General features: G+C 58.9%; 187 protein-coding genes, 1 tRNA gene, 1 other RNA gene and 1 riboswitch (2 of these 190 only partly in view). Of the genes, 109 read left to right on the top strand and 80 right to left on the bottom strand.

What is annotated here, in order from left to right; all coding sequences use genetic code 11:
• The 6 genes from GO988_RS03620 to rsmA form a co-directional block, all read right to left on the bottom strand.
• A protein-coding gene (locus GO988_RS03620) for a M28 family peptidase (protein ID WP_157562145.1) crosses the window boundary here: on the bottom strand, positions 1 to 610 show its 5' portion. The gene continues 1,040 nt to the left of window position 1, outside the view; the window shows 610 of its 1,650 coding nt (coding positions 1-610); its start codon is at positions 608 to 610; its stop codon lies off the left edge, out of view.
• A gap of 128 nt (positions 611 to 738) precedes the next feature.
• Positions 739 to 1,596, bottom strand: coding sequence for a nuclease A inhibitor family protein (locus tag GO988_RS24540; RefSeq protein ID WP_198172492.1), 858 nt, complete (start codon positions 1,594 to 1,596; stop codon positions 739 to 741).
• A gap of 131 nt (positions 1,597 to 1,727) precedes the next feature.
• Positions 1,728 to 2,201: a transcription elongation factor GreA gene (greA, locus tag GO988_RS03610; RefSeq protein WP_157562144.1), complete on the bottom strand. Its 474-nt coding sequence runs from the start codon at positions 2,199 to 2,201 to the stop codon at positions 1,728 to 1,730.
• Between the two features lie 169 nt (positions 2,202 to 2,370).
• Positions 2,371 to 3,321, bottom strand: a complete 951-nt coding sequence (locus GO988_RS03605) for an NAD(P)-dependent oxidoreductase (RefSeq protein ID WP_157562143.1) — start codon at positions 3,319 to 3,321, stop codon at positions 2,371 to 2,373.
• A gap of 4 nt (positions 3,322 to 3,325) precedes the next feature.
• Entirely contained in the window at positions 3,326 to 3,718 is a 393-nt protein-coding gene (locus GO988_RS03600) for a hypothetical protein (RefSeq protein WP_157562142.1), read from the bottom strand.
• Complete coding sequence (rsmA, locus tag GO988_RS03595; protein ID WP_317164777.1) at positions 3,715 to 4,500, bottom strand: 16S rRNA (adenine(1518)-N(6)/adenine(1519)-N(6))-dimethyltransferase RsmA; 786 nt, start codon at positions 4,498 to 4,500, stop codon at positions 3,715 to 3,717. The genes GO988_RS03600 and rsmA overlap by 4 nt, the downstream gene beginning before the upstream one ends.
• A gap of 246 nt (positions 4,501 to 4,746) precedes the next feature.
• Here rsmA and GO988_RS03590 point away from each other — a divergent pair, with 246 nt between their 5' ends.
• Entirely contained in the window at positions 4,747 to 5,469 is a 723-nt protein-coding gene (locus GO988_RS03590; protein ID WP_157562141.1) for a hypothetical protein, read from the top strand.
• Positions 5,470 to 5,503: 34 nt separating this feature from the next.
• Here GO988_RS03590 and GO988_RS03585 read toward each other — a convergent pair whose 3' ends face one another.
• Positions 5,504 to 7,165 (bottom strand): M1 family metallopeptidase, encoded by a 1,662-nt coding sequence (locus tag GO988_RS03585; protein ID WP_157562140.1) that lies wholly within the window; start codon positions 7,163 to 7,165, stop codon positions 5,504 to 5,506.
• Positions 7,166 to 7,320: 155 nt separating this feature from the next.
• Here GO988_RS03585 and GO988_RS03580 point away from each other — a divergent pair, with 155 nt between their 5' ends.
• From GO988_RS03580 to GO988_RS03535, 10 genes are all read left to right on the top strand, one after another.
• The gene (locus GO988_RS03580; RefSeq protein WP_157562139.1) at positions 7,321 to 8,778 is read left to right on the top strand and encodes a leucyl aminopeptidase family protein; all 1,458 of its coding nucleotides are present in this window, start codon (positions 7,321 to 7,323) and stop codon (positions 8,776 to 8,778) included.
• Positions 8,779 to 8,893: 115 nt separating this feature from the next.
• A complete protein-coding gene (gene pdxA / locus GO988_RS03575; RefSeq protein WP_157562138.1) occupies positions 8,894 to 9,922 on the top strand; it encodes a 4-hydroxythreonine-4-phosphate dehydrogenase PdxA in 1,029 nt (342 codons plus the stop codon).
• Positions 9,923 to 10,040: 118 nt separating this feature from the next.
• On the top strand, positions 10,041 to 10,580 hold the full coding sequence (locus GO988_RS03570; protein ID WP_317164776.1) for a YceD family protein: 540 nt from the start codon (positions 10,041 to 10,043) through the stop codon (positions 10,578 to 10,580).
• A gap of 55 nt (positions 10,581 to 10,635) precedes the next feature.
• Positions 10,636 to 10,869, top strand: a complete 234-nt coding sequence (rpmF, locus tag GO988_RS03565) for a 50S ribosomal protein L32 (protein ID WP_157562136.1) — start codon at positions 10,636 to 10,638, stop codon at positions 10,867 to 10,869.
• Positions 10,870 to 10,991: 122 nt separating this feature from the next.
• Positions 10,992 to 11,933 (top strand): phosphate acyltransferase PlsX, encoded by a 942-nt coding sequence (gene plsX, locus GO988_RS03560; protein WP_157562135.1) that lies wholly within the window; start codon positions 10,992 to 10,994, stop codon positions 11,931 to 11,933.
• Positions 11,934 to 11,989: 56 nt separating this feature from the next.
• The gene (locus GO988_RS03555) at positions 11,990 to 12,982 is read left to right on the top strand and encodes a beta-ketoacyl-ACP synthase III (protein WP_157562134.1); all 993 of its coding nucleotides are present in this window, start codon (positions 11,990 to 11,992) and stop codon (positions 12,980 to 12,982) included.
• A 100-nt stretch (positions 12,983 to 13,082) separates the two neighbouring features.
• Positions 13,083 to 13,646: an elongation factor P gene (efp, locus tag GO988_RS03550; protein WP_157562133.1), complete on the top strand. Its 564-nt coding sequence runs from the start codon at positions 13,083 to 13,085 to the stop codon at positions 13,644 to 13,646.
• Between the two features lie 128 nt (positions 13,647 to 13,774).
• Positions 13,775 to 14,260 (top strand): acetyl-CoA carboxylase biotin carboxyl carrier protein, encoded by a 486-nt coding sequence (gene accB, locus GO988_RS03545; RefSeq protein WP_157562801.1) that lies wholly within the window; start codon positions 13,775 to 13,777, stop codon positions 14,258 to 14,260.
• Between the two features lie 108 nt (positions 14,261 to 14,368).
• On the top strand, positions 14,369 to 15,712 hold the full coding sequence (gene accC, locus GO988_RS03540; RefSeq protein WP_317164775.1) for an acetyl-CoA carboxylase biotin carboxylase subunit: 1,344 nt from the start codon (positions 14,369 to 14,371) through the stop codon (positions 15,710 to 15,712).
• A gap of 29 nt (positions 15,713 to 15,741) precedes the next feature.
• Positions 15,742 to 16,092, top strand: coding sequence for a hypothetical protein (locus GO988_RS03535; protein WP_157562132.1), 351 nt, complete (start codon positions 15,742 to 15,744; stop codon positions 16,090 to 16,092).
• Between the two features lie 55 nt (positions 16,093 to 16,147).
• On the opposite strand, the gene ffh is transcribed toward GO988_RS03535, so the two are convergent.
• Positions 16,148 to 17,515 carry a signal recognition particle protein gene (gene ffh, locus GO988_RS03530; RefSeq protein ID WP_157562131.1) on the bottom strand — a complete coding sequence of 456 codons (1,368 nt, stop codon included), beginning with the start codon at positions 17,513 to 17,515 and terminating at the stop codon, positions 16,148 to 16,150.
• A 156-nt stretch (positions 17,516 to 17,671) separates the two neighbouring features.
• Between ffh and GO988_RS03525 the strand changes: the two genes are divergently transcribed.
• The 6 genes from GO988_RS03525 to GO988_RS03500 all read left to right on the top strand — a co-directional run bounded on the left by GO988_RS03525 (position 17,672) and on the right by GO988_RS03500 (position 23,794).
• Positions 17,672 to 19,006 carry a glycosyltransferase family 4 protein gene (locus GO988_RS03525; RefSeq protein WP_317164774.1) on the top strand — a complete coding sequence of 445 codons (1,335 nt, stop codon included), beginning with the start codon at positions 17,672 to 17,674 and terminating at the stop codon, positions 19,004 to 19,006.
• Positions 19,007 to 19,073: 67 nt separating this feature from the next.
• Positions 19,074 to 20,096: a UDP-N-acetylglucosamine 4,6-dehydratase (inverting) gene (pseB, locus tag GO988_RS03520; protein ID WP_157562130.1), complete on the top strand. Its 1,023-nt coding sequence runs from the start codon at positions 19,074 to 19,076 to the stop codon at positions 20,094 to 20,096.
• Between the two features lie 40 nt (positions 20,097 to 20,136).
• Complete coding sequence (gene pseC, locus GO988_RS03515) at positions 20,137 to 21,318, top strand: UDP-4-amino-4,6-dideoxy-N-acetyl-beta-L-altrosamine transaminase (protein WP_157562129.1); 1,182 nt, start codon at positions 20,137 to 20,139, stop codon at positions 21,316 to 21,318.
• Complete coding sequence (locus tag GO988_RS03510; RefSeq protein ID WP_198172491.1) at positions 21,315 to 22,223, top strand: aldo/keto reductase; 909 nt, start codon at positions 21,315 to 21,317, stop codon at positions 22,221 to 22,223. Before pseC ends, GO988_RS03510 begins: the two co-directional genes overlap by 4 nt.
• Positions 22,205 to 23,026 carry an SDR family oxidoreductase gene (locus GO988_RS03505; RefSeq protein WP_232341352.1) on the top strand — a complete coding sequence of 274 codons (822 nt, stop codon included), beginning with the start codon at positions 22,205 to 22,207 and terminating at the stop codon, positions 23,024 to 23,026. The genes GO988_RS03510 and GO988_RS03505 overlap by 19 nt, the downstream gene beginning before the upstream one ends.
• 12 nt (positions 23,027 to 23,038) lie before the next feature.
• Positions 23,039 to 23,794, top strand: coding sequence for a cytidylyltransferase domain-containing protein (locus GO988_RS03500; protein ID WP_157562127.1), 756 nt, complete (start codon positions 23,039 to 23,041; stop codon positions 23,792 to 23,794).
• Here GO988_RS03500 and GO988_RS03495 read toward each other — a convergent pair.
• Positions 23,791 to 25,677, bottom strand: coding sequence for a T9SS type B sorting domain-containing protein (locus GO988_RS03495; protein ID WP_157562126.1), 1,887 nt, complete (start codon positions 25,675 to 25,677; stop codon positions 23,791 to 23,793). The genes GO988_RS03500 and GO988_RS03495 overlap by 4 nt on opposite strands.
• A gap of 158 nt (positions 25,678 to 25,835) precedes the next feature.
• On the opposite strand from GO988_RS03495, the gene GO988_RS03490 reads away from it, so the two are divergent.
• The 7 genes from GO988_RS03490 (at position 25,836) to GO988_RS03460 (ending at position 34,475) form a co-directional block, all read left to right on the top strand.
• The gene (locus GO988_RS03490; protein WP_157562125.1) at positions 25,836 to 27,347 is read left to right on the top strand and encodes a bifunctional UDP-2,4-diacetamido-2,4,6-trideoxy-beta-L-altropyranose hydrolase/GNAT family N-acetyltransferase; all 1,512 of its coding nucleotides are present in this window, start codon (positions 25,836 to 25,838) and stop codon (positions 27,345 to 27,347) included.
• 9 nt (positions 27,348 to 27,356) lie between these two features.
• On the top strand, positions 27,357 to 28,406 hold the full coding sequence (gene pseI, locus GO988_RS03485; protein ID WP_157562124.1) for a pseudaminic acid synthase: 1,050 nt from the start codon (positions 27,357 to 27,359) through the stop codon (positions 28,404 to 28,406).
• Between the two features lie 63 nt (positions 28,407 to 28,469).
• Positions 28,470 to 29,405, top strand: coding sequence for an acyltransferase (locus GO988_RS03480; protein WP_157562123.1), 936 nt, complete (start codon positions 28,470 to 28,472; stop codon positions 29,403 to 29,405).
• A complete protein-coding gene (locus GO988_RS03475; protein WP_157562122.1) occupies positions 29,395 to 30,105 on the top strand; it encodes a PIG-L deacetylase family protein in 711 nt (236 codons plus the stop codon). Before GO988_RS03480 ends, GO988_RS03475 begins: the two co-directional genes overlap by 11 nt.
• Before the next feature lie 161 nt (positions 30,106 to 30,266).
• Positions 30,267 to 31,574 carry a glycosyltransferase family protein gene (locus GO988_RS03470; RefSeq protein WP_157562121.1) on the top strand — a complete coding sequence of 436 codons (1,308 nt, stop codon included), beginning with the start codon at positions 30,267 to 30,269 and terminating at the stop codon, positions 31,572 to 31,574.
• A gap of 126 nt (positions 31,575 to 31,700) precedes the next feature.
• Positions 31,701 to 32,975 (top strand): DUF7033 domain-containing protein, encoded by a 1,275-nt coding sequence (locus tag GO988_RS03465; RefSeq protein WP_198172490.1) that lies wholly within the window; start codon positions 31,701 to 31,703, stop codon positions 32,973 to 32,975.
• A 24-nt stretch (positions 32,976 to 32,999) separates the two neighbouring features.
• Positions 33,000 to 34,475: a lipopolysaccharide biosynthesis protein gene (locus tag GO988_RS03460; protein WP_157562119.1), complete on the top strand. Its 1,476-nt coding sequence runs from the start codon at positions 33,000 to 33,002 to the stop codon at positions 34,473 to 34,475.
• 167 nt (positions 34,476 to 34,642) lie between these two features.
• Here the strand turns inward: GO988_RS03460 and GO988_RS03455 are convergent, their stop codons facing one another.
• The 4 genes from GO988_RS03455 to GO988_RS03440 form a co-directional block, all read right to left on the bottom strand.
• On the bottom strand, positions 34,643 to 35,734 hold the full coding sequence (locus GO988_RS03455; RefSeq protein ID WP_157562118.1) for a family 10 glycosylhydrolase: 1,092 nt from the start codon (positions 35,732 to 35,734) through the stop codon (positions 34,643 to 34,645).
• Complete coding sequence (locus GO988_RS03450; protein ID WP_157562117.1) at positions 35,731 to 36,873, bottom strand: carbohydrate-binding family 9-like protein; 1,143 nt, start codon at positions 36,871 to 36,873, stop codon at positions 35,731 to 35,733. Before GO988_RS03450 ends, GO988_RS03455 begins: the two co-directional genes overlap by 4 nt.
• 229 nt (positions 36,874 to 37,102) lie before the next feature.
• Positions 37,103 to 39,373, bottom strand: coding sequence for a GH92 family glycosyl hydrolase (locus GO988_RS03445; protein WP_157562116.1), 2,271 nt, complete (start codon positions 39,371 to 39,373; stop codon positions 37,103 to 37,105).
• 184 nt (positions 39,374 to 39,557) lie between these two features.
• A complete protein-coding gene (locus GO988_RS03440) occupies positions 39,558 to 40,658 on the bottom strand; it encodes a LacI family DNA-binding transcriptional regulator (RefSeq protein WP_157562115.1) in 1,101 nt (366 codons plus the stop codon).
• A gap of 563 nt (positions 40,659 to 41,221) precedes the next feature.
• Between GO988_RS03440 and nagB the strand changes: the two genes are divergently transcribed.
• From nagB to GO988_RS03410, 6 genes are all read left to right on the top strand, one after another.
• Complete coding sequence (nagB, locus tag GO988_RS03435) at positions 41,222 to 43,138, top strand: glucosamine-6-phosphate deaminase (protein WP_157562114.1); 1,917 nt, start codon at positions 41,222 to 41,224, stop codon at positions 43,136 to 43,138.
• A gap of 21 nt (positions 43,139 to 43,159) precedes the next feature.
• Complete coding sequence (locus GO988_RS03430; protein WP_157562113.1) at positions 43,160 to 44,446, top strand: sugar MFS transporter; 1,287 nt, start codon at positions 43,160 to 43,162, stop codon at positions 44,444 to 44,446.
• Positions 44,447 to 44,561: 115 nt separating this feature from the next.
• Positions 44,562 to 45,491 (top strand): glycosyl hydrolase family 18 protein, encoded by a 930-nt coding sequence (locus tag GO988_RS03425; RefSeq protein ID WP_157562112.1) that lies wholly within the window; start codon positions 44,562 to 44,564, stop codon positions 45,489 to 45,491.
• 536 nt (positions 45,492 to 46,027) lie between these two features.
• Complete coding sequence (locus GO988_RS03420; RefSeq protein WP_198172489.1) at positions 46,028 to 49,093, top strand: SusC/RagA family TonB-linked outer membrane protein; 3,066 nt, start codon at positions 46,028 to 46,030, stop codon at positions 49,091 to 49,093.
• A 36-nt stretch (positions 49,094 to 49,129) separates the two neighbouring features.
• Positions 49,130 to 50,707, top strand: coding sequence for a SusD/RagB family nutrient-binding outer membrane lipoprotein (locus GO988_RS03415; RefSeq protein ID WP_157562110.1), 1,578 nt, complete (start codon positions 49,130 to 49,132; stop codon positions 50,705 to 50,707).
• A gap of 146 nt (positions 50,708 to 50,853) precedes the next feature.
• Entirely contained in the window at positions 50,854 to 52,722 is a 1,869-nt protein-coding gene (locus GO988_RS03410; RefSeq protein ID WP_157562109.1) for a beta-N-acetylhexosaminidase, read from the top strand.
• 152 nt (positions 52,723 to 52,874) lie between these two features.
• On the opposite strand, the gene GO988_RS03405 is transcribed toward GO988_RS03410, so the two are convergent.
• From GO988_RS03405 to ffs, 11 genes are all read right to left on the bottom strand, one after another.
• Complete coding sequence (locus tag GO988_RS03405; RefSeq protein ID WP_157562108.1) at positions 52,875 to 53,156, bottom strand: TIGR03643 family protein; 282 nt, start codon at positions 53,154 to 53,156, stop codon at positions 52,875 to 52,877.
• 99 nt (positions 53,157 to 53,255) lie between these two features.
• A complete protein-coding gene (locus tag GO988_RS03400; protein ID WP_157562107.1) occupies positions 53,256 to 54,713 on the bottom strand; it encodes an amino acid permease in 1,458 nt (485 codons plus the stop codon).
• Positions 54,714 to 54,942: 229 nt separating this feature from the next.
• Positions 54,943 to 55,052: riboswitch (SAM riboswitch) on the bottom strand.
• A 72-nt stretch (positions 55,053 to 55,124) separates the two neighbouring features.
• The gene (locus GO988_RS03395; RefSeq protein WP_157562106.1) at positions 55,125 to 55,775 is read right to left on the bottom strand and encodes an HD domain-containing protein; all 651 of its coding nucleotides are present in this window, start codon (positions 55,773 to 55,775) and stop codon (positions 55,125 to 55,127) included.
• A 50-nt stretch (positions 55,776 to 55,825) separates the two neighbouring features.
• Entirely contained in the window at positions 55,826 to 57,232 is a 1,407-nt protein-coding gene (locus GO988_RS03390) for a hypothetical protein (protein WP_157562105.1), read from the bottom strand.
• Between the two features lie 79 nt (positions 57,233 to 57,311).
• Positions 57,312 to 58,328, bottom strand: a complete 1,017-nt coding sequence (locus tag GO988_RS03385) for a Gfo/Idh/MocA family protein (RefSeq protein ID WP_317164773.1) — start codon at positions 58,326 to 58,328, stop codon at positions 57,312 to 57,314.
• 15 nt (positions 58,329 to 58,343) lie between these two features.
• Positions 58,344 to 59,486 carry a DegT/DnrJ/EryC1/StrS family aminotransferase gene (locus GO988_RS03380; RefSeq protein WP_317164772.1) on the bottom strand — a complete coding sequence of 381 codons (1,143 nt, stop codon included), beginning with the start codon at positions 59,484 to 59,486 and terminating at the stop codon, positions 58,344 to 58,346.
• 44 nt (positions 59,487 to 59,530) lie between these two features.
• Positions 59,531 to 60,430 (bottom strand): glycosyltransferase, encoded by a 900-nt coding sequence (locus tag GO988_RS03375; protein WP_157562104.1) that lies wholly within the window; start codon positions 60,428 to 60,430, stop codon positions 59,531 to 59,533.
• Between the two features lie 15 nt (positions 60,431 to 60,445).
• Entirely contained in the window at positions 60,446 to 61,123 is a 678-nt protein-coding gene (locus GO988_RS03370) for a cell division ATP-binding protein FtsE (protein WP_157562103.1), read from the bottom strand.
• Positions 61,124 to 61,132: 9 nt separating this feature from the next.
• A complete protein-coding gene (locus GO988_RS03365; RefSeq protein ID WP_317164771.1) occupies positions 61,133 to 61,336 on the bottom strand; it encodes a fructose-6-phosphate aldolase in 204 nt (67 codons plus the stop codon).
• Between the two features lie 140 nt (positions 61,337 to 61,476).
• Positions 61,477 to 62,133, bottom strand: coding sequence for a fructose-6-phosphate aldolase (gene fsa, locus GO988_RS03360; RefSeq protein WP_157562102.1), 657 nt, complete (start codon positions 62,131 to 62,133; stop codon positions 61,477 to 61,479).
• Positions 62,134 to 62,223: 90 nt separating this feature from the next.
• Positions 62,224 to 62,320, bottom strand: an RNA gene (gene ffs, locus GO988_RS03355) — signal recognition particle sRNA small type.
• A gap of 262 nt (positions 62,321 to 62,582) precedes the next feature.
• On the opposite strand from ffs, the gene guaA reads away from it, so the two are divergent.
• Both guaA and GO988_RS03345 read left to right on the top strand, forming a co-directional pair.
• Positions 62,583 to 64,130, top strand: coding sequence for a glutamine-hydrolyzing GMP synthase (guaA, locus tag GO988_RS03350; RefSeq protein ID WP_157562101.1), 1,548 nt, complete (start codon positions 62,583 to 62,585; stop codon positions 64,128 to 64,130).
• A 152-nt stretch (positions 64,131 to 64,282) separates the two neighbouring features.
• Positions 64,283 to 65,011 (top strand): type 1 glutamine amidotransferase, encoded by a 729-nt coding sequence (locus GO988_RS03345; protein WP_157562100.1) that lies wholly within the window; start codon positions 64,283 to 64,285, stop codon positions 65,009 to 65,011.
• A 75-nt stretch (positions 65,012 to 65,086) separates the two neighbouring features.
• Here GO988_RS03345 and dgt read toward each other — a convergent pair whose 3' ends face one another.
• Positions 65,087 to 66,463: a dGTP triphosphohydrolase gene (dgt, locus tag GO988_RS03340; protein WP_157562099.1), complete on the bottom strand. Its 1,377-nt coding sequence runs from the start codon at positions 66,461 to 66,463 to the stop codon at positions 65,087 to 65,089.
• 184 nt (positions 66,464 to 66,647) lie between these two features.
• Here dgt and GO988_RS03335 point away from each other — a divergent pair, with 184 nt between their 5' ends.
• Positions 66,648 to 68,186, top strand: coding sequence for a glycosyltransferase family 39 protein (locus GO988_RS03335; RefSeq protein ID WP_157562098.1), 1,539 nt, complete (start codon positions 66,648 to 66,650; stop codon positions 68,184 to 68,186).
• A gap of 72 nt (positions 68,187 to 68,258) precedes the next feature.
• On the opposite strand, the gene GO988_RS03330 is transcribed toward GO988_RS03335, so the two are convergent.
• On the bottom strand, positions 68,259 to 68,954 hold the full coding sequence (locus GO988_RS03330; RefSeq protein WP_198172488.1) for a DUF1361 domain-containing protein: 696 nt from the start codon (positions 68,952 to 68,954) through the stop codon (positions 68,259 to 68,261).
• A gap of 130 nt (positions 68,955 to 69,084) precedes the next feature.
• On the opposite strand from GO988_RS03330, the gene GO988_RS03325 reads away from it, so the two are divergent.
• From GO988_RS03325 to GO988_RS03305, 5 genes are all read left to right on the top strand, one after another.
• Positions 69,085 to 70,803 carry an ABC transporter substrate-binding protein gene (locus GO988_RS03325; protein ID WP_157562096.1) on the top strand — a complete coding sequence of 573 codons (1,719 nt, stop codon included), beginning with the start codon at positions 69,085 to 69,087 and terminating at the stop codon, positions 70,801 to 70,803.
• A gap of 100 nt (positions 70,804 to 70,903) precedes the next feature.
• Positions 70,904 to 72,199, top strand: coding sequence for a glutamate-1-semialdehyde 2,1-aminomutase (gene hemL, locus GO988_RS03320; protein ID WP_157562095.1), 1,296 nt, complete (start codon positions 70,904 to 70,906; stop codon positions 72,197 to 72,199).
• A 27-nt stretch (positions 72,200 to 72,226) separates the two neighbouring features.
• Positions 72,227 to 73,174, top strand: coding sequence for a hypothetical protein (locus GO988_RS03315; protein WP_157562094.1), 948 nt, complete (start codon positions 72,227 to 72,229; stop codon positions 73,172 to 73,174).
• Positions 73,175 to 73,247: 73 nt separating this feature from the next.
• The gene (gene dcd / locus GO988_RS03310; protein ID WP_317164770.1) at positions 73,248 to 73,787 is read left to right on the top strand and encodes a dCTP deaminase; all 540 of its coding nucleotides are present in this window, start codon (positions 73,248 to 73,250) and stop codon (positions 73,785 to 73,787) included.
• Between the two features lie 117 nt (positions 73,788 to 73,904).
• A complete protein-coding gene (locus GO988_RS03305) occupies positions 73,905 to 74,468 on the top strand; it encodes a hypothetical protein (protein ID WP_157562093.1) in 564 nt (187 codons plus the stop codon).
• 81 nt (positions 74,469 to 74,549) lie between these two features.
• On the opposite strand, the gene gldC is transcribed toward GO988_RS03305, so the two are convergent.
• The 7 genes from gldC to GO988_RS03270 form a co-directional block, all read right to left on the bottom strand.
• Positions 74,550 to 74,888 (bottom strand): gliding motility protein GldC, encoded by a 339-nt coding sequence (gldC, locus tag GO988_RS03300; RefSeq protein WP_157562092.1) that lies wholly within the window; start codon positions 74,886 to 74,888, stop codon positions 74,550 to 74,552.
• 150 nt (positions 74,889 to 75,038) lie between these two features.
• On the bottom strand, positions 75,039 to 76,163 hold the full coding sequence (gene dnaN, locus GO988_RS03295; protein ID WP_157562091.1) for a DNA polymerase III subunit beta: 1,125 nt from the start codon (positions 76,161 to 76,163) through the stop codon (positions 75,039 to 75,041).
• Positions 76,164 to 76,280: 117 nt separating this feature from the next.
• Positions 76,281 to 78,002, bottom strand: a complete 1,722-nt coding sequence (gene gldG, locus GO988_RS03290) for a gliding motility-associated ABC transporter substrate-binding protein GldG (RefSeq protein ID WP_157562090.1) — start codon at positions 78,000 to 78,002, stop codon at positions 76,281 to 76,283.
• Between the two features lie 2 nt (positions 78,003 to 78,004).
• Positions 78,005 to 78,730, bottom strand: a complete 726-nt coding sequence (gldF, locus tag GO988_RS03285) for a gliding motility-associated ABC transporter permease subunit GldF (RefSeq protein WP_157562089.1) — start codon at positions 78,728 to 78,730, stop codon at positions 78,005 to 78,007.
• A 140-nt stretch (positions 78,731 to 78,870) separates the two neighbouring features.
• Positions 78,871 to 79,779, bottom strand: a complete 909-nt coding sequence (gene gldA, locus GO988_RS03280) for a gliding motility-associated ABC transporter ATP-binding subunit GldA (RefSeq protein ID WP_157562088.1) — start codon at positions 79,777 to 79,779, stop codon at positions 78,871 to 78,873.
• Between the two features lie 55 nt (positions 79,780 to 79,834).
• A complete protein-coding gene (locus GO988_RS03275) occupies positions 79,835 to 80,389 on the bottom strand; it encodes a GNAT family N-acetyltransferase (RefSeq protein ID WP_157562087.1) in 555 nt (184 codons plus the stop codon).
• Positions 80,390 to 80,424: 35 nt separating this feature from the next.
• Positions 80,425 to 81,117, bottom strand: coding sequence for an SDR family oxidoreductase (locus GO988_RS03270; RefSeq protein WP_157562086.1), 693 nt, complete (start codon positions 81,115 to 81,117; stop codon positions 80,425 to 80,427).
• 23 nt (positions 81,118 to 81,140) lie between these two features.
• On the opposite strand from GO988_RS03270, the gene GO988_RS03265 reads away from it, so the two are divergent.
• Positions 81,141 to 81,914, top strand: coding sequence for a GIN domain-containing protein (locus GO988_RS03265; RefSeq protein ID WP_157562085.1), 774 nt, complete (start codon positions 81,141 to 81,143; stop codon positions 81,912 to 81,914).
• A 95-nt stretch (positions 81,915 to 82,009) separates the two neighbouring features.
• Here GO988_RS03265 and GO988_RS03260 read toward each other — a convergent pair whose 3' ends face one another.
• A complete protein-coding gene (locus GO988_RS03260; protein WP_317164798.1) occupies positions 82,010 to 82,735 on the bottom strand; it encodes an SDR family oxidoreductase in 726 nt (241 codons plus the stop codon).
• A 97-nt stretch (positions 82,736 to 82,832) separates the two neighbouring features.
• Here GO988_RS03260 and GO988_RS03255 point away from each other — a divergent pair, with 97 nt between their 5' ends.
• Positions 82,833 to 83,564: an MlaE family ABC transporter permease gene (locus tag GO988_RS03255; RefSeq protein WP_157562083.1), complete on the top strand. Its 732-nt coding sequence runs from the start codon at positions 82,833 to 82,835 to the stop codon at positions 83,562 to 83,564.
• 92 nt (positions 83,565 to 83,656) lie between these two features.
• Positions 83,657 to 84,469 (top strand): ABC transporter ATP-binding protein, encoded by an 813-nt coding sequence (locus GO988_RS03250; RefSeq protein WP_157562082.1) that lies wholly within the window; start codon positions 83,657 to 83,659, stop codon positions 84,467 to 84,469.
• 9 nt (positions 84,470 to 84,478) lie between these two features.
• Here the strand turns inward: GO988_RS03250 and GO988_RS03245 are convergent, their stop codons facing one another.
• Positions 84,479 to 85,771, bottom strand: a complete 1,293-nt coding sequence (locus GO988_RS03245) for a geranylgeranyl reductase family protein (RefSeq protein ID WP_157562081.1) — start codon at positions 85,769 to 85,771, stop codon at positions 84,479 to 84,481.
• 89 nt (positions 85,772 to 85,860) lie between these two features.
• On the opposite strand from GO988_RS03245, the gene fabG reads away from it, so the two are divergent.
• The 8 genes from fabG to GO988_RS03205 all read left to right on the top strand — a co-directional run bounded on the left by fabG (position 85,861) and on the right by GO988_RS03205 (position 93,303).
• Entirely contained in the window at positions 85,861 to 86,610 is a 750-nt protein-coding gene (fabG, locus tag GO988_RS03240; protein WP_157562080.1) for a 3-oxoacyl-[acyl-carrier-protein] reductase, read from the top strand.
• A 35-nt stretch (positions 86,611 to 86,645) separates the two neighbouring features.
• Positions 86,646 to 87,335, top strand: a complete 690-nt coding sequence (locus tag GO988_RS03235) for a YiiX family permuted papain-like enzyme (RefSeq protein ID WP_157562079.1) — start codon at positions 86,646 to 86,648, stop codon at positions 87,333 to 87,335.
• Positions 87,336 to 87,391: 56 nt separating this feature from the next.
• Positions 87,392 to 89,470 carry a VWA domain-containing protein gene (locus GO988_RS03230; RefSeq protein WP_232341351.1) on the top strand — a complete coding sequence of 693 codons (2,079 nt, stop codon included), beginning with the start codon at positions 87,392 to 87,394 and terminating at the stop codon, positions 89,468 to 89,470.
• 71 nt (positions 89,471 to 89,541) lie between these two features.
• The gene (locus tag GO988_RS03225) at positions 89,542 to 90,210 is read left to right on the top strand and encodes a pseudouridine synthase (RefSeq protein ID WP_157562078.1); all 669 of its coding nucleotides are present in this window, start codon (positions 89,542 to 89,544) and stop codon (positions 90,208 to 90,210) included.
• The gene (locus GO988_RS03220; RefSeq protein ID WP_157562077.1) at positions 90,210 to 91,151 is read left to right on the top strand and encodes an alpha/beta hydrolase; all 942 of its coding nucleotides are present in this window, start codon (positions 90,210 to 90,212) and stop codon (positions 91,149 to 91,151) included. Before GO988_RS03225 ends, GO988_RS03220 begins: the two co-directional genes overlap by 1 nt.
• A gap of 135 nt (positions 91,152 to 91,286) precedes the next feature.
• Positions 91,287 to 92,021, top strand: a complete 735-nt coding sequence (locus GO988_RS03215) for a dioxygenase family protein (protein ID WP_157562076.1) — start codon at positions 91,287 to 91,289, stop codon at positions 92,019 to 92,021.
• An 80-nt stretch (positions 92,022 to 92,101) separates the two neighbouring features.
• Positions 92,102 to 92,599 carry a hypothetical protein gene (locus GO988_RS03210; protein WP_157562075.1) on the top strand — a complete coding sequence of 166 codons (498 nt, stop codon included), beginning with the start codon at positions 92,102 to 92,104 and terminating at the stop codon, positions 92,597 to 92,599.
• Between the two features lie 2 nt (positions 92,600 to 92,601).
• Complete coding sequence (locus tag GO988_RS03205; RefSeq protein WP_157562074.1) at positions 92,602 to 93,303, top strand: pirin family protein; 702 nt, start codon at positions 92,602 to 92,604, stop codon at positions 93,301 to 93,303.
• Positions 93,304 to 93,446: 143 nt separating this feature from the next.
• Here GO988_RS03205 and GO988_RS03200 read toward each other — a convergent pair whose 3' ends face one another.
• The 4 genes from GO988_RS03200 to GO988_RS03185 all read right to left on the bottom strand — a co-directional run bounded on the left by GO988_RS03200 (position 93,447) and on the right by GO988_RS03185 (position 100,985).
• Positions 93,447 to 96,596 carry an efflux RND transporter permease subunit gene (locus GO988_RS03200; RefSeq protein WP_157562073.1) on the bottom strand — a complete coding sequence of 1,050 codons (3,150 nt, stop codon included), beginning with the start codon at positions 96,594 to 96,596 and terminating at the stop codon, positions 93,447 to 93,449.
• A 21-nt stretch (positions 96,597 to 96,617) separates the two neighbouring features.
• Positions 96,618 to 97,712 carry an efflux RND transporter periplasmic adaptor subunit gene (locus GO988_RS03195; protein ID WP_157562072.1) on the bottom strand — a complete coding sequence of 365 codons (1,095 nt, stop codon included), beginning with the start codon at positions 97,710 to 97,712 and terminating at the stop codon, positions 96,618 to 96,620.
• Positions 97,713 to 97,794: 82 nt separating this feature from the next.
• Positions 97,795 to 99,081, bottom strand: a complete 1,287-nt coding sequence (locus GO988_RS03190; RefSeq protein WP_157562071.1) for a TolC family protein — start codon at positions 99,079 to 99,081, stop codon at positions 97,795 to 97,797.
• A gap of 518 nt (positions 99,082 to 99,599) precedes the next feature.
• Positions 99,600 to 100,985, bottom strand: coding sequence for a sensor histidine kinase (locus tag GO988_RS03185; protein WP_157562070.1), 1,386 nt, complete (start codon positions 100,983 to 100,985; stop codon positions 99,600 to 99,602).
• 294 nt (positions 100,986 to 101,279) lie between these two features.
• Between GO988_RS03185 and GO988_RS03180 the strand changes: the two genes are divergently transcribed.
• Together GO988_RS03180 and GO988_RS03175 are read left to right on the top strand one after the other, a co-directional pair.
• The gene (locus tag GO988_RS03180; RefSeq protein ID WP_157562069.1) at positions 101,280 to 104,495 is read left to right on the top strand and encodes a SusC/RagA family TonB-linked outer membrane protein; all 3,216 of its coding nucleotides are present in this window, start codon (positions 101,280 to 101,282) and stop codon (positions 104,493 to 104,495) included.
• 15 nt (positions 104,496 to 104,510) lie between these two features.
• Positions 104,511 to 106,052 (top strand): RagB/SusD family nutrient uptake outer membrane protein, encoded by a 1,542-nt coding sequence (locus GO988_RS03175; protein WP_157562068.1) that lies wholly within the window; start codon positions 104,511 to 104,513, stop codon positions 106,050 to 106,052.
• Between the two features lie 70 nt (positions 106,053 to 106,122).
• Here the strand turns inward: GO988_RS03175 and GO988_RS03170 are convergent, their stop codons facing one another.
• Positions 106,123 to 106,806 (bottom strand): response regulator, encoded by a 684-nt coding sequence (locus GO988_RS03170; RefSeq protein ID WP_157562067.1) that lies wholly within the window; start codon positions 106,804 to 106,806, stop codon positions 106,123 to 106,125.
• 82 nt (positions 106,807 to 106,888) lie between these two features.
• Entirely contained in the window at positions 106,889 to 107,224 is a 336-nt protein-coding gene (locus GO988_RS03165) for a tetratricopeptide repeat protein (RefSeq protein WP_157562066.1), read from the bottom strand.
• 148 nt (positions 107,225 to 107,372) lie between these two features.
• Between GO988_RS03165 and GO988_RS03160 the strand changes: the two genes are divergently transcribed.
• From GO988_RS03160 to GO988_RS03140, 5 genes are all read left to right on the top strand, one after another.
• Positions 107,373 to 108,113 (top strand): electron transfer flavoprotein subunit beta/FixA family protein, encoded by a 741-nt coding sequence (locus GO988_RS03160; RefSeq protein WP_157562065.1) that lies wholly within the window; start codon positions 107,373 to 107,375, stop codon positions 108,111 to 108,113.
• A gap of 108 nt (positions 108,114 to 108,221) precedes the next feature.
• Positions 108,222 to 109,199 carry an electron transfer flavoprotein subunit alpha/FixB family protein gene (locus GO988_RS03155; RefSeq protein ID WP_157562064.1) on the top strand — a complete coding sequence of 326 codons (978 nt, stop codon included), beginning with the start codon at positions 108,222 to 108,224 and terminating at the stop codon, positions 109,197 to 109,199.
• A 243-nt stretch (positions 109,200 to 109,442) separates the two neighbouring features.
• On the top strand, positions 109,443 to 110,075 hold the full coding sequence (locus tag GO988_RS03150) for a bifunctional nuclease family protein (RefSeq protein WP_157562063.1): 633 nt from the start codon (positions 109,443 to 109,445) through the stop codon (positions 110,073 to 110,075).
• Between the two features lie 217 nt (positions 110,076 to 110,292).
• Positions 110,293 to 111,531, top strand: a complete 1,239-nt coding sequence (locus tag GO988_RS03145) for a pyridoxal phosphate-dependent aminotransferase (protein WP_157562062.1) — start codon at positions 110,293 to 110,295, stop codon at positions 111,529 to 111,531.
• A 170-nt stretch (positions 111,532 to 111,701) separates the two neighbouring features.
• Positions 111,702 to 112,286 carry a TetR/AcrR family transcriptional regulator gene (locus GO988_RS03140; protein WP_157562061.1) on the top strand — a complete coding sequence of 195 codons (585 nt, stop codon included), beginning with the start codon at positions 111,702 to 111,704 and terminating at the stop codon, positions 112,284 to 112,286.
• Between the two features lie 98 nt (positions 112,287 to 112,384).
• Here GO988_RS03140 and GO988_RS03135 read toward each other — a convergent pair whose 3' ends face one another.
• Positions 112,385 to 113,464, bottom strand: coding sequence for a lipase family protein (locus GO988_RS03135; RefSeq protein ID WP_232341350.1), 1,080 nt, complete (start codon positions 113,462 to 113,464; stop codon positions 112,385 to 112,387).
• Between the two features lie 201 nt (positions 113,465 to 113,665).
• Entirely contained in the window at positions 113,666 to 114,061 is a 396-nt protein-coding gene (locus GO988_RS03130; protein ID WP_157562059.1) for a response regulator, read from the bottom strand.
• A gap of 620 nt (positions 114,062 to 114,681) precedes the next feature.
• Between GO988_RS03130 and GO988_RS03125 the strand changes: the two genes are divergently transcribed.
• From GO988_RS03125 to GO988_RS03090, 8 genes are all read left to right on the top strand, one after another.
• On the top strand, positions 114,682 to 116,850 hold the full coding sequence (locus GO988_RS03125; protein ID WP_198172487.1) for a PAS domain-containing protein: 2,169 nt from the start codon (positions 114,682 to 114,684) through the stop codon (positions 116,848 to 116,850).
• Positions 116,851 to 117,339: 489 nt separating this feature from the next.
• The gene (locus GO988_RS03120) at positions 117,340 to 118,674 is read left to right on the top strand and encodes an inositol-3-phosphate synthase (protein ID WP_157562057.1); all 1,335 of its coding nucleotides are present in this window, start codon (positions 117,340 to 117,342) and stop codon (positions 118,672 to 118,674) included.
• Positions 118,675 to 118,694: 20 nt separating this feature from the next.
• A complete protein-coding gene (locus tag GO988_RS03115; protein WP_317164769.1) occupies positions 118,695 to 119,144 on the top strand; it encodes a phosphatidylglycerophosphatase A family protein in 450 nt (149 codons plus the stop codon).
• Position 119,145: 1 nt separating this feature from the next.
• Positions 119,146 to 119,529, top strand: coding sequence for a GtrA family protein (locus tag GO988_RS03110; RefSeq protein ID WP_198172486.1), 384 nt, complete (start codon positions 119,146 to 119,148; stop codon positions 119,527 to 119,529).
• Positions 119,526 to 122,096: a DUF5686 and carboxypeptidase-like regulatory domain-containing protein gene (locus tag GO988_RS03105; RefSeq protein ID WP_157562055.1), complete on the top strand. Its 2,571-nt coding sequence runs from the start codon at positions 119,526 to 119,528 to the stop codon at positions 122,094 to 122,096. The genes GO988_RS03110 and GO988_RS03105 overlap by 4 nt, the downstream gene beginning before the upstream one ends.
• Before the next feature lie 11 nt (positions 122,097 to 122,107).
• Positions 122,108 to 123,397: a DUF4833 domain-containing protein gene (locus GO988_RS03100; protein ID WP_157562054.1), complete on the top strand. Its 1,290-nt coding sequence runs from the start codon at positions 122,108 to 122,110 to the stop codon at positions 123,395 to 123,397.
• Positions 123,398 to 123,432: 35 nt separating this feature from the next.
• Complete coding sequence (locus tag GO988_RS03095) at positions 123,433 to 124,383, top strand: phosphatase PAP2 family protein (protein WP_157562053.1); 951 nt, start codon at positions 123,433 to 123,435, stop codon at positions 124,381 to 124,383.
• Positions 124,384 to 125,321: 938 nt separating this feature from the next.
• Positions 125,322 to 131,771: a DUF4082 domain-containing protein gene (locus GO988_RS03090; RefSeq protein ID WP_317164797.1), complete on the top strand. Its 6,450-nt coding sequence runs from the start codon at positions 125,322 to 125,324 to the stop codon at positions 131,769 to 131,771.
• Positions 131,772 to 131,873: 102 nt separating this feature from the next.
• On the opposite strand, the gene GO988_RS03085 is transcribed toward GO988_RS03090, so the two are convergent.
• From GO988_RS03085 to GO988_RS03060, 6 genes are all read right to left on the bottom strand, one after another.
• Positions 131,874 to 131,961, bottom strand: a tRNA-Ser gene (locus GO988_RS03085).
• A gap of 74 nt (positions 131,962 to 132,035) precedes the next feature.
• The gene (locus GO988_RS03080) at positions 132,036 to 133,124 is read right to left on the bottom strand and encodes an asparaginase (RefSeq protein WP_157562051.1); all 1,089 of its coding nucleotides are present in this window, start codon (positions 133,122 to 133,124) and stop codon (positions 132,036 to 132,038) included.
• A gap of 38 nt (positions 133,125 to 133,162) precedes the next feature.
• Positions 133,163 to 133,933 (bottom strand): TatD family hydrolase, encoded by a 771-nt coding sequence (locus tag GO988_RS03075; protein ID WP_157562050.1) that lies wholly within the window; start codon positions 133,931 to 133,933, stop codon positions 133,163 to 133,165.
• A 74-nt stretch (positions 133,934 to 134,007) separates the two neighbouring features.
• Entirely contained in the window at positions 134,008 to 134,433 is a 426-nt protein-coding gene (locus GO988_RS03070; protein ID WP_157562049.1) for a GNAT family N-acetyltransferase, read from the bottom strand.
• Positions 134,434 to 134,442: 9 nt separating this feature from the next.
• Positions 134,443 to 135,567, bottom strand: a complete 1,125-nt coding sequence (locus GO988_RS03065) for a glycosyltransferase (protein ID WP_157562048.1) — start codon at positions 135,565 to 135,567, stop codon at positions 134,443 to 134,445.
• A gap of 48 nt (positions 135,568 to 135,615) precedes the next feature.
• On the bottom strand, positions 135,616 to 136,290 hold the full coding sequence (locus tag GO988_RS03060) for a polysaccharide deacetylase family protein (protein ID WP_232341347.1): 675 nt from the start codon (positions 136,288 to 136,290) through the stop codon (positions 135,616 to 135,618).
• 338 nt (positions 136,291 to 136,628) lie between these two features.
• Here GO988_RS03060 and trxA point away from each other — a divergent pair, with 338 nt between their 5' ends.
• The 3 genes from trxA (at position 136,629) to GO988_RS03045 (ending at position 140,371) form a co-directional block, all read left to right on the top strand.
• Entirely contained in the window at positions 136,629 to 136,934 is a 306-nt protein-coding gene (gene trxA, locus GO988_RS03055; RefSeq protein ID WP_157562047.1) for a thioredoxin, read from the top strand.
• 80 nt (positions 136,935 to 137,014) lie between these two features.
• The gene (locus tag GO988_RS03050; RefSeq protein WP_157562046.1) at positions 137,015 to 139,363 is read left to right on the top strand and encodes a TonB-dependent receptor; all 2,349 of its coding nucleotides are present in this window, start codon (positions 137,015 to 137,017) and stop codon (positions 139,361 to 139,363) included.
• A gap of 120 nt (positions 139,364 to 139,483) precedes the next feature.
• On the top strand, positions 139,484 to 140,371 hold the full coding sequence (locus GO988_RS03045; RefSeq protein ID WP_157562045.1) for a DUF4249 domain-containing protein: 888 nt from the start codon (positions 139,484 to 139,486) through the stop codon (positions 140,369 to 140,371).
• A gap of 8 nt (positions 140,372 to 140,379) precedes the next feature.
• On the opposite strand, the gene GO988_RS03040 is transcribed toward GO988_RS03045, so the two are convergent.
• The 4 genes from GO988_RS03040 to GO988_RS03025 all read right to left on the bottom strand — a co-directional run bounded on the left by GO988_RS03040 (position 140,380) and on the right by GO988_RS03025 (position 146,636).
• Positions 140,380 to 141,204 (bottom strand): purine-nucleoside phosphorylase, encoded by an 825-nt coding sequence (locus GO988_RS03040; protein WP_157562044.1) that lies wholly within the window; start codon positions 141,202 to 141,204, stop codon positions 140,380 to 140,382.
• An 86-nt stretch (positions 141,205 to 141,290) separates the two neighbouring features.
• Entirely contained in the window at positions 141,291 to 143,126 is a 1,836-nt protein-coding gene (locus GO988_RS03035; RefSeq protein WP_157562772.1) for a M1 family metallopeptidase, read from the bottom strand.
• Between the two features lie 161 nt (positions 143,127 to 143,287).
• Positions 143,288 to 145,063 carry a signal peptide peptidase SppA gene (gene sppA, locus GO988_RS03030; RefSeq protein ID WP_157562043.1) on the bottom strand — a complete coding sequence of 592 codons (1,776 nt, stop codon included), beginning with the start codon at positions 145,061 to 145,063 and terminating at the stop codon, positions 143,288 to 143,290.
• Positions 145,064 to 145,343: 280 nt separating this feature from the next.
• Complete coding sequence (locus tag GO988_RS03025) at positions 145,344 to 146,636, bottom strand: replication-associated recombination protein A (protein WP_157562042.1); 1,293 nt, start codon at positions 146,634 to 146,636, stop codon at positions 145,344 to 145,346.
• Positions 146,637 to 146,803: 167 nt separating this feature from the next.
• On the opposite strand from GO988_RS03025, the gene GO988_RS03020 reads away from it, so the two are divergent.
• The 7 genes from GO988_RS03020 (at position 146,804) to GO988_RS02990 (ending at position 153,608) form a co-directional block, all read left to right on the top strand.
• Entirely contained in the window at positions 146,804 to 147,733 is a 930-nt protein-coding gene (locus tag GO988_RS03020) for a DMT family transporter (protein ID WP_157562041.1), read from the top strand.
• A gap of 52 nt (positions 147,734 to 147,785) precedes the next feature.
• Positions 147,786 to 148,502, top strand: a complete 717-nt coding sequence (locus GO988_RS03015; protein WP_157562040.1) for an SDR family NAD(P)-dependent oxidoreductase — start codon at positions 147,786 to 147,788, stop codon at positions 148,500 to 148,502.
• 2 nt (positions 148,503 to 148,504) lie between these two features.
• Positions 148,505 to 149,818 carry a cryptochrome/photolyase family protein gene (locus GO988_RS03010; RefSeq protein ID WP_157562039.1) on the top strand — a complete coding sequence of 438 codons (1,314 nt, stop codon included), beginning with the start codon at positions 148,505 to 148,507 and terminating at the stop codon, positions 149,816 to 149,818.
• 110 nt (positions 149,819 to 149,928) lie between these two features.
• Complete coding sequence (locus tag GO988_RS03005) at positions 149,929 to 150,564, top strand: TetR family transcriptional regulator C-terminal domain-containing protein (protein ID WP_157562038.1); 636 nt, start codon at positions 149,929 to 149,931, stop codon at positions 150,562 to 150,564.
• Positions 150,565 to 150,700: 136 nt separating this feature from the next.
• Positions 150,701 to 152,011 (top strand): ABC1 kinase family protein, encoded by a 1,311-nt coding sequence (locus GO988_RS03000; protein ID WP_157562037.1) that lies wholly within the window; start codon positions 150,701 to 150,703, stop codon positions 152,009 to 152,011.
• Between the two features lie 101 nt (positions 152,012 to 152,112).
• Entirely contained in the window at positions 152,113 to 152,979 is an 867-nt protein-coding gene (locus GO988_RS02995; protein ID WP_157562036.1) for a dienelactone hydrolase family protein, read from the top strand.
• Positions 152,980 to 153,134: 155 nt separating this feature from the next.
• Positions 153,135 to 153,608: an Mpo1 family 2-hydroxy fatty acid dioxygenase gene (locus GO988_RS02990; protein WP_157562035.1), complete on the top strand. Its 474-nt coding sequence runs from the start codon at positions 153,135 to 153,137 to the stop codon at positions 153,606 to 153,608.
• A 48-nt stretch (positions 153,609 to 153,656) separates the two neighbouring features.
• Here GO988_RS02990 and GO988_RS02985 read toward each other — a convergent pair whose 3' ends face one another.
• The 4 genes from GO988_RS02985 to GO988_RS02970 form a co-directional block, all read right to left on the bottom strand.
• A complete protein-coding gene (locus GO988_RS02985; protein WP_157562034.1) occupies positions 153,657 to 154,502 on the bottom strand; it encodes a hypothetical protein in 846 nt (281 codons plus the stop codon).
• A gap of 290 nt (positions 154,503 to 154,792) precedes the next feature.
• Positions 154,793 to 155,977 (bottom strand): alpha/beta hydrolase, encoded by a 1,185-nt coding sequence (locus GO988_RS02980; protein WP_157562033.1) that lies wholly within the window; start codon positions 155,975 to 155,977, stop codon positions 154,793 to 154,795.
• Complete coding sequence (locus GO988_RS02975; protein ID WP_157562032.1) at positions 155,974 to 156,450, bottom strand: DinB family protein; 477 nt, start codon at positions 156,448 to 156,450, stop codon at positions 155,974 to 155,976. The genes GO988_RS02980 and GO988_RS02975 overlap by 4 nt, the downstream gene beginning before the upstream one ends.
• A 12-nt stretch (positions 156,451 to 156,462) precedes the next feature.
• The gene (locus tag GO988_RS02970) at positions 156,463 to 157,143 is read right to left on the bottom strand and encodes a hypothetical protein (RefSeq protein ID WP_157562031.1); all 681 of its coding nucleotides are present in this window, start codon (positions 157,141 to 157,143) and stop codon (positions 156,463 to 156,465) included.
• Positions 157,144 to 157,925: 782 nt separating this feature from the next.
• Here GO988_RS02970 and GO988_RS02965 point away from each other — a divergent pair.
• From GO988_RS02965 to GO988_RS02950, 4 genes are all read left to right on the top strand, one after another.
• Positions 157,926 to 160,982, top strand: a complete 3,057-nt coding sequence (locus tag GO988_RS02965; RefSeq protein WP_157562030.1) for a SusC/RagA family TonB-linked outer membrane protein — start codon at positions 157,926 to 157,928, stop codon at positions 160,980 to 160,982.
• 15 nt (positions 160,983 to 160,997) lie between these two features.
• Positions 160,998 to 162,626 carry a RagB/SusD family nutrient uptake outer membrane protein gene (locus GO988_RS02960; RefSeq protein WP_157562029.1) on the top strand — a complete coding sequence of 543 codons (1,629 nt, stop codon included), beginning with the start codon at positions 160,998 to 161,000 and terminating at the stop codon, positions 162,624 to 162,626.
• A gap of 114 nt (positions 162,627 to 162,740) precedes the next feature.
• The gene (locus GO988_RS02955; protein ID WP_157562028.1) at positions 162,741 to 163,511 is read left to right on the top strand and encodes a SusE domain-containing protein; all 771 of its coding nucleotides are present in this window, start codon (positions 162,741 to 162,743) and stop codon (positions 163,509 to 163,511) included.
• A gap of 187 nt (positions 163,512 to 163,698) precedes the next feature.
• Entirely contained in the window at positions 163,699 to 164,172 is a 474-nt protein-coding gene (locus GO988_RS02950; RefSeq protein WP_157562027.1) for a hypothetical protein, read from the top strand.
• A gap of 5 nt (positions 164,173 to 164,177) precedes the next feature.
• Here the strand turns inward: GO988_RS02950 and GO988_RS02945 are convergent, their stop codons facing one another.
• The 3 genes from GO988_RS02945 to GO988_RS02935 form a co-directional block, all read right to left on the bottom strand.
• Complete coding sequence (locus GO988_RS02945; protein ID WP_198172485.1) at positions 164,178 to 165,410, bottom strand: zinc dependent phospholipase C family protein; 1,233 nt, start codon at positions 165,408 to 165,410, stop codon at positions 164,178 to 164,180.
• A gap of 154 nt (positions 165,411 to 165,564) precedes the next feature.
• Positions 165,565 to 166,686, bottom strand: a complete 1,122-nt coding sequence (locus tag GO988_RS02940) for a CaiB/BaiF CoA transferase family protein (RefSeq protein ID WP_232341346.1) — start codon at positions 166,684 to 166,686, stop codon at positions 165,565 to 165,567.
• A 4-nt stretch (positions 166,687 to 166,690) separates the two neighbouring features.
• The gene (locus tag GO988_RS02935; RefSeq protein ID WP_157562025.1) at positions 166,691 to 167,434 is read right to left on the bottom strand and encodes a class I SAM-dependent methyltransferase; all 744 of its coding nucleotides are present in this window, start codon (positions 167,432 to 167,434) and stop codon (positions 166,691 to 166,693) included.
• A gap of 174 nt (positions 167,435 to 167,608) precedes the next feature.
• Between GO988_RS02935 and GO988_RS02930 the strand changes: the two genes are divergently transcribed.
• The 10 genes from GO988_RS02930 (at position 167,609) to GO988_RS02885 (ending at position 179,935) form a co-directional block, all read left to right on the top strand.
• On the top strand, positions 167,609 to 169,210 hold the full coding sequence (locus GO988_RS02930; protein ID WP_157562765.1) for a DEAD/DEAH box helicase: 1,602 nt from the start codon (positions 167,609 to 167,611) through the stop codon (positions 169,208 to 169,210).
• Positions 169,211 to 169,874: 664 nt separating this feature from the next.
• Positions 169,875 to 172,841: a M16 family metallopeptidase gene (locus tag GO988_RS02925; protein ID WP_317164768.1), complete on the top strand. Its 2,967-nt coding sequence runs from the start codon at positions 169,875 to 169,877 to the stop codon at positions 172,839 to 172,841.
• A gap of 121 nt (positions 172,842 to 172,962) precedes the next feature.
• Positions 172,963 to 174,228, top strand: a complete 1,266-nt coding sequence (gene icd, locus GO988_RS02920) for an NADP-dependent isocitrate dehydrogenase (RefSeq protein ID WP_157562024.1) — start codon at positions 172,963 to 172,965, stop codon at positions 174,226 to 174,228.
• A gap of 303 nt (positions 174,229 to 174,531) precedes the next feature.
• The gene (locus GO988_RS02915; RefSeq protein ID WP_157562023.1) at positions 174,532 to 175,065 is read left to right on the top strand and encodes a YfiT family bacillithiol transferase; all 534 of its coding nucleotides are present in this window, start codon (positions 174,532 to 174,534) and stop codon (positions 175,063 to 175,065) included.
• A gap of 120 nt (positions 175,066 to 175,185) precedes the next feature.
• Positions 175,186 to 175,587 carry a hypothetical protein gene (locus GO988_RS02910; RefSeq protein WP_157562022.1) on the top strand — a complete coding sequence of 134 codons (402 nt, stop codon included), beginning with the start codon at positions 175,186 to 175,188 and terminating at the stop codon, positions 175,585 to 175,587.
• A gap of 113 nt (positions 175,588 to 175,700) precedes the next feature.
• The gene (locus tag GO988_RS02905) at positions 175,701 to 177,065 is read left to right on the top strand and encodes a vWA domain-containing protein (RefSeq protein WP_232341345.1); all 1,365 of its coding nucleotides are present in this window, start codon (positions 175,701 to 175,703) and stop codon (positions 177,063 to 177,065) included.
• Between the two features lie 77 nt (positions 177,066 to 177,142).
• On the top strand, positions 177,143 to 177,715 hold the full coding sequence (locus GO988_RS02900; RefSeq protein WP_157562020.1) for an RNA polymerase sigma factor: 573 nt from the start codon (positions 177,143 to 177,145) through the stop codon (positions 177,713 to 177,715).
• A gap of 30 nt (positions 177,716 to 177,745) precedes the next feature.
• Positions 177,746 to 178,204 (top strand): hypothetical protein, encoded by a 459-nt coding sequence (locus tag GO988_RS02895; RefSeq protein WP_157562019.1) that lies wholly within the window; start codon positions 177,746 to 177,748, stop codon positions 178,202 to 178,204.
• A gap of 21 nt (positions 178,205 to 178,225) precedes the next feature.
• Positions 178,226 to 178,699: a hypothetical protein gene (locus tag GO988_RS02890; protein WP_157562018.1), complete on the top strand. Its 474-nt coding sequence runs from the start codon at positions 178,226 to 178,228 to the stop codon at positions 178,697 to 178,699.
• Between the two features lie 42 nt (positions 178,700 to 178,741).
• Positions 178,742 to 179,935 carry an aspartate aminotransferase family protein gene (locus GO988_RS02885; protein WP_157562017.1) on the top strand — a complete coding sequence of 398 codons (1,194 nt, stop codon included), beginning with the start codon at positions 178,742 to 178,744 and terminating at the stop codon, positions 179,933 to 179,935.
• Positions 179,936 to 179,985: 50 nt separating this feature from the next.
• On the opposite strand, the gene GO988_RS02880 is transcribed toward GO988_RS02885, so the two are convergent.
• The gene (locus tag GO988_RS02880; RefSeq protein ID WP_157562016.1) at positions 179,986 to 180,432 is read right to left on the bottom strand and encodes a tellurite resistance TerB family protein; all 447 of its coding nucleotides are present in this window, start codon (positions 180,430 to 180,432) and stop codon (positions 179,986 to 179,988) included.
• Between the two features lie 225 nt (positions 180,433 to 180,657).
• Here GO988_RS02880 and pfkA point away from each other — a divergent pair, with 225 nt between their 5' ends.
• A complete protein-coding gene (gene pfkA, locus GO988_RS02875; protein WP_157562015.1) occupies positions 180,658 to 181,629 on the top strand; it encodes a 6-phosphofructokinase in 972 nt (323 codons plus the stop codon).
• 127 nt (positions 181,630 to 181,756) lie between these two features.
• Here pfkA and miaA read toward each other — a convergent pair whose 3' ends face one another.
• Together miaA and GO988_RS02865 are read right to left on the bottom strand one after the other, a co-directional pair.
• Positions 181,757 to 182,683, bottom strand: a complete 927-nt coding sequence (miaA, locus tag GO988_RS02870; RefSeq protein WP_157562014.1) for a tRNA (adenosine(37)-N6)-dimethylallyltransferase MiaA — start codon at positions 182,681 to 182,683, stop codon at positions 181,757 to 181,759.
• Between the two features lie 19 nt (positions 182,684 to 182,702).
• Positions 182,703 to 183,899, bottom strand: a complete 1,197-nt coding sequence (locus GO988_RS02865) for a glycosyltransferase (protein WP_157562013.1) — start codon at positions 183,897 to 183,899, stop codon at positions 182,703 to 182,705.
• Between the two features lie 97 nt (positions 183,900 to 183,996).
• On the opposite strand from GO988_RS02865, the gene GO988_RS02860 reads away from it, so the two are divergent.
• The 3 genes from GO988_RS02860 (at position 183,997) to GO988_RS02850 (ending at position 188,895) form a co-directional block, all read left to right on the top strand.
• Positions 183,997 to 187,590: a PAS domain S-box protein gene (locus GO988_RS02860; protein ID WP_198172484.1), complete on the top strand. Its 3,594-nt coding sequence runs from the start codon at positions 183,997 to 183,999 to the stop codon at positions 187,588 to 187,590.
• Positions 187,591 to 187,656: 66 nt separating this feature from the next.
• On the top strand, positions 187,657 to 188,043 hold the full coding sequence (locus GO988_RS02855; RefSeq protein ID WP_157562012.1) for a response regulator: 387 nt from the start codon (positions 187,657 to 187,659) through the stop codon (positions 188,041 to 188,043).
• A gap of 84 nt (positions 188,044 to 188,127) precedes the next feature.
• On the top strand, positions 188,128 to 188,895 hold the full coding sequence (locus GO988_RS02850; protein ID WP_157562011.1) for an MBL fold metallo-hydrolase: 768 nt from the start codon (positions 188,128 to 188,130) through the stop codon (positions 188,893 to 188,895).
• Between the two features lie 98 nt (positions 188,896 to 188,993).
• On the opposite strand, the gene GO988_RS02845 is transcribed toward GO988_RS02850, so the two are convergent.
• The 3 genes from GO988_RS02845 to aroB all read right to left on the bottom strand — a co-directional run bounded on the left by GO988_RS02845 (position 188,994) and on the right by aroB (position 194,164).
• On the bottom strand, positions 188,994 to 191,711 hold the full coding sequence (locus tag GO988_RS02845) for an alpha-L-rhamnosidase-related protein (protein ID WP_157562010.1): 2,718 nt from the start codon (positions 191,709 to 191,711) through the stop codon (positions 188,994 to 188,996).
• A gap of 37 nt (positions 191,712 to 191,748) precedes the next feature.
• Positions 191,749 to 193,002: a 3-phosphoshikimate 1-carboxyvinyltransferase gene (locus GO988_RS02840; protein ID WP_198172483.1), complete on the bottom strand. Its 1,254-nt coding sequence runs from the start codon at positions 193,000 to 193,002 to the stop codon at positions 191,749 to 191,751.
• Positions 193,003 to 193,117: 115 nt separating this feature from the next.
• Positions 193,118 to 194,164, bottom strand: coding sequence for a 3-dehydroquinate synthase (gene aroB, locus GO988_RS02835; RefSeq protein ID WP_317164767.1), 1,047 nt, complete (start codon positions 194,162 to 194,164; stop codon positions 193,118 to 193,120).
• Positions 194,165 to 194,320: 156 nt separating this feature from the next.
• On the opposite strand from aroB, the gene GO988_RS02830 reads away from it, so the two are divergent.
• Positions 194,321 to 194,788: a hypothetical protein gene (locus GO988_RS02830; RefSeq protein ID WP_157562008.1), complete on the top strand. Its 468-nt coding sequence runs from the start codon at positions 194,321 to 194,323 to the stop codon at positions 194,786 to 194,788.
• Between the two features lie 95 nt (positions 194,789 to 194,883).
• On the opposite strand, the gene GO988_RS02825 is transcribed toward GO988_RS02830, so the two are convergent.
• On the bottom strand, positions 194,884 to 196,014 hold the full coding sequence (locus tag GO988_RS02825) for a chorismate mutase (protein ID WP_157562007.1): 1,131 nt from the start codon (positions 196,012 to 196,014) through the stop codon (positions 194,884 to 194,886).
• A gap of 214 nt (positions 196,015 to 196,228) precedes the next feature.
• On the opposite strand from GO988_RS02825, the gene GO988_RS02820 reads away from it, so the two are divergent.
• The 13 genes from GO988_RS02820 (at position 196,229) to GO988_RS02760 (ending at position 215,682) form a co-directional block, all read left to right on the top strand.
• A complete protein-coding gene (locus GO988_RS02820; protein ID WP_157562006.1) occupies positions 196,229 to 197,440 on the top strand; it encodes a proline dehydrogenase family protein in 1,212 nt (403 codons plus the stop codon).
• 203 nt (positions 197,441 to 197,643) lie between these two features.
• Entirely contained in the window at positions 197,644 to 198,024 is a 381-nt protein-coding gene (locus GO988_RS02815) for a hypothetical protein (protein WP_157562005.1), read from the top strand.
• Between the two features lie 198 nt (positions 198,025 to 198,222).
• Entirely contained in the window at positions 198,223 to 199,158 is a 936-nt protein-coding gene (locus GO988_RS24535) for a hypothetical protein (protein WP_317164766.1), read from the top strand.
• A 366-nt stretch (positions 199,159 to 199,524) separates the two neighbouring features.
• Positions 199,525 to 202,884: an efflux RND transporter permease subunit gene (locus tag GO988_RS02805; protein WP_157562004.1), complete on the top strand. Its 3,360-nt coding sequence runs from the start codon at positions 199,525 to 199,527 to the stop codon at positions 202,882 to 202,884.
• Between the two features lie 158 nt (positions 202,885 to 203,042).
• The gene (locus tag GO988_RS02800; protein WP_157562003.1) at positions 203,043 to 204,239 is read left to right on the top strand and encodes an efflux RND transporter periplasmic adaptor subunit; all 1,197 of its coding nucleotides are present in this window, start codon (positions 203,043 to 203,045) and stop codon (positions 204,237 to 204,239) included.
• Positions 204,240 to 204,355: 116 nt separating this feature from the next.
• Positions 204,356 to 205,903 carry an efflux transporter outer membrane subunit gene (locus GO988_RS02795; RefSeq protein WP_157562002.1) on the top strand — a complete coding sequence of 516 codons (1,548 nt, stop codon included), beginning with the start codon at positions 204,356 to 204,358 and terminating at the stop codon, positions 205,901 to 205,903.
• A gap of 81 nt (positions 205,904 to 205,984) precedes the next feature.
• On the top strand, positions 205,985 to 206,353 hold the full coding sequence (locus GO988_RS02790) for a DoxX family protein (protein WP_157562001.1): 369 nt from the start codon (positions 205,985 to 205,987) through the stop codon (positions 206,351 to 206,353).
• Between the two features lie 120 nt (positions 206,354 to 206,473).
• Positions 206,474 to 208,249: an ABC transporter ATP-binding protein gene (locus tag GO988_RS02785; protein ID WP_157562000.1), complete on the top strand. Its 1,776-nt coding sequence runs from the start codon at positions 206,474 to 206,476 to the stop codon at positions 208,247 to 208,249.
• 100 nt (positions 208,250 to 208,349) lie between these two features.
• The gene (locus tag GO988_RS02780; protein ID WP_157561999.1) at positions 208,350 to 209,207 is read left to right on the top strand and encodes a glycosyltransferase family 2 protein; all 858 of its coding nucleotides are present in this window, start codon (positions 208,350 to 208,352) and stop codon (positions 209,205 to 209,207) included.
• Positions 209,208 to 209,311: 104 nt separating this feature from the next.
• Positions 209,312 to 213,040 (top strand): BamA/TamA family outer membrane protein, encoded by a 3,729-nt coding sequence (locus tag GO988_RS02775; protein WP_157561998.1) that lies wholly within the window; start codon positions 209,312 to 209,314, stop codon positions 213,038 to 213,040.
• A 209-nt stretch (positions 213,041 to 213,249) separates the two neighbouring features.
• A complete protein-coding gene (locus tag GO988_RS02770) occupies positions 213,250 to 214,479 on the top strand; it encodes a BamA/TamA family outer membrane protein (protein WP_232341343.1) in 1,230 nt (409 codons plus the stop codon).
• A 9-nt stretch (positions 214,480 to 214,488) separates the two neighbouring features.
• On the top strand, positions 214,489 to 214,668 hold the full coding sequence (locus tag GO988_RS02765; protein WP_157561996.1) for a hypothetical protein: 180 nt from the start codon (positions 214,489 to 214,491) through the stop codon (positions 214,666 to 214,668).
• Positions 214,669 to 214,704: 36 nt separating this feature from the next.
• The gene (locus GO988_RS02760) at positions 214,705 to 215,682 is read left to right on the top strand and encodes a Ppx/GppA phosphatase family protein (RefSeq protein ID WP_157561995.1); all 978 of its coding nucleotides are present in this window, start codon (positions 214,705 to 214,707) and stop codon (positions 215,680 to 215,682) included.
• A 137-nt stretch (positions 215,683 to 215,819) separates the two neighbouring features.
• Here GO988_RS02760 and ppk1 read toward each other — a convergent pair whose 3' ends face one another.
• The 8 genes from ppk1 to GO988_RS02720 form a co-directional block, all read right to left on the bottom strand.
• Positions 215,820 to 218,183 (bottom strand): polyphosphate kinase 1, encoded by a 2,364-nt coding sequence (gene ppk1 / locus GO988_RS02755; protein ID WP_232341399.1) that lies wholly within the window; start codon positions 218,181 to 218,183, stop codon positions 215,820 to 215,822.
• A 279-nt stretch (positions 218,184 to 218,462) separates the two neighbouring features.
• Entirely contained in the window at positions 218,463 to 218,900 is a 438-nt protein-coding gene (locus GO988_RS02750; RefSeq protein WP_157561994.1) for a carboxymuconolactone decarboxylase family protein, read from the bottom strand.
• Positions 218,901 to 219,002: 102 nt separating this feature from the next.
• On the bottom strand, positions 219,003 to 219,569 hold the full coding sequence (locus GO988_RS02745) for a Crp/Fnr family transcriptional regulator (RefSeq protein WP_157561993.1): 567 nt from the start codon (positions 219,567 to 219,569) through the stop codon (positions 219,003 to 219,005).
• Between the two features lie 90 nt (positions 219,570 to 219,659).
• Positions 219,660 to 220,445 carry an SDR family oxidoreductase gene (locus GO988_RS02740; RefSeq protein WP_449405073.1) on the bottom strand — a complete coding sequence of 262 codons (786 nt, stop codon included), beginning with the start codon at positions 220,443 to 220,445 and terminating at the stop codon, positions 219,660 to 219,662.
• A gap of 31 nt (positions 220,446 to 220,476) precedes the next feature.
• On the bottom strand, positions 220,477 to 221,379 hold the full coding sequence (locus GO988_RS02735; RefSeq protein WP_157561992.1) for a helix-turn-helix domain-containing protein: 903 nt from the start codon (positions 221,377 to 221,379) through the stop codon (positions 220,477 to 220,479).
• Positions 221,380 to 221,450: 71 nt separating this feature from the next.
• Positions 221,451 to 222,212 (bottom strand): HAD family hydrolase, encoded by a 762-nt coding sequence (locus GO988_RS02730; RefSeq protein ID WP_157561991.1) that lies wholly within the window; start codon positions 222,210 to 222,212, stop codon positions 221,451 to 221,453.
• Positions 222,209 to 222,793 (bottom strand): DUF4269 domain-containing protein, encoded by a 585-nt coding sequence (locus GO988_RS02725; protein ID WP_157561990.1) that lies wholly within the window; start codon positions 222,791 to 222,793, stop codon positions 222,209 to 222,211. Before GO988_RS02725 ends, GO988_RS02730 begins: the two co-directional genes overlap by 4 nt.
• Before the next feature lie 49 nt (positions 222,794 to 222,842).
• Complete coding sequence (locus tag GO988_RS02720) at positions 222,843 to 224,528, bottom strand: ABC1 kinase family protein (RefSeq protein WP_317164765.1); 1,686 nt, start codon at positions 224,526 to 224,528, stop codon at positions 222,843 to 222,845.
• Between the two features lie 156 nt (positions 224,529 to 224,684).
• Between GO988_RS02720 and GO988_RS02715 the strand changes: the two genes are divergently transcribed.
• Entirely contained in the window at positions 224,685 to 225,227 is a 543-nt protein-coding gene (locus tag GO988_RS02715; protein ID WP_157561989.1) for a DinB family protein, read from the top strand.
• A gap of 145 nt (positions 225,228 to 225,372) precedes the next feature.
• On the opposite strand, the gene GO988_RS02710 is transcribed toward GO988_RS02715, so the two are convergent.
• Together GO988_RS02710 and GO988_RS02705 are read right to left on the bottom strand one after the other, a co-directional pair.
• Positions 225,373 to 225,780: an acyl-CoA thioesterase gene (locus GO988_RS02710; protein WP_157561988.1), complete on the bottom strand. Its 408-nt coding sequence runs from the start codon at positions 225,778 to 225,780 to the stop codon at positions 225,373 to 225,375.
• 21 nt (positions 225,781 to 225,801) lie between these two features.
• Positions 225,802 to 226,551 carry a class I SAM-dependent methyltransferase gene (locus GO988_RS02705; protein ID WP_157561987.1) on the bottom strand — a complete coding sequence of 250 codons (750 nt, stop codon included), beginning with the start codon at positions 226,549 to 226,551 and terminating at the stop codon, positions 225,802 to 225,804.
• A 117-nt stretch (positions 226,552 to 226,668) separates the two neighbouring features.
• On the opposite strand from GO988_RS02705, the gene GO988_RS02700 reads away from it, so the two are divergent.
• Positions 226,669 to 226,830, top strand: a complete 162-nt coding sequence (locus GO988_RS02700) for a DUF2256 domain-containing protein (protein WP_157561986.1) — start codon at positions 226,669 to 226,671, stop codon at positions 226,828 to 226,830.
• Between the two features lie 25 nt (positions 226,831 to 226,855).
• Complete coding sequence (locus tag GO988_RS02695; RefSeq protein ID WP_157561985.1) at positions 226,856 to 227,251, top strand: hypothetical protein; 396 nt, start codon at positions 226,856 to 226,858, stop codon at positions 227,249 to 227,251.
• A gap of 71 nt (positions 227,252 to 227,322) precedes the next feature.
• Here the strand turns inward: GO988_RS02695 and GO988_RS02690 are convergent, their stop codons facing one another.
• The 3 genes in view from GO988_RS02690 to GO988_RS02680 are tightly spaced (at most 60 nt apart) and all read right to left on the bottom strand, a layout consistent with a single transcriptional unit that may run on beyond the window.
• Positions 227,323 to 228,183, bottom strand: a complete 861-nt coding sequence (locus tag GO988_RS02690; RefSeq protein WP_157561984.1) for a molybdopterin-dependent oxidoreductase — start codon at positions 228,181 to 228,183, stop codon at positions 227,323 to 227,325.
• Positions 228,184 to 228,210: 27 nt separating this feature from the next.
• The gene (locus GO988_RS02685; protein WP_157561983.1) at positions 228,211 to 228,921 is read right to left on the bottom strand and encodes a cytochrome b/b6 domain-containing protein; all 711 of its coding nucleotides are present in this window, start codon (positions 228,919 to 228,921) and stop codon (positions 228,211 to 228,213) included.
• A 60-nt stretch (positions 228,922 to 228,981) separates the two neighbouring features.
• Positions 228,982 to 230,686, bottom strand: partial view of a GH92 family glycosyl hydrolase gene (locus GO988_RS02680; protein WP_157561982.1) — the 3' portion only. 584 nt of this gene lie beyond the right edge of the window; the window shows 1,705 of its 2,289 coding nt (coding positions 585-2,289); its start codon lies off the right edge, out of view — the gene reads right to left on this strand; the stop codon is at positions 228,982 to 228,984.

Here is a 230,686-nt window from a genome sequence, read left to right as displayed (position 1 = left end):
CTACCGCACCGTGGCGTGCAGCGGTTTCGAGCACCGTGCGCAGGTCGGTAAAGTACTGCCGCTCGTTATCCGCAAACTGGCGCGGTACTTGGCGGGTTATTACCACCACTTTGCCCCGCGCATCGAGCCCGGCGTAGTCGTCGTACTTGAGTTCGGGGGCCGAAATGCCGTAGCCGGCAAATACCAGCGAGGCATTGGCTACGGCTACTTCCGCCTGGCCAGGGTTGGGGTACACCGTGATGGCCGAGCCATAAGCCAGCGGCTGGGCTGGTCCCGTGGCCGGCTGGTAGCTGGCCACGGGGCCCGGCTCTACGAAGGCGCGGCGCAGCCGCACTTTTTGGGTATAAGTGCCCTGGTCCCCGGCCGGGGCCACCCCATTCTTTTTGAATTGGCTCGTCACATAGTCAACCGCTAGCTGGTAGCCGGGCGTGCCGGGCAGGCGACCCCGCAGGCGGTCGTCGGCCAGGTAGCGCACGTGGGCTTCGAGGTCGGCGGGACGCACGGTGGCTAGCGCCGCGGCCACGGGCGGGGGTAGGGCCAGGGTTTGGGCAGTGGCCGCGTGGGTAGCCAACAGGCTGGTGGCCACCACTAGTCTAGTTAACAATTTCATCTTTCGTAGTTTACTCCTGTTTATAAGGGGGGGGCAGGACACACAACTCACTCTCGCCCGTCGCTGAACAAGTGCTAATAACCTTGTTCAACGACGGACGGGGGCAAGCCCCGCGCCTTACTTCGTTATTAGGTTTCGCTCAGCACTGCTTTGAAGCCGGCCAGTTTGCCGGCCGCATCGCGGCCCAGCGCATAGACGTGCACCTGCGGCGCGCTACCGATACGGTACACCTGGGCGCCATCCAGCTCCTGCTTCATGTAGAGTTGCAAAGCCTTGTAGCGGTTAGCCAGTTTCGGGTCGCCGAGCACCCCATTATCGGCGGTATAGTCGCGCAAGAAAAGCGTTAGCTCCACTTTTTCTACTTTGGCTTGGGCTGGCTCGCCAAGTAGTTGCAGCAGGGCAGCATCGGGGAGGTCGCCGACCGGCGCGGCATAGCTCACGGCTTCCAGCGGCTCCTCCGCATCGCTCACCAAATTCAGGCCCTGCGTTAGCTTTTGCAGTTGGGCCAGGGTAGCATCGGCGACCGCGGGCGCGGCGGCCGCTACCATCTTGGCCGCTGGGGCAGCCGGGGCGGCGGGCAGGCCGCTACCTCCCGGCACCTGGGCGGCAATGGCCGTGGCTAGCTCCTGCATGCGTTCGGCGGGCACGGTAATTTTGGGGTTAGCAAAATTCATATCCGCCACCTTATTCATCGGGATGAGGTGGATGTGCGCGTGCGGCACTTCCAGCCCAATCACGGCTACGCCAATGCGGCGGCACGGCACCACGGCCTGCACGGCCTTGGCCACGCGCTGCGCAAACACGTGCAGCGCGGCCAGGGCTTGCGGCGTTAGGTCGAATATGTAGTCAATTTCCTTTTTCGGAATCACCAAGGCGTGGCCTTCCACTAGCGGCGTGATGTCGAGAAAGGCCAGGTGGTCAGCATCTTCGGCCACCTTATAGGCGGGCAGCTCGCCCGAAACGATGCGGGAAAATATAGAAGGCATTGGGGTAGCTATTAGCGGGTGGCTGCTAACGGGTAGCTTCGAGCCAGTGAATGATGCTGCGAATAACGACAAAAGGCCACTGACTTTCGCCAGTGGCCTTTTCCTTCAAGAAAGCTAGTAGCGAAGAAAAGCTACCGGCTGATTTCCAGAATCTCGAATTGGAGCTTGCCCGCGGGCACAATGATTTCGGCGGTGTCGCCGGCCGACTTGCCCAGCAAGCCTTTGCCAATGGGCGACTTTACCGAGATTTTGCCGGCGGCCAGGTTGGCTTCTTCTTCGGCCACCAGCAGGTAGTCGAGCACCATATTGTTTTTCAAGTTTTTCAGCTTCACCTTGCTCATAATGAGCACTTTGGTGAAGTCCATATTCGTTTCGTCGATGAGGCGGGCGTTGCCCAGTACTTCCTCGAGTTTCGCTATTTTGAGTTCGAGCAGGCCTTGGGCATCCTTGGCGGCATCGTACTCGGCGTTTTCGCTCAGGTCGCCTTTGTCGCGGGCCTCGCGCAGGTCTTCGGCCGCCTTCGCCCGACCCCGGACTTTGAGTTCCTGGAGTTCGTCTTTCAGCTTTTGCAGGCCCTCGGCGGTGTAATAATTGATGGTAGCCATAAAGTTCAGGACTGAGTTTTCGCGTAGCAGGTGGGTCAGGTAAAAAATAAAGAGAACGGCTGGCACACTGGCCAGCCGTTCTCCCCATTGGTTTAGCAAAGATACGCTAAATAATGCTGAATGATAAATAGTCCAGCATTAATGGCGGCCAGCAGAAGCCTGCTGACCGTTACGCACTGACTAGTAATCCCAAGGCTGCAATCTTAGCTACGAGCACCTCGTTGATGCGCTGGTAGCTCTGGTGCGTCCAGCCGCCGATGTGGGGCGAGAGCAGCACGTGAGGCGCCGTGCGCAGGTAGTTGTAGCTGGCCTGCTGGGCGGGGGTAAGGGTGGCGAGTTTTTCGTTTTCGAGTACATCGAGCGCTGCGCCGCGCACCTGCCCGCTTTGCAGCCGCGCCACCAGCGCCGCCTGTTCCACCACTTCACCGCGGGCCGTATTCACCAGCCAAATACGGTGCGCAAATGCCGCCAGAAACTCCTCGTTCACAAACTGGTGGTTGCTGGCCGAGTACGGAATGTGAAGGCTCAGCACCTCGGCGCGGGCTTGCAGCTCGGCCAGCGGCACCAGCTCGGCATTGCCGTCGGTGGCCACGGCCGGGTCGTGGTCGTGGGCCAGCACCATGCAGCCAAAGCCGCGCAGGCGCTGGGCAAATGCCCTACCCATGTGCCCGTAGCCGAGCAGGCCCACGGTTTTGGTGCCCAGTTCCTCGCCGCGGTTAGCTTCGCGGTGCCACTCGCCGCGGCGCACTTCTGCATCGGCCCGCACGGTGTGGCGCAGCAAGGCCAGCAGCTGGCCAGTGGCAAACTCGCCCACCGCGTCGCGGTTGCCTTCGGGCGCATTCACCAGCACTACGCCGGCCGCAGCCAGCGCTTCTTCGTCAATGTTATCGACGCCGGCACCGGCCCGGGCTACGTAGCGCAGCTGTGGGCCGTGGGCCAGCAGCGCGGCCGTGATGCGCATTTTGCTACGCACCATCAGGCCTATGTAGGGGCGGGCAGCGAGCGCAGCCGGCACATCGGCGGCCAGTAGCTTGGGCTGGTAGTCGCCCTCGACACCAATGCTGCGCAGCATCGGCAAGAGCGAGGGGTGCATATCGTCAATTATCAGGCAGAGGGACATGAAGTTACAGAACAGGCATAAGCTGAAGCGCAGAATCGCCAGTTACTTGGTAGAGTTGCAGCCGGAAGGCTTTTTCAGCTAAAGGACCAATACGGGTCTTGCGGGCTGCCTCGTCGGTAGTTGAGGCTAATGAAAACAAATAATAATGTGGATAATGGCAAACAGCTAAGTACTTGCCAACGGTGCCAATCGAACTAACCTCACCTAGCAATGGCTCCGTCACAACTGCTTGCGAATCAGAAAAGTAGAGAGAAGCATCGCCTTCGGTTGTGGTTAGTATATAGTAGTTATCACCTAAACGAATAGTGCTATCTTCATCACCCCAAAAGCAACTACTTAAACTGCCCATTAGGCCTACAGTCAGCAACACACGGCAGCCTGCCTTACGTTTGCTCATGCCTGGGCTACCAGGTTGGTTAGCAGCACAAAATCTGCTACCCCCAGCTGCTCAGCACGCTTGTCGAAAATGTCGGCGGCCATCGTTTCCGTAGACATGCCGAGCGGCTTCAAGGCGTTGCGCAGCGTTTTGCGGCGCGTCGAAAACGCCTGCTTCACCACGCGGAAAAACAGCTTCTCGTCGCAGTCTAGCTTTTCGACTTTGTTGCGCGTAAGCCGCACCACGGCCGACTCTACTTTGGGCGGCGGCACAAACACGTGCGGCGGCACCGTAAACAGGTATTCGATGTCGTAGTAGGCTTGCAAAAGCACGCTCAGAATACCGTAGGTTTTCGAGCCAGGCGGCTCGGCCAGGCGCTCGGCCACTTCTTTTTGCAACATCCCTACCACCTCGCGCACCTGCTGGCGGCTGGCCAGCACCTGAAAGAATATCTGGGTGCTGATGTTGTAGGGGAAGTTGCCGATAATGGCCAGCGGCGCGCCCGGAAACATCGTTTCCAGGTCTTGGCGCAGGAAATCGGTGGCGTAGATGCGCGGCGCCAGCGCCGGATAGTGCGCAGTGAGGTAAGCTACCGACTCGGTATCAATCTCGACGACGCTGGTTTGATAAGCCGGGTTTTCGAGCAAATACTGCGTGAGCACGCCCATGCCAGGGCCAATTTCGAGCACTTCCCCTACCCCCTCGGGCAGGCGCAAGCTCTCCACAATGCGGCGGGCAATATTGGGGTCGGCCAGGAAATGTTGGCCAAGGTGTTTTTTGGGGCGAACGGTGTATTGGGCCACGGAGACAGGGGGCTGCGGCGGCGGGCGCGGTGGCCAAGGGTCCGGCCCCTACCCCTGCTCCGGCCAACCGCCAAGTTGGCTACCTCCGGCCAAATGGCGGAAGGCAGCCCAAATATCGGCACTCCGGCGGTATTGAGGCGCTATCAGCCTGCCGGGCAGCTTCAGCGACTTGCAAAATCGGCCTTATACTCAGTAGCTTGCAGCGCTACGAGAGGCAGTTGCCCCTTGCTTTCTTACCCCTGCGCCATGCCCGAAGCTTCGCCAAATCTGCCCGAGTTGGTAGCCGCCGCCCAGCCGCCGGTTGGTGCGGCTCCCGAGGCGCTCATCAGGCTTTACCCCCGCCGCTACGCCCAGCAGCAACGAGCAAAAGCGCTGAGCCACTTGGTGCCGGCGCTAGTGCTCCTGACGGGGGGCATGGCCGTACTGGGGGGTAGGGAGCCGTTGACCCCCCTGCTGGGCCTGGAGTTTGGGGTGGGCGCCAGCTACTTGCTGCTGATGGCCCGCGAGCTGCGCCACCTGCGCCATGCCCACCCACACCACGAGCAGGTAGCGTGGCTAGAGCTGGCCGCGGCCGGTATTCTGGGCCTGGAGGGCTACCACATCTGGCATCGCCACCACGCAGCCGAACTGGCGGGAGCGGCGCACCGGCTGCATGTGCTGCCGTGGCTATATGCTGGGCTAGCAGTGGTTTATGTGAGCCTGGCCTTTGGGCTGGCGCGCTTAGGTGCGCGGCGCTACCTGCACCTGCACCCCGGCGGCTTCGGGATGCGTACCCGCCTGCTGGGGCCGGCGCAGGCCGTGCAGTGGCCCGACCTGGCCAGCGTGGAGGCTACCAGCCCCACTGCGGTGCAGCTACACTTTGCCAACGGTCGGCAGCAGGCCCTTGCCTTTGGCCACCTCCACGATGGAGCGAGCCATTGTGCTCAGTTATTGGCCCATACCCAGCAGCATCTTCCGCCGCCGGCTTAAGTTTTAGGACCGGCATACCGGCCCTAAAACTGCCCTAGTCCATCAATACGCCTATGTAATAGTTGAAAGTATCGACTTCCACATTGTCTTTGGTGGCGCCGGGCAGGTCGAGCGGTTGCCACTTGGTGCTGGGCGTCAGCAGCTTATAGTCGCCACCCTTCAGGCGTAGGCGCACGGGCAGGTCGAAGCCCGCTACGTCGGCCACCCAGCGGCCCAGCAGCTGGCCGTTTTCGACCCGCATTTCGAGGGTGGGTAGGGCGGCGTGCTGTTGGTACTGGGCAAATACGCGGGTGAAATCGTGGCCGGCCTCGCGGTTGATGTACTCGATAACTTGCTGGCCCGTGACAGTTTGGTGATAAAAAGTGCGCGAGAGGCCCCGCAAAATTTGCCGCCACTTGGCATCGTCGTTGAGGGCGGTGCGCACCATGTTGAGCAGGTTGCTGCCCTTGTCATACATGTCGCCCGAGCCCTCTTTATTCACGCCGTAGGGCCCAATAATGGGGGCGTCGTTCGAGATGTTGCGGCGCTGGCCGTGCAGGTACTCTTGCCCCGCCTGCTTGCCAAACTGCGTTTCGATAAACAGCGCCTCCGAGTACGTAGTAAAACTTTCGTGCACCCACATATCAGCAATGTCTTTGCTGGTGATGTTGTTGCCAAACCACTCGTGGCCACTCTCGTGGATGATGATAAAGTCGAACTTATCGCCCCAGCCAGTGGCCGAGCGGTCGCGGCCCGAGTAGCCATTCAAGTATTTGTTGCCATAGGCTACGGCGCTCTGGTGCTCCATGCCCAGGTGGGGCGCCTCAATCAGTTTGTAGCCATCCTTATAAAAAGGATACGGCCCAAACCACGCTTCCATGCTCTTGAGCATGGGCTTTACGTTGGCGCCAAACTGCTTTTTGGCCTTGTCCAGGTTTTCGGGCAGCACCCAATAGTCGAGGGTCAGTGGGCCCGCCTCGCCTTGGTACACATCGCTGAAGTGCGTGAAATTGCCCACGTTCAGGGCCACGTCGTAGTTGTTGATGGGGTTGGCCACGGCCCAGTCGTAGCGGGTGTAGCCACCGGGTAGCTTCGCCGTGCCGCGCAGGCGGCCGTTCGACACATCCTGCAAGCCCTTGGGCACGGCAATACTGATGAGCATGCTGTCTACCTCGTCGGCCTGCTGGTCTTTGGTGGGCCACCAAATGCTGGCCCCTACCCCCTGGCAGGCAGTAGCCACCCAAGGCTGGCCCTTGGCATCTTGCGCGAAAACGAAGCCACCGTCCCAGGGCGCCTTTTTGGCGATGGTCGGCTGGCCCGAATACTCCACCGTAAACTCGTCCTGGCTGCCTTGTTTGAGAGGGGTAGGAAAGGTCATAAATACCGCGTTGGCCTCGCGGGTGAAGGGCACGGGCCGGCCGTGGTAGAGCACCTTGCCCACCTCCAGGTTGGCAAACAGGTCAAATTGCAGCCGCGTAAAATCGCGGGTGGCCACAAAGCGAAACAAATTGGAACCGCTGATAAACTTGCGCGCCGGGTCAAGCTTCACGTCGAGGTGATAATACTTGATGTCGTAGCAGGTGCGGGCAGGCGGCTGCCCACCGCGCAGTGAGTCGGCACGGGTGAAGGCAGTTTTGGGCTGTAATAGCTGCGCCGAAGCCAGCAGCGACGAACACAGCAGGGGCAGCACGAGCTGCAGCGATTTTCGAACAAGCATAAAATACGAGTAAAACGAAACCGGAGGTCGGCGCAGCCAGTGGCACTCCGTTTCTGGTAGCTAGCGTTAGCTCCCGGGCGGGAACGGAGTGCCACTCCGTTCTACAACCTGCGCTGCTACCTTCACGCCAAAGTTACGCTTCTATACCCTGCCTTATGTCGCTCACGCTCGCCCACGCCGCCACCGCGCCGGCCCACACTACCCAGGTATTTCTGCTGCCCCTCGGCACTACCGCCCTACCCCCCTCCGCCGCCGGCGACCTCCCCACCGAAGCCCGTGGCTACGTCGAAAGTGCCCTGGCCGACGAACAGAAATTCGTCACCCTCAACCACTTTTCGCACCAGCACTATTTTGTGGTGCTCGAAAAAAAGCCTACCCCCGCCCTACAGCTCGAGGCCCTGCGCAAAGCTGGCCACCAACTGCAAGGCTTGCTGAAAAAAGAAAAAACCGCCGAGGTTTTTATTCAAAATCTTAGCGAAAACACCGACGCCGCGCTCGCATTGGCCGAGGGCTTGTTCCTCTCAGCCTACGAGTTTGCCGGCTATAAGACGGATGAGAAGTCGCGCCAAGGAGCCCCGCTTACCCGCATCACGCTGGTTGGCGCTGCCGCCACCGAAGTCCAGGTTACCGAGCTGCAACACCTGCTCGAAGGCGTACTTTTCGCCCGCGACCTCGTCAATGCGCCCCTCAATAAGCTTAATGCTCAGCAGTTTGCTGACCGCCTGGCCGAAGCCGGTGATGCCGCCGGCTACACCACCGATATTCTCGACATGGCCAAAATCGAGAGCCTGCGCATGGGCGGCCTGCTTGCCGTGAACCTTGGCTCGCCCGAGCCGCCTACCTTCAGCATTTTGGAGTGGAAGCCCGCGGGCGCCCAAAATGAGAAACCCTACGTGCTGGTGGGCAAGGGCGTGGTGTACGACACGGGCGGCCTCAGCCTTAAGCCCACGCCCGGCAGCATGGACATGATGAAGTGCGACATGGCCGGCGGGGCCGCCGTGGGTGGCGTGCTCTACGCGCTGGCCAAGAACAACGTGCCACTGCACGTCATCGGCCTGGTGCCCGCCACCGACAACCGGCCCGGCGGCCTGGCTTACGTGCCCGGCGACGTGCTCACGATGCACTCGGGCCTCACGGTCGAAGTTAAAAACACCGACGCCGAAGGCCGCCTGCTGCTCGCCGATGCGCTCAGTTTTGCCAGAAAATACCACCCCGAGCTGGTTATTGACTTGGCTACCCTCACTGGGGCCGCCGTGCGCGCCGTAGGCACCGAAGCTGCCGCCGTGATGGGCACCGCCGATGCCGATGCCACGGCGCAGCTGCTCGCCGCCGCCCACCGTGTGCACGAGCGCTTAGTCGAGTTTCCGCTCTGGGACGACTACGCCGACCATATGAAGTCTGATATTGCGGACCTCTCTAACCTGGGCAAGGCCGAAGCCGGTCACATTTCGGCGGCTAAGTTTTTGGAGCGTTTTATTGAGGGCACGCCTTGGTTTCACCTCGACATTGCCGGCCCTGCCTACCTCACGGCGCCCGATTCGTACCGCGGCAAGGGCGGCACGGGCACCGGCGTGCGCTTGTTGTACGAGTTCTTAACTAAGCAGTTGGCTTAAATTCCCACTACGTCTGTCCTGCTGAGCTTGCCGAAACCTCGCTACCACTTCTTTCAACGAGGCGACAGCGAGGCCTCGGCAAGCTCCACAGGCTAGTTCTGCCACAGCCTACTTTATGTCCAAGACCCTTCCCCGCCTCGGTTTTTCCGTGGGCGACCTCGCCGGCATCGGCCCCGAAGTTATTTATAAAACGCTGCGCGACGAGCGCCTACTTCAGCAGTGCACGCCGGTGGTGTACGGCACGGCCACGTCGCTTTTCGACGATTTCCCAGTCGAGCCACATACCGAACCGCTCACTTTCCGCCAGCTGCGCGACGCAGCCGACATTGCGCCCGGCCGCCTCAACGCCGTCACGTGCTGGGACGATGATTTTGTGCTCACCCCCGGTCAGCCCTCGCCGGCCAGTGGCCAGGCCGCCCGCGAAAGCCTGCTTGCCGCCAGCCGCGACCTCAAAGCGGGCTTGCTCGATGCCATCGTTACGGCGCCCATCAGCAAGGAAAACACGCAAGCTGACGACTTTCGCTACCCCGGCCACACCGAATTCCTGACCAGCTATTTCGGCGCCGGCGACAGCCTCATGTTTTTGGTAGATGAGAGCCAAAGCTTGCGCGTGGCTACTGCCACTGGCCACATCGCCCTTAAAGATGTCTCGACTCGCCTCAACGCTGACTTGCTACGCACCAAAATTCGCCTGCTGCTCAAGTCACTGCAACATGACTTTGGCATTCTCAAGCCCAAAGTAGCCGTGCTCGGCCTCAACCCCCACGCCGGCGAAAACGGCCTCATTGGCCGCGAAGAAGCCGATGTCATCGCGCCGGTTATCCGGCAGTTTGAGCACGATGGCCACCTCGTATTTGGCCCCTACCCCGCCGATGGCTACTTCGGCACTGGGCAGTTTCGGCAGTTCGACGCTACCCTCTCCATTTACCACGACCAAGGCCTGATTCCGTTCAAGCTGATGGCATTTGAGCAGGGAGTCAATTTCACGGCGGGCCTGCCGGTAGTCCGTACCTCTCCCGACCACGGCACAGCCTACGGCTTGGCTGGCAAGTTTGCTGCCGATGCTTCCTCGTTTCGGTCGGCCGTGTACCTAGCTTGCGATGTGGTACGCGCCCGGCAGGCTGCCGCCATCGTGCGAGTGTAGGGGGGTAGGCGCCGCCGGCCCGCTTCCAAAAAGGACTTGCTGCTGGCCCACTAGCTTCTGGCAGGCTTGATAAAGCCAATTAAAACTCTTACCTTTGCACCCCGTTATTCGGCTTACTGTGAAAAAGGACTCGCAATTTGATTTGCCTATCGCCAGGCTTTCGCTTAAGACGCACCAGTTTGCGTTTGAGCTCGGCCGTGCTTTTTTCGAGGAGTTCGACCCTAAAGGGGAGTTCATCGCCGATGGCAACCTGCACGCCGACGTGACGCTCACCAAAACGGAGCGCGTTATCACCATCGACTCGCACATCACGGGCACCGTACGCCTCACCTGCGACCGGAGCCTCGATGAATTTGACCACCCGGTTGACGTTGACAACCAGCTACTTGTGCGCTACGGCGACGAGCCCAAGGAGCTCGACGACGACGTGCTGCAAGTAACGCCCGACACGCTGGCGCTTAACATTGCCCAGCACCTGTACGATTATATTGGCTTGGCTTTGCCCATGAAAAAGCTGCATCCACGCTTCCAAAACGAAGCCGATGACGACCCCGATGCCGAAACCAAACTCATCTTCTCAACCCGCCCTAAAAGCGACAATCCAGATGATGACGAGCCAGCCGACCCGCGTTGGGCGGCCCTCAAAAACCTGAATTAGGACCCTGGCTCTAATTCAACATTCCTAATTCAACACCCAATTTTCTTTTAAGAACATGGCCCATCCTAAGCGCCGGACCTCCTCCGCCACCCGCGACAAACGCCGTAGCCACCACAAACTTACCCCTAAGGCGGTGACTATCTGCCCGAACACGGGTGAATTGCACCTGCGCCACAAAGCCTACGTGGTAGACGGTGACCTGTACCACAATGGCCAGCTGGCTATCAAAAATTACACCTCGGTAGCTGCTCCCGCCGCCGCTGGCGACACGGGCTCGGACGAAGAATAGCCGAAAGCGTTGTTATTTCGCGGTACCATCGGGCCGGACTGCTCTTTTGAGATTGGCAGTTCGGCCCGGTTTGGTTTCGCGCCTTTGCGCTCTATGGCTGACCTTCTACTATTCCCGCGTTCATGAAAATTGCCCTCGACGCTATGGGTGGCGACTTCGCCCCCCAAGCTGCCGTGGCCGGTGCCGTGCTGGCTGCCCAGCGCCTAGCCGGCAAAGCCCAGGTGGTACTTATTGGCTCCGAAGCCGAAGTGCGGCCCCTTTTACAACAACACGGCCCCAGCGCGGCAGCACTGGAGGTGGTGCACGCCTCCCAGGTTATCGACATGGGCGAGCACCCTACCAAAGCGTTTCAGCAAAAGCAAGACAGCAGCATTGCCGTGGGCTACCGCTTGCTGCACAGCGGCGAGGTCGATGCGTTTTGCTCGGCGGGCAACACGGGGGCGATGCTCGTGGGCGCCATGTTTACGGTGAAAGCGGTGCCGGGCGTATTGCGCCCGGCCATCGCCAACTTTGTGCCTAAGCTGGCCGGTGGCTACGGCATTCTGGTAGATGTGGGCGCCAATGCCGACTGCAAGCCCGAAATGCTGGAGCAATTTGGCGAGCTCGGCTCGCTCTACGCGCAGTATGTGCTGGGTATTGCCCACCCCAAAGTGGGGCTCATGAGCTTAGGTGAGGAAGAAGGCAAAGGCACGGTTATCACGCAGGCCGCGCACCAGCTATTTAAGGTAAACCCGCACGTGCATTTTATTGGTAATATTGAGGGGCGCGATTTGTTTAACGACAAGGCCGACGTTATCGTGTGCGACGGTTACGTGGGCAACGTGATGCTCAAAATGGCTGAGTCGATGTACGATATCATGGTAACGCGCAACCTTAACGACGATTTTTTTGAGAAAGTAAACTACCAAACCATTGGCGGTTCGCCCATTTTGGGTATCAACGACAATGCCATTATCGGCCACGGCGTTAGCACGCCGCTGGCTATCTGTAATATGCTGATGCAAGGCTACCAAATGGCGCAGTCGGGCATCGTAGACCACATCAAAGACTCTTTCAAATCCTAGCTCTCAGAGTCTGGCCGGTGGCCAGACTCTTTGCGTTCGGGCCGCCCATTGCGCTCATGAAGATTACCGCCGCCATCACCGGAGTCGGAGGCTACGTGCCCGACTACGTGCTCACTAACCAGGAGCTGGAGCAACTGGTCGATACTACCGACGAATGGATTACCTCGCGCACCGGCATTAAGGAGCGCCGTATTCTGAAGGGCAAAGACCAGGGTAGTTCCGTGATGGGCATCAAGGCGGTGCAGCAGTTGCTGGAAAAAACCAACACCCGGCCCGAGGAGGTAGACTTGCTTATTTGCGCCACCGTGACGCCCGATATGCTGTTTCCGGCCACAGCCAACATCATTTCTAACGGTGTAGGCATCAAAAATGCGTTCAGCTACGACATGAACGCCGCGTGTTCGGGCTTTTTGTATGCCTTAATCACGGGGGCTCAGTTTATTCAAAGCGGAACCTATAAGAAAGTAGTAGTAGTCGGGGCCGATAAAATGTCGGCTATCGTTGATTATTCTGACCGCGCCAACTGCATCCTGTTTGGCGACGGCTCGGGGGCCGTGATGCTGGAACCCAGCACCGAAGGCTACGGCATTCTCGACCAAGTGCTGTGCACCGATGGCAGCGGCGAGCAGTACCTCAACCAAAAAGCGGGGGGTAGCCGACGCCCGCCTACGGCCGAGACCGTGGCCAACAAAGAGCACTACATTTACCAGGAGGGCGCCACGGTATTTAAGTTTGCCGTGAAGAGCATGGCTGACGTAGCCGCCCAGGTAATGGCCCGCCAAGGGCTTGCCCACGACGACATTGCCTGGCTGGTACCTCACCAAGCCAACAAGCGCATCATCGACGCGACGGCCCACCGCATGGGGGTAGGGCCCGAAAAAGTGATGCTCAACATCCAGCGCTACGGCAACACCACCAACGGCACCATTCCGCTCTGCCTCTGGGACTACGAAAAGCAGCTGCACAAAGGCGACAACCTGATATTCGCGGCTTTCGGCGGCGGCTTCACTTGGGGCGCCATCCACGTAAAATGGGCGTACAACGCTTAGGGTAAGTATGAACGGAACTGCATGAATCGCCACGCTGGCAACTCCCCGTGCAGCCACTCCATTCATAATTCCTCACTCATAATTCCTAATTAAAAAAGAAATGGCAACCACCGCCGACTTCCGCAACGGTCTTGTGCTGATGTACAACAACGACCTGCACGTTATCACCGAATTTCAGCACGTAAAGCCCGGTAAGGGCCCCGCTTTTGTGCGCACCAAGATGCGTAATATCAAGACGGGCAAGGTGTTGGACAACACCTTTAATGCTGGGGTAAAAATTGAAACGGCCCGCGTAGAGCAGCGCCCGCACCAGTACCTGTTCAAAGACGACTACGGCTACACGTTCATGGATAATGACACCTTCGAGCAGATTGTCCTGCCCGAAGCAATGGTGCCCTTCGCCGACCTCATGAAGGAAGGCCAGCAGGTAACCATCCTTATGCACGCCGAAACCGAGCAGCCCCTCACCGCCGAACTACCCACCACCGTCGACCTCGTGGTGACCTATACCGAGCCCGGCCTGCGCGGCGACACCGCTACCAACACCCTGAAGCCTGCGACCGTCGAAACCGGAGCCCGCATTCAGGTGCCGTTGTTTATTGATACAGACACCAAAATTCGCATCAAAACTAGCGACTACTCCTACGTAGAGCGCGTTAAGTAAGTAGTATCGTGGGCTTTGCGAGTCCGCGCGTTGCCCGGTTTACCTACCCCCGGACTCGCCGAGTCCCTACTACTATTTCTCCGATGTCGAAAGAATCCCCTAAAAATCCGCCTAAAAAAGACGCTGCCATGAAAGCCAAAGAACTCCAGGAGCTGCTCGACTTCATCGCCAAGTCGGGACTCAACAAAGTCAATATCGAAACCGAGGAGTTCAAAATCTCGGTGCAGCGCGAGCCCAACACCAAGCAAATTGTGAGCATGGGGGCGGCCCCGGCCGCGGCAGCGCCCCAGCCAGTTGCGGCCGCCGCACCCGCTACACCAGCCCTACCCCCCATTGCGCCCCTGGCCCCGGCGGGCGAAGCTGCCGCCGCCAGTGCCAACTACACCCCCCTCAAGTCGCCGATGATTGGCACGTTCTACCGCAGCAGCGGCCCCGACGCGCCCGTGTTTGTGCAAGTCGGCGACACGGTGGAAAAAGGCCAGGTTATCTGTATCATCGAGGCCATGAAGCTCTTCAACGAGATTGAAGCTGAGCAGAGCGGGCGCATTGTGAAAGTGCTGGTAGAAAACGCTACTCCCGTCGAGTACGACCAGCCGTTATTTCTGATTGAGTAGTCTCTTTGGCATTATGGATTATGAGTTATGAAATATGAGTTGACCACGTGACAATTCATGCTTCATAACTCATAATTTTTAACTCATACCTCATAATTCCGAGAACCTGTGTTCAATAAAATTCTGATTGCCAACCGGGGCGAAATTGCCCTGCGCGTTATTCGTACTTGCCGCGAAATGGGCATCAAAACGGTAGCCGTATACTCGACCGCCGACAAGGAAAGCCTGCACGTGCGTTTCGCCGACGAAGCCGTGTGCATCGGGCCTCCCGCCAGCAGCCAGAGCTACCTCAATATCCCTACCCTCATTGCGGCGGCCGAGATTACCAATGCCGATGCTATTCATCCCGGCTACGGTTTTTTGAGCGAAAACGCGGAGTTCTCGCGTATTTGCCAGGAAAACGGCATCAAGTTTATCGGCGCCACGCCCGAGATGATAAACCAGATGGGCGACAAGGCGACTGCCAAAGCAACCATGATTAAGGCCGGTGTGCCGGTGGTGCCGGGTTCGGTAGGCTTGCTAGAGTCGGTGGAGCAGGGCAAGAAAATTGCCAACGAAATCAAATACCCCGTCATCCTCAAGGCCACGGCGGGCGGCGGCGGGCGCGGCATGCGCATCATCAACAACGACGATGATTTCCAGAAGGCCTGGGACGATGCACGCACAGAGTCTAAGGCGGCTTTCGGCAACGACGGCATGTACCTGGAAAAGTTTGTGGTCGAGCCGCGCCACATCGAGGTGCAGATTGTGGGCGACCAGTTTGGCCACGTGTGCCACCTCTCGGAGCGCGACTGCTCCATCCAGCGCCGCCACCAAAAGCTGGTGGAAGAAGCGCCCTCGCCGTTTATGACCGACGACTTGCGCGAGCGCATGGGCGCTGCCGCCATCGCCGGCGCGTCGGCTATCGGCTACGAGGGGGTAGGAACTATCGAGTTTCTGGTGGATGCCAACCGCGATTTCTATTTCATGGAAATGAATACCCGCATCCAGGTGGAGCACCCGGTAACCGAGGAAATCATTAACTATGACCTCATTAAGGAGCAAATTAAGGTAGCGGCGGGCATCCCGATTTCGGGTAAAAACTACTTCCCTAAGATGCACGCCATGGAGTGCCGCATCAATGCGGAAGACCCGCGCAACGGCTTCCGGCCCGCGCCGGGCCGCATTACCACGTTGCACATTCCGGGCGGCCACGGCGTGCGCGTGGATACCCACGTATATGCTGGCTACCAGATTCCGCCCAACTACGACTCGATGATTGCCAAACTCATCACCGTGGCCCAAACCCGCGAGGAGTGCATCGTGAAAATGAAACGCGCACTTAGCGAATTTGTGGTAGAGGGCGTGAAAACGACTATTCCCTTCCACTTGGCGCTCATGGACAGCGAGGATTTTCAGGCTGGCAATTTCACGACTAAATTCCTGGAGTCGTTCGACTTTTCGGCCGTGTAAGCTGCGGCAACCACCCTTTTTTGGTGCGTATGAAATATATTTTGGTAGTGCTAGCTGGCGTAAGCCTCGGGTTGCTCGGCAGCTGCTCGGCGCCTTGTAATGGGCACATTGAGAGCAAAGTGCTTTATTTCAAACAAGCGCCCCAAGGCCAATTGGTGTACGCCAACGTAGTGAATGATCCCAGCCTCGGCAGCCAGCAAACCCTAATGCGGGATGATAAGGAGTACGGTACGTTTCCGCACGTCATCATTATCAATGACCCGCAAATGAAGTTCAAAGGCCAGCGCACGGTTTGCTTTGATGAATTCACAAAGCAGCCCCTACCAGTGGATATTGATTTGCGCGAAAAAGACATTCCCCGAATCGCCATTACTAAGTAACAAAAAAGCCCAGCTGATACAGCCGGGCTTTTTTGTTATTAGGGGGGTAGGGCGGCTAGCGGCGGCCCATGCCGGGCATACCGCCTTTCATGCCGCCCATCATTTTGGCCATTTGGGCCATGCCGCCTTTGGTCTGGCTCATCTTGTTCATGGTGCGCATCATTTTGCGCATGTCCTCAAACTGCTTCATGAGGGCATTTACCTGCTGAATGTCGGTGCCCGACCCAGCCGCGAGGCGGCGGCGGCGCGAGCCGTTGATGAGGTCGGGCTGGGCGCGCTCCTGCTTGGTCATGCTTTTGATAATGCTTTCCACGGGCTTGAAGGCGTCGTCGTCGATTTCGACGTCCTTCATCATCTTCGACGCGCCCGGAATCATGCCCACCAAGTCCTTCAGGTTGCCCATCTTCTTGATTTGCTCGAGCTGGCCGAGGAAGTCGTTGAAGTCAAACTGGTTTTTGCGAATCTTGGCGTTGATGCGCTTGGCTTCATCCTCGTCGAACTGCTGCTGAGCACGCTCTACCAGCGAAATCACGTCGCCCATGCCCAAAATGCGCTGGGCCATGCGGTCGGGATAGAAGAGGTCAAGCGCCTCCATTTTCTCGCCCGTCGAGATGAACTTGATGGGCTTTTCGACCACCGCCCGAATTGAGAGCGCCGCGCCGCCGCGGCTGTCGCCGTCAAGTTTGGTGAGGACTACTCCATCAAAATTGAGGCGGTCGTTGAAGGTTTTGGCCGTATTTACGGCGTCCTGGCCGGTCATCGAGTCCACCACAAACAGCGTTTCGCTGGGGTTGATGGCGCGCTTCACCGCTTCGATTTCGCGCATCATTTGCTCATCCACGGCTAGGCGGCCGGCGGTGTCGATGATGACTACTTTCTTGTTGTTTTTCTTGGCGTAGGCAATGGCGTTTTGTGAAATCTCGACCGGATTTTTATTCTCCAGCTCCGAGTACACTTCTACGCCAATTTGCTCGCCGAGCACCTTAAGTTGCTCGATAGCGGCCGGGCGGTACACGTCGCAAGCCACCAGCAACACATTGCGGTTCTGCTTCTTGATAAAGCTGGCGAGCTTGCCGGCGAAGGTCGTTTTGCCCGAGCCTTGCAGGCCCGAGAGCAGCACCACAGCCGGGTCGCCTTTGATGACGATGTCCTGCTTTTCGCCGCCCATGAGCAGGGTGAGCTCATCGTAGACGATTTTGACCATGAGCTGGCCCGGCGACACGGCCGTGAGCACGTCGCGGCCCATGGCCTCGTCCTTAATCTTATCGGTTACTTCTTTGGCAACCTTATAGTTAACGTCGGCATCGACCAGCGCCCGGCGGATTTCCTTGATGGTAGCCGCGACGTTGATTTCGGAGATGCTGCCCTGGCCCTTGAGGGTCTTGATGGCCCGGTCGAGCTTAGTGGAGAGGTTATCAAACATAAAATCGCAGATGTTGCAGATTGGGTGGCGGCCGCGAATGCCGGCGGCCAGGGGGTTTCTTGGTAAACACCAACCGCCCCCTTTGAATTTCCCAAAGTTACAACCGGGGCGGTTGTGCCGTACCCGTAGCTTTGCTGGCGCAATTCTTTTTTCGTCGTGCCCCGTCCTACCCCCCTTCGCCTGCTCGTCATCACCTACTATTGGCCGCCTTCGGGTGGGGCTGGCGTGCAGCGCTGCCTGAAATGGGTAAAGTATTTGCCGGGCTTGGGTGTGGAAACAACCGTTCTCACTGTTGACCCCGACCAGGCGACCTACCCCGTGCGCGACGAAAGCCTGCTGCGCGAAGTGCCGGCCGAGGTGCGCGTTATCCGCACAGCCACGCTGGAGCCGTTTGGCTCGTACCAAAAACTGACGGGTAGGGCCGTGCCGCACGGCGGCTTTGCTAACGAGGGCAAGCCGGGTTTTACGCAGCAGGTCATGCGCTTTGTACGGGGCAACCTGTTTATCCCAGACCCACGCCGGGGCTGGAATGCCTACGCCCTGGCGGCGGTAGAAAAGCTGCTGGCGCAGGGCGAAAAATTTGACGCGGTGCTTACCTCCTCGCCCCCGCACTCCACCCAACTTATTGGCTTAGCGCTCAAGAAGAAACACGGCCTGGTTTGGCTGGCCGACTTGCGCGACCCTTGGACGGATATTTACTATACCAAGGACCTGCACCGCACGGCGGCCGCGGCCTGGCTCGATGCGCACTACGAGCAGCAGGTATTGCGCGCCGCCGATGCCGTACTCGTGACTTCGCCCGAAACGGAGCGCCTGTTTCGGCGCAAGCTGCCGGACTTAGCCAAGGGTAAAATCGTGGTGCTGCCTAATGGCTACGATGAGGCTGATTTCCAGGGACAATCGGCGCCGCCGGCCGACTGCCTGCGCATCACGCACACGGGTACCATCACGGCGCGCTACCGCATCGAGAACTTACTGCGGGCGGTGGCCGACTGCGCCGCCGCCTACCCCACTGTGCCGCTGCGGCTGCGCTTTGTGGGGCAGGTCGATGCGGGCATTCGCGAGCAGGTGGCAGCGGCCAGATTAGCTGAAGCTACCGAGTTTCTGCCCTTCGTGCCGCATGACGAATCAGTAGCTTATCTCTTGAAAAGTAGTGCATTGCTTATGGCGATTCCTGATGTGGCTTTGAACAAGGGGATTTTGCCGGGGAAGATTTTCGAGTACTTAGCTACCCGCAAGCCCGTGCTGTGCGTAGGCCCGGCCGACTCGGATGCCGACCATATTTTACGCGCTACCCACACGGGCCAGGCCCTACCCTACGATGACTATCCATTGATGCGCAGCACCTTAGAAAAACTAGTGCAGCAATGGCAGCAGCAGCCCAGCCTCGACCTGCCGGCCAACCCGGCGGTGGCGCGCTACTCGCGGCAGGCCCAGGCGGCGCGCCTAGCCGAATTGGTACGGGCCAGCCGCGCCCAGCCGGCCGGCTAAGCCGGCGGCCCTACTCCTCGCCAACGCGGCGGGGCGTATTTTTGTGGTTCTCAATTCAAGTAGTTTCATGGCTCTCGACCTCAACGGCAAGTCTTTGCTCATTACCGGCGGCACCGGCTCGTTTGGCAAACAGTTTGTGCGCACCATTTTTAAGCTGTACCCCGAGGTGCGGCGGCTGATTGTGTTTTCGCGCGACGAGCTGAAGCAGTACGAGATGAGCCAGGAATTTCCGCACAGCCAGTACCCGGCCATTCGGTTTTTCATCGGCGATGTGCGCGACGCCGAGCGCCTGCACCGCGCCTGCGAGGGCGTGGATATTATTGTGCACGCCGCGGCCCTCAAGCAAGTGCCCGCTGCCGAGTACAACCCGATGGAGTGCATCAAAACCAACATCTTCGGAGCCGAAAACGTGGTGAACGCCGCCCTCGACTGCGGCGTGAAGGATGTAGTGGCGCTGAGCACTGACAAGGCGGCCGCGCCTATCAACCTCTACGGGGCCACCAAGCTGTGCTCAGACAAGCTTTTTGTGGCCGCTAATAACATGAAGGGTAGCAGAGACTTGCGCCTCTCGGTAGTACGCTACGGCAACGTAATCGGCTCGCGCGGCTCGGTAGTGCCGTTCTTCATGCAGCAGCGGCACACGGGCGTGCTGCCCATCACGCACCCCGATATGACGCGCTTCAACATCTCGCTCGAAGAGGGGGTAGACTTGGTGCTCTACGCACTAGAACACTCGTGGGGCGGCGAGATTTTCGTGCCCAAAATCCCGTCTTACAAAATTACGGAAGTAGCCCGCGCCATTGGGCCCAATTGCGAGCAGCACATCGTGGGCATCCGGCCGGGCGAGAAGCTGCACGAGGAAATGATAACCCAAACCGACGCGCTGAGCACCGTGGAGCTCGACCGTTACTACGTCATCTTGCCCACCACTTCGCCGGGCTGGCGCGAGGAGGATTTTATTCGGCACTTTAAGGGGCGGCGCGTAGCCACCGATTTCCACTACGACTCGGCTAATAACGACCAGTGGCTGTCGGCTGAGCAGATTCGGGAGGAAATCCGGCTGCACGTCGATGCCTCCTTTGAGGTGTAAGTTTTCGGGTATCATTTGCCGTTTTTAATTTTTTGCCAGCTTGAAAACCCCGCCCCCCTACCCCCTGCCCTACGGCCGACAGCATATTACCGATGCCGACGTGGCCGCAGTGGTCGAAACGCTCCGCTCCGATTTTCTTACCCAGGGCCCGCGCGTTACGGAGTTTGAGGAGAAATTTGCCGCCTACGTGGGCGCTCGCCACGCCGTGGCCGTCAGCAACGGTACGGCCGCGCTGCACCTGTGCGCGCTGGCGCTGGGCGTGCAGCCGGGGCAGCGCGTTATTACGACGCCCATTACGTTTGCGGCCTCAGCCAACTGCGTGCGCTATTGCGGCGGCGAGGTGCACTTCGCCGACATCGACCCGGCTACGGGCTTGCTTGATTTGCAGCAGGTTAGAAAGCTGCTCGAAGCGCATCCCAAAGGCTATTTCACGGGGCTGATTCCCGTTGATTTTGCTGGCTTGGCGGTGGATATGGAAGCCGCGCGGGCCCTAGCCGACGAGTTTGGCCTCTGGATAATCGAGGATGCCTGCCACGCGCCGGGCGGCTTTTTTGTGGATAGCCAGGGCCAGCAGCGCTACTGCGGCAGCGGCCAGTTGGCCGAGCTAGCCATCTTCAGCTTCCACCCCGTCAAGCACATCGCCACCGGCGAGGGCGGCATGATAACCACCAACGACGCGCAACTGGCCCGCCACTTGCGCCGCCTGCGTACCCACGGCATCGAGCGCGATGCCACCGGCCTGCTGCGCCAGGATGAAGGCGGCTGGTACATGGAAATGCAGGAACTGGGCTATAATTACCGCATCTCCGACATTCTCTGTGCCTTAGGCAGCAGCCAGCTGGCCCGCGCCGACGAAGGCCTGGCCCGCCGCCGGGCCCTGGCCGCCGCCTACGATGCGGCCTTTGCCTCCCTGCCGGGGGTAGGGATTTTGGCGCCGGGCCAGCCGGGCCACGCCTACCATTTGTACGTGGTGCTGGTGGAAAACCGGCGGGAGTTGTATGAGTTTTTGCGCACTAAAAACATTCTAGCTCAGGTACATTACGTGCCCGTGCACCGCATGCCATACTACGAAAAGCTGGGCTGGCGGGCCGGCGATTTTCCGCACGCCGAAGCCTACTACGCGCGCTGCCTCAGCCTACCCCTCTACCCTACCCTCACCGACGAAGAGCAGGCCTACGTTATTGACTGCGTGCGGGAGTTTTTAGCGCCAGACGCCGCGTGAGCCCTACCCCCGCCACTGCCGCCGAAGTCCGCGCGCTCACCCAGCGGCTAGCCTTGGGCACCGCGCAGTTTGGCTTGGCTTATGGCCTGAATAACCACGCCGGACAGCCTACCCCCGCCGCCGTGGCCGAGGTGCTGGCCGCGGCCCAAGCTGCCGGCCTGACGCTACTCGATACGGCCGCCGCTTACGGCGACAGCGAGACGCGGCTCGGCGAACTAGCAGGTAAAAACTCAGCTTTCGACCTCATTACTAAAGTGGCAGCCGGGCCACCGGCGCAGGTAACGCAGCACTTGGCCGAGTCGCTGGCGCGGCTGCGGCGGCCGCGGGTATATGGGGTACTCTTTCACGCATTTGGGCCGTTGCAAGCCGCGCCTGCTGCCTGGCAGGCCCTGCAAGCCGCCCGGGCGAGCGGGCAAGTGCAGCGCATTGGCGTGTCGCTCTACCATCCGCACGAGGCCGAGTGGCTGCTGGCCCAGAACTGGGATATTGACTTGGTACAGGTGCCGTATAGTGTACTCGACCAGCGCTTTGCGGCCGTGCTACCCCGGCTGGCAGCGCGCGGCGTAGAGGTGCACGTGCGGTCGGCTTTTTTGCAAGGGTTGCTACTGCGCGAGCCCGCTACACTGCCTGAGTTTTTCCTACCCCTCGCCCCGAAGCTGACGCAGTTGCGCGCCTTAGCTGCGGCGGCCAATATCCCGTTGCCGGCCGCGCTGCTGCTATTTGCAGCCGGCGCGCCGGGTGTAGCGCGCGCAGTTATTGGCGTCGATTCGGTGGCTAATTTGCACGAAAACCTGGCGGCGGCGGCTTACGCAGCGGCCGCCGAGACGCTGCGTCCCACCCTCACGGCGCTGGCCGAAACTACCGATACCTTCATCCTTCCCTACGCATGGCCGCCGCGCCCCTAACCGACGATTTTTACCGCACTATGTTCGACCTGCGCGGGCAGATAGTGTTGCTCACGGGCGGCTATGGGCACCTCGGGCGGGCCATTGCGGCGGGCTTAGTAGCCCACGGGGCCCAAGTGGTCGTGCTGGGCCGCAGCGAAGCCGCCTTTGCAGCGGCTTTCGCTGAAACGGGGCCGCTGCCAATGGGGGCAGCCCTGCATTTTCTGGCGTGCGATGTGGCCGACACAGCGGCCGTGCAGGCAGCATTTCGACGCAGCCGCGAATTATATGGTTTGCCTAGCGTGCTCATTAATAATGCGTTCTATAGCCGCGGCCAGCAACCTGATGCCCTGCCCGACGCCGATTTCGCGCTAGGCCTCGATGGCTCGGTCGGTACTGCCTACCGCTGCCTGCGCGAAGTGCTGCCCTACCTACGCGAGCGCGGCGCCGGCAAAATCATCAACGTGGCTTCCATGTACGGCGTGGTAGCGCCCGATTTTGCCGCCTACGATGCGCACCCGCAGTTTCTGAATCCGCCGCACTACGGCGCTGGCAAGGCAGCCATGATTCAGCTAACCAAGTACTTCGCTTCGTACCTGGGGCCGGAGAATATTCAAGTTAACTGCGTGTCGCCGGGCGCATTTCCCTCCGATAAAGTGCGCGAAGACACGGCTTTCGAAGGCGAGCTGCGGCAGCGTATTCCACTCGAGCGGGTGGGCGAACCGCAGGACCTAGCCGGGGCGTTTGTGTTTCTGAGTTCGGCCGCGGCCAATTTCGTCACGGGCCACAATCTGGTGGTGGATGGCGGCTGGACTATTCGGTAATTATTTCCACTTATGCCTACTTCCCCCCCCCGCGTAGTAGCCCTCATCCAGGCCCGGCTGGGGTCGTCGCGGTTACCGGGCAAGTCGCAGCTGCCCCTACCCCTCTCCGCAGCAGGCGACGAGCAAACTATTCTGGGCCACGTGGTTAACCGTGCCCGCCGGGCGACTTCGGTAAACGAGATTGTGGTGGCTACTACCACGCAGCCGCTCGACGACCCGCTGGCCGCCCTGGCCGCCCGGCTGGGGGTAGGCGTGTTCCGGGGCGATGAGCAGGACGTGCTGGGCCGCTTCGCGGGTGCACTCACCCAGGCCACTGGCCCAGCCGATACGGTAGTGCGCCTCACGGCAGATAACCCGGCCATCGACCCCGATTTTATCGACGCTGCCGTGGCCCAGCACCACGCTACCGGGGCCGACTACACCTACACCAGCGGCTTGCCCTTAGGCACTAATATCGAAGTAATTAGCGCCCAGGCGCTAAGCCAGGCGCACCGCGAGGCCCGGCAGCCCGACGAGCGCGAGCACGTGACGCCCTACCTGCGCCGCCACCCCGAGCGGTTTCGACTCGAAACGCTGCCTCTGGTGGTGCCGCCGGCCGTGGCGGGCCTGCGCCTCACCCTCGACTACCCCAGCGATTATGCACTGCTGAGCCTGCTTTTTTCGGAATTGGGACCCGATTTTTCCCTCACCGACCCCGCCGGCCTGCCCGCGCTGCTGGCCTGCTACCCCTGGCTAGCGGCCATCAACGCGGCCAACGTGCAGCGCTAGCTGCCGCGCTGCACCTCCACCCAGCCCCGGTAGCGCTCGCCGGTAGCCGCGTTGCTGAGCATGTAGTAATACATGCCGCTCGCCTGGCCCGTGGCGTTCCACTGGTTGTCGTAGCGCGCCTGGTCATATACTTGCCGGCCCCAACGGTCGAAAATACTCAGGTGCCACTCGCTGGCGGTTAGTCCTTTAAGCTTGAAAAATTCGTTTTCCAGGTCCCCATTAGGCGTAATGATATTGGGGATAAAGACGGGGCAGCTAGCCGCCGTGGCCAGACGGGTAGCCGTGGCCGGGCAGCCGGTGGCCGTGGCCCGCACCTCCACCGAGTACTGGCCGGGGCCGTGGGCCAGGTAAGTAGGCGCGGTAGAGCCATCCTGCCACCGGTAAAGCGAGCCGGCCGGCTGCGTACTAACGCGCAGCGTCCACACGGCATTGGGGCACACGAGGGTATCAGTGCCCAGGCTCACGCGCGGAACCGGGGCCACTATCACCGCCTGCGTAGTAGTAAGGGGCGTCGTCAGACTCGGAATAGCTACCGTCAGCGTCACCTGGTAGGTGCCGGCAGTGGCATAGGTATGCGTGGGCGCCAAGCCAGTCGCCACGTTGGCGCTGCCGCTGGCCGGGTCGCCAAAGTTCCAGGTGGCTACCGCGCTGCTCGCAGCCGGTTGCACGGCGCCGGCAAATGCGATGGCGGTGCCAGCACAGCCCGTGCCACCGGTGAAAGCGGCTGTGTATACCGGGGCGTAACTATTCGCAAAATTTGGCAGGCCATTCAGCCCTAGCTTGCCGGCCAAGGATACCGCTTGTCGTTTGTAGTCGCAGGCAGCGCCCGCGGCATTCGGATTCTGAATCACGTTTAGGAAGGAGTTGCCGTAAGACACGACATAAATTTTATTGTCCGGCCCTAAAACCAGATTGCCCAAGCGCTCAGCGCTGATAATGCGCGTGGCAGAGTTCACAATCGCCGCTGGCGACCCGGCCAGCAGGTTGTACTGCGTAATCTCGCCAGCCAGCGAGTAGGTGGTGTACAGCTTACTATTATCTGGTGAGAACTCTACGCCGTAGGTATAATCATGCGAAGCCAGCAGCAAATAATTTGAAACGCCGCCCGTAGCATTATTAAAATCGTACAGCTCGCACTGCAAATCGCGCTGAGCCAGTGCCAGATGCCGGCCATCGGGTGAGGCCCGCATACAGCCCACCGCGTTAGCTGCGCCAAAAAAACTGCCGCCTCCCTGGTGAATAACCCCTACATTACTCACCACGGGCACCGTACTGATTCCGGCGGGTGAAAGTAGAAAGCTGTAGAAGGCATTAGACTGCCAACCATGCACCACAATCCAGTAGTCGCGGCCGTTGGCGTGGCGCACGGCCGTCAGCTTTTCCGTTACCTTGCCGCCGACTATGGGCGTCGGCAGCACGACCCCTTTGGTAGCCGTAACGTCGCCCAGCCCCCCGCGCAAGTCGAAATCCAGGATGGAGTAGCGCAGGCCACCTACTAAATTATTTTCAATGGCATCGAGGCAAAAGAGGTATACTTTAGTATTGGCAGTGCCTGGCAGAGGCAGGAACAAAGCTCCTTGGGAAGTAGAATTATCTCCGCCTAAGCCCGCGCGACCATTTGGCATTGGCTGGTGCTGGCTATCCCACACAACTTCGCCATTACTATAGGCCAATAATTGGCCGTTGGCATCTGATAACGCGGAGCAGCCTTCATAGGTCAGCATGGCGCTGTTGGTAGCCGCCATGGGGCCGCTGCCGGTGAACGTAAGGCCCGCGTGGTCGCCAAAGTACCAGTTCTGGTTCTGTGCCCGCAGGTTAGGCAGGTTAAATCCGCTAAGCAAGTAGAGCAGTAGCGCCAGCGTAAAAAAGTACTTGTTCTTCATCTATTGCCTTTAATCGGGAGGATAATTAGGTCAGCAAAAATAGCTGAGCTTTCTTACTAGATAGCTATCAGGCGCAGTAGAGGTAATGCTTTTGCTAAATAGTACTATTCTTATGAATACTGCGCGGGTTTTAATTGGAGGTCCTACTTTTGCTGCTTATGCTCGCTGCGTTTCTTTCTTCTTGCCGCCTTTTTTTCAGGGCAGATGGCTCCACTACTACTGGCCTGGGGCATCTCATCCGGTGCCAGGCGCTGGCCCAAGCACTGCAGCCGGCTTTTAAAGCCACTTTTATGCTGCGTGAAGTAGCTCCGCCAATTGCACAGCAGCTGGCCGCTGCCACTCTCACGGTGCAAGCGATACCCACCGAAGTGCCCGCGGGCCTGCCGGAAGCCGGGTGGCTGGCCAGCCAGCTGGCAGCCACCGATATTCTAATCCTGGACGGCTACCAGTTTGGGCCGGCTTACCAACGACTGCTGGCGGCAACTGGCGCCGCGTTAGTCTGCCTCGATGACCTTATTACGCCTCCCTTTTGGGCCGAGGTGGTGCTAAACCAGGCGGGGGGGGTAGGGCCGGCGGCGTATGCGCAGGTGCCGCTGGCGCGCCTGTACCTGGGGCCGGCTTTTGCGCTATTGCGCCCCCCGTTTTGGCAAAATTCAGTTGAAAAACAACTAGTTACGACGCCGCTCCGCCTGTTTCTCAACATGGGCGGGGCCGACCCTGGCAACCAAACGGCGGCGCTGCTGCCGCAACTGCGGCGGCAGTTTCCGAGCTACGAACTAGCGGTGGTAACGGGCGCAGCTTATCCGCATCAAGCAGCTTTGCAGGCAGTTGCTGAGCAACTGGGCCCGCCCATAGTGCTGCACCACGACCTCACGGCCACCGCGCTGGCTGCGTTGCTGCGCACTTGCCAGGTATTTGTGTGCCCGCCTAGCGGCGTGGCCTACGAGTGCTGCGCGGCCGGCGGCGCTGTGTTGCTGCACCAAACAGCTGATAATCAGCAGGCCATGTTTACCTTCTTAATAGGAGAAGGCTTGGCCCTACCCCTCGCTGAAGGCCTTACCTGGGCCGAAAGCGACTTGCCCGCACTGGCCGCCCGGCAGCAGCCGCGCCAGCAGGCGCTGTTCGATGGACTGGCGGGCCAGCGGCTGCAAGCCGTTTTTGCAGAGCTGGCTACCGCCCATCGCTACCAGCTGCGTCGCGCTACGGCCGCCGATGCCGCGCTGTACTTTGCCTGGGCCAACGACCCCGCCGTGCGTCAAAACGCGATTTACGCGGCGCCCATCACCTGGGAAACGCACGTGGCCTGGTTTGCGCGGCGCTTGCAGGACGCGGATTCTTACCTGTATCTGCTGAGTAGCGCAGGTGGCGAACCCATTGGCCAAGTGCGCGTTGAGTTCGATGAGCCGGGCCAACCGGGCCTTATCGACTACTCGGTGGCGCCCTCGCACCGGGGGCAGGGGGTAGGGACGCTGCTGCTGCGGCGCGCCTTGCAGCGGCTGCGCCATGACCGGCCTGAACTGGCGGGCGGGGCCGTGCTGGGCCAGGTGAAAGCTGGCAACGTGGCCTCGGCGCGGGTATTCGAGCGGCTGCGGTTTATGCGGCAGGCGGCCGTTACTTTGCACGGCGAAGCGTACGAGGTTTTTCGCCTCCACTTTCCGCTTGATTCTTAACTTATTGCTATGCAAGACATTCTGTTGGGAGGCCACCGCATCGGGGCCAGCCAGCCGCCGTTTATCATCGCCGAAATGTCGGGCAACCACGGCCAGTCGCTGGAGCGCGCCTTAGCCATCGTCGATGCCGCAGCCGACGCGGGCTGTCAAGGCCTGAAGATTCAAACCAGCACCCCCGACATGCTCACCCTCGACAGCCGCGAGCCCGATTTTGTGGTGCGCGGGGCTAACCAAGACTGGGAGGGCCAATCGCTGTACGAGCTGTATACCACCAACTTTACGCCCTTTGAGTGGCACGCCGCCATTTTTGAGCGGGCCCGCGAGCGCGGCATGGTGGGCTTTAGTTCGCCGTTTGGCATCGAAGCCATCGAGTTTTTGGAAAGCGTGGGCTGCCCGGCCTATAAAATTGCGTCGTTTGAGAATAACTGGCCGGATTTGATTCGGCGCGCCGCCCAAACGGGCAAGCCCGTCATCATCTCGACTGGCATGGCCGATTTGGCCGATTTGGAGCGCATGGTCAACATTGTGCGCGGCGAGGGCAATGAGCAGCTGGTACTGCTCAAATGCACCAGCACCTACCCCGCCGAGCCGCATAACACCAATCTGCGCACGATTCCGCACCTCCGCGAACTCTTTGATTGCCAAGTCGGTCTGTCGGACCACACCATGGGTACTGGCGTTAGCGTGGCTGCTACCGTGCTCGGGGCCAGCGTTATCGAGAAACACCTCACCCTCAGCCGCGCCGATGGCGGCCCCGATGGCTCGTTCTCGATGGAGCCGGCCGAGATGGCCCACCTCGTGCACGAATGCCGGCAAGCGCAGCAAGCGCTGGGCGCCGTGTACTACGGGCCCACGGCCGCCGAGCGCAAGTCGCTGGCCTTCCGGCGCTCAATTTATGTGGTGCAAGATGTGGCGATAGGAGAAGTATTAACACTTGAAAACGTGCGGGTTATCCGACCAGGTTATGGCCTACCCCCCCACCTGCTGCCGCAGGTACTGGGCCGCCCGGCCCGCCGCGCGCTGCGGCGCGGCATGGCCCTAACCTGGGAAATGCTGTAGGCGGTTGGCCGCCCTTCCTGCCGCTTTTTACGTATCCTATTGGCTAAACTTCTCACCTAAAAAATGCAGATTCACCGCTTTGAAAACGGCAGCTATATCATTGCCGAAACACTCAAGCTAGGTCATAACGTGCACGTTGGACCCCACACGACTATTCGGGCTACCGAGTGCGTTATCGGCGATGATGTGACCATTGGCGCGCACAATACCTTTTTGGTGGGGCAGCGCCTCGAAATTGGGGCGCTTACCTCTATCGGCAACCACAACACCCTGACGGCCCGCACGATAAAGCTGGGCGAGTACGTGTTCTGGGATTCGCATGTGACGGTGGGCCACGGCGGCAAGTTTAGCCCCGGCGCGCACCTCACAGTGGGCTCCTACTCGATGATTTGCGCCCGTATTACGCTGAATACCAACCACCGCATCGACATCGGCGAGTACGTGGGTATCGGCGAAGATGTGGCCATCTGGACGCACGGCTCGTTTTTGCCCATCCTGGAAGGCTTCCCAGCCGATTTTGGGCCCGTTAGCATCGGCCACCACGTGTGGCTGCCGGCGCGCACCACTATCTTACCCAATCGACGCATTGGCAACAACGTTGTTGTGGGCACTAATTCGCTCATCAACAAAGACTTGCCAGATGGGTGCCTGGCGGGCGGTGTGCCCGTAAAAGTACTGCGCGAAAACGTGTATCCGCAGGCCAACCCCGCCCGCAACTCGCAGCTGGTGCAGCAGGTGCTGGCCGAATACACCGAAATGGCGGTTTACAAAGATTTGCACGCTGAATTGAGCTACAACGAAACCCGGCACACCATCACCTGCAATGCGGTGGTATTCGACTTAAATACGATGAAGACCCAGGGTACCTTCACGCGCACTGAGGAAGACTTCCGCGACTACATGCGCCGCCGGGGCATCAAGTTCTACACCGGCAAGCCTTTTGCGTCGGTGCTGCCGCAGGAATACACTCACCTGCTGTACACGCCTGATGACTTTTAGCCTGGAAAACCAGCGTATTCTGGTCGTGGTGGCGCACCCCGACGATGAGTTGCTGGGCCTCGGCGCCAGCATCCACCGGCTGGTGCAGCGGCACGGCTGCGAGGCGCGAGCCGTCATTCTGGGTGAAGGGCTGACCTCGCGCTCGGCTACCCGTGATGCCGCGCGGTGGGCCACCGACCTGGCCACCCACCGCGCCAACATCGGGCGGGCGGCGGCGGCCATCGGCTACGCCTCGACGGGCATCTACGACTTTGCCGACAATCGCTTCGATTCGGTTGACTTGCTGGATATTATCAAAGTTGTGGAGCAGGAAAAAGAGTCGTTTCAGCCCAACCTCATTTTTACGCACCACGGTGGCGACACCAACATCGACCACCGTCGCACCTTCGAGGCGGTAGTCACGGCCTGCCGCCCGTTGCCCGGCGAGCCCATGCGCACCATTTTGGCCTGCGAAACGCCCTCGTCTACCGAGTGGCAGGCGGCTAGCTACCCGCAGCCGTTTCTGCCCAATTTTTTTCTCGCGGTGAATGAAGAAGATGTGGCCGCCAAAATTGCGGGCATGGAAGCCTACGAGTTTGAGAAACGCGCCTACCCCCACCCCCGCTCGCCCGAGGCCCTGCGCCTGCTGGCCCAGCGTTGGGGCGTGGTAACGGGCCAGCTGCTGGCCGAGGCTTTTATGCTGGTGCGGCACATCGGGTAAGGATTGTTCATCAGCAGATTACTTCAGAAAACGTCTTGCTGAGCTGGTCGAAGCATCTCGCTCGCGCGGTTGGGGATAGAAATCCAACGAGGCGAGCGAGATGCTTCGACCAGCTCAGCAAGACGTTCTTTTTAATTTTTAATAACGATAAAAACGCCTTAATGCCCCGCCCTACCCCCCCGCTCGTGGCCCGGCTGCGGGATATTCTGTACGTGCGCCTCAGCGACCACTTCGCCAATTTTCCGGCGGCGGTGCTGGCTGGTATTTCGCCCGCCAACCCGCTGCGGCGGCTGGCGCGGGTGGCGGGCTACGCGGTGCTGCGGCTGGGGGGGCACGTGTTTCAACCCATTCGCAACCCCGAGCAGCTGCGCGGTGCGGTATGGCTTTATGTGGTGAGCGCCAACAATTACGAGGCGTTAAAATTCGTCAAAGATGCCCGGCCCGATGCGGTGCTGCTGGCCGGCCAAGGCAAGCAGATTGGGCGCTACGGGGGGGTAGTAAACCGGCTGTCATTGCGCCGCAAAATCCTGTATTACTGGCAATATCCAGCGGCTTTAGTGGGTTTGTATCGCCAGGTGGGGGGTAGGGCCCTGCGGTTTTTTGACCTGGTTTTTTACGCCATTGGATACTACGAAGTGTACCGGCGGGCGCTGCGCCACTACCGGCCGCAAGCCGTTATTTTCGCCAACGACCACAACGACGACGCCCGCGCCCTGCTGCTAGCTTGCCGCGCCGAGGGCGTGCCTACTGCCTACGTGCAGCACGCCAGTGTAAGCACTAATTTTCCGCCCCTGGGCTTTGACTTAAGTCTGCTTGAAGGCCAGGACGCGCTGGATAAATACCGCCTTTGTGGCCCCGTGCGTGGGCGCGTCGAGTTGGTGGGCATGCCCAAAGCCGACGCCTTTCTGAGCCAGCGCAATACGGCGCCGCGGGTGCGCCGCGTGGCCGTGGCCTGCAACCTGCTCGACGAACTACCCGCGCTGGCCGATACCCTTGCTTACCTGCTGCGCGAGCTGCCCGATTTGGTTTTTACGTTGCGCCCGCACCCCGGCGACCGGCGCGATTTCACGGCGCTGCGCCAGGCCCTACCCCCCCTGCACTGGTCGGACCCGCAGCAGGAAAACGTGTTTGAGTTTTTGCAGCAGCACGATGCGCTGGTGGCCGCCGATACCAGTACTCACCTCGAAGCCACGCTGCTCAACGTGGCTAGCGTGTACTACCGCTTTTCGCCCACGCCCACCCTGGCCGACTACTACGGCTACGCCGCCCATGGCCTCAGCGAGTGGGCGCCCGCGCTGCCCGAATTGGCGGCCGCCTTGGCTCGCCTGGCTCAGCACAAGCCGCTCGACCTGTACCGCCGCGCCGCCTACTACAATGCTACCCTCGGCACCCCCAACGAAGGCCACAGCCGCGCGCTGGCCCTGCGCCGCTTGGGTGAGTGGCTGGCGGCCACCGCTCCGGCGGCGTAATTTCGCCGGTATATGCTGCCACCTACTTTGTCATCGCTCGCGCCCGCGTCCATTTCGGCTGAGGTGCGCCTAACGTATGTGCTGCGCCATTTTAAGCTGGCCTACCCCGGTGCGCCGGCCGTGGCGGTGGATTATGCCGGCTACCAGGCGCAAGTAGAAATTGCCGATTGCAGCGATACTTTTTTCACAGAAATTACTCCTTATCCCCCGGCACCGAACTGGCGCGATTGGCAAGGCCAGCGCGTGCCATTTTTCTTTGATAATTCACCCGAGAAACCGCTGCTGATTTTACAGGAAAACAGGGTATTTATTTCGGCTGATATTATTTCGGCCGCGTTTTATTTATTAAGCGGCTGGCAGGAATATTTCGCCGGCGAGCGCGACCAGCACGGCCGTTTTCCCTACGCCGCCAGCGTGCAAAAGCGTTATAATTTTGTGACGCTGCCAGCAGTTAATTATTATTTCGATGTGCTGAAAACAGCCGTCGAGCACGTGAGCGGCCAAACATTATTACCGCGCCGCTGGGGTAGGCAAGTCGCCGGATTTGCAGCCTTTATTTCGCACGATATTGACAATTTGCGTAGCGCTTGGAAAGCGCCTACTAAGGCCGCATTGCGCCAACACAACTACGGCGAATTTGGCAAATTATTGTGGCAGCACTTTACGCAGCCTGACGCCTGGGACAACCTAGAAGAAGTAGCCGCGGCTATGACGCGCTACGGCGCGAAGTCCACATTTTTCCTCCTGCCCAACAATGCCAAAGCTGCTAATGGCACGCCAAACGCAGATTATCGGCTAAACCATCGCCTCTGGCAGCGCCTTCGCCAGCTTGATGAGCAAGGCTATGAACTGGGTTTGCACGGCAGTATTGGCACTGCGCTCAGTTCTAGCCAATTAGAACACGAGCTTGACGACATTCCATACGAAGGCTCCGGCATCCGCTTTCACTACTTAAGTTGGGACCCTACTCAAACACCCGCCTTGCTTGATGCTGTAGGTCTTGACTACGATTCCACGCTTGGTTTTGCCGAGCATTTTGGCTTTCGCCATTCGTATTGCCAGCCCTTTTACCTTTTCGATTTTGCGACGGGTAAGGAAGCAGGTTTTTTAGAAATACCACTCGCAATTATGGATGCTACGCTGCACCACCCGCAGTATTTGCAATTAAAATCTAACGAAATACTACCCGCGCTTCAACCCGTTTTTGCCGAGATAAAAAAGTTTGGTGGCGTGGCTTCCGTATTGTGGCACAATGAGAATTTTGACCCGGCTAATACCCAAAATGGCCCGCAGCAATTTCATGAAATAATGACGCACCTTCAGCAGCAAGGCGCGGCTTTTTGTACCGGTCGAAAAATTTGGCAAGAGTTCACGAGCGAAGAGACAATCGCTAATTCCTAATTCACAAATTTTATAGTTAAAGAATTGGGTATCGTTCGGCGGCAGGGGCTGCGCAACACATTTATTTCGTACGTCGGGTTAGGTATTGGCTTCGTGAATACGACGCTGGTGCTGCCGCGGCTGCTGGTGCCGGCGCAACTCGGGCTGATATCGGTGCTGGTGTCGCTGGCTACGATGGGCGCGCTAGTGTCGGCGCTGGGCTTTACGAACACGACGCTGCGGTATTTTCCGTATTTCCGCAACCGCGAGGCGGGGCATTCGGGGTATTTGCCGCTGCTGCTGGGGCTGCCGCTGGCGCTGTTTGGCGTGGTAGCGGGCGTGCTGTGGCTGGGCCGGCCGCTGGCGCTGCGCTGGTACGCCCACGACGCCGCGCTGCTGGGGCCGCACTACGGCGCCATGCTGGGGCTAGCGCTGTGCATCTTGCTATATAACCTACTAGAGGCGTATACCAAGTCGCTGTTTCACACGTCGTTCTCGTCGTTTCTGACCGATATTTTGCAGCGGCTGCTGATTGTGGGCTCGGCGCTGTTGTATGGCACGGGCTACCTATCGTTTGACGGGTTTGTGCTGGCTTACTTGGGGAGCTACGCGGCCATTGCGGCGCTGCTGCTGGGCTACCTGGCCAGCATTGGTGAGTTGCATTTGCGGCCCACGCGGGCCGTGCTAAGGGTGCGGCCGATGGGTGAATTGGTACGTTTCGGCGGCTTTGCGCTGCTGGGCAATATTTCGGGCACGCTGCTGGTCACCATCGACTCGCTGATGCTGGGCTCGCACAGCTTTGCCGATGCCGGCATTTATGGTATTGCGCTCAATATCAGCACGGCGCTGGCGGTGCCTTTTCGGGCCTTGTACAAAACGGCGCACCCGCTTATTGCCGAATACTGGAAGGAAGGCGCGACCGATAAGATGCTCGATTTTTACCGCCGCACCACGCGCCTCAATACGGCGCTGGGCAGCTACTTGGCGCTGGGTATTGGGCTGAATTTGCCGTTTATCTACGCCCTCATTCACCGGCCGGCCTACGCGGCAGGCACCGTGGCGGTGCTGCTACTGCTGGCCGGGCGCCTCACCGACGGCATCTCGGGCGTGAACGGCCTCATCGTGGTCACGTCGCCGCGCTACCGCTACGATTTGCTCTTTAATGCGGGCCTGGCCAGCCTTATTATCGGGCTCAATTACTTGCTTATCCCGCGCTTAGGCCTCACCGGGGCGGCGCTTTCCAATGCGCTGGCGCTGGCCAGCATCAACCTAGCGCGCACGTGGTTTGTGTGGCACAGCTACGGCTGGCAGCCGTTTGACAGGCGCATTGCCTACATACTGCTGCTGGCCGGCGGGGCGGCGGCCGTGGCGTGGGCCCTACCCCCCTTCGCCAGCATCTGGCTGACGCTGCTGCTACGCGGTGGCGTGCTCACGCTGCTGTACGGGGTTGGGCTGCTAGCCACGGGGCTAGTGCCGGAGGTGTCGCAGCTGGCGCGCAAGCTGGGGGTAGGGAAGCCGTAATTTTGGGTGCTACTAAGGGCTGCGCGTGTGTTTGAATTCTAGTAAAAGCTTAAAAAGAACATCCGGCTGAGCTGCTTCGGCAAGCTCAGCCGGATGTTCTTTTAGACTCCAAATGAGGGGCCTGCAATAAGTTTACGGTTAAGGTGCGCCTACCCCCCAAATTACCCTCAACCGGTGCGCTGCACGTTGGCAGTGGCGCGTTGCAGAGCTTGGAGCGTACTATCGGTGACTTGGCCGAACAGCGACACGCCCGCCGCTCCGTGCCGCAGCGCCTGCTCAATACCCTGCTGCACTTCGGCTTCATCTTTAAAATCAGGCAAATACAAGCCGGCGTACAGGGGAAATTTGCCGTGCAGGGCTTGCACACCCTCGGCCACGGCTTGGCCAATCCAGGCAATGTTTTCGCGGTAGAAGCCGTGGTAAATCATGGGGCACACGCCGCTGATGGACCAGTTTACCCAGTCTTGCCGCACGTTGCGGCGGGCCATATCGGGGGTAGGAAACACGGCGGCAGTCAGGGGTTTGCGGTGGGCCTGGGCCACTTTCATCAGGCGCTCCACCACTTGGTTGACGCGCTGGTAGCGAAATAGCCGCCACGAAGGACTAGCCTCCGGAAACTGCACGGTGTCGATGTCTACCCCGTGCTCAGCGCGGTAGGCGGCCTTGCACACCGCGCAGTAGCAAAAGTCATACTCGGGTAGTTCGCTGGTTTGCACCAGGTGGTATTTATCCCAGAGGTTGACGGGCAGCATCACGTCGCAAAACCGCACGTAGTCTAGATGAGCACCATCGACGTAGTCCTTTTGCAGGGCCGCCGCGTAGTCCTGCTCTAGGTACTGCCGCACTTCTTCGCGCGAAGGGCACAGCCAGCGGTAGTAGTCCACGTAGGGCGGGTGGGTAGCGCACGACTCGCCTTTGCGGCTCACGGCGTACCACTCGGGGTGGGCGGCCAGCAGGGCTTTCTCGCCGCGGTTCATGGTCCAAATCCAGCGGTGGGCTTCCAGCTTTTGGGCTTTGGCCGCGCGGCAGTGGCGCTCGCTGTCACGCTCAAAAAACACCCCCCGGATGCCCGCCGCGTAGTACTGGCGGTAGCGTTCGGCCAGCTGCTGGTCGGTGTCCTGGGGGTCGGGGTTGGTCCACACCCAATGCTTCCACTGGGCAGGGCGGGCGGGGGCCGGCGCTGCCGCCCCCAGGGGCAGCACGGCGGCAGATAAGCCCGCCACGGCGCTGTTTTTTACGAATTGTCGGCGACTAGTCATGGCTGGGGATAGTCGAGTAATCCTTCGTGGTTGAGGCGGATGACGGGACCGCCCGCCGCGGCAATAGTAGCGCTAAACTGGCTGGGCGTGGCCTCCAGAAGCAGTTGGTTGGGGCAGTTTTCGATGGGCACCTGCGCCGGCAGGCCCAGCTCGGCCAGCGTGGCGGCGTAGTGGCCAGCCCGGGCGCGGTGCTGCTGCTGGCGGTAGTACACCAGCCACAAATAGCGCTTCTGCGCCTCGGCATACGGCAGCCGAAAGGGGGTGCCCGCCTGGCGGGCAAACTGCAAGTAGCCCCAGCGCTCGGGGTAGTGCATGTCGATAACGCCCTGCGGCGACCATACCCAATTATGCTCGGGTAAGTCCTTGCCAGCAGCATCTTTTCGCTTGCTAATCTGGCCATTAACAACGTCCGTATCCCACTCTACCCGCGAAAAGTTGAGGCGCCACAACGTGCCCTCGGTGGGCGCCCGAAACGGGTAGCCGATGCGCAGCGATTTCAGCGGAATGGCCATTTCCAAGGTCCAGCCCTGGTCGGTGTCCTGCGGGTGGTTGAGGGTGCCTTCCAGCTTAATACCCGCGCGCAGGCCCGCCGCGTCCCAACTCACCAGCGCGTCGCCGCCGTTGCGGTAGGGCTTGGGCAAAAACAACTCAAACGTCTGGTTCAGCTGGTTAAACTCGATTTCGAAGTACTGGTGCGTATTGTTATCGGGGTCAATAAATACCTCAAAATCATTGTCTTTGAAGATAATAGCGTCGTGGTGCGTTTGGGTGGCCCAGAGCTGCGGCTCCTGCAAGGTGGCGGCAATGAACAGGGTAGAGTCATTCCACAGCAGCTTGGCGCGCGTGCGCAGGGTAGGGAGCGGTTTGCCAGCGCCCTCAATATCAACGAAGTCGGTGGTCCAGGCGGCTTGCTGCCAATCGCGTTCCTGGAGGTTGCCGTCTAGGGTTAGGGCCTGGGTAGTATGCGGCACCACGTAGCCCTTGGGTGGCGTGAACAGCGTTTCCAACCCCCGAAACAGGCCTTGCGCGTGCACCGGAGCCGCTAGTAACAGACACCCCGCGCCCACACCGCTTTTAGCGACGCCCACCCACGAAAAGCTCGCCTGGAATAGTTGCCAAAAGCCGACTGAGTTTCTCATAAACAGTGTAGAGAAATTTTATCAAAACTCATTAGAACGTCCTGCTTATCTGGTGTTCGCTTGTCGAAGCAACTCGCTCGCCTCGTTGGACTACTACTCTTCTGATGCGAACGAGCTGCTTCGACAAGCGGACGCCAGATGAGCAGGACGTTTGAAAGGCTTTAAGGCCCCCTTATATAATGGCAGTTGCAAGCGGGGCCGCCATGCAGTAGTTTTCCCTACCCCCCTGCTAAGGGTAGACCTCGCGCGGCCGGTTGGCTGGCGCCGCGCCGAAGGCCCGGTTGGGCTGCGGGCCCATCGTGAGTTGCAGCGTGCCGCCGGCCACGATGTCGCGGTGCAACAGGTAGCTATTGGGGTAGGGCTGGCCGTTGAGGGTGACCGACTGAATATACAGGTTTTGCGGGCTATTGTGCTGCACATCAATCACAAACGACTTGCCCTGCGGCAGCCGAATAGTAGCCTTGTCTACCAGCGGGCTGCCCAGCACGTAGGCGCCGCTGCTGGGGCTAACCGGATAAAAACCCAGCGCCGAGAGGATGTACCAGGCCGACATCTGCCCGCAATCCTCGTTGCCGCTGATGCCGTCGGGCTGGTCGCGGTACATCTCGCGCAGTACTTGGCGCACCTTTTCGGCGGTTTTCCACTGCTGGCCGGCGTAGGCGTAGAGGTAGGTAGTGGCGTGGCTGGGCTCGTTGCCGTGGGCGTACATGCCGATGAGGCCCGAAATGTCGGGCGAGGCGCTTTCGCCCAGGCTGCCCTGCACAATAAACAAGCTATCCAGCTTTTGAACGAAAGCCGCGTCGCTGCCAAACAATTTTATCAGCCCCGGCACGTCGTGCGGCACCAGCCAAGTGTACTGCCAGGCGTTGCCCTCGGTGTAATTATTCTGGCGGTGAATGGATTGGATGGGGTCGAAGGGCAGCTGAAACTTGCCGTCTGAGGTGAGGCCGCGCATAAAGCGCGTGTGCGGGTCGAAGTATTTCTGATAATACCGGGCCCGCTCGCTATACATTTTATAATCGGCCTGCTCGCCCAACTTCTTAGCTACCTGCGCAATGCTCCAGTCGTCGATGGCGTATTCCATGGCCTTGGCCACTGATTCGCCCTCCTTATCGGCTGGAATGAACCCCAGGGTTTTGAGGTACCCTACCCCCTGGTCGTCGCGGGTGCTGGCGGCTTTCATGGCGGCCAGCACCTGGCGGCCATCGAGGCCGGGCGTGCCTTTGAGGTAGGCTTCGGCCAGGGCCGGCACGGCGCTGTAGCCCACCATGGTGTTGGTTTCGTTGCCCATCAGGTGCCAGATGGGCAGCTTGCCCTGCTGCCGGCCAATGGCCAGCATCGACTGCATCATGTCGCCCACCCGCTCGGGCTGGGCCAGGGTAAAGAGCGAATGTTCGGTGCGATAGGTGTCCCAGAGCGAGAAGGTGGTGTAGTTGGCGAAGGGCGCCTTAGGGTACACTTGCCCATCGGTGCCGCGGTAGTCGCGGTTGGCGTCGTTGAATAAGGCCGGGGCAAACCACGCGTGGTAGAGCGCCGTGTAGAAGGTGCGCCGCACCGCCGGGTCGGGCGTTTCGATGGTGACCTTGCCCAGCTCCTGGTTCCACTTTTGCGTGGCGGCTTGCTGCACTTGCGCAAAGTCCCAGCCCGGAATTTCGGCCCGAATGTTCGCCAGCGCATTCTGCGCGCTAACCGGCGAAATGCCGACTTTCAGCTGCAGCGTGCCCGGCGACTTGGCAAACGTGAACACGCCCTTGATGGCCACGCCCTTGCCCGACTTGCCGGGTAGCACCTGCGCCTCGTTGTAGAGAGCGAAAGCCGGCACCGGTGCCGAAGTCTTGATGGCGAAGTACAGCCGCTGGTGGTCGGCCCAGCCGTGCGAGAAACGGTAGCCGATAAACGTCTGGGCATCAACCTGCTCTAGGTACGTATCGGTAGCCTTGTCGTCGATGCCTTCCTTGAGGTCGATGATGACGTGCGCGGGCTTGCCCTCTTTAGGAAAGGTATAGCGGTGCATGCCCACGCGCTCGGTACTGGTGAGCTCGGCCCGAATGCCGTAGTCGTCAAGCGTCACGGCGTAGTAGCCGGGCTGGGCTGTTTCGCGCTGGTGCGAGTAGCGCGAGAGGTAGCCCTGGTGGGGCGCTTTTTGCTGGCCCTTATCGGTTTTGAGGGGGCCGGTATAGGGCATAATTAGCACATCGCCCAGGTCGGAGGCGCCGGTGCCACTCAGGTGGGTGTGCGAAAAACCCGTCAGCAGGCTATCGGAATAGTGGTAGCCCGAGCACCAGTCCCAGCCCTTAAAAATATTCTGCGGCCCCAACTGCACCGCGCCAAAGGGCACATTGGCCCCCACAAATACGTGCCCGTGCCCGCCGGTACCAATCAGCGGGTCGACGTAGGAAGTAAGCTCTTGAGCGGCGGCGGCGTGCACCAGCAGTAGGCCAGCGGCCAGACCTAGCAGCAGGTTGCCCCGGCGCAGCACGGGCGGAAGTTGTGTAACCATAGCGAGCAAGCAAGGGTGGGGTAGGAAGATTGCAAAGCGTATCAGCCATTCATAGGCAGCCAAATTTGCTACCCCTACCCCCTCTCCCATTCGGAGGGGGGTAGGCATAAGGTGCTCGCCAGAACGGGTGCGAGCGTCGCAAGCAGCAAGCGGTCAAGTAGGCGGCGGCCATAACAGCTACCCCCTACTTGGCGATGTAGTACTGTAGATTTTCCTTGGTGATGATATCGAGCGGCAGATACTTTACCAGCGCCACTTCCTTCTTAAAAACCAGCAGGTCGGCCAGGGCATAGAGCCCGCGGTAGCCCTGCTTCTTAGGGTTTTGGTTGATTAAAAAATCAATGATGCCCTCGTTGAGGAAGTGCAGGTTTTTTTCTAGTAAGTCGTAGCCTACCAAGCGGATATCTTCCCGGCGATAGGCCTGTAGATAGGGCGCGATTTCAAACGCCTTGGAAGTGCTCACGAAGATGCCTTTCAGCTCGGTCGCCTCCTCATCGAGCAGCCGGCTCAGCTGCCGGGCAAATAAAGGGTCGGCGGGCTGCGGCAAATCAACGCTCAGGATGGTGTACTGGCTTTGGTGCGGGGCTGCCTCGAGCCCAAGGCTTTCTGGCGCGGTGGCCAGCTGCGCGAAGTAGTCGCGGAAGCCTCGCTCTTTTTGGGTGATGTGCACCGAGTTGGCAATGTCTTCGGCCACGTGCGCGATAACGAAGGTACCCGGCCCCGCCTGCCCCACCTGCACTAGCTTACCCGCCAAAAAGCCGCTCTGGTACGAGTCCTGCCCCACGTAGCTGAGCGCCGGCACCTCCGCGATGTAGGTATTGAACAGCACGTAAGGAATGTCTAGCTGCTGCCACCGCTCAAAAAACTCCAGCGACTCGCGGTAAAATAGCGGTGCAATCAGGATGCCATCGGGCTGCGACTGGGTAGCGGCCTCGGCCTGCGCCCGAAAAGAGCCGACCTGCGTGAGCTCGTAGGAATAAACGGTGAGCGTGATGCCGTACTGCTTTAGCTCGCGGGCGGCCTTCTCGATGCCCTCCCAGGGGGCGTGCCAGTAGGGGTCGAGGGTGTGGTCGGGCTGGATGGCCGCCAGGTGGTAGGTGCGGTTCGAGCCCAGGGTACGGGCTATCATATTAGGCTCGTAATCAAGCTCTTTCATCATGAGCAGCACCTTCTGCCGCACCTCCTCCGACACCCGCCCCCGGTTGTGCAGCACCCGGTCGACGGTGCCGACCGACACGTTGGCCTTGGCCGCTATATCCTTGATGCGCACCGCAATTTTTCCCATGAGTGTCGTCCGTGCTCGTTGCCGTGAAAGTTTGCCAAATGTATTACGGAAAGAAGCCGGGATAAACCAGCCCCCCCAGTGCAGCGAGTGTTGGGACCGCCTACCCCGGCCTACTACCTACAGGTAGCTGCCCTACGCCCGGAGCAACCAGCTAGCAGCAGCCGGCCTCGGAAACGATTGGGCTGCGTGCGTCTTCCCTGAGTGCTACCTATGGGCCAAAGATAGGAATAGAAGAATTAGCAGAAAAAATTTATTGCGTGCGCGCACACTCTAAGCGAATATTTTGCGTGTGCGCACACATTTTTTTATTAAGGCCCTTGACTTACCTCAGTTAGTTGCTTATGTTTGAGGCAGTACAAGCGCAATTTATAAGAAAAATACTATTGCACCACCAGCCCCAAGCGGGCTACCGGCCCGCTTGGGGCTGGTCGAATACGACGGGCCGGCATCTGCCGCAGGCTACTAGCTGCGTGCGATGCCCAGGCAAGAAAGCAGAAGATTTACACCCGGTTTTTACAACCTGATTTTTAATCTTTTACCACCTTTCACGCTACACGCCAGCTATGGAAGTACTGCATTACCCTGAAACTGCCTTCGAAAAGCTGCCGGTCACGATTGTGGCAGAGGCGCGGGAGGGGGCTATTGGCATCGCCCACGAAATTGCCGAGTTGATTCGCAGCAAGCAGCGCAAGGGCAAGCTGGCCGTGCTGGGCCTGGCCACCGGCTCGTCGCCTATCGGCGTGTACCAAGAGCTGATTCGCCTGCACCGCGAGGAAGGCTTGAGCTTTCAGAACGTGGTGACGTTCAACCTCGATGAGTACTACCCTATGCAGCCCGACGAGCTCCAGAGCTACGTCTACTTCATGCACGAGCAGCTGTTCGACCACGTCGATATTCGGCCGGAAAACGTGCATATCCCGGACGGTACGCTGCCCATTGAGCAGATAAAGGAGTACTGCCGCAACTACGAAAAGCAAATTGACGAATGTGGCGGGCTCGATTTGCAGCTGCTGGGCATTGGCCGCACGGGGCACATTGGCTTCAACGAGCCCGGCTCGTCGAGCAGTTCACCTACCCGCCTCGTCAAGCTTGACCCTTTGACGATTACGGACGCGGCCAAGGACTTTATCAAGGAAGAATACGTGCCGCTGCGGGCCCTAACCATGGGCGTGGGCACCATTCTTAAGGCGCGGCGCATCATCCTGATGGCCTGGGGCGAGGGCAAGGCCAAAATCTTGCGCGAGACCGTGGAGGGCCGGGTGTCGGACGAGGTGCCAGCCACGTTTTTGCAGCTGCACCCCCGGGTGCAGGTGGTGGTAGACCAGTGGGCGGCCCTGGAGCTGACGCGCATCAAAACGCCCTGGCTGGTGGGCATGTGTACCTGGGACGACAGCCTGATTCGGCGGGCGGTGCTCTGGCTGAGTTTGAAGACGCAAAAGCCCATTCTCAAACTCACCGACGAAGACTACAAGGATGGCGGCCTGAGCGACTTGCTGGTGCAGGCTGGCAATGCCTACAACCTTAACCTGCGGATATTCAACCTCATCCAGCGCACCATTACGGGCTGGCCGGGCGGCAAGCCCAACTCGAACGACACGCAGCGGCCCGAGCGGGCGCTGCCGGCCCACAAGCGGGTGCTCATTTTCTCGCCGCACCCCGACGACGACGTGATTTCGATGGGCGGCACACTGCTGCGCCTCGTAGACCAGGGCCACGACGTGCACGTGGCCTACCAGACCTCGGGCAACATTGCCGTGTTTGACGACGACGCGCGGCGCTTCGCGGACTTCGCCCTGGGCTTTGCCGAAAAGTCGGGGGTAGGCGTGGCCGACATGCGCCGCGAGCACGCCGAGGTGGTGGAGTTTTTACACCACAAAAAGCTGGGCGAAGAAGACAGCGCGCTGGTGCAAAACATCAAGACGCTTATTCGCCGGGGCGAGGCGGCGGCGGCCTGCCGCTACTGCGGCGTGCAGGAAGCCAACGTGCATTTTATGAACATGCCGTTTTACGAAACCGGGCAGGTGAAAAAGAAGCCGCTGGGCGAGGCCGACATTGAGGAAACGATAGCTATTCTACAGGAAATCAAGCCGCACCAGATTTTTGCGGCCGGCGACCTGCGCGACCCCCACGGCACGCACCGCGTGTGCCTGGACGCCATTTTTGCGGCCCTGGCCCGCCTCAAGGGCCGCGAAGAATGGGTAGACGACTGCTACATGTGGCTGTACCGCGGGGCCTGGCAGGAGTGGGATGTGGAGGATATCGAGATGGCCGTGCCCATCAGCCCCGAGGAACTGATGCGCAAGCGCAAGGCCATTTTTAAGCACCAAAGCCAGAAGGATAGCGCCGTGTTTCCGGGCAACGACAAACGCGAATTCTGGCAGCGCTCGGAAGACCGCAACCACGCCACGGCCAAGCTCTACGACCGGCTGGGCCTGGTGGAATACGAGGCGATTGAGGCGTTTGTGCGCTACCGGTTTTAACCCTACCCCCTGCGCACGACCATGACCCAACCCAGACCCACCCCCATCCCACCCCTGGTCATTATTGGGGCGCTGTTCTTCATCTTTGGGTTCATTACTTGGCTCAACGGCACGCTGATTCCCTTCCTGAAGCTGGCCTGCGAGCTGCGCTACTCGCAGGCGCTGCTGGTGACGTTTGCCTTCTACATTGCCTACGTGGTGCTGGCCCTGCCTTCGTCGCTGATTTTGCAAAAAACGGGCTTCAAAAACGGCATGGCGCTCGGGCTGGTGGTGATGGCCGTGGGGGCCCTGGTGTTTGTGCCAGCGGCGCAGGCGCGCTCGTTTGGGCTGTTTCTGGCGGGGCTATTTGTGCAGGGCGCGGGGCTGGCGCTGCTGCAAACGGCCTCTAACCCCTACGCCAGCATCTTGGGGCCGCTGGAGAGTGCGGCCCGACGCATCTGCCTCATGGGCATCTGCAACAAGGTGGCCGGCGCCCTGAGCCCACTCATTATCGGGGCCATTGTGCTGCGGGGCGCCAGCGCGCTCGAAAGCCAGCTGGCCAGCCCCCTACCCCCCGCCCAGCGCGAGGCGCTGCTTCAGCAACTGGCTGGCCGGGTAGTGGTGCCGTACCTGGCCATGGCGGGCGCACTGGTGCTGCTGGCAGTGCTGGTGCGGCGGTCGAGTTTGCCCGAAATCGAGCTGCATAGCCCCGCCAGCCAGCTCGCGGCCGACGAGCCAGCCCCGAGCATTTGGCAGTTTCCGCATTTGTGGTTGGGGGTGCTGGCTATTTTCTGCTGCGTGGGGGTAGAGGTGATTGCCGGCGATACCATTATTCAGTACGGCCGGGCGCAGGGCATCAGCCTGGACGTAGCCAAAAACCTTACTTCGGCCACGCTCGTGGCCATGCTGGTGGGCTATTTGGTGGGGCTGCTGGCCATCCCTAAGTACCTGAGCCAGGCGGCCGCTTTGCGCTTGTGCGCCCTGGTGGGGGTAGGGCTTACCCTGGGCATTTTGTTTACGCACGGCTACCCCTCGGTGCTGCTGGTGGCGCTGCTGGGGCTGGCCAACTCACTGCTGTGGCCGGCCATTTTTCCACTGAGCATCCGGGGGCTGGGCGGGCTCACGGAACAAGGCTCGGCCCTGCTGATAATGGGCATCGGGGGCGGGGCCGTGCTGCCCTACCTCTACGGCCGGCTGGGCGAGTGGCTGGGTCTTCAACAAGCCTACTTGCTGCTGATTCCGTGCTACTTATACATCCTCTTTTTTGCCCTGAAAGGCCACGCCTACCAGGCTAACAGACGGGTGAGCTACGCCGTGCCCGTTTCCTGAGTGGCCGTTTTTGGCTACTCTAGGTGGGGCCCTACCCCCTCGCTTTTGGCAAAGGGGAGCCAGCCGACTGGTAATACCCTCGCAGCTTTAGGTACCTCTCTTCCTACCCCCACCTATGAACGCAACCTGTTTTCTGCTGGCCTGGCTGGCGTTTGTGGTACCCGGGGTGGCGCGGGCCCAATTTCGGGTGGTGGGCTACGTGCCCTCTTGGCGCGGCGACGTCGATAGCACCCAGTTTGCCCAGCTCACCCACGTCAACTACGCCTTTGTGCAGCCCACGGCCACCGGCGGCCTCGAACCCCTCGAAAACCCCGCCAAGCTGCGCCGCCTGGTGGCGGCGGCCCACGCCGCCCGGGTGCAGGTGCTGGTGTCGATAGGCGGCTGGCACGACGGCGACCACAGCGCCTTCGACGCCATTGGGGCCGATGCGGGCCGCTCGCGGGCGCTGGTGCGCCACCTGCTGCGGCTGGTACGGCAGTACCACCTCGACGGCCTGGACATGGATTGGGAGCACCCCGACGCCCGCACGGCGGCCGGCTACGCCGCCCTGATGCAGCGGCTGGCTACCCGGCTGCACCGCCGCGGGCACCTGCTTACAGCGGCGGTGGCCGGGGGCACCTGGGCGGGGCCGGGCATTTTGCCCAGCGTCTTCGAGAGCGTTGATTTCCTGAATATTATGGCCTACGATGCACCGCCGCCCGCCCACTCCACCTACGCCGATGCGGCCCAAACCCTGGCTTATTGGCAAGGCCGCGGCTTACCGGCCAGCAAGACGGTGCTGGGCGTGCCCTTCTACGGCCGGCCCAGCCAGGAGTCATTTGCCGCGCTACTGGCGCGGGGCGCCGACCCGCAAGCCGACTTCTTCGACGGTGTAGGCTACAACGGCTTGGCCACCATAGCCAGCAAAACCCAGCTGGCACTCGACCAAGCCAGTGGCATTATGATATGGGAACTAACGCAGGATGCTGCCGGCGCCAACTCGCTGCTCGCCGCCATTGGCCGGGTGCTAGCGCAGCACGGCCGCGCCGGGCAGCCGGTGCGCTAGCCTCGATAAGCAGGGCCGTAGTGGGCAACTAGTATTTTTTTGCGTGTGCGCACACATTTTTATTTCATCAACTTGTTTTACACCAGTTAAACCAGTATGTTTGAGCCCAGTAGCGTGGCGAACGAGCACCAGTTATTGCCAAAACACCCCTCCTGCCCTACCCGGTGCAGCCGGCCCTTTTCGACTGCCTGCCTAGCGAATGCCGCCGGCTAGTACCCGGCCTACCAACCAGCGCGTCCCCAACGGGGCGCGTGGCCCTTCAGTAGCCAAGGCGTTGAAGCAACTGCTCCGCCCTGACTGATTCCGTCCTCCTTGCCAAGTACCCGCCGCAGCCCCTGGCCAGCCCAGGCGCTACCAGTTTGCCAAGCATTAAAGCCGGCTACCCCCTCTTGCTAGGCCGGGCTTTGTCTGAATAGCTTTTATTTCTCGATTGCTTACTTACCCGCCTAGCAACCAGCACCCCCGCGGCGATGCGGGGGCTGGCCTGGCGGTTGGTGTTGTCTGGTTTCTTTTCACGCTCAATCCCTTGCAAGCTTATGGAAAAATCTACTTGGCTTTTGCTACCCCTGCTCTGCCTGCCCGGCTTGGTGGTGGCCCAAACCCACACCGTAACCGGTAGGGTAACCGATGAGAGGGGCAGCGGCCTGCCGGGCACTACGGTGGTGGTGCGGGGCACTACGCTGGGCGTCAGCACCACAGCGGAGGGAACGTACTCGGTGGCGGTGGGCGACACGGCCACGCTGGTATTCTCGTCGATTGGCTACAATGCACAAAGGGTACGGGTAGGCGGCCGGTCGGTGGTGAACGTAACCTTGAGCGAGAGCAACCAGGCGCTAGACGAAGTAGTAGTCACGGCCCTGAACATCTCGCGCGAGCGCAAAACCCTCGGCTACTCCGTGACGGAGATAGCGGGGCCCAGCCTCACGGTGGCCCGCGAAACCAACATCGCCAACTCCTTGGTGGGCAAGGTGGCCGGCCTGAACGTGAACTCCACGGCCGGCGGGCCGGGCTCGTCGAGCAACGTCATTATTCGGGGGGTGTCGAGCATCAACCAAACCAACCAGCCGCTCTACGTCATCAACGGGGTGCCGGTAGAAAGCCAGCCCAGCGGCGGCGCCGGGGCCACCATTGGCAACAGCGGCGGGCAGTACGACAACGCGCCCGACTTCGGCGACCCCATTTCCAACCTCAACCCCGACGACATTGAGTCGATTTCGGTGCTGAAGGGTGCGGCCGCCTCGGCCCTGTACGGCTACCGGGCCAAGGCCGGCGTTATCTTGATAACGACCAAGAGCGCCAAGGGCAACGACGGCATCGAATTCAACAGCAACTACGTGGTGCAGCGGGTATTTACCCTCACCGATTGGCAGTACGACTACGGCCAGGGCGCCAACAACACGAAGCCGACCACGGCGGCGGCCGCGGCCCAATCGGGCAACTCTAGTTGGGGCGGGCGGCTCGATGGCTCGCAAGTGGTGCAGTTCGACGGGACCCTGCGGCCCTACTCGGCGCAGCGCGACAACGTGCGCAACTTTTACCAAACGGGCGGGGCGCTCACCAATACTATTGCGTTCAACAAGAGCTTTACGGGGGGCACGGTACGCTTGTCGGCCAGCGACTTGGCCAATAAGGCCGTGATACCCAACTCGCGCCTCGACCGCCAGACGTTTAACGTGGTGGGCACTTTTGACCCGTTTAAGCACCTGACCATCGACGTGCGGGCCAACTACATTCTGGAGCAGGCCCGGAACCGGCCCATCCTGTCGGACGGTGCGGGCAATGCCAACTTCAACGTGGCCTTTTTGCCTACCAGCCTCGATGTGCGCGACCTGCGCGGCCCCAACGGCAATGGTACCCTGGCCAACGGCAACGAGTTCACCTTCAACTCGGGCAACCTCTACAATACCAATCCCTATTTTGCAGCCTATCAGTTTGTAAGCAACACCAAGCGCGAGCGCTTGCTCTCCAACATCACGGCTCGCTACACCCTCGACAACGGCTTGTTCTTTCAGGGGCGGGTAGGGCGCGATGGCTACAACGACCGCCTCACCACCGTGACGCCCTCGGGCACGGCCTACCGCCCGCTGGGCAGCATTACGGAAATCACTTCGCAGTTTACGGACCTCAACGTCGATGGGCTGGTGGGCAAGGCGTTCCACGTGGGCGAGGCGTTTACCTTCACGCCCAACGTGGGGGCTAGCTACCGCCGCACCAAGCAGGACGGTTTTTCTAACTCGGGCAGCGACTTTGCCGTGGCCGGCATCAACACGCTCGGCAACACCAAAACGCGGACCGTGACGCCCATTTTCACCGACCTCGAAGTGCAGTCGGTGTACGGCTCGCTGGATTTATCCTACAAGGAATTTCTGTATTTGACGGGTACCGTGCGGCGCGACTGGTTTTCGTCGCTGGCCACGCCAGGCGTCAGCAATGACCTGGGCAGCACCTACCCCGGCGTGAGCGGCTCGTTCGTATTCTCGGAGCTGTGGAAGCCGGAAATCCTGTCGTTTGGTAAAATCCGGGCGGGCTACTCGCAAGTGGGCCAGGCTACCGGGCCTTTCCAGACCCAGCTCAACTACTCGCTGTCGGCCACTACCCTCAACGGCGTACCCTACGGCGGGCCTTCTGATGCCAACATTCCGAACCGCAACCTGCGCGCCTCTAGGGCCAGCGAAGTGGAAGTGGGCACCGAGCTGGCCTTCCTCCAAAACCGCTTGCGGCTGGATTTGACGTTCTACAAAAAGAAATCGACCGGTGAAATCGTGAACACCCCAGCCTCGGGCACCTCCGGCTACTCGGGCGCGGTGCTGAACGCCGGCGAGATGGAAAATAAGGGGGTAGAGATGCTGCTGACCATCTTACCCGTGAAAACCAGCACCTTCACTTGGACGTCTTCCTTCAACGCGGCCTACAACAAGAACACGGTGCTGTCCTTGGCCGCCGACCAGCAGCAGTCGGTGTACGCCACCTCCCGCTCGGGGGTAGGCTTTTTGGGGCAGCAAGTGGGCAAGCCGTTTGGCCAGGTGCTGGCCTACGACTACAGCCGCAACGCCGACGGCTCGATTGCCCTAACGACCAACGGCGTGCCGCTGCGCGGTAACTTAACTTCCTTCGGCACCGCCTTCCACCCCTGGACGATGGGCTGGAGCAACGACTTTACCCTGGGCCGCTTCAACATGGGCGTGCTGATTGACGGTAAGTTTGGAGGCAAAATCTTCTCGGCCACCGACTACTACGCCACCATTTTTGGCTTGCGCAAGGAAACACTGGTCAACCGCGAGGGTACTTTCGGCCCCGATAAGCTCGATGCCGCCACCTACTACGGCACGCTGGCCAACAACGTGAGCAGCCAGTTTGTGCAGGATGCCAGCTTTATCAAGCTGCGGCAAATCACCCTGGGCTACTCGTTTCCGAGCGCGCTGTTTGGCAACAAAATTCAGCGGCTGACGCTGAGCCTGGTGGCCCGCAACCTGTTTTTCTTCCGGCGCCTCACCGACAACATCGACCCCGAGGGCAGCTACAATGCCTTTACGCAGGGCCTGGAACTGGGCGGCGTGCCGCCGTCGCGCACGTTCGGCCTCAACCTGAACGCCAAATTCTAGCGCCTGCCACTCCGTTCATTTTCAATGCCTTGCTATATGAAAAGCCTGTTCACTAAGACCACTGTGCTCGCCAGCGCGGCCCTGCTGCTGGCCAGCAGCTGTACCGATAGATTTAAGGAAATCAACACCAACCCGACGACCTACAGCCAGGCCTCGTTCGATGCCAACTACCTGCTCACGCAGTCGCAGCTCACCTACACCGGCAGCACCGACTTTGCCTACGAAACCTGGCGCGGCAACCTCATTTACTGCGCCACCTTCATGCAGGGCATGTCGTCGGTTATCAGCTACTGGGCCGGCGATAAGTACCTGCTCAACGAAGGCTACACCGCCGCCTACTGGGAACGGGCGTACTCGGAGCAGGTGAAATCGGTGACGGACCTCGTGGCTTCCACCGACGGCAAGCCGCAGTACAAAAACCTGCACCAGATAGCTCGCATCATGCGCGCACTTATTATGGAGCGCATCACGGACCTGTACGGCGACGCGCCGTACTCGCAGGCCGGCCAGGGCTACTACCAGGGCATTATTACCCCCGTTTACGACAAGCAGCAGGACATCTACAACGACCTGATTAAGGAAGTGACCGAGGCCTCGGCTGCCCTCGACCCAGGCGCCGACATTGCCTCGGGCGACGTTTTTTACAAGGGCAACATCGCGCAGTGGCAGCGCTTCAGCAACACCCTGCTGCTGCGCCTGGGCATGCGCCTGCTGAAGGTAGACCCCGCTAAGGCGCAGGCCATTGCTACCCAAGTGCAGGGCAAAACCATGACTAGCGACGCCGACAATGCCTACGTTCTTTTCGACGTGGCCGGCGGCCGCGCCACCCAAAACCGCAACAGCCAGGTGCTGCTCGGCGATGGCGGCCAGGAGCACTACTACGTGAAGTGGTCGCAGACTTTCATTAACTACTTGAAAACCAACAACGACCCGCGCCTTTCTAAAATCGCGGTGACGCAGCTTTACCTCTCGGACGGTTCTAAAACGCAGAACGCCAACTTCGTCACGACTGCGGCCGCGCAAAAGGGCATGCCCAACGGCCGCGACCTGAGCGGCCGGGCCGCCTACGACATCTCGACGGCGCCGGGCTATACCACCTTCCCCGACTACTCCTCGCCCAACCCCGGCATGATTAAGCGGACTGGCCCCGCGTTCATTCTCACCTATGCCGAGTCGGAGCTGCTGCTGGCCGATGCTGCCCAGCGCTTCAACCTGGGCAGCGCCGCCCAGCACTACACGGCCGGCGTCACGTCGGCCATGAGCTACCTCAGCCAGTATGACGCCACGATGACCGTGGCCCCAGCCGACATTACCGCCTACCTGGCGGCTCACCCCTATACGGCGGCCCAAGGCTTGGAGCAGATTAATACGCAGTACTGGGCCCTCACCTGCTCGATGCTTGATTTTTACGAAGCGTGGAGCAACTGGCGGCGCACCGGCTACCCCACCCTCACGCCGGTAGTGTACCCCAACAACGCCACCAACGGCCAGATTCCGCGCCGCTTCCCCTACCCCACCGGCGAAATCACGAGCAACCCCACTAATTACAAAGCTGCCAGCACTGCCGTTACGGGCGGCGACAACTTGCTGGGCCGCGTGTACTGGGATAAGTAAGGCGCTTGCTTAGTATTGACTAGTTTCAACTAGCTAACTACCAAGGACGTCATGCTGCGGCAAGCGCAGCATGACGTCCTTGTTTTTAAAATTGCCATTTCTTCGCTGCGGTTCATTTAACCGCGCTTTTTTCCAGCGCCCACCTCATGCCCCCCAAATTTCCTTTGCTTGGTAAGTACCTCGTCCTTTTTGCTGCCAGCCTAGCTACCTACTCGGCACTAGCTCAGGCGCCCCCTACCCCCTCCTTGGGCCTGGTGCCCCTGCCGCGCAGCGTGCAGACCTCGGCAGGCACGTACGCACTGCCCGCCACCTTACGCATCTATGCCCAAAGCCCGGACGAGCTGAACGTGGCCGGCCTGCTGCGCGAGCAACTGGCGCTGCTGGGCAAAACGGCCACCCTCACTACCAGCGCCGCCACGGCGCAAATTCGGCTAGTGAGCACGCCCGCCGGGGCTAACTCCGAAGCCTACCAGCTAACGGTGGACAAGAGCGGTGCGCGCATTGCGGCGGCGGGCGGTGCGGGCTTGTTCTACGGCGCCCAAACGCTATTGCAGCTGCTGCCGGCGCGGCCCGCGGCCGGCGCCGCGCGCGTGCCATTTGTGCGCATCCAGGACCAGCCAGCCTTTGGCTGGCGCGGGGGGCACCTCGACGTGAGCCGGCACTTCTTCCCGGTGTCATTCGTCAAGAAATACATTGATTTTATAGCCGCTTATAAACTCAATACCTTCCACTGGCACCTGACCGACGACCAGGGCTGGCGCATCGAGATTAAGAAATACCCCAAGCTGACGCAGGTGAGCGCCTTCCGCCAGGAAACCCTCATCGGCTCGCAGCCACTGCTCAAAACGCCCGCCGATTTTAAGTACGACGGCACGCCCTACGGCGGGTTCTACACCCAAGCCCAAATTAAGGAGGTGGTGGCGTATGCCCAGCGGCGCTACGTCACCATTGTGCCCGAAATTGAGATGCCGGGCCACTCGGTGGCCATCTTGGCCGCCTACCCCGAGCTGGCGTGCCGGCCCGGCCCCTACACGCCCTGGCCGATGTGGGGCGTGAACGAGGACATCGTGTGCCCGAGCGAGGCCACCATTCAGTTTTTCGAGAACGTGCTGGCTGAAGTGAGCCAGCTTTTTCCGGGTCGCTACGTGCACATTGGCGGCGACGAGGCCCCCAAAACGCGCTGGAAGGAAAGCGCGCTGGTGCAGGATATTATGAAGAAGGAAGGCTACACCAACGTGGAGCAGGTGCAGGGTTGGTTCAACCGCCGCATCGAGCAGTTTTTGACGAGCAAGGGCAAGAAGCTCATCGGCTGGGATGAAATTTTGGAGGGCGGCATTTCGCCCCGCGCCACCGTCATGAGTTGGCGCGGCGAAAAAGGCGGCATCGAAGCCGCTAAACTCGACCACGACGTGGTGATGACGCCCACCACCCACGTGTACCTCGACTACGGCCAGAACCCCCACCCTTTCAGCCCCTACGAGCCCCAAATGATAGGCGGCTTCCTACCCCTCGAAAAAGTGTACAGCTACAACCCGCTGCCCGCCGAGCTGACGCCGGCCCAGCAGCGGCACATTTTGGGGGTGCAGGCCAACCTCTGGACCGAGTACATCACGACCCCCGCCAAGGCCGAGTACATGCTGTTTCCGCGCCTGCTGGCCGTGGCCGAAGTGGCCTGGACGCCCGCCGCCCAGAAGAGTTACGCCGCTTTCCTGCCGCGCCTGGGCCAGCAATACGCCCACCTCGACCTCCACAAAATCAACTACCGCGTGCCCGAGCCCTTGGGCCTCGACAGCGCCAGCCAGGTAGTGCAGGGCGGCAAGGCTGTGTTCACGCTGCGCTCGCTGGTGCCGGGCGCTCAAATTCACTACACCCTGGATGGCAAGCTGCCCGACGAAACCACCGACCTCTACACCCAGCCGGTAGCTGTGCCGCTGGGCCGCCGCCTCACCGTGCGGGCCGTGGCCATCGCCCCCAACGGCCGCCACAGCCCCCCCGCCGAGCTAGTGGTCAAGTAAAAAGCAGGGGGTGGGATGCGGCGGGGTCTCACCTAGAAGCACGTAGAGAAAACTTAATAAAACGCAAAAAAGAACGTCATGCTTCGACAAGCTCAGCATGACGTTCTTTTTGGTTTTTTGCTAAACCCCAAACAGGCTTATAGCTACCGCTCCTACCCCCTTTTAGAAATCTTATTGTGCGTAATGCTGCGCTGCAAATTTGACTTAAACCGCGCGTCGTCAACGGCGCTTTTTACTTGATGCTTGGTGGCGCGGCCTTGCACGCGAGCGCGCCACATGCGCCAGGAGGAAGGCTTCATTTCGCGGCGCATCAGCCGGATTACGTCGTTTTCCTTTAGCCCAAACTGAGCAAATATGGCCTCGAAGGGCGTGCGGTCTTCCCAGGCCATTTCGATGATGCGGTCGGTTTGCTGGTCGGTGAGGGGCTCGGTCATGCTTGCACAAAAAAGCCGCCCTGGCAAACTACCGAGGCGGCTTTTATACAAGGTAATCCAGCGCGTAAGTGTTCGCCGAAAGGCGAATAACCGGCTATTTTATTCCACTAATTTTCCTTTGGCGGCTTGGCGCAGCTTGCTGTGTTTTTTACCGTAGCCGTAGTAAATAGCCAGGCCGATGGCCAGCCACACGGCCAGCCGCAGCCAGGTTTCCCAGGGTAAACTCAGCATCATTACCAGGCAGGTGAGAATGCCCAGGATGGGCACCAGCGGCACCCACGGCGTGCGGAAGCTGCGCGGCGCGTCGGGGTCGGTTTTGCGCAGGATGAGGATACCCAGGCACACCATCACGAAGGCCAGTAGCGTGCCGATGCTCACCATTTCGCCCACTACGTTGATGGGCACGAAGCCCGCAAACAGGCTGATGAACGCGCCCAGCAGCAAGTTGGACTGCACCGGCGTGCGAAACTTGGGGTGGATGCGGGAGAAAGCGGGGGGTAGGAGGCCGTCTTTCGACATCGAGAAAAATACCCGCGACTGCCCTAGCAAATCGACCAGAATCACGGACGTGTAGCCCACCATAATTGCCAGGATAATGGCGCCGCTGAGCCAGGCGTAGGGCGTTTTTTCGATGGCAATGGCCACCGGCGCGGCGCTGTTTTTAAACTCGGTATAGTTGGCCAGGCCCGTGAGCACGTAGCCGAACAGCACGAACAGAATGGTGCAGACGATGAGCGAGCCCAGAATGCCGATGGGCATGTTGCGCTGCGGGTTTTTGGTTTCTTGGGCCATGGTGGCCACGATGTCGAAGCCAATAAAGACGAAGAAAATAACGCCCGCACCGCGCAAAATGCCGCTCCAGCCAAACTCGCCAAACTTGCCGGTGTTCGCCGGAATGAAGGGGTGGTAGTTGGCCGGGTCGATGTATTTCCAACCCAACGCAATGAATACCAGCACCACGGCCACCTTCAGGGCCACCACCAGCGCATTAAACCACGCCGAGCCCGACGTGCCCCGAATGATGATGGCCGTGATGGCGAGCACCACCAGCATAGCCGGCAGGTTGAGGTAGCCGTGCACCACCGAGCCATCGTGCAGGGTGGCGGTTTCGAAGGGCGAGAGCACGAGCCGGGCGGGCAGGTGCAGGCCGTACTTCTCCAAAAACTTCAGCAGGTACTGCGACCAGCTGATGGCCACCGTGGCGGCGCCCACCGAGTATTCGAGCACGAGGTCCCAGCCGATAATCCAGGCGAATAATTCGCCCATGGTAGCGTAGGAGTAGGTATAGGCCGAGCCCGCCACCGGCACCAGCGCCGCAAACTCGGCGTAGCACAGCGCCGAAAAGGCACAGCCCACCGCCGCCACCACAAACGAGAGCGTGACGGCCGGCCCCGCGTGGTTGGCGGCCGCCAGGCCGGTGAGCGAAAACAAGCCCGCTCCGATAATGACGCCAATACCCAGCGCAATGAGGCTCACGCCGTTGAGCGTGCGCTTGAGCGTGCCGGTGCCCGATTCGGCGGCTTCCTGCCGCAGGAGTTCCAATGATTTTTTTAGCATACTGTAGCTGTGGCACGGCTGCTGCCAGCCGCGCCTAAACGACCCGCCAGTTGGTGCGCATGCGCGCCCAACCATCCGCAGTCAACCCTCAAAAATTGAAAAAAGCAACGCCCCGTACCCTACTCCACGCTCAACAACAACAGCGCCCTACCCCTGCTAAACCGGCGCACCGCACCGCGCTGCTAGTTGGAAGGCAAACACTGGGTAGAAACGTAGAAAAGGCCACGGGCTTTTATAGGAGCGACCATGGTTTGGCCGCCGTTCGGTTGGCACCGTTCCGCAGAAGCGGAGGTTGCCGGCGCGTCGCAGAGCCTATCTCTCAGCGCCTCGGTATAAAAACAAGCTAGCCAGAAAGCCGGACTTGACGAGGCAAAGGTAGGGCCAAATGAAGCTTTTGTGATGGCTTAGGGGCTAGGCGGGGGGTAGGCCGCCCTGCTCCCAGGCGGCCAACTCGGCTTGCAGGTTGCGGCGGGCGGGCGCATCAAGCGCGGCGTGCAAAGCAGGCGTGTGAAATAAGACGGGCGCGGCCAGCATTTTGGCCAGCACCTTGCGGCGGCCAGGGCGGTACAGCAAATCGGGCACTAGGCGATACTCGCGGCGCACCTGGTGGGCATAGGCCCAATACGCCGCCTCCGGCGCCCCCAAAATGCTGAGGTCCGCGTCTAGAAACAGCAGCAAGTCGGCATCGCCGGGCGGTTGGGGCTGGGTATGGTCGGCGGTGCGGCGAATGAGGTCGGCTACGCGCTCGCGGCGGGCAGGCTCCAGGTTGGTTTCTTGCAAAAAAGCCAGGGCCCACTCGGCACTTTTAGCCTCATTGTCTGCGCTTAGGGCCTGGTACACTGCATCGTGAAACCAGATGGCCAGTTCCACTACCACGGCATCCTGCATCGGAAAACCGGCCACTTTATGCAGCAGGTTCTCAAGGTGCTGCAAGTTGTGGTAGTGCCGGCTAGGCGCCTCGTAAGCCGTGGCCAGCCTGGTTAGCTCGGCCTCGCGGCGGCTATAATCGGGCAGCAGCGGGGCCACAAGTTGGTGCCAGCGAGAACGTAGGGCAGGAGTCATGGGAGCGAGCGAGTTATTATTTTGGCAACGCAATGCTACACCTCTCGGGGCTAATGCACCCGCACATCGGCGGGCTCAAGGCCGGGCCGGCTGAGGCGCAACGAGTCGAGGCCATACCAGCGGGCGGCATCCTGGTTGTAGCTGGCACTGGCGCGGGCGCTTAGCGTTTCGCCTAAAATGAGCACGTACTGCGGATGAATACCTTGCAGCGGCTCGACCGCCACTTCGTGGGCGCCTGCTTGCCGGGCCCGCCGGATGGCTGCGTCGCGTGCTGCCAGCTGGCGCCGGTAAGCGGGGGCGTTTTCGAACCATTCGCGCCAAGCGGCGCGCTCGGGGCCCCCGCCCACCAGCACCAGCACGTAGAGCAGCGCCGGCAGCCGCAGCCGTAGCAGGAGCTGGCAAGTTGAGCTAGGGCCAGCGGGCAGGGCCGCCCACAGCACCACCAACCAACTGGTAAACAACCCAAACCACATAAAATTGAGCGCCCGCACCGCCGGATAGCCCCAGGCAGTGAAACTCAGAAATAGCATTTGCAGCCCTACCCCTCCTAGCACGAAGCAGAGGCCCCAGCGTAGGGGCAGGCGCAGGCCCGTCGGGCGTAGGTGGCGCAGCCGATAGCCCAGCCGCGCCAGTAGCAGGGGCGCCACTACCAGGGCCGTTACCTGCCGGGGCTCGGTCAAAAACATATAGGTTTGCACCACAGCCCGGCCCAGCACTTTCCACAGCGGAATGGCGGGCCCCAGGTGCTCCTCGTGCATTCGCACCAGGTTGCCGGGCGCAGCGGCTACTACCACGCCGGCCACCAAAGCAAAGCCCGCTAGCCCCAGCCAACGGTGCAGGGCCGGGCGGTCGGCCCGGCGGTAAGCCAGGTAGCAAAGCCAGGCGAGCGCCCAACCCAGCAGCAGCAGCGACAATTCGAGCGCGCCCGCCACGCCCAGCATCGCCCCTACGGCCAGCGTGTACCAGGCAATGCGCCCCCAGCGGCTGCCGGCGCGCAGCGACTGCAGCACCGCCACCGGAAAAACCAGGCTCAGTATAGCAGGCACCTGGTATACGACGGCGCTCGAAAACCAATAGAAAGCTGCGTACGGGCTCGGCATCACGTAAAGATGCCCCAGCAGCAGCGCTACTGACCAAGCCCCGGCCGCGCCCCAGCCCAGGCGCTGGCGCGCCAGCACCCGCAACGCCAGCGCCTGGGCTAGGCCCGTAGCCCCCAACCAGCCTAACGACAACAGTTGCACTCCCTGCGGCCAGCCGTAGGCCACGGGGTTGAGGCGGGTCAAAAGAATGGTAAAAAAGCGCCCCGTGTGGGTTGTATAAATATATTTTTCGGCGCCCCACTGGCCCAGTCGGCCCACCAACGCAGCAAAGTCGTAATCATCCCAGTAGGGCTGGTTGTAGAAAGCCAGGGCCAGGTAGGGCAGCAGCAACAGCGCCAGCCCGCCCCCCACAAGCACACGGTGCCAAGCGCGCAGCCGCCACGCTAGGCGCCATTGCCGGGAAGCCGCCCTGCGGGACGCAACAGGCCCGGGCGGCTTAGCGGAGGGCATAAATTCTCTCAATTATTTCCACCACCTTCAGGCTTTCCAGCGCATTGGTAGTGGCAAATTCGCGGCGCTGCACCGTAGCTACTACGTTGTCAATCACCTGCACATGGTTAGCGGCCGAGCCCTGGTAGGGGCCGTAGTCGTTGGCGGGGTTGGTGGGGGGTAGGGCGGGCAGCGCATAGTCCTGCAAGTGGCAATATTCCACTTTATCCAGGTATTGGCCGCCAATTTTGAGCGAGCCGCGCTCAGCCACTACCAGCAGCGAGCTTTCGAGGTTGCGGTCCCACACGGCGGTGCTGTAGCTGAGCGTGCCGCTACCCCCCCGCACGAGGTCGAAGGTGACGAGGCCACTGTCTTCAAACTCGGTGATACCTGCATGGGTAAAGTCTTGAAAACGAGCCGATATATTAGTAATATCACCAAACACCCAGTACAATAAATCTACAAAGTGGCTGAACTGCGTGAAGAGCGTGCCGCCATCGAGCGCCTGCGTGCCCTTCCAGCCGCCGGGGCGGTAGTAGCGCGCATCGCGGTTCCAAAAGCAGTTGAACTGCACCAGAAATACCTGCCCCAGCCGGCCTTCCTCAACTACCTGCTTGAGCCAGGCAGCGGGCGGCGAATAGCGGTTTTGCATCACCCCAAACACCAGCTGGCCCGTTTGCAACGCCGTGTGCACAATGAGCTCGGCGTCAATTTTGCGCAGGGCAATGGGCTTTTCGACCACCACGTGCAGGCCGTGGCGCAGGCCCGCTACGGCCTGCGGAGCGTGCAAGCCATTGGGCGTGGCCACGGTGAGCACGTCGGCGGCTGGGCCCGCAGCTAGGTATTCTTCCAACGAAAGAAAGAATGGCACACCAGGAAATTCGGCTGCTAAATCCGCCCGCAATTCCTCGCGCACATCAACCAACGCCACTAAGTGGGCGCCGGCGCCCCGCGCCACTAATGCCGCGTGGCGCCGGCCAATGTGGCCAATTCCGCAGATGACGAAGCGAACAATCAAAGGCACTTCACTAGTATTAAGTTAAGCCGGGAAGAACGCCCGCACGCAGGCACTGGTGTATTCTTGCTGCGCCAACGTCAGCGCGGGCTGCACTGGCAGCGCCAATACCTGCTGGCACAACTGCTCAGCAATTGGAAATTGCCCCAGCTTATAGTTTAAAAAGGTATAAGCTTCTTGTTGATGCACGGCCAAGGGGTAATAAATCGCACTAGATACACCATGTTGACTAAGATGCAGTTGCAGGGCATCGCGGCGGCCGGCCTCTGGTATTTTGATAGTATACTGATGGAAAACGTGGCTACTGCGCGGGTCGCGAGCCGGAATCTGCAGCCCGCCGATGGTAGCAAAAACCGCATCGTAGCGAGCAGCTACCGCTTGGCGAGCGGCTTGGGCCGCCGGCAAATGGCGCAGCTTTACGCGCAGCAGGGCGGCTTGCAGCGTATCGAGGCGCGAGTTGAGACCGATGCGCTGGTGGTGGTATTTCTGGCTTTGGCCGTGGTTGGCGAGCTGGCGCAGCAGTGCCGCGCGCGGCGCAGCGCGGGTGAGGAGGGCGCCGCCATCGCCGAGGCAACCCAGGTTTTTACTCGGAAAAAAGGAGGTGGTCCCTACCTCCCCTACGGTTCCAGCATGGGCTATTTCGCCGCTGGCAAAGGTGAATGTAGCGCCCAGCGCCTGGGCATTGTCTTCAATAAGGGCTACGGCAGCGGCAGCACATAGCGCGCGTAGCGCCTCCAAATCAGCACATTGCCCAAATAGATGTACCGCTATTACGGCGCCAGTACGCGGGCTGAGTGCCGCCCGCACGGCGGCTGGGTCTATGTTAAAGGTGTCGGGCAGCACATCGACCAGCACCGGCCGCAAGCCCAGCACCGCCGCCGCCTCCAGCGTAGCCACGTAGGTGAAAGCTGGTACGATAACCTCGGTACCGGGGGGTAGGGCCAGGCTCAGCAGGGCCAGCGTGAGCGCGTCGGTGCCATTGGCGCAGGGCACCACGTGCGCCCCCCCCAGGTACGCGCCCAGTTCGGCGGCAAACTGCCCCACGGCCGGCCCCTGAATAAAGGCGGCTTCCTGCACTGTGGCGTGCCAAGCGGCATCTAGCTCGGCCTGGTAGGCAGCATGCTCGGCCACGAGGTCGAGCAGGAGAATGGGGGTAGGACCGGACACAAAAAAGGCGAAAAGCCAAAGATACCCGCCGGGTTTGGGCCAGCCTAGAGTTCTTGCAGCAGCCACAGCAGCTTTAGCGCATCGAGCGCGCGCAGGCTGGGCCGGGCTGCCAGCAAGTGGCGACGCAGTAGGGGCGCTAAAGCTGCCAGCGCAATGCGCCCTACCCCCGCCAACCTCGCTCGGCGCAGGCGTAAGGCCAACTGCACCAGCCGTGCATCGGTCCCCAGGCCGTCGGTGCGCAGCATGTGGGCGAGGTTGCGCACGGCCTGGTGTGTTTTGTCGAGGAATATGGCCGCGGGCTCCAGGCCATCGTGCAGCACAGGGTTTTCAAGGTGCTGAATGCGTACGCCAGCCTGCGCTAGGGCCAATCCAAAGCGGGTATCCTCGTGCCCATAATCTCGGAGACGCTCATCGAATGGGAATTGAGCCAGCAACGCCTTGTCCAGCAAGGCATTGTTTATGGTAAGTTGGTTGCCGGGCGCGCGCTGGCGGGCGGCGGCGGGCTGCATCTCGCGGGCCCGGCCATAAAGCCAGCGCAGATACAAAGCAGGGGCGGCGGGCGGTGTAGCTTCGTAGGTAGTGCCCCCAATGAATAAGCCCACGGCAGGCTGCGCCCGCAGGGCTTGCGCATAGCGAGCCAAGAACTGGCCGTCGGGTAGCAGGCTGTCATTGTCGAGCAGCAGCAGCCATTCATTCTTCGCGCTGGCTGCTAGCCGGTTGCGGATGGCGGCCCGGCCTATATTGGCCGGCAGCTCTTCGTAGCGCACGCCCGGCTGGTGGGCCAACAAGCGGTTTTTTGCCTGGTATTCGGCGGCCGACTTATCGTCAAGTAGCACGATTTCTACCTGGCCCGGCCAGTCGGCTACTTGGCCTCGCAGGCTACTAACCAGCCGCGTTACGTCGCGGTTAAAAACTGGAATCAGAACAGAAAGGCCGACGTGCATAGCAGCAGAGAAACGCTACGGCCGGGCCGAATCCAGCAGCTGCCCATCTTTGCAAGTGAGTACGCGGTGCGGGTATTTTTCCAGCAGCTGAAAATTATGCGTAGCCATAAGAATGGCGGTACCCGCGTTATTTATCTGCCCAAACAGGTCCATAATACCAGCCGACACCTCAGGGTCGAGGTTGCCGGTAGGCTCATCGGCCAGCAGCAAAATGGGTTCATTCAGCAATGCCCGCGCGATAACTACGCGCTGCTGCTCGCCACCCGAGAGGCGGTGCGGCATCCGGCCGCCCACGCCACTGAGCCCCACCTGCATCAGCACTTCGCTGATGCGCTGCTGCTTGCGGGCCTTACCCCGCCAACCGGTAGCATTGAGCACAAATAGTAGGTTTTCGGCCACCGTGCGGTCCGATAGCAGCTGAAAGTCTTGAAAAACAATGCCTAAGCGCCGGCGCAAATACGGCACCTTACCGGCACCTAGCCGCGCCAGGTCGTAGCCCGCCACCTCACCCGTGCCTACCAGCAGCGGCAAGTCGGCATACAGCGTTTTGAGCAAAGACGACTTGCCGGCCCCGGTGCGCCCCACCAAGTACACAAACTCGCTTTTTTCGAGTCCAAACGAAACGCGCTCTAGCACCGCCCGCTCTTCCTGGGTGATGGTGGCGTCGCGCAATTCAACTACCAGCTCGGTCATAGCAGCAACTTACAGTTCGAGCTTACGCAATTTGCCAAATTCCAGCTCCGAAATAATAGCCGCCAGCGGCTCCTCCTTGCCCGCCAGCCCGTAGCGGTGCAAGTCTTTGAGCGGCCGGTCGGCCCGGAAATACGCAATCAGCACAAACTGCTCGTCGCGTAGCTGGATGTAATCCGGAATTTTGGCCTTGCCTTTTACTTTGATAATGTACACTTTTTGAATTATGAGTTGAGAAGAACGTCATGCTGAACGTAGTGAAGCATCTCGCTCGCTTCGCTGAACGATTGAGGTACTGCTGCACGTGAGATGCTTCACTACGTTCAGCATGACGTTCTTTTTAATTCATACTTCCTCTAAGCATTTACCTTCTGGTGGTCGGCCAAGAAAGTAGCCAAACCCTTGTCCGTCAGTGGGTGGCTGAGCAGGCCGGTGATAACGCTGAGCGGGCAGGTAACCACGTCGGCGCCCAGCTCGGCGCACTGAATGAGGTGCGGCACGTGGCGCACGCTCGCGGCCAGCACTTCGGTGGCGTAGCCGTAGTTAGCAAAAATCTCGATAATCTGGGCAATCAGCCCCAAGCCATCGGCTCCAATATCGTCGAGGCGGCCCACGAAAGGTGATACGTAGGTGGCGCCCGCTTTAGCTGCCAGCAGTGCTTGCCCAGCCGAGAAAATAAGCGTGCAATTGGTACGGATACCTTTGTCGCTGAAGTATTTAATGGCCTTGATGCCTGCTTTAATCATGGGCACCTTCACCACGATGTTGGGGTGCAGGTCGACCAGGGCTTCGCCCTCGCGAATGATGCCTTCGTAGTCGGTAGCAATTACTTCGGCCGACACGTCGCCGTCCACAATATCACAGATGGCTTTGTAGTGAGCCATCACGGCATCGGTACCCCGGATGCCTTCTTTAGCCATCAGCGACGGATTGGTGGTTACGCCATCAAGTACGCCGAGGTCTACGGCCTCTTGAATTTCGGCTAGATTGGCCGTATCAACAAAAAACTTCATTCAGTAGCAAAAAAAGAACCGGCCCAAAGCTACGCGCCAGCTGCCCAAACCTGGCAACTAAGCACGGCTATGGGCCGGCTGGAAAAGACAAAAAAAGCGAGCCAAAATCGCACCGCTCAACCACCTACCCTTGCTGCCTTCCGGCCCTGGGGGAGTTCAGCAGGAGCTGGTCGTTCTGACTCGCCGGTACAAAGATAGGCATTGCCCCCGGATTAACGAGGGTTTCAGCAGATTTCACAGATTTTGTGAACGGTTGCCGAGCGTAGTGGCCTGATTCTTTGAGACAAAAATAGCTTTACGCCTACCCTCCTCAAAACCTAAACGCAAACTATACTGCGGAGAAAGCCGGCTGAGCAGGCTATTTTTGCACCACCAACTAGCGCAACGGCCGAGCGGAATCGCCCATAAAATCCGTGCAATCCGCTAAAATCCCCGTTAACCCGTGATTTATGGAGCAAATTCTGATTCTGGACTTTGGTTCGCAGTACACGCAGCTCATTGCCCGACGCATTCGCGAGCTGCACGTTTTTTGCGAAATTCATCCCTACACCCACGCCCCCCAGCTGGCCGAGCGCATTAGCTCCGGCGACCTGCGGGGCGTTATTCTTTCGGGCTCGCCCTGCTCGGTGCGCGATGCCGATGCGCCCAACCCGGACCTGACCGCCTTGCTAGGCCAAGTGCCGGTGCTGGGTATTTGCTACGGCGCGCAGCTGCTGGCCCAGCAGGGCGGCGGCGACGTGCAGGCCGCTACCAGCCGCGAGTACGGCCGGGCGCGCCTCACTAGCCTCAACGAGGCTTCGCCCTTGCTGCGCGGCCTGCACCTCGACACGCAGGTGTGGATGTCGCACGGCGACACGATTAAGGTCCTACCCCCTGCTTACGAGGTCATTGCCAGCACGCCCGAAGTGGCGGTGGCGGCCTATAAGCTGCCGGGCCAGGACACGTACGGCATCCAGTTTCACCCCGAGGTGACGCACTCGACGGAGGGTAAGCAGCTGCTCGAAAACTTTGTGGTCAACATCTGCGGGTGCAGCCAGAGCTGGACGCCCGAGCACTTCGTGGATTCGATGGTAGAGGCGCTGCAAAACACCATCGGCCCTGACGACCAAGTGATTCTGGGTTTGTCGGGGGGGGTAGACTCGTCGGTGGCGGCCTTGCTGCTGCACCGCGCCGTGGGCCCGCGCCTGCACGGCATTTTTGTTGACAATGGCCTGCTGCGCCAAGATGAGTTTGCTTCTGTGCTGCAAGCCTACGAGGGCCTGGGCCTGAACGTAACGGGTGTGAATGCCGCGCCGGAGTTTTATGCGGCGCTGGCGGGTATTTCCGACCCCGAGCTGAAGCGCAAGGCCATTGGCCGCACGTTTATTGAGGTATTCGACCGCGAGGCGCAGAAAGTAGAAGGCGCGCGCTGGCTGGCGCAGGGCACTATTTACCCCGACGTGATTGAGTCGGTGTCGGTGCACGGCGGGCCGGCCGTCACCATCAAAAGCCACCACAACGTGGGCGGCTTGCCCGAGAAAATGAACCTCAAAATTGTGGAGCCACTGCGCATGCTCTTCAAAGATGAGGTGCGCGAAGTGGGTGCTACGCTGGGCCTACCCGCCGATATTCTCAACCGCCACCCTTTTCCCGGTCCGGGCCTGGGCATTCGCATTCTGGGCGACATCACGCCGGAGAAGGTAGACCTTTTACAACGTGCTGATGGCGTTTTCATTAACCTTCTCAAGGAGCGTGGCCTCTACGCCCAAACCTGGCAGGCCGGCGCCATGCTGCTGCCCGTGCAAAGCGTGGGTGTGATGGGCGACGAGCGCACTTACGAGCGCGTGGTGGCCCTGCGCGCCGTAACGAGCGTAGATGGGATGACGGCCGACTGGGCCCATTTACCTTACGATTTTCTGGCCGAGGTTAGCAACAAGATTATCAACCAGGTACGCGGCATCAACCGCGTGGTGTACGATATTTCGAGCAAGCCGCCAGCTACTATCGAGTGGGAGTAACCCGATAGAAATACTACCCAGACGTCCTGTTCCTCTGGCGTCCCGAAAGCAGCATCTTGGCCGCATCGCTAACCCAAGCGCACGGGCTTATTGAGATGCTTGCTTCGGGACGCTAGACGAGCAGGACGTTCTTTCTCCATACCTACTAAACCATGCGCTGGCATTGCCTCCAACACCTGCCCGACGAAGGCCCTGGCTACGCCGCCGAGTGGCTGGCGGCGCACGGCCACTCGCTGACTTACACGCGGTTACTCGAGCCCTACCCCATCTTTCCGGGGGTAGACGAGTTTGATGGGCTGCTGATTTTAGGCGGGGCCATGAGCGTGCATGAGGAGGAGGCCTTTCCGTGGCTGCGCGACGAGAAAGCGTTTCTGCAAACCACGTTGCGGGCGGGCAAAATCACGCTGGCTATTTGCCTGGGAGCACAGCTAGTGGCGCAGGCGTTGGGCGGCGAGGTGCACCCCAACCCCGACCCGGAAATCGGCTACTGGACGGTGCGGTTTTCGGCAAAGGCACTGGCGCACCCGCTGCTGCGCGGCTGGCCCGCCAAAGCCACGGTGCTGCACTGGCACTTCGACACATTTACGGTGCCGCCGGGGGCCGTGCGCGTGGGTATGTCGGCGGGCTGCGCAGCGCAGGGCTTCGTGTGGGGCGATGGCCTTATCGGCCTCCAGTTTCACCCCGAAATGACGGAGGAGATGGTGGAGCATTTAATGCATTTCGAAAACCACGAAGCGGCCGAAGAACAGGAGTTTGTGCAAACCGCTGAGCAAATCAGGGCTAAGCTAAAATCGGGGTGGAAGGGTCGTAAGCTACTCGAAGCTTTGCTGGAAAATATGGTGGCGCTCCACGCAAGCGAAGCGAATTTTCTTTCTTCCTAGCCAACGAAAAGGGCGGTCCTGCTTCGGCAAGCGCAGCAGGACCGCCCTTTTTTGATTTTGATAGTTCGATAACCGCTAGAAACCCTTCGGTAACTCAATTCCCTTAATCGTTTTATATAAGCTCAGCGCGTGCTGGTCAGTCATGCCGGCCACGTAGTCGGTGAGCAGCAGAATTTGCTCGTAGGCGGTGGCCTCTTTCTGGAAGCCAGTAGCGCGGTACTGAGGGGGTAGGAGGTCGAGCAGCTTGCGCGAGCGGTGGTTGGCTTGGCGGTCGAAGATGGCGCACAGAAACGTATTGAGCAAGCCGCCAAGCACTTCAAAGCCAGCGGCTTCAATCTCCAATACCGGGCGCGAGCGGTAGAGTTTGTCGATGCTTAAGCGCTGAATTTCCTGCAAAAACGCGTAGCCGCTCAGCTCTTTCACCAGCGGCGCGTCGTATTCGCCGCGCAGGATGGCGGGTGCGTGGTGGGCAAAGCGGGTAGCGGTTTCATCCACGAGCTGGCCGATGAGGGTGGCCCGTAAGTAACCCAATTCCTCCTGCCAATCGCGCCATTGCAAGCCGCTGCTCGCCGTGCGGGGGCGGGCGTTGGGGGCCGCATCGCGCAGTTCGCGTAGCAGCTTCAGGCCGCGCTCGTGGTCGATGAGGCCCAGCTTGAGGCCATCTTCAAAATCAATAATGCGGTAGCAGATATCGTCGGCCGCTTCGACCAGAAAAGCCAGCGGGTGCCGGTGGTAGAAGCCAGCAGCCGCGTCTTTAGGCCGCAAGCACAATTCGGTAGCAATGAGCTTAAAGCGTGGGTTTTCGGTTTGGAAATGGCCGTATTTCTTTTCGCTAGCGCCGTGCTGTTTTTTATCGGCTTCGATAAGCGAAGGGCGCGGGTACTTCGTGAAAGCGCCCAGCGTAGCGTACGTGAGCCCTAGCCCGGCCGAGCCGCTGCTGAGCGCCGGGTAGGTGTGGGTGAGGATGCGAAAGCCCGCCGCGTTGCCCTCGAAATGCATGAGGTCTTCGCGCTCGGCGGCGGTGAGGTTGGTCACGAACGGGTCGGCGGCGCGAGAGGCAAAGTAGGCCGAAATCGCGTCTTCGCCCGAGTGGCCGAAGGGCGGGTTGCCGATGTCGTGGGCCAGGCAGGCGGCGGCCACAATGTCGCCGCAGTCCTGGGCAAAATCGGGCAGCTCGCGGGCCAGGTCGGGGTCGGCTTCGAGCACACGGCGGGCCGACAGGCGGCCCAGCGACCGGCCCACGCAGGCCGTTTCGAGCGAGTGCGTGAGGCGGGTGTGTACGAAGTCGGTTTCGGGCAGTGGCATCACCTGGGTTTTGCGCTGCAAGCGCCGAAAAGCCGACGAAAAAACTACTCTATCATAATCAGCCAGGTAGGGCGAGCGGCCGGGGGTAGGCGCTTCGGCGGGGCGGTCGGGGTAGCGGCGGGTAGAAAGCAGTTGGGACCAGGACATTTAACGAGTAGCAAGTAATACTTAACAATAAGGCAGAAGGCAATAAAAATCACTTGTCATTGCGAGCTTGCAAAGCAATCTTTCCTCTCCACTAGGGCTCCTAACCCCACGAAGAAGACGCTAAGGAAAGATTGCTTCGCAAGCTCGCAATGACGGGCGGGTTTATGCTTACTGCTTCTTGAAAATGAAACGCTCCTTACCCCTACTATTTGCGCTAATCAAGTTCATTTCGGGGCTGCTGCTGGCCGGCTACGGCACCTATGAGCTGCAACGCGATGAATATCTCTACCTCGACTACGGCCACCACCTAGCCTGGGGCTATATTGAAGTGCCGCCCCTCACGGCCCTGCAAAGCTGGGTGACTTTGGCGCTGGGCGGCGGCTTTTTTTGGGTGAAGATGTGGCCGCTGCTGTGGGGCAGCCTCACGATTTATGTAGTGGTGCGGCTGGCGCAGCGGCTGGGCGGGGGGCCGTGGGCGCAGGCGCTGGCGGGCGTGTGCTACCTCACTACGGCCTACGGGCGGCTCAACTTGCTGTTTCAGCCCAATTCATTTGAGGTATTTAGCTTCACGCTAGGGCTTTACTTGCTGGTGCGGCACGCGCAGCCCGATGGGCAGCCGCGGCACTTATATTGGCTAGGCCTAGTGTTGGGGCTCAGTGTATTGAACAAATACACCGCCTTCTTTTTTGGAGCCGCCGTAGTGGCCGCGCTACTTCTGACGGCCCCGCGCTCGTTTGGCCGGCGGCCCGTTTGGCTGGCTGCGGGCATTGCCCTACTGGTGGCCGCGCCTACCCTGTGGTGGCAGGTGCAGCATGGCCTGCCGTTTCGCCACCACATGGCCCTGCTGCACAGCACCCAACTGGTGCACGTATCGGCGGCGGGCTTCTGGCGCGAGCAGCTAGTGCTGTGCGTTGCGGCGCTGCTGGTGTGGGTGCCGGGTTTGTGGGCGGCCTTGCGCGGACGGCCAGTGCTGGCGGCCCGTGTGGCAGGCTTGGTGTACGTGGGTGGGCTGTTGATTTTGACGCTACTGCACGGTAAAAGCTACTATAGCTTAGGCTACTACCCGGCGCTATTTGCTGTGGGCGCAGTATGGTGGCAGGCGCAGCTGGCGCACCGGCCCCGCTGGCGCATGGCCCTGCTGGCTGTGCCCGTGCTACTGTGGGTGCCCTTTGTGTACAATATTTTCCCGGTTCTACCGCCAGCCGCTATGGCCCACTTCAGCCAGCAGCCCTTGCAGCAAAAGCTGGGGTTTACGCACTGGGAAGATGGCAAAGCCCATGCCCTACCCCAAGACTTTGCCGACATGCTGGGCTGGCGCGAGCTGGCCGACAAAACTTACCAGGCCTACCAAGCCTTACCCGATTCGACCCGGGCCCGCACGCTCATTAAATGCGATAATTACGGCCAGGCCGCCGCCATCAACTATTATAATCGCGACCGGCTCATGCCTGCTGCCACTAGCTTCAATGGCAGCTACTTATACTGGTTTCCAGCCGTTCCTGCGCGGCCCTGGCGGCACCTGCTGCTCGTGGGCGAGGGGCACCCGGTTTGGCTGACGCCTTATTTCAAAGACTTTCACAAGGTGGGAGAAATTACGCATCCCTACGCGCGCGAAAAAGGCACTACTATTTACCTGGGCACTAACCCTACCCCCGCTTTGGTGGCCCGCGCTACCACCGAGCGGCGCTCAGCGCTCGCGGCGTGGGAAAACAATATGCCCTGACTACGCCCAGCAAGGCGCCCGCCAGTGGCCCAAGGCATAGGCGGGCGCCTTGCTAATCAACAAGCAACTAGCTTACTGCTCTTCTATGCCTAGTTCTTTGCGCTGCCCCAGCAGCCGCACCGTGGCGTAGCCAATCAACAAGAAAGCCCAGAAAACTACGGTTACGCCCCAAGCTTGCCGATTATGCAGAGGGTGCAAAAACCGCTGCAAAATGTCATAAAACAAGGTGAATGGATTGCTAATAATATCCCAGCTATTGAAGCGCAAAAACCGGCCTAAGTAGACCCCGAACGCGCTGAGCCCCAGCGCCACCGTGGCAAATACCCAGCCCAGCCAGAAGCCCAGACGCTGCCGCACCAGGGTGTGCATGTCAAGCAGCGAAGCGTAGGCCAGCATCAGGCCGTTCCAGGCGCAGGACATGATGAGGGCCAGGTCGTACCAGTAGGGCACACCGGGGCGGGGCACCAGGTGAAAAAGGTCGGTAACGAGGTAGGGCGCGTTGGGAAAAAAGAGCAGCCACACTACCCCCACCGGCAGCAGCAAGCGCACCCCCGGCGGCCGGGCCGCCAGGTGCAACGCAGCACTAAGACCAAATGGAATAGCGGCCAGAAACAGATTCCAGAGCAGAAAGATGAACGTTGGCTCGCGCGTTAGCACTATTCGCACGGCGATAAGGGCAAAGCTCAGGGTCAGCGACAGCCCTAGCGCCAACAGCAGCGGCAGACGGTGGCGCAGGGCAGGCAAGGACAACGGCATGGCAAGAGTCATGGGATAGCAGCAGGTTAGGAACGCGTAGCTAAGGTAGCAAACCGCGGGCGCGGGTTGCGTTCGGGCCCCGCCGACCCAGGCAGTACCTTTGCGGCAGCTAACGCGGCGCACTGGCCGCCTCAGTACTTGCATGACTCACTTTTATCGGGCCGCCCCGTCGTGGCGGCGGCTGTTGCTGCTGCCGCTGGCCCTGCTCAGCCTCACGGCGGCGGCCCAAGGCCAGCTTACCCGTTACCGCACCGGCAAAACTCAGCTCGACCAGGGCCACTACGCTGTGGCCATGAAGGAGTTGGAGCCGCTGGCGCAGCCCATCAATCACTTTGCGCAGGCCCCCGATGCGGCCTACCTCTACGCCGTGGCCGCTACCCGGCTGGGCCAGTGGGCCGAGGCCGAGCAGATGCTCAACCTCATCCGCAATCAGTATCCGACCTACCCCAACTCCAACGATGTTCTGTATTTACAGGGCCAGGTATCGTTCGAGCAAGGCGACTACGACACGGCCCTGCGCACGCTGGGCCAGCTGCCAGCCGGCCAGCTCACGGCCGAGCGCGAGGCCATTCAGGCCTTCTACTTGGCCAAGCTGAAGGACCGCGCCACTTGGCAGCGCCTGCAAAAACGCTACCCCCAAAGCAAGCTGGTAGGCCGGCTCTACGCCGATTTTTTGCTTAGCAATAGCTCCTCGGATGCTGACCGCCAGCAGCTCGATGCCCTAGTGACGCAGTTTAAGCTCGACCGCAACCACTACGCGCCAGCGCTGGCCGCAGCGGCGGCTCCCAAAGCGCTGGCGCGCAAGGCTACGTACAACATTGGGGTGCTCCTACCCTTCGAGCTGCAAGACAATAGCTGGCAGACGCAGCGTAAAAACCAGTTCGTAACCGACCTCTACGCCGGCCTGCGCTTGGCCCAGGATTCGCTGCAGCGTGCCGGCCACCCAGTGCAGCTTTTCGCTTACGATACCGGCGCCGACACGCTAACGCTCAAGAATGTACTGGCTTTGCCCGAGCTGGCGGGCATGGACCTGCTCGTTGGGCCGGTATATAAGTCGGGCGCCAAACTGCTGGCCCGCTACGCCCGCGAGCACCAGATTATTTGCGTCAACCCGCTTTCGCAAGATGCTGACTTGCTGACGGATAACCCCTACCACTACCTCTACGCGCCCAGCGCAGCTACGCAGGGCCGGCTGGCGGCGCAGTTTGCCGCTTCGGCGTTTGGGCTGGGACGCCCGGCCGTGCTGCTGCACGAAGATGCCAAGGACGACAACGATTTTGCCGCAGCCTACCAGGCCGCCTACGAGGCCGGCGGGGGCCACCTACTAGCCAACAAAGCCTTTCGCCCCGACGACCCTACGGCGTTTGCTACCGCCCTCATGGGCGTTGATTTGGCCACGGCCAGCCACCTCGTAGTAGCTTCGGACAATCGCCGGGCGGGGCCCGCAGCTTTCTCAGCCCTCTCGGCCGTGCCGGCGGCTACCCGGCCTGCGCTGCTGGTGCCCGGCGCCTGGCTCGACAATACCAGCCTGGAGCCCAGCCAGCTCGGCGGGGCCAACGTGTACTACTATCATCCGAAGTATTTTGACCGGCAGCAGCTTGGCTACCGGCGCTTTCGCCAGCTTTACCTGGCCAAGCAAAACCTACCCCCCTCCGTATTTGCCAGCCAGGGCTTCGAGCTGCTCTTGTTCTTCGGCAACGCACTTCAGCAGTACGGACCAGCGTTTCAGAGTGGGTTAGCTGCGGCCCCACCGCTGCCGGGCGCCATTTTCGAGGGCCTCGCCTACCCCGGCGGCGCGCACGACAACCAAGTAGTGCCGCTGCTCAAACTCAGCAACCTAGAGCCGCAGTTAGTGCGTTAACTCATTAACTGGCTGACAATTGCTCAACCCTCAGGTTGCTCAGCAAGCGCTAAGCCGCTACGCATTGACCATTATTTATTAACCTTTCATCATTACCTGCTTGACTACTTCCGAAACCTTGTTTGCGCGCGCGCAGGAACTCATTCCAGGCGGCGTTAATTCGCCGGTGCGGGCTTTCCGTGCAGTGGGTGGCGCACCCATTTTTATGCAGTCGGCCCAGGGCGCTTGGCTCACTGATGTTGATGGCAACCAATACGTTGACTTTATCAATTCGTGGGGCCCCATGATACTTGGCCACGCCCCCGAGGTGGTGCTCGATGCCGTGCGTACGGCCCTACCCCATTCCTTATCGTTCGGGGCGCCTACCCGCCGCGAGGTCGAATTGGCCGAACTGCTCACCGCAATGGTCCCGAGCGTGGAGAAAGTACGCCTTGTGAACTCGGGCACTGAGGCCACTATGTCGGCAGTGCGGGTGGCGCGCGGCTACACAGGCCGCGCCAAAATCCTTAAGTTTGAGGGCTGCTACCACGGCCACGGCGACGCCTTTCTGATTGCCGCGGGCAGCGGCGCGCTCACCCTGGGCGCCCCCGACTCGCCGGGCGTCACGCAGGGGGTAGCGCAAGACACCCTCACGGTGCCCTACAACGACCTGGCCGCCGTGGAGGCGGCCATCGCCGCCAATCCCGACCAGCTGGCGGCCATCATTATTGAGCCCGTAGTGGGCAATATGGGCCTCGTGGAGCCATCACTCGGCTTTCTGGCTGGTTTGCGGGCACTGTGCACCCAGCACGGCATCGTCTTTATTTTTGACGAGGTGATGACGGGCTTCCGCCTCGCGCCGGGCGGTGCACAGCAGCTATATGGGGTAGTGCCCGACATGACGACGCTTGGCAAAATCATTGGCGGCGGCCTGCCCGTGGGCGCTTACGGCGGACGCGCCGACATCATGAACCAGGTGGCGCCCGCGGGTAAAGTGTACCAGGCCGGCACGCTTTCGGGCAACCCGCTAGCTACGGCCGCTGGCTTGGCCCAGCTGCGCTATTTGCACGAGCACCCCGAGGTGTACGAGCAGCTAGAGGCCACCAGCGCCCGGCTGGCCGACGGCACCCGTCAGATTGCCAAAGAGTTGGGCCTGAATTACACCGTCAACCGGGTAGGGTCAATGTTCAGTTTGTTTTTCACCCCCGAGCCCGTCCATAACCTGGAGGATGCCAAGAAGGCCGACTTGCCTGCCTTCGGCCGCTACTTCCACGCCATGCTGAAGCGCGGCATTTACCTCGCGCCTTCGCAATTTGAGGCGTTGTTTGTATCGACCGCCATCACCGACGAGCTGGTGGAAAAGTACTTGCTTGCCTGCCGCGAGTCGTTGCAGGAGGCGCACGCGCCGCAAGCCTAACCCTGCGTCATCTAACTACTTCTGCTTATGCGTTTTCTGCTCAGCTTACTGTTGCTACTGCCCTTTGCAAGCCTGGCCCAACCGAAGGAAGGCGCTAGCCAAACGCCCGCGCAGGCCAACAAGCAGCTATTCGACCGCACCATCGATGAGTTGAATTTTCGCACCTTCGAAACGGTGTACGACAAGCATTTTACGCGGCAGAAATACCCCGAAAACTTGCGCACTGCCGCTGCCCGGCGGGCCTTTGCCAACTTTGAGAATAATGCCGAGTTGCAGAAGTTGTTTCTGAATTATAACGGCGTGGCCGAGCGCTACAAAACGCATTTTGGCAACGGCCCGCTTACGCTGGCCGAGTTTCAGAAACAGCTAAACGGCGTGCTGCGCGACCGCAACTTCGAGTTTTTTATTCGGGGCCTGCCTCGCGATGAAAAGCAGGGCCTTATCCGCACCGAGGAGCGCATTATTAAGCAAGCCGTGGCGCGGTTCAACGCCAGCGCTGAGCCGGTTGGCCCTACCCCCGCCCCCACCAGCGAGGCAGAGGAACCACTGGCCGCATCGGCGCCCCTCACTACCAACGGCCTGGCTACCAGCGAGCCAGCTGCGGCCTCTAGCCCCGACGCCAGCAGCGACGGGGCGCAGCTGCGCAGCCCCGCGGCCGAAGATCCTACCCCCTCCTCCGGCGGCCCCGGCTGGGTGGGCTACCTCACGCTGCTGAGCAGCCTGGGTTCGCTGGGCTTGCTGCTGTATACGGCCGTTACCTTGCTGCCCGAGCTGCAACGCCTGCGGGCCCGCGTGCGGGCGCTGGAGAGTGACCAGGCCTACTACGCCGCGCCCGACCCCGACGAAGAGCCGACCGAAGCGCCCGACGAGACACCGCCCGCCCAACGCGGTCCGAGCCTTTTCAGCCGCTTCCGTTCGCACACCACGGGAGAGTTGCCGGCCGATAATTACGACGACGAGCCTACCCATCCGTAGCTGGCCTCCTTTTATTCCTTCTAGTTGATTCGCTCCTAAAACCAGCGGATTTCGTTTAAACTCTGATTAACCCGTGATTCTGACTGACCAGCAAATCCGCGCCGAAATAGCGCGTGGCACCATTGTCGTAACGCCGTATGACCCTAGCTGCCTGGGCACTAACTCATATGATGTGCACCTGGGCCGCTACCTGGCTACCTACGACGATGCCGTGCTGGACGCCCGCCGCCACAACAAAATCACGACGTTTGAAATGTCGGCCGAGGAAGGCTTCGTCTTGCAGCCCGGTACGCTCTACCTGGGCGTAACCGAGGAGTACACCGAAACCCACGCCCACGTGCCTTTCCTCGAAGGCAAGAGCAGTGTAGGTCGCCTAGGCATCGATATTCACGCCACGGCGGGCAAGGGCGACGTAGGCTTCTGCAACCATTGGACGCTGGAAATCAGCGTATCCATGCCCGTGCGCGTGTACCCCGGTATGCCCATCGGGCAGCTCATTTACTTCAGCCTGCAAGGCGATGTGCAAACATTTTACAACCGCAAGCAATCGGCCAAGTACAACGAGCGCACCGACAAGCCCGTGGAAAGTATGATGTGGAAGAACTCCTTCTAGCTTCATTCGCGGGCAGAAACCTCAACTTCTGCAAGCTATTCTGCGTTAAAAAAGCCAACTATTACGCCCATAAAATGGCGCGATAGTTGGCTTACTGCTTGTTTAACCCTTGCTCTTATGATGATGAAGCCCGTTTTTGCTGCCTTGCTGTTAGCCGCTTCGGTAAGTGCGCACGCCCAGCAAGTGCCGGCCGTGCCCGCATCGGCCGGCACTATGCCCCAAGATAAAACTCAGGCTAGCCCCCGCCTCAACCCCGTGGCCGCCCGCGCCGAGCACCTAAGCACCCAAATGGTGCGCGACCTGCACCTAAATGGCTACCAAGCCAGCCGCCTGCGCGACATCAACAACAATAAAATGGCTAAGCTCGATGCCATCGAGCGGCAATACGCAAACAATCCTCAAGCTGCTGATGCTCAAGCAAGAAACATTGCCAAAGAGCGCGACCAAGAGCTTCAGGCGGTGCTAACCACCGACCAGTACACCGACTACTTCGATGCGCGCAAGCGCTATGCCCAGGCCGATAAAGATTATGCGCGCTCGGCTTCGGCATCTATTCTCGTCAACTCGGTGCAGAACCCTACCCCCTCCCGAGCCAACGACGCTATCATTGGGCCCTCCAAAACCAAGGACCCTACCCCCCGCCGGTCGGCCGAGCCCTTTGGCCGCACCTTGCGCCAATGAGTTTACGGGTATTTTCACTAGCCCACAAAAAAGGCTTCCCATCTTCTGGGAAGCCTTTTTTGTGGTGTTATGCTTGGCCCTCTATTGGTTAGTTTGGCCTTGCTCGTCGAGGTAGTCACTCAACTCTTTGCAGAGGGCGCGCATTTTTTCAGCCATTTTCTTATCCCCGGTCGCCGTTTGAATGGTTTCGGCCATCGAGCCGATGTTGTCAACCACAAAAAACTTCATAGCGTCGGTCGGCATGTCTTTGGTCCAGAGGTCGATTTTCATCGTGGCATCGGCATTGCGGTCCCAGATAGCGACGTTGATGGCTTTGGCAAAATGCATGTCCTGGCCCGCATCGGTAGCCTGCCAGCTAATGGCTTCAGGTACCTTCTGGTCGTCGAGGGCAATGCTGAAGCGAATTTCTGATTTTTTCATTTTTTATCAAAGGGAAAAAATAACGTCATGCTGAGCTTGCCGAAGCATCTCGCGTGGATTAGTAGTCTGTAATCTCAATTGTTAGAGGTTACTAATCCACGCGAGATGCTTCGGCAAGCTCAGCATGACGTTCTAATTAAGAGCAAGTTATTACACGTAATTGTTGAGCATCACTGGCATCACCAGCATCAGGATGCTCTCATTTTCGTCGGCCTGGGCCGGCATGAGCAGGCCAGCGCGGTTGGGCGTGCTCAGCTCCAGCGTGATGTCCTCGGAGTCGATATTGCTCAGCATTTCTTGCAGGAAACGGGCGTTGAAGCCAATTTCCATGTCCTCGCCGTCGTACTGGCAAACCAGGGTTTCTTTGGCTTCGTTGCTGAAATCCAGGTCTTCGGCCGAAATCACTAGCTCCGAACCGGTGAGGCGTAAACGCACTTGGTGCGTAGTCTTGTTTGAGTAGATGCTGATGCGGCGCACCGAATTCAGCAGCTCGGCGCGGTTGATAGTCAGCTTATTAGGATTGCTGACGGGGATAACGTTCTCGTAGTCGGGGTAGCGCTCGTCGATGAGGCGGCACACCAGGCGCATCTGGTTAAACGAGAAGAACGCGTTGCTTTGGTTGAACTCGACGCGTACCGGCGCCGATTCGCTGGGCAGCGAGCTTTTGAGCAAGTTGAACGCCTTGCGCGGGATGATGAGGTTGGCAGTTTGGCCAGCGCCTACATCCTGGCGGCGGTAGCGTAGCAGGCGGTGCCCATCGGTAGCCACGAAGGTCACCTGCGAGTCGGCTAGCTGCACTAAGATGCCCGTCATGGCGGGGCGCAGTTCGTCGGTGCTAACGGCGAAAATCGTTTTGTTGATGGCCCGCGCTAGCGACGACGAGGGAATCTCGACTGGTGTCGAACCCTTCACTACCGGCACGCGGGGAAAGTCGGCGGCGTTCTCACCGGCCAGTTTGTAGCGCCCATTGGCCGAGCTGATTTCGATAGTATAGGTTTCCTCGTCCAGCGTAAACGTCACGGGCTGGTCGGGCAGGTTCTTGAGGGTATCGAGCAAGATGCGCGCCGGGGCCGCGATGCGCCCTGTTTCGCGCGCCTCAATGGGCAGTTCGGTCATCATGCTCGTTTCGAGGTCGGAAGCCGTAATTGTCAGCTTACCAGGCTCAATTTCAAAGAGAAAATTCTCCAAAATCGGCACCACGGGGTTGTTCGTAACCACGCCGTTGATGCTCTGAAGCTGCTTGAGCAGGGCCGAGGACGAAACGATGAATTTCATATAGTAAGGAAGGACAAAAGCCGGGTTTGGGAGGGCGGCAAAGATACGCCGGGCAAACGGGGTTTGGAAGCGGATAAACCAGCCTTATTACAAAGCCGGGCAGCAACTACTTTATACCTAAAACCGTGCATACCGCCGCTTGCGCCACCAAGCGCGCACAGCGCCAAAAAGCGCGAGCAACGCCAGGGGCGCACCGATGTTCAGTAGCTGCCAGGGGCGGCGATTACCAGCGAGCTGCACCTTGTCGAGGGGGCGCAGGGTGATTTGCTTGCCGCGCACGGCGATTAGGCCGGTCTCGTCGAGCAGGTAGTCGGTAGCGTTAAGAATAAGCTCGCGGTTGGCAAACTCGGTGCTAGACAGGCGGTCGTAGCCCAGGCGCATGGGGCGGCCCGACTTGGGGTCTACGTCGTTGCGCAGGAAATCGCCGTCCGAAATAACCAGGATTTTGCTTGGCTGGGCATTCGGGTTTTGGTCGGGTTGGTACTTCATGGTGCCCGGCTGCACGCGGTTGGCGAACAGCGAGCGAAACTTGCCTTCGAGTAGATACCCAACCGACTGGTAGCTGTTTTGGTACAGCTTCGGATTGGGCTCCAGGCGCGCATCGTTGAAGTTGATGGGCACCGGCGCGGGCAGCCGGCGGGTGTAGCGCGAGGTCGTCATGAGCGACGTTTTACGAATGCCCTCAGCCTTCACCGTGTCGATGTTGCCTACAAACTTCAGGTATACCGCATCGAGGTTGCGCGTTATGGGGCTGGGGCTGAAGCGGTTGATGAGGGGGTAGAGCTGCCAGGGCAGCGGCTCAATCTTGGGCTTGTTGCCGGTCACGCCCGTCACAAGCGGAATCTGACCGCAGTTCAAATCCAGCAGTAAGTTGGGGTTCAGGCGCACGCCGTAGCGAAACAGCAGGTCGTCGAGGTTGAGATTATAGGGGGTAGCGAGGGCCGCGCCGTTGCGGCTTACACTATCGAGGTCTACGCGCAGGGCATCCACAAAAAACAGTGCCCGCCCGCCGTGCGTGATGAATTGGTCGAGCCGAAATTTCTCCTCCTCCGAATACGGCAGGGTAGGCTTGGCCACCACCACGGCATCAAGGTTGCCGCGCAAGTCCTTCACCTGGTTCAGGTCTACGCGGAACACGTCGTAGTTCTGCGACCAGGCCGTGAGAATATCGGCCAGTTCGGCATTCGGCAGTTCGCCGTGGCCCGACACGACGCCCAAGCGGCGGCGCGCCCCACCGGGCGGCGCCACCTGCCGAATAGTGCTTGCCAGCTCGTACTCCAAGCCTTCAATGCTCTGGTTTAGCCGCTCTTCGGGGGCGGCTACTTGGCTGCCGCGAAGTAGCAGCACGTTGCGGCTTTGGCCGCCGGCCTGCACCACCGCCCACGGGAAAATGATTTTCTCGACCCGCTTGCCGTTTTCGTTAGCGCCTAGGTTGGTAGGCTTCAAGCCTTTTTTGAAAAGTGTTTGGTAGAACTGGTTGCGGCCGGCCTCGGTGCCCGCCGCGCTAGGGTCGATGAAGATAAAGTTCAGGTTACTCCTCCCGTACACTTGCATTTCGGTGAGGGTTTCGCGCACGCCTTGTTCGAGGCGGCGGAAGGTAGGCGGGAAGTCGCCGGCGAGGTACACCGTTACCGTCACGGGTTGCTTCAGGTTGCTGAGCAGCTGCTTGGTAGCGGGCGACATGGTATAGCGTTTTTCCTCCGTCAAGTCGAGGCGGAAGAAGAAACGTTGGGCCACGAAGTTCAACAGGAATAACGCGCCGATAATGGCCGCAAAACGCAGCAAATCTTGGCGCTTACGCGAAGCGGCGGGGGTAGGGATGGTCGTCGTTGGTTCCATGCTTACCAGGTGCGGCTGCGGAGGGCCAGCCGGGTGCCCAACAGGGCCACGGCTACCACGGTGAAGAAATAAAGCACATCGCGCGAGTCGATGAGCCCTTTGCTGAGGTCGCGGTAGTGGGCCGCAATGCCGAGCTGGCTCACGTAGTAAGCCGGTGCACCTTCCAAAATCGAAGCCAACGAATCGAAGCCCGCATATACCAGAAAACACGCCACCACGGCCACTACGAAGGCAATAATCTGGTCGCGGGTGAGAGCTGACGCCAGCACGCCCAGGGCCGCAAACACCGCCGCCAACAGCGCCAGCCCCACATAAGAGCCCACCGTGGCCGCCGAGTCGATATTGCCGGGCGGCGAGCCCAGTTTATACACCGAGAAGTAGTAGAGCAGCGTGGGCACCAGCGCCAGCAGCGCCAGTAGCAAGCAGGCCAAATACTTACCTCCCACAATTTGGCCGTCGGTGAGTGGGCGCGTGAGCAGCAGTTCGATGGTGCCGGCCTTCTTCTCTTCGGCAAAGCTGCGCATCGTGATGGCCGGAATTAGCAGCAGAAACAGCCACGGCGCGAGGTTGAACAGCGATTGCAGGTCGGCGTAGCCGTAGTCGAGCACGCTGCTATCGGGGAACACCCACACGAACAGGCCGGTAGCCACCAAAAATACGCCGATGACGACGTAGGCCACCGGCGAGTTGAGGAAGGCGTTGAATTCTTTTCTTAGGATTGTAAGCATTTAGTAGCGCCGCTTGCGCGGATTTGTCCTGCTGAGCTTGTCGAAGCATCTCGCTCGCCTCGTTGGGCTACTACTCCCAGTGGCGCAAGCGAGATGCTTCGGCAAGCTCAGCAGAACGTTCTTTATAATTTGCGTTTTAGTCATTTGGTCAATTCCCCAAACACTGCTTCTAGGCTTTGTTGCTCTTGCCGTAGCCCCAGCAGCAGCCAGCCTTGCTCTACGGCAAGGCGCGACACGGCGGCGCGCACATCGGTGCCCGGCGCGGTGCGGATGAGCACCACACCCGGCCCGGCGGCCTCTACCCCCCGCACGCCGGGTAGGGCAGCCAACGGCGCGGTGGTGATGATGCCCTCGAACTCGGCGCGGAGCACGGTTTCGCCGGCGGCGCGGGCGGCCAGCTCGGCCACGGGTGCGTCGGCCACCAGCTTGCCGCGGCTGATGATGACCACCCGCGAGCACAGGGCCGTGACTTCGGGCAGGATGTGGGTGCTGAAGATGACCGTTTTATCCTCGCCCAGCTCGCGGATGAGCTGGCGGATTTCGCCAATCTGGTTGGGGTCGAGGCCGGTGGTAGGCTCGTCTAATATGAGCACTTCGGGGTCGTGCACCAGCGCTTGCGCCAAACCCACACGCTGGCGGTAGCCCTTGCTGAGCGCGCCGATTTGCTTGTTCTGCTCGCGGGTGAGCCCTACCCTACCGATTAGCTGCGACACGCGCTGGCGCAAGTCGCGGCCCCGCAGGCCGTGCACCGAACCAATAAATTCGAGGTACTCGTGCACGTACATGTCGAGGTAGAGCGGGTTGTGCTCGGGCAGGTAGCCCACACGGCGGCGCACGGCCAGCGGTTCCTGCTGCACGTCGTGGCCCCCAATGCGCACTGTACCGGCGGTAGGCGGCAGGTAGCCGAGCGCAATTTTCATGGTGGTGCTTTTGCCGGCGCCGTTGGGCCCCAGGAAGCCCACAATCTCGCCCTTATCGGCCCGGAAGCTGATGCCGTCCACGGCGTGTTGGGCACCGTAGGTTTTTACTAAATTTTCTACTTCAACCATGAGGCAAATAACGACGGCCCGCGGGCGGTAACTAAAAAATATTCCTACCCCCGGCTCAGGCCGGCCGGTAGGCCCGCGGCGGCACGGGCTCGGCAGGGGCGGGCCGCAGCTGCTTGGCTAGCCACTGTACATCGTGCCACTGGCCAAATTTATAGCCCACCTGCCGGTAGGTGCCCACCGGCTCGAAGCCGCAGGCGCGGTGAAAGCCTTCGCTGCGCGGGTTAGGCTGCGTAATGCCGGCGTACACATTAACGTAGCCAAGCTGCGTGAGCCGGGCAAACAACTGCGCGTAGAGCTGCCGGGCCACGCCGGCGCCGTGGTGCGCAGCTTGCACATACACTGAGCTGTCTGCCGACCATTGGTAAGCCGCCCGCTCGCGGTGCGCCGAGGCGTAGGCGTAGCCGATGACCTGGCCATTGCTTTCGGCCACGAGCCAGGGTAGGGAGCGCTGCACTTTTTGCACCCGCCCAGCAAAGTCGGCCAGCGTCGGCACCTCGTACTCAAAGGAAATGGTGGTGCCGGCCACAAACGGCGCGTAGATGGCCAGCATGGGCGCCACATCGGCCGGCGTAGCATCTCGAATGATATACGGGGCCGGGGGCGAGGCCATAACTAAAGGGATTGGGTAGCTAGCGGGGAAAGACGCTATTTTACTTGCGCCGGTCGCATCTGAATTTCCGATATCATCGTGGCCTGGGGCGCTTCGAGGGCGTGCACGATGGCGGCGGCAATGTCCTCCGGTTGCATCTTGTGCGGGTCGGGCGCGGCGCCGGGGGTAGCACCGTTGAAGTTGGTTTCGACCGAGCCGGGCATTACGCAGGTTACTTTGATGCCATCGGGGCGCAACTCCTTAAACAAGGCGTCGGAGAAGCCGCGCACGGCGTATTTGGTGGCGCAGTAACCCGCGAGGCTGGCGGTGCCGGCCGTGGCTGCCAGCGACGCCACGTTGATGATGTGGCCTTCGTGCTGCTTTTTGAATTGGGGCAGCACGGCGCGGGTGCAATAGAATAGGCCGTTCACGTTGGTGTCGAACATGGCGTGCCAGTCTTCGGATTTGAAGCCGTCGATGGGCCCAAAAATTCCTACCCCCGCGTTGTTCACCAGCACGTGAATCTCCAACCCCAACTCGCGCTGGGTATTAGTGAAGGCTTCGGCCACGGCATGCTCGTCGCGCACATCGCAGGCAAAAAACTGGAAGCGGTCGTGGTCCAGGCCCTCGGGTGCGGTGCGGCCCCAGCCGGCTACGGCGGCGCCGCAGGCCAGCAAGGCGGCAGCGGTAGCGCGGCCAATGCCGCTGCTCACGCCGGTTACGATGGCAACTTTCCCGGTCAGGTCCATAATTTCAGGCAAAATTTAGAGGTATGCAACTGCTGATACGGGTACAAAGTAACGCGCTGGCTGGCCTGCGCCGAGTGGCGGTGCTGCTGGCAGCGGGCCTGGCGCTGGCTAGCTGCGGCGCAGGCCACGATACGGATTGCCTCAAAAGCAACGGCTCCGTCACGACCCAGCGCCGCGCCCTAAACCACGCCATCACCAACTTGGTGCTGTATAATAACGTGGACGTTACCATCGTGCCCGACACCGCCAACTACGCCGAAGTGCGCGCGGGTGAGCACGTTATCGACGACATTACCTTTACCTACCAGGGCGACCACCGCCTGCTGATTCGCAACACCAGCACCTGCAACTGGGCGCGCAGCTACGACACGCCCCGCGAGGTGCGCCTGCACGTGGCCACGGTGAAGGACATCGAGCAGCGCGGCTACGGCCTGCTCACCACCGAGGGCCAGTGGAAACAGGATACGCTGTTTGTGCATTCTTCGAGTACCGGCGATATTAACCTGAATGTTAACTGCGCCTATTTATTTGTTGACTTGTACGATGCGGGCGATATGACGCTCCACGGCCAGGCCACGGAGTTTCACCCCAACCTCGGCAGCAACGGTTTTTTATTTGCCAGCGACTTGCAGACGCGCTTTTGCTATTTTCACGTCTACCGCGATGGCATCGGCGATGCGCACGTGCGCGTGAGCCAAAACCTGGGCGGCATCCTCGACGGCCGGGGCACTTTTTACTATACCGGCAGCCCCACACTCATCGATACTAAAGGCGCGGGCAAGCTGGTGCGCGAGTAGCACGACAGTTGTGTTTTTATACTTTCTCGTGTCATACTGAGCTTGCCGAAGCAGGGCGGGGAGTCTTAAGTATTGATGCTTCAGCACTAAGTCTTCTAAAGTACATCGCCCAGTTGTGGGCGAATCAAGATTTCTTCTACCACGGCTTGGGGCGACAGCCGAAAGGCGCTTAGCACGGCCTCGGCCACGTCGAGCGGGTCGATGAAGCGCTCAGCGGGCATTCCTACCCCTTCCCAACTGCGGGTGAGGGTAGCGCCGGGCAGCACGGCCGTCACGCGCAAGCCCTGAGTTTTCACTTCTTCGCGCAGGGTTTTGGTAAAGCCCAGCAGGGCAAACTTGGCCACGCCGTAGGAGCCACCACTGGGGTAGGGCATGAGGCTGGCCGTGGAGCAAATGGTGAAAATATGGCCCCTACCCTGCCCCAGCAGCGTGGGTAATAGCGCGCGCGTCACATCGTAGGCGCTGAGCAAGTTCACGGCCAGCACTTCGCGCAGGCGCGAGCCATCGGCGGGTTCATCCTGGAAGCGGCCCGGCACAAAGGCCCCGGCGTTGTTGACGAGCGCGGCCAGGGGGAGGCCCAGCGCCAGCACAAATTCGGCAAACTGCTGGCAGTCGGCCGCCCGGCTGAGGTCGGCGGGTAGCACGTGCAGCGTCGCCATTGGAAACTGCTCACTCATAGCCGCTTGCAGCTCAGCCAGGTTGGGCCCCGAGCGGGCGCAGGTAGCTACGGCAAAGCCCTCGCGCAGGAAACAATGCACCAGGGCTCGACCAATGCCCTGGCTACCGCCCGTGATAACTACTAGTTGCGCCGCTGAAGCCACTATTTCCAAGTTTTATACGTAAGAAGCGCAAAGATGCTCCGGCGCGGCTGCGCGGGGCAACCTCACTTCGTTTTTTCGCTGCCTATCACGCTACTTTATGCTCAAGATTTTCGGGTCATTCGTCCTGTTTTTATACAACATGGTGACGCGCACGGAACGTATCCGCGTCCTCTGGAATCGCTTCATCGAAGAAGCTACCCTCATCGGGGTCAATTCTATTTTCATTGTGGGCATTGTGTCGGCCTTTATCGGAGCCGTAACGTGCATTCAGATTGCCTACAACCTCACCAACCCGCTCATTCCGAAATCGACCATTGGCTACATGGTGCGCGAAATGACTATTCTGGAGCTTGCGCCTACCATCACCAGCATCGTGCTGGCGGGCAAGGTAGGCAGCTCCATCGCGGGCGGCTTGGGCACGATGCGCATCACCGAGCAAATTTCGGCGCTTGAGGTAATGGGCATTAACTCAACTTCTTACCTAGTACTGCCCCGCATTCTGGCCTCTATGTTTATGTTTCCGCTGCTGGTTATTCTGGCTATGGCGCTCAGCATTTTGGGCGGCTACTTAGCGGGCACGCTGTCGGGCGTCATGGCCCCGCAGGACTATATCGAGGGCATTCGCACCGACTTTATTCCTTACAACATCGTGTTTGCGCTTATCAAAGCCGTTGTTTTCGCCTTTCTTGTATCGGGCATCTCGGCTTACAAAGGGTATTACACCGAAGGCGGTGCCCTGGAAGTAGGCGCTGCCAGCACAGCTGCCGTTACCAACTCCATTATCGCCATCTTGCTGGCCGATTACGTACTGGCCGCTGTTTTGCTGTAACTTTTAGGTGCCTGTTACTGGTTAATAGCTGTCAGTTTCTCTTCTAGAGGCGCGGCTGCTACCCATCAACCGGCAACTGATACCCAGAACTCATGATTGAAATATCCAATCTCGAAAAATCCTTCGACGGCAACCAAGTCCTCAAAGGCATTAGCTGCACCCTCGAAACCGGCAAGTGTAACCTACTACTCGGCGGCTCGGGTACTGGCAAAAGCGTACTCCTTTCTTGCGTAGTGGGCCTTATGAAGCCCGACCTGGGCTCCATCACCTTCGATGGCACGGTGTACACCAACTCCAAGGTGGACATTCGGCAGGAAATTCGCCGCAAAATCGGTATGCTGTTCCAAGGCTCGGCGCTGTTCGACTCGATGACAGTGGCCAAAAATGTGGAGTTTCCGCTGCAAATGCTGACGCCCGACATGAGCCTGGAAGAGCGCCGCGACCGCGTGGAATTTTGCCTCAAGCGCGTGGGCCTCGAAAATGCGGGCAACAAAATGCCCTCCGAAATTTCGGGCGGCATGAAAAAACGCGTGGGCATTGCCCGCGCCATCGCACCCAACTGTACCTATCTTTTTTGCGATGAGCCAAACTCGGGCCTCGACCCGGCTACGAGCATTAAGATTGACGAATTGATTGCGGAAATCACGCACGAATACAACATCACTACCGCCATTATTACCCACGATATGAACTCGGTAGTGGGTATTGGTGACCACATTATCTTCCTGCACCAAGGCAAAAAGCTGTGGGACGGCAATAAGGAAGAAATCTTGAACGCCCAGGTGCCCGAGCTGCGCGAGTTTATTTTCAGCTCGTCGCTGGTGCGGGCTGCCAAGCGCGTGGAGGAAGAAGATGGCCCCCAAGGCCTCGAACACTTGGCTGCCGAACCCCTGTCGGAGGTATAGCCGCTGGCCCTACCCCCGTTTTGAAGCTGAACCCTGCTCCGCCCGGAGCAGGGTTCTTTTTTTGCCCCCAAACAAGAGCTGCAAGTAGAAACTGGGCTGCTTGAGCCGGGCGCGCAAGTCGATGTCTACAAACATCATCGACAGGGTTTCGGCCAGGGTAGGGTTGTTGGCGGCGCGGTTGGCCACGAAGTTGAACAAAGAGGGGTAGTCGAGTAAGCGCTGCATCATGCGGCTCACGCGCAGCTCCTGGCCCAGGCGATTGTACACGGCCGCGTCGTAGTTTCGGAGGAACTCGGAGCTGCAATCATCTTTAGCCACGGCTTGCGCGGCCCAGTTGGCCGCGTGGCGCCCGCTCACCATGGCGTGCGAAATGCCCTCGCCCGTGAAGGGGTCGATGAGCGAGCCCGCGTCGCCGAGCAGCAAGTAGCCCGCGCCGCTCAGCGATTGATGCCGCGAGCCCAGCGGCAGCCCAAAGCCACGAATGGGCCCCTGGCGCTGCGCCTGCGCAAAGCGGGGCGCTAGGGCCGGGTGGGTAGCCAATATTTCCTCGAAACGTTGGCGCAGGTTGATTTTTTTATCTGCTACCGCTTGCGAAAGCATCCCTACCCCCACGTTGGCACCGCCGTTGGGCAGCGGAAACACCCAGAGGTAGCCCGGCAAAAAATCTTCGATAAAGTGCAGCTCGATAAAATTGTCTGGGCTCAGGCCCGCTACCCCCTCGTAGTACGCCCGCAGCCCCGCGCAGTGGTGGGCCGGCAGCAGCTCGTGGCCTGCCACCTGCCGCACAAACGCCGACTGCGCGCCGTTAGCTACCAGCAGCAGGCGGCAGGTGGCCACCTCCTGGCCGGCTTTATCAGTTAGGCGCCAGCCACCAGTAGGCGTGCGCTCGGTGTGGGCTACGTCCACGTTTTCGCGGAAGGTGATGGCCGGTTGCCGGCGCACTTCCTCCACTAGAAAGTTGTCGAAATCAAGGCGTTTGGCTACGTAGCCGGCGGCCGAGTTGGTAGCCTTGTTGAAACCCGGCGTAAACGGCACCGACAGCCGGCGGCCGTTGGGCGCAAAGAAATCGATGCCCCAGCTCGCTACCTGCCACGGTAGGGTGGGTAGGCGCTGAAGCAGCGTTTCGTCGATGCGTTTCAACTCTGCTAATACCTTGCCGCTGAGGGCGTCACCGCATACTTTGTCGCGCGGAAACGCGGCGCGGTCGAGTAGCAGGCAAGGCTGGCCCGCGCGGGCCAGGTGCAGGGCGGCCGTAGCCCCGCCGGGCCCCGCACCCAGGATGCAAATGTCGTGGAAAGGCATAATCTGGCACGAAGGTAACGGCCGCAGTAGCGCCGCCTACCCCCGCTGGTTGTGCGCACCACGAATGCCGGGGCTGCTAACTTCGCGCCATGAATCAGACTCTCGTCGGAAAAGTAGCCCTCATTACTGGGGCCTCGAAAGGAATTGGCCGCGCCATTGCCACGCTATTTGCCCAACAGGGCGCGCAAGTAGCTTTCACTTATTTATCGTCGGTCGAAAAAGGCCAGGCGCTGGAAACCGAGCTGGCCGCGCACGGCAGCAAGGTAAAAGGCTACCGCTCCGATGCGTCGGACTTTGCCCAGGCCGAAAAGCTGGTCGAAGATGTGGTGGCCGAGTTCGGCAAGCTTGATATTCTGGTCAACAATGCCGGCATCACGCAGGATGGCCTGCTCATGCGCATGAGCGAAGCGCAGTGGGACAACGTACTTACCGTCAACCTAAAGTCGGTATTTAACCTCACCAAAGCGGCCACCAAACCCATGATGCGCGCCAAAACCGGCTCCATCATCAACATGACTTCGGTGGTCGGCATCAAGGGCAATGCGGGCCAGGCCAACTACGCCGCCAGCAAGGCCGGCATCATCGGCTTCACCAAGTCGGTAGCCCTGGAGCTGGGCTCGCGCAATATCCGCTGCAACGCCATCGCCCCTGGTTTTATCGAAACCGAAATGACCGACGCCCTCGACCAAAAGCAGGTGGAGGAGTGGCGCAAGGCTATTCCGCTTAAGCGCGGCGGCTCGCCCGAGGATGTGGCCAAAGCCACGGCCTTTCTAGCCTCCGACGATTCGAGCTACATCACTGGCCAAGTGCTGCAAGTGGATGGCGGTATGCTGACGTAGGCCTTATTACTACCCCCCTATTTCTCCTAAAGGCTATGCCTTCGCCACGCATCACGTTGCGCGTAGTTCTGGCAACGCTACTCGGCGGAGGCATCGTCTTTTCTTCGCCCCGACTAGCCAACAAGTTTCAGCGCTGGTGCCTAGCGGAGCAAGCTACTGCCACCCTTGCTCCGCTAGGCGCTACCCTGCACAACGGCGACCTCATTTTTCAAACGTCGCAATCGGCCCAAAGTCAAGCTATTCAACTAGCTACGCATTCGCCCTATAGCCACTGCGGCCTGCTGTATAAAACTACGCGCGAGTGGCAGGTTTTCGAGGCTGTGCAGCCGGTAAAGCTCACGCCGCTAGCCCAATGGGTGGCGCGGGGTAAGGGGGAGCACTTTGTGGTGAAGCGCCTGCACGATGCGGCCCAAGTTCTTACCCCCGCGGGGCTGGCCCACTTGCAGATGGCGGGCCAGCCTATGCTAGGCCACGGCTATGATTTGGCTTTTAATTGGTCGGATAAACAGATTTATTGCTCTGAGCTTATTTGGAAAGTGTACGACCGCGGCCTGCACCGTCGGCTCGGCCAGTTGCAGCACCTGCGCGATTTCGACCTGCGCCACCCCGCCGTGCAAGCCAAGCTGCGGGAACGCTACGGCGCCCGGCTGCCGTTAGAGGAGCCCGTCATCTCGCCGGCCAGTATCTTTAACAGCCCCGAGCTGGTTACCGTCGTTAGCCGATGAGCTAGCCGGCTCTCTCCGTTCCTTGCTCCGCGCGGTCTTCGCGCGCGTTTCTGCTCTTGCTGTCTACTGCTTATTCTCCCTGGTTTATCCTGCTGTGCCTGGCCGTAGGCGCGGGCTACGCGACGCTGCTCTACTCGGCCAAGGCGCCCTGGAGCCGGGCCGTCAACTACGGGCTGGCGGCGCTGCGCTTTGTGGTCGTGAGCTTTTTGTGCTTGCTGCTGCTCTCACCGTTTATCAAAACGACGACTACCCGCACCGAGGCACCTACGGTCGTGCTAGCCGTTGATAACTCGCAGTCGGTAAGCTTATTTACGCCCCAGGCGGCGCTCAGCCAACTAGCGACAGGGCTTCCTCGGCTGGCGGCCACCCTGCGCGACAAAGGATTTCGGGTCGAAACGCGCACCCTGACGCAGCCCGAAACTACCCCCGACTCGCTGCGCTTTACCGCCAACCGCACCGACCTGAACAAGCTGCTGGCCGATAGCCGCGAAGCCAATGCCGACCACAACCTGGCGGCCGTGGTGCTGCTCAGCGACGGCATCGTGAACCAGGGCCAGTCGCCCCAGTTTTCGGAGTTTGGCTTCCCCGTTTTCGGCGTGGCGCTCGGCGATACCATTCCGAAGAAAGACCTGCGCCTAACCGATGCCGTGTATAACCGCGTGGCCTTCAGCGGCAATAAATTTCCGCTGGAAACTGAAATTGGCTACGAAGGCTACGCTGGCGGCGCGGCCACCGTGGAGGTGCGCGAGGGCGGCCGCGTGCTGGAGGCGCGCCGGGTGGCCCTACCCCCCGGCCGGCGCCGCATCAAAACTACTTTTCAGCTTACTGCGCCCGCGCCGGGCAAACGCCGCTACGAAGTGCGCGTGGTGCCCCAAGCCGGCGAGTTTACGGTGCTGAACAATGCGCGCACGGTCTTTATTGAAGTGGTGAAGGGCAAGCTGCGCGTGCTGCTGGCCGGCGCCGCCCCCCACCCCGACCTTAAGGCGCTGCGGGCTGCTATCCTGGCAAATAATAACTTCGACTTGACGCTGAGCGTGGCCGGCGTGGGCCAGCCCCTACCCCCCGCCGCTACCTTCGACGTGGCCGTGCTGCACCAGTTGCCCGCCCGCGGTGGCTTGGGCCAGGACTTGCTAGCGCGGGTGCGGGCGGCGCGCGTGCCCGTGCTGTACGTGCTGGGCGCGCAGTCTGACTTCAGCGCGTATAGCCAGCTGGCAACTGGCCTGAGCGTGCAGCCCCGCGGCGCGCAGACTGACGATGTGACGCCGCTGCCCAACGCGGGCTTTGCACGCTTTCCGGTGGAAGAGGAAAGCCGGCGGCGCTTTGGCCAGTACCCGCCGGCCCAAGTGCCCTTTGGCGACTTGCGCCTGGGCAATGGGGCCGAGGCTGCACTGTGGCAGCAGGTGGGCCGCCTACCCACCCAAAAGCCGCTGCTTGTGTTTAGCAGCCCTACCACTACCCCCCGCACCGCTACCCTGCTGGCCGAAAATACCTGGCAGTGGCGCTTGCAGGAAGCCACCGCCCACGACGACCGCCCCGAAGCCTACGACCGGCTCATCGCGCGCACGCTGCAACTGCTGACCCAAAACGCCAACAAGAAGCGCCTCGATGTGTACCCCACGCAAGATGTCTTTGGCACCCAAGATGATGTAACGCTTGGCGCCGAAACTTACAACGCGGTATTTGAGCGTATTTACGACCAAAAAATTACCCTTACCCTCACCGATTCGGCCCAGCGGCCACGCACCGTCACCTTCACGAACCCCGCCGACGGCTCGCCCCTGCACCTGGGCCCGCTGCCAGCGGGCCTCTACCGCTACCAGGCGCGCGCTACCCTCGGCGGCCAGGCCCAGCAGGCCGCGGGCGAGCTGCTGGTGCAAAACCAGCCGCTGGAGGCGCAGGAATCGCGGGCCGACCACCGGCTGCTGGCGCAGCTTAGCCGCCGCAGCGGCGGGCAGCTCTACTACCCCCCGCAGTTGGATAAACTGGCGCAGGATATCGAAAAAGCCAACTTCAAGCCAGTGATTTCTAGCGAGGAAGACTTAAAAGACTTGATTAACCTGAAATGGCTATTCTTTGCGCTGCTGGGGCTGCTAGCGGCCGAGTGGGCCACGCGCAAATACCAGGGCGGCATTTAAATTTAGTTGCTGATATACAAGTAGTATTTCCGCTTTAGCTATTCCAACTTACTATTCAGCAATTACTTATCATGCGCTACGTTCTCCTCAATAAGCCTTACGAAGTCCTCACGCAGTTTACGGATGAGCACGGGCGCGCTACCCTCAAGGATTTTGTGAACGTGCCCGACGTGTACCCAGTGGGCCGGCTCGATTTCGACAGCGAGGGCCTGCTGCTGCTCACCGACGATAAGCAGCTGCAACACCGTCTCAGCGACCCGCGCTACAAGGTACCCAAAACCTATTGGGCGCAGGTAGAGGGCACGCCCACCGCAGAAGCGCTAGAAAAGCTGCGCCAAGGCGTGCAAATCAAGGAAGGCTTTACGCTGCCCGCCACGGCGCAGGTGCTGCCCGACGACGTAGTGGCCGACCTGTGGCCGCGCACCCCGCCCATTCGCTACCGGGCCAGCATCCCCACTAGCTGGCTCGAAATCACTATTTCGCAGGGTATGAACCGGCAGGTGCGCAAGATGTGCGCCGCCGTGGGCCTGCCCTGCCTGCGGCTGGTGCGCCAAGCCATTGGCGACTTGCCCTTGTACGACTTGCAGCCCGGCACCTGGCGCGAGCTAACGGAGGAAGAAGCCCAGGCGCTGCGCGGCCTGGCGGGCGCGGGTAGCCGCCCGGCCCTGCCGTATCGCCGCCCTACCCCCGCCACGCCGGCCGCCGGGCAGTCGGGCTTCCGCCGCAAGCCCCGCCCCTAATGTGGCGCCGGCTGGGCTGGTGGCTGGGGGTAGCTTTGGGGCTGCTCAACGTGGTAGTGGCGCTGCACGCTTGGCGCTTTACGCACTTTTCGGCCGAGGCAGGGCCGCGCACCGTGCACGCCGAGCGGCTGCCCACCACCCAGAAAATCTGGCTGTTGCTCACGGGGTTCCGAAACCCTAAGCCAGTTGGCGTTGGTGTTCCCGCCTTTCCAGTTGAAAACGTAGCGCTGCGCAGCCCCAATGGCACGTTGGCTGCCTGGTACGGCGCGGTACCGCAGGCGCGGGGCACCGTGGTGCTCTGCCACGGCTACACCAGCGATAAATCGCGCCTCCGGCCCGAGGCGGCGTATTTTCGACAGCTAGGCTACGCCGTGCTGCTACTCGATTTTAGCGGCAACGGAGCTTCCGAAGGCTACCAAACCACTATTGGCTACCGCGAGGCTGCCGATGTGGTGGCCGCCAGCCGCTGGGCGCAGGCCCGGTTACCAGGTGCGCCCCTGGTGCTTTATGGTGTGAGCATGGGCGCGGTGGCCATCATGCGGGCTGAGAGCGAGCTAGGGCTGCGTCCCGCCGCCAACATCCTCGCATGCCCCTACGGCAGCATGCTCCAAACGGCGCGCAATCGCTTTACCGCCATGGGCCTACCCCCCTTTCCGCTGGCCAACTTGCTCGTGCTGTGGGGCGGGCTAGAAAATAACTACTGGGCGTTTGGGTTAAAGGCCGAGGAATATGCCCGCCACATTGCTACCCCCACCCTGCTGCTGTGGGGCACCGCCGACCGCCGCGTGACGCGCGCCGAAACGAACGCCATTTTTGCCCATTTGGCGGGCCCTAAGCAACGCCTAAATTTTGTGGGGGCCGGCCACGAGCCGTACTGGCACCGGCAGCCAGCCGCGTGGCGGCGGGTAATAGCCGGTTTTTTATGCATGAAGTTGCGCTGAAGGCTAGCCCGCGAAACCAGCTATTCATCGGTGCCAGGTTGCAAGCCGTCGATTTTGGGTAAGGCCAGGAAATAGACTGGGTCAAATTTGTGTACTACCCCCAGCAACTATTTCAACGCTACCTCCTCCCCAACCATGGAAAGAAAACACTTTCTCAAGAGCCTGCTGATGGGCGCTGCCGCCGCCCCTGCCTTGCTAACGGCTTGCAGCAAAGAGGATTCCGTTACGCCCAGCACCGCTACGACAGGGGGCACCACTACTACTACGGGGGGCACCACTTCGAGCAGTTGCACGGTAGCGCCCACCGAAACCGAGGGGCCATTTCCGACCCACACGCCGTCGTCGTACGTGCGCAGCAACATCACAGACGGCCGCACCGGCTACGCCATGACGGCCAAAATCACCATCACCAATACCAATAATAGCTGCGCCGCATTGGCGGGCCTGCTCGTTGATATCTGGCACTGCGATGCCGAGGGCAACTATTCGGAGTATGGCGGCACAGCCATGCAGAGCACCAGCTACACCAATGTGCACTTTCTGCGCGGCCGCCAAACCACCGACAGCAACGGCCAGGTAACGTTTACCAGCATTTTCCCCGGCTGGTATTCGGGCCGCGCCACCCACATCCACGTGCACGTGTACACGGCCAGCGGCACTTCGCTGAAAGTGACGCAAATAGCCTTCCCCGAAGGTACGGGCACGGCGCTGGCGGCTGTTAATGGCTACGCCAAAACGCTGAGTGGCTACACGTATAACAAGAGCGATAACGTATTCAGCGACGACTCGGCGGGCGTGCAACTTGCGACCGTAACGGGTAGCACTACGGCTGGCTTTGCGCTGTCCATTTCACTCGGCGTGCCGGCATAGGTAGTGGATAGTGAACTGGGCGCACTAACTAGTGAACGTTGTTTTCTGCGCACTTTCCCCTTTACCGCTCGCTATTACTTATGCGCCTTATCGCCCTGTGCTACCGCAAAATAATTGATGTGAATGCTTCCCGCCCGTGGGAAAAACTGGTATTTGAAGATTCGTACCGCGAGTTTGCCCTTCAGGCGCAGTATTTCAATCAAGAGCGGAAATACCGCACGTTTGGCGAATTGCTGCACTTTGCGCCGGGGGCCGAGCAGCTGCACTTCCTGGTGAGCGGAGCGGTGCGCGGCTATGTGCAGCAGTTGAATAATGTAGTGCCCGACGTGGTCAATAATATTGGGCGACTATTTTTAAAATTCGACAAGTTTCAATTTGAAATCATTAATTCGGATTTGGCGGATAGGACTAAGCACCAGGTAGCTATCAGTTTTTACACTGAGCCGCTGGCTTGGCACGACACCATTGGCGAGTATTTGCTAGTGGCACCACCCCAGGCCGAATCGGGCGAAATTCCTACCCAGCTCTTTCGGCTGCAACCCTATCTCACCATTCATTCGCTGCAACTAGCAGGCTGAGTATGGCAGCACAAACGCCCGGCAAAATCTTTCTGGCCGACCAACGCGGCTTGGTCGAAACGAGCTACCATCGCCGCTACTGCACCTTCAGCTTTGGCGACTACGCGCACGCACACAAAGGCCCGTTTGGCCGCCTCCACGGCTTCAATGAAGAAACGCTAGCGGGCACCCAGACGCTTGCTTTGCCCATAGGGCAGGCTACGTACGTGCTACTGATTCCCATCACGGGCGACTTGGCTTATCGCACGGCCACACTGCCCATGGCTACCCTTCAAGTAGGCGAAATGCAGCTACTTACGCTACCCAGCGGCGACGCGCTGCACTTAGCCAACCCCTACGAAACGGAGCTTATCAGTTTTCTGCACCTCTGGGTGCACGCCGCTGAGCCTACCCTGCCAATTGCAACCCAGCGGTTTACTTTCAATTTGGCCGCCGCGCCGAATCAGCTTATCGAAGTCCTACCCCCCCTGGCAAACCAGGGGCTGCCGTTTGGCGTGCGCATCGGCCAGTTTGCGGGGCGCCGCGAAGCCAACTACCACGTGCAGCCTGGGGCCGATTTTTTCGCGTTTGTGCTGGCTGGGGCTTTCGAAGTGGAAGGCCGCCTGCTGCACGAGCACGACGGCTTGGCGCTGTGGCAAGTAGCTGACGTAGAACTGGAAGCGCTGAGCAACTATGCCACCATCCTGGTGCTCGAGCTGAACTGAGGGGGTAGGGTTCGTAGGCTGCTACTTAAGCAAGAACGTCCTGCTGAGCTTGTCGAAGCAGCTTGTTCGCATCATCTAACGATGCGAACAAGCTGCTTCGACAAGCTCAGCAGGACGTTCTTATTCGAATAAAACCTTAGCCGCTAATGCGTGGCCAGCTCGCGGTTGGCGGGCAGGTCGTCGGCGTAGTGGGTGTGCTCGGCGCGGTAGGTGCGCTCAAATATCAGCGGGAAGATGAAGAGCGTCAGCACCGTACCCGTCAGCAGGCCGCCGATAACCACAATGGCCAGCGGCTTGGAGGTCTCGGAGCCAATGCCGGTGCTGAGGGCCGCCGGCATGAGGCCGATGATGGCCATGAGGGCCGTCATCACCACGGGGCGCACGCGGGAGGCTACCCCCTCGGCCAGGCTGCGGTCGAGACTCATCTTGGCCAGCATATTCTGCTTGAAGACGCTGATGAGAATTACGCCGTTCTGAATACAAATACCGAACAGCGCAATGAAGCCGATACCGGCCGAAATCGAGAAGTTGGTGTGCGTAATGAGCAGCATGGCAATGCCGCCGATAAGCGCAAACGGCACGTTGAGTAGCACCAGGCCGGCGTCCTTCAAATTGCCAAACAAGATGAACAGGATGAAGAAGATGAGCGCCAGCGAGATGGGCACCACCTGCGCTAGGCGCTGTGAAGCACGGCGTTGGTTCTCGAAGTCGCCGGTCCATTTCATGGAGTAGCCCTTGGGGAGCTGCACGACTTTGTTTACTTTTTCCTGCGCCTCGGCGATGGCCGAGCCCAGGTCCCTACCTCGCACCGAGAACTTGACGGCCGAGAAGCGCGTGTTGTCGTCGCGGTAAATCAGGCTGGGGCCCGTGACGGGCTGCACAGTCGCGATTTCAGTCAACGGCACGGTTTTGCCGGTTTGCGTAGGCACCATGAGGGCCGCAATTTCGGTGGGGCTGCTGCGGTACTGCTGCTCGTAGCGCAGCCGAATGGGAAACTTGCGCTCGCCCTCGTACATCTGCGATACTTGCTTGCCACCCACGGCCATTTCGAGCACCGCGTTGGCGTCGCTCTTGCTCACGCCGTAGCTGGCCATGCGGCGCTCGTCGAGGTCGGCGTGCAGCTCGGGCTGGCCGATGTTGCGCAGCAGGCCCAGGTCATCAATGCCCTGCACGCCTTGCAGCACCTCGTACACTTGGCGGGCTTTGCCCTCCATTAGCTTGAGGTCGGTGCCGTAAATCTTAACCGCGATAGAGCCTTTTACGCCCGAGGCGGCTTCCTCCACGTTGTCGGTAATGGGCTGCGAGAAGTTGAAATCGACGCCCGGAAAGCGGTTCAGCTTTTCCTTCATGTGCTCGATAAGCTCCTCGCGGTACGCCTTGGATTTCATCTTCTTCTGCACCTCATCCGTGTGCTTGATTTGGACGAGGAACTCGTTGTTGTAGAAGCCCGTGGGGTCGGTGCCGTCGTTGGGGCGGCCGGTCTGGCTCACCACGTCGCTCACCTCGGGGAAGCTGATGAACACGCGCCGCATCTCATTACAGAGCTTGTTGGAGGCGTCGAGCGAGATGCTCAGCGGCAACTGCGCCCGCACGTAAATCGAACCTTCGTTCAGCTCGGGCAAGAACTCGGTACCCAGAAATTGGTACATCCCTACCCCCACTGCCACAAGCGCCGCGGCAAACAACAGGCTAGCCGTTTTGCGGGCGTAGGTGAACACGAATACCTTGCGCGCGCCTTGGTTGATGGCCCGCACGAAGAAGTTATCCTTCTCCCGCACGTTTTTGCGCAGCAGAATCGACGCCAGTACTGGCACCAGGGTCAGGGTAAAAATCAAGGCGCCAAGCAGGGCGAAGCCCAGCGTCCAGGCCAGCGGCGAGAACACCTTGCCTTCTACTTTCTCGAAGGAGAAAATTGGCAGCAACGCAGTGATGATGATGGCCTTAGCAAAGAAAATCGACTTACCCATGTCGCGGCCGGTTTTCTTGATAATGCCCAGCTTGGCGAGCTTGTTGAAGCGCTCCATGCCCACTTCGTGGGCCTTGTGGTCGAGCGCCACAAAGAGCCCTTCCACCATCACCACGGCCCCGTCGATGATGATACCAAAGTCGATGGCGCCCATGCTGAGCAGGTTGGCACTCATGCCTTTCAGGCGCAGGCAGATGAAGGCAAACAGCAGCGCCAGCGGAATGATGATGCTCACAATCACCGTGGTACGCCAGTCAGCCATGAACAGGAACACAATCACCGTCACGAAAATCATGCCCTCGGTGAGGTTGTGAATTACCGTTTCGGTCGAGAAGTCGATGAGCTGCTGGCGGTCGTAGAACGTGCTGATTTTAACATCAGGCGGCAGAATTTTCTCGTTCAGCAACTTCACTTTTTCCTGCAAGCGCTCGATAACTTCCGACGGGTTTTCGCCCTTGCGCATTACCACGATGCCTTCCACCATGTCGTCGTTCAGGCCGCGGCCTACCCGCCCGAGGCGGGGAAGGGCCGATTCCTTCACCTGGGCCACGTCTTTGATGAGAATCGGCACGCCGTTCACATTCTTCACCACCGTGTTATTGATGTCGGAGATGTTGTTGAGTAGGCCGATGCCACGCACCACGTAGTTCTGCTGGCCCTCGTTGATGACGTCGCCGCCCACGTTGATGTTGGAGCGCTGCACGGCGGTATACAAGTCGAGCGGCGTGAGGCTAAAATCCTGCAGCTTGCTGGGGTCTACCGATATCTCGTAGCTCTTGACCTCGCCGCCGAAGCTGTTCACGTCGGCCACGCCGGGCACGGCCTTCAGGTTGCGTTCGATTACCCAGTCCTGAATGGTCTTCAGCTCGCGGGTCGTTTTGTCTTTGCTGGCAATGGTGTAGCGATAGATTTCGCCGGTGGGGCCGTAGGGCGGCTGCACGTCGGGCTCGGCGCCCTCGGGCAGGTCGGCGCCGGCCAGTAGGTTGTTCACCTGCACGCGAGCAAAGGCGTCGTCGACGCCGTCGTCAAAAATCACCTTCACCACCGACAGGCCAAAGAGCGTGGTCGAGCGCACGCTGGTTTTCTTCTGCACCGGGTTGAGGGCGATTTCGATAGGCGCCGTCACAAACTTCTCAATCTCCTCGGCCGAGCGGCCGGGCCACTGCGTGATAATGGTGATTTCAGTGTTCGTCACGTCCGGAAACGCCTCGATGGGCGTGTTCCGGTAGCTCACTACCCCGGCAATAATCGCGACCAGCGTGAGCAGGAATACGAAGCCCCGGTTCTTGAGCGAAAAGGCAATAATGCCCTGAATGAACTTATTCATTTTTAAGCTGCTAGCTGCTAATTAGTCGTTTAGCTCGTCGTACACGAGCAGCTGATTCCTGGTAATAATGACTTCGCCGGGCTTCAAGTCGCCGGTTACGTAGCTCACGTCGCCCACCGTTTTTACCACGGTTACGGGGCGGGTGTCTACCTCCGTCTTGCTCTTGTAGACGAGCATAAAATTGCGGTCTTTGTCGAATACCACCGCCGTAGCGGGCACCGACAGCATTTTACCTTTCTCGGTGTTGAGGATGTGCACTTCGGCGTACATCTCGGGCTTAAGCAGGTAGCCGGGGTTGGGGAGGCGAATGCGGACTTTCAGCGCTTTGCTGTCGGGGTCGAGCACGTTAAACACCTTGTCTACCACGCCGTGGAAGTGCTTGCCGGGGTAGGAAAGCGTGGTGATGTCGGCCTCGTAGCCCAGCTTCACATTGGCAATGTCGGCCTCAAACACGTTGGCCAGTATCCACACCTGGTCGAGGTCGGCGATGGTAAAAAAGCCGTCCGCGTCCGTATTGGCATTGGTGTACTGCATGCCCTGGGTCACGTTTTTATCAGTGATAAAACCCGAAATCGGGGCCGTGATGGTGTAGTGCCCATCCTTGGTCACGCCATAAATACCGAGCTGCTTGTTGGTTTTGCCGAGGTTGCTCTGGGCTTTTTGCAGTTCTTCGCGGGCCAGTATCACGTCGCGCTCGGCAGCCAGGCCCGCTTTGAACTGGTCTTCGGCCACCGACAGGTTTTTGCGGGCAATGTTGAGGTCGGTGCCCGCGGTGCTGTTCTGGTTTTGTACGTCGGCGATTTCGCCCGAGCGCACCACGGCTAGCACCTGGCCTTTCGAGACGTGGTCGCCAAGCTCGACGTTGAGCTTTTCGACTACCCCCCCCACCAGCGGAAACACCTTGGTAGTTTTGTCGCCGTTGGTAGTCACCTGGCCCGAGAAGGATTGCTCGTTGCGCACGGGTTCGAGGCGCACGGTGTCGAAGGCTAACTCCTTCAGCGTTTGGTCAGAAAGCGAGAATTTCTTGGTTTCTTTCGTCTCTTCAGTCGCGGGTTGCGACTTCGAGCAGGCCCCCAGGCCCAGGGTAATCAGCAGAAGATAAGCGGGACGATTCATGAATAGGGTAAGGGACGAGGGGCGGGCCCGGCAGCGGGCCGCCCCGGCCAAGCAAGACTGCAACTAAGTGAACGTAAGAAGATTATTCGGCCCGAAGCACGGTGCGGCCTACCGAAAGGTTAACATTTTCGAACGCCCGCATCCGATTGGCCCGCAGCGTATTCAGTTGAATGACGTTGTTTTTGTAGGCTTCGTAAAAGTCCAGGTACTCGACAATGCTGATGAGGCGCTTGGTGTAGCTCTGCTCAATGCTGTCGATGAGCCGCGAGAAGGGGGTAGTGTCGCGGCTAGTGTGCTGGTAAAGCTCATCCGAGCGCAGGGCTACCTGGTAGGCCTCGTGCACATCGCGGCGCACTACTAGCTGCTGCTGCTCGGCCTGGGCCTGGGCCTGGCCAATTTGGGCCTTGGCGGCTGCAATATTGCCTTGGTTGCGGTTAAAAATAGGTACCGCCACACCCAGCGTAATGGAGTTATAATTGTCGAAGTACGAGCCCAAGCGGTCGTAGCTGTAGCCCACGGCCAAGTCGGGACTGGCAATGGCGCGCTGCAAGCGCAGGTTCAGCTGTTGGCGCTGCACCTCGGCGCGGCGGCTCAGCAGGTCGGCGCGCCGAATCACGGCCGTGTCGGCAAGTTGCTGTTCGGGCAGGCCGGCCAGCGAAAGGTTGCGGATGCGGTCAGGATTGACGGCGGGCTGATAGGCCGAGCGGGTCGAATCGCGCAGCAACACATGCAAGTCGGCCTGCGAATTGGCCTGGTCTGTGACTAAACCTAGACGCTCGCTTTCTAGCGTAAACAAGAAGGCTTTTAGGCGAATAACTTCCTTCAGCGCAATATTGCCCTTCTCAAATTGGCTCTGATACAAGTCAACCGTGCGGCGCAGCTGCGGAATTTCCGTGTTGTACACCCGCAGGGTTTGCTGGCGGTAGTAGATGTCGTAGAAGGTTGTGCGCAGTTGAAAACGCAGGTTGCGCACCAAGTCTTCGAGGTTGTACGTCTCCACTATGGCTGCTTGCTCGGCCGCCCGGCCGGCTGCCCGCCGCCGGCCAGCTAATGCAAACAACTGCTGCACTTGCACTGCCACCTGGTTACGGTTGAGGTCGGGGTTATTACCCACGGCATCTTGCCGGTGAATGGCCTGCTGCAACACGTTCTGGTCCACCGAGATAGTGGGGTTGTCAATCAGCCGCGCCTGAATGGCCAGGGCCTGCGCCGCCGTGATGTTGTAGCGCTGAGCCAGCAGCAACAGGTTGTTTTGCACAAAGCGCTGTTCAGCGTCGGGCAGCGTCAGGCGCACCGTATCGACGGGGACAGGAAGCGCCGTTTGCGCATAAGCAGCCGGGGCCAGCCCCAGGCTTAATGCCAGTAGCATGCCGCCGACAAAGCCAGGGCTACCGGCAGCTTCCAGGGGTAGTGGGGTTTTCAGGCTGCGACTAATCGCGACCAAGAATCTTCGTAAAATCACTTTTTTGGGTTATAATCTTAACCAGGCAATCAGGCAAAGCTAACAAGCATGCAGCGGAATTCAGTCCCTACCCTTGCATCTTCACTGTAACCTCATTAGAAACGGATTAGAAATAGATTAAGAACACATTAAGAAGCATCTATAAAGCCTTAGCGCTGTTCTAAGAACGTCAGCGCTCACTAAAGGAATCGCTTTCTTCAGTTAGGCTAGCTTGCTGCTCCCCCGTGTTTACCCCATTTCAACTTGCCTACCCCTTACGTGAAAAATGACATTAGTCTTCGGTGGCAGTAAGGGGCGGCGGCAGATTGCTAAGGGGCCATTGGCGATGGTATGTAACTAGGATGCTGCAAAGCTCCTACCCTTACATTAGGCCCAAATTAGAGACACATTAAAGCGGGATTAGAAAGATGAATTTTATTAAAAATTCATCCCCTACCCTCCCCAGTATGCTCCAGCAGTAGTTCGGCCACTGTGCCGCGGCCTAGCTCCGAGCGGAGGGCCAGCGTGCCGCCGTGCAACTCGGCAATGCGCCGGGCTAGCGGCAAGCCTACCCCGTGCCCGATAACCCCACGCACGTTGCCAGCCCGAAAAAACGGCTGAAATATGTGTGGAAGCTCCTCTGGGCTGATGCCTAGGCCGGTATCGGCTACCCGTATTCGGCAGGCATGGCCTTGGCAGCGCAGGCTGATGGTTACCCGCTGCTCGGCCGGCGAATACTTCAGGGCGTTGTCGACGAGGTTGCCCAAGGCGCGCGCCAGCAATGCCCGGTGGCCTTTTATTTCGAGCGCGGCGGGGTCGGCGGGTAGCTCGCCCAGATCTATCTGCACCCGGCTGCGTAGGGCGGGGGTCACGGCTTCGCGCACTTCCCACAGCAGCTCGTCGAGGCGTACATCTTCGGTGAGGGCGACGTTGCCACCCGCCTGCGCCAAATCGAGCAGACTATTTATCAAAGACTTAAGTTGCTGCAACTCAATCAACACCGAGGCGGCACCTTCGCGGTAAGCTTCTGGGGTGCGCTCGCGGGCCAAGAGTACCTGTAGCTCGCCGATGCTGGCCGTGAGGGGCGTGCGCAGTTCGTGCGAGGCATCGCGCACAAAGTTGCGCTGGCCCTCAAAGCTGGTTTCGAGGCGTTCGAGCAGGCGATTGAAGGTTCGGGCCAGCCGCGTAAGGTCGTCGCGCTCGCTGGTACGCAGGTTGCCTTCATCAACGCGCCGATGCAAGTCTTGCGCCGTAATGCGGTCTACCTGGTCGTTGAGGTCGGCAATGGGCGCCAAGGCCCGCCCCGCAAATCCCCTACCCATCGCATAGATAACGAGTAAACTGACCACAAAAATCACCCCCATAATGGTGGCCAGGCTTTGCAGGCGGCGCTTGCCGTACACGTTTTCGGCGGCGGCCACGATAATGTAGTCGCCCTGATTGTCTTGGTAGAAGATGCCAATGGCCTGGCGCATACCTAGCTTAAAATACACCTCCCGACTCAGCACGATACGCGCGAGCACTTCGTCGGAGAGGCGCACGCGCTCATCCTCAGCCACAAAGCGCACCCGGCCCGAGGCGTCATACACCTGTAGTATTTCGTTGCTGAGCGACTGCAGGTATTTCTTCTCAAAGTCGCGAAAGGCGCTAGCCCGCATTTCGTCCTTCTCAAGGTAGATGTAGCTCGTGACTTGCGCCCGCTCGCGCAGCCGCTGCCGAAACTCGCGCTGCGACGCCGTGAATTGCAACACGAATACTACGGCTAGTACCGACCCTAACAGCACGGCTACCACCCCTAAAAACAACCAAGTCAACCGGTTGCGAATCGTCATAAGTTATACATATCTAATAAGGATACAAGGTACTGGTAGTTATAACGCGCTGATTTTTCGGGAGCTTTTATTGGCGTTTTTAGGCGACAACCTTACATACTACCCCTAACCATAGATTTTTTATATGAAAACATTAGCTATGGGGTATTTTTTATGGGTACCTCACAAATTATTTATGCTCTTTTCAGAGGTATACTCCTCATATTTTAGGGCATTTTTCATTTTTTACACATGAGGTTTTAAAATTGACCCTATATTCGCCACGTTGTTTTCTTTACAATACCAATAATATTTATGAAAAAACTCTTACTTTGGTTACTAATAGTAGTGCCAATACTAGCGGCCCACAACCTTCGTGCTCAGCAGCGTACAATCACGGGCCGGGTTATCGGTAGCGATGGTGGCACAATACCTGGCGTTACCGTGCTAGTTAAGGGCGGTGCGCAAGGCACAGCTACCGGGGCCGATGGCAAATACTCGCTGCCAGTACCGCCTACGGGCGCTACCCTCGTGTTCTCTTTTGTAGGCTACACCAGCCAAGAGATAGCAGTTGGCAGCCGCAATAGCGTGGATGTGACGCTAGTGGCGAGTGCTGCCGATCTCGACGAAGTAGTGGTAGTCGGCTACGGCACGCAGTCGCGTCGCGAATTGACGGGGGCAGTTTCGACCATTACTGGTCGCGAAATTGCCACTACCCCGGTTCAAAGCTTCGACCAAGCTTTGCAGGGTCGGGCTTCAGGTGTAAACATCACGACTCCCAATGGGGTGCTCAACAATCCACCCGTTATTCGCATTCGCGGAGCCAACTCTATTGCTTTAAGTTCGAGCCCACTCGTCGTGATTGATGGTATTCCCACTTACAGCGGCAATACGTCGGCCGTAGGTAGTGTACCTAACAACCCGCTGTCTAACGTAAACCCCGAAGATATTGAAAATGTAGAGGTACTGAAAGACGCCTCTGCTACAGCTATCTACGGCTCGCGGGCCAATGGTGGCGTAATTCTGATTACCACTAAGAAAGGCCGCAAAGGGCAGTCACATGTATCGTATGATACGTGGGTCGGCCTTACCACCCCCGTACGCCTGTATAATATCTTAGGTGCGCAGGACTACATCAATATAAAGAACGAATCCGTTCGCAACCTTAACGCTAACCGCACAGCTATTGGGGCGGCGGCCACTAATGTCGAGGGTTTCAAGCCTTCGTACAATGCTGATGGCAGCCTGGTTGATACCCGGTGGTATGACTACATCTACCGCACGGGCATTTCTAACAACCAAAACCTGAATTTTTCAGGCGGCACCGACAAGACTACCTACTATGCTTCGGTAGGCTACACGAAGCAAAAGGGCATGCTGGTGCGCAACGACTTTCGGCGCTACTCGGCCCGTCTCAACGTGGACCAGAAGGTGTTCGACCGCCTCTCTGTGGGCGTGCGCGTGAACTACTCCAACTCGTTTAATTCGGCGCCCAATTCAGGTTCAGTGGCCGATGGGGCGTTTGGCACGGCTGGTCTGGGCCGCCTGCCACTGGTGTTACCCCCCAATATTTCACCTTATAACGCCGATGGCACTTACAACACGAATGGGGCCGGCATTGGCGCAGGCGCAAATATTAACCCTACCACTGGCGCGGCATTGCTACCAGGCTACTACAACCCGGTAGTTGACTTAGATAACAACTACTTCACTTCGGAGAGTAATCAATTGCAAGGTAGTTTGTATGCTGACCTAGAGGTTATCAAAGGCCTGCACCTGCGCACCACGTACGGGCTCGATAACCTCTCTTTTGAAGATAAATCCTATTACACAGCCCTGGCCGGCGATGGCTATTCTACCGGCGGCTCAGCCAGCGACTACTATCGTACCAATAAGCGCTGGGACTGGCAAAACACGGCCCAATATGACCGGGCATTTGGCGAGCATAACCTTTCGCTGCTGCTGGGCAATGAGCAGCAGTTTACTCAAACCCAGCGCTGGGGTGCTACCCGCACCAATGTAGCAGACCCTTTCTTTACCACATTCCAGGGCAACTACATTAACATTGCTTCGGCAGGCCAGTCGCAGGGCTCTAACTACCTGGCCTCCTTCTTTGGTCGTTTCAACTACAGCTACGCCCACAAGTACTTAGCCACGCTCAATGTGCGGCGCGATGGCTACTCAGCCTGGGCCCAAAAGTGGGGCAACTTCTACGGGGCTTCGCTCGGCTACATTGTGTCGGAGGAGAGCTTTTGGAAAGATGCAAACTTTGCACAGACGTTTGACTTCCTGAAATTTTCGGGTAGCTACGGCAGTGTAGGCAATAACCAAGGTATTTTTGACTATGCTTCGCAGCAGCTTTACGGTTCGGCACTGTATGGCAACAGCGGCACTTTTTACCTTACCCAGGCTGGTAACCCGAACCTCACGTGGGAAACTAGTAAAAAGACGGACGCCAGCGTATCGTTCGGCTTGTTTCAGAGCCGCTTAACAGGTGATGTTACCTACTACCGCAATCTCATTGATGGTTTGATTCTGGACGTTCCACAGGCACCTTCGCGCGGCATTCCGAGCATTAACGGACCTGGCACACTCGGCAACTCCATCCTGGCCAACATAGGCTCGATGCAAAATGAGGGGGTAGAGGTAAACTTGCGCTACAACGTTTTGCAGGGCAAGGGCCTCACCTGGACGGTTAGTGGCAACCTCACGACCCTCAAAAACCGAGTACTCAGCCTGCTCAATGATGAGCAGCGCATTGGCACAGCTACTTCGGGTCTCGAAACGGCTAATTACACCACTGTGGGCCGCTCCATCGGCTCGATTTTGGCCGTACCCGATATGGGCGTTGACCCCCGCAACGGCCAGCGCATGGTATTAAAGGCCAACGGCAGCATAGTGGAATACAACCACCTGGGCACCACCGGCACCGGCTCGACGGGCTGGACAAACGTGGCCGATGGTTCCAACACCACAGCACCTACGCAGCTTACCGATGGCGTGTACTACGGCCCTACCCTCCCTACTTGGTACGGAGGTTTAGACAACACGTTCCGGTTCAAAAATTTTGATTTGGGTGTGTTCATCCAGTATTCGGGCGGCAATTATATCTATAACGGCACTAAGTCAGGCTTGCATGACCAGCGTTTCTGGAACAACCAGACCGATATTCTGGACCGCTGGACTTCACCTACTGAAACACCCAACGCGAAGTATCCGCGCGTAGTGTACGGCGACAACGTATCGAACGGCTCGACCATTGTGATGTCGCAAAACGTCGAGAAAGGTGATTTTGCGCGCTTGCGCAACGTGTTACTCGGCTACACCTTCACGTCGGGCTTGCTCAACCACGTGAAGCTGAGCAGCGCCCGTGTATACGTGCAGGTGCAGAATGCGGCCCTGCTCACCAAATATTCAGGCATCGACCCGGAGGTTTCGTCAAACGGAGCCAACAATACGGCCCCTGGCGTTGACCGCAACTCGGTAGGCCAGGCTCGAAGCTATACCGCTGGCCTTAACGTTACTTTCTAACTGCGCAGCTATATTATGAAATCAACGATAAAAAGCCGTTTTACGACGGCTATTTGCACCACCGCGCTGGCACTGGGCGCTTTCTCCTGCCAAAATAATCTGCTTAGCCCTGCGCCTCAAACTTACCTGCTAGCTCCTCAGGCTTACGACACACCTTCGCGTGTGCTGGCACAGGTAAATGGCCTGTATGGCTACGTAAAAACCGGGGGCTTTCTGGGCGGACGCTACCAGATATACGGTGACATTCGGGCCAATGACTTTATTAATCGTACTTCTAACTCGGTTACGGGCCTAAGCGTATGGAACCACACAGAATCGGAAACTTCCCAGAACGACGTGGTTAACACCTGGGGCTTTGGCTACGCTGCCATCAATGAGATAAACATCTTTCTGGCCGGCCTCGATGCCAACACTGATAAGCTGGCTGCTGCACCATTCCCGACCAACTACGCAGCTACGGTGCTCAACTACCGCGGTGAGGCTCGGCTGCTCCGGGCGCTGTGCTATTACTCATTGCTACAGTTGTATGCGCGGCCTTACCTTGATGGCAACGGCACCCGGCCGGGCCTACCCCTGCGCCTGACCCCCGAAACGCAGCTTGGCAACAACGACTTGGCCCGCAGCACGGTAGCCCAGGTATACGACCAGATTTTGCTCGATTTGAACTACGCTGAGCAAAACCTACCCCTCACGTATACAGCCAGCCAAAACGGCGTTAGTACTTCTACGCTGAACGTAACGCGCGCGCATCGCAACACAGCCATTGCCCTCAAAACCCGCGTATACCTAAATATGGGCCGCTGGTCCGACGTTATTGCGGAGGCCAATAAGATAGTGCCAACTGCTGCCCCATATGTGGCTTCAACTGGTGTAGCCAATGGGTTGAACGCATCTATAGTTAGCGTTTTTGCGCCGCCCCAAGAAACAACGGAAAGCATTCTGTCATTTCCCTTTACTGCCCAAGACCAGCCTGGCACTCAGAATCAGCTGGCATATTACTACCTGCCATCCTCGCTGGGTGGTAATGGAGAATATGGGCTGAATACCGCGGCTGGCGGACTTGTAAGCAATACTGGCTGGCTAGCTACGGACCTTCGCCGCACCAATTTTGTAGTTAAAATAGGTACCGAATCTTTTCTGACCAAGTATCCTACTGGCACACCCTATACCGACAAGGCTCCAGTTATTCGCTATGCCGAGGTATTATTAAACTTAGCGGAAGCCAGGATACGCAATAGCAATACTATTGATGCTCAAGGGCTGGCATTGCTTAATGCTGTACGCAACCGTTCTAATTCATTGCCGACCCCTACCTCCCCGCCCATCGACTATACGGCTACTGGGCTAGGTTCCGTGAGTGCAGCGCTAGATGCCCTGCTATTAGAGCGTCGCATCGAGTTCTTAGGCGAAGGTATTCGCAACATTGACCTCATGCGCCTCAATACTACTATTCCAGGCAAAGGTTCAGTCGGAGCCGTGGCCCCCACCAATACGGTCTATATATGGCCCATCCCAGCTACTGAATTAGCTTCCAATGGACTTATGACCCGCAACTAGTTAGTACAGGTAGGTTTATTAAAGAAGGCTTCTCTTTATCGGAGGAGCTTTCTTTATGCTTAGTGTACTGCTATTCTTCGCGCAGCACGTACCCCATCCCTACCACGGTATGAATCAGCTTTTTATCAAAGCCTTTATCCACCTTATTACGCAGGTAGTTGACGTACACATCAATCACGTTCGAGCCCGTATCGAACGATTCCTCCCAAGTGTGCTCGGCAATTTCGCTGCGACTTAGCACCCGGCCCTGGTGGCGCAACAGTAGCTCTAGCAAGTTAAACTCGCGGGCGGTGAGCTTGATGGGCTGGCCGGCGCGTACTACAGTTTTGGCGGCTGTGTCAACGGTTAGGTCGGCTAGGCTGAGGCTGCTGCCTTTGGCCGAGCGGCGGCCCCGCCGGCGCGTGAGCGCGCGCACCCGCGCCAGCAGTTCCACAAAGTCGAAGGGCTTAACGAGGTAGTCATCGGCGCCCCCGTCGAAGCCCAGCAGCTTATCCTGCGTAGTGCCTAAAGCGGTAAGCATCAGCACGGGTAGTTCTTGGTCTTGGGCGCGCAAGGCTTTCAGCACTTCCAGGCCACTCTGGCCGGGTAGTATCACGTCCAGAATCAGGAGGTCGTAGGCCTGACTCAGCACCAGGCGCCGACCAAACGTACCGTCGTAGGCTACCTCTACTTCGTAGCCTTCCTCCTCCAGCCCGCGCCGGATGAAGGCCGACACCTTGGGCTCGTCTTCGACCAGCAGAATACGCGTTGCCATGCAGTTAGTACTATACTATAATAATGTCTAATCGTTACCAGAGGCCCGATTGGCTGGCCTGTCAGCCGGCCCTACCCCCCTACTAGTCGTCCTCATAGTCCATGCCCAGGCAGCTGTTTAGGGCCTGCTGCAACTCGCTGGCTGCGTGTAGCTGCCCAGCCTTGCGGCTCACTACTAAGCCCTTGCGGTACACTTGCTCGGCTTCGTCTTTTTTGCCAAACCCCTCGAGCAGCTTCCCGGCGTGGTAGTAGGTGCCTACGTAGTCGGGGTGCTCGGCGAGCAGCTTCTGGTAATAGTCCCAGGCGCGCAGTGGTTCGGCGGCTCGGTATTCGGTAGCCAGGGCGTAAATCGTGAAAGGGTCGTGGGGGTCAGCTTCGTAAAAAGCTAACAGTTGTTGTAAGCGATTGGGGGTAGTCATGGCAGTAGTTTGGGCTATCTTTGGGACGAAATTGCGACCGCCGCGCCGCATTCTAGTTTATGTGGCGGTTGGCAGACCTTTTTAGGCTTGGCGAATGTTATGCAAGCCGACTACTTTTGCACTCTCCTCTCACCCTTACTTTGCTTAGATGAAGTTTCTGGTTTGTATTTCCAACGTGCCTGACACGACCACCAAAATCGCCTTCACTCCTGATAACAAGGAATTTAACAAGGCGGGGGTGCAGTTCGTAATCAACCCCTGGGATGAATATGCCCTCACCCGTGCCATCGAACTAAAAGAAGCAGCCGGCAGCGGCACCGTTACCGTTCTGAATGTGGGCGAGGCCGATACCGAGCCCAATATTCGTAAGGCACTCGCCATTGGTGCCGACGACGCCATTCGGGTAAACGCGGCGCCGAAAGATGCTTTTTTTGTGGCGCAGCAAATCGCGGCCATCGCCAAAGAAGGCGCCTACGACGTTATTCTGATGGGTAAGGAAAGCATTGACTACAACGGCTTTCAGGTGCACGGGATGGTAGGCGAGCTGCTCGGCATCCCAACCGTGGCCCCGGCCATGAAGCTTGACCTCAGCGGCAACACCGCTACGCTGGAGCGCGAAATTGAGGGGGGTAAGGAAGTTATCCGCGTGAATACTCCTTTCGTAGCCTCATGCCAGCAGCCCATGTGCGAGCCCCGCATCCCCAACATGCGCGGCATTATGACGGCCCGCACCAAGCCCCTGAAAGTGGTGCCCGCCACCACCGATACACCCCGCACCCAGGTAGCCGAGTACGCCCTACCCCCCAAGAAGCAGGGCGTGAAGCTGATACCAGCCGAAAGCGCCGGCGACCTTATCAAGCTGCTGCGCAACGAAGCCAAGGTCATTTAATCGAATTATGAACGATTATGAGCTGCCCGCCGCGCCTGAAATGGCCACGCCGCGACTCATAAGCCGACACTTCATAATTTCTAATTCATCATTCGTAATTCTTTTAAAATGTCAGTTTTAGTTGTAGTTGAATGCGATAAGGGCGAAGTGAAAAAGTCTTCGCTCGAAGTGGCCACGTATGGCGCGCAGGTAGCCGCCCAGTTGGGCACTACTGCCACGGCCATTGCCGTAGGCGAAGCCATTGAGGCCAACCTGGCCAAGCTTGGCGAGCAGGGCATCAGCAAGGTGCTCTACGATAACGAGCCCCGCCTCAAGGACTTCGTGAACAATGCCTACACCAAACTTATTGCGACGGCGGCCCAGCAGGAAGATTCCAAAGTAATTGTGCTGGCCAATAGCAATATTGGGGCTTCAGTGGGCTCACGCCTGTCGGTGCGGCTGCAAGCTGCCCTAGCTACCAACGTAGTAGAATTGCCCAAAACCGACGGCGGCCAGTTCACGGTGAAGCGCGGGGCCTTTTCGGGCAAAGCGTTTTCGGACGTGGTGCTCAGCGGCGAGCGCAAGATTATCGCCGTTAAAAAGAATTCCATCGAAGCCCAGCACGAGGCCGGCAAAACGGCGGAGGTGACCACCTTCAGCGCGCAGCTAGCCGACGCCGACTTTGCCGACGCTCCCTCGCAAGTAGTGATGCAGGACCAGGCCGGCGGCATCTTGCTGCCCGAAGCCGAGCGCGTAGTATCGGGGGGTAGGGGCATGAAAGGCCCCGAAAACTGGGGCCTCATCGAGGACCTGGCCAAGGCACTGGGCGCAGCCACGGCTTGCTCGAAGCCGGTGAGCGACGTCGATTGGCGCCCTCACCACGAGCACGTGGGCCAAACGGGCATCACGGTTTCGCCTAATCTGTATATTGCCTGCGGTATTTCGGGCGCCATCCAGCATTTGGCCGGCGTCAACTCGTCGAAGGTGATTGTCGTTATTAATAAGGACCCGGAAGCTCCGTTTTTTAAGGCGGCCGACTATGGCATTGTGGGCGACGTATTTGACGTGCTGCCCAAGCTAACCGCTGCCGTGAAGGAACTGAGCTAGGCTGCTTGCCTCTTCTAGTATACGTAAGAACGTCATGCTGAGCTTGCCACGGCATCTCACGCGGGGCAGTAATCCTTCTTATTAGGAATTACTGCTATCCGCGAGGTGTTTCGGTGAACTTTGCATGACGTTCTTAATTTTGGCGTAAGGTATTTTTTACGGGTTAGTTCCGGCCCTTTCTGCTTTATTTGTCGTACGGAAGACATTACTTCCTTTTACCAAGAATTCAAGTCCCCGAGACCCTTGAAAAAAATACCGCTCGAAATTCTGGGCCTGTCCTCCTCACAGTCGCAATCCGGCTCGTTCGCCCTCATTCTGGGCGAGAAGCACGGCAATCGCCGCTTGCCGATTATCATCGGTATGTTCGAGGCTCAGAGCATCGCCATTCAGATTGAAAAAATCAGCCCCAACCGGCCGCTGACTCACGACTTATTTAAGGCTTTTGCCGAGCACGTGCACGTTGCTATCCTCGAAGTTGTCATTTCTGACCTCAAGGAAGGCGTTTTCTACTCGCGCATTGTGTGCTCTGATGGGGCCACCACGTTCGAGATTGACGCCCGCCCCTCCGACGCCATTGCTATTGGCCTGCGCTTCGGCGTGCCGATTTTCACCGTTGAAAGTGTGCTAGGCGAAGCCGGCATCATTCTTTCGGACCTCGACGAGGCCAACGAAGACGAAGATGACGACGACCAGGACCACGACGACGATGAGGACGACGACACCCCGCGCCCCACGCCTCGCCCCACCGAGCCTACCGAGCCCAGTGGCCAAGTCCCCATGGAGGAATTGAGCAAAATGCTGTCGCAGGCGCTCGATAAAGAAGATTACGAAAAGGCGGCGAAAATCCGCGACGAATTGAACAAGCGCAACGGCTAGGTTTTGCGGTTCAGTTTTTGAAGTTTTAGAGTGGGAAGTCCTGGCCAGCAATGTGGCCAGGACTTTTTTTTGACTCTGTATAACTTCTTGACTATTTGACCAATTCTAAATTTCAGAAATCCCTTACGATTCGCTTTTTCTACTCCGCCAAGCTTTCGTTTCCTGCATTTCTCCAATACCTTAGCTCCTGATTGAGTACTCTAGAGTTTTATCTACTATGTCGTTAGCTATATCGCAGCGCGGGCAAGACATGCCTGTTTCACCTTTTCGCAAGCTGGCTCCCTTTGCGGAGGCTGCCAAGCAGCAGGGCAAGAAAGTGTATCACCTCAACATTGGCCAGCCCGATATTGCTACCCCCCCCAGCTTGCTGGAGGCCGTGCGGCAGGCCGATATTCCGGTGCTCGCTTACAGCCACGGCGCGGGCACCGATAGCTACCGCCGCAAGCTAGCTGGCTACTACCATCGCGCTGGCATAGAAGTAACTACGGATGAAATACTGGTAACTACCGCAGGCAGCGAAGCGATTCTTTTTACGCTGCTTACCTGCCTCAACCCTGGCGATGAACTGGTGGTGCCAGAACCCTTTTATGGCACGTACACGGCCTTCGCCATCGCGGCGGGCGTCAAGATTGTCGCCATCACGGCCACCATTGAAGATGGCTTTGCCCTACCCCCCTTGGCGGCCTTCGAGCAGGTAATCACGCCACGTACCCGGGCCATTTTGCTCTGCAACCCCAGCAACCCCACCGGCCACGTGTACACCCGCTCCGAGCTGGAAGACTTGCTGGGCTTGTGCCAACGCCACAACCTGTACCTGCTATCGGACGAGGCCTACCGCGAGTATTGCTACGACGGCGCGCGCGCCACGAGTGCCCTCAACCTACCCGGTGGCGAGGAGCACGTAGTGGTAATGGACACCATATCAAAGCGCTACAGCGCTTGCGGGGCCCGAGTTGGCTCGCTCGTGACGCGCAACCGCACGGTATTTCAAGCGGCCTTTCGCTTCGCCCAAATGCGTATTAGCCCGCCCGGCCTGGGTATGCTGCTGGGCGAGGCTGCGGCCGAGCTACCCGAAAGCTACTTCGACGAAAACCGCGCCGAGTACCAAGCTCGCCGCGACCTTACCGTGCGGCGCCTGCAAGCCATGCCGGGCGTGCAGTGCCCCGTGCCGGGTGGCGCGTTCTACGTAATGGCGCATTTGCCCGTTGATGATGCTGAACTCTTTGGCGAATGGTTGCTCAGCAGCTTTTCGTACGAAAACCAGACCCTGATGCTGTCGCCGGCCAGCGGCTTCTACCAAACGCCAGCCCTGGGCCGCCAGCAGGTACGCCTGGCCTACGTGCTGAACCTGCACGACCTCGAGGCAGCACTTACCTGCCTCGAACAAGCTTTACTCGAATACCCGGGCCGTACGCTGGCGCCCCAGGTTCTTGAGGTAGCCGAGGCGCACGTATAAGCTATTTTAAGTGACACCAGGGGGGTGGTAGGGCGCCGTGCAGGCGCCCTACCACCCCCCTGGTGTGTAAGCCTCTGCCCCGCCGCCACCTAACAATGTAAACAAACATTCGTTAGCATCCGAAACTGGTGGGTAACTTTGCAAAGTCTGCCTCTCTCCCACCCACCCTCATGTTTAAAACCAAAAAAGTAGCCAAGCGCGAGCTGATTTTGGCCGAAGCGGCCAAGCTATTTAAAGACCGTGGCTACAGCGGCACCTCTATGCGCGACCTGGCCGGGCAAGTGGGCATGGAGGCAGCAAGTATGTACAACCATATCAAGTCGAAAGACGAGCTACTGGACACCATCTGCTTCCGAATTTCAGACACTTATATTTCGCAGCTCGCTGAAATTGAGGCTACTGCTATTCCATTCAGCGAAAAAATAAAGGCGCTAGTGCGGCTGCACATCCGGCTAATGGTAGAAGACGGCGCTGCTGTATCGGTAGCCAACCACGACTGGAAATACCTACCCGAGCCCCGCCTTACGGAGTTTAAGCAAGCCCGCAAAAATTACGAAAAAGGCTTTGCCGCCCTCATCGAAGCGGGCATTGCGGCCGGCGAGTTTCGGCCGGTCAACGTATCGGTTGCCTTGTTTACAGTGTTGTCGGCGGTGCGCTGGGTAGAACTCTGGTATCGCCCGGGCCGGGGCCTATCGGCCGAGGAGTTGGAAAACAACATCTTGACCGTACTGCTTGGCGGGTTGGCCCAGCGTTAATTCTCCCACCCTTAGCTTGGCATCTGAGGTGAGGGAGGATTGCTGCTTGCCGCTTCTGGCCGTCGCTTTTTATAAGGATTGCTGCCTACCCCCTTGGTTTACGGCAGGCGCTCAGCCAGGTAATAATAAGGCTGAAAAAGGTGGTGCTGAAACAGTTTGGCCGGGTCGTTGGGGTACTTGACGTAGTAGGCCGCATCGGCGGGCAGCACCACCGTGGGGCCCGTGCGCACATAATTGCTGCTGGCGTAGAAAGGCGAATGCTGTAAGCCAGGCAGTTCTTTGCTAACCGCCTTACCTATAAAGCCCCCTAGGTAGCGCTGGTAGCGGCGCTGCGCCCGCCGCGACGGCGCGGCTAGCTGCCGGTAAACGTGGCGCAGCACCAACCGTTTGCCGAAGGGCTGCTTTTTGAGTATCGCCGGCACACCTACGAAGGGATTAGCCGGGTTAAAATCGTGCACAGTTTGGACGCTTAGCGGCACCTCAGGCACCCAGTCGGCTGGGTTTACAACGTTTACGGCCCAGCCGCCTTGGGTGGCACTTTCATAGGCATAGGCGTAGTACAGGTTGCCGGGCTTGGGGCCAGCACTGCAATAGGTTTTGAGGCGCATATCGGCCGGTAACTGGCCTTGCTGCTGCAAGCTGCGCAAGTGCGACGTGAGCAAAAAAGCGATTGCTCCGCCCTGGCTATGCCCCATAATGATAAAATCGCGGGTGCCCCGGCGGTAACACGAATCCACTTTGTGCACAATGCCTTCGGCCTGAAAGGCTAAGCCCAGCAGCCACCCCGCGTGCACCGCCGCTTGTGGGTTGTCGGCCAAGCGATAGCTGAAGGTGCGCGTGGCCGACAGGCGTACCTCGCCGGTGGCCGGCACCATAGCGGCGTACAAGTTTTGGAGCCAGCTTACTTGTGCGCGCGTGGTACCCCTGATGCTGATAACTACCTGCGGCTGCGCGCCGGCTTTCGCCCACAAATCCCAGCGGTTATCCAGCCCTACCACCGGCGAGCGGTACACGAGTCGAAATTCGCGGGGCCGCGGAATACCGGCCCACCACATCGAATCGAGGCCTCCTTGGCGGGCGTGCAGCCGCAGTAGCTCCAGATACTCCGCTTTATCAAAGCCTGGTTTCAGCACTTGCGCGGGCAGGCGCCCAGCCCCAGCCAGGAGTAGTAACAACAAAGTAAAATAACGCATGGGCCAGCGCCACGGGGGAAGAACCAAGTGGCCACCCAATATCGCGCCCAAGCAGGCTTTGCGCTTTCTCACAAGCCTCTAATCGTGCTGGGCATGTGGCAATTACGCACGTACCTAGCCCGTTGCTTGGTACCGGGGTAGACAAGTAACGAGGCCTACCCTCTCCTTTTAGGGCCAGCTTCGCTACTACCGACTACTTTCTACCAGGTAGGAGCGAATAGCCTGAATTTCCATGACATCCAAGGGTTTATGAATGAGGCCAGCCACCAAGTTGAATTCTTTAGAACGAGCGGTATCGCACGGCGCCAGCGACGAGGTAAGAATGTAGATGCGGCAGCGACCGATGAATTTTTGTTCTTCTGCTTTCAGGGCTTCCAGAAAGTCCCAGCCACTCATGACGGGCATGTTCAGGTCCAGGAAAATGATATCTGGCATCTGTTCCGGCAACATTTGTCGCACGCAGTCCAAGGCATCCTGCGACGACCGAAAACAAGTAATGGAGTCAGCTACACCTTCTTGCTGCAGTAATTTCTTTGTCAGAAATATACTGATGAAGTCATCATCAATCAGTAATACACGCATAGTCAGCTTACATTAAGCGTGAACGCAAATTAATAGAAGTATCCTCATGGTTCTTGCAGCCCGCCAGGGGCGAAGCGCTCAGCTATCAGCCCTTACGAAGGGGCGAAAATTAATGAATAATTGATGAGTTTTTCACGTAGTATGCCAACTGAAGTTTCAAACAATGACAAGTTCAAGCGAGTGAAATTCGGGTAAACTACTTGTCTACTTGCATTAAAAAACAGCGCTTTGCGTACGTTCAAACATCAATTTATAACGTAATAAAAATTATGAAAAAATTAAAAACGCACTGCCGAAACCCATTCTGTTCGGCCACCCAATCTTAGCAACTAGTCAAGCAGTTTGCGTCTAGCATTCATTATTTTACGAGCAGCGAAAGGCAAGGTTTTTAAAAACTACCGCCTGCTTTTAAAAATAGTAAAATGAATTGATAGGCCATCAGAGTACGGCTTAATACAAATTTGCCCCGTTTAAAGTAGCGAAGCTGGCAAACTACCCCGCGTAATTTTTGCGTACTTACCCCTTTGTTCGCTTACCTCGCTGCTTAGCTGCCTCTTGCATACCACGTCATGGCTGCCCTACCCCTTGCCTCCTTACCCAGCTGGCTTTCCCCGACTGATGTGCTTCATGCTGTGCTGGAGGTGTCGCTAAATGGGGTGATGTTGCTGCAGCCGCTGTATGAGGGCCCCGATGAGAGCAGCAATCCCATTGATTTTGCCATCGTGCACCTTAACCCGGCGGGTAGGCGCATCTTGAGGATGCCAGACGAGTCTAGCAGTTCACTGCTGCAACATTTCCCTCATATCCAGGCCGAAGGTGTGTTTGATTTTTACTGCGCGGCGTTCACGCAAGGCAAGGCGGGGCGCTACGATATCAATTACCAGCACGACGGCCTCGATAATTACTTTCACTTGGCGGCGCAGCGCAGTGGGAAGGTGCTGGTCGTCAGCTTTACCGATACGTCGGACCACGCGCGCACAGCCGTAGAGAACGCCTTGCGCGACAGCTACGCCCGCGAGCGCGCCGCCAACACCGAGTTGCGGCACACCCAGCAGCAACTGCAGCAGCTGAATGAACAGCTAGAGGAGCGCGTGCGGGAGCGCACCGAAGCCCTGCAGCAGGCGCAGGCAGGGGCAGAATTGCAGCGCACCCGGCTAGAGCGATTTTTTTGGCAAGCACCGGCCGGCATCTGCCTTCTCGATGGGCCCAACCTTGTGTACGAAATGGTGAATCCGGCTTACCAACGGCTGTTTCCCGACCGCTACCTACTGGGAAAGCCCCTGCACGAGGCTTTCCCCGGCATTGAGCAATACCCTATTTATCAGATTATGAAGCGGGTATACGAAACCAAGGGCTGCCACGAAGAACACAGCCTGACTGTTCCCATTTTGCAGGCCAATGGACAGGACTTAGAAGACCGGTATTTTAATTTTATTCTGCAAGCTCGCTACGATGCGCAAGGCAACACCGACGGCGTGTTGGTATTCATCTTTGAAATAACGGAGCAAGTGCGGGCCCGCCAGGCGGCCGAGGCGCTGCAAGCCGAAGCCCTACAAGCTGCCCAACTGCTGGCCACCCAGCGCGAAAGCTTCTACCAAGTATTTGAGCAAACGCCCGCTCTAATTTGCCTGCTCCGCGGGCCTGACCATGTGCTGGAGTACTGCAACCCGGCTTTTCAGCGCCTCTACGAGGGCCGCGATATGGTGGGCCGCCCCGTGGCCGAAACCCAGCCTGAAGCAGTGGCACAAGGTTTTGTGACGCTGCTTGACCAGATATATGACACTGGCGAGATATACCAGGCCGCGGAGGTAATAGGCTGGGTACACCCCGCTGGGGGTGGCCCGCCCGAGGAGCGTTACTTCGACTTCACCTACCAGCCCTTGCGCGAAGCGGGCCGCACGGTGGGCATTTCGGTTTTCGCCTTTGAAGTAACCGAGCAGGTGCTTGGCCGTAAGCAAGTGGCCCAAAGCCAGGCCAAGCTGCAACTACTAACCTGGAACCTGGCCAGCGCCAACGAAAAGCTAGCTACCACTAATAGCGCGCTGCTGAGTGCCAACGCCGAGGTGCAGCACGCCAACCAAGAGCTGGCCGCCGCCAATCAGCAGCTAATACGCACCAATTCAGACCTGGACAATTTTATTTATACGGCCTCTCACGATTTGCGCACGCCCATCACCAATATTGAGGGCCTGCTGCAAGCGTTGCGCCTAGAACTCCCTACCCCCGTTCAGGGCGAGGAGGTCGGCTATATCATGGGGCTGATGCAGGAGTCGATTAACCGTTTCAAGGGTACGATTGGCTACCTCACCGAAGTATCTAGCCTGCAAAAGGAATATGAGCAGCCCACGGCTAATGTATACCTGGCCGAAATTATTAAGGATGTGCTCCTCGATTTGGCTCCGCGAGTGAAGCAGACCGGTGCGCAGTTTGACACCGACGTAGCGGAGTGCCCAGCCATTGCATTCTCCAGAAAGAACCTGCGCTCAGTGGTCTACAACCTGCTCAGCAACGCCATTAAGTACCGCTCGCCCGAGCGGCCGCTACGCGTGCAGCTGCGCAGCCAGCAAGTGGAAGACTACGTTTTGCTCGAAGTGCGAGACAATGGCCTGGGCCTCGACTTGGCACGGACCCCAAAGCTATTTGGGATGTTTCAGCGCTTCCATACCCACGTCGACGGCTCGGGGCTGGGGTTGTACATGGTGAAAAAAATGGTAGAGAATGCGGGCGGCAAAATCGAGGTACAGAGTCAGGTGGGGGTAGGAACAGTTTTTTCAGTTTATTTTAAATAACGTGTACTGCCAAGTCGCTGCCCTACCCTCCTGCCACACTTGACTTGCAGGCTGGCTTAGCTCGCAGTGCTCATGTCACGGCGGCTGCGACTTCATGTAGGCGTTCATGTGCCGGGTTTCCTTTTTTTAGCTACGCTCCTTCCTTGCTACGCAGTGGCTATTTTTGTGCCTGCCTAGCTCATTCACCAAGCGACTGGCCACTCTACCCCCTGTCAAACTCTTGGATTTTAGGATGTTTACTAGGTTTTGCTGTTGAGGTTTGCCCAACTGGGCACACTAGTGCTGGCGGGGCGATACTTAGCAGGGGGTAGGCAGTGGGCTACCCGTAGCCCACTGGTAGTCTCTATTTCAAAAAAAACTTTAGCGCCTAACCCGGTTATAGCCTCCCGGCAGAAGGCAACGGGTTGTGCTTCTGCCCTACCTTAGTTGCCCCCAAAGAGGCCAGAAGGCAACAGATTAACCCAAGCAAGCCTCGAATACCACACCCAGATGAAAGAAGAAAAAGGGCAAACCGCCCCAGCAGAAGGCAAATTAGGCATCTTGCTACCCGGGATGGGAGCCGTTGCGACAACCTTAATCGCTGGGGTGCTAGCCGTCCGCAAAGGCGTAGCCCAACCCATTGGCTCGCTCGCCCAGATGGGCAATATTCGCATCGGCAAGCGCACGGCGAATAACTATCCCAAGATTAAAGATTTTGTACCCCTGGCCAACCTCGAGGATATCGAATTTGGCGGCTGGGACGTGTACGAAGACAACGTGTACCAGGCAGCTGTAAAAGCTGGCGTACTGGAAGACAAACTGTTGCAGACTGTACGGCCCGAGCTAGAAGCACTGGTGCCTATGAAAGCCGCGTTCGACAAGCACTACGTAAAGAACCTGGACGGCACCCACGTCAAGACCTATACTACTAAGTACGACTTGGCCGAACAGGTAATTGACGACATCCGCACCTTCAAGGCCACGCGCGATTGCAGCCGCTTGGTGATGGTGTGGTGTGGCTCGACGGAAATCTACCACGAGCTGTCCGATATTCACCGCACCCTCGCGGGCTTCGAGGAAGGGCTGCACAACAACGCGCCCAATATTGCGCCCAGCATGATTTATGCCTACGCGGCCCTCAAAGAAGGTGTTCCGTTCGTGAACGGTGCCCCCAACCTCACCGTGGATGTTCCTGCGCTGCTTGAGTTGGCGGCGGTTACGGGCACGCCCGTTGCCGGCAAAGACTTCAAGACTGGCCAAACCCTGATGAAGACCATCGTGGCGCCGGGCATCAGCGCCCGCGCCCTGGGCGTAAAAGGCTGGTTTTCAACCAATATTTTGGGCAACCGCGACGGCTTGGTACTTGACGACCCCGATAACTTCCGCACCAAAGAAGTGTCGAAGCTGAGCGTGCTGGAAGATATTTTTCACCCTGAAACCAACCCGGAGCTGTACGGCGATATGTACCACAAGGTGCGTATCAACTACTACCCCCCCGCCGGCGATAATAAGGAAAGCTGGGACAACATCGACATTTTCGGCTGGCTGGGCTACCCGATGCAGATTAAAATCAACTTTCTCTGCCGCGATTCCATCCTAGCCGCTCCACTGGTGCTTGACTTGGCGCTGTTTATGGACCTGGCCAAGCGTGCAGGCATGAGTGGCATCCAGGAGTGGCTATCCTTCTACCTAAAATCGCCCCAAACGGAGCCCGGCCTGCGGCCCGAGCACGACATCTTCAAGCAGTTGGTAACGCTGCACAATACCCTGCGCCACATCATGGGCGAAGACCCTCTCACGGATGCCGCGCCCGATGACTACCAGGATGCCCGGGAAGCTTTCTAACTCCGACCAGCCGGCGACCCGTGTTTAAAGCAATTTCCAGCGTCGCAGGCATTGGCTACCTCAAGGGCGGCGGCACCGTAGCGGCCGCCGCCTGTTGCCTAGGTCTGTACCTGGCGCGCTTTAGCGGTATCACGGTGCACTTGCTACCAGCAGGCCTACTTACGGTGGGCCTGCTGGCTTTGGGTACTTTTGCGGCGCAGCAAGTGGAGCCAGCGTGGGGCAAAGACAGTTACCGGGTAGTAATTGACGAGGTAGCGGGCATGTGGGTCAGTATGTTGTTTGTGCCCATCACAAGCACTAGCCTGCTAGCTGGGCTGGTGCTATTTCGGTTTTTCGATATTACCAAGCCACTGTACATCAGTAGGATGGAGCAGTTACCAGGGGGGGTAGGCGTAATGATGGATGATGTCCTGGCCGGGGTTTATGCCAACTTGCTGCTGCAAGCCGGCCTATATTTTAAGCTCTTTTAGCGTGCGCCCACTTCGGCTGGTAAAGGCGCAAGCCGCCTCGCTGGCGGGCACCGTCGTCGATTTTTTGGTTACCATCTTTTGCGTAGAAATACTGCACAGTTGGATACTGCTGGCTACGGTACTGGGCAATACGGCAGGTGGCATCACCAACTTTTACCTGGGCCGTTATTTCGTATTTAAAGCTGCCGAGCAAAACCGTGACACACAAGGCTTTCGCTATTTTTTAGTGTGGCTGGGCAGTATGCTTTTGAACGCAGCAGGCGTTTACCTGTTTACGAAAGTGCTGCATGCAAACTACGTGCAGAGTAAAGTAGTTGTTTCGCTGGTGGTGGGCATCTGCTTTAACTACTTTTTGCAATTGCATTTCGTATTTAAGAAATCATGAAAAGTCTGCCTATCCGGCATCACTACCCCCTGGTAGTGTATATTTTGCTGGTAATGCTTGGGGTACCAGCGGCGGCTATTGCCCAAATAACCACCATTGAGGGGACAGTAACGAATGCTAAAACTAAGGAAAAGCTTCCTTTCGTTAGTGTATCGGTGCCCCAGGCGGCGCTTGGCACTAATACCGATGAAGAGGGACACTACACGCTGCGCATTCCGGCGCAGTACACCTCGGTAGTCTTTACTTACCTGGGCTACCGCACTATTACCAAGACGCTAGTTGCCGGGGTGCCGCAGGAAATCAATGTGCAGCTAACCCCTAGCTCGGCTTTACTCAACGAAGTAGTAATCAAAGGCTCTAAACCGCCGCGGTACCGAAATAAAGAGAATCCAGCTGTGGCGCTTATCCGCCAGGTAATTGAGCACAAGGAGCAGAACCGCCCCGAAAGCTACGATTACGTTGAGTATGAAAAATACGAGAAAATGGCTTTCTCGTTCAGTAACTTATCGGAGAAATTTAAGAATAAGAAAATATTTCGCAATTATCAATTTCTATTTAAAAAGCAAGACTCAACTGCGGCGGGTGGTGTCAATATATTACCGGTTTATTTAGAGGAGAAGCTTAATAAGGAATATTACCGCAAAAATCCAGAGAAATTAAAATCGGTAGCTCTGGGCACTAAACAGGTACAATTCGATAAACATTTTATTGACAATGAAGGACTCAGTACCTACTTCAATAGAATGTACCAAGACATTGACATTTATGACAATAATATTGCTTTATTAGGCAATCAATTATTAAGTCCTATTGCTAACAACTCCCCCACTTTTTATCAGTTTTTTATTACTGATACGCTTAAGCAGCATACGCCGCAGCTAATTGAATTGAGCTTCCTCCCCCGCACCAAAGGCGACATGCTCTTTAAGGGGAAACTGTACGTCACGCTCGACGGAAATTTTGCAGTTCAACAGGCCGACTTGTCGGTTGATAAGCGTATTAATCTCAACTTTATCAAGAGTTTAGATGCCAGCCTGGAGTTTGCCGAAAACCCTGATAAGCGCTATCATCTGAGTAAAACTGATTTAGCTATTGATTTCGGGCTTTCGCAAAACAAGGGGTCTGGTTTTTATGGTGAGCGCGTAGTAACCTACCGCAATTACCTGATTAACAAACCGCAGCCAGCTAGCATATATGACGGCCCAGCGCTCGTTGCTAATGATAGCGCAGCCAACCGCCCCGCTACCTTTTGGCAGCAGAACCGGCCCGACAGTCTTAGCCAAATTGAAAAGGCGATTTATACGAATGTCGATACTCTCCAGACTATCAAATCGTTCCGTCGTACGCTGGAGCTTTTCACTTTCGTGCTATCAGGCTACAAGGGTTTTGGGCCCTTTGAAATTGGGCCGGCCAATACGTTTTACAGTTTTAACCCGGTAGAGGGCTTCCGGCTGCGCCTGGGGGGTAGGACTACCCCCGAACTGAGCAAGCGTATCTACTTCGAAACGTATTCGGCTTATGGCTTCAAAGACCAGAAGTGGAAGTATTATTTAAGCTCCACTTATTCGCTCAATAATAAATCTATCTATACGTTTCCGCAGAACTTCATTCGCGCCAGTTTTCAGCGTGACACGAAGATTCCGGGCCAGGAATTGGAATTTGTGCAGGAGGACAACTTTCTTTTGTCTTTCAAACGGGGAGTAAACGATAAGTGGTTGTATAATGACATTTATCGCCTCGATTATGTGCACGAGTTTAATAATCACTTCTCGTATACGCTGGGTTTTAAGAAGTGGCAGCAGTCGCCAGCGGGCGGGTTATATTTTCAGAATATTCAGAATGATAGAATCAATCCTATCCCCAATCTGAATACGACGGAGTTGATGTTGTCCTTGCGCTGGGCGCCGAAAGAAACATTTTATCAGGGCAAGCTGTACCGTTCGCCAATTATTAGCCCCAACCCTATTTTTACGGCTCGATTCTCAGCCGGAGTGAAGGGCTTTTTTAATGGCGAATACAATTACCAGAACGTTTCACTTAATGCAACGAAACGCTTCTATTTATCACAGCTTGGCCACTCCGATGTGACGCTGGAAGGAGGTTATATTTTTGGGCAAGTGCCGTTTCCGTTGCTGGATATTCACCGAGCCAACCAAACGTATTCCTACCAGCTTAACTCGTATAACTTGATGAATTTTCTGGAATTTTCCAGCGACCATTATGCCAGTCTTTTCATAGACCATAATTTCAACGGCTTCTTCTTTAATAAGCTACCCCTCATCAAGCATCTGAAGTTGCGCGAAGTAGCTTCGCTCAAGCTTTTGTACGGCGGAATTCGGGAAGAAAATAACCCTAACGCTCACCCCGAGCTTTATCAGTTTTTGCGCGATGCCCAGGGCCAGCCGACCACGTTTGCTCTAGGCAGCCAGCCTTATGCGGAAGCCAGCGTGGGCGTAGCCAATATTTTCAAGCTATTCCGGCTGGACATCGTGAAGCGCCTCACTTATTTGGATAACCCAAATGTAGCAGAATGGGGACTACGCGGCCGCTTTAAATTCGACTTTTAATTGCTTACCGCATGGAATTTTCCTCTATCCGCACTGCATTGCAGCTTGGGATTTACAAAATAATAAATCCTTTCGTCAGGCTTTTAATCAAGGTTGGCTTTACGCCCAATGCCGTTACGCTCACTGGTTTACTGCTAAATATAGGGGTAGCCATAATTTTTATTGTGGGGGGCGAGGAAGGTAACCGAGGCGACTTGCGCTATGTGGGTTGGGGCGGAGCCCTCATCTTATTTGCTGGGTTGTTTGATATGCTTGACGGGCAAGTTGCGCGCCTAGGCAATATGAAGAGTGACTACGGCGCCTTATTCGACTCGGTATTAGACCGTTACAGCGAATTATTCACGTTTTTAGGCATTTGCTACTACTTAGTTGCGCACCATTATTTGCTAGGGTCTTTATTCGCTTTTATCGCCCTCATAGGTTCCATGATGGTCAGCTACACGCGGGCCCGTGCCGAGGGTTTGGGCATAGAGTGCAAGGGCGGCCTGATGCAACGCCCCGAGCGAGTGGTACTGATGGGAGTAAGTGCACTGGCCTGCGGCGTAAGTTCGGCCTACCTGGGAGGTGATTACAAGGTATACGTACCAGGCTTACCGTTCCACGTTTTCGAAACGATGTCAATTCTGACCTTTCCTATTACGGTAATGGCAGTTTTGTCAAATATCACTGCTGTTTCGCGGTTATTGCAAGCAAAAAAAGCTCTCGAAATAAAATCGCAACCAGCAGTGCAGCCTTCCGCTACGGGTAAGAAGCTAACGGCTACGACGGGGGCGTTACTTATTGGCTTGCTTTTTAATAATGCCGAATTAGCCTCGGCTACGCCACAACCCAGCATGGGCTTTCCGGTACCAACCGGCATTATTAATCAATTATTTTATTTACAGCGCGACCCAAATATTAACACGGTAATTTATCAGCTCAACGTCAATAATGCGGGTAAGCTAGATGAGGAGGAACCCGTTAAAGTATTTTGGATACGCTATGCCGAGCAAGGCGAGCGGAAAGACTTAAACTTTATTCAGCGGAAATTCGCCTACGGTCTATCAGCTAAAAAAATAGCACCTGATAAGTATGAATTGAAGTTTGCTGCTTACGACAAAGTTCGGTTTTTTCTAATGAAATCGACTGCCGATAATGCTTTCCACGTGTATACAACAATTGCCAACAAACAGATAATACTGAGTCGCGTTTACTTGCGCATTGAGGGTGGCACATTCTGGGTTCCCAATGTTAAATACATTGAGTTTAAAGGACTAAATACGGCTACGCGTGAACAAGTTATCGAGCGTGTAGCCGTGTAGCACCACGCATAAAGCTCGCTATTTCCGTATTAATTATGCACGACTCTCTCCCTACCCCTGCTGCCGAACCAATTGCTAGCACCGGCAAATGGCTTGTCCCAGTGATTTCAATAGCCTATTTACTATTCTCTTATTTTTTGATTGGTTTTCGTTCCGAGCAGCTCGTACTAATCGGAATTTGTAATGCTTGCTATTATTTATCTAACACTACTCGCCGGTTTATTACCGGCTTTTCTATTTTTGTTATTTTTTGGGTTCTTTATGATTACATGAAGGCCTTTCCAAACTACGCTTACCGGGCAGTTGATATTGCACAATTATACACTACTGAAAAGAGTTTATTTGGCATTCATACAGCAGGCAAAATCTTGACGCCTAATGAGTATTGGTTGCTCAATGGCAATTCTGTCTTAGATGTAGCCTGCGGCATTTTTTATTTATGCTGGGTACCCATTCCACTAGGTTTTGCGGGTTATCTATTCTTTAAAAACCGGAAATTATTTTTTGAATTCTCGCTTACTTTTTTATTAGTTAATATCCTCGGTTTTATAGTTTATTATCTACACCCTGCAGCACCGCCGTGGTATGTTCAGCAACATGGGTTTGAGTTTCAGCCGTTGACGATGGGTAGCACTGCTGGACTAGTTAAGTTCGATTCCTTCTTTGGCGTAAATATCTTTAAATCTATTTATGCAAAGAATTCAAACATTTTTGCGGCCATGCCATCGCTGCATTCTGCTTACCCGGTAATCGTATTATTCTATGCTAGTAAAAATAAATCTGGGATAGCGACCGCAGCTTTCTTTGTTGTTATGGTAGGAATCTGGTTTTCTGCTGTTTACACTAGTCATCATTATGTACTGGATGTTCTAGCGGGTATAGCTATTTCGCTAACGGGTATTGCAATTGTGCGCTTGCTACTTGCTAAGAGTAGCGTATTCAACCGTTTTGTCAACTATTTCTGGCTTGCTACTGCACCCGCCTAACACCTAGGCGCAAGAATAGCTAAACGAGATAAGAATATATATTAGCTTAATAAGCTGATTAGAAAGTAAGCGCTGGCCTGGCTCCTTACTTGACGCTACGTCGCTTTTCAAGAATTGCCGCCATTTCTTGGGTCGAGAAGCCAGCTTTTATCGCTCTTTGTTGGAGGATTCGCCTGCGCGATAACGAAAAGCTACGCTTCCTCTCCTCCATTTTACTGGGTAAATATCCACTGCAAGCAGCCTCTCAGGCCTGGCTTTGTGGCGGGCTTGCGCGCCACAAAGCCAGGCCTAAAGCCGAAAACTGGCAAGCGGGAATATAGGCTTGCGCAAGGCTAAAGCCTTTTGTATTTACTCACTTGGCTTTTTAGATTGCCGAGGCTATACCTGCCTGTTTATTGGCTTAAAGCTGGAGTATAATCGACTGACCAGCTTATAATTATGCTAGTCATTATAAGCCAACTATTTTTTAAAGGCAGGTTCTAAACATTGCTTTTTTACTAATTATTGGTAGTTTTATCCTGCCAAGCAGTACTACTTTTTGGGCCTGAAGGCAGACCTTACCTTCCATATAAGCACATCCTGAACGCCGTACTATTCCCGGTTCCGTGAACTACTGCTTAAGCCCTACCCTCTCCCTTTCACGCTAGCTCCTGCGCCAGTGCACGGCTACCCTGCCTTAGGGTTAGCATAGCACCTTGTAGTGCATTGCGCACTCCCTTTAATTAAACGCTGCTACTTCCTTTTTTACTTAATGCTCTCACTCTTTTTTCCCACCCGCCGCTATGCCACAAACTGCCCCCCCACTTCTCCACCGTGAGAGGCTGGCCGAGCTATGCCTTTTTTTGTCTGGAAACTTAGCTCGCTTGCTGCGCCGATTAAGCACCTTTTTTACCTTCTCTCCGAAAAAAATTTGGATAACTAACTCGCTACTTACTTTGGTGCTTAGCCTGGCCAGTGCAGCCACTTGGGCCCAGAATGCTGTTGCAATCGAAAATGCGAAGCCTGGCAACCCGGCCTCGCAGTGGCAGATTAGCGGCGCCGGCGATTTATCAATTCAGGGCTACGCTACCGACATCAGCTACAATAGGGGCGAAACGGCGCGTTTTAAAATCAAAACTGCAGCTAGTGCTTATTCAATAAGCATCTACCGGCTAGGCTATTACGGCGGCCTGGGCGCGCGGCTGCAAGGCACGGGCATTATCACGGCGGCCCTACCCCAGGCGCAAGGCAACTGCAACACCGACGCCAGCACGGGCCTGGTCGACTGCGGCAACTGGACCGAGTCAGCCCACTGGGATATCCCAGCCACGGCCGTATCAGGCGTGTACGTAGCCAAGCTCACCCGCACCGACACCCAGGGGGCTAGCCACATAATGTTCGTGGTGCGCGACGATGCCAGCACCTCCGACCTCCACTTTCAGACCTCGGATGCGACCTGGCAGGCTTATAATATATACGGTGATACCAACAACAACGGCAAAAGCCTGTATGTGGGCGTAGTGGGTAGCAAGGCCTCGAAGGTGAGTTATAACCGGCCTTTCCTAACGCGCAATGGCGGCGGGGGCGGCGGCGTAGCCGAGGATGGGCCCTTTAATGCCGAATACCCAATGATTCGGTGGCTAGAAGCCAACGGCTACGATGTGAGCTACAGCACGGACGTTGACACCGACCGCCGGGGTAGCTTATTGCTTAAGCACCGGGTATTTTTATCAGTGGGGCACGACGAGTATTGGTCAGGCGCGGCGCGGGCCAACGTCACGGCTGCCCGCAATGCCGGCAAGCACCTAGCTTTTTTTGGCGGCAATGAGGTGTACTGGAAAACCCGCTGGGAAAACAACTACCGTACCCTCGTTTGCTATAAGGAAGGCACGCTGGGCGAAAACACGTGCGGCACCAAGTGCGACCCAACTACCGAATGGACTGGTTTGTGGCGCGATGGGTGCAGCTTTACGGGTGCCGATGGCTGCCGGCCCGAAAACGAGCTGAGCGGGCAAATTAGCTGGACGGAGGCCTCGGGGCCGCTTACGGTGCCAGCCAGCTACAAAAACCTGCGTTTCTGGCGCAATACTAGCGTGGCTACCCTGGCCGCCGGCGCTACCGCCACCATGACCGATGGCACCCTTGGCTATGAGTGGGACCCCGAGCAGCCAGCTTACCAGAGCACCTACCCCTCCGGCCGGATTTTACTCTCTGAAACCGTGCTGAACGGCCAAACACACCGGACTTCGCTATACAAGCACAGCAGCGGGGCCTGGGTGTTTGGAGCGGGCACCGTGCAGTGGTCGTGGGGCCTCGACAGCAACCACGACCGGGGTAGTGCGGCCCCGAGCCCGGCCATGAAGCAGGCTACCGTGAACCTCTTTGCCGATATGGGCGTGCAGCCCACTACGCTAGAAGCTGGCTTAGTAGCTGCCTCGGCTTCGACCGACACGCAGGCCCCAACCGTGGCAATTACGGCGCCTGCAGCAGGCACAGCGCTGCCTAGCGGCCAGGCGAGCACCATCGCGGGCACGGCTACCGACGCTAGTGCCGTGGCCGGCGTAGAAGTATCGACGGATGGCGGCACTAGCTGGCAGCGCGCCACCGGCACCACCGCCTGGACCTACACTTGGGTTCCCTCGGCATCGGGTGCAGCTACTATTCGGAGCCGGGCCTTCGACGATTCAGGCAATATGAGTGCGGTGGCCACAGTGGCAGTTACCATTGCGGCGCCAGCGGCACAGGTGTGCCCCTGCACAGTGTTTCAGCCCACTACGGCGCCGGGGGGCACCTTGCAGAACGACGGTGGCCGGGCCATTCAGTTGGGCATGAAATTCCGGTCTAGCACCGGCGGGTACGTCACCGGCGTTCGGTTTTATAAGCAGAGTGGCAACACAGGCACGCACATAGGGCAGCTTTACAGCAGCACGGGCACGCTCCTGGCGCAGGCTACTTTCACCGCCGAAACTGCGTCGGGCTGGCAGCAAGCAGCTTTTGCCACGCCGGTAGCCATTGTGGCGGGCACTACATATGTCATCACTTACCACAGCAGCGCGGGGTATTATTCGGCTGACAACGCCGGCCTGACTCAAGCAGTGCTGAACCCGCCCCTCCGCGGGCTAGCCAACAGCGAGGACGGCGCCAATGGCTTGTATGAGTATGCGCCTACCCCCACCTTTCCGGCCAGCACTTTCCAAGCCTCTAATTATTTTGTGGACGTCGTATTTAACGCGACCTCCGGGCCCGACACCACGCCTCCTACGGTAGCCACGACTACGCCCGCTACCAACGCGACGGGGGTAGGCATTGCGGCGGCTATCAGCGTTACGTTCAGCGAGGACTTAGACCCAGCTAGCGTGTCGGGCACCACGCTTCAATTGCTAAGTGGTAGCACCCCGGTGGCTGCCACGGTTAGCTACAGCGCCAGCAACCTCACGGCTACGCTCACGCCCACAGCTCCGCTGGCTTACGCCACTTCGTATACGCTTACTGTGAAGGGGGGCAGCACCGACCCGCGCATTAAGGACTTGGCGGGCAATGCGTTGGCAGCGAGCTACAGCACGTCATTTACGACGTTGGCCGCGCCCGCCCCTACCCTGCCGTTGCCCACTGAGGGGCCGGGCGGCCCAATTCTGGTTATCAGCGCCGCGGCCAATCCATTTAGTCGCTTTCCGGTTGAGATATTGCGAGCGGAGGGCTTTAACGAGTTTGCTGCCAAAGACATAAGCGAGGTGCGGGCCAATACCAGCCTGCTGGCTAGCTACGACATAGTGGTACTGGGCCAGGTGCCGCTGCTGGCGGCCGACGTGACGATGCTGACGAACTGGGTGACGGCGGGCGGCATGCTAGTAGCCTTCCGGCCCGATGCGCAGCTGGCGCCCCTGCTGGGCCTTACCCCCGCCAGCGGCACGCTCGCCGATAAATACTTGCTGGTGAACACCGCCAGCGGGCCCGGCGTGGGCATCGTCGGCCAAACCATGCAGTTTCACGGCACGGCCGACCTCTACAGCCTGAGCGGCGCGACCAGCTTGGCTACCCTCTACAGCAGCGCCACGGCCGCCACTACCAGCCCCGCCGTAACGCAGCGGCTGGTGGGCACCAGCGGTGGCCGGGCCATTGCCTTCACCTATGACCTGGCCCGCTCGGTGGTGTATACCCGGCAAGGCAACCCCGCCTGGGCCGGCCAGAAACGCGATGGCGCCACCGGGCCCATCCGCTCAGACGACCAATTTTTCCCCGACTGGGTAGATTTCAATAAGATAACGATTCCGCAGGCCGATGAGCAGCAGCGCCTGCTGGCTAACATCTTGTTGCAGAGCAATAAAAAGCCCCTACCCCGCTTCTGGTACCTACCGCGAGGGCTGAAGGCGGCGGTGGTAATGACGGGCGACGACCACGGCAATGGCGCTACCGTTGGCCGCTTCAACCACTACTTGGCGCAAAGCGCTGCCAACACGGCCCAGGCCGTGGCCGACTGGACGGCCATCCGCGGCACGTCCTACATCTACCCCAACACGCCGATAACGGATGCGCAAGCCGCTGCCTTCGAGGCCCAAGGCTTTGAGATTGCCCTGCACTTAAATACCGATTGCGCCGCCTGGACGCCGGCTTCGCTGCGCACTTTCTTCGATACGCAACTGCCGCAGCTGGCCGCAAAATTTCCCAGCCTCGCGGCCACCGCCACGCACCGCACGCACTGCATTTCGTGGAGCGATTGGGCCAGCCAGCCCAAGGCTGAGGTGGAGCGGGGCATCCGGCTGGATGCCAATTACTACTACTGGCCGCAGGCCTGGGTGCAGGACCGGCCGGGACTATTTACGGGCTCGGGCATGCCCATGCGCTTTGCCGACCTCGATGGCACCCTCATCGATTGCTACCAGGCTACCACGCAGCTCACCGATGAGTCGGGTATTACGTACGCCACCCATATCAACGCCTTACTTGATAACGCCTTGGGAGCCAATGGGTACTACGGCGTATTTACGGCCAACATGCACACCGACTTAGAGCAAGCCGGCACCAATAGCACCGAGGGCTCCAACGCCATTGTGGCGGCGGCGCAGGCTCGGCAAGTACCCGTAGTATCGGCCAAACAGATGTTGACCTGGCTCGATGGCCGCAACAATTCCTCGTTTGGGGCCATGACGTGGAGTGGCAACCAGCTGCGCTTCACGGTAGCGCTTTGGAACAACGTGCGCAACCTTCAGGGCATGCTACCCCTGGCTGCGGGCACCAACCGCCTGCTGAGTCTCGCCGTCAATGGCACGCCGGTTACGTATACTACCCAGACTATCAAGGGGGTAGCGTATGCCCTTTTTCCGGCTAGCGCGGGCACCTACGTAGCCAACTACAACGGCGCGGCCTGTACCCCGCCCACGGCCACTATTGCCACCGTTCCGTCGGCGGTCTGCCCGGGCGGCACGGTTTCGTTGCAGTTAGCCACAGCTTCTGGCCAAGCCCCTTACACGCTGGTAGTGAATGGCACAACTTACCCGAACGTATCAGTGGGCCAAACCTTCGCCACTTTCACGCCGGGCGAGGTGAGCATCTGGGGCAATACGGGCACGCCCGCCAACCCCGATGGCAACGACAACCAGCCCATCGAAGTTGGCACCAAGTTTCGCGCTTCCACGAGCGGCACCATCACGGGCATCCGGTTTTACAAGGGGGGTAGCAATACCGGCACCCACGTGGGCTCGCTTTGGAGCAGCACCGGCACCCGGCTAGCCACGGCCACTTTCACCAACGAAACGGCCAGCGGCTGGCAGGAAGTGCGCTTTGCTACGCCGGTCGCCATCACGGCAGGTACTACCTACATCGCCTCGTATTATTCGCCAAACGGCGGGTTTGCCATTACGCCCAATGGCCTGGCCACGGCCGTTACCAACGGGCCGCTCACGGCCCTGGCAGCCGGCACCGATGGCCCCAACGGTGTATTCAAGTACGGCGGCGGCTTCCCCGATGGCGGCAACTCAGCCAACTACTGGGTGGATGTGCTTTTCTTGGATAACGCCGCTTCTAACACGCTCACCTATGTGCTCACCAGCGTTACCGACGCGGGAGATTGCTCGGCTACGGGCACGGCCCTGAGCACCGCGCAGGTGACCATCAACCCGCCACCCGCCGGCGTTTTGGCAGTGGTAGGCACGCCGCAGGCCGGGCAAGATATCTTTCTCTCCTTCAACGCCACCACCGGCACAGGCCCTTACAATCTGGTAATCAACGGCACCGCCTATCCGAATATTACCAGCGGCACGCCCTTCAATACGGGCGTGAAGGCTGCTTCGCCGACGACTACCCGCCTCTGGAGCAACACGGCCACACCAGCTACGGCCGCCGCGGCCGACAATAGCTCGGTGGAGCTGGGCGTTAAGTTCCGCTCGAGCGTGGCAGGCCAGCTCACTGGCATTCGTTTTTACAAGAGTACCACGAACACCGGCCCCCACACCGGCACGCTGTGGACCAGCACGGGCGGTTTGCTGGCCACGGTCACGTTCACCAACGAAACTGCCTCGGGCTGGCAGGAAATGCTCTTTAATACGCCGGTTAGCATCGCGGCCAACACCACTTACGTGGCCTCGTACCACGCCCCGGCCGGCAACTATGCCTTTACGAGCCAAGGGCTGAGCACCGCCGTCACGAACGGCCCCCTGCGGGCGCTGGCCGATGGCGAGGACGGCCCCAACGGGGTGTACCAATACAGCACGGCCACTACGTTTCCGACCTCCTCCTTCAATGCCAGCAATTATTGGGTAGATGTGGTGTTTACCTCTGCTTCCGTCACAGTACTCACCCTCAGTAGCTTAACCGACGCCCGGGGTTGCGTCACGCAAGGGGCCCTGCAAGTAGTGCCGGTCGATGTGCCGCTGCCCGTGCAACTCGTGGCCTTCACGGCGGTAGCCGAAAGCCCCACTGCCGTACGCCTAGCCTGGACGACGGCGCAGGAGCTGAACAACGCCGGTTTTACGGTGGAGCGCAGCACCGATGGGCAGGACTTCCGGGCCATCGGCACGGTAGCCGGGGCCGGTACTAGTAGCGTTGCGCGGCAGTATGGCTTCCGCGACGACCAGCTTCCTGCGGGCGTGGCATTGCTTTACTATCGCCTGCGCCAAACCGACTTCAACGGGGCCGTCACGTATTCGCCCGTGCGGGCAGTTTCCCTCGCCGGCGCAGCGGGGCCGCCGCAGCTGTTTGCCTACCCTAACCCCACGCACAATGCACTACGGGTGTTGCTAGTAGGCCCCACGGCTACGGCCCCACTCCAGGTGCTAAACGCCTTAGGCCAAGTGGTATACACGCAAGCAGCGCCCGCCAGCGGCACCGAGGCCCTTATTGATGTGGGCGGCCTGGCTTCGGGCCTCTACATCGTACGCTGCGGCACGCTCAGCCAGCGGCTGAGGGTAGAATAACTGACCATCCTAGCCCGGTAGCCGGGGCGGCCCATAAAGCTGCCCAAGCCGTTTCTTACCAAAGCAAAAGCCTCATTTCCAGCGCGGAAATGAGGCTTTTTGCAGAGAGGATGGGATTCGAACCCACGATAACCTTTTGGGCTATACACACTTTCCAGGCGTGCTCCTTCGACCACTCGGACACCTCTCTGAATGGGGTGCAAAGATAGGCAGAAACGGCTGATTGCCGCAGCCGCTTCGCAAAGAAGATGCTCGGCCCGGGAGCTAGCGCGAAATTTCTCCGCGCAAATCGTGGGTTAGCAGGTGGCGCGTATCGGCGTCGTTTAGCCCCAGGCCAAGCACGAACATAAGCTTGGTAATGGCCGCTTCAGTCGTAATATCATCGCCGCCCAGCACGCCCAAACCGGTAAGGCGCGCACTCGTTTCGTAGTGACCCTGCACGACCCTACCCTCCTCGCACTGGCTGACGTTCAGGATATAAACCCCGCGCTGCTGGGCCTGTTCTAAGCACTGCAAAAACCACGGCGCGGTGGGCGCATTGCCCGAGCCGTAGGTTTCGAGCACGCAGCCCCGCAGGCCGGGCACGCCCAAGATGGCGTTCATCACGGCGGCCGTGATGCCCGGAAACAGGGATAGCACGGCTACTTTTTCTTCGAGCTGCTCGTGCACCTTTAGTGGGGCCGCGGGTAGCAACCGAATACTTTGGTCGTTGAAATCGAGGCTGATGCCCGCGCGGACCAGCGGCGGATAATTTTCACTTTTGAAGGCCGCAAACTGCTGGCTTTCTACTTTTTTGGCCCGCGTGCCCCGAATGAGCACATCGTTGAAAAACACCCCTACTTCGGGCAGCCGCACGGTGTGGGCGCGGGGGTGGCGCGCGGCGACTATCTCCAAAGCCGTGAGCAGGTTGCGGGTAGCATCGGACCGCGTGCGGCCCACCGGCACCTGCGCGCCGGTGAACACCACCGGCTTCCCCAAATTTTCGAGCAAAAAGCTGAGCGCCGCCGCCGAATACGCCATGGTATCGGTGCCGTGCAGAATGACAAAACCATCGAAATCGGCGTAGTGCTGGCTAATGAGCCGCGCCAGCCAGAGCCAGTCGGCGGGCGTCACGTTGCTGCTGTCGATGGGCTGGGGTAGGGCCAGCAACTCCAGGCGGTACGGCAGCTTGCGCAGCTCGGGCATCTTGCGGTCGAGCTTGTTGAAGTGCATGGGCACTAGCTCCTGACGGCGGTTGACGGCCATGCCCACCGTGCCGCCAGTGTAGAGAATGAGCAGGCGCGGAGCGGTGAGGTCGGTCGCTGCCACAGCAGTGGAAAGCGCCAGTAGGGGCTGGTCGAGGGGGGTAGGCATCGGGGGCAAAGAAAGCGGCGCGTACTGGAAACAACCCGTTAGGCCAGGCGGAATAGCTCCTGCGCGGTGCGGGTGGTGGCTTCGGCTACGGCTTCGGGTGCCAGGCCCAGCAGCGCCGCCACGCGGTGCAGCACCAGCGGCAGGTAGGCGGGCTCGTTGCGCTTGCCGCGGTAGGGCACGGGCGCCAGGTAGGGGCAATCGGTTTCGAGTACCAAGTGTTCTAGCGCAATGTGCGGCAGCACTTTATCGAGGCCACCGTTTTTGAAAGTTGCCACGCCGCCAATGCCCATTTTGAAACCTAGGCCGATGATGCGCTCCGCTTCGGCCAAACCGTCGGAAAAGCAGTGAAACACCCCGCGCAGTGTGCCGTCCTGGGCCTCGGCTACTAGCTCGTAGGCTTCTTCAAAGGCGGAGCGGGTGTGCAGTACAATGGGCAAGTCGTACTGCTTGGCCAGGCGCAATTGCGCGCGCAAAGCTTCCTGCTGCTGCGGCAAGCAGGTTTTATCCCAGTACAAATCGATGCCGCACTCGCCCACGGCCACGAAAGGGCGCTTGCTCAGCCAATCTTCGAGCAGGTATAATTCCTTTTCAAATTCGGGGCCTACGGAGCACGGATGCAGGCCCATCATGGCGTGGCAAGTTTCGGGAAACTGCGCCTCCAACTCCAGCATGGCGTCGATGGTGCCGTGGTCGATATTGGGCATCAAGATGGTACCGACGCCGGCAGCCGCGGCGCGGTGTAGCGCCTCGCTGTGGTCGGGCTTGAACTGCTCGGAGTACAGGTGAGCGTGGGTTTCAATAATATTCATTAGCAATTAGTTGTCAGCTCTATTTTTAAGAACTGACGTTCAACGTGTATTTCTCAACTATTTCCCAAACAGCTTCAAGGCAATGCGCGGCGCAGGCGCAGATAAGGGATGTCGCCTTTATAAAACACATCGCCCTCGGCTTGCAAGCCAAAGCGTTGGTAAAAGGGCAAAGCATTTTGGCGGGCGTCGCACCACAGCGCGTGCGCGCCCTGCGCCTGCGCCACCGCGATAATGTGCCGCAACAGCGCAGTCCCTACCCCCCTCCCCTGCCACGAAGGCTCGGTGGCAAACTTGCGGAAACGGGCCTCCCCATCGGCGCCTACGAATAGCGAAATTACTGCTACCAGCGCGCCCGCCGCGAAGGCGCCGAAGTGCTGCCCGGCGGCATCTTCGGGCAATTGCACATAGCTCAGCGGCTGGTCGGGCCACAGCACAGCGTGGCGCAGGGCGTAGGTTTGGGCGGCGGCAATGGGCTGAATGCTTACTAGTTCCGGATGCATGGGTGTGCTTTATGAATAGTGCCGGCCTTTCCACTCCACGCCTCGGCGGCCAAACAAGCGGGCGTACGTCAAATGGGTAGTTAAGGCCAGCGAATAGCCCTCAAACAACGGCAACAGCCACCAGGGCGGCGCGGCCAACCCCGCCCGCCGGGCAGTAACCCGGGCCTGCCCATAATGCCCCAGCACTTTCATTACCCAGGCTACCAGGGCCAGGCTGGGACGGCCCGCCCCGGCAAGCCCTAGCACCACCAGCCAGTAGCCACTAAAGAATACCAGGCCGGCCTGCACGTGCCAGGGCAACGCGGCTACCCCCCGCAGCCAGCGCAACCGCTGCCGCACTAGCGCACTCCAGGAGCCAATGGGCTGCGACACGGCCCGCACCGCCGGCTCAAACAGCTGCCGAAACCCGAACCCTTGCGCATTTACAGCCTCGAATAAGGCAAAATCTTCGGTTACGGAGAAGGGCAGCGCCTCGTAGCCGCCCGTGGCCCGGTAAGCCGCGCGGGTGATGAGCATGTTATTGCCCATCGCCGTCATGGGCTGGCCCGCCTCGCTACCCACCTGAATGAGGCCGAGCGACAACAGCCAGTCGAGGCTTTGCAGGCGCGCCAGCAGGCCGGGTCCCTGCACCACCGTCAGGCCCGTGACGGTGCCTATGCCCGGCGCGGCGTGGGCCAGCATGGCCGCGACCCACGTGGGGGGTAGGGTAATATCGGCGTCCGTAATGAGCAGGTACTCGGCGGTGGCGCGCTGGGCCAAGTGGGCCAGCACATTGGCCTTGCCGCGGGCCTGGCCCAGGTTTTCGGTGATGGGAATGACTTGAAAGCTTCCCGCAAAGCCCGCTAGCGCGGCTTCGGCCACGGCGCGGGTGCGGTCGGTGCTGCCATCGTCACCAACCAGGATTTCGAGCTGCGCGGCCGGGTAGTTGAGGGCACGCAGGCTGGCCAAGCAGCGCGGCAGGTTGGCTTCTTCGTTGCGCGCGGCCAGCAAGATGCTGACCCGTGGCCGCGGTATGGCCAACGGTACCGGCCTGGCCGCCCCGCGCCTGGTGGCCAGCCGCCAGGTGGCATACACCAGCACCAGCAACCAAAGCGCGCAATATCCGAGGCAGAAACTAACCAATTTAAGAATCACCTAATAGATAATCAACCAAATAACCACCAGTAACCTATTCTCTACCCCTTACAACGCAGCAAACTCGTACCCCAACTCGCTATAATACGCCAGCAGCCGGGGCAGCAGGTAGCGCAACGAGCGGCTGGCCTTGCGCGAGTCGTGCAGCACCACAATATCGCCGGGGCGGGTGGCTTGCAGCGCTAGGCGCAACGCGCGCGCGGGCGCCAGGTCGGGGTCGTAGTCGCGGGTGAGCAGCGACCACATAACTACGCGGTAGTGCGGGCGCAGCTCCCGCAAGACGGGCCAGGTAAGCCGGCCGTAGGGCGGACGAAAGAGGGGGGGTAGGCAGGCACCGTGCCGCAGCGCATCGGCGGCCAACAACGGGGCCAGTTGCTGCTGGCACTCGGCCACGCCGGCCAGGTAAGCGGGGCGTGCCGTGGCCCAAGCGCTGCGGTGGTGCTGGGTGTGGTTGCCCAGCCGGTGGCCGGCGGCCAGGGCCGCGCGCGCTATCTCGGGGTGACGCACCAGGTTGTCGCCTACGCAAAAAAACGTGGCTTGGGCTTGGTACGCGGCTAGCTGCTCCAGCACCCAAGGCGTTTCCTCCGGAATGGGGCCGTCGTCGAAGGTGAGGTAGAGCCGGGGCCGGCCACTGGGGCCAGCCGGCGCCCCGCGCCACTCGCTGCCCGGAAACACGGGGCGCAGCCAAGCGGGCGGACGAGTAAGCGGGTTGGGAAGCAGCAAAACGAAACCGAAGCCGGCGCATACGGGTACTACTCGAACCAGCCGCTGGCTTTTGCCTGCAAACTTACCCCACAGGCTTTTTTAGAACGTGTTTGGGACTTACTAAAAACGTCCTCCTCCTGCTGAGTTTGTCGAAGCATGACATAAGTATTCAAAAACTAACAAGGCGGTCCTGCTGAGCTTGCCGAAGCAGCTTGCTCGCGTCGTATGAGCCGTTCAATGAGGCAAATGCATTGCTTCAGCAAGCTCGGCAGGGCCGCCCTTAAAATTCCGAAACATGCTTTTAGTTGGTTTCCATTTACCCAGTTCCTAATCCCTAACTCTTAAGTCAAAACGCCATGCCCCGCAAATCTTTTTCCGAACTCATTAATAGCCCTGGCATGCCCGTGCTGGTCGATTTTTATGCCGATTGGTGCGGCCCTTGCAAAACGATGGCGCCCATCTTGCAGCAAGTAGCCGCGCAGCACGAGGGCAAGCTGCGCATTATTAAGATTGATGTGGATAAAAACCAGGCCGTGGCCCAGCAATTTCGGGTGCAAAGCATCCCTACCCTCATTCTTTTTCACAAGGGCCAGCCGGTGTGGCGGCAGGCGGGGGTAGTGCCTGCGGCCCAGCTCACGCAGGCCGTGGGAGCTTATTTATAAGCGAATGCCCGGCGGCAAACTAAACGCAAGTGGGCAGCGTTGGCGATGCGCTGCCCATTTGGCGCGTTACTTTTGCAGCTATGAGTCGAGTTTTCCGTTTGCGTTATCTATTTATATTCAGCCTGTTATTTTTTGTATTTCCACAAGCCAGCCGGGCCCAAAGCCAGCACACACTCAGTGGGCTGGTGCGCGGGGCCGATGGCGCTGTGCTACCCGGCGCTACCGTAGCGGTGCCTGCCCTGGGCTTAGGCGCCGCCACCGAGGCCGATGGCAAGTTTAGCATCAGCCTGCCCGATGGGCCGCAGCAGGTGGTGGTGTCGTTTGTGGGCTACACTACCCAAACGCTGGCCCTCACTATTCATCGCAACCAGCAGCACGTCTTCACATTAGCAGCTGCTGACAATGCGCTGGACGAAGTATTGGTGCACGGCCAGCAGACGCTGAAAGAAAAGCTGACCACGACCCAAATGGGCGTCGAACACCTGAGCATTCGCGAGGCTAAGCTGCTGCCCGCGCTTTTTGGGGAAGTAGATGTATTGAAAACTTTGCAGTTGAAGCCCGGCGTGCAGAGCGGCGGCGAAGGCACCAGCGGCCTTTTTGTGCGCGGCGGCTCTTCCGACCAAAACTTGGTGCTGTTGGACAATGCACTGGTTTACAATCCCAACCACTTATTCGGGTTGTTTTCAGTATTCAACTCCGACGCTGTGCAGAGCGTCGATTTATACAAGGCGGGGTTTCCGGCGCAGTTTGGCGGGCGGCTTTCGTCGGTAGTTGATGTGCGGCTGCGCGAGGGCGACCGGCAGAAATTCACCACTACGGGCGGCATCGGGCTCATCTCGTCGCGCCTCAGCTTTGAGGGGCCCCTCAATAAGGGCAAGGGCTCCTTTATCGTGTCGGGGCGGCGCACGTATTTCGACATCTTTACCCGCGCCCTCAACCGCGCCAATGCAGGCAAGGAAGATTACAGCCCCATCCCCGACTATTATTTCTACGATTTCAACGCGAAGGCCAATTATACGCTGGGCGCTAAGGACCAACTGTTTTTTACGGGTTATCTGGGCCGCGATATTTTTGGGTTCACCTCGCCCAACGGGTTCAAATCGAATTTTAGCTGGGGCAATACGCTGGGGGTAGTGCGCTGGCAGCACGTTTTTTCGCCCAAGCTAACGGTAAATACGGCTGCCTCCGTGACGTCGTACAAATACGACCTCAACAACTCCATTGACCAGTTCAGCTTCAACCTGGGCTCGACCATCCTCGACTACACCGGGCGCACCGATTTTGACTACGTGCCCAACGACCGGCACACCCTCAAGTTTGGGGCAATGTTTACGGCCCACGACTTTGGCGTAGGGCGCTTGCAGCGCAGCTCGCAAGACAATAGCGTGAACTACGGCGCCGACGTGAATTACACCGGCCAAGAAGGTGGCCTCTACGCCACCGACAACATCAAAGTCAGCGATAAGCTCCAGACGGAGTTGGGCTTACGCTTTTCGGGTTTTCACAGCGGCACCGACACGTACGGCGGCCTCGAACCCCGCGCCTCGGCCCGCTACTCGCTCAGCAACAAGGTGACGCTTAAGAGCAGCTACGCGCTCATGTACCAGTACGTGCACTTGGTGTCCAACTCGGGCGCCTCGCTGCCCACCGATATTTGGTACCCGTCGCGGCTGTCGGTAAAGCCCGAGCGCTCGCAGCAGGTAAGCTCGGGCATTAGCTTTTTGCTGGGCGGCGGCAAGTTTTTGCTCACCGATGAGGTGTATTACAAGTGGGCCAAAAACGTCATTGACTTCAAGGACGGCGCCCAGATTTTTGCCAATAACAACCTGGATACGCAGTTCCTGTTCGGGCGCGGCTGGAGCTACGGCAACGAGCTGTACCTCGAAAAAACGCAGGGCAAAACCACTGGCTGGATTGGCTATACCCTGGCCTGGACCAAGCGCAATTTTCCGCCGCAGCTGGGCACTACGGGCATCAACAACGGCCAGGATTTTTACCCCAACTACGACCGCCGCCACAACCTAACCGTGGTGGTACTGCACCAGCTTAGCACCCGCATTAGCCTCACGGCCAGCTTTGTGTATACGAGTGGCGCCCCTACTACCCTACCCCAAGGCCGCTTTGCTTTGCAGGATATTTACCAAGGCGGCATTCAGGCCGTGCCCATATACCCGGACCGCAATTCGTACCGCCTTATCTCCTACCACCGCCTCGACCTGGGCATGGTGTACAAGCTACGCCCCTCGCGCATGGGCGGCGACCGCGACCTGACCTTCAGCATCTACAACGCCTACAACCGGCGCAATGCCTACTTCATCTACTTCGACCAAACCCGTGACAAAGCCACCGATAAAGTCACGGGCTACCAGGCCAAGCAAGTATCGCTGTTCCCCATTATCCCGTCGGTGACTTACAACTTCAAATTCTGACCACGGATTTTGTGGGCGGCGCACGTTGCCGCTAGGCTCTCCTTCTCCTTTTTTGAAGAGGAGGCCGAGGAACCCTGTTAGGACAGGTGCGCCTGAGTACAATAATGACTAGCAATTTATATGACTGCCAATAGCTTAATCAGCTTTATATCAAAGCTAACCGGGGGGGTAGGGCTCGGGCTACTCGCTGCCTGCGGTAGCTTCCAGAAGGATATTAACGTCCCGCTGCCGACGTACACCAACGAGTTGGTGGCCGAGTGCTACCTCCAAAACGGCCAGGTGCCGCGCCTCACCATCACCGAATCGGTGCCGTACCTCGACAATGGCCAGGCGGTGGCGGCGGGCTCGGTTGTCCTGCCCCTGCCCAATGGCCAGCAGGTGCAGCTGCCCGCCGATGTAAGCGTGAAATTGACGCTGCCCAGCGGGCAGGTAGTGCCCTTGCAATTCAAGCCGGGCCTCGACGCCATTACCGGCAAATACTACACGCACGTGGGCACTACCCCCTTAGCGGCGGCGGCCGGCCAGCAGTTTGGGCTCGATGCGCAGGACACGCGCGGGCGGCACCTCACGGGCACGGCCGTAGTGCCCACCTTTATTCCCATCGACTCAGTCAAGTACAAGTTCAATTCTAGCGCCGACAGCAGCCGCGCCTATTTTCTGACGAAATGGACTGACCCCGGCGCTACCACCGACTACTACCGCATTATGTTGCACAAGGGCCGGCCATCCAACAATTCTGAGACGGACTCCGACATCAGCGACCGGCTTTTCAACGGTAGCCCCTACGCCCAGGTTACCCGCTACCGGTTTCACCGCAACGATACCATTACGGCCACGCTCTACCACGTCGATTCGCTGTATTATTCCTTTCGGCAATCGACCCGCGATGCGCGCAATGCCAATGGCAACCCGTTTTCGCAGCCCTCGGCCATCCACAGCACCGTGAAGGGCGGTATTGGGGTATTTACGGTATTAGTAAGCGACAAAAGAACGCTGATACTGAAGTAATACCAGCCTTAAACAGCTGCCAACACTGCCTTCATCAGCGCCGTAAGGCGCGGCTCGGCCGCGGCCGCGGCCGCCAGAATATCGGCAATAACGACTGGCTTGAGTTGGCCGGGGTAGCAGAGGTCGGTAATGACTGACACGGCCAGTACCGGCAAGCCCAGGTGGCGAGCGGCAATCACCTCGGGCACCGTGCTCATGCCCACGGCATCGGCCCCGATGGTGCGCAGGTAGCGGTATTCGGCCGGGGTTTCGAGCATGGGGCCGGGCACGGCCGCGTACACGCCGCGCTGGGTAGTGCGGCCCTGGCCGAGGACCTCGGCGGCCGCCCGGGCTTTGGCCAGCAGGCCCGCATCGTAAGCGGCGTACATGTCGGGGAAGCGCGGGCCCAGTTGGTTGTCGTTGGGGCCGATGAGGGGATTGGTGGGCAGCAAATTGATGTGGTCGTCGAGCAGCATCAAATCCGAAATACTGAAATCGGGGTTGAGCCCGCCCGCCGCGTTGCTCACAAATAACTGCCCGATGCCCAGCAGCTTGAGTACGCGCACGGGCAGCACCACCTGCGCCATGGTGTAGCCTTCGTAGTAGTGGAAACGGCCTTGCAGCACCGCCACGGGCTGGCCGTTCAGCTGGCCGAGCAAGAGGCGGCCGGCGTGGCTTTCAACCGTCGAAACCGGGAAATGGGGAATATCCGCGTAGCTGATTTCATACTGCACGTCTACTTCCCTGGCCAGCGCGCCGAGGCCAGTGCCGAGAATAATGCCGGTAGCCGGGCGAAAGTTTTGGGACTGCGCTTGGATGTAGGCAGCGGCTTCTTGAATGGCTTGCAAAGGCATAGGGAGTGATGAGATATCAACAACAAAGAACGTCATGCTGAGCTGTTTCGACTAGCTCAGCATGACGTTCCTTTTGCAGCTTGGTGCTACTGCACTGTCAGGCGGTCGTTGCTCGTATCGGCATCCATAAAAAGGCCGTGGTCGAATGATACGGCGCGCACGGCTTTGCCGGGGGGTAGGGTGATGCTGGCTTGCTGCTGATTGGCGCGCCAAAGCTCGGGCGAGCGGTGCAGGGTTTCGCTGCTACCGTCGGCATAAGCTACTTTCAGGTCTACGGGTACGGCAAAACCGCCCACATTTTTCAGGGTAATGACGGTGCCCTGCGCCGTTTTGTCGGCCTTCGCCAAGGCCAGGTCGATGTAACCGTTGGTGAAAAACCAATTCTGAAAAAACCAACTCAAATCCTGGCCAGCGGCGCTGCTCATCGAGTTGAAATAATCCCACGGAATGGGGTGCTTGCCGTGCCAACGGTTCATGTACTCGTGCAGGCATTTCTTGAACAAGTCGTCGCCCAGCATATCCTTAAGCGCCAGGTAGCTTAAGGAAGCTTTGCCATAGGAGTTGTTGCCGTAGCCGGCGCGCAGCTCGCTGCTGGGCGTGATGGTCGGCAGGTCTTCGGCCGTGTTGGGGTCGTGTATCCAGCGGTTTACCCGAAACTTGCGGTAGAAGTCATCGGCAGCGGCAGGGCCATTCTCAACCCGCCCAATGAGCAGCTCAAACGTGGTAGCCCAGCCCTCATCCATAAACGCATAGCGGCTCTCGTTAATGCCCATGTAAAACGGGAAGTACGTGTGGGCAATCTCGTGGTCCTGCACCAGCTGCGCAAATTTGAGGTCTCCTTGCGGGCTGTCGTTCACCATCATCGGGTATTCCATGTCGGCAAAACCCTGGAAGGCCGTCATCTTGGGGAAGGGGTAGGGCACGCCCGGCCAGTTGCGCGAAAACCAGCTCAGCGCATTCTGGCTAAACTTCACCGACGAGTGGAAGTCGGCCGTCGAGTCGGCAAAGGCGGCCTGCACGCTGGCCCGGCGTTTGGTGGCGGGGTCCACAACTACGCTGGCGGCGTCCCACACGTAGTGGTCACTCAGGCCCACCGTCATGTCCGAAATAGCGTTGGCCTTCCACACCCAGGTATTGGTGGGCTGCTGCGCGGTGATACTCTTCTTAGCCAAGTCGGCGGCCGTCGCAATGTGCAGGATGGCATCACTGGTCATGGATTTGGCCAGCTGCTTGGCCACGGCGGGCTGCAATACCTGCTTGGGGTTTTGGAGGGTGCCGGTAGCCCACACAATGTAATTGGCCGGCACTTTCACCCGCAACGTGTAGTCGTTGAAGTCGTTGTAAAACTCCTTGCTATCCACAAACGGCAGCCGGTCCCAGCCGTTGTAGTCGTCGTACACCGCCACGCGGGGGTAGAAATACGCCAGGAAAAACGTCGTCTTATCAATCATGCCTTCCCGGCCGCTTTCCAGCGAAATCGGAAAATGCCAGGCAAACGACAGGCGCACCGAATCGTGGGGCAGCAGCGGGCGCGGCAGCGCCACGGCCTGTACCGTACCGGCCCGGCTGCTATTAAAAGGCTGCCCCTTGCCCGCCACGGCGAAGCTATCGACCTGCACGCCGCTCGTGAGGTAGTCGGGCGAAGCATCGCCATCGCGGGCCGCGCCAGGCTTATGGATATTTTGAATCAGCCGGATAACGAGGCTCTTAAGCGTGTCGGGGCTGTTGTTGAAATACGTAATCTGCTCGCGTCCCCTGATGTCGCGGGCGGGGGGTAGGGCCTGCACCGTAATGTCGTAGCGGGCCGTATTTTGCCAATAGTGAGGGCCGGGGCGGCCGTCGGGCGAGCGGGTTTGCTTGTTGAAGGCGCGGGTGATGTCGCGCGGCAAGTACAACGATGATTGGGCAGTGGCTTGCTGCATAACGCCGACTGCTAGGCCTGTGGCAAGGGCTACCCGAAGGAGTAGATTTGACATGTACTGTTAATTGGTAAAAAGGAAAAAGGGCGTCCTGTCCTCCCGCGTTCGCTAGGCAAACGCGGGAGGACAGGACGCCCTTTTTAAGAAATAGACGCTTCAATACGCTACTTAATTTCTAGTTCATAGGGCAAGCGCGCCTGCACGCCGCGCATCTGCATGAGCTGCTGGTACTGGCGCACGGCGGGGTAGAGCGGGCCAAGTTTGGCTTGCAGCAGGCGGGCTTCGGCCGCAGCCTGGTCGTCGTCATCGTCGCTGATGAAGCGGCTGAAGAACTTCTCGATGCCCGACTTTTGGCGGGGTAGGCGCTGCACCTGGTAGTCGTCGGCCGCCAGGTGGGCGCGGCCGGCGGCAATCTTAAGGGCATCCTCATACGAGCCCAGCACATCGACGAGCCCAATTTTCTTGCCCTCGCTGCCGCTCCACACGCGGCCCGAGGCAATGCGGCGTAGGCGCTCGACGGGCATGTGCCGGCCCAAGGCCGCCTTGCTGGTGAAGTCGGCGTATATCTCGTTTACTTCCAGCTGCATCTGCTGCTTTTCGTAGGGCGAGAGTGCGCGGGTGATGGTGGGCAGGTCGGAGAATTTGCCCGTTGTAACACGGTCTACCGTAACCCCCAACTTATCAGCCAATAGAGGCTGAATATTGGGCAGCACGCCAAACACGCCAATGCTACCGGTAATGCTATTGGGGTGCGCCACAATGGTATCGCAGGCCATGGCAATGTAGTAGCCGCCGCTAGCAGCCACGTCGCTCATGCTGGCGATAATGGGCTTTACTTTCTTAGTCAGCAGCACCTCGCGGTAGATGATATCCGAAGCCAGCGACGAGCCGCCGGGCGAGTTAATGCGCAGCACCACGGCCTTCACCTTATCGTCGAGCCGGGCCTTGCGGATGGCTTCGGCAAACTTGTCGCTGCCGATGTTGTCGTCCGAGCCGCGGCCGGTTACGATGTCGCCTTCGGCGTAAATAACGGCGATGCGGTTGCCGCTCGTTTTGCCTTCCTTTTCATCCGCCTTATCAGCATCCTGGTAGTCACTGAGGGTGACGAGGTTGGGCTTTTTATCCTTGGCTACGCCCAGCTTGCCGCGCATATAGTCCTGCACTTGGTCGTAGTAACCAAGTTTGGTAACCAGGTGCAGCCGCAGCGCGTCCTTGGCATTGTGCACCAACATAGAATCGGAAATGACGTGCAGGCGTGGCACGGCAATCTTGCGGCTATCGGCTACCTGGCTTAACATGTGGTTGTTGAGCGAGTTGAGGTACGATACCGTTTGGTAGCGGGCCGAGTCGGAGAAGTTCTCGCGGAAAAAAGGCTCGACGGCGCTCTTGAACGAGCCTACCCGGAAGATGTAAGGCTCGATGCCCGCCTTGTCGAACAGCCGCTTGTAGAACATGACCTCCGAGCTGAGGCCGTTGAACTCCAGCGTACCCTGCGGATGCAGGTAAATCTCATCCGCCACTGACGAGAGGTAGTAGCTTTTTTCAGAGGAAATTTCGTGGTAAGCCACGATGAACTTGCCGCTCCTTTTGAAGTCGAGCAGCGCGTCGCGTACTTCTTCTAGCGAAGCCATACCGCCTTGCACCAGCTCCAAGTTGAGCAAGATGCCTTTGATGTCGCCATCGCCCTTGGCCCGGCGAATGACCTCTTTAAGCCCCACCAGCCCAATTGTAGACCCATTATTGCCCAGCAGGTCGGCGCTTTTCTTGCGCTCCGAAATGGGCTTATCGAGCTTTAGCTCTAGCACCGAGTTGGCTGCCACCGACTTATCGGAGCCGCTGCTGGCTACCCCAATTAGCCCCGCCAGCACCACAAAGCCGAGGACGGAAAATAACACCAGCCCCACCACGGTGGCCAGCACAAACTTAAAAAATTGTCTCATAAAATCGCGGATTTAAACAGATTGCGCAGATTTAACCAGCGCGAACGGGATAGCCAGAAATGCGGGGCAAGATACACGTCGAAACGGCGCAGAAAAGGCGCTGGGCACGATGCGAAGGTTTATCGCAGGGCCTCGCGCAGTATTACAGTTTCCCTACCCTCCCCGAAACACTCGAGGCCGTAAGTAAGGCAGCCTCATGCCACCTAAATAACCAAGAGCAAACCATCCATAATTGCCAGCTGCACAAAGCTAAGCTTGTTCGCGGCGGTTAAAGCTGCGGTTAATAATTGTACTTGTCTTGCCACCAGCCCCGCAGGCGTTCCCGAATTTTAGCCTCCGCCGGGTTATCGCCGGGGTCGTAGTAGCGGGTGCCGCTGAGGGCTTCGGGCATGAATTCTTGGTAAGTGAAATTGCCCTCGCCGTTGTGCGAATATTGGTAAGCCTGGCCGTAGCCTAGCTCCTTGAGCAGCTTGGTGGGCGCGTTGCGCAGCGGCACGGGCACCGGGTGCACGCCCTGCGCCCGTACTTGCGCCTGCGCCTGCCGGATGGCCGTGTAAGCGGCGTTGCTCTTGGGCGACGTAGCCAGGTAAATAACAGTCTGCGAGAGAATTAAATCCGACTCGGGCAAGCCAATAACGGTGCAGGCCTGGAAGCAGCTTTGGGCCAGCAGCAAGGCATTGGGATTGGCGTTGCCAATGTCTTCGGAACTCAGGATGAGTAGCCGGCGGGCAATGAACTTGACGTCTTCGCCGCCTTCGAGCATCACGGCCAGGTAGTAGAGCGCGGCGTTGGGGTCGGAGCCGCGAATGCTTTTAATAAAGGCCGAAATGACGTCGTAATGCATTTCGCCGCCTTTGTCGTAGCGAGCCAGCGGGCGCTGGGCGGTTTGCTGCACGGCCGCATCGGTGAGCTGCACGCGGCCGTTGGCATCGGGCGCGGTGCTTTGCACCACGAGTTCGAGCAAGCCGAGCAGCTTGCGGGCGTCGCCGCCGCTAAGGGCCAGCAGGGCATGGTCTTCGACGACATCCGTGGGGATTTTACTCAGCACCTCGTCCTCGGCCAACGCCCGGCGCACTATTTCGCGTAGCGTATCGGCGCTCAATGCTTCCAGCGTGTACACTTGGCAGCGCGAAAGCAAGGCCGGAATCACTTCAAACGACGGGTTTTCGGTAGTAGCCCCGATGAGCGTGACCGTACCGTTCTCGACGGCGCCCAGCAGGGCATCTTGCTGCGCCTTGCTAAAGCGGTGAATTTCATCAATAAAGAGCACCGTGCCCGGCTGCTTTTTGGCCCGGTCGATGATTTCGCGCACGTCCTTCACGCCCGCATTGATGGCCGAAAGCATGGCGAAAGGCCGCTTTAGCTCCTCAGCCAGCAGCAGGGCCAGGGTGGTTTTGCCCACGCCCGGCGGCCCCCACAAAATAAGGGAGGGTAGGCGGCCGGCGGCCAGGTAGCGGCGCAGCACACCGTTTTCACCCAATAGATGGGTTTGGCCGGCGTAGTCGGCCAGGCGGCGCGGGCGGCGGCGCTCGGCCAGTGGGGCAGTGGTAGGAGAATCGAAAAGAGAAGCCATAAAAGGGAGTGGTAGCGCGACTTAAGAAGGACGGAGCCAACTTTGTAGTTCGCATTCCCGCGCCGCGCCGTCATTTTGCCGAACGCAAACGGCTGGCGGGCACGAATCACAAAGTTGGCTCCGTCCTTCTTAAGTCGCGCTACTCTCCGCTCCGGCGGCCCTACCCTATGGTTTCTAAGTTACGCTTGCACACGGCCCTGTTTCTTGTTGCGCTCATTTATGCGGGCACGTACAGCTTGGCCAAGGACATTATGCCGCACTACATGCAGCCGCTGGGCATCGTGACGCTGCGCATCGGCGGGGCAGCGTTGTTTTTTGCCTTGATAAAACGCGTAGTGGCACCGCAAGACAAAATAGTGGGCCGGGCCGACAACCTACGTGCCATTGCCTGCGGGCTGCTAGGCATTGCGCTCAACCAGCTTTCGTTTTTCGCTGGCCTCAACCTTACTACCCCCATCAACGCCTCGCTGCTCCAAACCATCTCGCCCATTGTGGTAGTGCTGGCCTCGGCAGTGCTGCTGAGCGAGAAAATAACGCCTACCCGGCTGCTGGGCATCTTGCTGGGTGCCGCGGGCGCAGCGGCGCTCATCCTGAGCCGCCCGGCCAGCGGCAAAGTGCCCGCCGATGCCCTACTGGGCAATGCTTACCTGCTCGTAAACGCGGCCGTATTTGGGCTCTACTTAGTACTGGTGGCGCCGCTTATGCGCACCTACCATGCCTTTACGGTGCTGGCGCGCATCTTTTTGGTGGGAGCCGTGGTGGTGGTGCCGCTGGGCCTGCGCCAGGCACTGGCAGCCGATTATGCGCACTTCCCGCTCTATATCTGGGGCGAAATTGGCTACATGGTATTCTTCCTCACCATTTTGGCTTACCTCTTGAACAACTGGGCATTGAAGTTTGCCTCGCCGGCGCTGCTGGGGGTGTATATCTACTTGCAGCCGGTGCTGGCAGTGCTCATCGCCGTGGCTACGGGTAAGGATATTTTCACCCTCGATAAAGCCTGGCAGGCGGCGCTCATCTTTGTGGGCGTGTGGTTGGTAGGCCGCAAGCCCAAGCCCGCCGCCCTACCCCCCACCGCAGTGCCAACGGCCGACTAAGCTTGGCGCGCACCAGCCAGCAACCTTCACCCAGCCCGGCCGTTAGCCTCGCATGGATTTTACTGGTAAGAATATTCTCATAGTCGGGGCGTCGTCGGGCATTGGGCTGGCCACGGCGCAACGGCTCCAACAGGGTGGCGCCACGCTTTTTACGGCCTCGCGCCACCTACCGGCCGAGTTGGCCGCCTTGGGTACCACCCACTTCCCCTACGACGCTACCCAGCCCGTGGGTGCGGCTTTCGACGGCCTACCCGAGGTGCTGCACGGCTTGGTGTACTGCCCCGGCTCCATCAAGCTGCGGCCGTTCGAGCGCGTACCGGTCGAAGATTTCCGTAGCGATTTTGAGTTGAACGTGCTCGGGGCGGTGCAAGCGCTGCAAGCCACCATCAAGCGCCTAAAGAAGGCTGAAGGCGGGGGGAGCGTGGTGTTGTTTAGCACGGTGGCTGCGGCCGTAGGCATGAGTTTTCATACCAGTATTGCCACCGCTAAAGCGGCCGTTGAGGGCCTAACCCGCGCCCTCGCGGCCGAGTACGCCGCCAGCGGCTTGCGCGTTAATTGCCTGGCGCCCAGCCTCACCGATACGCCATTGGCTGCTGCCTTGCTTAATACACCCGAAAAAGCCGAGGCCGGCGCTAAGCGCCATCCATTGCAGCGCGTGGGCCGTGCCGACGACTTAGCTGCTATGGCGGCCTTCCTCCTCTCCAACCAAGCTACCTTCATCACTGGCCAAGTGCTGGCCGTGGACGGCGGCATGGGAAAATTAAAATAGCTATGAAAATCACGCTTTTCTGGCACCGGCGCGACTTACGCTTTCAAGACAATGCGGGCTTGGCCGCCGCGCTAAAAAGTGGCCATCCGGTGCTGCCGCTGTTCATCTACGACCAGACGATTCTCGAAAAACTGGCGAAGCAGGACGCGCGCCTCACCTTCATTTTCGACCAAGTAGAGCGCCTTGCTAAGGAGGCGCACGAGGCCGGCGGTGGGCTATTGGCCCGCTATGGCAAAGTGCCCGCCGTATTCAAACAGTTGTTGAAGGACTACGACGTGGCAGCCGTGTATACCAACGAAGACTACGAACCCTACGCCACCGAACGCGATACGGCCATCGGGGAGCTGTGCGAGAAAAGTGGCGTAGAATTCAAGGCCTTCAAAGACCAGGTTATTTTCGCCAAAAATGAAGTATTGACTAAAAATGGCAAGCCGTCGAGGGTTTTTGGCGCGTATTCTAAGGCGTGGCAGGCCAAAGTAAAGCCCGAAGATTTTGCGCCCCATCCGTCGCAGCGGCTGTTTAAAAAAGAAAACCTGGCCCTACCCCACCCCGCCGACGCCAGGCGGCCCACCCTTAAAGAACTAGGCTTTGAGCGGCACGAGCAGCCCACGCCGCCGGCCCGCCTCCCCGATGCCGACGTAGTGAAGCACTACGACAAAACCCGCGACTTTCCGGCCGATAACCGGGGCACCACGCACCGCTCGGTGCACCTGCGCTTTGGCACTATCAGCATTCGCCAGCTGATGCACCAGGCGCAGGAGCTGAATGTCAAGCTCTTGAATGAGATGATATGGCGCGACTTCTTTATGATGCTGCTCTGGCACTACCCCAATACGTCGTACGAAGCTTACGACCCTAAAATGCGCCACTTGCCTTACCGCAACGACCCCGAGCAGTACCGGGCTTGGTGCGAGGGCCGCACCGGCTACCCCCTGGTGGATGCCGGCATGCGCCAGCTCAACGAAAACGGCTATATGCACAACCGGGCGCGCATTGCGGCGGCGGGCTTCCTGGTAAAGCAGCTATTTATGGACTGGACCCTGGGCGAGCATTATTTCTCCGAAAAGCTCATCGACTACGACATGAGCAACAACATCGGCAACTGGCAGTGGATGGCGGGTACCGGTGTCGTAGCCGCGCCTTGGTTTCGGGTGTATAGCCCCGATAGCCAGCAGAAGCAATACGACCCGGAGTATAAGTACGTCAAGCAGTGGGTACCCGAGTTTGGCACTGCGAAATACCCGGCACCGATAGTAGACCACAAGTTTGGCCGTGAGCGAGCCATCGACCTTATTCGAAAGGGGCGAAACGCTTAAAAAAGACGGCCTAGAATAAAGAATTACTAATAAGCCGACCAGAAATTAGCAATTCTCCATTCTAGGACGTCTTTTTTAAACTCCCGCTTCCCCGTCGCGGTTATACTCCCATGGAGCCTACCCTGCTAAAGTCCGCTTACCTCGACTATTTGCGCCGCCACGGCCACGCACCCAAAACCGTTTTTGCCTTCGCCGATGCGCAGGGCATTACGGAGGGCGAGTTTTATCGCCACTACGCCTCGTTCGCCGTTATCGACCGCGAAACCTGGGCCGATTTTGGCCGCGAAGCCCGCGACCAAGCTGCGCAAGAGCCTGCGTGGCAGGGCTACGGCGCCCGCGAAAAGCTGCTGGCGTTTTACTACACGCTACTCGAAATTCTTAAGAACAACCGCAGCTTCGTGCTGCTCACGCTAGGCCGCTCGCAGCGGCGCCAGCCCGCGTTGGTACCTAAAGTACTGAACCAGTTTGAGTCTGAATTTAAAGGTTTTGTGCAGGAGCTGTTGCACGAGGGCCGAGCCACCGGCGAGGTAGCCAGCCGGCCCTTTTTACAGGATGGCTACGGACGCATTTTCCTGCGCCAGCTGCAATTCATTCTGCTGTTTTTCGTCCGCGACGAGTCGGCTAATTTCGAGCGCACCGACGCAGCCGTGGAAAAAGCCGTGACGTTGAGCTTCGACTTAGTAGGCCGCAACACGTTTGACTCGGCCCTTGATTTCGGTCGGTTTTTGCTGCACAAGCACTCGTAAGCCTATCAAAAAGCCGTCATGCTGAGGTTGCTGAAGTAGCTCTACCGCATCGTTAGGTGAAGCGGTAGAGCTACTTCGGCAGCCTCAGCATGACGGCCTTTTTATTATAAATTAATAAGCCCTACCCCTCCTATTTATGTCCGACCAACCCCAGGAGTCGCTGCCGACTTCTAAAGTAGCTCGCGCTGCCCGCTTCGCTAAAACCGGCTTGAAAGTAGGCGCCAACTACGTGCAGCACTACGCCAAAAAAGCCGTTGGGGCCGACTCGCCCACTGCCGACTTGCACCAGGCTAACGCTGCCGAACTATACGGTACGCTCAGCGAAATGAAAGGCTCGGTGCTCAAAGTGGCTCAGATGCTGGCCATGGAGAAAAACCTCCTACCCCCCGCTTATGCCGAGCAGTTTCGGCAGGCCCAGTACCAAACGCCTCCGTTGTCGGGGCCGCTGGTAGTCAAGGCTTTTCGCGATGCATTTGGGCATTCGCCGAGCGAAATATTTGAGGAATTTGACCTTAACGCCCGGCAGGCGGCGAGCATTGGGCAGGTGCATTTTGCCCGCAAAAACGGTAAGAATCTGGCGGTGAAAGTGCAATACCCAGGGGTAGGCGCCAGTATCCGGTCCGACATTGCGATGGTGAAACCGGTGGCGCTGCGCATCATGGGCCTAAAGGAAGAAACGCTCCGCCCCTACCTGGCCGAAGTAGAAGCGCGCTTACTCGAAGAAACTGATTATAAGCTAGAACTGAGCCGCGGCCAAGCCGTAGCAGCCAAGTGCGGCCACCTGCCCCACCTACAATTTCCGACGTACTACCCCGCCTTATCGGCCGCCCGCATCTTGGCTATGGACTGGCTGCCCGGCCAGCACATGCAGGAATTTCTGGCCGAAAACCCCACGGCGGAAGTGCGCAACCAGCTGGGCCAGGCGCTCTGGGATTTTTACCAATACCAACTGCGTGAGTTGCGCCAGCTGCACGCCGACCCGCACCCCGGCAATTTCTTGTTCAGCCTCACCGACGGGGGCACGGTAGGCGTGCTCGATTTTGGCTGCGTGAAAGACGTACCGGCCCTGGAGCAGCAGCAATTCCTAGCCTTGCTGGCTCCCGAAACGCTCGCCGACCCTACCCGCCTCGCCGACCTGCTTACCGAAGCCGGCGTACTGCGCCCCACCGATTCGCCGGCATTGCGCAGCATGTATCTGCGCACACTCACGCAATCGCTAACGCTGGTAGGCCAGCCATTCCGCCAGGAAACTTTCGACTTTGGCGACCCCACTTACCTCAAAAGCCTATACGCCCTCGGCGACGACCTGATGCAGGATGCCGACCTGCGCCAACAACGCGAACCGCGGGGCTCAGCCCACTTTGTGTACCTCAACCGCACGTACGTAGGGCTGTTTTCGCTGCTAACCGAGCTGGGCGCAGTAGTACGCACCAAATACAAAGGGTAGGCGCTGCTAGGCAAGTTGCGCCGTTGCTTTCAAACCTCTGCGGAAATGGTTGGTTAGGCTACCACCTCAACTGACCATTTTCTTTTCACGCTTAATCGAATATGAAAAAACTACTCCTGCTACTGGCGGCAGCTTTCTCGCTGGGTACCGCAGCCGCCCAAGCCCCTACGGCCACCGTGCTCAGCTGCTGTGCCCGCCCAGCCACGGCCAGCGCCACCGAAGCCTTCGCCATGCTAGCCACTGACAAGGATTTTTCGGGTGGCCACGATGCTCCCCTACCCTACTCCTATGCGGGTGAGGGCCAGCTGATAACCTTCAAAACTACCGATGGCCAAACCGGCCACGGCTTTGAAATCAAGAGTGCCAAGCCGAGCACTAAATACCTGTTCGTCATCCACGAGTGGTGGGGCCTGAACGACTACATTAAGAAGGAAGCTGCCACGTACGCCCAGGAAATGCCCGGCGTAAATGTTATCGCCCTCGACCTCTACGACGGCCAGGTGGCCACTACCCCCGAGGAAGCTGGCAAGCTGATGCAAGGCGTAAAAACTGAGCGCGCGGCGGCTATCATCAAGGGCGCACAACTATACGCGGGACCCAAAGCGCAGTTTGCCTCGGTGGGCTGGTGCTTCGGCGGCGGCTGGAGCCTGCAAAGCGCGCTGCTCGGCGGCAAGCAAACCGTGGGCTGCGTAATGTATTACGGCATGCCCGAAAAAGACGTGGCTAAGCTCAAAACGCTGAACTCGGACGTGCTGGGCCTCTTTGCTGACCAGGATAAATGGATTAGCCCCGAGGTGGTGAAACAGTTTGAAAAGGATATGGCCGCTGCTGGCAAAAAGACGACGGTAAAGGAATACCCCGCCGACCACGCGTTTGCCAATCCTTCCAACCCCAAATACAATAAAGAGCTGGCCGCTGATGCCCACCAACGCGCCCTAACCTACCTAAAAGCTCGCCTAAAGGCCTGATTGGTCAGCGCTTAATGGGCAGAATAACTTAGTAATCTGGCTTAGTATCTTGAGCGACACTAGGCACTGACTACTAACCCATAACAAAAAGCCCGCTTCGTAGGAAGCGGGCTTTTTTACGTAGTTTTAAGACCCAATCTTTTCCTTTCCCACCCATGACTGCCCTACCCCTCCTACTAGCTGAGTACGGCGAAAGCCACCAGAATCCTACCAATAAATTGGTGCATTGGGTGTGCGTACCGCTCATTATGTTTTCGCTCCTGGGGCTGCTGTGGAGTATTCCAGTACCGGCGACTGTGGCGGCACTAGCTGGCCCCTGGCTCAACTGGGCAACCTTGGTAATGGCAGCCGCGCTGCTCTACTACGTACGGTTGAGCGGGCGGCTGGCCTTGGGCATGGTGTTGGTGTGGTTGGTGCTGGCCGTAGGCCTGCGCCTAGTCGATGGCTTGGCTGGCTTGCCGCTTTGGGGCGTGTGCCTGCTCATTTTCGCGCTAGCTTGGGTGGGCCAGTTTTGGGGCCATAAGGTGGAGGGCAAAAAACCCAGCTTCCTGAAAGACCTGCAATTCTTGTTAGTCGGGCCACTCTGGCTGTTGCACTTCGTGTACCGCCGGCTGGGTTGGAGCTACTAGAAACTATAGGGGGTAGGGCCACTGCCTAGCCACCCTACCCCCAATAGCTTACCCCACTTGCCGCAGGCCCGACAGGCGCGCCGCGAACGCATGCGCCCGGCCATCAACCCTGGCAGGCGCTACTAGCCGGCTGCCAATTTCGGGCCGCTGAGCTTTTTCCAATTCTACCCGGAGCAGCTGGATTTCGGCTGCCAGTTCAGTCCAACTTGCGGCTACTAGGTAGGGCGGCGGGCCCGCAGCCAAACTGGCAACCGGCGAGGTAGCCAAGCTCAGCTGCCGCGCGGCGCCCGCTAGGGGCTGAAACTGCGTAGCATCTGCCGCGGCCACGGCATGCAAATACCGGGGCGAGGTGAGCAGCGTTGCGCCGTAGAACTGGGGCCGGCCACCGGCTGGCGCCAGCATACCCAGTTCGAACGTAGCACGACTAAACCGGCGCAGCAGCGTGGCAGCGGCGGGGGTAGTAGCCAGTTCCCAAGCTTGGCCTAGCGCCTGCAAGGCATCGCCGTAGCCAGCTTCGAGCAGCATCGGCAGCCGGCCAAATACATCGGCAAACAAGTCGGGGCCACCCGGCGGCTGGTCAAATTCGCTGAACGTGCGCAGCCGCGACACTACTGGCAGCTCGCGCCGGGCTAGGGCGGCGTAGTACACGGCCTCCGCCACGGGCGCACCCGTCACGAGCAGCGTCCAGCCCGTGCGCTGGCGGATGAGCTGGCTCAGGGCGCTCAGGTTGGGCAACGTATCGCGGCGCAAACCCAAGTCGGCCAGCGCCCGCCCAAACTCGGGGCGAGCCCAGCGGTGCAATAGCGCCACTTGGCGGTCGAACAGCATCTTCCAGATGGTACCCGAGGCGGGCGCAGCAGGGTGGTGAGGGCGAGCGAGCAGGTGAAGCGTCATGGCGGGGGTAGGATAAAATATCAAAAAAAAGCCCGATTCCAGTTGACCTGGAATCGGGCTTAAAAGCTTAGCTGAGTGAGCGGGGTGGTAGCATTATTAGTTGCTGAGTACCCGTGGCAGCTGGCCATAGAGCCCGATTCCGACTCCCTGTTTGGGGCGGTTATTCAGGCACATAATGACGTGAAGCTGGCGGTTCATACGGTGGCAAATATACAGGCGCTGTTCATATTCGCAAGAAAAAACTTGACGTGCCGCAAAAAAATAATTTGGTAGCCGCTGCCCTACTCAACTCACTCGGCCAGTAGCCAGCGGTAGGCCGGCCCAAACTCGCGCCGCCAAAACCATTCGGCGTGCTGGCCATCGGCCGGCGTTTTAAACGCAATATGCGCAGGAGCCACGCCGCTAGTTAGCAATGCGTTGCGCGCCTCATTCATCAAAGGCACCATGGTTTCGCTTTCCTTGGGGCCGGCCACAAAATAGAAGCGACTGCTAATAAGTGCGGGCTGGTGGCGGCGCTCGTAGCGGAGCAGCGAATCTTTGGCAAACCAGACGGCTGGCGAAAACACCCCTACCCGCCCAAAAACTAGCGGATACTTCAGGCCGGCGTACAGCGCAATCAGCCCTCCCATGCTAGAGCCCGCAATGGCTGTATGCGCCGCATCGGGGCGAGTGCGGTAGTGGGCATCAATGTAAGGCTTGAGCGTGCGGGCCAAAAAGTCGGTATAGCGGTCGCCTTCGCCCCCCTTTTTCAACTCGGCATTTTGCCAGGGAGAGTATTCATCCAGGCGGCGCTCGCCTCCGTTGTCAACGGCCACTACAATGCAGGCTGCGCCTTGCTGGCCAGTTGCATTCAGCTGGTTAAGCGTCTCATCGACGCCCCACTCACCCGAGTAGGCCGTGGCATTATCAAACACATTTTGGCCATCTTGCAGGTATAGCACCGGGTAGCGGCGCTGGTGCTGGCTAGCGTAGCCGGGCGGCAAGTAGAGCCACACGCGGCGAGCGCGGCCCGCCAGTTGCGGTAATCGAAATGAATCGGCAAGAATTTGCACGTTGGCCGCATAGGTGTGCGCCTTAGCAGGGGGGGTAGGCAGGCTGCCACCCGGGCGCTGGTCTTGCCAGTTCGCTACACGTAGCGTAAGCGTGGCCGGGCCCGCGCCAAAGTCGGCATAGCGGTTAGCAATGGCTGCGAAGTGCGCATCGGCCTCGGCAGTAGCCCAGGAACCCCGCGTCAGCTTAAACTCTTGTGGGCCGCGCACTGTGGCGGGCAATACAAGTTGGTAGCTCCCATCGGCCTGCCGACTGAAGGCATAGCCAGGGGCAGCTGGCTGCCACGCGTTGAAGGAGCCGGCTAGGTAGATAAGCTGGTCGGTGGGCGTAGTAGCAGGTACTGGCTGCACACGCAGCGTAGTTTGGGCTGCGGCCACTGATGCCAGCATTGAGAGTAGGCTCAGCAGTAGGGAGTAACGCTTCATAGCGTGGGGCTGTGCCGCACTAGGTTTTTCAAAATCACCACCTGGCCCAAGTGATAATGAATATGCTCGACGCTGCCTTGCAGGTTTTTATAGGCGGAAGAATAGCCAGGCATGATAGGTTCGGACAAGTGGTCTTCGCGCACAGCTCGGATGGCCGCTGCCAGTTCGTAGGCTGACGCGCGGTTGTCGGCTTGCAGGGCATGCCAGTCAGCTTCCGTGTGTATGGTAGGCACATCGAACCCATTAGCCTCCCCTACATCTGTCGCAATTCCTTGCGAGCGCCGCACCATCACCCGGTTCCAAAACGTGAGGTGGTGCAGGATTGCCGCGATGGTGTTGGGCGAAGCGGCCGTGTGCGTGGTAGCCTCGGCTAGCGTCACGTCGTGCAGCGTAGCGGCCAGACTTACCTCCGTCCAATTATTTCCTTCGTGCACCTCGATGACGTGCTGGGCAATTAAGTCGGCTACAATCATCCTACCCCCCGTTTAGCGAATAATATCACCGTGTTCTGAAGCATCCATTTTGCGCAGCGTATATACTGCCCGCACCGAATCTACGCCAGGCAATACATTGACAGCGAAATCGATACGCGAGCCTTTTTTCTGCGGCCCACTCACGAAATGGCGGTATTCTTCAGCCGATTCGCGCACCACATACAGGTCACCAGGGCTAGGCACTTTCAGGCGAGCGTAGGTGCTGCGGCCATCGGGCGCGGCATGTCGTTTCTCACTGCTAGCCAGCATACTTACGCCGGTTAAGCGGTATTTATCAGCATCGACCGTAGTCTTAGGTGGGTCGTAGTTGCTGAGCCCGTCAATAAAGACTTCACGCCGAGCCACTAGGTCTTCGAGCGGCATAGTTTTAAGCAGCACCAGGCTTTTCTCGTCCATCAAAAGCTGTTGTACTGCATTGTTAGGTGCTGCTTGCTGGTAGTATACCAGCACCGGGTCTTTAAGCTTTATCTTATTGATGATGAGCGGCGGCTTGTCATCGGCAGAGGTCTCTACGCGCTTCGCCGACTCAACCGGCGCCGCAAACATTGGCCCAGCCTTCGTACCAGGCCGCGGCTTGCCTTTGCTCGGCACTGGCCGACGCGTTTGGGCCGTGGCCGTGGCAGCTACTCCGAGCAGTAAGCCGAGTACTAAGGGGTAGATAAATAGTTTCATAAAGAATCGAGGTCAGCCAAAAGTACGATGCTGGGCCTTGAGTGGGCAAGTCAGCCCTTTACGCAAGCAATCTAAGCAACTGTAAGTATCAGCGCTCCTCGAAATAGGCACCAAAATAATGGCATTAAATAAGCAAACCTAAAACCTCATTGCTTTATGAATGAGTCCTTGGAGATTTCAGGTGAAATCTCCAAGTGCTTGTTGCTATTCACACTATTTTTTATGCGCTTCGTACAAAAAAAGCGAAATTATTTCAGCCTGCCTGAGCGGTATCACAACCATTAGAGACGCTTATTCCCTATTTTTTAGAAAGGCTGCCTCAGAGCAAATATCCTTGAGCATTATTGCTATTTTTCCTACCTAGTCGCCTGTCTAATAAGTCTCTTGATAATAAATTAAATAGTACACGTTAATTATTTATATTTTACCTAATCTAGCACCCACTGGGTAATAAGAATCACTCCTTGTGAAAGGTAATATAAGCTGCTTGCCTACCAAGCCCGACAAGCCCGCACGAAATACTGCTCTCGTCTTACTAACAGTTGTTTGGTTGTACCCCTCAGGGTTATCTTGCATGAAATATTAACAATTTTTGAACATGCTGCTAGCTGCTTTTCCGCAATCGATTGCGGATTGGATTGCAGGAAAATTAAGCCTTTTATTATCTTAATAAAGGTAGCATCAATATAAGTTTTGTCCTGTTTGTTGCCCCTGCTTTTGGGTAACAGACTTTCTCTCTAGCTTCTGTTTTTTTCACTTTTCCCCACCCCGTTTCACAGTATATGAAACACCCCTACTTGGCGAAGCTCCGGTTTCTCCTACTTATATTACTTGGTCTAACCTGCTCGCTAGGAGCGGCTTGGGCACAATCCAGTACTGGTACAGTCAGCGGCCGCGTGACTGACAACAAAAATGAGGGTATTCCTGGCGTTACGGTGCTGATTGAAGGCAGCACGCTAGGCAGCTCGACCAACGTGGATGGTACTTACAACATTAGTGGTGTACCAGCCGGGCCACATACGGTAGTTATTTCCTTTGTTGGCTATACTACCGTTCGCCAGCCCGTTACAGTAGTTGCAGGCCGTAATACTGCTATTCCAGCGCAAGCATTAGCCGAAAACGCTACTGCTCTGAGCGAAGCGGTAGTAGTTGGCTATGGCACCCAGCGCCGCCAAGACGTAACTGGCGCCCTGACTACGGTGTCGGCCAAAGAATTTGTGCAGGGCCAAATTACTAACCCTGAGCAACTTGTACAGGGTAAGGTAGCCGGTGTGCAGATTTCGACTGGTGGCGGTGCTCCTGGTTCAGCTACAACCATCCGTATTCGCGGTGGCTCGTCGCTCAACGCCAGCAACGACCCGCTCATCGTTATTGACGGTGTGCCGGTAGATAACTCTAACCCTAGCGGCGTATCAAACCCGCTAAGCCTTATCAACCCCAATGATATTGAGACTTTTACGGTACTGAAGGACGCTTCGGCTACGGCCATTTACGGCTCGCGCGCTTCGAACGGCGTTATCCTTATTACCACCAAAAAAGGCTTGATTGGCGAGGCGCTGACGGTGAACGTAATTTCGAATACCTCGCTGTCACGCCGCTACAATGCGGTGCCAGTGCTGTCGGCCGACGAATTCCGCGCTACCGTGCAAGCAGTAGCCCCAAACCAAGCTCGGCTACTGGGCACGGCTAATACGAACTGGCAGAACGAGATTTTCCGCAATGCCATGACGTACGACAACAACGTGAGCGTGGCAGGTGCAGTAGGCAAGCTCCCTTTCCGGGCATCTATCGGCAACCTTGACCAACAAGGCATCCTGATTACCAACCGCCTTATCCGTAATACGGGTTCTATCAGCCTGACGCCAGTGCTGTTTGACAACCACCTACGCGTGAATATGAACGTGAAGGGTACTTGGATTGACAACAACTTCGCTGATAACGGCGCTATCGGCGCCGCCGCTGCCTTCGACCCTACCCAGCCCACCGTAAGCGGCAACAATAACTACGGCGGCTACTTCGAGTACCTGCAAGGCAATGGTACGCCTCAGCAAAACGTGCCCCGCAACCCGCTTGCTACCCTCAACCTGCGCCGCGACCGCAGCACGGTGAAGCGTAGTATTGGCAACATTCAGCTCGATTACAAGCTGCACTTCCTACCTGACTTGCACGCCAACCTGAACCTGGGCTACGACGTGACGCGTGGCAACGGTACTACGTTCAACGATGTATCCTCGGCCGGCACGTACTTCAACACGCCGCTATTCATCAATTCGGCTACAGTTGGCACGCAGGGTGGCTCTTCTACCCGCTACTCGCAGCAGCGCGACAACAAACTGCTCGAATTCTACCTCAACTACTCGAAAAACCTAAGCGAAACTAGCCGCCTGGAATTGCTGGCTGGTTACTCTTACCAGGATTTCATTCGGGTAGAGCCTTCTTACGCTACCTACCTGGGTGGTTCGCCCGACACCGTTACTTTCCGCCGGGCCAACATTAACCCATTCCGCACGCAATACACTATTCTGTCGTACTACGGCCGGGCTAACCTGACCCTCAACAACCGCTACGTGTTCACGGGTACGCTACGTAACGATGCTTCGTCACGCTTCAACCCCAACAACCGCAACGCCTTATTCCCGGCCGGCTCGTTCGCTTGGCGCCTCAAGGATGAGAGCTTCCTGAAAAACAGCAAGGCTTTCTCGGAATTGAAATTGCGTTTGGGCTTTGGTATCACGGGTCAGCAGGACGTGGCTGGTGCAGCCGGCGACTACCCTTACATTCAGCGTTATAGCTTGAACGTATTGACTTCGCAGTACCTGTTTGGTGGTGTTCCAATTCAGCCCTACTCACCGCTGGGCTTCAACAGCAACCTGAAGTGGGAGCAAACCTCTACCTACAATGCTGGCTTGGATTTTGGCTTCCTCGATGGCCGCCTCAATGCCTCGGTTGATGTGTACTACCGCAAAACCAAAGACCTGTTGGCTGTTATTCCAGTTGCTGGCCTCATCAACTTCACCAACCAATTGGTGTCGAACGTAGGTTCGCTCGAAAACCGTGGTATCGAACTCAACATGAATGCCGTGTTGGTTAAGACCGAAGGTCTGGACTGGACGATTAATGCCAACGCCACCTACAACGTGAACAAAATCACGTCGCTGGGGCCACAAACGGCCGATTTCACCGGTATCCGCAACAACAACGGTGGTACGGTATCGGGCGGCACGGGCACGCAGCTGTTTAACTACCAAGTTGGTTCGCCTTCAACGGCTTACTATGTGTTCCAGCAAGTGTATGGCACCGACGGCAAGCCCCTCAACGATGTGTATGTTGACCGCAACGGCGACGGCAAAATCGATGACAACGACCGCTACCTCTACAAGCAGGCCGCACCGCCCGTGCTCTTGGGCTTCAGCTCAAACCTGAACTACAAGCACGTATTCGCGTCGTTTGCACTGCGTAGCAACCTCGGTAACTACGTGTATAACAACATCAACTCAAACCTTGGCACCTATAATGGTATCAATGGCTCGACCAATTTCTTGAGCAACGTAGCTCAGGATGCGCGCAACACTGGCTTCTTGCTGAACAGCCAGAATAAATACGCTTCGGACTACTACATCCAGAATGCCTCCTTCCTGCGTATGGATAACGCCACTATTGGATACAATGTGGGTAAAGTCTTCAACGCCAAGGGGAATCTTCGTGTTACTGCAGCTGTTCAAAACGTGTTTGTTATCACCAAATACACGGGCCTCGACCCAGAAATCCCGAATGGTATCGACAACAACGTGTACCCCCGTCCGCGCACGTACACGATTGGTCTAAACCTGAGCCTTTAATATTCCCACCCATATATGAACCGTATTATCCTCAAGAGTGCGACGCTGGCTGGGCTTTCCGCCGCAACGCTGGTAGTGGCTCCGTCTTGCACCAAGGACCTGGACCGTACCCCTACCTACGACCTGACGGCGGATGCCGTATATAAAAACTTTGCGGGCTACCAGGCCGTCGCAGCAAAAGCCTACAGCGGCTTTGCCGTAACCGGCCCCAATGGGGCTGATGCTGCTACCGGTGATATCCTGGGTATTGACCAGGGCACTTCCGACTACATCCGCCAGTTTTGGAGCGCCGAGGAACTGACCACCGATGAAGGGGTTATCGCTTGGAATGACCCGGGTGTCCAAGACTTTCACAACATGAACTGGACGTCGAACGGCGTGCTGATTCAGGGTCTTTACAGCCGTATTCTTTACGAGATAACTGTCTGCAACGGCTTCTTGGCCGAAGCTACCGATGCTAAGTTGGCCAGCCGTGGCCTCAGCGGTGCTGAGCAAACCAACGTGAAAGCCTTGCGGGCTGAAGTGCGTTTCCTGCGTGCGCTGGCTTACTACCACGCTATGGACCTGTACGGCAACGTGCCTTTCGCCACGGAAACCGACCAGATAGGTGGTACTACCCCCCCTAAGCAAATCAAGCGAGCTGACCTGTATGCCTACATCGAGTCGGAGTTAAAAGCTATTGATACCGACTTGGTAGCACCGGCACAAAACCAGTATGGCCGCGCCGATAAAGCTGCCGCCTGGATGCTGCTTGCCCGCCTCTACCTCAATGCCCAAACCTACACGGGCACGGCGCACTACACCGAATGCGCTACCTACGCTAAGAAAGTAATTGATTCGAACGCCTTTGGGCTGTCGGCAAAATACACGAACCTGTTCCGTGCCGACAACAACACCAAGGCTGTTGATGCTACGGGCAAGCCGGAAATCATTTTCCCGATTGTGTTTGATGGCAAAGTAACCCAGACCTACGGCGGCACTACTTTCCTGACCCACGCTGCGGTTTCTGGCACTTCTGATGCTAACTGGAACCCCGCTAAGTACGGTATCAATGGTGGCTGGGGTGGTATCCGCACTACCAAGAACCTGTTTCAGCAATTCGCGGACACGGCTGCTGACAGCCGGGGCAAGTTCCAGGCTGCTGGGCAAACCCTCGAAATCACGTCGCAGACGGACTTCAAATACGGCTACGTGCCGATTAAATTCAAGAACGTGACCTCGACGGGGGTAGCCGGCACCGACCCTACGTTTGTTGATACCGACTTCCCCATATTCCGTCTGGCTGATGCGTACCTTATGTATGCGGAGGCTGCGGTACGGGGTGGTGGCGACACTGGCCTGGCTTTGACTTACGTTAACATTGTGCGTCGGCGTGCCTTCAACAACACTGCGGCGGGCAATATCACGGCGGCTCAGCTCACCACGGACTTCCTGCTCAGCGAGCGTTCACGCGAACTGTTCTGGGAAGCTACTCGGCGCACCGACCTTATTCGCTACAACCGCTTCACCACGGCCACTTACCTCTGGCCTTGGAAAGGGGGGGTAGCCGCTGGTACTAGCGTGCCCGATTACCGCAACCTGTTCCCGCTGCCCTCTTCTGACCTTAGCGTGAACCCTAACCTGGTGCAAAACACTGGTTACTAAGCATATTATTTATTTCCCCGGCTAACGCGATAGGGCGGCACTTTTTGTTAAAGACGCCTGTTGGCCGGGGAAATATTTTTAGACAGTTTCCCACCCCCTTCTCCTTCATTACCCATGAAAAATTGGCTTACCCAAGGACTCAGCTTATGCGCGCTCGCCGCGCTAAGTCTCACTGCCTGTAAAAAGGACGAAGTCCGGGCCACACTTACGCCTAGCAACGCGCCGACGCTAGCTGCTTCTACCAATACGGTAGTGCTGTCGCAAGCTAACAGCGCTCAAACGGCTATCACCTATACCTGGACGCCCGTTACTTCCTTCGCTTGGACTGGGGCAGAACACTCGTATACCCCCGCCGTTACCTACAACATTCAACTAGATAAGAAGGGCAACAACTTCGCTAGCCCAGTAACTATTGCTGCTGGTGCCGGCCCAACTACCGCCGTGACCGTAGGCGACCTGAACGCCAGCCTTATCACGCTAGGCGTAACGCCCGGTACCGCTACTGCCCTCGAGTCGCGAATTAATGCGAGCTATGCTACCAACTCCCCGTTGGTTTCGCCAACTGTTGCCCTAACGGCCACCGCTTACAAAGTATGCGTAGCTCCAAACAGCGACAAATGGTCAATCATTGGCCCCGCAGGCGTAGACTGGAATACTGATGTAGCGCTGACTTACAACTGCGATACCAAAACGTATGACTACGTAGGTAAGCTCAACGCTGGTGATTTCAAATTCCGTCTCAACAACGATTGGGGTACGAACTATGGCAGCAGCACGAGCACAGGCGGCGCCTTGGTTTCGAACGGCAGCAACATTACTGTAGCTACTGCCGGCACCTACACTATCAAGCTAGACCTAGCTAGCAAGGTTTACTCTATCAAGTAGTTCCTTCGTTTGCTACTGCTAGAGCACAAAAAAGCCGCTGCTAGTCAGCGGTTTTTTTGTGCTCTATAGGCAACGAAAAGCTCAACTCGGCACCAAAATAGCGTTGTCCATTGTTGGCCCAGTGACCTGCCCTTGTAGGTTAGCCCCGTAGCTTTGCCCTTTCTTTCGCTTCTCAGTTAGTTACTTTATGACTATTAATCTTTCGCTACCCCTGTGTTTGGCACTGCTACTAGCCAGCCCAACTCTAGGGCTGGCGCAAGCCGGCAAAAGCGTCGGCGTTCGCGCAGGTAGCCCAGCCGGAATAACTGCGCCTACCCCCGCCGCTGACGCTGTAGCAGCCCGCGCCGATGCCCTCACCGCCAATATGGCGCAGGCCCTTAGCCTAACCCCCGCCCAAACCGAAAAAGTCCGCGCTATCAATAGTGGCTCCGTGCGCAATGTGGAGGCTGCCCGCGTGCGCTACCGCCAGGAACCCGGCACGTTGCGTAGTCGCATCGAAGAGGTTGGGCTAGCTCGCCTCGAGCAGCTCAAGGATGTGCTAACGCCCGCGCAGTTTACGCGCTACCAGCAAAAGCGGGAAGAGAAAATGGGCATTCCCACTGTGCGCGGTACGCAGGGCACCCCACCGCCCGGCTTAGGGGGTAGGGGTGAAGATAACTAGCCCACTTATTTGCCCTCGGGTAGTCGTAGACTTTGCAACCGCTTCAGGGCCTCTTCGGTCTTGAGGCGGTTGTCTTTTTCCTGCTCCTCCTTGTCGAGCGGCTCCTTGGGCGGGTTTGCGAAGAACGCTAAAATGTTGCGTTGCATGGGCGCCGTCACGCTTTTAAAGTCGGCCTTGTCCAAGTCGCGTACCCACTCGCCATACGTACGGTCGGCCAGGGCGTATTCGCCTATTTTAGTGGGGTGGCCGGTATCGAAATCGGTGTTTGATAGTTGGGGTGCTTGGCCTATCGTGGCAGTTTGGTCGTTCAGAAACCTGTTGTAGGTGAGCACCGTTTGGTGGAAGCTCTCCCGAAATAAACGCTGAGATTCGGGCGTAGGCGCGATAAACCGCAGGTTGCGGAGCGGCCCCACCTTGGGCAATATTTGAATGATGCCGGCCACTATGCGCGCCCCAAATTCCGGCCGCTCATAGTGCTCTCCGTATTCTTGCTCGTACTTGGCTTTGCTCTGTTTATAGACATAGTCCCGGCGGCGAATGCGCTTATTAACGCGGCGCAGCTCGTGCCGATTGGCCCGCCAAGCGGCGCGGCTAGCCAGCGGAATCAGGTTGCGTACGGCAAAGCGGTACGAACCCAGCGCTAAGTCGACGTTGAAGATAATATCCTTTAGTTCGAGGCCATAGGTGCGCGCAAAAGCCCGCTCCAGCGACTCTTTGCTTACTTTAAAACCAATGAAATTGTGGTAGTCGGCGCTACGATAGCGCCCCGCAGCTAGCTGCGTCACGTCGAAGGCAAACTCGGTGCGGCCGTGGGCCACGGGGTCTTGCTCGTAGGTAACTACCGGGCCGTACTCGGCGGCAAGCTTGGGAAATAGCAGCGGCACCGACTTATTAATACCCATTTCGTGCCCGTAGATATCGGCGGCGTAATGCGCTAGAGCGCCTAAGGCAAAGGCGTATTCGTTACGGTCATGCGCTTCTTTCAGCAGGTTTTCCACAAAATCACCCGAGCGCACATAGTGCGTTAAGTTGGTAAACAATGGCGAGCCGAAAGGATAGTAGCCCATGTCTTGAATGATGGAGCCCCCGTAGGCATAGGCCTTGGCCTCACGCAATTCGTCGGGGGTAGCCCCCGGAAAGCGCCGTTCTAGGGCCGGGCGCAGGCACGGTGTCCAGCAAGAATCAATGCTTGCCTGATGGCTGAGTACAGAATAAGCCCGGGTAGGCAGGGCGGTCAACAGCAGAAAAAGGCCAAGAAAAAGCCCCGATGCAGAGCGGAGAAGCGGGTTGGATTCCATTCAGAGTAAAAAAAAGACTCAACGGTAAAGCACGCCATAGCGTTGCCTGTGCGTTGCTTTAGACGAGATACGCCGCGGGAAATGGCTCACTCCCCTACCCCTCCAACTCAGGAGGAGCGCTTAGGTTACCGGCAACCGACCACGTAGAACTGCGAAAGGCCACCGTTCGCAGCCCCGCATAGGGGTAGGCAGCCCCAGCGGAGGGCAGCAACATGCCCTGTGCTGCCGGTTGGCTAAGCGCTTGGCCCACCGAACGCACCGCCCCGGCCGGTACGCCCAGCCGGGCCAACTCGTGTAACAGGCCCTCGCCACTGAGCTCGGCAATGCGGTCGCGCACTAGTTCTTCGAGCAGCTCGCGGTGGCGCACTCGCGCAGGATTGGTAGCGAAGCGCGGCTCCTGGGCCCAGCGTGGCCGCTGCAGCACCGCGCACAGCTGCCCAAACTGCACGTCGGTCCCGACGGCTAGCACAAGGCGCTGGCCATCTGCAGCGCGGTACACGGTGCCGTAGGGCACGATGCCGGGGTGGCCTGAGCCCAGTGGCGCTGGGTCGTGGCCAGTAGTAAGCCAGGTAGCGCCCTGGTTGGCTAGTGAGGCTAGGGCACTATCGAACAGGCTTACTTCTAAAAGGGCGCCCTGGCCGGTTTTTTCGCGCTGGTAGAGCGCCGTCAGAATACCTTCCTTGAGTTGGTGCGCGGCCAGCAAATCAATCAGTGCCACCGGCATTTTCTGCGGTGGGTCGGCGGGGCTAGCGGCATTGAGGTGCATAAAACCGGTTTCGGCCTGCAACACGGCATCGTAGCCGACGCGCTGGCTGGCGCGGCCGTAGCCCGTGAGGTGCGCGTAGATGAGACGCGGATTGGCAGCCCGAAAGCTTTCGTAGGCGACGCCCAACTTATCGGCGTCGCCGGGCTTGTAGCTGGCCAGCATGATGTCGGCGCTGGCGGCCAAAGCGTGCAAGGCAGCTTGGTCGGCTGGCTGGCGCAAATCGAGCACGCGGCTTTGCTTGCCCCAGTTAGACGCCGCGAAGTAGGCTGACACAGAGCTCTCGGGGTTATCGCTGGGCACGCGCCACGTGCGCGTCACGTCGCCCGCGGGTGGCTCAATCTTCAGCACCTCCGCCCCAAGCTCAGCAAAAAACTGGCCCACTTGGGGCCCGGCTAGTACCGAGGCCAGCTCCAGCACCCGCAGACCAGCAAAGGGAAGGGAGACTTGCATAATACTAGTGAACGACGCCGGTCCGCGCAAAAACAGGAAACACTACGGTGCGCTCCCCTACCCCCCATTTTTGGGTTAGCTCCTCGGCCACGAGTAGGACGGCATCGGCACCGGCATGCTGGCGGCCATAATTGGCCACTGCCGACCACGTGCGCAAGTAATCCAAGAACCAAGCGGCCGACCATTCTTTGCGCACTTCGAAGTACGCCCGGTGCACCTTGGCAAACGGAAACTGGAGCCGCGCATACGCATCGAGCACGTGCCAGCGGTTGGCATCCCAGTACGGGCCCACCGTTTCGTTGTGAAAGTGCAAAATCAGGGCATCCAGGGCAGGCTCGCCGGTTTGGACTAGGCCATAGCCCCACTCGGCCAGCACAGTACCGGGGCCCGCTACGCGGCGCACCTCGGCGTGGTACTTGGCTAGGTCGAACCAGTGCACGGCCTGCGCCACCGTAATAAGGTCGAAGTGCTCGTCGGGGAAGGGCGTGTGCTCGGCCGTGGCTACCTGGTAGCGCACATTGGGCAAGGCGGGCGCCTCGGCTAGCTGGCTACCACTGAGGTCAGTGGCTTCTACTTCGCGGAAGTACTGGGCTAGTACGACCGCCACTTGGCCATTGCCGGTGGCGCAGTCCCAGGCGCGGCTCCTACCCCCTACCTGCGGCAAAAGCCAAGCGTAGAGTTCGGGCGGATAATCAATGCGGTAGCGGGCATACTGCGCGGCTTGCGCCGAAAATCGGTCGAGTGACATGCAGGCGAAGGTAGCGCGCAGCCGGGCACTTATCTGGCTTACCTTTGTTCTAAATCAAGCGGTTTGCTGACCGGGAAATGCAAGGTCAGCCCCTTTTCTTTCACCTTACCAGCTGCACCTTTGACGTTCCACGATTTTAACCTCCACGACGACCTACTGGCCGGCGTGGATGCCATGAACTACCTCAACGCCACGCCCATTCAGGAGCAGGCGATTCCCAAAATCCTCGCCGGCAAAGACCTCATTGCCTGCGCCCAGACTGGCACCGGCAAAACCGCCGCCTACCTCGTGCCCCTGCTCGACCGCATCTCGCACGCCAAGCACGGCACCACGTCTACCCTCGTGCTGGTGCCTACCCGCGAGCTGGCCACCCAGATTGACGAGCAAGTGACGGGCTTCGGCTATTTTGTAGAAGCTTCTTCTATTGCCATTTACGGCGGCGGCAAAAGTGAGAACTGGGAGCAGCAGAAGCGCGCCCTCACCAGCGGCGCCGATATCATTATTGCTACCCCTGGCCGCCTCATTGCCCACATGCAGCTCGGGTACGTTAAATTCGACGACCTGAAATACCTGGTGCTCGACGAGGCCGATAAGATGATGGACATGGGCTTTGCCGATGACATCCTCAACATTGTGCGGCAGCTGCCCAAGCAGCGCCAGACGCTGCTGTTTTCGGCTACCATGCCGAACAAAATCAAGGACTTCTCGCAGCAGATTCTGCAAGACCCCGACGAGGTTCGGCTGGCCGTGAGCAAGCCCGCCGCGGGTATCAACCAGCAGTTCTACATGACCTTCGACCACCAGAAGCTGCCCGTGCTCGAGCATCTTATCAAGGCGCAGGACGTGCAAAGCATGGTGCTTTTTACCAGCAAGAAAGCAGCCGTGGCGGGTATCGTGCGCTCACTTAATAAACTGGGCTACCCGGCCCAGGGCATTAGCTCAGACCGCACCCAGGAGGAACGCGAGGCAACCATGCGGGCCTTCAAGAACAAGCAATTTCCCATCCTTGTGGCGACCGATGTGGTAAGCCGGGGTATTGATATTGACTCGCTTAGCCACGTGGTGAACTTTGATGTGCCCCGCGCCGCCGAAGACTATGTGCACCGTATTGGCCGCACGGCTCGCGCCGCAACCACTGGCACGGCCATCACTTTTATTGCCGACCAAGACCAGGACCGCATCGTCAAAATCGAGAAGCTCATTGAGCGGGAGATTGAGAAACAGGCCATTACCGAAGGGCTTGGCTACGGCCCAGCCCCCGAGTTTGACCCCAAGCGCTTCAGTGGCCTGCACGGTAAAACTGGCCCACGTGGCGATAGCCGCGGTGGTGGGGGTAGCCGCGACCGTGGCCCCCGCCGCGACGGTGAAGCTGGTGGTGCCCGCCCGCCTCGCGCCGAAGGTGACCGCAATGGCCGCGACCGCGGCCCCCGCCGCGATGGCGAGGCCAAGAACGACCCACAGCGCGCCGAGCGCCTAGCTAATGCTGCTGCTCGTCTAGCTGCCATCGACGCGGGCCAGAGCCCGGTAGCGGCTTACGTAGCACCGCCTCGCGAGCCGCGCCCGCCGCGTGAGCCGCGTCCTGAGGGTGAAGCTCCGCGCCCACCCCGTGAGCCTCGCGCTCCGCGCCCCGACGGTGAGGCCCCCCGGGCCGAAGGTGAAGCAGCCGAAGGCCAGCGCCGCCGCAAGCGTGGTGGCCGCAACCGAGGCAAAGGCCCCCGCCCTACCGACGGCTCAGCCGCGGCTTCTGACGCATCGGCAGCTCCTAGCGCGGAGTAAGGCTGACTTTTGAAGTACTTGCCGGAGTATTGCCAATAGAGATGTAACTGCTTTCGTTGGCAGAATCAACTTCCAGAACTGCCTATTTAAAAGGCCCTACCCCCTTCGCTAGCAAAGGGGGTAGGGCCTTTTAAATAGGTAATGGCCCCGCTGTTTACCGCTAAACAAGGCCACCCTCCCCAACGGTACTGCTGAGCCACCCTTAGTTACCACTACTTCTTAGGCCGAATGAATGCGATGATGCACGCTACCTAATGCCTCAAAAATCGGTTTGAAAGTGAAAATCCAATAGCAAGCAGTGCATCCAAATGCGGACAAGCCAAAGCAGGCTTAGCACCTACTAGCTACCAGACATAGCGCCGTGAAGTAGCAACCAGTAGGTTGCTGTGGTTGGCAGATGTACTCATGAGGCAAACCATCTAAGATATAGAAAGCGGATGAGAAATCACGGCTAGCGGTAGCGCCGATTTCTAGCAGGCTACGTTAGCCAAGTTCCACTTGTGCTTATAAATAATTGATAACTAAGACTGTATCTACTCCGCATTATCCCTGCTAGCAGTAGACGAGTCATTGGGGCAGAAGTGAAATTTTTGTTTTTTATTCCCCGCACGAACTTCTACCTTTGTGCCCCTATAAAGTTCCCCGCGCCCTGACTAGTAAGTTTGTGAATCGACCGTTGTTGCTCCTGTTGCCAGCCCTGGCCACCTTAGGCTTGGCCACACAGTGCCAGTCGAGTAAACCCGCCGCCGCGGTGGCTACTACGGCGGTTCCTACCCCGGCAGCGACTAAGGAGTATCGCTACGAAACCGCTCCCAACGACCCGCTCGGGGTGCGCGTGTACAAGCTTGATAACGGCCTGACGGTCTACTTGTCGGATTATAAAGACGCGCCCCGTATTCAAACCTACGTGGCCGTGCGCGCCGGCTCTAAGAATGACCCCGCTGCAGCTACAGGCTTAGCCCATTACCTGGAGCACATGGTGTTCAAGGGTACTTCGCGGCTCGGCACCAAAGACTGGAGCAAGGAAAAACCAGAGCTGGATAAGATTGAGGGCCTGTACGAAACGTACCGTGGCGAACGCAACGACCCAGTAGCCCGCAAGCGCACCTATCATCAGATTGATTCTATCTCGGGGGTAGCGGCCCGCTATGCTGTGCCCAACGAATACGACAAGCTGATGGGCAGCATTGGCTCGAAGGGCTCGAACGCACACACCTCGAACGAAGAGACTGTTTACAAAGAAGATATTCCGAGTAACCAGCTCGAAAAGTGGGCCGCGGTGCAAAGCGAGCGGTTTAGGGAAATGGTGCCGCGCCTGTTCCATACCGAGTTGGAGGCTGTGTACGAGGAGAAGAATCGGGGCTTGGACAATGATTTCAGCAAGGAATTTGAGGCCCTAAACGGCAGCCTCTACCCTACCCATCCCTACGGCACGCAAACGACCATCGGCACAATTGAGCATCTGCAAAACCCGTCGATTACGGAGATTAAGAAGTACTTCGGCCAGTACTACGTGCCCAACAACGTGGCGCTGTGCTTAAGTGGCGACCTAGACTACGACCAGACTATCCGGCTGATTGACAAGTATTTTGGCAGCCTGCAAAACAAGCCCGTGCCCGTGTTTCATTCGCCGGTTGAGCAGCCAATTACTACTCCTATTGTGAAGGAGGTAACTGGCCCCAGCTCGGAAAACGTGATGCTGGGCTACCGCTTGCCCGGCAAAGCCACCCGCGACGGCCTGCGCCTACGGATGCTGGACAAGATTTTGACCAACGGCCAGGCCGGCCTGTTTGACCTTGACCTGAACCAGCAGCAAAAGGTGTTGCAAGCCCAGACCTTCGCTGACCTCAACGACGACTACTCGACGCACGTGCTTTACGGTACGCCGCGCCAGGGCCAGTCGCTAGCCGAGGTGCAGGCGCTGATGCTGGGTGAGCTAGCGAAAGTAAAGAGCGGCAACTTTCCCGATTGGCTCATTCCGGCCATCATCAACAACGAGAAGCTGACCCTGACCAAGAGCTACGAAAGCAACGAGGCGCGGGCTTCGGCGCTCTACGAGTCGTTTATTGAGCGCGTGAGCTGGGCTGATTACGTCAAGCAACAGGCAGATTTTGGCACGATTACGAAAGCCGAAATTGTCAAGTTTGCTAACGACAACTACGGCCAGAACTACGTGGCCGTGCTCAAGCACACCGGCAAAGACCCAAACACGGTGAAGGTGGTGAAACCAGCCATCACGCCAGTACCGGCCAACCGCGACGCAGCCTCAGACTACTATAAGGAAGTATCGAAGTTGCCCAGCACGGAATTGCAGCCGGTTTTTGTTGATTACAAGAAGGATATTCAAACGGCTAGCATTAAGCCGGGCCTACCCCTCTACTATACCAAGAACAGCGAAAACGGCTTATTCAGCCTGTTTTACGCTATTGACCTGGGCTCCAACAATAATCCGCTGCTCGACGTAGCCACGGATTATTTACAGTACCTGGGCACGGGCCAGTACACGGCGGCGCAGTTGCAGCAGGAGTTTTATAAGCTGGGGTGCTCATTCGCAGTCAGCAGCAGCCAAGACCGGGTGCTTATCAGCCTTAGCGGGCTCGATTCCAACCTGGAGCCGGCCATGAAGCTGTTTGAGCAATTGCTCAATAACCCGCGTCCCGACGCGGCGGCCCTCAAAAACCAGGTGGCCGGCATTTTGAAGCAGCGCCAGGATGCCAAGCTCAGCAAAGGTGTTATCCTGAACCAAGCCATGCTGAACTACGCCAAGTACGGCCCGCACAATCCGTTTACGGATGTGGTGCCCGAGGCGCAGCTGAAGACCCTGAAGCCTGAGCAGTTGACTTCTTTACTGAAAAGCCTGCCGACCTATCAGCACCGCGTATTATACTATGGGCCACGCGATATAGCAGGCCTTACGACGGTCATTCGTACCGACCACCAAACGCCCGCTACCCTGAAGCCCGACCCAGCCGCTAAGGACTTTGCCGAGCAACCGTTGAAGGAAAAAAAGGTCTATTGGGTGGATTATAACATGGTGCAGGCCGAAATCCTATTCCTAACCAAGGGCGATACCTACGACCGGCTGCTGGCGCCCACCGTGGCGCTGTACAACGAGTACTTCGGCGGGGGCATGGGTAGCATCGTATTCCAGGATTTGCGCGAGAGCAAGGCATTAGCCTACTCGGCCATGTCGCGCTACGCGAACGCCGACAAAACCGGCCGTTCCAATTATATCCTCAGCTACATCGGCACGCAGAGCGATAAACTGCCCGAGGCCATGAGCGGCATGGAAGGCCTGCTTACTGACATGCCGCTGGCCGATGCCAACCTGGCTATTGCCAAGCAGAGCATTCGCAACAGCATTGCCACCGACCGGATTACGCATGAAGGTGTGCTGCTCAGTTACGAGCGTGCGCGGCGCCTGGGCCTTGACTACGACCTACGCCGCGACGTGTACGAGCAAACCCAGAACATGAGCTTTACCGATTTGCAGAAGTTTCAGCAGGCCAAAGTAAAGGGGCAAAACCAAGTAATTCTGGTGATTGGCTCCAAAGACCGGCTAAACTTCAAGGAGCTAGCCAAATATGGCTCGGTACAGCAGCTAAGCCTGAAAGAAATCTTCGGGTATTGATTCTTAACTGTCAAATGCTGGTTATTAAGTGGTGGCTTGATAACTAGTGGCGGTGCCGGCACCCAGTAGTTACCCCCTCCCACCCGATAACTGACAACGAATAACAGACAACTTTTTCCTCATGGCAGAGCAGAAAATCACCATTAAAAATGGCAAGCTAAATGTTCCCGACCAACCCATCATTCCTTTCATTGAGGGCGATGGTATTGGGCCGGACATTTGGCGGGCCTCGCAGCTCGTATTTGACGCAGCAGTAGAAAAAGCGTACGGCGGCAAAAAGAAGCTGGTGTGGAAAGAAGTCCTGGCTGGCGAAAAAGCTTATAAACAGCTCAATAACTGGCTTCCCGCCGAAACCCTCGACGCGTTTCGCGAATACCTAGTGGGCATCAAAGGCCCGCTTACTACCCCCGTTGGCGGCGGCATCCGCTCGCTGAACGTGGCCTTGCGCCAAGAGCTTGACTTGTATGCTTGCGTGCGCCCCGTGCGCTACTACGAAGGCGTGCCCTCACCCGTGAAGCACCCCGAGCTAACGGATATGGTCATCTTCCGCGAAAATACGGAGGACATCTACGCCGGTATCGAGTACATGAACGGCACGCCGCAGGCTCAGAAAATGCTCGAATTCCTGCAAGACGAGATGGGCGTGAAGAAGATTCGCTTCCCCGAGTCGTCGTCGTTCGGCATTAAGCCGGTGTCCAAAGAAGGCACCGAACGCCTCGTGCGCGCTGCTATCAAGTATGCGCTGGAGCACAAGTTGCCGTCGGTGACCATCGTGCACAAGGGCAATATCATGAAGTTCACCGAAGGCGCCTTCAAAACCTGGGGCTACGAGCTGGCTGAGAAGGAATTTGGCAACAAGGTATTCACCTGGGCGCAGTACGATAAAATTGTGGCTAAGCAGGGGGTGGCCGTGGCCGATGCCCTGCAGAAGCAAGCCATCGAGCAGGGCAAACTGCTCATTAAGGACAGCATCGCCGATGCCTTCTTGCAGCAGATTTTGCTTCGCCCCTCCGAGTACTCGGTAGTGGCTACGCTGAACCTGAACGGCGACTATATCTCCGACGCGCTGGCTGCCATTGTGGGCGGTATCGGCATTGCGCCGGGCGCTAACATCAACTACCTCACTGGCCACGCCATCTTCGAGGCTACCCACGGCACCGCGCCCAAGTATGCCAACCAGGATAAAGTAAACCCTGGCTCGGTTATCCTCTCGGGGGTGATGATGCTGGAGTACCTGGGCTGGAAAGAAGCTGCCGCCCTCATCAACAAGGGTCTTGAAGCCGCCATTGCCAGCAAGCGCGTAACTTACGACTTCGAGCGCCAAATGGAAGGCGCTACCCTCCTCAAAACAAGCGAGTTCGGCGAAGAAATCGTGAAGAATATGTAGTAGCTTGGCAATTGCCCAGTAAGTAAGAATCCCCGCATTGGCTGTAAAGTCGGTGCGGGGGTTTTTATTATTCAGTATAACAAGCTATCTAATTAGCACAAATTTAGCCTGGTATAACTCACGCTAATTGACTGAGTAATGGCGCAACCTATAGTACCGCCCTACCGGTAAGGCAGCACTGCGCTGCTAATGAGCGAGCGGTTATAATACAGCGCAGGCTCGCCAAGAATTGACCCGAGTTACGCCGCTTGAAACTCGCGCCAAGGATGCCCGTTACATTTGCGCCCTGACCAATTCCACGTTATGGCCGCCCCTACCCCCCTCGACCTGCGCTATCCTATTGGCCGGGCGCAACTGCCTGCTACCCCCCTTACTTCGGCCGAGCGAGCACCTTATATTCAACAGATTGCAGCATTGCCGGCTAAACTGCAAGCGGCGGTTAGCCGCGCTGGGGCCGAGCGGCTGGAGCGGCCCTACCGCCCCGGTGGCTGGACGGGCCGACAAGTAATTCATCACCTGGCTGATACGCACCTCAATCTATACAGCCGTTTTCGGCTGGCGTTGACGGAGGACAACCCGACCGTTCGACCTTTTGATGAGCAGGCTTGGGCCGAGTTGCCCGACGTGGCGGCTACCCCCCTTTCAGTATCGCTGGCGCTACTTGAGAGCCTGCACGCCCGCTGGGTAGTGCTTTTGCAGCACCTTAGAGAAGACCAGTGGCCGCGCACCTTTTACCACCCGCGCTACCTCACGACTTCAACACTCGACCAAGCACTGGTGCAATATGCCTGGCATGGGCAACATCACTTGGCGCACGTCGAATCGTTGGTCGCTTAGCGCCTAGCTGAGTTCGCGTACTGCCGGTTTGTGGTTGGCGCAAATTTCGCAGGCTGGCGTAGGCTGGCAGGGGTAAGGCACTTGCTACCAAGCTTTTTTCTCAGCTAATTCTTACTTGTTATGAAACTACAGCTGCTCCTCGGCATGCTTTTTTTACTCGGTGCCAACGTTGCGCAAGCGCAGGTTTCGGTGGTGGTGAACCCAGATGGTACCCATTCGGTGGTGCATCAAAATGGTAATACCGCGGTGATTGTGAACCCGGATGGCACGCATTCGACAATGATTCAAAATGGCACTACGGCCCTTATTGTCAATCCGAATGGTACGCATACGGTAATCCCAAACACAGCTAGCAATCCGACAGTGATAGTTAACCCAGATGGCACGCACAGCGTGCTGCACCACCAGGGGAATACAGAGGTGCTGGTTAGCCCCAAAGGCACGCAGGTGCTTAGCCAACCGGCAAGCGACAGCACCCGCCACCCATTTTTATATTGGCTATTTAGAAAACCTACTAAATAGTACTCTGCGGCTGAGACTTGCGTTGTGCTAAACTCACATTAGCGCTGTAAATTTCGCCGATGCTACTCCCACTCCGATTTCTAGCTCACCGCAGTATTTGGCTGCTGGGCTGCATGCTATTTCTTGTTTCGCTACGGGGCCAGGCGCAGAATGCGCCAGTTGAGCGGCCCAAAGTCACGCGCATCCTGTTTTTGCTCGATGCCTCGGGCTCGATGATGGCGCCTTGGGAGGGCCAACCGCGCTGGGAAGTAGCTAAGCGCTTGCTAGCCAATATGGCCGACTCGCTCAACGCCTACCCCAACCTAGAACTGGGCCTGCGCGTGTACGGCCACCAGCACGCTAACTCCGAGCAAAACTGCGAAGATTCGCGCCTCGAAGTGCCGTTCGCTCCCAAAAACGCCGCCGCTATCAAGGCCAAGCTCAAGACGCTGAAGGCGCAGGGCAACACGCCCATCACTTACTCGCTGGGGCAGTCGGCAAAGGATTTTCCCTTGGACAAAACTTCGCGCAACGTGCTGCTGCTCATCACCGATGGGGTAGAGTCTTGCAACGGCGACCCGTGCGCCACCTCGCTGGCCTTGCAGCGCAAGCGTGTTTTTTTGAAGCCTTTCGTGATTGGAATCGGGGCACAGAAGGAGTTTGGCAAAGCGCTGGAATGCCTGGGGCAGTACTACAACGCGGCGGAGGTAAAGACCTTCCGAACGGTGCTCAACGACGTGATTGCCCAAACGTTGGCCAAAACCACAGTAGCCGTGAACCTGACCGACGAAGCGGGCCGGCCCGTAGAATCGAACGTCAATATGACGTTTGTAAACAATGTGACCGACCAGCCCGAGTACAACTATGTGCACTACCGCGACGCTCAGGGCAAAGCCGATGTGCTTGATATTGACGCGCTCCAGAGCTACGACTTGGTTATTAATACGGTACCGGCCGTGCGACAAGCCAATATTGCCATCAAGCCGGGCAAGGCCAACGTGCTGACGTTCAAAACTCCGCAGGGGACGCTGTGGCTGCAAAGCCCCAATATCAGCCCTAACCCCTACGGGGGCGCGGTGCAGGCCGTAGTGCGGGCGCAGGGCAGCCCGACTACGGGGGCAGCCCTACCCTTCGGCACCCACCAAAAGCTGCTAGCTGGCAACTACGAGGTAGAACTGCTGACTTTGCCGCGCATTGTGCAGCGTGTAAGTGTGCGCCAGGGCCAGACCACTACCGTGACCTATGCCGTGCCCGGCACCCTCAATATTACCTCCGACCTCAAGGGCTTCGGTAGCCTCTATCGCCTCAACGATGACGAGTCGCAAACCTGGATTTATAACCTGCCCGAGAGCAGCAGCAAAGTAAACCTGGCCATGCAGCCGGGCGCCTACCGGCTGGTATTTCGCACGGCTACCAGCAACGGCAGCAAGTTTACGGACGTGCGCAATTTTACGATTCGCTCGGCGCAAACGACCTCGCTCAGCATTTTCGGGCACTAAGGTTCGGCGCGTACCAGTGCCGTTAAACCCTACCCCCCTCCTGGCGTCCAACCCGCGCATTCGCCCCCGCTCCGCGTTTGGAAGACCTCGAAATCCTCGCCAAATTTCAGCAGCCCGCCAGCCGAAATCTGGCCTTCAATCAGTTGGTGCGCAAGTACCAGCAGAAGGTGTATTGGCACGTCCGCAAGATGGTGGTAGACCACGACGATGCCGACGACCTCACGCAGGATGTCTTTATCAAGGTTTGGAAAAACCTGGAAAATTTCCGGCAAGATGCCTCACTCTTTACCTGGATTTACCGTATTGCGACCAATGAGTGCCTGAGCTTTTTGCAAAGCAAACGGCGCAAGTTTTTCCTGCCGCTCCATGACATAGGGGCCGAGCTGGCGGCTAAAATGGAGGCTGACCCGGCCATTGCAGGCGATGAGATTGAGTTAAAGCTGCAAAAAGCCATTCTGCGCCTTCCCGACAAGCAGCGCCTGGTATTTAACCTGCGCTACTACGACGAGATGCCCTACGAGCAAATGGCCGAAGTAACCGGCACCAGCGTAGGCGCGCTGAAGGCTAGCTACCACCACGCCGTGCGCAAAGTGGAAGAATACGTGACTGCCGCCGACACGCCAACGCTCCCTTCCGATACCGTTGATTAAACCCGGCCGCCTCGCCAGCATCCAACATTCATGAAACCTTCTTTTCGCCTTGCGCAGCACCCGCGCCGCTGGCCGCAGCCGCAGAGCGGGCCGCCAGCCGGCTACTTCGAGCAGTTGCCTACGCGCATTATGGCGCAGGTGGCCGTGCCAGCACGGCGGCGAGTGTCCCTAGCTTGGCTGCTGCAAGCGCCCATGTCGATGCGCACGTGCCTGGCATCTACACTGCTGCTAGGCACGTTTGCCGTTTCGCTGTGGCTGGGTGGCGGGCCGGCGCAGCCTAGCCCTACCCCCCTTGCCCGCCTCGACGGGGTGCCGCAGGAGCAGCTGATGGACTACCTGCTGACCAGCGAAGCCCACGTTGACATGACCGACCTGGCCGAGCTACCCGCACAGCACTTGGGCATTACCCAACAGTACCTACGGCCTTCGGCCAGCGAGCTCACTGCTGCCCTCGACGACCAGCCCGCCGATGACGCCGCGCTACTATAAGTCTTTATTTTTCAAATATTCATGACCATCCGCTCCTTTGTATTTGGTAGTTTATGCGTGGCGGCCTTGGCGGCCCACGAGCCCGCCAGCGCGCAGGGCCGCCAACCGCTAGGCCGGCGCATCAACCAGCTCGATAACGCCAAGATTGCCTTTATCACTTCGCGTCTGACGCTGACGCAGGACCAGGCCCAGCGCTTCTGGCCGATGTATAATGAGTTTGTGGCCCGGCGCCGCGACCTCAACCGCTCAGCTCGGCTGCTGCGCCGCGATATTGCCAACGCTGGCCTGAGCGACGGCCAGTTGCGCGATAATTTCACCCAGGATTTTTCCTTGCGCCAGCAGCAGCTGAATTTAGAAAAAGACTATTTCGACAAAGCGCAAAAAGTCCTTACCCTGCACCAGATAGCTCAGCTTTACCAAGCCGAGCGCGACTTTACCAAGGAGGTGCTCAAGCGCGTGGCGGGCCAGGCCGGCGACGCCCCTACCCTCGACTAATTGCCCGGCCCCGGCGCAGCAGGCGGTACCTTTGCGGCCGTTATGCTTACGCCCCGCCAACTCTTTCTGCGCCACCAAGCCCAGACTTCCGAATTTCCTTTACTACTCGAAATCGAGCGCGCCGAAGGCGTGTATATGTACACGCCCGATGGCCGCCGCGTGCTCGACCTTATCGCGGGCATCGGCGTCAGCAACGTGGGGCATCGGCACCCAAAAGTACTGCAAGCCATTCACGACCAGCTCGATAAGTATTTGCACCTGATGGTATATGGCGAGCTGGTGCAAGCCCCGCCGGCGCAGCTGGCGCACGCGCTGGCGGCTACCCTCCCCCCGCCGCTCGACACGGTATACTTCACCAACTCGGGAGCCGAGGCTATTGAAGGAGCCCTCAAGCTAGCCAAGCGCCACACGGGCCGTACGGGCCTAGTTTCTAGCCTCCATGCCTACCACGGCTCCACGCACGGCGCCTTATCCATCACGGGCTCCGAGGGCTTTAAGAACAGCTACCGCCCGCTGCTGCCCGGCGTTTCGCACCTGCGCTACAACGTACTGGAAGACTTAGCCTTTATTACCGAAAATACGGCGGCCGTAGTGCTCGAAACCGTGCAGGGCGAAGCCGGCGTGCGGGTGCCGCTGCCCGGCTACCTGCCCGCCGTGCGCCAGCGTTGTACCGAGGTGGGTGCGCTGCTTATCCTAGATGAGATTCAGTGTGGCTTTGGGCGCACGGGCACGCAGTGGGCATTCGAGCAGTTTGGGGTGGTGCCCGATATCTTGGTGTGCGCCAAGGGTATGGGCGGCGGCATGCCCATTGGCGCCTTCATCTCGTCGCCCGAAATCATGGTGGGTTTCCAAACCAATCCCATTCTGGGGCACTGCACCACGTTTGGGGGGCACCCGGTGAGCTGCGCGGCGTCGCTGGCCACGCTACGGGTCATTCAGGAAGAAAACCTGCTGGCCGGCGTGGCTGCTAAAGCCGCGCGGCTGCGGCAACGGCTAGTGCACCCGGCCATCCGCGAAATTCGTAACTGTGGTCTGCTGATGGCCGTTGAGTTCGAGTCGTTCGACGTACTCAAGCCCATTATCGACCGGGCGCTGGCCGAGGAGAACATTCTGACCGACTGGTTTTTATTCTGTGATAATTCCTTGCGCATCGCGCCGCCGCTCACCATCACCGAGGCGGAGCTTGACGAAGCATGCGCTGGGTTATTACGGGCTATTACCAACGAGGTGAGGTAGGGAAATTGCCCACCTACGCTAAAGCAAATTCCCTACCCCATCTTGTCGCGCTAGCGCTGCGGCAAGCTATTATAATTCAAGAAAGAAAGGCTCTCATCCTTAATGCGCTCGCGGGGGACGGCGTCTTTCACGCCTTGCGAAATCTTGCGCACCAGCACGCCCACAATGGCTTGGCGGAAGCCCAGTTTCTCGGCCATCATGACGCAAAAATCCATCTCGGTTTCGTCTACAATGCCATCGGCCAGCATCATATCAACGAGGTCGAAAATCTGGTCGAAGCGTTCAGAATCATTGCCCGGCAAGTCGGATAGGCAATTGGTATTGCCAGCCACCAGCTTGCGCACCTCAGAGGCCGACACCCCATTTTTCTTCCCTACCGTGATAATAAAGTTGAGCTCACGGTCATCGACGTTACCATCGGCTTTGGCTAGCGCCGCGAGATTGCAGAGGTGGCCTTTTATCTTTTTGGCCTGCTCGTTTTCGAAAAAACCAAACATAGTAGAGAGAGAAGAAAAGTGGGCGGAGTGGGAAGAGACGAAAATTAAACAAAAAATAGTTTATATCCAACTTTTCTACTCAGCTCCGCTAGGCTAATACGTAAGCGCTGCAAAAATGTATCAACAAAAAAGCGGGGGTAAGCCCGGCAAGTGCGCCAAACTTGCGACCTTTGCGTGTTCTGATGCGGCCGTGGGCCTGCATTGGGCGCTTTTAGAATTTTGGATATGAAAAGAATCGGAGTTTTTACGAGCGGCGGCGACGCCCCCGGCATGAATGCCTGTGTGCGAGCAGTAGTGCGGGCCGGCGTGTACCACGGCCTCGAAGTGTACGGCATCATGCGCGGCTACAGTGGCATGATTAAGGGCGAATTTGTGCGCATGGATTCGGCGTCGGTGTCGAACACTGTGCAGCGCGGCGGCACGATTTTGAAATCGGCCCGCAGCCAGAAGTTCATGACCAAGGAGGGCCGCCAACAGGCGTTCGACCAGTTGGTGAACGCGGGCATTGAGGGCCTGATTGCCATCGGCGGCAACGGCACTTTTACGGGCGCCAGCATTTTTGAGCACGAGTTCGGTATCCCAACCGTGGGCGCGCCCGGCACCATCGACAACGACCTCTACGGCACCGACTACACCATTGGCTACGACACGGCCGTGAATACGGCCTTGGAAGCCATCGACAAAATCCGCGACACGGCCGACTCGCACGACCGCTGCTTTTTTGTAGAAGTGATGGGCCGCGATTCGGGCTATATTGCTATCCCATGCGCCATTGGCGGCGGGGCCGAAATTGTGATGGTGCCCGAAACCGCCATGAGCGTGGAGGCCGTCATCGAGACGTTGCAAAATAGCTGGACTCGCTCCAAAACTTCATTTATTGTCATTGTGGCGGAAGGCGAGGAAGAAGGCAACGTGCACAACGTGGCCAAACGCGTGAAAGAAGCCATTCCGCAGCTCGATACGCGCGTCACGATTGTGGGGCACATTCAGCGCGGTGGCTCGCCCACGGCGGCCGACCGCCTCTTGGCGTCGCAGCTCGGCATTGCAGCCGTCGAAGGCCTAATGAACGGCATGAAAAACGTGATGGCCGGCATCGTGGACCGTAAGCTGATGTACACGCCTTTCGACGACACCATTAATAAACGCAAGGTTATCAACCAGAGCTTTATGCGCATGGTAGAAATTTTGAGCGTGTAGCTGTAGTTACAGCTACAAGAACGTCATGCTGAACGCAGTGAAGCATCTCTACCGCACCGTCTAACGATACGGTAGAGATGCTTCACTGCGTTCAGCATGACGTTCTTGTATATACACGACTTTGCACCTAGCTCAACTCTACCCACTGATACGCCGCGTCGCGCCGCAGCCAAGTCAGCTGGTGCTTGGCGTAGTGACGCGTATTGCGCTGAAGCAAGCGTACCGCCTCGGCGTAATCGTAGCTGCCATCGAGATAACCAAAGATTTCTCGATAGCCCACCGTTTGCAACGCTTGGTGGTGGCGATAGGGCAGCAAACCTTCCACTTCGGCCAGCAGGCCGGCCTCAAGCATCTGTTCCACACGTTGGTCGATGCGCTGGTAGAGCACCTCGCGCGCACGCGTGAGGGCCACCTTCACAACCCGAAACGGCCGGGCGGCAGCCGTGGCTTCTACCGCTGCTACCCCCCGGTGGAAGCTGGAGAATGGCCGCCCCGTACCCCGCGTGATTTCAAGAGCGCGCAGCACGCGTTGGTGGTTTTGCAGGTCGAGGCGCTGGTGCGCGACGGGGTCGGTGAGGGCCAGTTCGGCCACGAGGGGGGGTAGGCCTTGGGTTTGTAGCTCGTGCTGCAAGGCTTGACGCACGGCGGGGTCTACAGCAGGCAGGTCGTCGAGGCCGTCGGTGAGGGCCTGTAAATACAGCCCCGACCCACCCGTGAGGATGGCTACCGGCAGGCGCTGAAACAAAGAGTCGAGCGCGGCCAGCGCCTCGGCAGCAAAGCGGCCGGCGTTATATTCCTGCGTAATACTGTGCGAGTTAATGAAGTGGTGCGGCACGCCCTGCATTTCGGCGGGGGTAGGCTTGGCCGTGCCAATGCTCAGCTCGCGGAAGAACTGGCGCGAATCGGCGGACAGAATTTCGGTGCCTAGTTGCTGAGCCAGCGCCACGGTAAGGGCCGTTTTGCCCACCGCGGTGGGGCCGGCCACGGTGAGTAACACCGGGCGCGGGTCGGCGGCAGTAGGCGCCAGGCTGGCCAGAATGGAGGGGGGTAGCATAAATTTCTTGCGCTAGTAGCTACTGGCAGTTGCTGTTAGCTAAGTTTTGAAAGGTCTGGTCGTATAAAGTCAGCAACGTTTTTTCTTCCTGCTGCCAGTTCCACTCGGTGCGGGCGCGGCGGCAATTGGCCGCTAGGCGGTGGTAGTGCGGGCCGGGTTGGCCGCCGGGCAGCAGCTGGTGCAGCGCCGCCACCAGGGTAGCGGGTGCCAGGTCGGGCACGAGCACCGCCACCTCGTACTGTTCGTTGAGGGCGCGGTACTCGGGGAAGTCGATGCAGAGCTGCGGAATACCGGCCTGCACGTAGTCGAAGAACTTGTTGGCTAGTGAATAATAGTAGCTCAGGCCCGTGTTTTCGAGCAGCATAATGCCTACTGTGGCCTGGGCCGTGACGGCCCGTAGTGCGGCCGGCAGCACATAGCCCCGAAACTCGACCTGCCCCGCTGGGTAGGCATCGGAGTGCAGCAGCCCCAGCTGCTCGGCTTGCTGGCGCAGCACCACCGAGCAGTCGCCCTCGCCACACACCACTAGCCGCACCGGTACCTGCGGCAGTGCGCGCAGCAGCTCGGCTAAGCCCCGGCCCACATTCAGCGCGCCCTGGTACAGCAAAAAAACGCCAGCTGGCTTAGGCGGCGCAACTCCTACCCCTACCCCCTCCGCGGCGGGCGAGGCGGCTGGTGGCGCATTGCGCACCACGCCAAAGGCGTGGCCGGGATAACGCGCTTCAAACAGCCGGGCTAGCGCCGGGCCCACCGTGTAGCGCAGTTGCGCCCGGGGTACCACAAACTTTTCGACCCACCGCCAGAGCCGCTGCACCGGTGGGCGGGCCACCACTTCGGGCATTTCAGTAAAAAGCTCGTGGGCATCGTAGCTAAAAGGCTGGCCCCCTAGCCGAGCCCGGGCCCAGGCCGGCAGCGCTGCATCGAGGTCGGCGCAGCCCCACAGGTCGGCGCGCTGGGTAAGCAGGTAGTAAAATAGCCGTAAGTTGAATTCTAAGTAGAATAATTTGCCTTTTTGAAACCATCCTTGTAGCCGGTGTTGGCCGTAGGGCTGAGGCGCCAAAGGCAGCGAAGCCGGCCGCTGCCACCCCACCAGTTGTACTTGATAGCCAGCCGCAACCAAGCTGCTACAGATGCGTTGCATGCGCTGGTCGTAGTTGAGGTCGGTGGTAACCGCCAAAATTATACGTAGCGAAGAAGCTGCGGCAGAAAAAGACACAAAGGATAGTAGAAATACGGGCAGAAACGCGGTAATTTTACCCAAAACTAGCTTAGCCGGAATCTACTATCTCCGGGCTGTGTTTATAGGCCTCTCTATGCAATCTATTCTTCCGGTAGCGGCTGTGCCACCAACTGCACTCATGTTCGACCAGTTAAAGCTGGCTTACGTGGTGCTCGACCAAGACGGGCTGATTGTAGAGGTGAACGACTTATTGCTGAACGCCACAGGCTACTCGCGGGCCGAAGTAGTGGGCCAGCCTTACCACAAGCGCTTTACGCCGCGCGCCCAGCAGGCCAAGCGCGGGCAGCATTTGCAACAGGTACTAAGTGCCCGCACGGATTTTCTGGCGCACGAAGAGTTGGAGGTGCTAACGAAAGCGGGTGAAATTATTTTGGTGCACTGGCAGTCGCAGCTGCTGTACGATGCCCAAGGCCGCATAACCGGCATGTGGGCGGCGGGCTCCCTACCCACCGTGGCGGACCTAACGGGCCTGCGCCGGATTACGGCGCCGGAGCCTACCTACCTGCGCGAGTTTTTTGATAGCTCGCACGATTTAATTATGCACCTGAGCGGCGACAACAACTTTTTGTTTGTCAATAAATCGGGTCAGGAAAAGCTGGGTTACACCGAGGCCGAGCTGATGGGGCGCCCCCTCACCGATGTGGTGCACCCCTACTACCGCGCCAAGCTGCTTTACCAGCTGCGGCGCCTCTACGAAGGCCAAGCCCTTAACAAGCTCGAAACCGTGCTGCTGACCAGCGCCGGCCGGCCAGTGCACCTTATTGGCTCGGTGAGCAGCGAGCAGCTGCCGGGCCAAGCGCCCAGCGCGCGGGCCGTGCTGCACGATATTACCGACCGCATCAAGGCTGAGCGCCTGCAAAAGGTCTACTACAGTATTGCCAACCTAGCTATTTCGGCCCACGACCTGCCAGCGCTCTACGGGGCCATTCACCGCGAGCTAAGCAAGGTTATTGAAACCAACAACATCTTCATTGCGCTGTGCGACGACGAGCGCACGGAGCTGAACTTCGTGTACTACGTTGACCAGCACGCCTACTTCGAGCAGGGCGGCGGCCGGCCGTTTTCGATGGGCGTCACGGAGTACGTTATTCAGCAGGGGCAACCGCTATTTTTTACCCAGGCTGACTTGGTGCGCCTGATGCGCAACGGCGAGCTTACCGCGTTTGGCCGGCTGCCGGCCGTGCTGCTGGCTTCGCCGCTGAGTGTGGGCGACCGCACCATCGGGGTGCTGACGGTGCAGGAATACGACCGGGCCGACCTTTACACGCCCGCCGACCTCGACATCCTGCACTTTATTTCGAGTCAGGTAGCCCTGGCCATTGACCGCAAGGGCAAGGAAGAGCATCTCACGCGCCAAAATGCCCGCCTGAGCGCCATCTTCGAAAGCGGCGCCCACCTGATGTGGAGCGTGGACCGCAGCGGCGTGTTGATTTCGTTTAACCGCAACTACGCGGCTTTTTACCTGCGCCGCAATGGCGTGGCGCCTACCCAGGGCCTCAACTTGCTCGAAACCGAGCAAACGCTGGACAACAACGAGGTGCGCCAGGTGATGTACACGCACTACGTGGCTGCGGGCAAGGGCCAGTCGCAAAAATTTGAGGTAAACCTGCGCGACCCGCAGGGCCGCGACTTGTGGCTAAGCATTACGTTTGACCCTATTTACCTGCCCAATGGCTCGTTTGAGGAGATAGCGGCGCAGGCCCAAGACATCACGGCCAGCAAAAACTCGCAGCTGATACTGGCGGCCCAGGAAGAAAAATTCCGCTCGATTTTCGAGTCGTTTCAGGACGTTTACTACCGCACCGACGAGGAGGGCTGTTTCACCATTCTAAGCCCCTCGGTGCGCGAAGTGCTGGGCTACGACCCTGGTGCGGAGCTGGGCCGCCCCGCCGAGAACTACTACTGGGAACCCACGGGGCACGCTGATGTGCTTGACGAGCTGGAGCGCACCGGCGAGCTGCGCAACTTCGAAACCCAGATGCGCCACCGGGCGGGCTACCCCGTAAACGTGCTCATCAATGCGCGCCGCACGCCCTCGGGCACCGAGGGCATTGCGCGCGACGTGACGGAGATTCGCCGCATTCAGGACGACTTGCGCTTGGCCATGGAAGAGGCCGAAGCTGCTTCGGCCGCCAAAACGCAGTTTTTGGCCAATATGAGCCACGAGCTGCGCACCCCCATGAATGGCATCATCGGTATGATTGACTTGCTGGGCCAAACCGGCCTTTCAAGCGAGCAAACCGACTATGTAGATACGCTCCGCACCAGCTCGGATGCGCTGCTGACCATCTTGAACGACATTCTGGATTTGTCGAAAATTCAGGCGGGCAAGATGCGCCTCAACGAAGCGCCGCTGGCCTTGGCGCCGCTGCTCGACCGCGTGCACTCGCTGTTTTCGTACCGCGCCAGCCAAAAAAGCCTGCGCTTTACCTGCCACCTCGCGCCCGATACGCCCCCGGTTATCGCCACCGACGAGATGCGCCTGCTCCAGATTTTATCTAACCTGGCTGCCAACGCCATTAAGTTTACCTCGCACGGCACGGTGAGCGTGGTGGTGTCGCTGGTGAGCACGGAGAATGATTTTAACACACTCCGCTTTGCGGTGCAAGACTCGGGCATCGGAATTTCGCCCGACGATGCGGCGCGGCTTTTCACCAGCTTCACGCAGCTCGACACTACCCCCAGCAAAGCCTACGGGGGTACCGGCCTGGGCCTGGCCATCAGCAAGGAATTGGCCGAGTTGCTGGGCGGCACCATCGGTGTGGTGTCGGATGTAGGGGAGGGTAGCGTTTTCTGGTTTACCATTCGCTGCCGGGTGTCCTCGGCCCTGGCGATGCCAGTGGTCCCAGTAGAGGAGTTGCCGCCCCCTACCCCCCCTGCCCAGCAAGAGGCCTACGTGCTACTCGTCGACGACAACGTTATCAACCAGAAAGTAGCCGCGCGCCTGCTAGCCAAGCTGGGATGCCAAGTCGATATAGCCAGCGATGGCTACGAAGCCATTGCCCGCGCTACCGCGCCCAATGCGCCCTACCAGCTGATTTTGATGGACATCCAGATGCCAGGCCTCGATGGCATCGAGGCTACTCGGGCCATCCGGGCGCAGCTGGGGGCTGCCAGCCCGCCCATCGTGGCCATGACGGCCTACTCAATGCCCGACGATGCTGCGCGCTTTGTGCAGGCCGGCCTCGACGACTACTTGGCCAAGCCCGTGAAGCACCAGCAGCTAGCCCAAACCCTCGCCCGCTGGGTAGCCGCTGCACCGCCTCCCTCGCCCGAAGAGCCGACCACGGCGGTGGCCGACCAGTTGCCCATGCTCGACCCCGAGGTGCTAGCGCAGCTGCACCAGCTGGGCGGCGCCGAATTCACGGCCGAGCTATACGCGGAATTTGCCCAGGAAGCGGCCGACTTGCTGCAGCAAGTCAAAACCCACTCGCAGGCCGAGGATGCGGCCAGTCTGCGGCCACTACTGCACCAGCTCAAAGGCACGGCCGCTACCTTGGGGCTTACGGCGCTGGCTACCCAAGCCCAAACGCTGGAGCATAATATTAAAAATGGTAAGACTAGCGGTCTAACAGTTGAATTTAACCGCCTACACCAGTACTTTGCGTACTTTCTGGCGCACTACGCCGAGCAAGTGACCCTGGCTCAGCCCACTGCAAATAGTTAATATCTTATTATTCTTTAGCTTCACTTAGCTTCTACCTTATTCTCCTTCCTTTACTCTCCCCCGCCTATGGCACCCGAAAACACGTCGAAGACTATTCTCATCGCCGAGGACAGCTCAGTTATCCTGAGTTTGACCCGAAAAATACTCGAACAGCAGAAGTACAAAATAGTGCTGGCCAAGAATGGCGGCGAAGTAATCCGCCTGCTTGAAGCCAACCCCGTCGATGGGGTGCTGATGGACATCAACATTCCGGTGAAAGACGGAATGGAGTGCACGCGCGAAATTCGCAAGCACGCCGATTCCCGCATCAACCAGCTGCCCATTATTGCCATCACCGGCAATGCCAACAATTATACGATGGAGCAATTTCGCGAAGCTGGCATCACTGAATATTTGCCTAAGCCTCTGGACTTTGACGCCCTTGTGCGTGCCGTGCGGCAGTACGTAGGCTAAGAATAAAGAAGACCAGGTAGGGGCAACGCTCGTTGAAGGAGCTAGCCTTTTCCTGGTCTTCATTTTTTAGTAGTAATCCAGCGAATGCGTATCACTTTTCTGGGTACGGGTACCTCTTCGGGAGTGCCCATCATTGGCTGCACTTGCCCGGTATGCCGCTCGCTCGACTACCGCGACCAGCGCCTCCGGGTGTCGGTGCACATAGCCGTGGCCGGCCGCAGCCTGGTGGTAGACACTGGCCCCGACTTTCGGCAGCAGATGCTGCGCGCCCGGATTTCGCAGCTTGACGCCATCCTGTTTACGCACGAGCATAAAGACCACACCGCGGGGCTCGACGACGTGCGCGCCTTCAATTTTCGGCAGCAGCAGGAGATACCCGTGTATGCCGAGCCGCGGGTGATAGAGCAACTTAAGCGCGAGTTTGCCTACATTTTTGCCGAGCACAAGTACCCCGGTGTGCCGCAGGTGCGCCTACACCCCATCGAGGACGAACAGCAGCCTTTTGAGGTGCTAGGCCTGACCGTGCAGCCGCTACGGGCCATGCACCACCGCCTGCCAGTATTAGGCTTTCGACTCGATAATTTTGCTTACCTCACTGACGCCAACTTACTGCCCGACAGCACGATGGCGCAGCTGCGCGGCGCCGACACCATTGTGTTGAATGCCTTGCGGCACGAGCCGCACCTGTCGCACTTTACGCTAAGCGAGGCCATTGGAATACTGGAGGAGCTGCGCCCGCGCCGGGCTTACCTCACGCACATCAGCCACCAACTAGGCCGCCACCGCGAGGTGGAAGCCACCCTACCCCCCTGGATTCGGCTAGCCTACGATGGCCTAGCGATAGATGTGTAACTTACTGCTGGCTAGCGCCTTCACCTGGTAATCTCAAAAACAAAGCGGCTCATTCTCTGGAGAGAATGAGCCGCTTTGTTTGTAAACGTGCCTTTACCCTACTGCACGCGGCGCACGCGTAAGTAGTCGAGCATGGCCTGGTTCACGGCGCCGTTCATATTAGTGTTGGCAGGCTCGTAGGCCAGCGTGAGCGTGCTAGTGCCTTTGGGCAGGCGCACGAGCACGGCGTTGGTAAAGCCCCAATTTGACCACTCCTCGACGCCACGCTGGGGCAATACTACCGTGCCAAGCAACGTGCTGCCCTGGCGCAGCGTGCGAATAGCGCACTTGTTGTTGGTATTGGTAGGGCCGTTGCCGTTGGCGTAGCGAAAATCCAAGGCGTAGAAGCCCGCCTCGGGCACGGTGATGGGCAGGTTCAGGTGAGGATTTTGCGTAGTGCTGATTTCAATAAAGCCTTTGCCGGTAAAGCCTTGGTAGGGCAATGCGGAAAGGGTAGCCAGTGCTTCGGCTTGCAACTCAATTGCGGGCTCGCCCACGGGCAGCGGCTCGCTAGCAAACGATTCGAGGTGGGCCCTACCCCCCACGGCCAGTACCTGGTACTCGGCGTAGGGGCCGGGGGTAACGGCGTATTCGGTAGCGGGGCCGGTGGCGTCTAGCACGCCGTTTTTCAATACTTTGTATTCCTGCACCCCCTCCTGGGCGGGCCAGGTAAGGCGGCCGTTGGCGTACGTAACTTCGGGTGTAGCGGGCGAAAAGCGGTTTTCTACCCGGTGCACGCGAGCCGGCGCGGGCGCCTGGCTGCTAAGCACTATGCACACGGCGTGGCGCCCGGCCAACGTAGCGGGCAGGGCCGCGCCGGCTAAGGGCTGGCCATCGAGCGTAATGCTTTTAATAACGTTGCCGAAGCCCTCCAAGTCAATGTCGAGCACCGCCTTGCGGTACTTGAAATTGGTGAGTTGGCGCGCACCTTGAAATACCTGCGGCACAAAGGGTTGGAATACCAGCCGGTCGGTTTCGTAGTGCAGGCCAAACAAGATTTTGTACACCAGCCCGAGGCTCCCCGACAAACTCCAGAGCATGTTGCTGGAGTTGATTTGGGTGCCGCTAAAATCGCCGTTGCCGGCTACAAAGTTTTCTTTATTGGTCAGAAACAGCGCCGCCGGGCGGTAAATTGCGGCTATGCTTTCGGTGAGAGAGGCTTCGTTGCCAGCTTTGGCGGCGGCCAGCGCCCAGAACGTTTGCACAAAAGGCCACACGGCATCGTTGTGGTAGGGCGAAATGCCCGGAATCTGCGGGTAGATGCACGAGATGCCGAAGGGCACGGTGGGCGTCTTGGCCACCACCGTTTTAGCGCGGTCGGCATCAGCTATCCCGAACCACACGCTTAGCGCCTCGCCCAGCGCCTCGGCCCGCAGCGACGTTACCGGAAACAGCCGGCCATAGCGAAACTGCCCGTAGTAGCCAGCCTGCTCCTGCCACAAATACTGGTTGAGGCCAGCTTTGATGGCGGCTGCGGCCTGCTCGTGGCGCTCGGCCACGGCCGTTTCGCCCACGTGGCGAGCCATCAGGGCCAGCACGGTATTGGCCTGGAAGTGCACGGCATTGGTGCCCAGGTTTTCAGATTCGTAGATATCCACTGGTTGCATCCAGCGGGGGTAAGTTTGCTCGCGCCAGTCCAGGAACGACGACTCGCCCCGCGCCAGGCCGGTGGTGGGGTCGTACACGTTCTGAAAATCCTCCGCCAGCGACTTTTTGATGATAGGATACACCTTGCGCAGCCACGCTTCATCGCCGGTCACTTTGTAAATCTCCCAGGCGGCCACGGCCCAAATAACCCGGTCGCTGGAGCAGGGGTAGGCGCCGCCAGTGCCCGTATCCTGAATGATGCGGCCCTCGGGGCTCACCTTGCGCAGCAGGCTTTTCATAGCCACTTTGGGCTGCAACGTAGCCTGGGCCAAGATGATAGAATAACTGATGTCGCGCGTCCACACGCCCGCCCACTCCTTGCCGGTGCGGAAGGTGCTGTCGGGCTCCACGGCCCGGCGGGCTTCCTCAAGCGCCAGGTTGTAGAGGGCGTCGGCGAGGGGGTAGGCCGATTTGTACTGCGGAAAATCGTCGGTGTTAAGGGACTTCTTCCAACGCTGGGCGGTAGCCTTGGCGTCTTGCGGCGCATTAAGTGTCAGGGTCACTTCGTAGATGCCGTCGCCATCGGCATCGTGCAGGGCCAGTTCGGGCTTGTTAACTAGGTTGTCAAAATCCCAACTCAGCGGGGCGGCGCTGCCAGCTACCAACACCTGCTTAAAATCTTGTTTATAAATCTTTTCGCCCTTGAACGTCGTGTAAAAGCCTTGCTTGGCGAAGGCCGCCAGCACAGGCCGCATATCGAGCTTGATTTTGAGCTTGGTATTGGGGGCCAGGTACTGGCCGGCCGGCACGGCGCGCGGCTCTACGTAGCGCTGGCCGAACACGATAACCGGTGTTTCGAGGGTGGCCCCCGCTGCGGGGGGTAGGGCCAAAAAGGTGTTATCTTGGCCCGGTGGCAGTTCGTTGTCTTTGCCGTTGAGGCTGAACTTGAAGGTAATGAGCGGGCTCTGCGTTTCGCTAGCTGGGCTGCGGTAGTTCGAGGTCAGTTCGGTGGCCGATACGGCGCGGGCGTGGTGGGCACCCTGTACCACCCTGTCGCGGTACAGCGAGTAAGCCTCTGACTGCCAAATGGCTCCGGCTGGTGCGCCAGCCCCGCCACCCGACCGCGACTGGCACGAAGCCAGCAAAATGCCGCTGGCCACCAGCGCGCCTAGAATTATAGAATACGTCATATGCTTGAAGCAGAGGGCTTAGGGTGGAAAGGCGACGCTAGGGCAGGACTACGCCCACGCGGGCCAGCTCGTGCCAAAAACTCGGGTATGACTTGCGCACCACTTGCGGATGCTGCACACGCAGCGGCCCCCGCATGGCCAGCGGGGCAAAAGCCATGGCCATGCGGTGGTCTTCATACGTGGCAATTTCCTGATTTCCAACTTGAAAATCAGTTGATTGAATTTCAAATATGCCCGGCGCCACTTCGGGCATATCGGCGCCAAGCTTGCGCAGCTCAGCTTGGATGGCCGCAATGCGGTCGGTTTCCTTAATGCGTAAGCTGTGCAGGCCGGCCAAGCGCAGCGGCACGCCCAGCGCCGCCGCCACCACGGCCACCGTCTGGGCCAAGTCGGGGCAATCGGTAAAGTCGAAGGGCTGGGTTAGCAGTTCGGCGGGGGCCAGGGGCACTTGCGTAAGGTGCACACCAGCACCAGCCGGCAAGAACTCGGTTGCCACGCCCAAGCCCTTCATAATGTACTGAATAACGTGGTCGCCCTGCCACGACACTGGCCGCAGCTTGGGCAGCGTTATGGCCGAGCCAGCCGGCGCCAGGGCCACCAGCGCATACCAGTAGCTGGCCGCCGACCAATCGCCTTCTACTTCGTAGTCGGCGGGGCGGTAGCCACCGGGTTGCACCACAACGGATTCCTCGGGCCCGGCTTCGGCCGTAGCACCAAAATGGCGCATCAAGTTCAGCGTCATGTCGATGTAGGGGCGCGAGCCAATTTCGCCCGTTAGGCGCAGGCGCAGGCCCCCGGGCAGCGTGGGCCCTATCATCAGGAGCGCCGAAATATACTGGCTGCTAATGTCGCCGCGCACGCGCAGTTCGGCTTGCCCGGCGGCCGGCGTCAGCGCGCGGCCTTCGAAATGTAGGGGGGGGTAGCCTTCTTTTTCAGCATACGAAATGTCGGCGCCCAGCGCCTGCAGGCCTTCTACCAAAATAGCGATGGGGCGCTGCTTCATGCGAGCGGCGCCGGTGAGAGTGCCGCGCCAGCCGGTTACGGCCAAGTAGGCGGTCATGAAGCGCATAACGGTGCCGGCATCCTCGGCGTCGAGCAGGTCGGTGGTAGCAGCTTGCGTGAGCAGGCGCTCCATCAGCACAGTATCGTTGGCTTCGGAGAGGTGCGTGAGGTGGCCGCCGCCCGCCAGCCGCTGCAGCAGCAAGGCGCGGTTGCTCTCGCTTTTGGAGGCGGGAAGATTGGCGGTACCGGCCAATGGGCCGCCGGGCCAGGATAAGGATTGAGTGCTCATTAGCAGATGTTAAGCGGCGTTTTCTGCCGCTTCTTTATTTTTTCCTAGCTTGATTTTGGGCTAAACCAATTTGACTGTTGATGCACTAGGGGTTACATCAATCCGCAACGCTTACTTAGAGGGCAGCCTGATGGTAATAATCCAGTGCTGCCCTCACTTCGGCCAGCGTAATGGCCTGGTCGTACACGCCGCGCCCTATCCCGTGCAGCAGCGTGCAGTTGATAACATCGGCGCGGTTCTTTTTATCGTGGGTGGCGTAGGCCGCAATGGCTTCCGTTTCGAGCTGGCTGAACTGAATTTTAGCGAAAGTCTCGCGCACTACCCCTGCTATTTCGGTTAGCTCGCCTGCGCTGAGTAGGTTGCGCTGCGCCGAAAGCCAGCTTTCGCAGAGAATGCCCGCGGCCACAGCTTCGCCGTGGCGCACCTCACGGCCGGGTTGGGTAAGCAGGTAGCTTTCAATGGCGTGGCCAATGGTGTGGCCGAAGTTGAGCAGCTTGCGCGGGCCGCTTTCGTGCGGGTCTTGGGTCACAATGTTCTCCTTGATTGCCACCGAGTGCTGGATGGTAGCCGTCCAGTCGGGCTGGGCGTCTACGCGCAGCCCATGCAGCTGCGCAAAGGCCGGCGCATCGGCAATGAGCGCGTGCTTGATGACTTCGGCGTAGCCCGAACGCAACTCGCGGGGGGGTAGGGTTTGCAAAAACGCCGGGTAAATAAACACGGCCTCCGGCTCCTGAAACACGCCGATATGGTTTTTAAACCCTTCAAAATCGACGCCCGTTTTGCCGCCTACCGCCGCATCTACCTGCGCGAGCAAAGTAGTGGGCACGCCCACGCACCGGATGCCCCGCTTGTAAGTCGCGGCGCAAAACCCGCCCAGGTCCGTCACCACGCCGCCGCCGATGCACACGAGCAGCGCGTGGCGGTCGGCCTGGTGTGCCGTAAGCCAGCTCCACACTTCGGCGCAGGTGGCCAGCGTTTTATATTCCTCGCCCGCCTCGATGGTTAGCAGCTCGTGGGCGGGTAGGTGGGCGAGCAGCCGGGGGTAGCAGTCGCGAGCCGTGTTGGTATCGGCCAGTACAAAGAGGCGGCTGGGAGCAGCTTGGCGCAATAAATCGGCCAGAGCGGCCGGGGCCTCGGGGCCGATAACGGGGGGAGTATTCACAAACGGGCCGCTTAATAGTAGCTTTAAAAACCTAGCGCAAAGAAACGGCGGCAACCCCAGCAATTTTAGGGGGCGGCCTGCAACCTGCAGTCGGGCCGCCCACTCTTATACTTGTACCTTACCCGCACGGCGCTTTCCCCTGCCCTCCTGTTTCCCATGAAAAAAGCGATGCTTCTGGTTGCCGTTTTTGGCTTAGTGGCGGCACAAAGTTGCCGCTCTACCAACGACGAAGTACAGCCCCGCAGCTACGATGCCCTGGCCCTAAGCACTGGCCATTGGGAATGGGAAAAGACTAGCTATCAGGCCGGCAACCGCACCCCCACCACCGAAGGCTTCACGCGCCAACTGGTGTTCAACGCTGATGGGCAGGTTACGATTCAGCATAACAGCAAGCTGAATAAAACTACTGACTACCAGCTATCCATGGGCAACCTGCCAAAATGCGGCGCCCCGCAAGTAACAGTACCCATCATCAATTTCGAAACCGATTCGGACGTGCCCAACAACGACCGCAAAACCTACCGCATCACCAAAACCCCAGACGGTCAGCAGCTATCGCTAGTAGGCGAGGCGGCTTGCCTCGACGGCGGGGCTTATGAGTTCTACCACTGGGTGGCCGAATAAAGTGGGGGATTGGGTAAGTAAAAAGCAGGGGGTAGGGCCACAGTCTGCTAACCGTGGCCCTACCCCCTGCTTTTTACTTAGGCGAGGGCTTGGGGCTACAAGCCGGGGCCCAGGTGCGCAATGCCGTCGATGGGCCGGCCGTTGAGCACTTCCGTTTGCTGGCGAATGCTCTCGATGTGAATCAGCTTATACAATTCGCCCACAAATTTCTCGTCGATATTCAGCTTTTTGCCCCATTCGGGCCGGGTTTTAAAGATTTCCTGCCAGCGCTCGAGCTGCAAGATTTTCACGTTATTCTCTTTCTTATACTCGGCCAGCTCCTGGATGAGCGCCATGCGGCGGGCCAGCATTTCGAGGATTTCGTGGTCGGCGGTATCCATTTTCTGGCGCAGTTCCTCAGCCTTGTTGCGGTAGTCGATGTTGTCGGAACTGCGGTAGCGGTATTTCAATTCGCTCAGGATTTCCTGCAAGCGGGCGGGCGTCACCTGCTGGGCAGCGTCGCTAAGGGCGTGGTCGGGGTCGGGGTGCGTTTCGATGATGAGGCCATCATAATCGAGGTCGAGCGCCTTCTGGGCGATGGGCAGCAGCAAATCGCGCGAGCCGCCAATATGGCTGGGGTCGTTGATGAGCGGCAGTTGGGGGTAGCGCGTTTTCAGCTCAATCGGAATAGCCCAGGTGGGCGAATTGCGATAGCGCGAGGGCGCAAACGTGCTGAAACCCCGGTGGATAGCTGCCAAGTTGGTGATGCCCGCGCGCTCTAAGCGCTCCAGCGCGCCGGCCCACAGCGCGAGGTCGGGGTTCACGGGGTTTTTCACCATTACCGGCGTGCCAGTGCCGGCCAGCGCATCGGCCAGTTCCTGCACCGCAAACGGATTTACGGTGGTACGGGCCCCAATCCAGAGCACGTCGATGCCGTGCTTGAGGGCATCCTCCACGTGGCGGGGGGTAGCCACCTCAATGGCCATGGGCAGGCCAGTTTCGGCGCGGGCCGCTTGCAGCCAGGGCAGCGCAGCCGTGCCCATCCCCTCGAAGCCGCCGGGCTTGGTGCGCGGCTTCCAGATGCCAGCGCGGTACATGTCGGCCTGGCCGGCTGCCTTAAGGGCGCGGGCCACGGTGAGCACTTGCGCTTCGGACTCGGCCGAGCAGGGGCCGGCAATAAGCAGCGGCTGGCCTTTCGCCGCGAGCAGGCGCGTAAAGTAGGTGTCGGCGGTAGCGGTATTTTCCATTGATGTAGGAGAGCGCAGAAGCGTATTCTGGGCCCAGGCTGCCGCAACGGCGGCGGCAAGCACAGCGTAAAAGCGTAGGGTAACTGATTGACCCGAAGAGCACCTCCGGTTTATAACCCTAAAAGTAACTAGGCGCGGCCGAACGGGGTTTTACGGGCTCGCGTTACCTTCGTGGCCCGCCCTGCTACTGAGCCCCCTACCCCCCTTATTCTTTATGGCTACCACTTCCACCGCTCCCGCGCCGCTCGTGGCCCCTATCTCGTTCGAAGACACGCGCATTGCCTTCGAATCGAAGTCGGACACCGACCTGCGTAAGATGTACGCCCTGTTTGCGGCCATGAACAATGGCAGCTTGGTGAAAGCCGGCGGCGGACTGATGCAGTCGGCGCTAAAATTTAATTTTCCGGGTACCAAGTTTCTCATCAAGCACTCCATCTTCAAACAGTTTTGCGGTGGCGAAACTATCAAGGAGTGCGAGCCAGTAATTGCTGAACTAGGCCGTTACCACATCGGCACCATTCTCGACTACTCGGTGGAAGGCACCGGCAACGACCGCAGCTTCGACCGCACCCGCGACGAGATTTTGGCTACCATTGCGCTGGCTGCCACCACGCCCAACGTGCCATTTTCGGTGTTTAAGGTAACTGGCCTCATGCCTACCCCCCTGCTGGAGAAAGTGCAGGCCGGCGCGGCCCTCACCCCCGACGAGCAAACCACGTTTGAGCGCGGCCGCCAGCGGCTCGATGCGCTGTGCGCCAGCGCTCACCAGCACGGCGTGCGCTTGTTTGTAGACGCCGAAGAAAGCTGGTTTCAACAAACCATCGACGACTTAGCCGAGGACATGATGCGCCGCTACAACCAGGAGCGCGCCATTGTGTGGAATACCTATCAGCTCTACCGCCACGACCGCCTGGAGGCACTGCAAGCCGCCCACGACCGCGCCGCACAGGGCAGTTACTACTTAGGCGTGAAGCTGGTACGCGGCGCTTATATGGAGAAGGAAGCCCGCGTGGCGCAGCAGCGCGGCCACGCTACCCCCATCAACCCCACCAAGCAGGCCACCGACGACCTGTATAATGAGTCGCTGCGCTACTGCGTGCAGCACATCGACCGCATCAGCCTGTGCGCCGGCACGCACAACGAAGCCAGCTCGCTCCTACTCACGCAATTGATGCAGGAAGCTGGCCTGGCGCCCGGCGACGAGCGCGTATGGTTTGCCCAACTCTACGGCATGAGCGACAACCTGAGCTACAACCTTGCCCACGCTGGCTACCACACCGCCAAATACGTGCCCTACGGCCCCGTAGAGGCCGTAATGCCCTACCTGCTGCGCCGCGCCAACGAAAACACGGCCATCGCCGGCCAAAGCAGCCGCGAGTTCTTACTCATTCAGAAGGAGTTGCGCCGCCGCCAAGGCCGGGCGTAGCCATCGAAGCCCCTACCTCTCTAGAAAAAAACCGAGCCGGCGCAACGCCGGCCCGATTTTTGGTATCCTTCCTTTAACACTACGACCTGTTTTAGTCGGGCGAGCAGTTGGTTGCAATCCATTCCCACCCATTGATTCGTAAAGTTTAATTCCTGGCAGTCTTTTTCCGTGGCTTGCCCAGGGTTAACTACTCCCTTTCCTGCATGATTAACCGCCTCCGTCATTACCTCATCCGCTATGCCCGGCAGCAAGCAGGCACCGTTAGCTATCTCACGCTGGTGCAAGAATCTGAGCTGGGTTTAAACCTGGACATTTCGCACGAAAAGTCGCGCTTGAATGAAATGCTAGGTGAAATTTCGACCGAAGAACACGCGGCCGGCCGCCCCTTGCTGAGCTGCCTCGTGCGTGTGCAAGGCTCTAAGGGCCAAGGTGATAATTTCTACAAGCTTTGCGAGCGCCTCGGCTACGGCGAGTGGCGCAGCTTGAAGCAAGACGAGAATTTTTTGAAGAACCTGATTCGGGAATGCCGCGAATTTTGGCTTACCGAAGACAACTATGCGCAGTACGCTTTAAAAGAAGCGTAGGCCCTACCCCGCCTGTTTGCAGTGCCCCGGCTTCGGCCGGGGCTTTTTTTATGCTTTGGCGGTAGGCTTGGCGCGTCGCCTGGTTTTGGTGTTAGTTATGTTGGGAGCGAACGCAACCCGCATTCACCTAGTCCCGTTTAGCTATCCAGAAGGCAGGGCCAACTGGCCTGGTCTTATTCCCACTAACCCAACTCTGCGATGAACACCAACGATGCAAACAACCCGATGAACACCGGCACCGGCGCTGGCTCTAACTACGGCACCAGCAATACCGGCACTGGCCTCGGCAACAGCGGCATTACCAGCAACGAAAGCACTAGCTACAACGCTGGCACGGATTACAGCAGCGCTACTGGCGGCAGCACCTCCTCAGATGCAAATACGCTGGACTCTACTTCGACCCAACCCTTGTCTACGACTTCGCCCACTACCCCCACCAACGCCGGCGACTCGCGTCCCGGTGACGACTATAGCGCTACCGCCAAAGGTGCCGCACTAGCGGGTTCGGCCGGTGCCGCTGTAGGCCGCGGCATTGATGCCGTGCAGAATACGGCTGACCGCGCAGCCCATGCAGTAGGTGACTCCATTACGGGTGACCAAGACAGCTACGATTACCGCGAAGGCAGCACTACGAGCGGCATGTTCCGCGACCGCAGCAGCGCCGAGCGTGCCTACCAGGCACTGCACGAGCGTGGCTACCACAAAGATGACGTGAACGTATTGATGTCGGACGAAACCCGTAAAACCCATTTCGGCGACGAAACCGCACATACCGAGCTAGGTGATAAGGCTATGGAAGGCGCGGGCGTAGGCTCGGCCATCGGTGGTACGGCGGGTGCCATTATTGGCGCTATTGCAGCCATCGGCACGTCGGTAGCCCTACCCGGTTTGGGTCTCATCATTGCCGGTCCAATTGCCGCAGCCTTGGCTGGTGCCGGTGCTGGTGGCCTGACGGGTGGCTTGGTTGGTGCGCTGGTAGGCTCGGGCATTCCAGAAGAGCACGCCGCTGAATACGAAGAAGGCATTAAAAATGGCGGCATTGTAATGGGCGTAAAACCCCGCAACGCTGAAGATGCTAAGTACTTTGAAGAAGAATTCCGCAAAAGCGACGCGGATAAAGTTTACCGCTACTAGTTCGCTAGGATAATTTTAAAAACCTCTCCCTTCGGGAGGGGTTTTTTTTTGCCTGTTATTCAGTTACTAGCTGCCAGAAAGCTGTCAATTGGGGGGTAGGCTGCAACGGTAGCGTTGCGCCGGAGTCTATTGTTTTTATCGTTCTGGCCGGCTGGCTTTTCCCTACCCCACCCAACCTAGTGCGCTTATAGGCTGAAGTGAATGAATTAATAATGAATCACTTCGCACTGGCTACTAGTATCATTTTAATTGAACAGCTGCGACAACCATTCGCGGCTAGAAGTAGTTTAGGTGTAGAATTCGGGCGTTGGTAGTAGGGGTTTTATTGTTGAACGAGTGACTTGGGCGTGAGCCTGAGGGCAAAATATGTGGATAGTACGGTTAGCTCTAGCACGGCCTTATACCTTCGTGGTGATGGCGCTGCTCATCTTAATTGGCGGAGTGTTAACAATCCAACGCATGGCGGTGGATATTTTCCCCGACATTCCGATTCCGGTTGTGGGTATTGTGTGGACTTATTCAGGCATTTCGCCCGAAGAAATGAACCAGCGTATTGTGGTGCCAGTGGAGCGGGCCGTTACCACCACCGTTGCCAACGTAGAGCACCAAGAGAGCCAAAGCCTTAAAGGCATTGGCTTGATTAAGGTCTTTTTTCAGCCTGGCTCAGACCCCGATGCGGGCGTGGCGCAGCTCACGGCCATTACCCAGACGCTGCTGCGGGTGCTGCCCCCCGGTATTACGCCGCCCCTGATTATTCGCTACTCGGCTTCTAACGTGCCGATTGCACAAACTTCGCTTAGTTCGGAGACGTTGGGGGAGTCGGACTTGTTCGACGCTGCCAATGCCTTTATTCGGCCGGGCTTGGCAGTTGTGCAGGGCGCCTCGGTGTTGCTGCCTAATGGCGGCAAGCCGAAACAAATAATGGTGGACCTTGACCCCGAGAAGCTGGCGGGTAAAGGTCTCAGCGGCAACGATGTAGTGAATACCCTACTGGCCCAGAACGTTATTATTCCAGCTGGTTCGGCCAAAATTGGTACCCGCGAGTACGACGTGCGGCTAAACTCCAGCCCCGAGGCGGTTGCCACGCTTAACGACTTGCCCATCAAAACCACGCCCGACGGCACTACGGTGTACATCCGCGACGTGGCTTTTGTGCACGAAGGGGCGGCCGTGCAGCAAAACGTGGTGCGCCAAAACGGCCGCCGCACGGCCATTATCCCGATTCTGAAAAGTGGTTCGGCCTCGACACTAGCTATTATCGACAAGATTAAGCAAGTGCTGCCTAATATTCAGGCTAACGCTCCTCCAGCCTTGAATATCAAATTGTTGTTCGACCAGTCGTTCTTCGTGCGGGCCAGTATCAAGGGCGTTATTATTGAGGCCAGCATTGCGGCAGGGCTCACGGCGCTCATGATTTTGCTATTTCTGGGTTCGTGGCGTTCCACGCTTATTATCGCCGTTAGTATTCCGCTGTCGATTCTGGTTAGCATTATCGTCATGAATATCTTGGGGCAGACCTTGAATATTATGACGCTGGGTGGCCTATCGCTGGCCGTAGGTATTCTGGTGGATGACGCGACGGTGGAAATCGAGAACATCCACCGCAATATGGGCCAGAAGAAAGGGCTAAAACGCAGCATCCTCGACGGGGCGCAGCAGATTGCTACCCCTGCCCTGGTGGCGACGCTAGCTATTTGCATTGTGTTTGTGCCGGTGTTTTTCTTGGGGGGAGTAGCATCGGCTATTTTTGCCCCGCTGGCCACAGCCGTTATTTTTGCTATGCTGGCTTCGTACATCCTGAGCCGGACGCTGGTGCCTACCCTGGTCATGTACTTGCTGCGCAAGGAGTTGCCTATTTACCACGCCCAAGAAGAGGAAGAAGTGCCAAGCGCTCACTTCCGCAACGGTCGCGAGGTAAGCCAAACTGAGCGTGACTTGGCCCGCATTCAGCGCGAGCAGTTCGAGCACGCGCACCCCAGCGGCACGCCCGAGGAAGAAGCCGAGCCCGCCATCACCGATGCCGAGCGCAAAGCCAGCAAAGGCATTACTCAGAGCTGGGTATGGCGCATTCACACGGGATTTGAGCACCAGTTCGAGAAGTTTCGGGCCAAGTACACGGGTGCGCTCGATTGGGCTTTAGACAACCGCAAAAAAGTAGTGACGGCCTTTGCCGTGCTCTTCATCGGTTCGCTGGGGCTGTATCCGTTCATTGGGCAAAACTTCTTCCCGACCGTGGATGCTGGCCAGTTGCGCCTGCACATCCGGGTACCTACCGGCACGCGGGTAGAGGAGACCGAACGCCGCTTCCGGCAGGTAGAGGAAGTTATCAAGCAAGTAATTCCGAAGGAGGAACTTGATTTGGTGCTTGATAATATTGGTTTGCCGGCTATTCCTATCAACCTCTTGCTCAGCGATAACCCGACTATTGGGGCCGGCGACGGCGAGATTTTGGTGAGCATGCACGAAGAGCACGGTCCCACGGGCGAGTACATCGAGGAGATTCGCCGGCGGATTCATAAGCAGTATCCCGACCTGATTATCTTCTTCCAGCCGGCCGACATTGTGAACCAGACCCTGAACTTCGGCCTGCCCGCGCCGATTGACATCCAGGTAACGGGCCGCGACAAGGCAGCTAACCAGCGCATTGCCGGGGAGCTTAAAAAGAAAATAACGCCTATCTCGGGGGTAGTAGATGCCTTTATCTACCAGGCGTTTGACCAGCCGCAGATTCGGCTCGATATCGACCGGGTACGTGCCCAGCAGGCCGGCCTAACTCAGCGCGACATCGCCAACAACGTGCTAGTTAACTTGTCATCGAGCACCCAAACAAGCCCAAACCAGTGGCTGAACCCCCAAAACGGCGTAAACTATACGGTAGCCGTGCAAACGCCTCCCAACCAACTGGCCAACCTCGATGAGGTAGGCAACATCACGGTGACGGGCGCTGCGCAGCCCAACCCGCAGCTACTCACCAGCTTTGCCCAGCTGCGCCGCACCGAAACAACCGCCGTAGCGTCGGATTACAACATCCAGCGTACCGTGGACCTGTACGCCAGCGTGAGCCAGCGCGACCTAGGCGGCGTCAGCAATGACATTCGCAAGGTGATTGCGGAGGCGCAGAAGCAAGCGCCTAAGGGCACGACCATTATTCTGCGCGGCCAGTCGGAATCGATGCGCACGTCCTTCATTGGCCTAGGCCTGGGGGTAGCGGGCGCCATCTTGCTGGTTTACTTGCTGATGGCCGTAAACTTCCAGAGCTGGCTCGACCCGCTCATCATCATCACGGCATTGCCGGGCGCGTTGGCGGGCATCCTATGGATGCTCTTCATCACCCAAACTACGCTGAGCGTGCCCGCGCTGATGGGCGCCATTATGTGCATTGGGGTAGCAACGGCCAACTCCATTCTGCTCGTGACTTTTGCCAACGAGCGCCGCGAGGAAGAACCCGACCTCGACCCGCGCGATGCGGCGCTCGACGCTGGCTTCACCCGCCTGCGGCCAGTACTGATGACGGCCCTAGCCATGATTATTGGCCTGCTCCCTATGTCGCTGGGCATGGGCGAGGGTGGCGAGCAGAATGCCCCGCTCGGCCGCGCCGTAATTGGTGGCCTCATGCTAGCTACGGTTACTACCCTGTTCTTCGTGCCGATTATGTTCTCTTATCTGAAAAAGAAAGAGGAGCAGCCGGCTGAAGCCGAAACCGAAAAGCAGGCGCAAGTCGCTTAGCAGGGGTAGGGGCCGCGCCTGCTAGTAGTGGGGCGGCCCCTACCCCCTGCTTATTTCCGAAACCCTTTCTGTCGCTTTCCCGAATTCCCGCTACTTGTTCACTGGCGGGCGGAAGTGGCTTTTTCGCAGCCGCCGCTGCACCTTACTCTACTATATTAATGTCAACCGAAGAAAGAAACAGCGGCAGCGGCCGCTTTTGGCTGGTTATCCTGATTCTGCTCGTGGTATTTGGCGCGCTGTTTTTGCTCGGCCTGCTCCCTCGCCTTAAGAAAGACCGAACCCGCGACGAAGCTGCAACGACCCAGAACAACGCCAAACCCGTAGTGACAGTGCAGCCAGCCAAGGCTTCGCCGAACATGACCAGCGTTACGCTGCCCGCCGATTTGCGGTCGAACCACGAAACCTTCTTGTTTGCTCGCGTCAACGGCTTTGTGCAAAGCTGGACCAGCGACATTGGCCAGCACGTGCGCCGCGGCCAAGTGCTGGCTACCATCACTACCCCCGAGATTGACCAGCAGATAGCCCAAGCCCAGGCCAACCTAGAGCTGGCCCGCACTTCGTTTGGCCGCTTGCAGAGCGTGAGCCTGCCGGGCGCCATCTCAAAGCAAGAGCTGGATGCGGGCCGGGCCCAGTATTCGGCCCAGCAGGCCGCCGTGCGGCAGCTGCAAGCCCAACGCTCATTCCGCCAGGTAATTGCGCCTTTTGATGGCACCGTAACCCAGCGTAATGTGGAGGTAGGCACCCTCGTAACGGGCGGCAACGCCACGGGCACGCAACTGTTTAAGGTAGAGCAAACCGATACGCTGCGCGCCTTCGTGGACGTGCCGCAGAACTTTGTGCCGAGCATTCGGCGGGGCCTCAAGGCCCAGGTACTAGTGCCGGAGTTTCCGACTAAGCCGTTCCAAGGAATTGTAGCCCGCGATGCCGAAGCCCTCGACCCCCAAACCCGCACCCTGCGCACCGAAGTACGCCTGCCCAACCGCAGCCGGCAGCTACGGCCCGGTACCTACGGGCAGGTGCGCTTCGACTTGCCCCAAACGGCCCCTTCTGTGCTGATTTCGGCCAACGCGCTGGTGCCTAGCGGTGTAGAGCAGAAAGTAGTGCTGGTGCAGGATGGCAAGATTCACTTTCAGCCCATCGTAGTAGGCCGCGACTTTGGCTCGAACCTCGAAGTAACGCAAGGCTTAAAAGGCGGCGAGATGCTGGTTATTAACCCCGGCGAAAACCTAACCGAAGGCTTAGCCGTGAACAGCAAACAAGCCGAAGCGCCCCAAAAACCAGCCGGTCCTCCCCCCGCCGCGCCCCGCCCCAACGACCCCGACGCGCCCCGCGTGTCGTCGCCGCTGGCAAAGTAGTTTTTAGAAGGCCGGCCTCCGGGGTGATGCGGCCCTACCCCTCTCGCCAACTGCGGGGGGTAGGGCCGCATCACCCCGGAGACCCAGCCTTACTTCTATCCTGATTTGCTTTCTAGATGCGTTCTTCTTCTGTTTCAATAGGTTTGCTGGCGCTGGGCCTGGGTGGCTGCGCTGCCACGCACTACCAGTACAACCCGCCTGCCGTGCCCGTACCCACGGCGTTTAAAAACACCGGCGCCGTGGACTCGCTCGGCCGGGGCCGCGCCGAAGTGCCGGTGCCACTTGCCCCCGCCGACACGGCGCGCCAGTTGCGCCAAGTGCCTACCCTGCCAGTTTGGTGGACGGTTTTTAACGATACCACCTTCACGCGACTCGAAAACCAGGCGTCGGCCCTCAACTTTACGACGCGCGCCGCGCTGGCCCGCCTCGACCAGGCGCGCGCGCAGTTGCGCATTGCGGAGGCCCAGCGGTCGCCGGTAATAGCGCTGGCGCCGTCGGCGTTTCACTCCCAGTTGTCGGGGTTGCGGCCAGTGCAGTCGTCGCTTATTCCGGCCACAGCAATACCCCAAACGCAGTTTTACGTGCCGCTAAACGTCAACTACGAAGTTGACCTGTGGGGCCGGTTGCGGCGCGGGGCCCAGGCCGCCCAGGCCACCGAGCAGGCCAGCGAGGCCGACGAGCAAGCCGTGCGCCTGTCCGTATCGGGCGACGTCGGCAATACGTATTTCAGTTTGCGCGGTCTCGACGCCGAGCTACTCGTGCTCGACAGTGCCCGGCAGGCTCGCCGCTACAACGTGCAACTGACCAACTCGCGCTTCCAGGCGGGGGTTGACAATGAAATTGGCGTGCGCCGGGCCGAAACTGAGCTGGCCAACGTCGAGGCCAGCGCCATTGAGTTGCGCCGCCAACGCGCCGGGCTTGTGGCTTCGCTGGCCACGCTGACGGGGCGGCCAGCCAGCAGCTTTGCGCTGCGCTCGCTGGCGCCTGACTCGGTGAGCTACCAAAGCGCGCTGCCGCTGAGCCGCAACCAGGCGGCCCCGGTGAGCGCCGCCGTGGCCCAGTTGCTGCCGCCGCTGCCTAGCATTCCAGCCACGCTGCCCGCCAGCCTGCTCACGCGCCGGCCCGACCTGCGTCGCCAGGAGCGCTTACTGGCCGCCGCCGACCTGCGCGCCAAGCAGGCCCGCCTCAACCGCTTGCCTACCCTGCTGCTCAACGGCTACATCGGCCCGCAGACTACCAGCATCGGCGATTTGCCCAAGGTGGGCGATGGCCTAACCTATTACGTGGGCGGTGGCTTCAATATTCCGCTCTTCGACGGGGGCCGCCTGCGCGGGGCCGAGCAACTGGCCCGTGCCCAAGGCCGCGAGTCGGAGTCGGTGTACCAAAGCACGGCCCTCACGGCCTACGAAGAAGTAGAAACCGCCCTGGCCGACGTGCGCGCCAGCGAAGCCCAGCTTGCCGCCCAGCAGCGTGCCCTCACCGCCGCCCGGCTGGCCGGCCGCCTCACGCTGGAGCGCTACCGCCGTGGCCTCATCGACTATTTTGCTGTGGTCGATGCCGACCGCCAAACCCTCGACGCCGCTCGCTTGGTGGTGCAAACCCAAACGACCCAGCTCCGCGCCGCGGTGCAGCTGGTGCGCGCGCTGGGCGGCGGCTGGCAGTAAAAGGTGGGGGTAGGCCAGTTGGCCACAACCATTTGCGAGGTACTGAGTTAAGTTTGAAGCTCCACTCCTACCCCCTTCCCCATGTCTGTCTCTACCCGCAATACCGTTGCCTGGATACTGCAAGCCTTGCTGGCCTTTGCCTTCACCGCTTCGGGCATTAGCAAGTTTCTGCACCTCGATGAAGCGGTGAAAGGTTTTATCAGCATGGGCTTTCCCGGCTGGATGCTTTACCTCATTGCGAGTGCGGAGGTACTCGGCGGAATTGGCTTGCTCTTGCTGCGTTTTGTGCGCCCAGCTGCCTTGGGGCTGATTATCATTATGATAGGTGCCGTATACCTGCACGCCACCAAGATTCCGGGCGGCCTGGCCAAGGGGGTACCGGCCCTGGTACTACTCGTGCTACTGGTAGTGGTGCTGGTGCTGCGGCGCCCGACGACACTGGCAGCATAAGCTTTATTTAAATAAACCCAAAGAACGTCATGCTGAGCCGGCCGAAGCATCTCGCTCGCCTCGTTGAATGATGCGAGCGAGATGCTTCGGCCGGCTCAGCATGACGTTCTCCTGTATTCTATGCAACTGCTTTATTCTTACCTGCGCCGTTACTGGGGCTTGCTGGTGCTGGCCCTTGTGCTGGCGGCTGTCAACCAGATATTCTCGCTGCTCGACCCCTACTTCTTCCGCAAGCTGGTTGATAATTTTACGGCCAAGTACCCCGACGTTCACGGGATGCGGCTGGTATCGTTTTGGCCCTTTTTCTGGGAGGCTATCCCACTGTTATCCATCATGTTGGGGGTAGCGATGGTGTCGCGCATCGCCAAGAACTTTCAGGATTACTACGTCAACGTCATCACCCAGCGGCTGGGCGCGCAGATGTACTCCGACGGCCTGCGCCACTCGCTCGACCTGCCCTACCAGGTGTTTGAGGACCAGCGCTCGGGCGAGACGCTGGGCAAGCTCCAAAAGGTGCGCATCGACGTCGAAAAGCTTATCCAGAGCTTTGTCAACGTGTTGTTTACGGCTGTGGTCGGCATCATTTTCGTCATGTGGTACGCCATTAGCGTGTACTGGCCCATTGCGTTCGGCTACTTCCTCACCATTCCGCTGCTCGGCATCCTCAGCTTCGCGCTAAGCAAGCGCATCAAGGTCATTCAGCGCACCATTGTGGCCGAAACCACCTCGCTGGCCGGCTCTACCACCGAAAGCCTGCGCAACATTGAGCTGATAAAAAGCCTCGGCCTGGCCCAGCAGGAAACCGAGCGCCTGAACGGCATCACCGGCAAAATCCTCAAGCTGGAGCTGCGCAAGGTGCGCTACCTGCGCTCGCTCTCGTTTGTGCAGGGCACATTTGTGAACTTGCTGCGCAACATTATCATTTTGCTGCTCTTGTATTTACGGGTGCAGAACCACATCAGCCTGGGCGAATTTTTTTCATTCTTCATTTACTCGTTCTCCATCTTTGGGCCGCTGCAAGAGTTGGGCGCCATCATCGGCACCTTCCGCGAAACGGAGGCTTCGCTGGGTAATTTCCAGAAGATACTCGACACGCCGCGCGATGTGAAGCCTACCCACCCCAAAGCAGTGGCACGCATCGAAACGCTAGCCTTTGAGAACGTCACTTTCAAGCACTTGACTGCGCCAGCGCCGGCGCTGGCTGGCATCTCGTTTGGGGCCAAACTGGGCGAAACCATCGCCTTTGTGGGGCCCAGCGGCTCGGGCAAAACCACGCTCGTGAAGCTGCTGGTGGGCCTCTACCCCCCGCTTTCGGGCGAGATTCTTTACAACGGCATTTCGAGCGCCGAGGTAGACCTCGACCAGCTGCGCGAGCAAATTGGCTTCGTAACGCAGGATACACAGCTTTTTGCAGGCACCATCCGCGAAAACCTGCGCTTTGTGGCACCCCAGGCCACCGACGAAGAGTGCCTGCGCGCCCTGCACCAAGCCGCCGCCGACACGCTGCTGGCCCGCGCCCCCAAAGGCCTCGACACTGTGCTCGGCGAGGGCGGTGTGAAGGTGAGCGGCGGCGAAAAGCAGCGCCTCAGCATTGCCCGCGCGCTGCTGCGCCACCCTACCCTCCTCGTTTTCGACGAGGCCACCTCGGCCTTGGACTCGCTCACGGAAGAGGAAATTGGCCGCACGGTGCGCGAGCTGTCGGGCTCGCGCCAGCACATCACCGTGCTCATTGCCCACCGCCTGAGCACAATTTTACACGCCGACCGCATTTTTGTATTGGAACGCGGCCAGGTGGCTGAGGCAGGTGGCCATGCCCAATTGCTAGCTCAAAAAGGCCTGTACTACGCCATGTGGCGCCAGCAAATTGGCGAGCGCAAGGAGGCAGTAGCTGCGTAGACAACCCGCACTAGGATAAGGCTCTACCAAGAGCAGGAAAGCCGTTCGCTTGCACTATTGGGCCTACTCCTGATGGCGCAAGCGGGCGGCCTCCTTGTTTTTGGCAATACCTTCTCGCGTGTTTCAACTCGATTATGAGCTTTCCTGTCCGCCCTGCCCGCGCAACCTTTCGCCCTACCCTGCCGAAAGAGAGGCCATGCATTTTACCGTTATCACCCCTACCCACCAGCGGCGCGACCTGCTGCCCGAAACCGTGGCCAGCGTGCGCGCCAGCATCAGCGCGCCACTAGATTTTTCGCTTGAGCATCTGCTCTATGACAACGGGTCGAGCGACGGCACTACCGCCTTCTTGCAGCAAGCGGCTACCCAGCCCTACCCCCCACTTCGCCACTGGCACGACCCCGCCAATCGCCGGCCCGGCTTTGCCCGCAACGAGCTTAGCAAGGAAGCCCCGGCCGACGCCTGGATTGTGCCGCTCGACGACGACGACCTGCTGTTGCAGCGCACCCTCTACCACTACGCCGCCCAAATTCAAGCCAACCCCGACCGGCCCTGGCTGGTAGCCGATTTCCTGCGCGTGGACGAGCACGGCCGCTACCTACCCAGCGAAGATTACTACGCCTGGCAATTCGATTCGCCCACGGCTATGCTGCAAGCTATTTTCCGGGCCGAGCACTTTATTCAGGGCAACGTGTGCTACACCAAAAAGCTACTCGACGACGTGGGCGGCTACGATGCCGAACTGCCCATGGCCGAAGACCTGGACCTCTACGTGCGCTTTTTGCTGGCTGGGCACCTGCCGGTGGTGTGCCCCCATATCAGCCACCTCCACCGCTTCCACGCTAGCAATACCAGCCAGGGCGTCGATGCAGCCAAGCACAATGCTGATTTACAGGTCATTTATGACAAATATGCTGCCCAGTTGCGGGCGCTTGGCATTGCCGAGCCTAGCAAGTAGCTTGTAGATAAGTAATCAGTTACTTTATCTCTTCTCTATCGAAACACTTCTGGGTATACCCCGGGAGTGTTTTTTTGCGTAAGGACTACATTATTTCTTCACCTATGCGTCTACTTTTCCTCACTTGGCTAACTGTGTGCGGGCTGGTTTGCCAGCCTGTTTCTGCCCAAACCAGCCCGCCGGCCCACACTGTTTTTTTGCTGGGCAATACGGCGCAGGGCGAGCTGCCTATCGCTCGCCTCAACCTGCTGCGCCAGGTGTTGGAGCAACAGCAAACGCCCTTTACGGTGGTGCATCTGGGGGATATCGTGGGCAATGAGGGCTTAGCTACTAAAAAAGATACTGCCCTTTCGCAGTCCGAAAAAAGCCGGGCCGATGCTTTTATTGGCCTCGTGAAAGGGCTGCCGCTGGGCAAAATCTACTTCGTGCCCGGCGATAAAGACTGGGCTAATTCGGGCCGCGAGGGCCTGAAGGCCGTGCGCCGCCTCGAGAAATACATTGAAAAGCAGTTACCCGGTCAAAATGCCTTCGTACCCACCAACGGCTGCCCCGGCCCCGAGGTGGTAGACGTGGCTCCGCTGGTGCGCTTGGTGGCTCTCAACACGCCGTGGTTTACCCATCCCTACGACCGGCCAGAAGCCCCCGACATCGATTGCAAAACGCTGACTAAGGAGGAGTTTCGCGAGCAGCTACAGGATATTATCGACGATACCAAGGGCAAAAACCTGCTGCTGGTGGGCCACCACCCGGTCGTGACCAACGGCGTGTACGGCGGCCACGAGCCACTCAGCCGCCACTTCCTGCCCCCCGTGCTGGGCACGGTGTACGCGGCCTATCGCCAAAACGTGGGCTCGCCCCGCGACCTGGCCAACCCGCGCTACCAGGAACTGCGCAAAGAGCTACTCAGCAACGCCTTGCGCACGAACCCGGGGGTAGTGTACGCGGCCTCGCACGACTATTCTTTGCAGCTGACGCCCTTTCAGGGCAACTACCACGTGGTGGCCGGCAGCTTCGTGTCGAGCCAGCACGTGGGGGTAGGCGGGCAGTCGCTGTTCAATGAAAAGGAGGCAGGCTTCGCCGCCCTCGACTACTACGCCGATGGCACGGTGAAGAGCCGCTTCTATACCTTCGCTGGCACTGGCCAGCCCGCCCAAGTAGCCTACACCGGCACGCTCTTTCGCTCGCCCTGCGCCACCGATACGGCCGCGCGGGTGCCGGTTAATTCCTTTATCACCGAGTGCCCTGGTGTGGCCAAAACGCCAGCCGAGCAGCAGCCCAATGCGCCTTGGCAGCCTACGACTACCGTGGTGCCGGGGCCCGAATACACGGCGGGCCGCTCGAAGCGCTTTTTTCTGGGCTCGCTTTACCGCACTGCTTGGCTGCAGCCAGTGGCAGTCAAGACGCTGGATTTGAACACCGAAAAAGGCGGTTTGCGGCCCTTTGGCCGGGGCGGCGGGCGCCAGACAACCTCGCTTAAGCTCATCGCGGCCGACAGCACGGAATACGTTTTCCGCTCCGTGGATAAGGATGTCACGACCATCCTACCCCCCGAGCTGCGCACGTCGTTTGTGGCGCCCATTCTGAAGGATATTACGGCCACGGCAAACCCGTATTCAGCGCTGCCCATCAGCGCGCTGCTCGACCACACCGACATCTTGCACGCCCGGCCGCGCTTGTTTCGCCTACCCGACAACAACCAGCTCGGCCCCTACCGCCAGGAATATGCCGGCCTGCTCGGCACCCTGGAAGACCGGCCCGAGGACCCCAAGCCTAACCTACCGGGCTTCGGCAAATCGGACGAGGTGACGCGCAGCTACGGTTTTTTTCGCAAGCTGTACAAAGACCATAACAACCGCATTGACGCCCCGGCCCTGGCCCGTGCTCGCGCTTTCGACATGCTGGTGGCCGACTTTGGCAAGCACGAGGATAACTGGAAATGGGCCGGCTACAAAGAAGGCAAGGGCTTGGTTTACCGCCCTATTCCGCGCGACCGCGACCAGGCCTTTACGCTTTGGAATGGCCTGCTGACCTACCTCGCCAACCGCGAGTGGGCGGTGCCTAGCATTGAGGATTTTCAGGATGAATTTGGGGACATGAAGAGCCTAAACTGGCCGGCCCGCCACCTCGACCGCTTCCTGCTGCAAAGCCTCACGCGCGCCGACTGGCAGGCCACGGCTAAGTACTTGCAGACCCAGCTTACCCCCGCCGTAATTGACGAGGCCACGGCCACGCTGCCCGCCGAAATCCAGCCGCTGTCGGGCCAGGAAATCAACCGCAAGCTTAAAGCCCGCGTGCAAGAATTGCCCCAGGCCCTCGACCGCTACTACCGGCTGCTAGCCCGGCGCGTGGATGTAGTGGGGTCCAACGAAGCCGAGATTTTCCGGGTCGAGCGCCTGGCGGGGGGTAGGGTACGCGTGCAGGAATTTGACCGCAAGGGCGATACCGAAGAAGTTAACGGCCCCGCCTTGTTCGACCGCACCTTCGAGCCGAAAGAAACGGAGGAAATTGCCCTCTACGGCCTCGATGGCAAGGATATTTTTCAGATAACCGGCCAGGGTAGCAAGCACAGTATACTCGTGCACGTGGTGGGCGGCGCGGGCAAGGACCGGATTGCCGACGACTCGCGCGCTTCCGGCCTGCGCGCCCTCACCAAGGTGTACGATACGCCCGGCACCGACCTGGCTGCCGGCCCCGAAACTGACGACCGCCGCTCGGCCCGCCGCGACGTGAATTTGTATGACCGCGAGGCGTTTGAGTTTAACAGCTACGCGCCGCGGGCCGGCCTGTTTTATAACCGCAACGACGGCTTCGGCCTCAGCTTGGGGGTAGGGTTTGTGCGCCAGGGCTTCCGCAAGCCCGACTACAAAAACCGCTACGATTTCAACTTGCAAACCTCGACTGGCGGGCAGTTTCAGCTCACGGGCAGCACGCGCCACCGCTACGCCATTGGCAAGGTTGATATAGGGGCGGAGGTGAGCTACGGCAATTATTTTCCGTTCTACAACTACTTTGGCATCGGCAACAGCACCCAGATTAGCCAAGATTTATACGACGCTAAATACTACCGCGCCCGCTACAAAGGCTTCACGGTGAGCGCATTTGGCGAGCGTATTTTTTGGCAGCGCAGCGTATTCCGCTTCGGCTCCAGCTACGAGTACTACAACACCGACTACGCCCTGAGCAGCGAGCTGGGCCGGGAGCTGTACGCCGCTGATTCTACTCGCTTTAACCGGCCCAACGCCGACAACCAGCGCCTCATTGGCCTGAACGCGCTGCTCGACATCGACCTGCGCAACCGCAAAGTCTTTGCCCAGCGCGGCGTGCGCTTGGTGGTGCGCCACGATTCGTACCAGCAACTGACCGGCGATAAGCGCCGCTTTGGCCTCACCCAAGCCTCAGCCGAGTACTTGGGCACGGCCCGGTTGGGCATCCCCATCACGCTGGCCCTGAAAGGGGGCGGGGCCAAGAACTACGGCCCCGATTCGGCCATTCCGTTCTACAAGCTCACTAGCCTGGGCTTGGCCGAAAACCTGCGCGGCTACTACCGCAACCGCTTCACCGGCGATGCCAGCCTGTACTACAACTCCGAGTTGCGCTTGGCCTTGGGCCAGAGCAAAAACCACTTTTTGCCCTTCTACTACGGCGTGTTTGGCTTCTTCGACCAGGGCCGGGTGTACTACCAGGACGCCTCGCCGGGCGGCTGGCACACGGGCTACGGCGGCGGCTTCTACTTGGCGCCGGTAGTGGAAACGCTGGCCTTTTCGGTGTCGTACCAGGTGTCGGAGGAGAACAGCTTGGTGCAGTTCGGCCTGGGTTTTCGCATCGACAAATAGCCCTACCCCCCGGCCTTCGGCCAGGCGCAGCCGCCGCTCGCCGACGCACTAGCCGCCCTGGCCGATAGTTTGCGGCGCCCCGTCGGCCGCCGTTGAACCTTTGCCTGGTTCGGCAGTCTATCGGGCGCTAGCGCCGGCCCCAGCTTTTTGGTGAAGTTGGCGCCGGCGCCGGCCGGCGCATTCACTTGGCAAATTCTCTATTTTCCTGGTTGCAGCGCTTGCGCTGGGGCGGCGCGCTGCTAAGCCTGCTCGCCCACGCGGGCTGGGCCCAAGCCCCTACCCCCTTGCTTGGGCAGCCGGCTAGCGCGCTGCCCCCGCTCGATGTGGCCGATGTGGCGCACCACTTCTATGGCCGCCTACCCCCGCACGACTCGCTGGGGCTGCGGCCCGGCCACCACGTGCTGCTGCTGGTGCCGGTGGTGGGCTACTCGCAGCAAACCGGCGGCGTGGCCGAGGTGGCGCTCAACCTGGCTTTTCGACGGCCCGCGGCCAACGTATCTACGGTGGTGGGCGCGGCCGAATACACCCTGCACCAACAGCTGATTTTTACGCTTACGTCGTCGGTGTGGGCGCCCAGCAACACGTGGAATTTTGTGGGCGACTGGCGCCTCATGCGCTATCCACAAAGCACCTATGGGCTGGGCATGTACACTTCTACCACCGGCGGCGTGGTGTCGATGGATTATAAATACCTACGGCTTTACCAAACGGCCTTTCACCGCATTGCCCCCGATTGGTACGCGGGGCTGGGCTATCAGCTTGACGACCACTGGGATATTGTGAGCCGCAACAGTCGGCGCGAGGTAGCCACTATTTCGCGCTACAGCTACGGCGTGGCGGGCGAGTCGCGTTCGTCGGGGCCGGTTTTTAGCCTGCTGCACGATAGCCGCGGCAATGCCATCAATCCGCAGGGCGGCTACCTGCTCAATGCCCAGTACCGGCCCAATCTCCAAGCGCTGGGCAGCGACACCAACTACCAATCGCTGCTGCTCGAAGGCCGCCTCTATCTGCATCCTTCGCCTAGCTCACCCAATATCTTGGCGCTGTGGTCGTATAATGCGCTTACCCTGCGGGGCAATCCGCCCTTTCTCGACTTGCCCGCCACGGGCTGGGACATGTACGGCAACACCGGGCGCGGCTTTATTCAGGGGCGCTTTCGAGGCAAAAATTTCGTGTATGGCGAGGCCGAATACCGCTTTGGCCTCACCCGCAACCGCTTACTAGGCGGCGTAGTCTTCACCAATGCCCAGAGCGTGACGGAGCTAAACGTAGTGCGTGGCCGGGTCGAGGATGGCCAGTTCGAAAAAGTAGTGCCCGCCCTCGGCGGCGGCCTCCGCCTGAGCCTCAACAAAGCCTCGCGCACCAACCTGGCCATCGACTACGGGTTTGGGCTTGACGGCTCGCATGGGCTGTCGCTGAACCTGGGGGAGTTGTTTTAAAGCTCCCGTTTGCCTCTATTTATAGCCGCTTTCCTCCACCGCAACGGCGGCCTTTACCGGCCTGTCGGCTCGCGGCGCCCAACTGCTCACGCGCTTGTGGCCCGCGCGCTGTGCATCGCCGGGCGCCGAGCCAAAGCCAAAATCGTGATGGCCACGCTGGTCCTCAACCTAATTATTGGTAAAAACTAGGCGCGCTACCCTTCGCCCCTACCCTACCTTTGCCCGATGGAGTATCAGCTGACTAAGCTCGCCGCCATCGACATTGGCTCTAACGCCGTGCGCTGCCAGATTTCGGCGGTGCTTTTTTTCAATGGGCGCTACCGCCTCAAGCGCGTCGAGTATGTGCGCTACCCCCTGCGCTTGGGCGAAGACGTATTTGCCTCCGGCGAAATTCCGCCGCACAAGGCCGATAAGTTCGTCAAGTTTCTGCACTCGCTTAAGCTGCTGATGGAGGTGCACGAGGTGTCGCACCACCTCATTTGCGCCACCTCGGCCATGCGCACGGCCAGCAACGGCGCGGCCGTGGCCGCGCGCGTGCAGCAAGAGCTGGGCCTCGACATTCGCGTGATTGATGGCCAGGCCGAGGCCGAATACATCAACCGCGTTATCGAGCACCTGCTGGAAGACAACCGCCACTACCTGCACATCGACGTGGGCGGGGGTAGCACCGAGTTTAATATCTACCACGACCGCCGCAAGGTGGCGGCGCAGTCGTTCGAAATCGGCTCCATCCGCCGGATGCAGCAGGAAGAAAGCGGCCGCACCGTGGAGGAAATGAACGGCCTCTGGCAGCGCATGGAAGTCTGGGTGCGCGAAAACGCCCGCCGCTACCACGTTACGCGCGCCATTGGCACGGGCGGCAACATCAACAAGATTTACAGCATGTCGCCGGCCGCGCCAACGAAACCCGTGACCAAGCGCAGCGTGCAAGCCATTCTGGACCGCTTGGGCACTATGAACATGAACGAGCGCGTAAACGTGGCCATGCTCAACCCCGACCGGGCCGACGTTATCGTGCCCGCCGGCCACATCTACCTAGCGGCCATGGATTGGGCCGGCGTCAGCAGTATGATAGTGCCCGACATCGGCCTGAAAGATGGCATGCTCCAGGCGCTGTTCGAGCAGTATTTCGACGAAATAAGCCCCAGCGTGCACCCCAGCATTCTGCCGGTAGCCGACGTGGAGAACGGGCCACTGGTGTAGCTAGGCTAGAAGCTGTACTTAAAAAGCCCGTCCTGCTGAGCTTGTCGAAGCATCTCTGCCGCAGTCGTTAGGATTGCTAACCAGTAGAGATGCTTCGACAAGCTCAGCAGGACGGGCTTTTTTATGTATCCAATCTACTACGCCGTTTCGTCCACTACAATATTGGCGATATCAGCTTCATTATCAACTTCATCCTGCATGAGGGCTTCGCCCTGGCCGAAGCTATCGGCCCCGTCTTCGACAAGGGGGGGTAGGGCAGTTGCGGCGGCTTCGGCCGCGGCTAGCTCGGCGGCCAGGCGCACGCGCTGGGCGGCTTGCTCGCGCAGCAGGGCCAGCAGGCCATCGGGCGTGGCCTGGGCCATCTGGGCTTCGTCGGGGCGGCGGTAGAAATCGCGGTGAATATTGACCACCGGCTCGCCCGCAGCGGGCTGCTGCCGAATGTAGGCGCCATCCTCGCGCATGATGTAGCTATTCTGGTTATCGAGCAGGTTGAGTTGCAAGATGTTGATAGCCTCGCGGCGCAGCTGCGGGTTCACAATTAAGAAGATAGCCTCGATGCGACGGTCGAAGGAGCGCACCATCGCATCGGCCGAGCCGGCGTAGAGGCGCGCCTCGCCGCCGTGGTGGAAATACAGCAAGCGGGCGTGTTCCAGGTACTCGCCCACAATGCTTTTCACCTCGATGTTCTCGCTCAGCCCTACCCGGCCCGGCCGCAGGCAGCAAATGCCGCGCACGATAAACCGGATGGGTACGCCGGCCTTACTAGCCTTGTAAAATTCGTCAATCAGCTCCCGGTCTTCAAGCGAATTCATCTTGATGACGATGCCGCTCGGCAGGCCTTTTTTGGCGTTTTTAGCCTCCTCCCGTATCAGGTGAATAAGCTGTTGGCGCATGTCGCGCGGGGCCGTGATGAGGTATTCGTAGTCGTCGGGCTGCGAGTGACCGGTGATAACGTTGAAGAATTCTGACACGTCGTGGCCGTACGTGTCGTTGGTCGTAAGCAGGCTGAGGTCGGTGTAAAGGCGCGAGGTTTGCTCGTTGTAATTGCCCGAGCCGATGTGGACGTAGCGCGTCACTTTTTCGCCTTCCTTGCGGATAATCATCAGCATCTTGGTGTGGGTCTTGTACTTCCCTACCCCATAGATGACGAAGCAGCCGGCCTTTTCGAGCCGCGCCCCTTCCCGAATGTTGCGCTCCTCATCGAAGCGCGCTTTCACTTCAAACAGCACCGAAACGTGCTTGCCGTTTTCGGCGGCTTTGAGCAGGGCGGCGGTCACGCGCGAGTCTTCGGCCAGGCGATAAATCGTTTGCTTGATGCCCAGCACCTGCGGGTCTTCGGCGGCGCGTTCGAGCAGCCGCACTACCGGCTCAATTGAATTATAGGGGTGGTGCAGCAGCACATCGTGGTGCTTGAGGTACTCAAACATGTTGTCCTCGGCGCCTTCGGGCAAGCTCAGCGGCAGCACCGGCGCGGGCAGCTTGGCGCCCTTGCCCCGGAAGGAAGGATAACGCAAAATCTGATTCAACCCCTTCATATCCAGCAAGACCGGAATAACGAAGATGTTACCGTTGTCGATGTTCCAGCGCTCGCGCAGGATGCTCATCATGTAAGCCGAGGCGTCGGGCTCGACCTCCACGCGCACTACCCTACCCCGCTTCCGCGTCTTGAGGCCCGTTTGAATTTCTTTGATAAAGTCGGTGTCGATGTCTTCCGATTCTTCCAGCGTAAAGTCGCCGTTGCGGGTGGCGCGGAACAAGTCGGCCGACACGATTTCGACGTTGCGAAACAGCTTAGGCAAGTTGGCCCGCACAATCTCCTCGATGGGCACAAATACGACGCGGTCCTTGCGGGTAATTTCGAAAAAGCGCGTCAGGTTTTGCGGAATCTGCACGAGCGTGAGGCGTTCCTGGCCCTTCTCCGCGTCGGGGGGTAGGGTGGCCATGGCGGGCGCTGCGTGCTGGCTGGCCTCGGCGGCGCCCATTTCGCGCGTCACCACCCCAAAAGTCAGCACCTGGTTGATGATGAGCGGGAAGCCGTGGTACGAGTCGTACACCATCGGCGTGAGCAGCGGAAAAACGGTGTTTTTGAAGTAGCCTTCCACCTTTTTCAACTCCACTTCGGTCAGCTCTTCCATGCGCCGGATGCTGAAACCCTGCTTCTCGAACTGCGGCTTCAGCTCGTTCATGTACGTCAGCGACTGGTCGTTGACGAAGCGGTGGGCAAAGTCGAGCAGCTTGCGCCGAAACGGCAATTCGCGCAGGCCCGAATAATCGACGCGCTCCTTGCCGTAGTCGAGGTAATTATACAGCGAGCCCACCCGAATCATAAAAAACTCGTCGAGGTTCGAGCTGGTAATGCTCATAAATCGCAGCTTATCGAAGAGCGAGCGCGCGGGGTCCTTCGCCTGGTCGAGCACCCGGTAGTTGAACCGCAGCCAGCTCAGGTCGCGGCTGATGTGCTTGCTTTTACGGATGAGGTCGGCAGACTTGAAGAGTTTCATAAAATCGCGGGGTGAGGCAGCATACTCGGTTTCGACCAGCGCGGGCCGTGGGGTAGCAAAGCTACGGGCAGCGGCCAAGGCAGAAAACTATTTTACGCACCGCCGCTCCTAAATGACGCCTTTTAAGGAAGGAAGTTTACGCCCGGCAAACCAAAAATGGTGGAGGCCCGCGCCGCCTACCCCGCCTACCCCGCCTGGCAGGGGTAGGCGGGGTAGGCGGCGCGGGCCTCCACCATTTCGCTGCACCTATCCTGGCGCCGGCCACTTGCCGCTACCGGCCTACCCCTCGATGGGAAGCTGCGTGGTAATGGCCACCCGGTTCCAAACGTTGATGGTAGCAATGGCCATAATGGCCTGAGCCAGGTATTGCTCGCCCAAGAGCGCTGTCGCGGCCTGGTAGGTAGCGTCCGAAACGTGGTGCTGGCTGATGAGCGTGATTTCCTCGGTCAGGGCCAGCAGGGCTTTTTCCTCGGGGGTAAATAATTCGCCGGTTTCGCGCCACACAGCCACCAGGTGCAGGCGCTGGTCGGTTTCGCCGTGCTTGCGGGCGTCATTCACGTGCATGTTGATGCAGAAGGCGCAGCCGTTGAGCTGCGAGGCGCGCAGCTTTATCAGCTCCGCGTGAATGGGCGTGAGGCTGGAGTGGCTCAGATACTTCTCCAGGGCATAAACGGCCTTAAAGGCCTCGGGCTCGATTTGCTGAATGTTAACGCGCATGTTAGCAGCACTTTAAAAGGGATTGAAGATGACACAAAGGTCCGGCCCTACCCCCCGGCAGCTCCTTAATCTAGGTTAAGAAATGCGCGCTTCGCTGAGCGCCTACCGCGCCCGAATCTTACTCAGAAACTCGGGGGTAAAACCCAGGTAGGAAGCTAACATATACTGCGGCACCCGCTGCACAAACCCCGGCAGCGCTTCATTAAAGTAGTGGTAGCGCGCCTCGCCCGACATGCCAAACAGGAACTTGCCCCGAAACATCGCCGCCGCTGCCACCCGCTGAAAAACGAGACGGAAGTAGCGCTCCAGCTTCGGAATATGGTCAAAAACCTCTTCCTGCACGTGCTTATCAAATACCACAACCTCAACAAGCTCAATAGCTTGGATAGTATACTGCGAGGGCATGTGCGTAGCCAGGCTGGCGTAGTCGCTCACCCACCAGTTTTCGATGCTGAACTGGATAATTTGCTCGGTGCCCTTATCTGAAATGAAGTAGGTGCGCAGGCAGCCCCGCAGCACGAAGTAGCTGGCCGGACACACCTGCCCTTCGCGCAGCAAAAAATCCTTGCGCGCAACGGTTTGGGTGCGCAAGTAGCTCACCAGCAAGGTTGCTTCCTCGGGCGTCAGGGCCACGTACCGGGCAATGTGGGCGAGCAGCGGAGCGTACATGGCGCTAAAATAGCTGCTGCACAGCCAGGTATAAAGTGTAGTGGCCCGTTGTGTAGGCTCCTAGCAGGCGCGCTACTCCTCTAGGCGGCGCTAGCTCTGCGCAGTGGGCCGCACTATTATCTCGCTCACATCTACATCAGCGGGCTGCTCGATGGCAAAGACCACCGCACGCGCAATAGCCTCGGGCGAAATGCCCAGTTTGCCCTGCATATCCTTCGTTTGAGCTTTTAACTCTGGGTTGGTCATCGAATTGGCAAAGTCGGTGTCGATAACGCCCGGCGTAACGATGGTTACCCGCAGCTTGTCGCCCGCTTCCTGGCGTAACCCTTCAGAAATGGCGCGCACGGCGAATTTTGTGCCCGCGTACACCGCCATGGTGGGCACAATGCGCAACCCGGCCGTCGAAGCAATATTGACAAACTGGCCAAACCCCTGCCGCCGAAAAACCGGCAGCGCAGCGGCAATGCCGTACAGCAATCCTTTGATGTTCACATCAATCATCTCGTCCCAGTCCGCTACGCGCAGCTCATCGAGCAGCGAGATGGGCCCAATGCCCGCATTGTTGATGAGGACATCTAGCCGCCCATATCGCTCCTCCGCTAGCTGCACGAGCTGGGCCAGGTCGGCACGCTGCGTCACATCGGTACGGGCGTAGGCTGCCTCTCCACCCGCCGCCGCAATGCGGGCCGCCAAGGCCGCCAGGCGGTCGAGGCGGCGCGCACCCAGCACCACTTTGGCGCCGCGCTGCGCCAGCAGCAATGCGGTGGCCGCGCCAATGCCACTACTGGCTCCCGTAATGACGACAACCTTGTTTTCTAGTCCGTTTTCCATGTGTTCCAGCTTAAATAAGTAGCGCACAAAGGTCAGGGCAGCCACCGCGGCAGAAGTATGCGAATCAATCCAATACTTATGAAAGCAATACCGGCTGCTTGCGGTACTGGTTGGGAGGTTGCCCAGTATGCTTTTTAAAGAAACTGTTGAAGTTGGGCGCGTGCTCGAAGCCTAGACAATACCCAATTTCCGCAATGCTCCAGTTGCTTTGCCGGAGCAGCGCCTGGGCTTCGGCCACTAGCTTGTGGGCAATGTGCTCAGTGGTTGTTTTGCCTGTCGTTTCCTTTAGCGCCTTATTCAGGTGATTGGTGTGCACGGCCAGTTGCCGGGCAAACTCGTTCGCATTTTTGAGGGGTAGGGTATGCAGCGGCGAAGCCAGCGGAAACTGCCGGTCCAGCAGCTCCAGAAACTGCTCGCTCAGGCGAACCGCCGCCGTGCGCGACGAACCAGCGGCCGCCGCCGGCGCCAACCTAATTGCCTCGTGAATAAGTAGCTGCACATAATTACGCAGCAAGTCATACTTGTTAGCGTACGATGACTGCATCTCGGCCAGCAGCTGCTCAAACAGCCAGTTTAGCCGTGGCATCGCCTCGGGCGGCGGAAATACTACCGGCGTGCCCCCAACTCGGAATAGCGGCGAATCAGCTACGCTAGCCGTTTTCAATTGCTGCGTAATAAACTCTTCGGTAAATAAGCAGGAGAAACCGGTTTCGCGGCCGGCCTTGCGCTCCCACGCATACGGAATTAGCGGGTTCACAAAAATGAGGGCGCATTGCTGCACCGCCACGCTACGGTCGGCATACGATAACATACCCTGCGCATTGCACAGCAACTTTATCTTGTAGAAATCGCGCCGCACGTGCGGAAAGGAGTCGGGCGTTGCCACATCCTCCATTCGGTAAACCGTGAACTGGCTGGCCGCGGGGCGCTCCCGCCCATACTGCTGGTAGTACTCGGCAATGCTTTGTTTTGCTGGCATAGCACAAGATATGCCATTCAAATCATGCACCGTTCGCTACGGCCTACCACTTAGCTGATTCTGGCTATGCCTCAGGCGAGGGGGCAGGAGTTTGCCGGGCGGCCCGCAATTTTGGCCAATACCTTGGCTAGCGGCTCCAAGCTGGTTATTTCGGCCACGTGGGCCAGCGGCCGCGGAGCGCCGGAGCGGTTGAGCCACAGCGGGCGAATACCCACGTCCAGCGCGCCCAGCACGTCGGCGTGCCAGTTATCGCCCACCAGTACCGTTTCCTCAGGCCGGGCATTTAATTGCCGTAGCGCGGCCTGGAAGATGCGCGGGTCGGGCTTGGGCACGCCCACATCTTCGGAGGTGATGAGGGCATCTACTAAATCGGTCATGCCCAGAAAGTGCAGCTTATCAGCCTGCTCCGCCGTGCGGTTATTGGTAATGATGCCGATGCGATAGTGCGGCCGCAGCGCCTGCAACAAGGCCAGGGCGCCCGCTACAGGCTGCCGCTGCTGCGGGTATTGCACGTAGTAGGCATCGGCCAGCTGCTCGGCATCAGCGGGGGTAGCGGCCGGCTGGTACTGGGCCAGCAAGCCCTCAAACCGCAGGCGCCGGGCCTCGGGGTAGGAGCAGCTGCCTGCCAGCACGCGCAGGTGCAGCGCTTCGAGCAAGCCGCTGTAAAACTGATAGAAAGGCTCAAAATCTACCGCCGCAAAGAAGGGCAGCCCGGAGGTAGTGGCGCGCAACGCCGCCCGCGACGTGGCGGTGTGGTCAAACAGCGTGTCGTCTAAATCGAAGAGCACCGTGGTTGGGCGCGGGGGTAGGGAGTTGGTCGGGGTCAAGGTCATACGGAACAGGTCGCTACCCAAGCAGACAATTCGGCGGCCGACAGGTTTTCGAGCGTTAACAAGGCGGCGTAAGGGTCGCCGGGCAGTTGGAGCAGGGTGGCAAACGCGGGCTCCGTTTTAAGGCCCTGCTGCTTGAGCCGGCGCACGGCGGCGCGCCACGCCTCGCCCCCAGCTTGCAGCACGGCGTGCTCTACTAGCAGGTGCCGGAAGGCGTTTTGCCGCGTCGTGGGCAGCGCCTGCCCAAATACCTCCACCTCCATTTCTGCGCAGCGAAAGCTACTCACCACCGATTCTTCGCCCCCAATCCTTAGCTGGCGAAGCCGGAAAGCAGGCCGGTGGCCGTACTGCGCTTGCACTAGTTGGCTGAACGCGGCACGGGCGGTGGGTGCCACCTCGCAGATGACGTCTATATCGCTAGTAGGCAAATCAATAGCGCGCGGAATGGTGCCCGCCACTACGGGGCCATAGGCGCGCAGCGTGCTAAGCAGGGCCAATTCCTCCAGCACTGCGTAGGCGCGCTGCTGCCGGGCATTGCCGGCGGCTAAATAGCGGGCGTCGTGCCAGTTAATTGGTATTTTCATGGCGTTGCTACTTACGAGCGGCGGTATTTAGTGCCACCCCCTACCCCCCTCATTCGCGCCGAGCGCGGCGCGGCATCGTTAGGAGGAGCACTATAAACAAGCTGATACCCAAGCTATACCACGTGATAACGGGCAAGCCGCGGTAGTACGGCATTTCGGGGGGGTAGTGGCCCAGCAAACTCAGGCCCGCGAAGAGCAGCGTGCCCAGCGTGAGCAGGGCTAGCACGGTGCGGCTCACGAGTTGGTCGGCCTTGCGCAGCAGGCTGGTGTAGCCGCTCAGCTCGACTTTTACCCGTAGCTCGCCCTTGCTCACCTTGCGCATGATTTGGCGCAGGTCGATGGGCAGGGTTTGAAGCAGGGCCAGCAGCTGGGTACCGGTGTACTCGGCCTCGCTGAGAATATTTTCGGGCGAGTACTGCTCGCGCAGGATTTTGGCCCCGTAGGGCCGCACAAATTCGAAGGTATTGAAGCGCGGGTGCAGCACTTTGCCAATGCCTTCGAGGATAACCAGCGCCCGCAAAATGAGGAACACCGCACCCGGGACTTGCAGCTTGTATTGGTAGATGATGCCTTGCAGCGAATCGGCCAAGTCGCTCATGCTCATCTCTTTCACATCGAGCAGGGCGAAGTCCTCAATCAGCCGGCCGAGGTCGGCCTCAAAGGCGCGCATGTCCGGGATTTCGCTGCTCAGGGCCAAGCGCCGGAAGTTGACGGCCATGCTGCGGGCGTCTTGCCGGGCCATGCCGATAAACACGCCCGCAAAGGCGTATTTCTGCTGCTTGGTGAGCTTGCCCACCATGCCAAAATCGATGAGCACCAGCGTGCCATCGGGGCGCACGAGCACGTTGCCGGGGTGGGGGTCGGCGTGGAAAAACCCGAACTCAAAAATCTGCGTCAGGTAAATATCCATGCCGGTTTCGGCCACCACTTCGGGGCTGAGGCCCCAGGCCAGCAGCTGGGAATTATCGGTTATCTTACAGCCATTTACAAACTCAATAACCAGGATTTTGGCCGTACTCAGCTCGCGGTAGGGCTGCGGAATATAGAAGGTGTTGTAGTGCTCGTAGAGCTTGCGCATTTGCTCCATGGCGCGGGCCTCGGAGGTGTAGTCGAGCTCCTTGGTCATGCTGCGCTCGAAGGCATCGACCACATCTTGCGGGTTGCTCAGGCCCTGGTTGCGCAAAAAGCCGCCCGTCAGGCGCACCAACTCGTGCAGCAGGCGCAGGTCACCCTCCACTTTTTCGCGCACGCCGGGGCGCTGGATTTTTACTACTACTTCCTCGCCGCTGTGTAGGCGCGCCCGGTGCACCTGCCCGATGCTGGCCGAGCCAATGGGCACGTTGTCGAACTCCGCAAATACTTCTTCGAGCGGGCGGGCCAGCTCGAACTCAATAATCTGGCGGGCCTCCTCCACCGGGAAGGGTGGCACGTTGCTTTGCAGCTTCTCAAACTCGTCGATGAGGGCCTGGGGCAGCAAGTCGGCGCGGTTGCTCAGGGCCTGGGCCAGCTTGATGAACGTGGGGCCTAACTCCTCAATAATAAGCCTGATGCGCTCCCAGCGCGTGGTTTCGAACACCGGGCGGTCGTCGTTTTCGAGCCAGCGCAGGCGGCGGCTCTGGCTCACGAGGCGGCGCAGCGGCGTGGTCGTCACCACGTCTTCAAAGCCGTAGCGCAGCAGCACTTCGGCCACTTGCCGGATGCGCGTGAGGTTGGAAATAGTATTCTTGAAAATCACGAAGGCAGCGTGTTTAGCACGTTTTTTGGGAGGGCGGGCCCGCTCACGAAAGCCACCGCGGTTTGGCTTGCGTATGAAGCCCTACCCATTACCCAAAGCTACGCCGCTCGGCTTAGCGGCCCTACCCCGCCCTTTCACGCCCACCCAGCTTCTGCCATGACTCACCGCCTCCACCTACTGGTCGAGCAGCTCGACCGCGCCACCGCTCATGCCCTGGCTTCGGCCGAAGCCTTGGGGCCCCGCGCCTACGTGGCGCCGGTGCCCGGCCAGTGGGCCGCCGCCCAGGTAATTCACCACGTGCTCACGGCCGAGAAAAGCATTGTGGGCGCTTTGCAAAAAACCCTGGCCACCGACCACAGCACGCTGCGAATTAGCACGCTTAAGAACCGGCTGCGGAGTTTCATGCTGCGGTTGGCGCTGCGTATTCCGGGCCTCAAGTTTAAGGTGCCGCCTACCCTACCCCCCCCGCCCGCACCCGAAACCATTGCGCCGCTGCCCGAGCTGCGCACCGAGTGGGACAGCGTACGCCGCCAGCTCGAACAGGTACTTAATGAGTTTCCGAGCAGCAAGCTGCGGCACACCGTGTTTCGGCACCCACGCGCCGGTTGGCTCACCATAGGCCAAACAGTTACGTCGATTCTTGACCACACGCTGCACCACCAGCAGCAGCTCAATCGCATTGCCAAGTCGTTGAAGTAGAACAAATAATACGAAAAGTAAAGAACGTCATGCGGAACGCAAGTGAAGCATCGCTACCGCATCGTTGGATTCGAAACCCTAACGGCGTGGTAGCGGTGCTTCACTTGCGTTCCGCATGACGTTCTTTTTTACTCGTTCTGTTTGCTTATACCTCCACCGCTAGGGCTTGCGCCAGTTCGGCGGGGGGCACGGTAAGCTTGCGGCGGTCGAGGTCTATCCAGGCGCCATCGACGGTGACGGTGGCAGCCACGCGGCCATCGGCCTTGTAAATGGTGTGCTCGATGGTCCAGCGCGAGCCGTCGGGCGTGCCGCCGGTTACGCGGCCTTCCACGCGAATTTGTTCGCCGCCGTGCACCTCCTTGAGGTATTTGGTTTCTTCCCGAAACAAGATGGGGCCGATGCGCAGTTCGGCAAAGCGCCGAATATCGAAGCCCGCGCTGGCGAGCCAATTCACGCGCTGGTCGGCGGCAAAATCGGCGTAGGCCGAGTGGCGCATGTGGCCGTTGGGGTCGAGTTCGGCCCAGCGCACGGGGTAGGTTTGACTATGAGGCATAGGGGGGGGGTAGAGAAGTAATTAGTCGATAGCGGGCTCGAAGCCACCTACCAGGTTAAGGCGCACCAGGTACTGGCCATTTTCATCATCGCCCAGAAAATCAACTTCGTACCCTGCCTGGCGGGCGGCATCTTCAAGCAGCGCCCCGTCGATAAATAGCCAGGGGAATGGCTCGCCGGTTTGGTTTTTGTACTGAAAAGTGTACTCGACCTCGCCGTAATACGGGCCGTTGAGGTTGAACACCAGCGCCCCATCCTCATCCTCGTAGAGGTAGCTGATGTCGGAGGAGGTAGCCAAAATCTGGCCATCGGGCGCGAGCAGCGTGCGGGCGTGCCGCAAAAATTTGTCGAGCCCTTCGAGCGTGCCGGCCAGGCCGAGGCCGTTCATGAGCATCAAAATAGTATCGTAGGGGCGCTCTTGCGAAGCGCGGGGCGCGAAGATGTCGTGCTGGGCCACTTCGCGCACGCCGCGGGCCTGCATTACCTGCACGGCGCCCGCCGAGTGGTCGATGGCTTTAATGTCGGTGAAACCACGGCTTTGCAGCTCCAGCGAGTGGCAGCCAGCGCCGGCGCCCAGGTCGAGCACGCGGCCGCGGCACTCGTCGAGGGCTTGGCGCTCTAGCTCGGGCATGGCCAGCAGGGTACGAAAAAAATAAGCGGCGGGCAGCGGCTCATCGTCGGCGGCGCTGCACTGCACGGTGAGGGCGGCCGCGTGGTGGCCGTGCTGGTAGTCGAGCAGGGCCTGGCCGATGAGGTCGGGGGCGTGGGACATAAAGGAGGGGGTAGGCGCCGGCGAAAGTAAAGATGGCCGGCAGGGCGATTTTAAACGTAAACAGCCGCTAGCCGGCCGGTAAAGGTCCGGCAGGTTTTCATTTTTCGTCCCTGTTCTATGGCTGCCCAGCTCAAAAAAGGCCAGTTGCCCACCAAAATCTGCGCAACTTGCGGCCTGCCCTTCGAGTATCGCAAGAAGTGGCGCAACAACTGGCCGGAAGTAAAATATTGCGGCGAAAAATGCCAGCGCAACAAGCCTACTGCGCCCGCGGCCGCCTAAAAACTCTGCAATCCCTACCCCCCTTATGGCCTCCAACCTCGACTACCTCAACCCCGACCTCCAGCCTTTGGTGGAGAAAGTAGAAGCTTACCTCGCTGCCAAGGAAGACCTACGCAAGCTCGGCATTGCTGAGCACAACGAGGCGGTGCACGACGCCAACGTAGCGGCCTCGGCCGCCGAGTTTGAGCAGCGCCCGCCCACGGGCTCGTTTGACCAGCACGCCGACGAACTGGCCCAGCAGCACCAAGATGCGCAAGACGACCTCAACCGCCTCAGCGCCGATATCCTGGCCTTGTTGCCCACCCGCGACGAGTGGGTGAAGGTAAACCTTGGCTACGGCCCCAGCCGCGTGGGCGCCTGGCGCGTACCAAACGCAGCCAACCCGGCGCAAGAGCACTACGAAATTCGGGTGGTGATGTAAGGCAACAAGTTAAAAGAGAACGTCATGCTTCACTGCGTTCAGCATGACGTTCTCTTTAGCTCAACTTTCCGCTAGTGCCCCGAATCCCAGTCGTAGCCTTGCTCGGCCCAGTAGTCGGCGGGGCGCTCGTCGGTGAAAGAAATGGTGCCGATACGCTTGAGGTGCTTGATGCCGTATTTGAGCGGCGTGACGAGGCGCAGCGGTGCGCCATGCTCGGGCGTGAGGGGCTGGCCGTTCATCTCGTAGCACAGCAGCGTTTGGGGATGGATGGCGCTTTGCATGTCGAGGCCTACGTAATATTCCTCGTCGGGCGTGACGACGCTAACGTAGGGTGCCAGGTCGGCGGGCGGCTTGGTGCTGTCGGTAATGGGCTGGCCGCTGCGGCTGGCAATGGGGTATTTGTTCAAAAAATCAGCAAAGCGAACGCCGGCCCAGTTCACCACCACGCTCCACCCCTCGATGCACTTGAGCTGGGTCGTGAATTCGGTGCGGGGTAGGGCCTTGATTTCGGCCAGCGTAAACTCGCGCACCGTGGTGCCGCCGTAGGGCTCTACCAGCAAGCGCCAGGCCGCGGCGTCTAGGGGCGTTTGCAAGCCGGCGTTGCCGTTTTGGCGGGGCTCGCGGGCCAGGCTTTTCGGAAATTCGGGGGCTAGGCGCGTCTCGCGGAAGTAGGCGGCCGAGAGGCGGCCGTTGGCGTCCAGCACCCGCCGGAAGGGCAGCGGCGTACCGTCGGCATCGGGCCGGTGCAGCAGGTAGCGCCAGCCCAGCACGCCGCCCAGCGCGGCCAGCCCCCCCACAATAAACGAGCGCCGGGTGCGGCGCGTGGCCTCCTGGCTCAGGGCCGAGCCGGGGGGTAGAGCCAGGTCCTGGCCATCGGGCGAAGGGTGCGGCGGAATGGGTTTATCGGGCGTCGGAGGTAGTTCGATAGCCATAACACAACGAGGATAACGGATTATTACTTAAGCTTTGGCGTCGGGGTCGCGCTGGGCTAGGACCGGGGAAGCCGCGCCGGTCGTGGGCACGTCTTCCACCTCAAAGCCCGCCACCATTGAGCGAAAATTGTTCCAGCCGGCGCGCACTACTTGGGCCACGTGCACCACAAAAAACAACACGTAGCCCAGCGTGAGCACGAAGTGCTGCACCCGCGCCGCTTCGTAGCCGCCCAGCCCTTGCGTGAGCCAGCCAAACTGCACTGGCTTATAAATGGCCAGCCCCGTAAGCAGCGACCCTACCCCCATCAAAATGACGGCGGTGTAGGCAATGCGCTGGGCTCCGTTGTATTTCTGCACGGGCGGGGCTGTTTTGCGCAGGCCTAGGTCGTGCAGCGTCACTTGCCAGGCTTCGCGCAGCGAGTGGCGGTTGGGCAGCAAGTAGCGCCACTCGCCCGAAAACAGGGTGTAAAGCACGTAGAGCAGGCCATTGGCGAAGAACAGCCACATCAGCATAAAATGCCAGTTCATGCCCTGCGCCAGCTTGTGGGTCATGCCAAACGTGTCGTAGAACGACTGCGGAAAAAACTTGAACAGCGTCGTTTGGCCCCAGCCAATGCGGTAAATGTCGTTGGCCCAGTATATCCACAGGCCGCTCCATATCATCAGGCTGAGGACCGGGAAGTTAACCCAGTGAAACCAGCGAATGGCCAAGGGGTGTTTTTCAACAAGTTGCTTCATAACGCGATGCGGGGGCAAAATCCCTACGAAGGTAAGCCGCGCCGCCAGCCATAAGTTCGCTTACTGCGGCTTAGAGAACGAGTACGGCGCATCGGTCGGTTGGGTGCCGCGGACGGTGTTGGGCGTTGGGCCCATCTCAAAGTTGAGCGTGGCACCTTGCTGCAAAGCAGCGTGGCTCAGCCAGTTATGCTCATAGGGCTGGCCGTTGAGCGTCAGGCTTTTGATGTAGCGATTGGCAGCGCTGTTAGCCGGCGCGTTCAGCACTACGTCGTGGCCGCCGGGCAGGTGCAGCGTCGCCTTGGGGAAGAGCGGCGCGCCGAGCACGTACTGGTCGCTGGCCGGGCACACGGGGTAGAAGCCCAGCGCCGAAAACACGTACCACGCCGACGTTTGGCCGTTGTCCTCGTCGCCGCAATAGCCGTCGGGGGTAGGGCGGTAGAGGCGGTTCATGGTTTCGCGGGCCCAGTACTGCGCTTTCCAGGGCTGGCCGGCGTAGTTGTAGAGGTAAATAATGTGCTGGGCCGGCTGGTTGCCGTGCGCGTACTGGCCCATGTGCACGATTTGCATCTCCCGAATTTCGTGAATCACCTCGCCGTAGTACGACTCGTCGAAGGTGGGCGGCAGCGTGAACACGGTATCTAGCTTGGCCACGAAGTTTTGCCTACCCCCCATCAAATTCATCAGGCCCTGCACGTCGTGAAACACCGACCAAGTGTAGTGCCAGCTATTGCCTTCGGTGAAAGCATCGCCCCACTTAAAGGGGTTGAACGGCGCCTGAAACGTGCCGTTTTGGTTGCGGCCGCGCATCAGGCCGGTTTGCGCATCGAAGAGCTTGCGGTAGTTCTGGCTGCGCTGGGTGTAGAGGTCAATTTCCTTCTTGGGCCGCTTCAAGGCCTTGGCTAGCTGCGCGATGGCGAAGTCGTCGTAGGCGTATTCGAGGGTACGGGCGGCACTCTCGTTGATTTTGACATCGTAAGGCACGTAACCGAGTTTGTTGTAGTACTCGACGCCGGCACGGCCCACGGCTTGCAGCGGGCCAGCGTGGTTGGCGCCGTGCACCAAGGCTTCGTAGAGGGTGTTGATGTCGTAGCCGCGGGCGCCCTTGAGGTAAGCTTCGGCCACCACCGAAGCCGAATTATTGCCCACCATCACGTTGCGGTAGCCGGGGCTGCCCCACTCGGGTAGCCAGCCGCCCTCGCGGTAGGCACTGGCCAGGCCGGCCTGCATTTGGGCATTTTCGGCGGGGTAGAGCAGGTTGAGCAGCGGAAACAAGGCCCGAAAGGTGTCCCAAAAACCGGTGTCGGTGTATAGAAACCCCGGCCGCACTTGCCCATTGTACGGGCTATAGTGGATGGGCTGGCCCGCGGCATCCAGTTCGTAAAACTTGCGCGGAAACAGCAGCGAGCGGTACAGGCACGAGTAAAACGTGCGCTGCTGCTCGTCGGTGCCGCCCCCAATTTCGACGCGGCTCAGCGCCTGGTTCCAGGCAGCCTGGCCCTTCTGTTTCACGGTTTCAAAGTCGTCGGCGCCAATTTCTTGCAAATTGCGTTCGGCCTGCTCGAGGCTGATAAACGACGACGCTATGCGAGCCTGTACCTGCTCGCCGCGGCGCGTGCGGAAGCTCACGGCTGCGCTCACGTGGTCGGCACTGAGCTCGGATAGGTTGGCGGCCAGCGCGTTGCCATTAAACAGCTGGGCACTGGCAAACGGATGGTCGAACTCCACCACGAAGTAGTTTTTGAAGTTGGCCGGCACGCCGCGGCTG

The sequence above is a fragment of the Hymenobacter ginkgonis genome (assembly GCF_009755225.1).
Lineage (GTDB): Bacteria > Bacteroidota > Bacteroidia > Cytophagales > Hymenobacteraceae > Hymenobacter > Hymenobacter ginkgonis.
This window is presented reverse-complemented; position numbering and strand designations above follow the sequence as displayed.

Coding starts and splice junctions, on each gene's coding strand:
- GO988_RS24540 (WP_198172492.1), bottom strand. CDS start 1,596: ATGCCTTCTATATTTTCCCGCATCGTTTCGGGCGAGCTGCCCGCCTAT.
- greA (WP_157562144.1), bottom strand. CDS start 2,201: ATGGCTACCATCAATTATTACACCGCCGAGGGCCTGCAAAAGCTGAAA.
- GO988_RS03605 (WP_157562143.1), bottom strand. CDS start 3,321: ATGTCCCTCTGCCTGATAATTGACGATATGCACCCCTCGCTCTTGCCG.
- GO988_RS03600 (WP_157562142.1), bottom strand. CDS start 3,718: ATGAGCAAACGTAAGGCAGGCTGCCGTGTGTTGCTGACTGTAGGCCTA.
- GO988_RS03590 (WP_157562141.1), top strand. CDS start 4,747: ATGCCCGAAGCTTCGCCAAATCTGCCCGAGTTGGTAGCCGCCGCCCAG.
- GO988_RS03585 (WP_157562140.1), bottom strand. CDS start 7,165: ATGCTTGTTCGAAAATCGCTGCAGCTCGTGCTGCCCCTGCTGTGTTCG.
- GO988_RS03580 (WP_157562139.1), top strand. CDS start 7,321: ATGTCGCTCACGCTCGCCCACGCCGCCACCGCGCCGGCCCACACTACC.
- pdxA (WP_157562138.1), top strand. CDS start 8,894: ATGTCCAAGACCCTTCCCCGCCTCGGTTTTTCCGTGGGCGACCTCGCC.
- rpmF (WP_157562136.1), top strand. CDS start 10,636: ATGGCCCATCCTAAGCGCCGGACCTCCTCCGCCACCCGCGACAAACGC.
- plsX (WP_157562135.1), top strand. CDS start 10,992: ATGAAAATTGCCCTCGACGCTATGGGTGGCGACTTCGCCCCCCAAGCT.
- GO988_RS03555 (WP_157562134.1), top strand. CDS start 11,990: ATGAAGATTACCGCCGCCATCACCGGAGTCGGAGGCTACGTGCCCGAC.
- efp (WP_157562133.1), top strand. CDS start 13,083: ATGGCAACCACCGCCGACTTCCGCAACGGTCTTGTGCTGATGTACAAC.
- accB (WP_157562801.1), top strand. CDS start 13,775: ATGAAAGCCAAAGAACTCCAGGAGCTGCTCGACTTCATCGCCAAGTCG.
- GO988_RS03535 (WP_157562132.1), top strand. CDS start 15,742: ATGAAATATATTTTGGTAGTGCTAGCTGGCGTAAGCCTCGGGTTGCTC.
- ffh (WP_157562131.1), bottom strand. CDS start 17,515: ATGTTTGATAACCTCTCCACTAAGCTCGACCGGGCCATCAAGACCCTC.
- pseB (WP_157562130.1), top strand. CDS start 19,074: ATGGCTCTCGACCTCAACGGCAAGTCTTTGCTCATTACCGGCGGCACC.
- GO988_RS03505 (WP_232341352.1), top strand. CDS start 22,205: ATGGCCGCCGCGCCCCTAACCGACGATTTTTACCGCACTATGTTCGAC.
- GO988_RS03500 (WP_157562127.1), top strand. CDS start 23,039: ATGCCTACTTCCCCCCCCCGCGTAGTAGCCCTCATCCAGGCCCGGCTG.
- GO988_RS03495 (WP_157562126.1), bottom strand. CDS start 25,677: ATGAAGAACAAGTACTTTTTTACGCTGGCGCTACTGCTCTACTTGCTT.
- GO988_RS03490 (WP_157562125.1), top strand. CDS start 25,836: ATGCTCGCTGCGTTTCTTTCTTCTTGCCGCCTTTTTTTCAGGGCAGAT.
- pseI (WP_157562124.1), top strand. CDS start 27,357: ATGCAAGACATTCTGTTGGGAGGCCACCGCATCGGGGCCAGCCAGCCG.
- GO988_RS03480 (WP_157562123.1), top strand. CDS start 28,470: ATGCAGATTCACCGCTTTGAAAACGGCAGCTATATCATTGCCGAAACA.
- GO988_RS03475 (WP_157562122.1), top strand. CDS start 29,395: ATGACTTTTAGCCTGGAAAACCAGCGTATTCTGGTCGTGGTGGCGCAC.
- GO988_RS03470 (WP_157562121.1), top strand. CDS start 30,267: ATGCCCCGCCCTACCCCCCCGCTCGTGGCCCGGCTGCGGGATATTCTG.
- GO988_RS03455 (WP_157562118.1), bottom strand. CDS start 35,734: ATGACTAGTCGCCGACAATTCGTAAAAAACAGCGCCGTGGCGGGCTTA.
- GO988_RS03450 (WP_157562117.1), bottom strand. CDS start 36,873: ATGAGAAACTCAGTCGGCTTTTGGCAACTATTCCAGGCGAGCTTTTCG.
- GO988_RS03445 (WP_157562116.1), bottom strand. CDS start 39,373: ATGGTTACACAACTTCCGCCCGTGCTGCGCCGGGGCAACCTGCTGCTA.
- GO988_RS03440 (WP_157562115.1), bottom strand. CDS start 40,658: ATGGGAAAAATTGCGGTGCGCATCAAGGATATAGCGGCCAAGGCCAAC.
- nagB (WP_157562114.1), top strand. CDS start 41,222: ATGGAAGTACTGCATTACCCTGAAACTGCCTTCGAAAAGCTGCCGGTC.
- GO988_RS03430 (WP_157562113.1), top strand. CDS start 43,160: ATGACCCAACCCAGACCCACCCCCATCCCACCCCTGGTCATTATTGGG.
- GO988_RS03425 (WP_157562112.1), top strand. CDS start 44,562: ATGAACGCAACCTGTTTTCTGCTGGCCTGGCTGGCGTTTGTGGTACCC.
- GO988_RS03420 (WP_198172489.1), top strand. CDS start 46,028: ATGGAAAAATCTACTTGGCTTTTGCTACCCCTGCTCTGCCTGCCCGGC.
- GO988_RS03415 (WP_157562110.1), top strand. CDS start 49,130: ATGAAAAGCCTGTTCACTAAGACCACTGTGCTCGCCAGCGCGGCCCTG.
- GO988_RS03410 (WP_157562109.1), top strand. CDS start 50,854: ATGCCCCCCAAATTTCCTTTGCTTGGTAAGTACCTCGTCCTTTTTGCT.
- GO988_RS03405 (WP_157562108.1), bottom strand. CDS start 53,156: ATGACCGAGCCCCTCACCGACCAGCAAACCGACCGCATCATCGAAATG.
- GO988_RS03400 (WP_157562107.1), bottom strand. CDS start 54,713: ATGCTAAAAAAATCATTGGAACTCCTGCGGCAGGAAGCCGCCGAATCG.
- GO988_RS03395 (WP_157562106.1), bottom strand. CDS start 55,775: ATGACTCCTGCCCTACGTTCTCGCTGGCACCAACTTGTGGCCCCGCTG.
- GO988_RS03375 (WP_157562104.1), bottom strand. CDS start 60,430: ATGCACGTCGGCCTTTCTGTTCTGATTCCAGTTTTTAACCGCGACGTA.
- GO988_RS03370 (WP_157562103.1), bottom strand. CDS start 61,123: ATGACCGAGCTGGTAGTTGAATTGCGCGACGCCACCATCACCCAGGAA.
- fsa (WP_157562102.1), bottom strand. CDS start 62,133: ATGAAGTTTTTTGTTGATACGGCCAATCTAGCCGAAATTCAAGAGGCC.
- guaA (WP_157562101.1), top strand. CDS start 62,583: ATGGAGCAAATTCTGATTCTGGACTTTGGTTCGCAGTACACGCAGCTC.
- GO988_RS03345 (WP_157562100.1), top strand. CDS start 64,283: ATGCGCTGGCATTGCCTCCAACACCTGCCCGACGAAGGCCCTGGCTAC.
- dgt (WP_157562099.1), bottom strand. CDS start 66,463: ATGTCCTGGTCCCAACTGCTTTCTACCCGCCGCTACCCCGACCGCCCC.
- GO988_RS03335 (WP_157562098.1), top strand. CDS start 66,648: ATGAAACGCTCCTTACCCCTACTATTTGCGCTAATCAAGTTCATTTCG.
- GO988_RS03330 (WP_198172488.1), bottom strand. CDS start 68,954: ATGACTCTTGCCATGCCGTTGTCCTTGCCTGCCCTGCGCCACCGTCTG.
- GO988_RS03325 (WP_157562096.1), top strand. CDS start 69,085: ATGACTCACTTTTATCGGGCCGCCCCGTCGTGGCGGCGGCTGTTGCTG.
- GO988_RS03315 (WP_157562094.1), top strand. CDS start 72,227: ATGCGTTTTCTGCTCAGCTTACTGTTGCTACTGCCCTTTGCAAGCCTG.
- GO988_RS03305 (WP_157562093.1), top strand. CDS start 73,905: ATGATGATGAAGCCCGTTTTTGCTGCCTTGCTGTTAGCCGCTTCGGTA.
- gldC (WP_157562092.1), bottom strand. CDS start 74,888: ATGAAAAAATCAGAAATTCGCTTCAGCATTGCCCTCGACGACCAGAAG.
- dnaN (WP_157562091.1), bottom strand. CDS start 76,163: ATGAAATTCATCGTTTCGTCCTCGGCCCTGCTCAAGCAGCTTCAGAGC.
- gldG (WP_157562090.1), bottom strand. CDS start 78,002: ATGGAACCAACGACGACCATCCCTACCCCCGCCGCTTCGCGTAAGCGC.
- gldF (WP_157562089.1), bottom strand. CDS start 78,730: ATGCTTACAATCCTAAGAAAAGAATTCAACGCCTTCCTCAACTCGCCG.
- gldA (WP_157562088.1), bottom strand. CDS start 79,779: ATGGTTGAAGTAGAAAATTTAGTAAAAACCTACGGTGCCCAACACGCC.
- GO988_RS03275 (WP_157562087.1), bottom strand. CDS start 80,389: ATGGCCTCGCCCCCGGCCCCGTATATCATTCGAGATGCTACGCCGGCC.
- GO988_RS03270 (WP_157562086.1), bottom strand. CDS start 81,117: ATGGACCTGACCGGGAAAGTTGCCATCGTAACCGGCGTGAGCAGCGGC.
- GO988_RS03265 (WP_157562085.1), top strand. CDS start 81,141: ATGCAACTGCTGATACGGGTACAAAGTAACGCGCTGGCTGGCCTGCGC.
- GO988_RS03255 (WP_157562083.1), top strand. CDS start 82,833: ATGCTCAAGATTTTCGGGTCATTCGTCCTGTTTTTATACAACATGGTG.
- GO988_RS03250 (WP_157562082.1), top strand. CDS start 83,657: ATGATTGAAATATCCAATCTCGAAAAATCCTTCGACGGCAACCAAGTC.
- GO988_RS03245 (WP_157562081.1), bottom strand. CDS start 85,771: ATGCCTTTCCACGACATTTGCATCCTGGGTGCGGGGCCCGGCGGGGCT.
- fabG (WP_157562080.1), top strand. CDS start 85,861: ATGAATCAGACTCTCGTCGGAAAAGTAGCCCTCATTACTGGGGCCTCG.
- GO988_RS03235 (WP_157562079.1), top strand. CDS start 86,646: ATGCCTTCGCCACGCATCACGTTGCGCGTAGTTCTGGCAACGCTACTC.
- GO988_RS03225 (WP_157562078.1), top strand. CDS start 89,542: ATGCGCTACGTTCTCCTCAATAAGCCTTACGAAGTCCTCACGCAGTTT.
- GO988_RS03220 (WP_157562077.1), top strand. CDS start 90,210: ATGTGGCGCCGGCTGGGCTGGTGGCTGGGGGTAGCTTTGGGGCTGCTC.
- GO988_RS03215 (WP_157562076.1), top strand. CDS start 91,287: ATGGAAAGAAAACACTTTCTCAAGAGCCTGCTGATGGGCGCTGCCGCC.
- GO988_RS03210 (WP_157562075.1), top strand. CDS start 92,102: ATGCGCCTTATCGCCCTGTGCTACCGCAAAATAATTGATGTGAATGCT.
- GO988_RS03205 (WP_157562074.1), top strand. CDS start 92,602: ATGGCAGCACAAACGCCCGGCAAAATCTTTCTGGCCGACCAACGCGGC.
- GO988_RS03200 (WP_157562073.1), bottom strand. CDS start 96,596: ATGAATAAGTTCATTCAGGGCATTATTGCCTTTTCGCTCAAGAACCGG.
- GO988_RS03195 (WP_157562072.1), bottom strand. CDS start 97,712: ATGAATCGTCCCGCTTATCTTCTGCTGATTACCCTGGGCCTGGGGGCC.
- GO988_RS03190 (WP_157562071.1), bottom strand. CDS start 99,081: ATGCTACTGGCATTAAGCCTGGGGCTGGCCCCGGCTGCTTATGCGCAA.
- GO988_RS03185 (WP_157562070.1), bottom strand. CDS start 100,985: ATGACGATTCGCAACCGGTTGACTTGGTTGTTTTTAGGGGTGGTAGCC.
- GO988_RS03180 (WP_157562069.1), top strand. CDS start 101,280: ATGAAAAAACTCTTACTTTGGTTACTAATAGTAGTGCCAATACTAGCG.
- GO988_RS03175 (WP_157562068.1), top strand. CDS start 104,511: ATGAAATCAACGATAAAAAGCCGTTTTACGACGGCTATTTGCACCACC.
- GO988_RS03170 (WP_157562067.1), bottom strand. CDS start 106,806: ATGGCAACGCGTATTCTGCTGGTCGAAGACGAGCCCAAGGTGTCGGCC.
- GO988_RS03165 (WP_157562066.1), bottom strand. CDS start 107,224: ATGACTACCCCCAATCGCTTACAACAACTGTTAGCTTTTTACGAAGCT.
- GO988_RS03160 (WP_157562065.1), top strand. CDS start 107,373: ATGAAGTTTCTGGTTTGTATTTCCAACGTGCCTGACACGACCACCAAA.
- GO988_RS03155 (WP_157562064.1), top strand. CDS start 108,222: ATGTCAGTTTTAGTTGTAGTTGAATGCGATAAGGGCGAAGTGAAAAAG.
- GO988_RS03145 (WP_157562062.1), top strand. CDS start 110,293: ATGTCGTTAGCTATATCGCAGCGCGGGCAAGACATGCCTGTTTCACCT.
- GO988_RS03140 (WP_157562061.1), top strand. CDS start 111,702: ATGTTTAAAACCAAAAAAGTAGCCAAGCGCGAGCTGATTTTGGCCGAA.
- GO988_RS03130 (WP_157562059.1), bottom strand. CDS start 114,061: ATGCGTGTATTACTGATTGATGATGACTTCATCAGTATATTTCTGACA.
- GO988_RS03120 (WP_157562057.1), top strand. CDS start 117,340: ATGAAAGAAGAAAAAGGGCAAACCGCCCCAGCAGAAGGCAAATTAGGC.
- GO988_RS03105 (WP_157562055.1), top strand. CDS start 119,526: ATGAAAAGTCTGCCTATCCGGCATCACTACCCCCTGGTAGTGTATATT.
- GO988_RS03100 (WP_157562054.1), top strand. CDS start 122,108: ATGGAATTTTCCTCTATCCGCACTGCATTGCAGCTTGGGATTTACAAA.
- GO988_RS03095 (WP_157562053.1), top strand. CDS start 123,433: ATGCACGACTCTCTCCCTACCCCTGCTGCCGAACCAATTGCTAGCACC.
- GO988_RS03080 (WP_157562051.1), bottom strand. CDS start 133,124: ATGCCTACCCCCCTCGACCAGCCCCTACTGGCGCTTTCCACTGCTGTG.
- GO988_RS03075 (WP_157562050.1), bottom strand. CDS start 133,933: ATGAATATTATTGAAACCCACGCTCACCTGTACTCCGAGCAGTTCAAG.
- GO988_RS03070 (WP_157562049.1), bottom strand. CDS start 134,433: ATGCATCCGGAACTAGTAAGCATTCAGCCCATTGCCGCCGCCCAAACC.
- trxA (WP_157562047.1), top strand. CDS start 136,629: ATGCCCCGCAAATCTTTTTCCGAACTCATTAATAGCCCTGGCATGCCC.
- GO988_RS03050 (WP_157562046.1), top strand. CDS start 137,015: ATGAGTCGAGTTTTCCGTTTGCGTTATCTATTTATATTCAGCCTGTTA.
- GO988_RS03045 (WP_157562045.1), top strand. CDS start 139,484: ATGACTGCCAATAGCTTAATCAGCTTTATATCAAAGCTAACCGGGGGG.
- GO988_RS03040 (WP_157562044.1), bottom strand. CDS start 141,204: ATGCCTTTGCAAGCCATTCAAGAAGCCGCTGCCTACATCCAAGCGCAG.
- GO988_RS03035 (WP_157562772.1), bottom strand. CDS start 143,126: ATGCAGCAAGCCACTGCCCAATCATCGTTGTACTTGCCGCGCGACATC.
- sppA (WP_157562043.1), bottom strand. CDS start 145,063: ATGAGACAATTTTTTAAGTTTGTGCTGGCCACCGTGGTGGGGCTGGTG.
- GO988_RS03025 (WP_157562042.1), bottom strand. CDS start 146,636: ATGGCTTCTCTTTTCGATTCTCCTACCACTGCCCCACTGGCCGAGCGC.
- GO988_RS03020 (WP_157562041.1), top strand. CDS start 146,804: ATGGTTTCTAAGTTACGCTTGCACACGGCCCTGTTTCTTGTTGCGCTC.
- GO988_RS03015 (WP_157562040.1), top strand. CDS start 147,786: ATGGATTTTACTGGTAAGAATATTCTCATAGTCGGGGCGTCGTCGGGC.
- GO988_RS03010 (WP_157562039.1), top strand. CDS start 148,505: ATGAAAATCACGCTTTTCTGGCACCGGCGCGACTTACGCTTTCAAGAC.
- GO988_RS03005 (WP_157562038.1), top strand. CDS start 149,929: ATGGAGCCTACCCTGCTAAAGTCCGCTTACCTCGACTATTTGCGCCGC.
- GO988_RS03000 (WP_157562037.1), top strand. CDS start 150,701: ATGTCCGACCAACCCCAGGAGTCGCTGCCGACTTCTAAAGTAGCTCGC.
- GO988_RS02995 (WP_157562036.1), top strand. CDS start 152,113: ATGAAAAAACTACTCCTGCTACTGGCGGCAGCTTTCTCGCTGGGTACC.
- GO988_RS02990 (WP_157562035.1), top strand. CDS start 153,135: ATGACTGCCCTACCCCTCCTACTAGCTGAGTACGGCGAAAGCCACCAG.
- GO988_RS02985 (WP_157562034.1), bottom strand. CDS start 154,502: ATGACGCTTCACCTGCTCGCTCGCCCTCACCACCCTGCTGCGCCCGCC.
- GO988_RS02980 (WP_157562033.1), bottom strand. CDS start 155,977: ATGAAGCGTTACTCCCTACTGCTGAGCCTACTCTCAATGCTGGCATCA.
- GO988_RS02975 (WP_157562032.1), bottom strand. CDS start 156,450: ATGATTGTAGCCGACTTAATTGCCCAGCACGTCATCGAGGTGCACGAA.
- GO988_RS02970 (WP_157562031.1), bottom strand. CDS start 157,143: ATGAAACTATTTATCTACCCCTTAGTACTCGGCTTACTGCTCGGAGTA.
- GO988_RS02965 (WP_157562030.1), top strand. CDS start 157,926: ATGAAACACCCCTACTTGGCGAAGCTCCGGTTTCTCCTACTTATATTA.
- GO988_RS02960 (WP_157562029.1), top strand. CDS start 160,998: ATGAACCGTATTATCCTCAAGAGTGCGACGCTGGCTGGGCTTTCCGCC.
- GO988_RS02955 (WP_157562028.1), top strand. CDS start 162,741: ATGAAAAATTGGCTTACCCAAGGACTCAGCTTATGCGCGCTCGCCGCG.
- GO988_RS02950 (WP_157562027.1), top strand. CDS start 163,699: ATGACTATTAATCTTTCGCTACCCCTGTGTTTGGCACTGCTACTAGCC.
- GO988_RS02940 (WP_232341346.1), bottom strand. CDS start 166,686: ATGCAAGTCTCCCTTCCCTTTGCTGGTCTGCGGGTGCTGGAGCTGGCC.
- GO988_RS02935 (WP_157562025.1), bottom strand. CDS start 167,434: ATGTCACTCGACCGATTTTCGGCGCAAGCCGCGCAGTATGCCCGCTAC.
- GO988_RS02930 (WP_157562765.1), top strand. CDS start 167,609: ATGAACTACCTCAACGCCACGCCCATTCAGGAGCAGGCGATTCCCAAA.
- icd (WP_157562024.1), top strand. CDS start 172,963: ATGGCAGAGCAGAAAATCACCATTAAAAATGGCAAGCTAAATGTTCCC.
- GO988_RS02915 (WP_157562023.1), top strand. CDS start 174,532: ATGGCCGCCCCTACCCCCCTCGACCTGCGCTATCCTATTGGCCGGGCG.
- GO988_RS02910 (WP_157562022.1), top strand. CDS start 175,186: ATGAAACTACAGCTGCTCCTCGGCATGCTTTTTTTACTCGGTGCCAAC.
- GO988_RS02905 (WP_232341345.1), top strand. CDS start 175,701: ATGCTATTTCTTGTTTCGCTACGGGGCCAGGCGCAGAATGCGCCAGTT.
- GO988_RS02895 (WP_157562019.1), top strand. CDS start 177,746: ATGAAACCTTCTTTTCGCCTTGCGCAGCACCCGCGCCGCTGGCCGCAG.
- GO988_RS02890 (WP_157562018.1), top strand. CDS start 178,226: ATGACCATCCGCTCCTTTGTATTTGGTAGTTTATGCGTGGCGGCCTTG.
- GO988_RS02885 (WP_157562017.1), top strand. CDS start 178,742: ATGCTTACGCCCCGCCAACTCTTTCTGCGCCACCAAGCCCAGACTTCC.
- GO988_RS02880 (WP_157562016.1), bottom strand. CDS start 180,432: ATGTTTGGTTTTTTCGAAAACGAGCAGGCCAAAAAGATAAAAGGCCAC.
- pfkA (WP_157562015.1), top strand. CDS start 180,658: ATGAAAAGAATCGGAGTTTTTACGAGCGGCGGCGACGCCCCCGGCATG.
- miaA (WP_157562014.1), bottom strand. CDS start 182,683: ATGCTACCCCCCTCCATTCTGGCCAGCCTGGCGCCTACTGCCGCCGAC.
- GO988_RS02860 (WP_198172484.1), top strand. CDS start 183,997: ATGCAATCTATTCTTCCGGTAGCGGCTGTGCCACCAACTGCACTCATG.
- GO988_RS02855 (WP_157562012.1), top strand. CDS start 187,657: ATGGCACCCGAAAACACGTCGAAGACTATTCTCATCGCCGAGGACAGC.
- GO988_RS02850 (WP_157562011.1), top strand. CDS start 188,128: ATGCGTATCACTTTTCTGGGTACGGGTACCTCTTCGGGAGTGCCCATC.
- GO988_RS02845 (WP_157562010.1), bottom strand. CDS start 191,711: ATGACGTATTCTATAATTCTAGGCGCGCTGGTGGCCAGCGGCATTTTG.
- GO988_RS02840 (WP_198172483.1), bottom strand. CDS start 193,002: ATGAGCACTCAATCCTTATCCTGGCCCGGCGGCCCATTGGCCGGTACC.
- GO988_RS02830 (WP_157562008.1), top strand. CDS start 194,321: ATGAAAAAAGCGATGCTTCTGGTTGCCGTTTTTGGCTTAGTGGCGGCA.
- GO988_RS02825 (WP_157562007.1), bottom strand. CDS start 196,014: ATGGAAAATACCGCTACCGCCGACACCTACTTTACGCGCCTGCTCGCG.
- GO988_RS02820 (WP_157562006.1), top strand. CDS start 196,229: ATGGCTACCACTTCCACCGCTCCCGCGCCGCTCGTGGCCCCTATCTCG.
- GO988_RS02815 (WP_157562005.1), top strand. CDS start 197,644: ATGATTAACCGCCTCCGTCATTACCTCATCCGCTATGCCCGGCAGCAA.
- GO988_RS24535 (WP_317164766.1), top strand. CDS start 198,223: ATGAACACCAACGATGCAAACAACCCGATGAACACCGGCACCGGCGCT.
- GO988_RS02805 (WP_157562004.1), top strand. CDS start 199,525: ATGTGGATAGTACGGTTAGCTCTAGCACGGCCTTATACCTTCGTGGTG.
- GO988_RS02800 (WP_157562003.1), top strand. CDS start 203,043: ATGTCAACCGAAGAAAGAAACAGCGGCAGCGGCCGCTTTTGGCTGGTT.
- GO988_RS02795 (WP_157562002.1), top strand. CDS start 204,356: ATGCGTTCTTCTTCTGTTTCAATAGGTTTGCTGGCGCTGGGCCTGGGT.
- GO988_RS02790 (WP_157562001.1), top strand. CDS start 205,985: ATGTCTGTCTCTACCCGCAATACCGTTGCCTGGATACTGCAAGCCTTG.
- GO988_RS02785 (WP_157562000.1), top strand. CDS start 206,474: ATGCAACTGCTTTATTCTTACCTGCGCCGTTACTGGGGCTTGCTGGTG.
- GO988_RS02775 (WP_157561998.1), top strand. CDS start 209,312: ATGCGTCTACTTTTCCTCACTTGGCTAACTGTGTGCGGGCTGGTTTGC.
- GO988_RS02760 (WP_157561995.1), top strand. CDS start 214,705: ATGGAGTATCAGCTGACTAAGCTCGCCGCCATCGACATTGGCTCTAAC.
- ppk1 (WP_232341399.1), bottom strand. CDS start 218,183: ATGAAACTCTTCAAGTCTGCCGACCTCATCCGTAAAAGCAAGCACATC.
- GO988_RS02750 (WP_157561994.1), bottom strand. CDS start 218,900: ATGCGCGTTAACATTCAGCAAATCGAGCCCGAGGCCTTTAAGGCCGTT.
- GO988_RS02745 (WP_157561993.1), bottom strand. CDS start 219,569: ATGTACGCTCCGCTGCTCGCCCACATTGCCCGGTACGTGGCCCTGACG.
- GO988_RS02735 (WP_157561992.1), bottom strand. CDS start 221,379: ATGCCAGCAAAACAAAGCATTGCCGAGTACTACCAGCAGTATGGGCGG.
- GO988_RS02730 (WP_157561991.1), bottom strand. CDS start 222,212: ATGACCTTGACCCCGACCAACTCCCTACCCCCGCGCCCAACCACGGTG.
- GO988_RS02725 (WP_157561990.1), bottom strand. CDS start 222,793: ATGAAAATACCAATTAACTGGCACGACGCCCGCTATTTAGCCGCCGGC.
- GO988_RS02715 (WP_157561989.1), top strand. CDS start 224,685: ATGACTCACCGCCTCCACCTACTGGTCGAGCAGCTCGACCGCGCCACC.
- GO988_RS02710 (WP_157561988.1), bottom strand. CDS start 225,780: ATGCCTCATAGTCAAACCTACCCCGTGCGCTGGGCCGAACTCGACCCC.
- GO988_RS02705 (WP_157561987.1), bottom strand. CDS start 226,551: ATGTCCCACGCCCCCGACCTCATCGGCCAGGCCCTGCTCGACTACCAG.
- GO988_RS02700 (WP_157561986.1), top strand. CDS start 226,669: ATGGCTGCCCAGCTCAAAAAAGGCCAGTTGCCCACCAAAATCTGCGCA.
- GO988_RS02695 (WP_157561985.1), top strand. CDS start 226,856: ATGGCCTCCAACCTCGACTACCTCAACCCCGACCTCCAGCCTTTGGTG.
- GO988_RS02690 (WP_157561984.1), bottom strand. CDS start 228,183: ATGGCTATCGAACTACCTCCGACGCCCGATAAACCCATTCCGCCGCAC.
- GO988_RS02685 (WP_157561983.1), bottom strand. CDS start 228,921: ATGAAGCAACTTGTTGAAAAACACCCCTTGGCCATTCGCTGGTTTCAC.